We start from the raw sequence: 226,534 nt of genomic DNA, 5'->3' as shown, positions 1-226,534 counted from the left end.
CGCGGAGGCGTGGCGCCATTCATGGTTTTGGCTGAGCGACAGATAGCGGGTCGTGGTCGTCGTGGCCGTAAGTGGGTCAGCCCATTTGCCGAAAATCTCTACCACAGCCTGGTGTTACGCATTAGCGGTGGCATGCGACAAATCGAAGGTCTGAGCTTGGTTGTCGGGCTTGCGGTCATGCATGTCTTGCGCGATATGGGGATCGCGGCGGCGGGGTTGAAATGGCCTAATGATGTCTTGGTGGGTGAGAAAAAGATCGCCGGCATTTTGCTTGAGTTGGTTGGAGATCCTGCAGACGTTTGCCATGTTGTCCTGGGCGTAGGGATCAATGTGAATATGCAATCGACTGATGAGGTCGACCAGCAATGGACATCCATGTGCCTTGAAGCGGGCAGGGATTTTGATCGAAACGAGCTGGTGGCCCGATTGGGTGCGAAGCTGCAGCAATATCTGGAACTTCATCGCGTATCGGGGTTTGCTGCGATCCAGCCGGAATGGGAGCAGTACCATCTTTGGCAGGGGCGGGCTGTGTCTCTGATTGCCGGTGTTAATAAAATTGACGGCATTGTGCTAGGCATTGATCACCAGGGTGCGCTGCGTTTGAAGGTGGATGGTGTGGAAAAAAATTTTAGCGGTGGTGAGCTCAGTTTGAGGTTGCGTGATGATTCTTGAGCTCGACTGCGGCAACAGCTTTATCAAATGGCGCGTTCTGCGCCCTGACGGAGTAACACCGGTCGAAGGTGGTGTGGTCGGCTCCGACGACGATTTGCTCGCGAGCCTGAATGATGCGAAGAAGTTCCAGCTCAAGAAGTGTCGTCTTGTTAGCGTGAGGACCCAGGCGGAGACGGATTCATTGGTCGCTTCGCTGGTCGATGTGTTCGGAGTGTCGGTCGTTCGTGCTGTGCCCGCCCGGGAAATGGCGGGTGTGAGAAATGGCTACGAGGACTACGAGCGGCTAGGCCTCGATCGATGGTTGGCCCTGCTGGGTGGTTTTCATCTCGCTTCGGGGGCGTGCCTGGTACTGGATTTTGGTACTGCTGTCACAGCCGATTTCGTGGCCGCGGATGGTGGGCATCTGGGAGGGTTCATTTGTCCTGGCATGCCTCTGATGCGTAATCAATTGCGTACCCACACGCGGAAAATTCGTTATGACGATATAGCGGCCGAGCGAGCTCATGAGAGCCTCGCTCCAGGTCGTGCGACTGTCGAGGCGGTCGAGCGCGGTTGCATGCTGATGCTCAGGGGATTTGTCCTGACTCAGCTTGAATTGGCGGAGCAATATTGGGGAAAGGATTTCGTGGTGTTTCTTACTGGGGGGGATGCCAATCTGGTTTCCGGGGTCGTTCCAGATGCCAGGGTGGTACCTGACCTGGTTTTCGTTGGTCTGGCGATGGCCTGTCCTTTGTCTTGAGGTTTCTATGCGGTGGCTGTTTCTGTTGTTGCTGGTTTTGAATGTCTTCTACTACATCTGGCATCAGCAGGAGGCCCCGCTGCGTGCCAAGGATGTCACGCCGCTGAGTCTATATCGCGGGTCGCAACAGGATATTCATCTTTTGAGCGAAACGGCGGATGCCCTTGTCAGGCGCGATTCGGCTAAGCCTGCAGAGGTGCCAAAAACTTGTGTCTATCTGGGTGGTTTTACTCGTCCGGAGCAGGCCAGGCAACTTGAGCAGCGCCTGGCGGCTTTGGGTGTCGTAGGTCGCTCTGTAGTGTCGAGCGCGCAAAATCTACCTGAGGGAGGGGGGTTCTGGGTTCAGGTTTCCCAGGAAGGCGCGGGAAAGGTGAATGAAACGCTGCTCCAAAACCTTTCTAAAGAATTCAATGAGTTAAAACATAAAATAATGCCATGCGAAGGGGTTGCACCCGCAGGGTAGTTTGCATAGAATGGCGCCCGCTTCGCAGCGAAGACCTTTAAAGGTAAGCGATACGAAGCGACGTCAACGCAGCTAACCTCAGGTTTTTAATGAGAAAATGCTTGACAGAAGGCTGGCATGATATAGAATGCCGGCTCGCTTAGGAGGGGTTCCCGAGCGGCCAAAGGGATCAGACTGTAAATCTGACGTCTACGACTTCGAAGGTTCGAATCCTTCCCCCTCCACCATTTTTAGCGTGAGCTGCAAGCTCCGCGGGTATAGTTTAGTGGTAGAACCTCAGCCTTCCAAGCTGATGATGCGGGTTCGATTCCCGCTACCCGCTCCAAGTTTGCAGATTGTGCAAAGTGTTTTGCTCTTGTAGCTCAGTTGGTAGAGCACACCCTTGGTAAGGGTGAGGTCAGCGGTTCAAATCCGCTCAAGAGCTCCATATTACAAGGCAGATATGCAAATATCTGCCTTTGTTTTAATGGCTTGTGTGACTCGCTAAATTCTTCTCCTAGGGGTGATTTCGATGGCTAAGGAAAAGTTCGAACGTAATAAGCCGCACGTCAACGTTGGTACCATTGGTCACGTTGACCACGGTAAAACCACGCTGACCGCTGCTCTGACCCGTGTCTGCTCCGAAGTTTTCGGTTCGGCCAAGGTTGACTTCGACAAGATCGACAGCGCCCCGGAAGAGAAAGCTCGCGGTATCACCATCAACACCGCTCACGTTGAATACGATTCGGCCGTGCGTCACTACGCACACGTTGACTGCCCAGGTCACGCCGACTACGTAAAAAACATGATCACCGGTGCTGCCCAGATGGACGGTGCGATCCTGGTTTGCTCGGCCGCTGATGGTCCGATGCCACAAACCCGTGAGCACATCCTGCTGTCCCGTCAGGTAGGCGTTCCGTACATCGTTGTCTTCCTGAACAAGGCTGACATGGTTGACGACGCTGAGCTGCTGGAACTGGTTGAGATGGAAGTGCGCGACCTGCTGAGCACTTACGACTTCCCAGGTGATGACACTCCAATCATCATCGGTTCGGCTCTGATGGCTCTGAACGGCCAAGACGACAACGAAATGGGCACCACTGCCGTCAAGAAGCTGGTGGAAACTCTGGACAGCTACATCCCAGAGCCAGAGCGTGCTATCGACAAGCCGTTCCTGATGCCAATCGAAGACGTATTCTCGATCTCCGGTCGCGGTACTGTTGTGACTGGTCGTGTTGAGCGTGGCATCGTCCGTATCCAGGAAGAAGTTGAGATCGTCGGTCTGCGCGACACTCAGAAAACTACCTGCACCGGCGTTGAAATGTTCCGCAAGCTGCTCGACGAAGGTCGTGCTGGCGAGAACTGCGGCGTACTGCTGCGCGGCACCAAGCGTGACGACGTTGAGCGTGGCCAGGTTCTGGTCAAGCCAGGCACTGTCAAGCCGCACACCAAGTTCACCGCGGAAGTTTACGTTCTGAGCAAGGAAGAAGGCGGCCGTCATACTCCGTTCTTCAAAGGCTACCGTCCACAGTTCTACTTCCGTACAACTGATGTGACTGGTAACTGCGAGCTGCCAGAAGGCGTTGAAATGGTAATGCCAGGTGACAACATTCAGATGACTGTTACCCTGATCAAGACCATCGCGATGGAAGACGGCCTGCGTTTCGCTATCCGTGAAGGCGGTCGTACCGTCGGCGCCGGCGTCGTAGCCAAAGTCATCGAGTAAATAGTTGTAATGTCTTTTTCGGGCCGGCATAATGGTCGGCCTGATTTTGTTTTAGGTCAGTAGCTCAATTGGCAGAGCGACGGTCTCCAAAACCGTAGGTTGGGGGTTCGATTCCCTCCTGACCTGCCAGATTCACTCAGTGTGTCTGGCTTTCTTTTCACAGGATCTTCATAGATGACTCCTAAAGCTGAAGCTCAAGGCTCTCGCTTCGATCTGCTCAAGTGGCTAGTGGTAGTCGCTTTGGTAGTTATTGGCGTTGTTGGCAATCAGTATTATTCTGCTTCGCCGATCCTGTACCGTGTACTTGCATTGCTCGCCATTGCTGCTGTTGCTGCCTTTGTAGGTCTGCAGACGGCCAAGGGCAAGTCTTTCTTTGTACTCGCTAAGGAAGCTCGCACCGAGATTCGTAAAGTCGTATGGCCGACTCGCCAAGAAACCACGCAGACCACGTTGATCGTTGTGGCTGTTGTTCTGGTAATGGCGTTGCTGTTGTGGGGGCTCGATTCCCTGCTCGGCTGGCTTGTTTCCTTGATTGTTGGCTAAGGGTGTCCCGTGGCTAAGCGTTGGTACGTTGTGCATGCTTACTCGGGTTACGAGAAGCATGTCATGCGCTCGCTGGTAGAGCGCGTAAAGCTGGCTGGCATGGAAGATGGCTTTGGCGAGATTCTGGTCCCCACTGAAGAAGTGGTTGAGATGCGTAATGGCCAGAAGCGCAAAAGTGAACGCAAGTTCTTTCCGGGCTATGTGCTGGTACAGATGGATATGAACGAAGGGACTTGGCACTTGGTCAAGGATACCCCTCGGGTGATGGGCTTCATCGGCGGTACCGCCGACAAGCCTGCGCCGATCACGGATAAAGAGGCAGAAGCGATTCTGCGTCGCGTCGCTGATGGCAGCGACAAGCCGAAGCCGAAGACATTGTTTGAGCCAGGTGAGGTTGTACGTGTCACCGACGGTCCATTCGCTGATTTCAATGGCACGGTTGAAGAAGTTAACTACGAAAAGAGCCGGATCCAAGTGGCAGTGCTCATTTTCGGTCGCTCTACTCCGGTAGAGCTAGAGTTCAGTCAGGTCGAAAAGGTCTGATTGAGCAGGCATCCCAACCCCGCAGCCCAAGGCTGTGGGGTTTTGTCGTCACTGGGATAAACGCGCAAGTAACCGGGGAGCCTTTCGAGGCGTTCGAACCCGTAATTGGAGTGCCTCATGGCCAAGAAAATTACCGCTTACATCAAGCTGCAAGTGAAGGCCGCTCAGGCTAACCCAAGCCCACCTGTTGGTCCTGCACTGGGTCAACACGGCGTGAACATCATGGAGTTCTGCAAGGCTTTCAACGCCCGTACTCAGGGTCTTGAGCCAGGTCTGCCGACTCCAGTGATCATCACTGTCTACAGCGACCGTAGCTTCACCTTCGAAACAAAGAGCACCCCAGCTTCGGTTCTGCTGAAGAAGGCTGCAGGTTTGACCAGCGGTTCCGCTCGTCCAAACACCGTTAAGGTTGGCACCGTTACCCGTGCTCAGCTGGAAGAAATCGCGAAAACCAAAAACGCGGATCTGACTGCAGCTGATATGGATGCAGCCGTGCGTACTATCGCCGGTTCTGCTCGTAGCATGGGCCTTAACGTGGAGGGTGTGTAATGGCTAAGCTGACCAAGCGTCAAAAGGCTATCGCCGGCAAAATCGAAGCAGGCAAGGCCTACAACTTTGTAGACGCCGCCGCTCTGCTGGCTGAGCTGTCGACTGTCAAGTTCAGCGAGTCGTTCGACGTTGCTGTGAACCTGGGCGTTGACCCACGTAAATCCGACCAGGTCGTTCGTAGCGCTACCGTGCTGCCACACGGCACTGGCAAGACCGTTCGTGTAGCTGTCTTCACCCAGGGCCCAGCAGCTGAAGCTGCTCTGGCTGCAGGTGCTGATCGCGTCGGCATGGACGATCTGGCTGCCGAAATGAAAGGCGGCGACCTGAACTATGACGTAGTGATCGCATCTCCGGATGCCATGCGCGTTGTAGGCCAGTTGGGTCAGATCCTCGGTCCACGTGGTCTGATGCCTAACCCTAAAGTCGGCACCGTAACGCCAGACGTAGCCACCGCGGTTAAAAACGCCAAGGCTGGTCAGGTTCGTTATCGCACCGACAAAAACGGCATCATCCACACTTCCGTTGGCAAGATCGGCTTCGACGCCGTCAAGCTGAAGGAAAACGTTGAAGCCCTGATCGCTGATCTGAAGCGTATCAAGCCAGCTTCTTCGAAAGGTATCTACGTCAAGCGCGTTACCCTGAGCACCACTATGGGCCCAGGTCTGGTCATCGACCAGAGCTCGCTCGACGCGTAAGACTCAGGTTGGCGCGAGCGATCGCGCCAATCAAAAAATTGGGGTCCCTGCCTGGCGGGGGCTGTCCAAGACCGTAGGCGACGCAAGTCTTAAACCACAAGCCTACGCAGATGGTGCTCCCGGTTCCTTACCGAATCAGACACCAAAACGACATTCGGTTTCGACCGAATGAAACGGTAACAAGCAGGAGTTAAACCCGTGGCAATTAAACTCGAAGACAAGAAGGCCATCGTCGCTGAAGTCAACGAGGCTGCCAAAGCTGCTCTGTCCGCTGTCGTGGCTGATGCCCGTGGCGTAACAGTAGGCGCTATGACCGGACTCCGTAAAGAGGCTCGTGAAGCTGGCGTTTACGTACGTGTTGTACGTAACACCCTGCTCAAGCGCGCTGTTGCTGACACTGAATACAGTGTCCTCAACGACGTGTTCACCGGCCCGACCTTGATCGCGTTCTCCACCCAACATCCTGGCGCTGCTGCCCGTTTGTTCAAGGAATTCGCCAAAGGTCAGGACAAGTTCGAGATTAAGGCAGCTGCGTTCGAGGGCAAGTTCCTCGCAGCTAACCAGATCGACGTACTGGCAACTCTGCCGACCCGTGACGAAGCAATTTCCCAGCTGATGAGCGTGATTCAAGGCGCAACCAGCAAATTGGCTCGTACTCTGGCGGCACTGCGCGACCAGAAAGAAGCTGCCGCAGCCTAAGGCTCGACACTCCTTTTCGCGTTTTTTGTTTATTTCGATGGTCGCGTAGGCCGTCCCCCAATTCAGGAATTTAGAGTCATGTCTATCTCTCAAAACGATATCCTCGAAGCCGTTGGCAACATGTCCGTAATGGAAGTTGTTGAGCTGATCAAAGCTTTCGAAGAAAAATTCGGTGTTACCGCTGCTGCTGCTTCCGCTGGTCCAGCTGCTGCTGTTGCCGTTGCTGAAGAGCAAACCGAATTCAACGTCATGCTGACCGAAGCTGGCGAGAAGAAAGTAAACGTGATCAAGGCAGTACGTGAACTGACCGGTCTGGGCCTGAAAGAAGCCAAGGCTGTAGTTGACGGCGCTCCTGCCATGGTTCTGGAAGCTGTTGCCAAAGACGCAGCTGACAAAGCCAAGGCCGCTCTGGAAGAAGCAGGCGCTAAAGTCGAGCTGAAGTAAGCATCGACTTTGCGTCTCCAGCCCGAGCGTTAAGCGACAGGCTGATGGCTGGTGGCTCTTGCCACCGGCCTTTTTCCGTTATTGGCAGCCGACTGGGTCGGTGCCGATAGCGAGCTGTAACCACCCGATGTGGTGGCGCAAACCATGGGGTTTGCACGATTTTCTGGCTGCTCCCGTCGGGAGGGGCCAAACAAGCAGGTGACCAAGCTGGGGAACGCTGATGGCTTACTCATATACTGAGAAAAAACGTATCCGCAAGGACTTTAGCAAGTTGCCGGACGTCATGGATGTGCCGTACCTCCTGGCCATCCAGCTGGATTCGTATCGTGAATTCTTGCAAGCGGGAGCGACTAAAGATCAGTTCCGCGACGTGGGCCTGCATGCGGCCTTCAAATCCGTTTTCCCGATCATCAGCTACTCCGGCAATGCTGCGCTGGAGTACGTCGGTTATCGCCTGGGCGAACCGGCATTTGATGTCAAAGAATGCGTATTGCGCGGTGTAACTTACGCCGTACCTTTGCGGGTAAAAGTGCGCCTGATCATTTTCGACAAAGAATCGTCGAACAAAGCGATCAAGGACATCAAAGAGCAAGAAGTCTACATGGGTGAAATCCCCCTGATGACTGAAAACGGTACCTTCGTAATCAACGGTACCGAGCGTGTAATCGTTTCCCAGCTGCACCGTTCTCCGGGCGTGTTCTTCGACCACGACCGTGGCAAGACGCACAGCTCCGGCAAACTGCTTTACTCTGCGCGCATCATTCCTTACCGCGGTTCGTGGCTGGACTTCGAGTTCGACCCGAAAGACTGCGTATTCGTGCGTATCGACCGTCGTCGCAAGCTGCCTGCATCGGTATTGCTGCGCGCGCTCGGCTATACCACTGAAGAAGTGCTGGACGCGTTCTACACCACCAACGTCTTCCACGTGCAAGGTGAAAACCTCAGCCTGGAACTGGTGCCTCAGCGCCTGCGCGGTGAAATCGCTGTCCTCGATATCCAGGATGACAAAGGCAAGGTTATTGTCGAGCAGGGCCGTCGTATCACCGCTCGCCACATCAACCAGCTGGAAAAAGCCGGGATCAAAGAGCTGCAGGTACCGATCGACTACGTCCTGGGTCGCACCACGGCCAAGGTCATCGTGCATCCGGCCACCGGCGAAATCCTGGCAGAGTGCAATACCGAGCTGACCACCGAGATCCTGGCGAAAATCGCCAAGGCCCAGGTCGTTCGTATCGAAACCCTGTACACCAACGATATCGACTGCGGTCCTTTCATCTCCGACACGCTGAAGATCGACTCCACCGGCAACCAACTGGAAGCCCTGGTCGAGATCTATCGCATGATGCGTCCTGGCGAGCCGCCAACCAAGGATGCAGCCGAGACCCTGTTCAACAACCTGTTCTTCAGCCCTGAGCGCTATGACCTATCCGCGGTCGGCCGGATGAAGTTCAACCGTCGTATCGGTCGTACCGAGATCGAAGGTTCGGGCGTGCTGAACAAGGATGACATCGTTGCGGTCCTCAAGACCCTGGTCGACATCCGTAACGGCAAAGGCATCGTCGATGACATCGACCACCTGGGTAACCGTCGTGTTCGCTGCGTAGGCGAAATGGCCGAGAACCAGTTCCGTGTTGGCCTGGTGCGCGTAGAGCGCGCGGTCAAGGAACGTCTGTCGATGGCTGAAAGCGAAGGCCTGATGCCGCAAGACCTGATCAACGCCAAGCCAGTGGCTGCGGCGGTGAAGGAGTTCTTCGGTTCGAGCCAGCTGTCCCAGTTCATGGACCAGAACAACCCGCTGTCCGAGATCACCCACAAGCGTCGTGTCTCCGCACTCGGCCCGGGCGGTCTGACCCGTGAGCGTGCAGGCTTCGAAGTTCGTGACGTACACCCGACTCACTATGGTCGTGTCTGCCCGATCGAAACGCCGGAAGGTCCGAACATCGGTCTGATCAACTCCCTGGCGGCCTATGCGCGCACCAACCAGTACGGCTTCCTCGAGAGCCCGTATCGCGTGGTGAAAGACGCTCTGGTTACCGACGAGATCGTGTTCCTGTCCGCCATCGAAGAGGCCGATCACGTGATCGCCCAGGCTTCGGCAACGATGAACGACAAGAAGGTCCTGGTCGACGAGCTGGTAGCTGTTCGTCACCTGAACGAGTTCACCGTCAAGGCGCCGGAAGACGTCACCTTGATGGACGTATCGCCGAAGCAGGTAGTGTCGGTTGCAGCGTCGCTGATCCCGTTCCTCGAGCACGACGACGCCAACCGTGCGTTGATGGGTTCGAACATGCAGCGTCAAGCTGTACCTACCCTGCGTGCCGACAAGCCGCTGGTCGGTACCGGCATGGAGCGTAACGTTGCCCGTGACTCCGGCGTTTGCGTCGTGGCTCGTCGTGGTGGCGTGATCGATTCCGTCGACGCCAGCCGTATCGTGGTTCGTGTTGCCGATGACGAAGTTGAAACTGGCGAAGCCGGTGTCGACATCTACAACCTGACCAAATACACCCGCTCCAACCAGAACACCTGCATCAACCAGCGTCCGCTGGTAAGCAAGGGTGATCGGGTTCAGCGCAGCGACATCATGGCCGACGGTCCGTCCACCGATATGGGTGAACTGGCGTTGGGTCAGAACATGCGCATCGCGTTCATGGCGTGGAACGGCTTCAACTTCGAAGACTCCATCTGCCTGTCCGAGCGTGTGGTTCAGGAAGACCGCTTCACCACGATCCACATCCAGGAACTGACCTGTGTGGCCCGTGACACCAAGCTTGGCCCAGAGGAAATCACTGCGGACATCCCGAACGTGGGTGAAGCCGCACTGAACAAGCTGGACGAAGCCGGTATCGTTTATGTAGGTGCCGAAGTCGGCGCAGGCGACATCCTGGTGGGCAAGGTCACTCCGAAAGGCGAGACCCAGCTGACTCCGGAAGAAAAACTGCTGCGTGCCATCTTCGGTGAAAAAGCCAGCGACGTTAAAGACACCTCCCTGCGCGTGCCTACCGGCACCAAGGGTACCGTCATCGACGTACAGGTCTTCACTCGCGACGGCGTTGAGCGTGATGCTCGTGCACTGTCCATCGAGAAGACTCAGCTCGACGAGATCCGCAAGGACCTGAACGAAGAGTTCCGTATCGTCGAAGGCGCGACTTTCGAGCGTCTGCGTTCCGCCCTGGTCGGCCACAAAGCCGAAGGCGGCGCCGGCCTGAAGAAAGGTCAGGAAATCACCGACGAAGTCCTCGACGGTCTTGAGCATGGCCAGTGGTTCAAACTGCGCATGGCTGAAGATGCTCTGAACGAGCAGCTCGAGAAGGCCCAGGCCTATATCGTTGATCGCCGCCGTCTGCTGGACGACAAGTTCGAAGACAAGAAGCGCAAACTGCAGCAAGGCGATGACCTGGCTCCAGGCGTGCTGAAAATCGTCAAGGTTTACCTGGCAATCCGTCGTCGCATCCAGCCGGGCGACAAGATGGCCGGTCGTCACGGTAACAAGGGTGTGGTCTCCGTGATCATGCCGGTTGAAGACATGCCGCACGATGCCAATGGCACCCCGGTCGACGTGGTCCTCAACCCGTTGGGCGTACCTTCGCGTATGAACGTTGGTCAGATCCTTGAAACCCACCTGGGCCTCGCGGCCAAGGGCTTGGGCGAGAAGATCAACCGGATGATCGAAGAGCAGCGCAAGGTCGCTGACCTGCGTAAGTTCCTGCACGAGATCTACAACGAGATCGGCGGACGCAACGAAGAGCTGGACACCTTCTCCGACCAGGAAATCCTGGATCTGGCGAAGAACCTGCGCGGCGGCGTTCCAATGGCTACTCCGGTGTTCGACGGTGCCAAGGAAAGCGAAATCAAGGCCATGCTGAAACTGGCAGACCTGCCGGAAAGCGGCCAGATGCAGCTGTTCGACGGCCGTACCGGCAACAAGTTCGAGCGCCCGGTTACCGTTGGCTACATGTACATGCTGAAGCTGAACCACTTGGTAGACGACAAGATGCACGCTCGTTCTACCGGTTCTTACAGCCTGGTTACCCAGCAGCCGCTGGGTGGTAAGGCGCAGTTCGGTGGTCAGCGTTTCGGGGAGATGGAGGTCTGGGCACTGGAAGCGTACGGTGCTGCATACACTCTGCAAGAAATGCTCACAGTGAAGTCGGACGATGTGAACGGCCGGACCAAGATGTACAAAAACATCGTGGACGGCGATCACCGTATGGAGCCGGGCATGCCCGAGTCTTTCAACGTGTTGATCAAGGAAATTCGTTCCCTCGGCATCGATATCGATCTGGAAACCGAATAACACGTGACGCGAATCGAGAGCGGGGCTGTTTTGCCCGCTCTCTGCTCCGCCAGGAGGAAAGGCCTTGAAAGACCTACTGAATTTGCTGAAAAACCAGGGTCAAGTCGAAGAGTTCGACGCCATCCGTATTGGATTGGCCTCGCCTGAGATGATCCGTTCGTGGTCGTTCGGTGAAGTTAAAAAGCCGGAAACCATCAACTACCGTACGTTCAAACCCGAACGTGACGGCCTGTTCTGCGCCAAGATCTTTGGCCCGGTAAAGGATTACGAGTGCCTGTGCGGTAAGTACAAGCGCTTGAAGCACCGTGGTGTGATCTGCGAGAAGTGCGGCGTTGAAGTCGCGCTGGCAAAAGTTCGTCGTGAGCGCATGGCGCACATCGAACTGGCCTCGCCGGTTGCTCATATCTGGTTCCTGAAATCGCTGCCGTCCCGTATCGGCCTGCTGATGGACATGACCCTGCGTGATATCGAACGTGTTCTCTACTTCGAGAGCTACGTCGTTATCGATCCAGGCATGACCACCCTTGAAAAAGGTCAGTTGCTCAACGACGAGCAGTACTTCGAAGCGCTGGAAGAGTTCGGCGACGACTTCGATGCCCGCATGGGTGCCGAAGCTGTCCGCGAACTGCTGCACGCTATCGACCTGGAACACGAGATTGGCCGCCTGCGCGAAGAAATTCCGCAAACCAACTCCGAAACCAAGATCAAGAAGCTGTCCAAGCGTCTGAAGTTGATGGAAGCCTTCCAGGGTTCCGGCAACCTGCCAGAGTGGATGGTGCTGACCGTTCTGCCGGTACTGCCGCCAGACCTGCGTCCACTGGTTCCGCTCGATGGCGGTCGCTTCGCGACTTCCGACCTCAACGATCTGTATCGTCGAGTGATCAACCGTAACAACCGCTTGAAGCGCCTGCTCGATCTGTCCGCTCCGGACATCATCGTGCGCAACGAAAAGCGTATGTTGCAGGAAGCGGTCGACGCATTGCTCGACAACGGTCGTCGTGGCCGTGCTATCACCGGTTCCAACAAGCGTCCTCTGAAATCCCTGGCTGACATGATCAAGGGTAAGCAGGGTCGTTTCCGTCAGAACTTGCTCGGTAAGCGTGTTGACTACTCCGGTCGTTCGGTTATTACCGTAGGTCCGACCCTGCGTCTGCACCAGTGCGGCCTGCCTAAGAAAATGGCCCTGGAGCTGTTCAAGCCGTTCATTTTCGGCAAGCTGGAAATGCGTGGTCTGGCGACCACCATCAAGGCGGCCAAGAAGATGGTCGAGCGCGAGCTGCCAGAGGTCTGGGACGTTCTCGCCGAAGTGATTCGCGAACACCCAGTCTTGCTCAACCGTGCACCGACCCTTCACCGTCTGGGTATCCAGGCGTTTGAACCGGTACTGATCGAAGGTAAGGCTATCCAGCTGCACCCGCTGGTCTGTGCTGCGTACAACGCCGACTTCGACGGCGACCAAATGGCCGTGCACGTACCGCTGACGCTGGAAGCCCAGCTCGAAGCGCGTGCGTTGATGATGTCGACCAACAACATCCTGTCGCCAGCCAACGGTGAGCCAATCATCGTTCCGTCGCAGGACGTTGTATTGGGTCTGTACTACATGACTCGCGAAGCGATCAACGCCAAGGGCGAAGGTCGTGTATTCGCCGATCTGCAGGAAGTTGACCGTGTGTTCCGTGCCGGCGAAGCCGCACTGCATGCCAAGGTCAAGGTGCGGATCAACGAAACCGTGAACGACCGTGATGGCGGCAGCGTGACCAACACCCGTATCGTCGACACCACCGTCGGCCGTGCGCTGTTGTTCCAGGTTGTGCCAAAAGGCCTGTCCTTCGACGTCGTCAACCTGCCGATGAAGAAGAAGGCGATCTCCAAGCTGATCAACCAGTGCTACCGCGTGGTGGGTCTGAAAGAGACCGTGATCTTCGCTGACCAGTTGATGTACACCGGTTTTGCCTATTCGACCATTTCCGGCGTTTCCATCGGCGTTAACGACTTCGTTATCCCGGATGAAAAAGCCCGCATCATCGGTGCTGCCACCGAAGAAGTGAAAGAGATCGAAAGCCAGTACGCCTCCGGCCTGGTAACCCAGGGCGAGAAGTACAACAAGGTGATCGACCTCTGGTCCAAGGCGAACGACGAAGTATCCAAGGCGATGATGGCCAACCTCTCGAAAGAGAAAGTCATCGACCGTCATGGCAACGAAGTCGACCAGGAATCGTTCAACTCGATGTACATGATGGCCGACTCGGGCGCACGGGGTTCTGCTGCGCAGATCCGTCAGCTCGCCGGTATGCGTGGCCTGATGGCCAAGCCGGACGGCTCCATCATCGAGACCCCGATTACTGCGAACTTCCGTGAAGGCTTGAGCGTACTCCAGTACTTCATCTCCACTCACGGTGCTCGTAAGGGTCTTGCGGATACCGCGTTGAAAACCGCGAACTCCGGTTACCTGACTCGTCGTCTGGTGGACGTTGCCCAGGATCTGGTCGTGACCGAGATCGATTGCGGCACCGAACATGGCCTGGTCATGACGCCGCACATTGAAGGCGGTGACGTTGTAGAGCCGTTGGGTGAACGCGTATTGGGTCGTGTCATCGCCCGTGACGTATTCAAGCCAGGTACCGAGGACGTGATCGTTCCTGCTGGCACCCTGGTTGACGAGAAGTGGGTCGAGTTCATCGAACTCAACAGCATCGACGAAGTGATCGTGCGTTCGCCGATCAGCTGCGAAACCCGCTATGGCATCTGCGCCAAGTGCTACGGTCGCGACCTGGCACGTGGTCACCAGGTGAACATCGGTGAAGCGGTCGGCGTTATCGCTGCCCAGTCCATCGGTGAGCCGGGTACCCAGCTGACGATGCGTACGTTCCACATCGGTGGTGCGGCAAGCCGGACCTCCGCTGCCGACAGCGTCCAGGTGAAGAATGGCGGTACTGTCCGTCTGCACAACCTCAAGCACGTAGAGCGCGTGGACGGTCACCTGGTGGCTGTATCCCGTTCCGGTGAACTGGCCATCGCCGACGACTTCGGTCGCGAGCGCGAGCGTTACAAGCTGCCGTACGGTGCTGTGATTTCGGTCAAGGAAGGTGACAAGGTCGACGCTGGCGCCATCGTGGCCAAGTGGGATCCGCACACTCACCCGATCGTGACCGAGATGAAAGGTACCGTGACCTACGTGGGCATGGAAGAAGGCATCACGATCAAGCGTCAGACCGACGAATTGACCGGTATGACCAACATTGAAGTACTCGACGCGAAAGATCGTCCAGCTGCCGGCAAGGACATCCGTCCGGCCGTGAAGATGGTCGACGACAACGGCAAGGATCTGTTGCTGCCAGGCACTGACGTAATCGCTCAGTACTTCCTGCCAGCCAACGCCCTGGTCGGTGTTGCGGACGGCGCGCGGATCGCGATCGGTGATGTTATCGCCCGTATCCCGCAGGAAACTTCGAAAACCCGCGACATCACCGGTGGTCTGCCGCGTGTTGCCGACTTGTTCGAAGCACGTCGTCCGAAAGAAGCCTCGATTCTGGCTGAAGTCAGCGGCACCATCGCGTTCGGTAAAGAGACCAAGGGCAAGCGCCGCCTGGTCATTACACCGAACGACGGTAGCGATCCGTACGAAGAGCTGATTCCGAAGTGGCGTCACCTGAACGTCTTCGAAGGCGAACAGGTAAACCGCGGCGAAGTTATCTCGGACGGCCCGAGCGATCCACACGACATCCTGCGTCTGCTGGGTGTGAGTGCGCTGGCCAAGTACATCGTGAACGAGATCCAGGACGTTTACCGTCTGCAAGGCGTGAAGATCAACGACAAGCACATCGAGACCATCCTGCGTCAGATGCTGCGTAAGGTCGAGATCGCTGAATCTGGCGACTCGAGTTTCATCAAGGGCGACCAGATGGAACTGACTCACGTACTGGTGGAAAACGAGCGCCTGGCGACCGAAGACAAGTTTGTCTCCAAGTTCACTCGCGTGCTGCTGGGTATCACCAAGGCGTCGTTGTCCACCGAATCGTTTATCTCGGCGGCTTCCTTCCAGGAAACCACCCGTGTACTGACCGAAGCGGCGGTAACCGGCAAGCGCGATTACCTGCGCGGCCTGAAAGAAAACGTGGTCGTGGGTCGTCTGATCCCGGCCGGTACCGGTTTGGCCTATCACAGCGAGCGCAAGCGTCGCCGTGATGCCGACAAGCCGTTGCGCGTAAGCGCCAGTGAAGTGGAAGCTGCACTGACCGAAGCACTGAACTCGAGTGGTAACTGAGTTCTGCGGTAATTGAGTGCCTGGCCCTGGTCGCCCCGTTCGGCGGATCTCGACAAACAGTCGAGATCCGGCGGGCGGGGAGGTCGGGGCCTTGCCTTGACTGGGGACAAGATCCTCTTTAGACTCTTGATCCCCTAAATTTGGCGGGAATTCGTTCCTGCCATTTTGCTTTTCTTGTAAGACAATAGCGTCGCAAGACAACAGTGGAGCTAGTAGATGGCAACTATCAACCAGCTGGTACGTCAGCCGCGTAAGCGTATCGTCGAGAAATCCGACGTGCCTGCGCTGCAGAACTGCCCGCAACGTCGTGGCGTATGCACCCGTGTGTATACCACCACGCCGAAAAAACCTAACTCGGCACTGCGTAAAGTATGCCGCGTGCGTCTGACCAACGGTTTCGAGGTTTCCTCGTACATCGGCGGTGAAGGCCACAACCTGCAAGAACACAGCGTGGTCCTGATCCGCGGCGGTCGTGTAAAAGACTTGCCAGGTGTTCGTTACCACACCGTTCGCGGCTCTTTGGATACTTCCGGCGTTAAAGGTCGTAACCAAGGTCGTTCGAAGTACGGTACCAAGCGTCCGAAATAATCGGCCGTTTAGCAGTTTTTAATTTTATTGAGTCGATAAGAGTAAGGTCGGGCACGCATCCGCTGTCCCGGGCTAACCTGAAGACCGTTTGAGGGCTTATCAATGCCAAGACGTCGCGTAGCAGCCAAACGTGAGATTCTGGACGATCCGAAATACGGAAGCCAGATTCTCGCCAAGTTCATGAATCACGTAATGGAAAGCGGCAAGAAAGCCGTTGCCGAGCGTATCGTTTATGGCGCACTGGACAAAGTTAAGGAACGCAAGAACAGCGATCCCCTGGAAATCTTCGAGAAAGCTCTCGACGCCATCGCTCCGCTGGTCGAAGTGAAGTCGCGCCGTGTAGGCGGTGCTACTTACCAGGTTCCGGTCGAAGTTCGTCCGTCCCGTCGTAACGCCCTGGCAATGCGCTGGCTGGTAGACTTCGCCCGCAAGCGCGGCGAGAAGTCCATGGCTCTGCGTTTGGCTGGTGAACTGTTGGACGCTGCTGAAGGTAAAGGTGCTGCAGTTAAGAAGCGTGAAGACGTGCACCGTATGGCTGAAGCCAACAAGGCTTTCTCGCACTACCGCTTCTAATTTTAGCGTCACTCAATTTGCGAGGGCTTTATGGCTCGTACTACACCGATTAACCGCTACCGTAATATCGGTATCGTTGCTCACGTGGATGCTGGTAAAACCACCACCACCGAGCGCGTCCTTTTTTACACCGGCAAGAGTCACAAAATGGGCGAGGTGCATGACGGCGCCGCGACCACAGACTGGATGGTGCAGGAGCAGGAGCGTGGTATTACCATTACTTCTGCTGCTATCACCGCCTTCTGGAAAGGTTCCGAGAAGCAGTACCCGCACGAGCACCGCTTCAACGTTATCGATACCCCGGGCCACGTAGACTTCACCATCGAAGTTGAACGTTCCCTGCGTGTACTCGACGGCGCTGTTGTTGTGTTCTGTGGTACTTCGGGTGTTGAGCCTCAGTCGGAAACCGTATGGCGTCAAGCCAACAAATACGGCGTTCCACGTCTTGTTTACGTAAACAAGATGGACCGTGCTGGTGCGAACTTCCTGCGCGTGATCGCTCAGATCAAGCAGCGCCTGGGTCACACTCCGGTGCCGATTCAGCTGGCTATCGGTTCTGAAGACAACTTCCAGGGTCAGATCGATCTGATCAACATGCAAGCTGTCTACTGGAACGATTCCGACAAGGGCATGGTCCCTGTTCGCAAGGAAATTCCTGCCGAGCTGTTGGAAGAAGCCGAGCAATGGCGCAGCAACATGGTTGAGGCTGCGGCCGAAGCCAGCGAAGAGCTGATGAACAAGTACCTCGAAGGTGAAGAACTCACCAATGAGGAAATCAAGGCCGCTCTGCGTCAGCGTACTATCGCTGGTGAGATCGTTCTGGCTGTTTGCGGTTCTTCCTTCAAGAACAAGGGTGTTCCCCTGGTTCTCGACGCCGTTATCGACTTCCTGCCTGCTCCAACCGACATTCCCGCTATCAAGGGTTCCAACCCGGATAACGAGGAAGAGGAAATGGAGCGTCACGCAAGTGACGACGAGCCGTTCGCGGCTTTGGCGTTCAAGATCGCTACCGACCCATTCGTGGGTACCTTGACCTTTGTTCGAGTTTACTCGGGCGTGTTGGCCTCCGGCGACGGCGTGATCAACTCGGTAAAAGGCAAGAAAGAGCGTGTGGGTCGTATGGTGCAGATGCACGCAAACGCCCGTGAAGAAATCAAGGAAGTACGCGCTGGCGACATCGCGGCCTTGATCGGCATGAAGGACGTCACCACCGGTGAAACTTTGTGCAACGCTGACAAGCCAATCATCCTGGTTCGCATGGACTTCCCGGAGCCGGTTATTTCGGTTGCCGTTGAGCCTAAGACCAAGGACGACCAGGAAAAAATGGGTATCGCTCTGGGCAAGCTTGCTCAGGAAGACCCGTCTTTCCGCGTCAAGACTGATGAAGAGACTGGTCAAACGATCATCTCCGGCATGGGCGAGTTGCACCTGGACATCCTGGTTGACCGGATGCGCCGTGAGTTCAACGTCGAAGCCAACATCGGTAAGCCTCAGGTTTCCTATCGTGAGCGCATCACGAAGAGCTGTGAAATCGAAGGCAAGTTCGTTCGCCAATCCGGCGGTCGTGGCCAGTTCGGTCACTGCTGGATCCGTTTTGCACCGGCTGACGAAGGTCAGGAAGGTCTGCAATTCCTGAACGAAGTCGTAGGTGGTGTGGTTCCTAAGGAATACATCCCGGCGATCCAGAAGGGTATCGAAGAGCAGATGAAGAACGGCGTTGTCGCCGGCTATCCGCTGATCGGCCTGAAGGCGACTGTGTTCGATGGTTCTTACCATGACGTCGACTCCAACGAGATGGCGTTTAAGGTGGCTGCCTCCATGGCAACCAAGCAGCTGGCCCAGAAGGGTGGTGGTGAGTTGCTTGAGCCGATCATGGCGGTGGAAGTCGTTACGCCTGAAGACTACATGGGTGATGTCATGGGCGACCTTAACCGTCGTCGTGGCATGATTCTGGGTATGGAAGATACGGTTTCCGGCAAAGTGATTCGTGCCGAGGTCCCGTTGGGTGAAATGTTCGGTTACGCAACCGACGTTCGTTCCATGTCTCAGGGTCGCGCAAGCTACTCTATGGAATTCAAAAAATACAATACAGCTCCGTCGCATATCGTCGAGACTGTTACCAAAAAGCAAGGCTGATTCAGCCCCTTTAAGCTAGGAGTTAATTGTCGTGGCTAAAGAAAAATTTGAACGGAACAAACCGCACGTCAACGTTGGCACCATCGGTCACGTTGACCACGGTAAAACCACGCTGACCGCTGCTCTGACCCGTGTCTGCTCCGAAGTTTTCGGTTCGGCCAAGGTTGACTTCGACAAGATCGACAGCGCCCCGGAAGAGAAAGCTCGCGGTATCACCATCAACACCGCTCACGTTGAATACGATTCGGCCGTGCGTCACTACGCACACGTTGACTGCCCAGGTCACGCCGACTACGTAAAAAACATGATCACCGGTGCTGCCCAGATGGACGGCGCGATCCTGGTTTGCTCGGCCGCTGATGGTCCGATGCCACAAACCCGTGAGCACATCCTGCTGTCCCGTCAGGTAGGCGTTCCGTACATCGTTGTCTTCCTGAACAAGGCTGACATGGTTGACGACGCTGAGCTGCTGGAACTGGTTGAGATGGAAGTGCGCGACCTGCTGAGCACTTACGACTTCCCAGGTGATGACACTCCAATCATCATCGGTTCGGCTCTGATGGCTCTGAACGGCCAAGACGACAACGAAATGGGCACCACTGCCGTCAAGAAGCTGGTGGAAACTCTGGACAGCTACATCCCAGAGCCAGAGCGTGCTATCGACAAGCCGTTCCTGATGCCAATCGAAGACGTATTCTCGATCTCCGGTCGCGGTACTGTTGTGACTGGTCGTGTTGAGCGTGGCATCGTCCGTATCCAGGAAGAAGTTGAGATCGTCGGTCTGCGCGACACTCAGAAAACTACCTGCACCGGCGTTGAAATGTTCCGCAAGCTGCTCGACGAAGGTCGTGCTGGCGAGAACTGCGGCGTACTGCTGCGCGGCACCAAGCGTGACGACGTTGAGCGTGGCCAGGTTCTGGTCAAGCCAGGCACCGTCAAGCCGCACACCAAGTTCACCGCGGAAGTTTACGTTCTGAGCAAGGAAGAAGGCGGCCGTCATACTCCGTTCTTCAAAGGCTACCGTCCACAGTTCTACTTCCGTACAACTGACGTGACTGGTAACTGCGAGCTGCCAGAAGGCGTTGAAATGGTAATGCCAGGTGACAACATTCAGATGACTGTTACCCTGATCAAGACCATCGCGATGGAAGACGGCCTGCGTTTCGCTATCCGTGAAGGCGGTCGTACCGTCGGCGCCGGCGTCGTAGCCAAAGTTATCGAGTAAGTCTCTTTTAGAGTCAGCTTGATGAGTTGAAAAGCCCCCGCTTAGCGGGGGCTTTTTTATTGGGTTGACACCTACCAGGGGCGTCTATAGAATTGCGCCTCCTTTTAACGGGCGTATTGCGCCCGGTGGGAATAGCAGCCGGAGTCTGAAATCCAATGCAAAATCAGCAAATCCGTATCAGGTTGAAGGCTTTTGACCATCGCCTGATCGACCAATCCACCCAGGAAATCGTGGAAACCGCGAAACGTACTGGTGCTCAAGTGCGTGGTCCAATTCCACTGCCTACCCGTAAAGAGCGGTTCACCGTTCTGGTCTCCCCGCACGTCAACAAAGACGCGCGTGACCAGTACGAGATCCGTACTCATAAGCGCGTTCTGGACATCGTCCAGCCAACGGATAAAACCGTTGATGCTCTTATGAAGCTCGATCTTGCGGCCGGTGTGGAAGTGCAGATCAGCCTCGGCTAAGACTCGGTCTTAGTCGTGTAACGCTCTGAAATGGGCGGCCATAGCGGGTGAAAGCCCCGTACACTCATGAGGTTTACAACATGACTATTGGTGTAGTCGGTCGTAAATGCGGTATGACCCGTATTTTCACCGAAGAAGGTGTCTCCATTCCGGTCACGGTCATTGAGATCGAGCCGAATCGCGTCACCCAGTTCAAAACTGAAGAGACCGATGGCTATCGTGCAGTGCAAGTCACTGTCGGCGAGCGTCGTGCTTCGCGTGTAACAGCAGCTCAGGCTGGCCACTTCGCCAAGGCGAACGTTGCCGCTGGTCGTACCGTAATGGAATTCCGCCTTGAAGAAGGCGAGTACCAGGCCGGCGATCTGATCAACGCTGAAATCTTCGCCGCTGGCCAACTGGTTGATGTAACCGGTCAGTCCAAGGGTAAAGGCTTCCAGGGTACGATCAAGCGTTGGAACTTCCGCGGGCAAGATAACACCCACGGTAACTCCGTATCCCACCGCGTTCCAGGCTCTATCGGCCAGTGCCAGACTCCTGGTCGTGTATTCAAGGGCAAAAAAATGTCCGGTCATATGGGCGCTGAGCGCGTGACCGTGCAGTCCCTCGAAGTAGTGCGCGTGGACGCTGAACGCAATCTGTTGTTGGTCAAGGGCGCTGTTCCTGGCGCTACTGGCGGCAACTTGGTTGTACGTCCAGCAGCCAAGGCTCGCGGTTAAGGGGAAGCTGACATGCAATTAAATGTAAATGACGCTCAAGCGATCGAAGTTTCCGAACTGACATTTGGCGGCGAATTCAACGAGACGCTGGTTCACCAAGCAGTCGTGGCCTACATGGCCGGCGGCCGTCAAGGTAGCAAGCAGCAAAAGACCCGTTCCGACGTTTCCGGTGGCGGCAAGCGCCCATGGCGTCAGAAAGGTACTGGCCGTGCTCGTGCCGGTACTATCCGTAGCCCAATCTGGCGTGGCGGCGGTACCACTTTCGCAGCTCGTCCTCAGGATCACTCCCAGAAGCTGAACAAGAAGATGTATCGCGCAGCAATGCGTTCCATCCTTGCTGAGCTGGTGCGTACTGATCGTCTGGTCGTGGTTCAGGACTTCGCTGTTGAAGCACCGAAAACCAAAGATCTGCTGAACAAGCTGAACGGCATGGGCCTGACTGACGTCCTGATCGTGTCTGACGCTGTTGATCAGAACCTGTACCTGGCTGCTCGCAACCTGCCACACGTCGACGTTCGTGACGTGCAGGGTTCCGATCCGGTCAGTCTGATCGCATACGACAAGGTGTTGATCACCGTGTCGGCCGTGAAGAAATTCGAGGAGCTGCTGGGATGAACCAGGAACGCGTATTTAAAGTTCTGCTTGGCCCGCACGTTTCCGAGAAGGCTACGGTTCTGGCAGACAAGAAAGGCCAGTTCGTTTTCAAGGTTGCTACCGATGCAACCAAGCTGGAAATCAAGAAGGCCGTCGAAAGCCTGTTCAGCGTGAAAGTAGAGCGCGTGACTACCCTGAACGTTCTGGGTAAAAGCAAGCGCACTGCTCGCGGTCTGGGCAAGCGTAATGACTGGAAGAAGGCAGTTATCTCCCTTCAGCCAGGCCAAGATCTCGATTTCAGCAGCAGTGCTGAGTAAGGAAGGGGTGCATCATGGCAATCGTTAAATGCAAACCGACTTCCCCTGGCCGCCGTTTTGTGGTCAAGGTGGTCAACCAGGAGCTGCATAAAGGCGCTCCTCACGCACCGCTGCTCGAGAAAAAATCGAAGTCTGGTGGTCGTAACAACAATGGCCGTATTACCACTCGTCACATCGGTGGTGGTCATAAGCAGCATTATCGTCTGGTCGACTTCCGTCGCAACGACAAGGATGGCATCGCTGCCACCGTCGAGCGTATCGAATACGATCCAAACCGTACTGCTCACATCGCTCTGCTGCTGTACGCAGATGGCGAGCGTCGCTACATCATCGCCCCTAAAGGCGTGAGTGCTGGCGACCAGCTGATCGCAGGTGCCCTGGCACCGATCAAGCCGGGCAACGCTCTGCAACTGCGTAACATTCCAGTTGGTAGCACCGTACACGGCATCGAATTGAAGCCAGGTAAAGGCGCACAGATCGCTCGTTCCGCTGGTGCTTCGGCTCAGCTGATCGCTCGTGAAGGTGTCTACGTGACCCTGCGTCTGCGTTCTGGTGAGATGCGTAAAGTACTGGCTGAATGCCGTGCGACCCTGGGCGAAGTCTCGAACTCCGAGCACAGCCTGCGTTCGTTGGGTAAAGCTGGTGCCAAGCGCTGGCGTGGCGTTCGCCCAACCGTTCGTGGTGTTGCCATGAACCCGGTTGACCACCCACATGGTGGTGGTGAAGGTCGTACCTCTGGTGGTCGTCATCCGGTATCGCCATGGGGCTTCCCGACTAAGGGCGCGAAGACTCGTGGTAATAAGCGTACCGACAAAATGATCGTCCGTCGTCGCAAGTAAATAGAGGGATACGACAGTGCCACGTTCTCTGAAAAAAGGTCCTTTTATTGATCTTCACCTACTGAAGAAGATCGAAGTGGCGGCGGAAAAGAACGATCGCAAACCAGTTAAGACCTGGTCGCGTCGTTCGATGATCCTGCCACAAATGGTCGGTCTGACCATCGCAGTACACAACGGTCGCCAACACGTCCCAGTTCTCGTGAACGAAGACATGGTCGGCCACAAACTGGGCGAGTTCGCCGGTACCCGCACATACCGTGGGCACGTGGCTGACAAGAAAGCCAAGCGTTAAGGGGTAAGGAAATGGAAGTAGCCGCTAAGTTGTCGGGCGCTCGAATCTCCGCCCAGAAAGCCCGCTTGGTCGCCGACCAGATCCGCGGGAAGAAGGTGGGCGAAGCGCTCAACCTGTTGGCTTTCAGCAGTAAGAAAGCCGCCGAGATCATGAAGAAAGTGCTGGAGTCGGCCGTAGCCAACGCCGAGCATAACGAAGGCGCAGACGTTGATGACCTGAAGGTCAGCACCGTTTTCGTCAACGAAGGGCGTTCGCTGAAGCGCATCATGCCACGTGCCAAAGGCCGTGCTGATCGCATCGTCAAGCGGTCTTGCCATATCACTGTCAAGGTTGCTGACAAGTAACGGAGTCGAAGAGATGGGTCAGAAAGTACATCCCATTGGCATTCGCCTGGGAATCGTCAAGGAGCACACCTCCGTCTGGTACGCAGACGGTCGGACTTATGCGGACTACTTGTTCGCTGATCTGAAGGTGCGTGAGTATCTCCAAGACAAACTAAAAAGCGCGTCCGTAAGCCGTATCGATATCCATCGTCCGGCGCAGACTGCACGTATCACCATCCACACCGCTCGTCCAGGTATCGTTATCGGGAAGAAAGGTGAAGATGTTGAGAAACTGCGTCAGGACCTGACCAAGCAAATGGGTGTGCCTGTGCACATCAATATCGAAGAGATCCGCAAGCCGGAGCTCGACGGTATGCTGGTTGCGCAGAGCGTAGCTCAGCAGCTGGAGCGTCGCGTAATGTTCCGTCGCGCTATGAAGCGCGCTGTACAGAACGCCATGCGCATTGGTGCCAAAGGCATCAAAATCCAAGTGAGCGGTCGTCTCGGCGGTGCTGAAATCGCACGTACTGAATGGTATCGCGAAGGTCGTGTGCCACTGCACACCCTGCGTGCCGACATCGACTATGCCAACTACGAAGCTCACACCACCTACGGTGTGATCGGTGTAAAGGTTTGGATCTTCAAAGGCGAAGTAATTGGTGGTCGCCAAGAAGAACTGAAGCCACAAGCACCAGCGCCTCGTAAAAAAGCTGCTAAGTAAGGGGTACGCCAAATGTTGCAACCAAAGCGTACGAAGTTCCGCAAGCAAATGACCGGTCACAACCGTGGCCTGGCATTGCGCGGTAGCAAAGTCAGCTTCGGCGAGTTCGCGCTGAAGTCTGTTGCTCGTGGTCGTCTCACCGCTCGTCAGATCGAGTCAGCGCGTCGTGCTCTGACCCGTCACGTAAAACGTGGCGGCAAGATCTGGATCCGTGTATTCCCGGACAAGCCTATTTCCAAGAAGCCACTCGAAGTTCGGATGGGTAAAGGTAAGGGTAACGTCGAATACTGGGTTGCCCAGATTCAGCCAGGCAAAGTCCTGTATGAAATCGAGGGTGTAACTGAAGAGCTGGCGCGTGAGGCTTTTGCCCTGGCTGCTGCAAAGCTGCCGCTCGCCACCGCCTTTGTTAAACGGACGGTGATGTGATGAAAGCGAATGAACTTCGTGAAAAATCAGCACAGCAGCTGAACGAGCAACTGCTCGGCCTGCTGCGCGACCAGTTCAATCTGCGTATGCAGAAAGCAACTGGCCAGTTGGGGCAGTCTCATCTGCTCTCGCAAGTTAAGCGTGATATCGCTCGCGTGAAAACTGTGCTCAACCAGCAGGCAGGTAAGTAATCATGGCTGAAGCCGAAAAAACTGTCCGTACGCTGACTGGCCGTGTTGTCAGCGACAAGATGGACAAAACCATCACCGTTCTGATCGAGCGTCGCGTTAAGCACCCGATCTACGGTAAATACGTTAAGCGTTCGACTAAGCTGCACGCGCACGACGAAACCAATCAGTGCCACATCGGCGACAAAGTCACTATTCGTGAAACTCGTCCGATGGCCAAGACCAAGTCTTGGGCGCTGGTTGATGTTCTCGAACGCGCTGTGGAAGTCTAAGGGCTAGGGGTCGGAGAAATTATATGATTCAGACTCAATCCATGCTCGATGTGGCCGATAACAGCGGCGCTCGCCGTGTTATGTGCATCAAGGTGCTGGGTGGCTCCCATCGTCGTTACGCTGGTATCGGTGACATCATCAAGGTTACCGTCAAGGAAGCAATTCCTCGCGGTAAGGTGAAAAAAGGCCAAGTGATGACTGCTGTCGTAGTCCGCACTCGCCATGGCGTTCGTCGTGCTGACGGCTCCATCATCCGCTTTGATGGCAACGCTGCTGTTCTGTTGAACAACAAGCAAGAGCCGATCGGCACCCGTATCTTTGGGCCAGTGACCCGTGAACTTCGTACTGAGAAGTTCATGAAGATCGTCTCGCTCGCCCCAGAAGTGCTGTAAGGAGATCCGACATGCAAAAGATTCGTCGTGACGACGAGATCATCGTGATCGCCGGCAAAGACAAAGGTAAGCGCGGTAAGGTGCTGAAGGTTCTTGCTGACAACCGTCTGGTTGTTGGTGGTCTGAACCTGGTCAAGCGTCATACCAAGCCTAACCCGATGTCGGGCGTACAGGGCGGTATCGTCGAGAAAGAAGCGCCACTGCACGCTTCCAACGTCGCCATCTTCAACGGCGAAACCAACAAGGCTGACCGCGTTGGTTTCAAAGTAGAAGACGGTAAGAAAATTCGTGTCTTCAAGTCGACCCAAAAAGCGGTTGATGCTTGAACACTGCTAGGTAGAAGACCATGGCACGACTAAAAGAGATTTACCGGAAGGAAATCGCACCGAAACTTAAGGAAGAACTTAAGCTTTCGAACGTGATGGAAGTTCCGCGCGTTACCAAAATCACCCTGAACATGGGTCTGGGCGAAGCGATCGGCGACAAAAAAGTCATCGAGCACGCTGTTGCTGACCTGGAAAAGATCACCGGTCAGAAAGTCGTCGTGACTTACGCTCGGAAATCCATCGCTGGCTTTAAAGTCCGTGAAGGTTGGCCGATCGGCGTCAAAGTGACCCTGCGCCGTGAGCGTATGTACGAGTTCCTGGATCGTCTGCTGTCGATCTCCCTGCCTCGGGTTCGCGACTTCCGCGGCCTGAATGCCAAGTCCTTCGATGGTCGTGGCAACTACAGCATGGGCGTTAAAGAGCAGATCATTTTCCCGGAAATCGATTACGACAAGATCGACGCTCTCCGCGGTCTGGACATTACCCTGACCACCACTGCTCGGACGGATGATGAAGGTCGCGCACTGCTGCGCGCTTTCAAATTCCCGTTCCGCAACTGATTGGAGTAGGAAAATGGCCAAGAAGAGCATGAAAAACCGTGAGCTGAAGCGTCAGCTCACCGTTGCCAAGTACGCCACCAAGCGTGCAGCGCTGAAAGCTATCATCGTTGATCTGAACGCAAGTCCAGAAGCGCGTTGGGAAGCTACCGTAGCCCTGCAGAAGCAGCCACGTGACGCAAGCGCCTCGCGCATGCGTAACCGCTGCCGCCTGACTGGTCGTCCGCACGGCGTGTACCGCAAGTTCGGCCTCGGCCGTAACATGCTGCGTCAAGCTGCAATGCGTGGTGACGTTCCAGGTCTGGTTAAAGCCAGCTGGTAAGCACTGTCAAAGTCGCGGCGTTCGGGATCGCAAGATCCTGACCGTCGGTGACCTTGAACTTGAATCAAGCCCCTTTTGGGGCTTGATTCATTTGTGGGGTGTGTCTAGAATACCCGGCTCGCCTGAGCCCGTGTTTTTATTGCGCGGATGCACTCGGCGACACGTACTAGCCGAAAGGCTAATTTTTTGTGTATTAGGAGCGTCTAGCCCATGAGTATGCAGGACCCGTTAGCGGACATGCTAACTCGTATCCGTAATGCCCAGATGGCTGAAAAGTCCGTCGTAAGCATGCCATCTTCTACGTTGAAGGTAGCTGTTGCCAAAGTCCTGAAGGACGAAGGTTACATTGCGGGTTATCAGATCAGCAGCGAAATCAAGCCTCTGCTGTCCATCGAGCTGAAGTACTTCGAAGGCCGTCCGGTCATCGAGGAAGTGAAGCGCGTTAGCCGTCCAGGCCTGCGTCAGTACAAGTCCGTCGAGGATCTGCCAAAAGTTCGTGGCGGCCTGGGCGTGTCTATCGTCTCCACCAACAAGGGTGTGATGACGGATCGTGCTGCGCGCGCTGCCGGTGTCGGCGGCGAAGTTCTTTGCACTGTGTTCTAAGGGGGGATAAGCATGTCACGCGTCGCTAAGAACCCCGTTAAGCTGCCAGCCGGTGTCGAAGTCAAATTCGCAGGCCAACAGCTTTCGGTGAAGGGTGCCAAGGGCACTCTGCAACTGAACATCCATTCGTCCGTTGAGATCGTTGAAGAAGCTGGTGAGCTGCGTTTCGCTGCTCGCAATGGCGATCAACAGACTCGCGCAATGGCTGGTACCACTCGTGCGTTGGTAAACAACATGGTCCAAGGCGTAAGCCAAGGCTTCGAGCGCAAGCTCCAGCTGGTCGGTGTTGGTTACAAAGCGCAAGCAAAAGGCACAGTGCTGAACCTGGCTCTTGGCTTCTCGCACCCAGTGGATTATGAACTGCCGGAAGGCATCACCGCTGAGACTCCTAGCCAGACCGATATCCTGATCAAGGGCATCGACAAGCAGCTGGTAGGTCAAGTGGCCGCCGAGATCCGCGACTTCCGTCCACCAGAGCCGTACAAAGGCAAAGGTGTGCGCTACGCGGACGAAGTCGTCCGTCGTAAAGAAGCCAAGAAGAAGTAGGGCATAGCAAATGACCGACAAAAAAGTTACTCGACTGCGTCGCGCTCGCAAAGCACGCCTGAAAATGCACGAACTCGAAGTCGTGCGTCTCTGCGTGTTCCGCTCGTCGCAGCACATCTACGCCCAGGTCATTTCGGCCGACGGCAACAAAGTCCTGGCAAGTGCCTCGACTTTGGATAAAGAACTGCGTGATGGCGCCACTGGCAACATCGACGCGGCCACTAAGGTTGGCCAGCTGGTCGCTACGCGTGCTAAAGCCGCTGGCGTCTCGCAGGTGGCTTTCGACCGCTCTGGCTTCAAGTACCACGGCCGCGTCAAGGCGCTGGCTGATGCTGCTCGTGAAGCTGGGCTGGAGTTCTAAGTTATGTCAAATAACGACCAAAAGCGCGACGAAGGCTACATCGAGAAGCTGGTTCAAGTTAACCGCGTAGCCAAAACCGTTAAAGGCGGCCGTATCTTCACTTTCACTGCGTTGACCGTAGTGGGTGATGGTAAAGGCCGTGTTGGCTTCGGCCGTGGCAAGTCGCGTGAAGTGCCTGCTGCGATCCAGAAGGCAATGGAAGCTGCTCGCCGCAACATGATCCAGGTTGATCTGAACGGCACCACTCTGCAGTACGCAATGAAGTCCGCCCATGGCGCTTCGAAGGTGTACATGCAGCCTGCTTCTGAAGGTACCGGTATCATCGCTGGCGGCGCTATGCGTGCTGTCCTCGAAGTTGCTGGCGTTCAGAACGTTCTGGCCAAGTGCTACGGCTCGACTAACCCGGTAAACGTGGTTCACGCCACTTTCAAGGGTTTGAAAGCAATGCAGTCTCCTGAATCCATTGCCGCCAAGCGTGGCAAAAGCGTCAAGGAGATCTTCTGATCATGGCTACCGTAAAAGTAACGCTGATCAAAAGCATGACCGGCCGCATCCCTAACCACAAACTGTGCGTTAAGGGTCTGGGTCTGCGTCGCATCGGTCACACTGTAGAAGTCCAGGATACTCCCGAGAATCGCGGGATGATCAACAAGGCTTACTACATGCTGCGTGTCGAGGGTTAATCGATGAAACTCAATGATCTGAGTCCAGCGCCGGGTTCCCGTCGCGAAAAGCATCGTCCGGGCCGTGGTATCGGTAGTGGTTTGGGCAAGACCGGTGGCCGTGGCCACAAAGGTCAGACCTCCCGCTCCGGTGGCACCATTGCTCCAGGCTTTGAAGGCGGTCAACAGCCGCTGCATCGTCGCCTGCCGAAGTTCGGTTTCGTTTCCCTGAAAGCCATGGACCGCGCAGAAGTGCGTCTGTCCGAGCTGGCCAAAGTGGACGGCGACATCGTCACCGTGCAGTCCCTGAAGGATGCCAACGTGATCAACCAGAACGTACAGCGTGTGAAAATCATGCTGTCGGGCGAAGTTGCTCGTGCTGTCACCATCGGAAAGGGAATCGGCGCCACCAAAGGTGCGCGTGCGGCTATCGAAGCAGCTGGCGGCAAGTTCGAGGAATAAATGGCTAAGCAAGGTGCTCTCTCTGCGCTCGGCAAAGGCGGTATGTCTGAACTCTGGGCTCGTCTGCGTTTTCTGTTCCTGGCGATTATCGTCTACCGAATAGGCGCACACATCCCGGTTCCAGGTATCAACCCGGACCGACTCGCGGACCTGTTTCGACAGAATGAGGGGACCATTCTTAGCTTGTTCAACATGTTTTCCGGCGGCGCGCTGGAGCGGATGAGCATCTTTGCACTGGGGATCATGCCGTACATTTCGGCATCGATCATCATGCAACTGATGAGCGCTGTCAGCCCGCAGCTGGAGCAGTTGAAGAAGGAAGGTGAAGCTGGCCGTCGCAAGATCAGCCAGTACACCCGCTACGGCACTGTCGTCCTCGCTCTCGTTCAGGCCATTGGCATGTCCATTGGCCTGGCGGGGCAGGGCGTTTCGTTCACTGCTGACTTCAGCTTTCATTTCGTTGCGGTAACCACGTTTGTGGCGGGCGCGATGTTCATGATGTGGCTGGGTGAGCAGATTACTGAGCGTGGTGTTGGCAACGGTATCTCGATGTTGATCTTCGCAGGTATCGTCGCCGGTCTTCCGAGAGCGATCGGGCAGTCTTTCGAGTCTGCGCGTCAGGGTGATATCAACATTTTCGCCCTGGTTGCCATCGGTTTGTTGGCAGTAGCGATTATCGGTTTCGTGGTGTTCATTGAGCGTGGTCAGCGGCGAATCGCTGTTCACTACGCCAAGCGTCAGCAGGGCCGCAAGGTGTTTGCTGCGCAGACCAGCCACTTGCCGTTGAAGGTGAACATGGCCGGCGTTATTCCGGCTATTTTCGCGAGCAGCATTCTGCTGTTCCCGGCTTCGTTGGGTGCCTGGTTCGGCCAGTCTGAAGGTATGGGCTGGTTGCAGGACATCTCGCAGTCGATCGCTCCTGGTCAGCCGTTGAATATTCTGCTGTTTAGTGCAGGGATTATTTTCTTCTGCTTCTTCTATACGGCGTTGATGTTCAATCCGAAAGACGTAGCGGAAAACCTGAAGAAGTCCGGTGCCTTTATTCCGGGCATCCGTCCAGGTGAGCAGTCTGCGCGCTACATTGATGGCGTTCTGACTCGCTTGACCATGTTCGGTGCTCTTTACATGACGGCCGTCTGTCTGTTGCCCCAGTTCCTGGTGGTTGCGGCAAACGTACCGTTCTACCTTGGCGGGACCTCGTTGCTGATCGTGGTCGTGGTTGTGATGGACTTCATGTCCCAAGTACAATCGCACCTCGTTTCGCACCAGTACGAATCCCTGATGAAGAAAGCCAACCTGAAGGGCTACGGCAGCGGCATGTTGCGCTGAGTAGCGTCCATAAGGTTCGAGGAGTTGGTGATGAAAGTTCGTGCATCGGTGAAAAAGCTGTGCCGCAACTGCAAGATTATTCGCCGCGAAGGTGTTGTTCGGGTAATTTGCAGCGCGGAACCGCGTCACAAACAGCGCCAAGGCTGAGTGTGATTGTGCTTTAAGCCCGGCAGCTAGTGCGCTGCCGGGTTGATTATTTGTTATTACAGCGATATTATCTCGCGCCCTATTTCTTGGCTTCCGGGGCGTAGGTAGCTGTCAATTGGAGTCCCACTGAATGGCCCGTATTGCAGGCGTCAACATTCCAGATAACAAGCATACTGTTATCTCGCTGACCTACATCTATGGTGTTGGTCGCACTACTGCACAGAAAATTTGTGCAGTGACTGGGGTCAACCCAGCGGCAAAGATCAAAGATCTGAGCGACGAGCAGATTGAACAGCTGCGTGGCGAAGTGGCGAAGTTCACCACTGAAGGTGACCTGCGTCGCGAAATCAACATGAAAATCAAGCGCTTGATGGACCTCGGTTGCTATCGCGGTCTGCGTCATCGTCGTGGTCTGCCAGTACGCGGTCAGCGTACCAAGACCAACGCGCGTACCCGTAAAGGTCCGCGTAAGCCGATCCGCAAGTAATCGCCCCAGCGAATCGACAGGAATTTAATCATGGCAAAACCTGCTGCTCGTCCTCGTAAAAAAGTTAAAAAGACAGTGGTTGATGGCATCGCCCACATCCATGCTTCTTTTAACAACACCATCGTGACCATTACCGACCGTCAAGGTAACGCTCTTTCCTGGGCTACCTCCGGTGGTTCGGGTTTCCGCGGTTCCCGCAAGTCCACCCCGTTCGCTGCTCAAGTAGCTGCTGAGCGTGCTGGTCAAGCTGCGCTGGAATACGGCCTGAAAAACCTCGACGTCAACGTCAAGGGTCCAGGTCCAGGTCGTGAATCCGCAGTCCGCGCTTTGAACGGCTGTGGCTACAAGATCGCCAGCATCACCGACGTGACGCCAATCCCGCACAACGGGTGCCGTCCGCCGAAGAAGCGCCGCGTGTAATCCAGGAGATTGTAAAGAATGGCTCGTTACATTGGTCCAAAATGCAAACTCGCTCGTCGCGAAGGCACCGATCTTTTTCTGAAGAGCGGCGTGCGCGCGATCGAATCGAAGTGCAACATTGAAGCAGCACCTGGTATCCACGGCCAACGCCGCGGTCGCCAGTCCGATTACGGCACCCAACTGCGTGAAAAGCAGAAGGTCCGTCGTATCTACGGCGTTCTCGAGCGTCAATTCAGCGGCTACTACAAAGAAGCAGCTGGCAAGAAAGGCGCAACCGGCGAAAACCTGTTGCAACTGCTCGAATGCCGTCTGGACAACGTTGTATACCGTATGGGTTTCGGTTCTACTCGTGCCGAATCCCGTCAGCTGGTATCGCACAAGTCGATCAGCGTTAACGGTCAGACCGTAAACGTTCCGTCCTACCAGGTTCGTGCTGGTGACGTGGTTGCTGTTCGCGAGAAAGCAAAGAACCAACTTCGCATTGTCCAAGCTCTCGATCTGTGTGCCCAACGTGGCCGCGTAGAATGGGTAGAAGTAGACACTGAGAAGAAGTCGGGCGTTTTCAAGAACGTTCCTGCTCGCAGTGATCTGTCCGCCGACATCAACGAAAGCCTGATTGTCGAGCTCTACTCCAAGTAAGGGCTAGAAAATAGGTGCATCCATGCAGATTTCGGTAAATGAGTTCCTGACACCCCGCCATATTGATGTGCAGGTTGTCAGTCCAACCCGCGCCAAGATCACACTCGAGCCTCTCGAGCGTGGTTTCGGCCACACCCTGGGCAACGCGCTGCGCCGCATCCTGTTGTCCTCAATGCCCGGCTGTGCAGTAGTCGAGGCCGAGATTGACGGTGTGCTCCATGAGTACAGCGCCATCGAAGGTGTACAGGAAGACGTAATTGAAATCCTGTTGAACCTGAAAGGTCTGGCTATCAAGCTGCACGGTCGTGACGAAGTTACGCTGACCTTGTCGAAGAAGGGTTCGGGGGTGGTTACCGCTGCCGATATTCAGCTGGATCATGATGTCGAGATCGTTAACCCCGATCACGTAATCGCTAACCTGGCGTCTAACGGCGCCCTGAACATGAAGCTCACCGTAGCTCGTGGTCGTGGTTATGAACCGGCAGACTCGCGTCAGAGCGATGAAGACGAAAGCCGCAGCATCGGTCGCTTGCAGCTTGACTCTTCGTTCAGCCCAGTTCGCCGTATCGCATACGTGGTGGAAAACGCCCGTGTCGAACAGCGTACCAACCTGGACAAGCTGGTTATTGATCTGGAAACCAACGGTACCCTGGATCCTGAAGAGGCTATCCGCCGTGCTGCAACCATCCTGCAACAGCAGTTGGCTGCGTTCGTCGACCTCAAGGGTGACAGTGAGCCAGTGGTTGTCGAGCAGGAAGACGAGATCGATCCGATCCTGCTTCGCCCGGTTGACGATCTGGAACTGACTGTACGTTCGGCTAACTGCCTTAAGGCGGAAAACATCTACTACATCGGCGACCTGATTCAGCGTACCGAAGTAGAGCTGTTGAAGACTCCGAACCTTGGCAAGAAATCCTTGACTGAAATCAAGGACGTTCTGGCCTCCCGCGGTCTGTCCCTCGGCATGCGCCTCGACAACTGGCCGCCTGCAAGTCTTAAGAAGGACGACAAGGCGACTGCCTGATCGTCGTAATCACCGAACGTTGTGTTTGGTAAGGAATGAACCATGCGTCATCGTAAAAGTGGTCGTCACCTGAGCCGCACCAGCTCGCACCGCAAGGCCATGTTCCAAAACATGGCGGTGTCGCTGTTCGAGCACGAGCTGATCAAAACTACACTGCCGAAAGCCAAAGAACTGCGTCGCGTTGCTGAGCCGCTGATCACTCTGGCCAAGACAGATAGCCTGGCTAACCGCCGTCTGGCTTTCGACCGTACTCGTTCGAAAGCTATCGTTGGTAAGCTCTTCAACGACCTGGGCAAGCGTTACGCTACCCGTGAGGGTGGCTACCTGCGCATCCTCAAGTGCGGTTTCCGCGCTGGCGACAACGCGCCTATGGCGTACGTCGAGTTGGTTGATCGTGCTACCAGCGGTGAAGCTGTATCCGCTGAGTAAGTCGGTAACAAACAAAAAACCGGGCCTTGTGCCCGGTTTTTTGTTGCCTGCTGAAAAGTGCCAAGACCGTTTCGCCTGGTTGGGCTATCGACAAGTCTTCAGCATTAGATAATGACTATCGATGTCCATGATTTAATGAATTTGGATACTGTCACTAACATGATCAATACTCCTTTCCAGCCGATTAGCCGGCAGTTTGAAGACCGACCTAGGAAGATTGAGCATGAGCCAGATCAAAACGCTTACGACCGCCAGCGGCGCTCCTGTCGCCGATAACCAGAACTCTCGCTCCGCCGGCCCGCGGGGCCCGCTGCTGCTCGATGATTTTCACCTGATCGAAAAGCTTGCTCACTTCAACCGCGAGAACATTCCCGAGCGTCGCGTGCACGCCAAGGGGTCGGGGGCCTACGGCACCTTTACCGTCACCCAGGACATCACCCAGTACACCAGCGCCAAGTTGTTCGAGTCGATCGGCAAGCAGACACCCACCTTCCTGCGATTCTCCACTGTGGGTGGCGAGCGTGGTTCGGCCGACACTGAACGCGATCCGCGGGGTTTCGCCCTGAAGTTCTACACCGAGGAAGGCAACTGGGACATCGTCGGCAACAACACGCCGGTCTTCTTTATCCGTGATCCGTTGAAATTTCCGGATTTTATCCACACCCAGAAGCGTCTGCCGCAAAGCAACCTGAAAAGTGCCCAAGCGATGTGGGATTTCTGGTCGCATTCGCCTGAGGCGCTGCACCAGGTCACCATCCTGTTTTCCGATCGTGGCATTCCGGATGGCTACCGCCATATGCACGGCTTCGGCAGCCACACCTACAGCCTGATCAACGCACAGGGTGAGCGGCACTGGGTGAAGTGGCACTACAAGACCCTGCAAGGCATCAAGAACCTCGCGCCGGCAGAAGCGGCACGCCTGGCGGGGACCGACCCGGATTATGCCCAGCGCGACCTGTTCGAGGCTATTGAACGTGGTGACTTCCCGAAATGGCGTGTCTGCATCCAGATCATGAGTGAGGCCCAGGCCGCGGCCCATTACGAGAATCCGTTCGACGTGACCAAGACCTGGTCGCAAAAAGAGTTTCCGTTGATCGAAGTGGGTGTGCTCGAGCTCAACCGCAACCCGCTGAATTACTTCGCTGAAGTCGAGCAGGCGGCGTTTGGCCCGAGCAACATGGTGCCAGGGGTTGGTCTCTCGCCGGATCGCATGCTGCAGGGCCGTGTCTTCGCCTACGCCGATGCGCACCGCTACCGTGTGGGCACCAATCACCAGCAATTGCCGGTGAATGCGCCGCGTAGCCCGGTTAACACTTACCAGCGCGACGGCGCCATGGCGTTTGGCAGCAATGGCGGGGCGGCACCGAACTACGAGCCTAACAGCTACGTGGAGGCACCGAAGCAGGCACCGCGTTATGCGGAGCCGGCCTTGGCCCTCAGTGGCGCCGCGGATCGTTACGATCATCGCGAAGACACGGACTACTACAGCCATGCCGGTGCGTTGTTCCGTTTGATGAGCGACGAGCAGAAAGCGTTGCTGATCAACAATATCGCCGGTGCAATGGCCGCTGTATCGGCGGATGTCGTTGACCGTCAGCTCCAGCATTTCTTCAGGGCGGACGCCGCTTATGGAGAAGGTATCGCAAAGGCGTTGGGCGTACAGCTTAACTAAGTCTAAACGAGAAGCAGAACCGCCCTCATTTGGGCGGTTTTTGCGTTATTTAGCCCGGTTTTCTCGGATTTTCTTCGCTTTTATTGCGATGAGCGAGTGACCTCTCCGTCAGGTTGGTTCAAACTAGAGTCTTCAAAGCTTGTGGAGATGTAGGGCGATGCAAGGTCACCCAGATGTAATCGATTACCTCAACACGTTGCTGACAGGCGAACTGGCAGCCCGTGATCAATATTTCATCCACTCGCGGATGTACGAGGACTGGGGTTTCACCGAGCTCTACGAACGTATCAACCATGAGATGGAAGAAGAAGCCCAGCACGCCGATGCACTGATGCGCCGGATCCTGATGCTCGAAGGCACGCCGCGGATGCGTCCGGATGACTTGGACATCGGCACTACCGTGCCCGATATGCTCGCCGCCGACTTGCGCCTGGAATACAAAGTGCGCGCTGCCCTGTGCAAAGGCATCGAGCTGTGCGAGCAGCACAACGACTATGTGACCCGCGAGATCCTGCGTATCCAACTCAACGACACTGAAGAAGACCATACCTACTGGCTCGAGAAGCAGTTGGGTCTGATCAAGCTGATCGGGTTGGAGAACTACCTGCAATCGCAGTTCTAACCGCGATAATTGTGGGAGCGAGCTTGCTCGCGATAGCGGTTAAATCATCGCATAAATGCAAACTGATACTCCGCTATCGCGAGCAAGCTCGCTCCCACAGAAGAAAAGCAAAAGCCCCTGCCATCGATGAGATGACAGGGGCTTTTTCGTGCTCGGGTGAAATCAGTCCCGATCACGCTCCAGCAACGGCTTGAGGTAGTAACCGGTGTAGGACTGCTTCATTTCTGCCACTTGTTCAGGCGTGCCCACGGCAATGATCTGGCCGCCCTTGGAACCGCCTTCCGGCCCCAGGTCCACCAGCCAGTCAGCCGTCTTGATCACGTCCAGGTTGTGTTCGATCACCACCACGGTGTTGCCGTGGTCGCGAAGGCGATGCAGCACGTCGAGCAATTGCTGGATATCGGCGAAGTGCAGGCCGGTGGTTGGCTCGTCGAGGATGTACAGGGTCTTGCCGGTGTCGCGCTTGGACAGCTCGCGGGACAACTTGACCCGCTGGGCTTCGCCGCCGGACAACGTCGTCGCCGACTGCCCGAGCTTGATGTACGACAGGCCCACATCCATCAGTGTCTGGAGCTTGCGCGCCAGGGCCGGCACCGCATCGAAGAACACCCGAGCCTCTTCGATGGTCATCTCCAGGGTTTCGTGGATGTTCTTGCCCTTGTATTTGATCTCCAGGGTTTCGCGGTTGTAGCGCTTGCTCTTGCAGACGTCGCACGGCACATAGATGTCGGGCAGGAAGTGCATTTCCACCTTGATCAGGCCATCGCCCTGGCAGGCCTCGCAGCGCCCGCCCTTGACGTTGAACGAGAAGCGCCCTGGGCCATAACCCCGTGAGCGGGACTCCGGGACGCCGGCGAACAGTTCGCGGATCGGCGTGAACAACCCGGTGTAGGTCGCCGGGTTGGAGCGCGGCGTACGGCCAATCGGGCTCTGGTCGATGTCGACCACCTTGTCGAGGTGCTCCAGGCCCTTGATGCTGTCGTGTGCGGCCGCTTCCAGGGTGGTGGCGCCGTTCAGGGCTGTGGCGCTCAGAGGGAACAGGGTGTTGTTGATCAGCGTCGATTTGCCGGAGCCGGATACGCCGGTCACGCAGGTCAGCAAGCCGATCGGGATTTCCAGGTCGACGTTGCGCAAGTTGTTGCCACGGGCGCCCTTGAGGGTCAGGGACAACTTCTTGTTGCGTGGCGTGCGTTTGGCCGGAACCTTGATCTTCACCCGGCCCGACAGGTACTTACCAGTGAGCGAGTCAGGGTGCGCCATGACTTCTGCAGCGGTGCCCTGGGCAACGATATGCCCGCCATGCACGCCCGCGCCCGGGCCGATGTCCACCACGTAGTCCGCCAGGCGGATGGCGTCCTCGTCGTGCTCGACCACGATCACCGTGTTGCCGATGTCCCGCAGGTGTTTCAGGGTCCCGAGCAACCGGTCGTTATCCCGCTGGTGCAGGCCGATGGACGGCTCGTCGAGGATGTACATCACCCCCACCAGGCCGGCGCCGATCTGGCTGGCGAGGCGGATACGCTGGGCTTCGCCGCCGGACAAGGTGTCTGCGCTGCGATCGAGGGTCAGGTAGTCCAGGCCGACGTTCACCAGGAACTGCAGGCGTTCGCGGATTTCCTTGAGGATCTTGTCGGCGATTTCGCCACGACGACCAGTGAGCTTCAAGCCGCCGAAGTAATCGGTGGCGTCGCCAATCGGCAGGTTGGTCACCGCCGGCAAGGTCTTCTCACCGACCCACACATGCCGCGCCTCGCGACGCAGGCGAGTGCCGCGGCAGTCAGGGCAGGGCTGGGTGCTGAGGAACTTGGCCAGCTCTTCGCGCACGCTGGCCGATTCGGTCTCGCGGTAGCGTCGTTCCAGGTTCGGTACGATGCCTTCGAACGGGTGGGAGCGCTTGACGATGTCGCCACGGTCATTGAGGTATTTGAAGTCGACATTCTGCGAGCCGCTGCCGTGCAAGATGAATTTCTGCTGATCGGCGGGTAACTCGTTGAATGGCTTGTCCAGGCTGAACTTGTAGTGGGCTGCCAGCGACCCGAGCATCTGGAAGTAATAGACGTTGCGCCTGTCCCAGCCGCGAATCGCCCCTTCGGCCAGGGTCAGCTCGCCATTGACCAGCCGCTTGGTGTCGAAGAACTGCTTGACCCCCAGGCCGTCGCACGTCGGGCAGGCGCCAGCCGGGTTGTTGAAGGAGAACAGCTTGGGTTCCAGCTCACTGATGGCATGGCCGCAGATCGGGCAGGCGAAACGTGCGGAGAAAATGATCTCCTCGCCGGGTTCGTCGTCCATCGGTGCGACCAGGGCAATACCGTCGGCCAGTTTCAGGGCTGTCTCGAAGGACTCGGCCAACCGCTGTTGCAGATCAGCGCGGACCTTGAAGCGGTCGACCACCACATCGATCGAGTGCTTCTTCTGTTTATCCAGCTTCGGCAGTTCGTCCAGCTCGCACAGCTTGCCGTTGACCCGGGCCCGCACGAAGCCTTGGGCGCGCAGTTCTTCGAACACCATCAGGTGTTCGCCCTTGCGCTCGCGAATCACCGGGGCCAGCAGCATCAGCTTGCTGCCTTCTGGCTGGGCCAGCACCAGGTCGACCATCTGGCTGACGGTCTGGGCTTCCAGGGGAATGTCGTGGTCGGGGCAGCGGGGAATGCCGACCCGCGCATACAGCAAGCGCAGGTAGTCGTAGATCTCGGTGATGGTGCCGACCGTCGACCGGGGGTTATGGGAGGTCGACTTCTGTTCGATGGAAATGGCCGGCGACAGGCCTTCGATGGTGTCGACGTCGGGTTTTTCCATCATCGACAGGAACTGCCGGGCGTAGGCCGACAGCGATTCGACATAGCGTCGCTGGCCTTCGGCGTACAACGTGTCGAAGGCCAGGGATGATTTGCCGGATCCGGACAGGCCGGTGATGACGATCAGCTTGTCCCGTGGCAGGGTCAGGTCGATGTTCTTCAGGTTGTGGGTACGGGCCCCACGAATCAGGATCTTGTCCAAAGTGGCCTCGCTCGGCGGGCGTCGAAAACGTAGGAGTATACGGGCAAATACTGGATGGATGCACACTATTGGCGACGCGATTGCGGCCATACATGAAGACTGCGCGGCAAACGGTCGCCATATACCCTCTCAATCGATGGGACTGGTAGAATCGCCGCCGGTTCACATGAGGTTTTTCCATGCAAGATCCCCACAGCGAACGCATGAGTCGTGGCGAGACACGCGCAGCAAGCGGTCTGGCCCTGGTGTTCGCCTTCCGTATGCTGGGCATGTTCATGGTGTTGCCGGTGCTGGCGACCTATGGCATGGACCTGGCAGGCGCCACCCCGGCCCTCATCGGCCTGGCGATTGGCGCTTATGGCCTGACCCAGGCGATCTTCCAGATTCCGTTCGGGATCATTTCCGACCGCATCGGCCGGCGTCCGGTTATCTACCTGGGGCTGATCGTCTTCGCCCTCGGCAGCGTGCTGGCGGCCAATGCCGACTCGATCTGGGGCGTGATCGCCGGACGCATCCTGCAGGGGGCCGGGGCCATTTCCGCGGCCGTCATGGCGCTGCTGTCGGACTTGACCCGAGAACAGCATCGGACCAAGGCCATGGCCATGATCGGCATGACCATCGGTCTGTCATTCGCCGTGGCCATGGTGGTCGGTCCCTTGCTGACCCGGGCTTTTGGCTTGTCGGGCCTGTTCCTGGCGACCGGTGCCATGGCGCTGGTGGGGATCCTGATCGTGGCGTTCATGGTGCCGCGCGCCACCGGGCCGTTGCAGCACCGGGAATCCGGGGTGGCGCGCCAGGCATTGATCCCAACGCTCAAGCACCCGGACCTGTTGCGCCTGGACCTGGGTATTTTCGTGCTCCACGCCATGCTGATGTCCAGCTTCGTGGCCTTGCCGTTGGCCCTGGTCGAGAAGGCCGGCCTGCCCAAAGAACAGCACTGGTGGGTCTACCTGACCGCGTTGCTGATCTCGTTCTTCGCCATGATCCCGTTCATCATCTATGGCGAAAAACGACGCAAAATGAAACGAGTTTTACTCGGCGCCGTCCTGACGCTGATGCTCACTGAGCTATTCTTCTGGCAGTTCGGCGATAGCTTGCGGGCCCTGGTGATCGGCACGGTGGTGTTCTTTACCGCGTTCAATCTGCTGGAAGCCTCGCTGCCGTCGCTGATCAGCAAGGTTTCGCCGGCGGGCGGCAAGGGCACGGCGATGGGGGTCTACTCCACCAGCCAGTTCCTGGGTTCGGCGTTGGGCGGGATCCTCGGCGGCTGGCTGTTCCAGCATGGCGGTTTGTCGGTTGTGTTCCTGGGATGCGCCGCGCTGGCTGCACTTTGGCTGCTTTTTGCTGTTACCATGCGCGAACCTCCCTATGTGACGAGCCTGCGCTTGCCCTTATCGCCCGAGGCGATTCGTGAGGCTGGCCTGACCGAGCGTCTGAAGGCCGTCGTTGGAGTAACCGATGCAGTGGTGGTCGCCGACGAGGCGGCCGTTTATATCAAACTCGACACCGAATTATTGGATCGCGCGACGCTCGAGCGCCTGGTGAACAACCCGGCCCCGACCACGTGCGAAGCCTAGGAGAACGTTATGGCCCGTGGGGTTAACAAAGTCATATTGGTCGGTACTTGCGGCCAGGATCCCGAAGTTCGCTACCTGCCGAACGGCAACGCCGTGACCAACTTGAGTCTGGCGACCAGCGAACAGTGGACCGACAAGCAGACCGGCCAGAAGGTCGAGAAGACCGAATGGCACCGCGTGTCGATGTTCGGCAAGGTGGCCGAGATCGCCGGCGAATACCTGCGCAAGGGTTCGCAGGTGTACATCGAAGGCAAGCTGCAGACCCGCGAGTGGGAAAAAGACGGCATCAAGCGCTACACAACCGAAATCGTGGTCGACATGCAAGGCACCATGCAATTGCTGGGTGGCCGTCCACAGGGCGACCAGCAACAAGGTGGCAACAACTACCAGCAGTCGGCTCCGGCCCCGCGTCAGCAGGCGCCTCGTCCACAGTCGGCGCCACAGCCGCAACGTGAGCGTCCGGCCCCACAACAGGCCGCGCCGCAACCGGCTCCGGATTTCGACAGCTTCGATGACGATATCCCGTTCTGAATACAGCTCATAGGCTTCAGGCCGCTAGCTTCAAGCTAAAGACAAAACCGCGCTTCGGTTCCCGAGCGCGGTTTTTTTTCGCTTGAAGATTAGGACTGTGTCCGACCGGCAGTCAGAAATTGCTCAGCGCTGACGACGCTCGCATAAGCAAACCCCAGCGCCGCCATAAACGCCGCATGCACCTGGGCAGCCGGCACGACGACGCCGTTGAATTCCAGGTCGAGGGTGGCGCAGGCGTCGTGGATCACTGTGACGCCGTAGCCCAGATCCGCCGCCGCCCGCACCACGCCATCGACGCACATGTGGCTCATGCTGCCGACCACCACCAATTGTTCGATGCCCTGCTGGTCGAGGACCGCTTGAAGTTCGGTTTCGCGAAACGAATTGACGAAGTGCTTGAGGACCACCGGTTCATCGGCGCGGTTGAGCACCTTGGGGTGCAACTGTGCGCCTTCGGAGCCTGGGGTGAAGAAGGGCGCGTCGTCGGAGGTGAATTCGTGGCGGATGTGCACCACGCTGTCGCCGGCCTGGCGAAAGGCTTCGATCAACCGTGCGGCGTTATCGGCGGCGGCATGGGCACCGACCAACGGCCATTTACCCTGGGGGAAGTAGTCGTTCTGGATATCGACTACGATGAGCGCTTGCTTGGACATGAGGGCTTCCTTAGATCAAGTGGGGTAGGGCGCCAGTATTGGTCTTTACCGCCGGTTCGAGGATTGGCCGCAACGACAATAAGCGAGGGAAAACTGACAATGGCGCAGCAAAGGGCAGTCGCCGAGCTTGGGGTGCTCATCTACCCCGGCGCGCAAATGGCGGCAGTGCATGGCTTGACCGATCTGTTCGCCGTGGCCCAGCGGATCGCGGCCGAGCACGCCAGTGCACCATTGCCGCGGTTGCGGGTCAGTCACTGGCAGACCGACAGCGGTGAGACGCCGCGGCGGGTGTTCGACAGCGAAACCGGCACGGCGGGCCATTTGGTGGCGTTGCTGATTCCGCCGTCCCTCGCCGGCTTCGATGATGATCTGGCCTCGCCCACGCTGATGAATTGGCTGCGTGCGCAGCATGCGGGCGGCACCGTGTTGGGCGGTGTGTGTGTTGGTTCGATCCTGTTGGCCGAAAGCGGCCTGCTCGATGGGCGCAGCGCTACCACCCATTGGACCTCGGCCAAGGATTTCGCCGCCCGTTACCCGAAGATCAAGCTCAACGCCGACAAACCGATTGTCGACGATGGCGACCTGATCACCACCGCCGGGCTGATGGCCTGGTCGGAGCTGGGACTGCGCCTGGTGGACCGCCTGCTCGGGCCCAGCATCGCCACGCGCACCGCGCAATTTCTGGTGATCGAACACAGCGACAGCGCGAGCCAGTGCGGCAGTAACTTCGCGCCCATCCTCGGCCATGGCGATGCCGCGATTCTCAAGGTCCAGCATTGGTTGCAAAGCAACGGTGCGGTGGAGGTTTCACTCGGTGCGATGGCCGAACGGGCTGGGCTGGAAGAGCGCACCTTCCTGCGCCGGTTCCGTGCCGCCACCGGGCTCAGGCCCACCGAGTACTGCCAACACCTGCGGGTCGGCAAGGCCCGGGAAATGCTGGAGTTCACCAATGGCACCATCGACCACATTGCCTGGACCGTCGGCTACCAGGACCCCAGTGCCTTTCGCGCGACGTTCAGGAAAATCACCGGGTTGGCGCCGAGCGATTATCGGGCGAGATTTGGGGTAAGCCCGGTGGGTGTTTCAAGGCCGCAGTGAATGCTTTTTGTGGCGAGGGGTTTACCTTGGGGCATCGTGCAATTTGCGGGATGCCAAGCGAGTGTCGTGCAGAATGAAATAGGCCAGTTGCTATCAACGGCACACAAGGCGCCCGCTTGGCTGACCCATTCTTGCCGATGACATCATTGGCCTGATCTCTGCACCTATCCTTACCTAAAGCTATCGAGCGCAGGAAAAAGGGCACCGCATGACATCAGTCAATCGCAACAAACGGGTCGTGGCCTATTCGGTCAATCCACAAGCGCCCCGCCATGAGGTCGAGACCAACCGTGCACTGGCCCAATGGCTGGCGCAGATCCTGGGTTGGGAGTACGGCGACAGTCATGATCCCCAGGCCGGTCATGATCTTTATCTATTGCCCACGCAAACCCTGATCGGCACCGAAACTTTGATGCGTCTGGGGGTGAAGGGGCCGGAGGATGTGTGGGGTGGGTATGTCGAGCATGATTTTATCTGCACCAAGGCGATTACCCACGGTCTGTTGAATAAGGACGCGGTGGCGCCCAAAGGCTGGTCACCGCTGTTTGCCAAGCTCACCCGGGGCGCGGTGCTGGACGGCGTGACGGTCTTTTCGCTCAAGGATGCCCGCCCGGCCGCCGAACATTTGCTCTACACCGGGCCGATCCGCATCAAGCCGATTCATGCCTGTGCTGGGCGTGGTCAACGGTTGATCAAGAGCCTGGCGCAGTTCGATGAAGTCGCCGCCGGGCCCGACGCCCAGGCGCTGTTTCGCGATGGCGTGGTGCTGGAGCAGCACCTCAACGAGGTCAAGACCCAGAGCGTCGGCCAGAGCTTCATCAACGGCCAGGTCCTGAGCTATTGCGGCGTGCAACACCTGACCCACGACAGCGAAGGGCTGGAGGTGTACGGCGGGTCGGACCTGCTGGTGGTGCAGGGCGGCTATATCGAGTTGCTCAGGCTCGAACTGCCTGACGACGTGCGTGAGGCGGTGCGGCTGGCGCAAGTGTTCGATGACGCCGCCAACCAGGCCTACCCGAGCTTTTTTGCGTCGCGGCGCAATTACGACATTGCCCAGGGCCTGGATGCCGCCGGCCAGCCCCGTGGCGGCGTGTTGGAGCAGTCGTGGCGCATGGGCGGGGCCAGCAGCGCCGAACTGGCGGCGTTGCAGGTGTTCGTCGAAACGCCTGAGACCAGCGCGGTGCGGGTGTCTTCGGTGGAAACCTACCTCGACCAACCGCTGCCAGCCGGGGCCAGGGAGGTTTATCGCGGCGAGGCCCACAACAGCGACTTTCTTCTCAAATACGTAACGGTTCAATCTTATGACGGCTAGAAGTGAAACCATTCAAATCGAGATCGACGACGAACGGATGAACGGGACCTTCCTGAGCCCCAAATCGAAGGTCCCCGGTGTGTTGTTCGTACACGGCTGGGGCGGCAGTCAGGAGCGCGACCTGGAACGGGCCAAGGGCATTGCTGGCCTGGGTTGTGTCTGTCTGACGTTCGACTTGCGCGGGCACACCGGCGGGGCAGGAATTCCCTTGTCCCGGGTCACTCGGGAAGACAATTTGCGGGATTTGTTGGCGGCCTACGATCGCCTGTTGGCCCATCCGGCCCTCGACACTTCGGCGATCGCCGTGGTCGGCACCAGCTACGGGGGATACCTGGCGTCGATCCTGACGTCGCTACGCCCAGTGCGCTGGCTGGCCCTGCGGGTGCCGGCGCTGTACCGCGACGAACAATGGCACACGCCCAAGCGCGACTTGGACAAGAGCGACCTGCTGGACTACCGCAGCACCCTGGTACACGCCGACACCAACCGCGCCTTGCATGCCTGTTCACAGTTCACTGGTGATGTGTTGCTGGTGGAGTCGGAGACCGACGATCATGTGCCTCATGCCACGATCATGAGCTACCGCGCGGCGTGCCAGCAGACCCATTCGCTGACCCACCGCATCATCGACGGCGCCGACCATGCCTTGAGCGACCCCGTGTCACAACAGGCCTACACCTCGATCCTGGTGGACTGGATCACGGAAATGGTGGTGGGAGAACGGTTGAGCATCATTCAGGCGCGCTGATCGTGTGGTATGTGAGGGGGCCTCATCGCGAGCAAGCTCGCTCCCACATTGGATCTGCAATGAATGCCAAACCCATGTCCAATGCACATCCCCTGTGGGAGCGAGCTTGCTCGCGATGGGGCCAGGCGTGGCACCTCAGCGCTTGACCCCAGGTTTGATCCGCAACGCCTTGGCCTTCGCCTCGATCACCAAGTACATCACCACGGTAATCAGCAACGGCAGGATGAAGTAGATCGCCCGGTAAGCGATCAGCCCCGCCAGCAGGCTGCCCCGCGACACTTCATGTTGCAGCAGGGCAATGAACACCGCCTCCAGCACCCCAAGCCCCGCCGGAATGTGAGTGATGACCCCGGCAATGCTGCTGATCAGCAACACTCCGAGCACCATCGGGTAATCCAGTTTGCTGGGCAGCAAGGTGAAAATCACCGCCGCCATCAACGACCAGTTCAGCGCGCCCAACGCCAGTTGCAGCACCGCCATGCGCAGCGACGGCAGGTTGATTTCCATGCCGCGCACGGTCCAGGCCCGACGCTTGGAAAACCGGCAGGCCGCCAGGTATCCGGCACTCGCCAGCAACAACAGCACGCCCACGCCTTGCAACGCGTCGCTGCTGAGTTTCCAGCCCGGCGGCATGGTCACCAGGCCGCTGCTGAACACCACCCCGGCCAGGGTCATGTAGCCGAACCAGTTGGTGGCCAGGCTCAGGCCGAGGATTTTGGCGATGTTCCCGCTGCTGACGCCCAGCCGCGAATACAGGCGATAGCGCATGGCGATACCACCTACCCAGGCGCTGAGGTTGAGATTGAAGGCATAACTGATCACCCCCACCGGCAAAATCTGCCGCCAGCCGAGTTTCTGGCGGATGTAGGTGCGCCCGATCAGATCGAAGCAGGCATAGGTGATGAAGCTGGTGATGGTCAGCGCAGCGGCGATGATCAAGGTGCGCACCTTGAAATCGGCCAGGGTGGCGAACACCTCGGACCAATCGATGCGCCGTGCCAGGGCGGTGAAGAGCACGATCAACAGCAGGAAAAACGCCAGGGTCAGCGGTCTTTTCCAACGGCTCCAACGGGATTTGGGCTTGGCCTGTTCCGGCGCATGGGCATCTCTCGGCGCGGTGTGCGCTTCAGAGTGGTTCATGGGGTTCGCTCCGGACCGCCGTCGGCGGTGAAAAAGGTTTCAGACGCGGTTTATGGGCCGGCAGCCAGCCGGCCCAGGCCGGGAAGTGGCGCAAAAAGTGGAACACCATGAAGCCGATGGTCATGCGCCACAGCAGGCCCCGCGGCGCATGGTTTTCGGGCATGACCGTGCAGTGTTCGCGGCTCAGGTAGTCGAGGCGCTCGAACAGCTCGCGGTTGAACGTCCGGTCGCGGATCAGCACGTTGGCTTCCAGGTTCAGCGACAGGCTCAGCGGGTCGAGGTTGCTTGAACCCACCGTGCTCCAGTCTTCATCCACCAAGGCGACTTTGCCGTGCAGCGGCCGCTCGCAGTATTCGTAGATCACCACGCCGGCCTTGAGCAGGTAGCTGTAGAGCATCCGGGCCGCGAGCTTGGCGATCATCATGTCCGGTTGCCCTTGCAGGATCAGCCGCACCTCCACGCCGCGCCGGGCGGCGTTGCGGATCTCGCGCAGCAACCGGTAGCCGGGGAAGAAATATGCATTGGCGATCACCACCCGCCGCTGAGCGCTGCGCAGCACTTGCAGGTAGACCTCTTCGATGTCGGTCTGATGCTCGTGGTTATCCCGGTAGACCAGGCGCACCTGGCCGTCATGGTCGCTGAAGGCCAGTTCGTTGCGACGGCTGCGGCGGCGTTGCCACCAATACTTGGCCCGGGACGGACGGCCGCTTTGCAGCAGGGCGAAGTGATGGATGTCCACCACCGCCGGCCCCTTGATCTCCACGGAATAGTCCTGCTTGGCCTCGGGGCCGAAATCCCCCAGGTGGTCGGCGGAAAAGTTGATCCCGCCGATGAACGCAATCACCCCGTCCACCACCACGATCTTGCGGTGCAGGCGGCGGAACCAGTTGGTGCGGATCCCCAAGTGCCGGGGTGCCGGGTCGAACATCTGCAAGCGCACTCCGGCGTCGCTCAACGAGGCCAGGAAAGCGGTAGTCAACTCACCGCAGCCGAAGCCATCGAGGCTGACGGTGATGCGCACGCCACGCTGGGCGGCTTCCACCAGCAGGTCCCGCAATTCGTAGCCAACCTTGTCCTCGAACAGAATGAAGGTCTCAAGCAGGATTTCTGTTTCGGCCCGGCGAATGGCCTCGAAGACCCTGGGGAAATACTCCTCGCCATTTTCCAGCAGCGTGACGCGATTGTTGCCGTGCCAGCCGTATTCGATATCGGCCAGTGCCGGGTTGCGTTCGGTGGGCGTCGTGTCGACCTGTTCCACCGTCGCCTTGTCCATCGTCGCGCTCATAATTCGATCTCCACCGACAGCGGTGCATGGTCGGAAAGGTGCGACCAGGGTCGTACGTTCAACACCTTGGGATGACGGGCCTTGAGGTTGCGCACGTAGATGCGGTCCAGGCGCAGGATCGGCAGGCGCGCCGGAAAACTGCGGGCCGGCTTGCCCCACTGTTCGGCGAACACTTCCCGCAGGCCGCAGGGTTCGAGCAATTCACTGGCTTTGCCGCGCCAATCGTTGAAATCGCCGGCAACGATCACCGGTGCGTCGGGCGGCAGTTCGCTCAAGCGTTGGCAAAGCAGCTTGAGTTGCTCGACACGATGACCCTCGCGCAGCCCCAAGTGGACGCATATGGCATGCACATCCGGCCCATCGCCCGGCAGGCGCAGCACGCTGTGGAGCATGCCGCGGTTTTCATGGCCGCTGATGGACACGTCCAGGTTGTCGTGGCGGATGATCTGGAATTTCGACAACAACGCATTGCCATGGTCGCCTGCCGGGTACACCGCGTTGCGTCCATAGGCGAACTGTGGCCAGAGGGTGTCGGCGAGGAATTCGTATTGCGGCATGCTCGGCCAGTTGCTGTAGCGCTGGGGATGGTGTTCGTGTGTGCCGTGGACTTCCTGCAGGAACACCACGTCGGCGGACACACTGCGGACCGCTTCGCGCAGCTCCGGCAGGATGAAGCGTCGGTTCAGGGCGGTGAAGCCCTTGTGGGTGTTGACGGTCAGCACGGTGAAACGGCTGACTCTGTCGAGATCCTGAGCCCCTTGCTGGGTCGGCTCGCAGGTCGCTTCGCTGGTTTGCGGACGGTTCATGGCAACACCCCTTCGGCCGGTCGCTGGCCGGGCGCGGTGGCGAGGTCCTTGTCCAGATGGAAACGTTCCAGCAAATGGCGTGCGTCGTAGGGCGCGCGGACTTTGATGTCGTTGTCGAAATAGCAGAATACTTCCCGGCTCTTGCGTGCCCGGGGTTTCTTGTCCGGATCGATCAGGTGCGCGTCGCTCGGCTGCTTGCCGTGGCTCCAGGCCTCGATCCGGTCGCCCCAGCGCTTCAACGCCTCGTCGGTGTAGCCGCTGGCATACAGCTCCTCGGCGCCGTGCAGGCGCAGGTAGACGAAATCGCTGGTGACGTCTTCACGATAGGGCCATTTGCCGGCCGTGTCGGCGATCACCAGGGCCACGTCGTAGCGCTTGAGCAATGTGATGAAGTGCGGGTCGATAAAACTCTCATGACGGATTTCCACGGCATGGCGCAGTGGGCGCTTTTTGTCAGTCGTGGTGCTGGCGTGGCCATCCAGGCGCGGCTCATGCTCTCGGGCCAGGGCGGCGGCGTCTTCGGTGTCGTGGGGCAATTGCTTGAGGAAGTCTTCGAACAGCTCGGGGTCGAATTTGAAGCTGGGTGGAAACTGCCAGAGGATCGCCCCCAATTTCTCCTTGAGCTCCAGCACGCCGGAGGCGAAGAAGTTGGCCAAAGGCTTGTGGATGTCCCGCAGGCGCTTGATATGGGTGATGAAGCGCGGGGCCTTGACGCTGAACACGAAGCCGGGCGGCGTCTCGGCATACCACTGGGCATACCGTTCGGGGCGTTGCAGGGCGTAGAACGATCCATTGATTTCGATACTGTTGACCGCTCGCGAGGCAAATTGCAGTTCCCGTTTCTGGGTCAGCCCCTTGGGGTAGAAATCCCCCCGCCAAGGCGTGTAGCGCCAGCCGGAAATACCAATGTGGATCGCCGTCATGTATCCCTCCCGTGCCAATGACCTCGTACCGCCTGTGTCTTTTGATGACTGCCGGAGGGCGTAGAAAGTTTCGATGGGCTTACCGGCGGCGGAGCAGACGTTGAAATACTGTGGCGAGGGGATTTATCCCCGCTGGACTGCGAAGCAGTCCCAGAAACCGTCACCTCGGTGGGTCAGATTCACCTGATGTGCTTGTTGGGGGCTGCTGCGCAGCCCAGCGGGGATAAATCCCCTCGCCACAGGGAGAGTATTGGTCTTGCTAGCGAACTTGCCGGCCCAATATTGATCAGTTCCTTACCGATCCCGTGTGAAGGAGCCTCGCGTTTTGTCTCGATTGAGCACTGTATTGCTGCTGTTCTTGCTGGCGCTGACCGGCACCAGCGCCTACGGGACCGCCGCTGTCCCTGGCACCACCAAGGCCGATGAACCGCCCGCCGAACCTGCGCCGCTGGTGCAGGGCGGTTTATTGGGGGCCATCAGTTCGAGCATCGACGACGTCCAGGACAAACTCGATCTAAACCAAAGCCTGGTGGATGCCTGGCGCCTGCGCGCGGACCGGGCGGCGGACGAGGTGGACCGGCTGGTGGACCAGACGTCCCGTTCGTCTTGGCGCGTGGCGGGGGATTTCCTGTTGTTGTCCAGTGTCTGGATCGGCGCGTTTGCGCTGATCTGGTCCGCGGCGCGGTTGTTGTTGCGACATCTGGGCCACCGGCGCTGGCTGCGCACCCGCCGGCGCGTACGCGATCTGCTCGGTTATCTGTTGCCGTACACCGCTGGGGCATTGATCTGCCTGCCGTTGACCCTCTATGTCAGTCACTTTCTGCAAGTCTCGGTCGGTCGCGCCCTGGCGTTATGCTTCGCCTACGCCACCAGCAGCGGTATTTTCTCCACCTCGGTGTTGCTGTGCGTGATCGTGATGTTCAACGCCGGCCACAAACGCCGGGCGGTGGCGATGATCCGGCGTTTCAGCCCCCGACCGTTGTTCCTGATCGGCTTTCTCGCCGCCCTCAGCGATGCCCTGACCAGCCCGCAGATCGCCCGGCAACTGGGCGGCAACATCACCAGCAGCGTCGCGGTGTTCACCGGGTTGTCGGCGTCGATGATCTTTGGCTGGCTGGTGATCCGCATGCGCCGCCCGGTGGCGCACCTGATCCGCAACCGCCCTCTGGCCCAGCGCTTGAAACAACCGGCCTTGCAGGAGTCGCTGCGGATTTTCTCCGGGCTCTGGTATTGGCCGATCCTGTTGATGGTGCTGGTGTCGGCGGTGAGCCTGATCGGTGTCGGCGAGGACAACCAGAAAGCCCTGCGTTGCGCGCTGTTCACCACCATCTTGCTGATCGCCACGGTGTTTCTCAGCACGGTGCTCCAGCATGTCTTCAAGTCGCCCAAGGCCGAGGCCATCCAGCACAACAGCGCCTACAAGGGGCGGCTGTTGAGCCTGTTGCACGCTTTGTTGCGGATCGTCATGGCGGTGGCATTCATTGAAGTCCTCGGACGGATCTGGGGCATTTCCTTGTTCGAGTTCGCCTCGCGCAATGCCATAGGCCGGGCGATCAGCGATTCCTTGAGCCGCATCGGCCTGATTTTCCTGATGACCTGGCTCACGTGGGTGGTGCTCGACACCGCGATCCAGGAAGCCTTGAAGCCGCCGCTGAACAAGCGCGGGGCCCGCCAGCCCAGCACCCGGGTCAAGACCATCCTGCCGCTGTTGCGCAACGCGGCGAAAATCATTCTGGTGGTGATTTGCGCAATCACCACCATGGCCAACCTGGGGATCAATGTCGCACCGTTGCTGGCCGGTGCCGGGGTGGTGGGGCTGGCGATCGGTTTCGGTTCGCAGCAACTGGTGCAGGACGTGATCACCGGGCTGTTCATCATCATTGAAGACACGCTGTCCATCGGCGACTGGGTGGTGCTCAGCTCCGGCCACGCCGGCACTGTCGAAGGCCTGACCATCCGCACCCTGCGCCTGCGTGACGGCAAGGGTTTCGTGCACTCGGTGCCGTTCGGCCAGATCAAGGCAGTGACCAACCAGTCCCGGCAATTCGCCTTTGCGTTTTTCTCCGTGCAATTCACTTATGACACCGATGTCGACCAGGCCATCGAGCTGATTCGCGAAGCCGGGCGTTCGATCGCCGAAGACCCGTTCCTCAAGTTCAACCTGCAAGGGCCGCTGGATGTGTTCGGCGTGGACAAGATGGACCTAAACGGCGTGGTGCTCACGGCGCAGTTCCGCACCGTGTCGGGTGGGCAATATGCGGTGAGCCGAGCGTTCAACCAGCAGTTGAAGAAGCTTGTGGATAACCACCCGGCGGTGCACTTTGCGCAGACTTATCCACAGCAGGTGATGTTGCCCAAGCGGTTTGTGGAAGAGTCGAAAGAGGGGGAAGAGGTGCCTGATCCATCTCGGTAGTGAGTGAGGTTTGTGGTGGGGCTGCCGGCCCCATCGCGAGCAAGCTCGCTCCCACAGTAGGTTCGTGGTGAATGTACAACCCCTGTGGGAGCGAGCTTGCTCGCGATAGGACCGGCCCAGACACCCTCAACCTTTCTGAACAAGCTTGTGCCGGACCTCAGCCATCCCTTGAGCATCCAATTCGATCCAAAGATGCTGCTTGCCGGCAATCTGCGCCGCCACCGGCAAGCCGTCCCGATACACCAGCCGATTACTCGCCACCGCCGGCACTTTCGCCCCCGGCAGCAAGGTGCCGGCCAGGTTCAGCGGGTCGACCCCGCACACGGCCACCAAGCTGCCATCGGTGGGGCGGCGACGGGTTTCGCGCAGCAACGCAATCGCTTCGGGCAGGGCGAATTGTTCCCCCGCCAGGCCGCTGACAAACCGCCCGCCGCGAATCTCGCCCCGCGCCTCCAGGCGATGGAAAGTGCGCAATAGTTCGCGCCAACTCGGCAGCCACTCGGCCTCCCGCTCCAGCACGCGCCAGAACACCACGCCGTAACGGCGCAGCAGGGTCATGGCGATGTGTTCCAGGGTTTCGGGCGGTGTCGGCGCCGGGCGGTTGCCTTCCACAGGGGCGGGTTGGCTGCGGCGCAACAAGGCCCAGCGCCCGGCGTCGTCCATGCCACCGACAAATGCGCCGCGCCCGCGCCGGCTGCTGCGGGCCTGGCGTTTGCTGGCCGGGGTGATCAGTGCGCGCAAGCCGGCAAAGCTGTCGGCATTCACCAGCCCGGCACCCACCAGTTCCTGCAAGGCGATTTCCAGTTCGCTGCGCAGCAGATGGGCTTCATGGGCCAGCTCATCGAAAAACAGCGCGCCATGCTCGCTCAGGGCCTGATGGACTTTCTGCGTCTTGGGCGACAACTCATCAAGGGCTGTTTGTCCGGCCAGGCTGCTCCACAACGCCACCTGGCTGCGCGGCAGCAACACCACCGGCGTGCTGCGCAGGGCACTGGCGGACGGCTTCTGGCGTGCGCTCAGGCGCGTCCATACCCACTTGCCGCTGCGGCACAACTCATCGAGCCAACTCGGCGAATAGTCCTTGATCCGCCCGGGCAACAGGTCGCTGTCCCAGGCCGAGGCGGCGGCCGGGTAGCCTTCGAACTGGCCGAGGATCGACGGCAGCACGGCATTGCCCCGGCCCTGGGTGGACGACGACAGGTGCTGCCAGTCGAACAGGAAGCGCATGAAGTCCTGCAACATCACCGGCTCGATTTCCCGGCGCAGGCGCTTGACCGTGTAGCGATGGATCCGCGCCAGCAAATGTCGCTCGCACCATTCCTCCTGCCCAATGCCCGGCGTGAACCTTCCACGCAGCACGTAGCCTTGCTGCTCGAGCTGCGCCAGGGCCTGGGTGACCTGCGGGGTCGACAACCCCAGCGGGTAGGCGATGGCCTTCAACGGCAGCGGACCGAAGGCACTGAGCCGGGCGCGGAGCACTTCCACCAAGGCTTCGTCAACGTTCCAGGCTTCATCGAAATCGGCCAGTGGGGTCAGCGCCGGTTCCCAGCGAGCCTGTGGATAAAGGGCTTGCAAGCAGCTCAGGCGTTCCAGCGGCACCCACAGACCCCGCTCGGCGCTGATCTGTATGTGGCTGGCGCGCCCACTCGCGGCCAGTGCCCGCAGCCAATCCAGCCACGATGGGTGGGCATCGGCTTCGCTGTCGGCAATGCAGGCCAGGCTCATCAAGGCTTCGTGCATCTCATCGAGATTGGCCGGCTTCGGCCAGGCCTCATCCCGGACCGACTGGATGGCTTCGGCGTCCAGCGCGCCCAGGTCGTCGGTGGACTGTGGATCGCTCCAGCGCCGGTTGATCACCGCTTGGGTCCGCCGTTCTTCCAGCGGCGCGTCGTCGAGAAAGGTGTAGGGACGGGCGCTGAGGATTTCTGCCGCCAGCGGCGAGGGCGCCGGCAGGTCGCGGCTGATCAGGCGAATCTGGCCCGCTTCCATGCGCCGCAACAACGCTAGCCAGCCGTCGCTGTCCATGGCTTCGTGCAGGCAATCGTCGAGGGTCTGTTCCACCAGCGGGTGATCGGGGATCTCCCGCTCCCCGGCGAGGTTTTCCAGGCAGGCGATCTGGTCCGGAAACACGCTGGCGATCAGGTCTTCGCTTTTCATCCGCTGGATCTGCGGGGCGACTTTGCGCCCGCCGGTGTAGCGCGGCAGGGCCAGGGCCACGCCAGCGTTCCAGCGCCAGCGCACGCCGAACAGCGGTGCATCCAGCACCGCCTGGACCAGGATCTGTTCGGCGCTGTGGCTGTTCAGGTAGCGCCAGACTTCGTCCAATTCGAAGCTGTGGCTGGTGGACAGCGAGAGCACGATGGCGTCTTCACTGGCGGCGGCCTGCAATTCGAAGTTGAAGGTGCGGCAGAAGCGCTTGCGCAAGGCCAGGCCCCAGGCGCGGTTGATGCGGCTGCCGAAGGGCGTGTGGATGATCAGCTGCGTGCCGCCGGACTCGTCGAAAAACCGTTCCATCAGCAGTGTGTCCTGGGACGGCAGGGCGCCGAAGGCCAGGCGTGCCGGGGCCAGGTAATCGATCAATTGTTCGGCGCTGGCGAGGTTCAGGCGCAAGGTGCCGGTCAGCCAGTCGAGGGCCGGTTGCAGGTTGCCCGGCGTGGCGCCGAGCAGGTGATCGAGCTGGGCTTGCAAGCGCGCCACGGCCAAAGACAATTCGTCGCTGCGCCCCGGGGCTTCGCCGAGCCAGAACGGAATGGTCGGCGGTTGGCCCTGGGCGTCCTCGACCCGCACGCGGCCGGTCTCGACGCGGATGATGCGGTAGGACGTATTGCCCAGTTGGAACACATCGCCGGCAATGCTCTCCACCGCGAAGTCTTCGTTGACGCTGCCGATGTTCAAGCCCTGGGGTTCGAGCAGCACGCTGTAGTCGGCGTTGTCCGGAATGGTGCCGCCGCTGGTCACCGCCGTCAGTTTGCTGCCCCGGCGCCCGCGCAGGGTCCGGGTCACGGCGTCGCGGTGCAGGTAGGCGCTGCGCACGCCCTGGCGGCCATTGAGGCCTTCGGCGAGCATTTGCAACAGCGCCTGGTAATGCCCTTCGTCCAGCTCGGCGTAGGGCGAGGCGCGGCGGAAGGTTTCCAACAGCGCCTGTTCCGGCCATTCCTGGCAACTGACTTCGGCGACGATCTGCTGGGCCAGCACATCCAGCGGCGCCTTGGGGATGTGCAGGATGTCGAGTTCGCCGCGGCGCACGCAATCGAGCAGGGCGGCGCATTCGATCAAGTCGTCGCGGGTGGTGGCGAACAGGCGGCCCTTGGGCGTGCCGCCGACCTGGTGGCCAGAGCGTCCCACTCTTTGCAGGAACGCCGAGATCGAACGGGGCGAGGCAATCTGGCAGACCAGGTCGACATCGCCGATATCGATGCCCAGTTCCAGGGAGGCGGTGGCGATCAGTACCTGCAGTTCACCGCGCTTGAGGCGTTGTTCGGCGTCGAGGCGAAACTCCTTCGCCAGGCTGCCGTGGTGGGCGGCCACGGCGTCCTTGCCCAGGCGCTCGCTCAAATGACGACTGAGGCGTTCGGCCAGGCGCCGTGTGTTGACGAACACCAGGGTGGTGCGATGCGCCCGGGCCAGCTCGGCGAGGCGGTTGTAGACCAGCTCCCACACGTCATTGGCCATCACCGCCGACAGCGGCACTGGTGGCACCTCGATGTCCAGGTCCCGGGGACGGGCGTGGCCGATGTCGACGATTTCGCAGGCGCGTCCTTCACCGACGAGAAACCGTGACACCGCTTCGATGGGCTTTTGCGTAGCCGACAGGCCGATGCGCATCAGGGGTTCGGCGCACAGGGCTTGCAGGCGCTCCAGGCTCAAGGCCAGGTGGCTGCCGCGCTTGCTGGCGGCGATGGCGTGGATTTCATCGACGATCACCGTGCGGGTGCTGGCGAGCATCTGCCGGCCGGAATCGGAACCGAGCAGCACGTAGAGGGATTCGGGCGTGGTCACCAGAATGTGCGGCGCGGTCTTGCGCATCGCCGAGCGGTCTTTTTGCGGCGTGTCGCCGGTGCGTACGGCGGTGGTGATCGGCAAGGGTGGCAAGCCCATTCGTTGCAACTGCTCGGTGATGCCGGCCAGGGGATTCTGCAGGTTGATCTGGATATCGTTGCTCAGGGCCTTGAGCGGCGAGACGTAGACCACCAGGGTCTGGTCCGGCAGGCCGCCTTGTTCCAGGCCGCGGTGCACCAGGTCATCGAGCACCGCGAGGAACGCGGTCAAGGTCTTGCCCGAGCCAGTGGGCGCCGCGACCAGCACCGAGCGCCGCTGGCCGATCAACGGCCACGCCCGGGCCTGGGCGGCCGTGACCGCCGGGAAGGTTTGGCTGAACCAGGCGCGAACGGCGGGGTGAAAGCCTGCCATGGCGTGGTCGGCTGCAAGGGGCAGATTCATAAGGCAGTTTATGCGGGTGGAGCGGGGGAGATGCAAGTATCGGCTGAGATGTCCATCGCCTGTCAGGGCCTCATCGCGAGCAAGCTCGCTCCCACAGGAGATATCAGTGCCTATGCGATCCCTGTGGGAGCGAGCTTGCTCGCGATAGCAGCCTCAAGGTGCACACAAATGCCGGATCCACACTTTACGGATGACGGTTGCGCACTAAACCCGCAAAATGCAACGATTCCGGCAACGCCTGCGGGCGTTGTCGACCAAATTCTTGTGCCAATAGACTGGGCCTGCTGACTTTATGCGAATGCGCCTTATGTTACTGGGCGGCGGAAATGCCCTTGGGCAGGCGCTGATTCGCCTCGGTGCAGAAGAAGACATCGGTTTTCTTGCCCCCCGCCCGCCCGAAGACGGCTGGGATGCCGCGAGCCTGACGCAACTGCTCGACGACACCCGTCCGGACGCCTTGATCAACCTGGCGTACTACTTCGACTGGTTCCAGGCCGAGGCCGTCAGCGAGCAGCGCCTGGCCAGCCAGGAGCGCGCTGTCGAGCGTCTGGCCGGGCTGTGCCAGCATCACAACATCGTCTTGCTGCAACCGTCGAGCTATCGGGTGTTCGACGGTTCCCGTGCCACGGCCTACAGCGAGAAGGACGAGCCCGTGCCCCTGGGTGTGCGCGGCCAGGCGCTGTGGCGGATCGAGCAAAGCGTGCGCGCCACCTGCCCGCAACATGTGTTGCTACGTTTCGGCTGGCTGCTGGACGACAGCGCCGATGGCATCCTCGGCCGTTTCCTGGCCCGGGCCGAGCAGCCCGAAGAGCTGTTGCTGGCTGACGATCGCCGGGGTAATCCGACGCCCGTGGACGATGCCGCGCGGGTGATCATTTCCGTGCTCAAGCAACTCGATTGTGCGGCGCCGCTGTGGGGCACCTATCATTACGCCGGGCATGAGGCGACCACGCCACTGGCGCTGGGCCAGGCGATCCTCACCGAAGCCCGCGCCCTGCATCCGCTGGCCATCGAGTCGCCTACGCCCCAGGCCCATGCCGCACGGCCGGACGCCGCGGAAGAACCGCAGCACGCGGTGCTGGCCTGCAAGAAAATTCTGCACACTTTCGGGATCAAGCCCCGCGCCTGGCGCGCAGCACTCCCGGGCTTACTGGATAGGTTTTATCGCCATGGCTGAAGGCCCTGTTTTAATCACCGGCGGCGCGGGTTTCATTGGTTCGCACCTGACCGACGCCTTGCTCGCCAAGGGGCATGCGGTGCGCATCCTCGATGACCTGTCCACCGGCAAGCGCAGCAACCTGCCCCTGGACAACCCGGCGGTCGAACTGATCGAAGGCGACGTCGCCGATGCCGCCCTGATGGCCCGGGCCATGGCCGGTTGCAGCGCCGTGGCGCACCTGGCGGCGGTGGCCTCGGTGCAAGCCTCGGTGGACGACCCCGTGCGCACCCATCAGAGCAATTTCATCGGCACCCTGAATGTCTGCGAAGCCATGCGCCAGGCCGGTGTGAAGCGGGTGCTGTTCGCTTCCAGCGCAGCGGTCTACGGCAACAACGGCGAAGGCGAGTCCATCGACGAAGAAACCCCCAAGGCCCCGCTCACGCCCTATGCCTCGGACAAGCTGGCCAGCGAGTTCTACTTCGATTTCTATCGCCGCCAGCACAACCTGGAGCCGGTGGTGTTCCGTTTCTTCAACATCTACGGCCCGCGTCAGGATCCGTCCTCACCGTACTCCGGGGTCATCAGCATCTTCAGCGAACGGGCACAGAAAGGCCTGCCGATCACCGTATTCGGCGACGGCGAGCAGACCCGGGATTTTGTCTATGTCGAAGACTTGGTGGACTTACTGGTGCAGGCCATCGAGAAGCCCGAGGTGGACGTGGGCGCGGTGAACGTCGGCTGGAACCAGGCCACGACCCTCAAACAGATGCTCCAGGCCCTGGCCGCCGTGGTGGGCGACCTGCCACCGATCAGCTACGGCCCGGCGCGTTCCGGCGACATTCGCCATTCCCGGGCTGACAATCGTCGCTTGTTGGAGCGCTTCAGCTTTCCCCCGCAAACACCGATGAGCGTGGGGTTGGCGCGGTTGCTGGGGCGCTGAGTTTCCCACCGTCCAAAAAACTGTGGGAGCGAGCTTGCTCGCGATAGCGCTGGGTCAGCCAACATCATTGCTGGCTGATCCACCGTCATCGCGAGCAAGCTCGCTCCCACAGGGAAGTTCGTACCTTTAAGTTCGGCTTAGAACTTGTAGCCCAACCCCACCATGTAGATGAACGGGTCCACATCGACATCCACCTTGGCCCGGGTACCGCCGGCCACGGCGTTGTTGTCCACATAGGCGGTGGTGTCAATGTCGATGTAGCGGATCTGGCCGTTGATCATGATGTTGTCGGTCAGCATGTAGTCGGCACCGACTTGCCAGGCCATGCCCCAGCTATTTTTCGCTCGGAAGTTGCTGAAGCCATTGGCGCTGGCTTCGCTGCCCACGTGTTCGTCGTAGATCCAGGTGTAGTTGATACCGGCGCCGACATAGGGCTGGAACGCCGACTTGGCGTCAAGCGGGTAGTAGACCAGGCTCAGTGTGGGCGGCAGGTGCTTGAGGGTGCCGAGCTTGCCGTTGGCCGCGCCCAGGGCGGTGCCTTTGATTTTCACGTCGTGCTCGAACGGCGAGGCCGCCAGCAGTTCGATACCCCAATTGTTGGTCAGCATGTAGGCGAAGTTCAGGCCCAGTTGCGTATCGCTGCTCATGGTCGCCTTGCCACCCAGGTCGGCGCCGGCCAGCGGGCCGCGGTCGACCTTGACGCTGGAGCTGTCGGCCTCTGGGTTGACGGTGATAGCGCCGGCGCGAACGATGATGTCACCGGCCGTATGGGCCTGGGCGAGCGGGGCAGCGAGCGCGAGGGCAACGAGGGAAGCGCTGAGCAAGGACTTGTGCATGGGGGCTCCAGAGGACATTTCAAAATTGATGTCCCATGGTACGGAGCCGCCTGGGCCGGTCTTTTGACACAGCTCAATGAAATGATGATGAGTCAATTGCGAGGCCCCTTCGCGAGCAAGCCCGCTCCCACCGTTTGACCGTATTTCTACTGGCAAAACTCGGTCAATGTGGGAGCGGGCTTGCTCGCGAAGGCTATTTCACAGGCAACCCATGACCCGCGGATTCACTCCGGCAGTTCATACACATAAATCTTCTGCGCCTCCATCTGATACCCGGCATCGGCCAGTTCACTGGTGGACGGCTTGACCTGCATCGGCCCCTCGACCCAGTACGGCTGGTACAACTCGTCGAGCTTTACGCCGACCTCGCTTTTCACATGCACGATCTGGTTCGACGGCGGTGGCGGCACGTGGATGCAGGCGCCGAAATACGGCACCAGCAGAAAGTCCGTAGTGCGACCTTCCTCACTGACTTCCAGCGGCACGATGTAGCCCGGCAAGCGAATCTGCTGGCCATCGAGGGCCTTGACCACCGGCGCGTTGGGCAAATCCTGCTTGGCGGCTGGAGCGGACTCGGCGGCCAGGGCGTCGCTCATCTTCGACAGGTCGTGCAGCGGTGTCATGTTCGGCACTTCCGGCGGTGCGTCCGGTGGGATCATTTCCGACCAGGCCAGGTCCCTCGGCTCGGCCGCCCACAGCGGCAGGGCGACCATCATCAACAGCGCAAGCAGGGCGCGGGGCATTTTCACGGTCCTCATAAACGGATCGACAGGCCATCGGCCAACGATTGGCGATAGGCGCGCCAGGCCGGCACGCTGCCCATCAGCAGGGCGGCGACCAGGATGCCAGCCATGAGCGTCCATTCATATTCGCTCGGCCAGCCCAGGGGCAAGTACAAGCCATAGGCCGACTGCACGTAACCCTGGGCGGCGGCGATGCCGATGTACAGCAAGGCCAGCCCGGCGGTGACCCCGGCCAGTGCCAGGGCAAAGGCTTCGAACACCAGCAGCGTCGCGATGTGCCACGGCCGCGCCCCCACCGAACGCAGGATCGCCATTTCCCGGCGACGTTCGTTGAGGCTGGTGAGGATCGCCGTGAGCATGCCGATCAACCCGGTCAGGACCACGAACAGCGAAATCACGAACAAGGCCTTTTCCGCCGTGCCCATCAGGCTCCACAACTCCTGCAGTGCTACGCCGGGGAGGATGGCCAGCAGCGGTTCGCCACGGAACTCATTGATTTCGCGTTGCAAGGCGAAGGTCGAAATCTTGCTGTTGAGGCCGAGCATGAACGCGGTGATCGCTTGGGGCGTGAGGTCCATGTTGCGGGCTTGGTCGGCGCTGATGCGCCCATTGCCCTGGGCCGGCACGCCGTTCCTCCAGTCGATGTGGATCGCCTCCATGCCGCCGAGGCTGATGTGCAGCGTGCGGTCCACCGGGGTGCCGGTGCGCTTGAGAATCCCGACCACGGTGAAGGGCTTGTCGTCATGCTTGACCAGGCTGATCGCCGCCACGCCGTGGGCCAGCACCAGTTCGTCACCGAGCTTGTAGTGCAGCGCCTCGGCCACTTCGGCACCGAGCACCACTTCGAACGGATCGGTGGCGAAGGCCCGCCCATCGGCCAGCTCCAGGTGTTGCTGGCGGCCGTATTGGTAATGTTCGAAGTAGGCCTCGGTGGTGCCCATCACCCGGTAGCCGCGATGGGAGTCGCCCAGGGACATGGGGATCGCCCACTTCACTTTCGGGTTTTTGGCGAACTGTTCGAAGCTGTCCCAGCGGATGTTGTTGGTGGCGTTGCCGATGCGAAACACCGAATACAGCAGCAGGTTCACCGAGCCGGAGCGGGCACCGACGATCAGGTCGGTGCCGCTGATGGTGCTGGCGAAACTGGCTCGCGCTTCGGTGCGCACTCGCTCCACCGCCAGTAGCAGACAGACCGAGAGGGCGATGGCAAACGCGGTGAGGATCGCGGTGAAGCGGCGGTTCGCCAGACTGGCCATGGCTAGACGGAACAAATACATCTCAGACCTCGAGTGGCGTGGCGGCGCGATTGAGATCGGCCAGCGAGAGGTGGCGGTCGAACAGCGGCGCCAGGCTCTGGTCGTGGCTGACGAACAACAGGCTCGACCCGGCCTCGCGGCATTCGGCGAACAACAGCCGCAGGAAGTTTTCCCGGGCGTCGTAATCCAGGGCTGAAGTCGGTTCGTCGGCGATCACCAGTTCCGGTTGACCGATCAAGGCCCGGGCGGCGGCGACCCGTTGTTGCTGGCCGATGGACAACGAGTCGGCGCGACGCTCCAACAGGTTCGGATCGGTCAAGCCCAGGTGGGCCAGCAGCGTGGCGGCCGCTTGATCGACACTGCCATGGCGCTGGGTGGCCCGCTGCGCGCGCAGTTTCGAGAAGTGGCAGGGCAGTTCGACGTTCTCCCGTACCGAGAGAAACGGCAGCAGGTTGAACTGCTGGAAGATGTAGCCGGTATGGTCCACGCGAAAGCGGTCGCGGCGGCCGGCGGCCAGTTCGCTGAGTTCCTGGCCGAGCAGGCGGATGCTGCCGCGATCCGGCGTTTGCACCCCGCCCAGCAGCCCCAGCAGCGTGGTCTTGCCGCTGCCACTCGGGCCCTTGAGGAACAAGGTTTCACCCGCTTCCAGGCGAAACGCCGGGATATCCAGCAAGGGCGGATGCCCGGGCCAACTGAAGCCCAGGTCGGACAGTTCGATGAGTGCTTGGGTCATATGAAACCGATCAGATCATGATGAACCCCTGTGGGAGCGAGCTTGCTCGCGATAGCGCTGGGGCAGGCTGCATCTGTATTGGATGTGCCGGCCTCATCGCGAGCAAGCTCGCTCCCACATTGGAGTTGGCAGTGAATCAGAATTTCAGGGTGGGCGCCTTGGCCGTCACTTCCACGCCTTGTTGGCCACTCGGGCTGATCAGTTGTACCTGAATTTTCTGAGTGGCCGGGAAGGTTTTGAACAGTGTCGCCAGGTCCAGGTTCTTCAATGCACCAGCGGCGGCGCAGGTGAACTGGTAGTGGGCGTGGATCTCACTGTGCTCGTGGTGTTCGTCGCCATCGGCGTCTTCGTCATGGTCTTCGTGGTCCGGTTCATCGCCGAATAACGGGCTTTCCAGTTCCTGTTGGGCCACGGTGCACTTGGCGGCGGCCGGCAGGTTGAACAGCGCCAGCGGCTTGTCCAACTGCGCCCGTACCGCGGCGACCTTGGCCTTGTCGGCATCGCTGGTGGCGGCGTGTTCGAAGCCCACCAGGTTCATCGCCGGGCTTTCCAGCTCCAGCTCCAGGGTCTGGCCATCCAGTGCCGCGTTCAGTCGAGCAACGCCGTGTTCATGGGCGCCGAGGCTGCCATGTTCGTGATCATGGTCGTGGTCATGCTCCACCGCCGCATGAGCGACAGCCAATGGCAGCAGGGCGAATGGCAAGGCGAGAAGCAGACGACGCATGACGAGTCTCCGAAAAGGTTATGTAATCTTATAACGAAAGTGCGGAGAGTTTGACCGTCTGCTTGGCGTCGCGCAAGGGCCATGGGAGCATGCGTACATGAAATATTCAGGAGCACGGTAATGTTGCGGATACGCGGAACCGTCGGCGAATGGCCGGTGGACTTGACGATCGAAATGGATGAGGGCGACTGGGCGCAGCTCGGCGCGCAATTGCAAGTGGCCAAATCCGAAGGCGTGGCGGCACCGGCGGCCAAACCGACGAATCAGGACGATGCCCAATGGCAGATCGCCAAGGAACTGCTGCGCAAGGCCGGTCAACTGAGCGGCCCGGACCTGCTGGAACAGCTCGAAGGCCTGACCGGCAGCGCCTCGGCGGGCAAGCGCTTGTTGGTGCGCTTGCGCCACTGCGCTGAGGTCAAGGTGTTGAGCGGCGGCGATACGCCGCTCTATAGCTGGAGTGGGGCTTAATACAACGCCGCGAACAACTTGCGACGATAGGTCGTCACCAGCGGATGATCGTTGCCCAGCAGTTCGAATACCTGCAACAAGGTCTTGTGGGGCAGGCCTTCGCTGTAGCTGCGGTTACGCACGAACAGCTTGAGCAGCGCATCGAGGGCCGCTTCGTACTGTTGGCGCGCCAGTTGCTGGATCGCCAGTTGGTACACCGCTTCATCGTCTTGCGGGTCTTTCGCCAGGCGCGCCTTGAGGTCGGCGGCGTCCGGCAGGTGCTTGGCCAGGCCGAGGAACTGGATCTGCGCCTTGGCACCGGCGAGGGCGGCCTTGTGCTCATCGCTTTTCACTGCGTCGAGCACCGTCTGTGCTTCGTCCAGCTCGCCGCGCTCGGTCAGGCAGCGGGCGTACAGGATCAGGGCCTTGGCGTTGGTGTTGTCGTCACCCAGCAACACCGTGAGCAGGGCTTCGGCGTCGGCGAAACGACCGTCGTCGAACAGCGCCTGGGCCTGTTCGAACGGGTCGGCGGCGGCCGGCGGCGGCATCTGCACATGGGGTTCGAGCATCGCCCGCACCGCCGATTCCGGTTGGGCGCCGGCAAAGCCGTCAACGGGCTGACCGTCCTTGAACAACACCACCGTCGGCAGGCTGCGAATGCCGAAGCGGGCCACAATGTCCTGCTCGATGTCACAGTTGACCTTGGCCAGCAGCAATTCGCCTTGATAACTCTCGGCAATGGTTTGCAGCATTGGCATCAGCGCCTTGCACGGCGCACACCACTCGGCCCAGAAATCCACCAGCACCGGTTTGTGGAAAGAGTTCGCGATCACCGACTGATCGAAATCGGCCGTGGTGGCGTCGAAGATGTAGGGCGTTTCCTGAGTCATTGGGAATCTCGTAGAGCGCTTGAATGGGGCAACTATACGGCTTGGTGGGGGGTGGCTGAAAGCGGGGTGGTGGTAAGAGGTGTGTTGACTGGCAGGGCCCCATCGCGAGCAAGCTCGCTCCCACAAGGGAACTCAAGTGCTCATGCGCCCCCTGTGGGAGCGGGCTTGCTCGCGAAGCTTTTCAGGCGCGCCGCGCGTGGTACAAGCTCACATGGCGAAACTCTTCCGGCTCGGCCAGGTCCGGCAGGGTCATGGCCTGGAGCATTTCGATGCGCCGGTACAGCGGATGCTGGAAATCCCGCACCCGGGAGTCGGCCACCAACGCCTCGCGACCACGGCTGAGGAACTGGTCGAGCAGCGGCAGGTTGGCCCGGTCGTAGAGCACGTCGGCGACCAGGATCAGGTCGAAACGATCAGCCTCGGCGAAAAAGTCCGTCGAATAACCCAGCTCCACGCCATTGAGCGCGGCATTGGCCTGGCAGGCGGCAATTGCCAGCGGGTCGAGATCGCAAGCCACCACTTCCAGCGCCCCGGCCTTGACCGCCGCAATGCCCGCCACGCCGGAACCGGCACCAAAATCCAGCACCCGTTTGCCTTCGACCCACTGCGGCTGCTCGGCGAGGTAGCGGGCCATCGCCAAGCCGCTGGCCCAGCAGAAACTCCAATAGGGTGGCTCGTGGAGAATGCGCCGGGTTTCTTCCGGGCTGAAGGCGCGGTCCATGTTGTCGCCGTCGATCAGCCACAACTTCAAGTCAGCGCCGGGTAGCGGACAAGCCACCAGGCGTGCGTCGCCAAGCAATTCACTCAACGCCCGTTGCAGGTCCTGCGGTGCCCTCATGGCGCTTTGACGAATTGCAGGGTGCCCAATGCCTGGGTGGTCGGTTGGCTGATGCGTTGTTCCGGCAAGTGCAGGATCAGTTGACCGGACTGGCTGGCGCGGCCACGCAGTTCCACGCGGGCACCCACCGGGAAGGCTTCCGGGTTGAAGCGCAAGCGGAAGGGCAGGGCCTGGTTGGTGCCGATCAGGCTGGAACTGGCAAGCAGTTGTTGGGGACGGTCCTTGTCGTCGATCACCAGCAGCGCCAGTTCCACTTCGGCTCCGGCCGGCACGCCTTGCAGGGTGCCGCTCAACTCGCGCTGGTACGCCGGCAGCGGTCCCAACTCGGTGGCCTGCCGGGCCTTTTCCTGGGCTTGTTTCGGCGCGGGGGCCGGAGCGGGCGCGGCGGGCTTGGGGGCATCGCTGCTGCACGCCATCAGCAGGCTGAAAAAACTGAGCAAAGCGAGCGATCGTAGCGGCATGTGTGGCTCCAGCAAGGTGAATTCCATGGATCTGACGGTAAGCCCGTCTGTATACCGTAAACCCTATGGCTTGTCTTGCCAGTGGGATGCGCTACCATGGCCCTCCCTTTTTTTGTTGCCTGCCACCATGCACTGTCCCTTCTGCGGTGCCAACGACACCAAGGTCATCGACTCGCGACTGGTCGCCGAGGGCGAACAAGTCCGCCGCCGCCGCGAATGCCTGGCTTGCGGCGAGCGTTTCACGACGTTCGAGACCGCTGAACTGGTGTTGCCGCGCCTGATCAAAACCGACGGCAGCCGCCAGCCGTTCGACGAAGAAAAACTGCGCGCCGGCATGCAGCGCGCCCTGGAAAAACGTCCGGTGAGCGTCGAGCGCCTGGAAGCGGCGCTGGTGCACATCAAGCACAAGCTGCGGGCCACCGGCGAGCGCGAGGTCAAGTCCCTGGTGGTCGGAGAGTTGGTGATGGCCGAGCTGCAGAAGCTCGACGAAGTCGCCTACATCCGTTTCGCCTCGGTATACCGGCGCTTCCAGGACCTGAACGAGTTCCGTGAAGAAATCGACCGCCTGGCCCGCGAACCGGTGAAAGAATGACTATCCCGGCGCAGCAGGCCGTCCTCGACGCCCACTACATGGCCCGTGCCCTGGAGTTGGCGCGGCGCGGTCACTACACCACCCACCCCAACCCCCGGGTCGGTTGCGTGATCGTGCGTGACGGGCAGATTGTCGGCGAAGGTTGGCACATCCGCGCTGGCGAGCCCCATGCCGAAGTCCATGCCCTGCGGGCCGCCGGTGACAAGGCCCGGGGCGCCACGGCCTACGTGACCCTCGAGCCTTGCAGTCATCACGGGCGTACCCCGCCTTGTGCCGATGCGCTGGTCAACGCTGGCGTGGCGCGGGTGGTGGCAGCGATGCAGGATCCTAACCCGGCAGTCGCCGGGCGCGGCCTGCAACGCCTGGCCCAGGCCGGTATCGCTACCGAAAGCGGCGTGCTGGAAGGTGAGGCGCGCAAGCTCAATGAGGGTTTTCTCAAACGCATGGAACAGGGCCTGCCGTTCGTGCGGGTCAAGCTCGCCATGAGCCTGGATGGCCGCACTGCCATGGAAAGCGGCGAAAGCCAGTGGATCACCGGCCCGGCCGCACGTTCGGCGGTCCAACGCCTGCGCGCCCAGGCCAGTGTGGTGCTGACCGGCGCCGACACGGTGCTGGCGGACAATGCCCGGCTGACCGTGCGCGCCGATGAGCTGGGGCTGGATGTCGAGCAGACTGCGTTGGTCATGAGCCGTCCGCCGTTGCGGGTGCTGGTGGACGGGCGCCTGCGGGTGCCGCTGGATGCGGCGTTTTTCAAGGCCGGCCCGGCGCTGGTCGCTACCTGCATGGCGGTGGAAGAACAGTACGCCAACGGTCCTGAATGCATGATCGTGGCAGGCGATGACGGCCAGGTCGATCTGCGTCGGCTGCTGGTAGCGCTGGCAGCCCGGGATGTCAATGAAGTGCTGGTGGAGGCCGGTCCGCGCCTGGCAGGGGCTTTCGCCCGACTGGGGCTGGTGGACGAGTTCCAGATTTTCATCGCCGGCAAGTTCCTCGGTTCTTCGGCGCGGCCACTGCTGGACTGGCCGCTGGCGCAGATGAAGGACGCTCCCCAGCTGAAAATCACCGAAATCCGCGCCGTGGGCGATGACTGGCGAGTCATCGCCGTTCCCGTTCCACCGGCCAGCGTATAATTCCCGGCTTTCGCTCACGCGGCGGCCCGTTCTCGAGGAGGACTCCATGTTTACCGGCATCATCGAATCCATCGGCAGCATCCGTGCACTCACCCCCAAGGGCGGCGATGTGCGGGTCTACGTCGAAACCGGCAAGCTTGACCTGAGCGACGTCAAGCTGGGCGACAGCATCGCGGTAAACGGCGTTTGCCTGACCGCCGTCGAACTGCCAGGCAACGGCTTCCTGGCGGACGTCAGCCGCGAAACCCTCGACTGCACGGCCATGAACGACCTCAAGAGCGGCAGCCCGGTCAACCTGGAAAAAGCCCTGACCCCCACCACTCGCCTGGGCGGGCACCTGGTCAGCGGCCACGTGGACGGCGTCGGCGAAGTGGTTTCGCGCACGGATAACGCCCGGGCCGTGGAGTTTCGCATCCGCGCCCCGAAGGAACTGGCCAAGTACATCGCCCATAAAGGCTCGATCACCGTCGACGGCACCAGCCTGACGGTCAACGCGGTGGATGGCGCCGAATTCCTGCTGACGATCATTCCCCACACGTTGAGCGAAACCATCATGGCTTCGTACCGGCCAGGTCGGCGGGTCAACCTGGAAGTCGACTTGCTGGCCCGTTACCTGGAACGCCTGCTGTTGGGCGACAAGGCCGCAGAGCCGGCCGCGGGTAACATCACCGAAAGTTTTCTGGCCGCCAACGGCTACCTCAAATCCTGACCCAAGGGGGTGCCGCGTGGCGCTCAATAGCATCGAAGAACTGGTTGAAGACATCCGCCAAGGCAAGATGGTCATCCTCATGGATGACGAAGACCGCGAGAACGAAGGCGACCTGATCATGGCCGCCGAGTGCTGCAAGGCCGAACACATCAACTTCATGGCCAAGCACGCCCGTGGCCTGATCTGCATGCCGATGACCCGCGAGCGCTGCGAACTGCTGAAGCTGCCGCTGATGGCGCCACGCAACGGCTCGGGCTTCGGCACCAAGTTCACCGTGTCCATTGAGGCCGCCGAAGGCGTGACCACCGGGATCTCCGCCGCTGATCGCGCGCGCACCGTACAGGCTGCCGCCGCTCGGGACGCCAAGGCCGAAGACATCGTCAGCCCGGGCCATATCTTCCCGCTGATGGCCCAGGCCGGCGGCACCCTGGCCCGCGCCGGCCACACCGAAGCGGCGTGCGACCTGGCGCGCATGGCCGGTTTCGAGCCCAGCGGCGTGATCTGTGAAGTGATGAACGACGACGGCACCATGTCCCGCCGCGCTGAACTGGAAACCTTCGCCGCCGAACACAACATCAAGATCGGCACCATCGCCGACCTGATCCACTACCGGATGATCCACGAACGTACCGTTCAGCGGATTGCCGAGCAGCCGCTGGACAGCGAACTGGGCCAGTTCAACCTGGTGACCTACCGCGACTCGGTGGAAGGCGACGTGCACATGGCGCTGACCCTGGGCACCGTATGCGCCGAAGAACCGACCCTGGTGCGGGTGCACAACATGGACCCGCTGCGCGATTTGCTGATGGTCAAGCAACCCGGCCGCTGGAGCCTGCGGGCCGCCATGGCCGCGGTGGCCGAGGCCGGCAGCGGCGTGGTGTTGCTGCTCGGCCACCCGCTCGATGGCGACGTGCTGCTGGCGCACATTCGTGAAACCGGCGATCAGGCAGTGGTGAAAAAACCGACCACCTACAGCATCGTCGGTGCCGGTTCGCAGATCCTTCGTGACCTGGGCGTGCGTAAAATGCGCCTGATGAGCGCACCGATGAAATTTAATGCGATATCCGGTTTCGATCTGGAAGTTGTAGAATACGTGCCCTCCGAATAATGGCCCGGAGATTCCGGCATTGTTGTTCAGGCTTGTTAGATTATTGTGGCGAGGGGATTTATCCCCGCTGGACTGCGCAGCAGTCCCAAAACAGGGGCCGCTTCGCAGCCCAGCGGGGATAAATCCCCTCGCCACAAAGGTACGCAAGTGAGCGGCAATACGGGATCTGCGAGTGCTGTAATTCGTGGCTAATATCACTGAAGGAGCGCGTATAGAACGCGCTCTGGCTCTTTAAGAGATCTGACGAATGACCCTGAAGACCATCGAAGGTACCTTCATCGCCCCTAAAGGCCGCTACGCTCTGGTAGTGGGCCGTTTCAACAGTTTCGTGGTCGAGAGCCTGGTAGGCGGTGCGGTCGATGCCTTGGTTCGCCATGGCGTGAGCGAAAGCGACATCACCATCATCCGCGCCCCTGGCGCCTTCGAAATTCCGCTGGTTGCGCAGAAAGTCGCTCAAAAGGGCGAATATGCGGCGATCATCGCCCTGGGCGCGGTCATTCGTGGCGGTACTCCGCACTTCGAATACGTGGCTGGCGAGTGCACCAAGGGTCTGGCCCAGGTGTCCATGGAATTCGGCGTGCCGGTCGCTTTTGGCGTGCTGACCGTTGATTCCATCGAACAAGCCATCGAACGTTCCGGCACCAAGGCCGGTAACAAAGGTGCCGAAGCTGCCCTGTCCGCCCTGGAAATGGTCAGCCTGCTGGCGCAGTTGGAGGCCAAGTGATTAGCGACGAAAGCGATCGTTTCAACCCGCGCGATCCAAAGCCTGCGGACGCCGGCAAGCCATCGAAAAGCGTCAAGCGTCGCGAAGCCCGTCAGCTCGCGACCCAGGCGCTGTATCAATGGCACATGGCCAAGCAATCGCTGAACGAGATCGAAGCGCAGTTTCGGGTCGATAACGATTTCAGCGATGTCGACGGTGCTTATTTCCGCGAGATCCTGCATGGGGTTCCACAGTTCAAGACCGAAATCGACACCGCGCTCACGCCTTGCCTGGACCTGACCATCGAAGAGCTGGACCCGGTCGAGCTGGCGGTTCTGCGCCTGTCCACCTGGGAACTGCTCAAGCGCGTCGACGTACCGTACCGCGTGGTGATCAACGAAGGGATCGAACTGGCGAAAGTCTTCGGTTCCACCGATGGCCACAAGTTCGTCAACGGTGTGCTCGACAAGCTCGCCCCGCGCCTGCGTGAAGCTGAAGTAAAGGCGTTCAAGCGCTGATTGGCGCTTGTTATCCCAATGGGTGAGTTTGAGCTGATCCGTAACTACTTCGCCGCCGCGCCTTGCGCGCAGGGCGGCGAGGGCGTTGCGCTGGGGATCGGCGACGACTGCGCCTTGCTGGCCGTTCCTCCCGGGGAACAGCTGGCGGTCTCCACCGACACGCTCGTGGCCGGTGTGCATTTTCCAGACCCTTGCGACCCGTTCCTGCTCGGCCAGCGCTCGCTGGCCGTGGCGGTCAGCGACCTGGCTGCCATGGGCGCCAAGCCTTTGGCCTTTACCCTTGCCCTGACCTTGCCGACGGTGACCACCGATTGGCTGCAAGCCTATGCCCGCGGTTTGAACCAGATGGCCCAGGCCTGTGGCATGGCGCTGGTGGGAGGGGACACCACGCGTGGGCCGTTGAGCCTGACCATGACCGTGTTCGGCCACGTGCCGTCCGGCCAGGCCTTGACCCGCAGCGGCGCGCAGCCCGGCGACCTGCTGTGTGTCGGCGGCGAACTGGGCAATGCCGCTGGCGCCTTGCCGTTGGTGCTCGGCCAGCGTCGCGCCGAGCCTGGGATTGCCGAGCCGCTGCTGGCTCATTATTGGTCGCCCCGACCGCAGATCGACTTGGGCCTGGCGTTGCGGGGAAAGGGCCGCGCGGCGATGGATATTTCCGATGGCCTGCTGGCCGATTGCGGGCATATCGCCCTGGCGTCCGGGGTAGCCTTGCAGGTTGAACGGGACCGACTGCCGCTGTCCAACGCTCTGGTAGCGTTTCTTGGCGGGGCCGATGCCGCGCAGGCCGCCCTGAGCGGCGGTGACGATTACGTGCTGCTGTTCGCCCTGCCACCGAGCCAACTGATGGCGTTGCAGGCCGAAGGCTGGCCGATCCATGTGATCGGCTGCGTACTGGCCGGGCAAGGCGTCACGCTGGTGGACAGCGACGGGCACGACATCACCCCGCACGTACGGGGCTATCAACATTTTCGGGAGACACCGTGACAGATCATCCCAACCAGGTCCCGGCAGAGTTCGTTCCGCCTTCGGTCTGGCGCAATCCCTGGCATTTCCTGGCATTTGGCTTTGGTTCGGGCACTTTACCTAAAGCGCCGGGCACCTGGGGCTCGCTGGTTGCGCTACCCTTCATACCGTTGTGGCAGATGTTGCCGGACTGGGGCTACTGGTTGATGCTCGGCATCACCATGCTGTTTGGCTTCTGGCTGTGCGGCAAAGTGGCGGACGACCTGCGGGTGCACGATCATGAAGGCATCGTCTGGGACGAAATGGTCGGCATGTGGATCACCTTGTGGCTGGTGCCGGAAGGCTGGTATTGGCTGCTGACGGGATTTCTGGTGTTCCGTTTCTTCGATATCCTCAAGCCATGGCCGATCCGCTGGATCGACCGACATGTGCACGGAGGTGTCGGGATCATGCTCGACGATGTATTGGCCGGGGTTTTCGCCTGGCTGGCAATGCAAGGATTGGTGTGGTGTTTCACCTGAAGGAGCCAGGCATGGGCGTAAGCCGCGCACTACTGCTGTTGCTGTGTCTAGGAACCTGTGTGGGGGTGAGGGTGGCCGAGTCGGCGCCGCTGCCCGACAAGGTCCGAGCGGCCAGCGAGGAGTGGGCCGATTACACCCAGGCCGATGGCCAGGGCATGGGCTGGGACATCTTGCGCGCGGTGTTCGAGCCTGAAGGCGTCAAGTTGGAAATCCGCAGTGTGCCCTACACCCGTTCGATCGGGTTGGTGCAGCGCGGCGAGGTCGACGTGCAGGTTGGCGCCTATCGGGATGAATCCGAAGGCGTGCTTTACCCGAAGTGGCATTACGACGTCGATCACATCTATGCCTTGGGGTTGGCCTCCAAGCCGACGCCCACCCTGGCGACGATTGGCAATTATCGGCTGGTATGGATGCGCGGGTACGAATACAACAACTACCTGCCCAACATCCGGCGTTTCAATGAGATCCACCGGGCGGTGGGTATCTTGCCGATGCTGATCCATGAGCGAGCGGATTTTTACATCGATGCGTCGATGGAAATCGAAGAAGTGCTCGCCAAGGCCGATAACCCGAAGCAGTTCAAACTCTCGCCGCTGATCAATTTGCCCCTCTACCTGGGCTTTGCCAACAACGCCAACGGACGGGCATTGAGCGAACTGTTCGACCGGCGGATGGAAGTGCTGGTGAAAACCGGCCAGCTCAAGCCGATTTTCGAACATTGGAAGCAACCTTATCCTTTCGACGAGAATGGCAAGCCACCGAAGCCGTAATCAAACTTTTCGATGGTTATGGCCGACAATTCAGCCTAAGCGTCGGTCGGGACGTGCTGTTACAATGCCCGCCTCTGCGAAACTCCAGTACTAGATCAGGAGCACACCGGTGCCTGTCGTTTTTGTTGCCGCTTCCAAGCTGCCAACGCCCTTTGCGCAATTCACCATGCATGGTTTTCTCGATGAAGCCACCGGCCGCGAGCATGTCGTGCTCAGCCTGGGTGATTTCGCCGACGGTTCTCCGGTGCTGGGCCGCCTGCATTCCGAATGCCTGACCGGCGACGCCCTGTTCAGCCAGCGCTGCGATTGCGGTTCGCAACTCGAGGCCGCGCTGCAGGCCATCGCCCGCGAAGGTCGTGGCGTGTTGCTGTACCTGCGCCAGGAAGGCCGTGGCATTGGCCTGCTGAACAAGATCCGCGCCTATGAACTGCAAGATGGCGGCGCCGATACCGTTGAAGCCAACGAACGCCTGGGCTTTGCCGCCGACCTGCGTGACTACAGTATCTGCCTGCCGATGCTGGAGCATCTGGGCGTGAAGTCGCTGCGCTTGATGACCAACAACCCACGCAAGGTCAAGGCGTTGACCGACATGGGCATCGTGGTGGCCGAGCGTGTGCCACTGCACACCGGCCACAATCCCCACAACAAACTCTATTTGGCAACCAAGGCCAGCAAGCTCGACCACATGATGGGCAACGAGCACCAAGGCGAGGTCGACCGGGCGTGACGCGCGGTCAGGTTCGGCGGCGGCTGTCGGTCAGTTGGTGGAAATACCTGGCCCTGGCCTTGCTGCCACTGTTCGTGATCAACGCGGTGTTTGGCCAGGGCGAAGCGATTCTGCCGGTGCTGGCGATGCCGTTGTTCATTGCCGGCCTGGCGTCGATGTTTGTCAGCCTGCGATTTTTCGGGCCGTATAAACAGGCCCTGGTCGCCACCCAGAAAGCCCTCGACACGCCCGAAGAACCCCAGGCCTGGATCGACCTGGCGGCCCGTCGCCGCGCCGCCTTTCTGGTGGCCGGGCTACCGGCCTGGATCGGTGCCCTGGCGGTGTTCGTGGGCCTGGAAGCGGTGCCGTTGATGCTGCTGGCCTTGTCGACTGCCGTGTTGTTCTACCTGTACCGCATCCCGCGTCAACTCGGCTGATGAGCCGCTGGCTGGCGGTCCTGCTGCTGGCCGTCAGCGCCTCGACGTTGGCCGCCTCGCGGGTCGTCAGCCTGGCGCCGTCGCTGTCGGAAATCGTCGTTGAACTGGGCTCCGCCGACCTGTTGGTGGGCGTGCTGGATGGTGGGGAACGCCCGCCGGCGCTCAGGGACGTACCCTCGGTAGGCCGTTACGGGCAACTGGACATGGAGCGTTTGCTCAGCCTCAAGCCCGACCTGCTCCTGCTCTGGCCTGGCAGTGTCGGCCCGGCCCAGCGCGAGCAGCTCAAGGGCTTGGGCATTCCCATCCATGTCGCCGAGCCCCGCAGCCTCGACCAACTCATCACGCAAATCGAAGCCATCGCCCAGCAGCTCGGCCGCCCGGAGCGGGGCGTGCAACGGGCGGCGCAGTTGCGCGTGCGTCTCGAGGCGCTACGTCAGCGCTATCGACGGGACCCGCCGTTGCCGGTGTTCTATCAGGTCTGGGACCGGCCGCTGTACACCGTTGGTGGTGGGCAGATCATCAGCGATGCGCTGAGCGTGTGCGGTGCCCACAACGTTTTTGCCGACCTGAGCGTGCCGGCGCCGCAGGTGAGTGTGGAAGCGGTGCTGCAACGTAGCCCGCAAGTCATCCTGGCCACGGAACAGGCGCAGCTCGATGCCTGGAAAACCTGGCCGGTGGCGCAGGGGCGGTTGTTGTTGGTCAACGACAAAGGCCTGGAACGGCCCAGTGGGCAGATGATCGAGGCGACGGCGCGGCTATGTGAGTTGATTGCGCCAGACAGGTAGACTGCGGTGCCTGCAATCGCGAGCAAGCTCGCTCCCACAGTTACCCTGTTGTGAAATCCCTGTGGGAGCGAGCTTGCTCGCGATGAGGCCAGGCCAGGCACCACAGTTCCTGGATCAGAATTCCGGGGTCCAAGTCACCCCAAACAACCACGCCCGACCTTCCTCCCGATACCCATACTGCCCCCCATCATGGCTATACAGCGCCCGGCTGTAACCCTTGTCCAGCAGGTTATCCACCTTCATCTCCAGCTTCACCTCCCGGGTCAGCGCCCAACTGCCGCGCAACCCGAGCAGGGCATAGCCGCCCAGGGCGTTGCGGTTGTCTTCATCGTCGTAGCTGCCGCTCACCGCTTGCCAGCTGGCGCCCAGGCCGAGGCGGTCGAATTGCCGGTCCAGGTCCAGGCTCAAGGTCCGTCGGGCGCGGCGGGCCAGGGTGTGACCGCTGTCACGGTCGCGCGGGTCGATGACGGCCAGGGCCAGATTGCCCTGCCAGCCGAAGAGATCCTGCAGATAGGCCATTTCAAAGCCGTTGATGCGCGCCGAGGCGACGTTCTGCGGGCGTGAGTCGCGGCCAAAAATGATCGCGTCCTCCAGGTCGGTGCGGTACAGCGAGGTTTCCAGGCGGGCGCTGTCGCTCAGTTGGCTGCGCCATTGCAGCTCGTAGCTCTTGGCCGTCTCGGGCTTCAGGTCAGGGTTGCTGAAGTCCGGGTAGTACAGGTCGTTGAAAGTCGGTGCGCGGAAGCTCTCGCTGTAGGTCAGCAACAGGTCGTTGGCCGGATTGACTGGCAGGGTGAGGGTGCCGCTCCAACTGTTCTGGCCGCCAAACTGTTGGTTCTGGTCGCGACGCAGGCCCAGTTCCGTCGAAAACGTTTCGGCCTGGAAGCGGTGCTGGATGAACGCTGCGCGGTTCCAGCGGCTGTCTTCGTCGAACGGCGTGCTGCTGTTGACCCGGTCCTGATACCAGTCGCCGCCGACGATCAGGCTGTTGCGCTCGTCCAGCGTCACATCGTTCTGCCAGGTCACGGAGTCGCGGTAGGTGTTGAAGACCTCGCGGACATCGCTGAGCTTGTCGAAGGTCTTTTCGCGGTTCTCGCTGTGGCCCAGTTCCAGGCGGGATTTCCAGGCGTCGTTGATTCGCCCGTCCACGTAGGTGCTGATGCTGCTCACCGCAAACTCGCTGTAGGGTTGCTGGGGCAGGGACTCGAAAGTGCTCGGGTCGAAGCGGCCGAATGGGTTGTCGTATTCGCTTTTGCCGCGGTTATCCAGCAGGTTCAGGCCAACTTCCAGGTCATCGCTGGCCGCATGGCTCAGGCTCAGGCTGAAGGATTGGTTGCGGTTGGCATCGTCGTCGCGGTCGCTGGCGTAGGACTCGTGGGTCCGGTTGCTACCGTCACTGTCGTCGAGGCTGGCGCCGAGGTTGAAACGGGTTTGCTCGTCGCCGCCGGACAGGCCCAGGCTGCGTTCCCAGGTCTGGTGGCTGCCGACCCCTACATGCAGGCGCGGTTGCAGGCCCTGCGTGTTGCCGCGACGGGTGAAAATCTGGATCACCCCGCCCACCGCGTCGGCGCCGTAGATCACCGAGCGCGAACCGCGCAGCACTTCCACGCGCTCGATCTGGTTGATGTTCAGGCGTTGCAGGTTGCTGTCACCGGAGGTGGCGTTACCGATGCGCTGGCCGTCCACCAGCACCAGGCTCTGGGCCGATTTGGTCCCGCGGATGTAAATCCCCGGCAGGCTGCCGCGCCCACCCAGCGGCGCCACTTGCACCCCCGGCACGCGGCTGAGCAAGTCCGTGACACTGGCCGGTTGCAAGCGCTCGATGTCGTCGCGGGTGAACACGGTGTTGGCGGCACTGCTGTCGTTACGGGCCTCGACCTGGCGGTTGGCGCTGATCACGATGTCGGGCAGCTTCAAGGCCTGGTCGCGTTCGAAGGTGTTGGCCAGCAGGTCGGGGATTGGTAATAGGGTGAGGGTGACGGCGAGGCGGAGTTTCATGGGTGTTCCGGACATTTCTGGTCTGCACAACCCCCTTGTGGGAGCGAGCTTGCTCGCGATGGCGGAGGATCAGTCAGGTCATTCATTGCTGACACACCGCTATCGCGAGCAAGCTCGCTCCCACAGGGAGCTTGTGTTGGCTGAAGTTACAGGCCCAACAGCTGCAACCGCTGACGCACCGCGGCTTCGATCCCCGCCTCGTCCAGCCCGCATTCGGCGAGCATCTGCGCCGGCTTGGCGTGTTCGACGTAACTGTCCGGCAGGCCCAGGTGCAGCACCGACTTGAGGATGTTCTCCCGGGCCAGGAACTCGCTGACCGCCGCGCCGGCACCGCCCATGATGGCGTTTTCCTCGATGGTCACCAGCAGCTCATGGCTGCCGGCCATTTCGCGCACCAGGGCTTCGTCCAGGGGTTTGACGAAACGCATGTCCACCACGGTAGCATCCAAGGTATCGGCGACTTTCAAGGCTTCGGCCAGTTGCACGCCGAACACCAGCAGGGCAGTTTGCTTGCCCTGGCGACGGATCACGCCCTTGCCGATCTCGATGGGTTCGAGGTCGGTCGAGAGAGGCGCGTTCGGGCCGGTGCCACGAGGGTAGCGCACCGCCGCCGGGCCATTGAACAGGTGGCCGGTGGTGAGCATCTTGCGCAGTTCGTTTTCGTCGCTCGGGGTCATCACCAGCATGCCGGGGATGCAGCGCAGGAACGACAGGTCGAAGCTGCCAGCGTGGGTCGGGCCGTCCTCGCCTACCAGGCCGGCGCGGTCGATGGCGAACAGCACGTCGAGGTTCTGCACCGCCACGTCATGGATCAACTGGTCGTAGGCCCGTTGCAGGAAGGTCGAATAGATCGCCACCACCGGCTTGGCGCCTTCACAGGCCATGCCGGCGGCGAGGGTCACGGCGTGCTGCTCGGCAATCGCCACGTCGAAATAGCGCTGCGGGTAGCGTTCGCTGAACGCCACCAGATCCGAGCCTTCCTTCATCGCCGGGGTAATGCCCACCAGGCGTGGATCGGCGGCGGCCATGTCGCACAGCCATTGGCCGAAAACGCTGGAATACTTCGGTCCACTGGCCTTTTTCGGCGCGGCGGCCGGGGCGTCCAGGGGTTCGAGCTTGGTGATGGCGTGGTAGCCGATCGGGTCGACTTCCGCCGGGGCGAAGCCCTTGCCTTTCTTGGTGACCACGTGCAGGAACTGCGGCCCCTTGAGGTCACGCATGTTGCGCAGGGTGGCGATCAGGGTAGGCAGGTCGTGGCCGTCGATGGGGCCGATGTAGTTCCAGCCCAGCTCTTCGAACAGCGTGCCGGGCACCAGCATGCCCTTGGCGTATTCTTCGGTGCGGCGGGCGATTTCCCAGGCGCCGGGCAGGCGCGACAACACCTTCTTGCTGCCTTCGCGCATGCTGGCGTAGGTGCGGCTGGAGAGGATTTTCGCCAGGTAGTTGGACAACCCGCCGACATTGCGCGAGATCGACATGTCGTTGTCGTTGAGGATCACCAGCATGTTGGCGTTGACTTCCGGCGCATGGTTCAGCGCCTCGAAGGCCATGCCCGCGGTCAATGCGCCGTCGCCGATCACGGCAATGGCCTTGCGCTCACTGTTTTGCAGACGGGCGGCAATCGCCATGCCCAGGGCGGCGCTGATGGAGGTGCTGGAATGGCCGACGCCAAAGGTGTCGTATTCGCTCTCGGAACGGCGCGGGAAGGCGGCGATGCCGTCCTTCTGGCGCAGCGTGCCCATGCGCTCGCGACGATCGGTAAGGATCTTGTGCGGGTAGGCCTGGTGCCCCACGTCCCACACCAGCCGGTCGTCCGGGGTGTCGAACACGTAATGCAGCGCGATCGTCAGCTCGATGACGCCCAGGCCCGCCCCGAAGTGCCCACCGGTCTGGCCGACCGTGTAGAGCAGTTCCAGGCGCAACTCATCGGCCAGGGTTTCCAGCTCGGCTTCACCCAGGCGACGCAGGCCGTCCGGCGTGTTGGCGCGGTCCAGCAGGGGCGTGGTCGGGCGCTTGCGGGGAATCTCTTGAAACGTCGTGGGCATCAGGCGAATCGTTATAGGTATAGAAAGAGGCGGCAGTTTACCTTATGGATCGCAAGCTGCCCACGCGTAGGCCGGAACTTGGCCGATACGCACTTATGAATGGGTTGACCCTGTATCAGCTGCGTCGTTCGACGATATATCGCGCCAAGTCGCGCAACGGCTCGGCCGCCGCGTCAAAGGGTCGCAGCGCGGCCAAGGCCTGGTCGCGCAACTCCAGGGCATAGGCCTTGGCCGCGTCGAGGCCGAGCAAGGCCGGGTAGGTCGGCTTGTCCCGCGCGATATCGGCGCCCTGGCGTTTGCCGAGGGTCTGGGTATCGCTTTCCACGTCGAGGATGTCGTCCTGCACCTGGAACGCCAGGCCGATGGCCCGGGCGTAGACCTGCAAGGCCTGCAATTGCTCGGGAGTGGACCGACCGCTGGCCAGGGCGCCGAGGCGCACGCTCGCTTCGATCAAGGCGCCGGTCTTGTGCCGGTGCATGTATTCCAGGGCGCTCTGGTCCAGCTTCAGGCCCACTGAACCCAGGTCGATGGCCTGGCCGCCGACCATTCCGGCGGGGCCCGCCGCCAGCGCCAGGGCGCTGACCATGTCCAGGCGAATCTGCGCCGGGCAGTCGCTCAGGGCCGGGTCCAGCAGGGCGCTGAACGCCAGGCTCTGCAAGCCGTCGCCGGCCAGGATCGCGCAGGCTTCGTCGAATTGCTTGTGGGTGGTCGGCTGGCCGCGGCGCAGGTCATCATCGTCCATGGCTGGCAAGTCATCGTGCACCAGCGAATACGCGTGGATCAGTTCCACCGCGCAGGCCGCGCCGTTGGCCTGTTCGGCCTGGCCGCCCAAGGCTTCGCACGCGGCATAGGCCAACAGCGGCCGCACACGCTTGCCGCCGTTCATCACGCTGTAGCGCATGGCTTCGTACAGGCGCGCCAGTTCCGGGCTCGGGGCGCTGAACAGCGTATCCAGTGCAGCATTGACCCGGGCCTGGCTGCTGGCCTGATAGGCACCAATCATTCAGGTTGTTCCGCGTCGAAAGGCTCTTCGGTCAGCTCGCCGTCGCGCTCGAGCAACAATTGCACCTTCTGCTCGGCCTGGGCCAGCGCCGCCTGGCAGTCGCGAGTCAAGCCGATACCCTGCTCGAAGGCGGTCAGCGAGTCTTCCAGCGACAATTCGCCGTTCTCCAGCCGTTCGACCAGCGTTTGCAGGTCGGCCAGAGATTGTTCGAAATCCAGTGCAGCTTTTTTGCGGGCCATGGCGGCTATTCCGGTTGACTGTTAAACCGGCGCGACACTAGCAGACATGGGGGTTTGGGGCAAATCAGGGCAGGGGGATCGAAGCGGGACAGCGGGCTTGCACCGACCTGCTTTTGTGGCGAGGGAGCTTGCTCCCGCTGGGCTGCGAAGCAGCCCCCAACCTGCTGGGATCAAGTCGGATTGCGACTGCTGCGCAGTCGAGCGGGAGCAAGCTCCCTCGCCACGGGATTTCAGCCAACTGGATAACTGACCCGATACCGGGTACTGCGTCCACCGCCGGGCATTCGTTCCAGGCAGCCTTTCTCCAGCAGTTCGGCGAGATGGCGGGTCGCCGTCGCCTTGGAAACCTTCGCCACCGCTTGGTATTGGGCTGCGCTGATTCCGCCCTCGAAGCCTTTTTCACCGCCATCGAGCATTCGGTTGAGTACCTTGATCTGCTCAGGCGTAAGCGCGCTGTTGCGATGAGCTTGCCAGAATCTCGCTTTGCAAAACACGCTGTCGATCCGCTTCATCGCCTGCTGGAGGCTGCGCAACAGCGTCTGCAGAAACCAGGTCAGCCAGGCAGTGATATCCAGTGTGGCCTTCTGGCTGTTCTCCAGAATCCGGTAATAACCGGCGCGGTCGTCGAGGATGCTCACGGACATGGCGTAGAAACGGATTGCCTGGGCTTCGCCTTGGGCCAGTGCCAGGTCCGTCAGGGTGCGGGTCAGGCGGCCATTGCCATCGTCGAATGGATGCAGGGTGACGAACCAGAAATGAGCGATGCCAGCACGCAACAACGGATCGAGGTCGGCCTGATGACGACTGGTTTCGAACCAGTCGATGAACGTTTGCAATTGCTGTTCAAGACCCTGGCGAGGAGGCGCCTCGAAGTGAACGGTGGGGCGGACCAACCTGCCTGAGACTACTTGCATCGGTTCGTCACCGCGCAGCGTACCTACGCGGATCTGTCGGTGGGCAAAGTCGCTGGCTTGATCAGGAAACAACCACTCATGCCATTCCAGCAAGCGTTCGACAGTCAGGGGCTGGTTGAAATGCCGGGTCGCGTCCAGCAAGAGGTTCGCCAAACCTTCGCTGCGTTGGCTGACCGGCGTGTCGTCGCCTTGTTCCAGGCCGAGGCGGCGAGCCAGGGACGAGCGCACCGAGCCGACATTCAATTGCTCTCCTTCGATAGCCGACGAGGTCACGATGTTTTGCAGCAAGGCATCCAGTTCGCTCTGGGCGCTGAGCGAAGCCGTGACCGCGCCCGTCATGCCGAGCAACTGGCCTTGGGTCTGCACGCATTCGCGAAGCAGCGGTGCCAATGCTTCAGCTTGCCAGCGGAAGTCGGGCCAGTCGGGCTGTTGCCAGATCCAATGGGGTGCCATGCGCCTGTCCAAATATGAATGAGCCGAATAATAGTCTTATTCGGCTCATTTCGTGAGCCGAATAAGACTATTATTCGGCTCACCCACCTCCCAGTACGTGATTTCCCACACATAATCGCGTGTTCCCCGATTGTGGAAAATCCGCCGAATAGCTAATCTTCGCGCCATCTACGGCCCCTTGTGACGGGGCCTCCAGACGAAACCCGAATAATGACAAGCAGCGCCGAGGAAGGGCGCCGGGTTGCGTCGTGCATGGCAGGAGGCATACGTGCGTTTTCTTTCTTTATTGATCGTGTTGCTCGGTGCGCCGTTGGCGTGGGCCGAGCCTTCGGCCGAGCTGTCGGAGCCGGTCGGGGGCTGGCGCTACAGCGGCTTGCTCGATCGTACGGAAAACCCGCAGGTCGCCTATCCCACCCCGCCCATCGACCGGGGCGTGCAGCGCAACCGCACGATGATCGAGGGCCGGATCAAGGACATGGGCACGGCTCGCCAGCCCCATAGCCTGGCGGTCAACGGCAATCCACTGAATCTCTATACCGACGACGAGGGCCGTTTCGCCCGGCCGTATGCGTTCGGCGCCGGTTCCAACAGCGTCGAGGTGCGCAGCTCCGAAGGCCGCTCCCTCAAGCGCGTGCAATTCTATGAAGCCAACAACTTGCGCACCCCGGCACAGATCCGCGTGGTGCTGGGCTGGGACGACCCCCAGGCCGAACTCGATCTGCATATCGTCACACCCGACGGCCAACATGCGTTCTTCGGCCGGCCGGCGCTGAGCAACGGCGGGGGGCTCGACCCAGATGGCGTCGACGGCCCCGGCCCTGAAATGTTCACCATGACCGCGCCGATGCACGGCACCTACCTGGTCTATGTGAATTATTGGGGCAACTACGGCAGCGGCGGCTACAACTTTGATGAGGCCAGCAACCAGAACGAGGTGATCACCTCGCAGATCAACCTGGTGCTCAACGAAAACACCGTCGATGAAAAACGCGAGACCTTTGTCGTGCCCCTGCGCGCCATTGGCGATCTGTTGCTGGTCAAGACTTTCAACTACTAAGTATCCGCTCCACGGATGAACAGGCCCTTGTGAATATGAGCGACAACACTGCTTCCCCGACCACGCCGACCCCTGCCGCCAAACCTGTGCGCCGCTGGCCGGCGATACTGATCGGGCTGTGCCTGGTAGCGGGTGTGGCCGCCGGGTTGGGCTGGTTCATGACCAAGCCCAAGGCGCCGCCCATGGAGTTGGCGTTGGAAAAACTCGGCTTGAGCCGCCCCGACGGCTTGCTCGAGGCGCATTCCCTGAGCCAGTTGCCCAAGGACCTGTTGGCGGTGCCGTTCCTCAAGGCCACGCTCACCGAGGACTTTGTCTTCTATTACGAGGCCCATGCCGATCGCCTTGGGCTGATCGGCAGCCTGCGCCGGATCATCTACGAGCATGACCTCAAGCTGCAGGACAGCCTGATCGAAGAGCTTTTCGACCAGCCGGCCGATGTCGCGTTGTGGCGCGGCGCGGACGGTCGCCTCAAGGATTTCCTGTTGGTGATGGATCGCGGTGGCCTGGCGAAGGTGCTGGAGCCGTTGGCGAAAGTCGCACTGGATGACGCGCAACTGAGCAAGCTCAGCGACCTGAAGGTCGGCGGTGACGACGTTGCGCTCTACCAACTCAGCTACAACGCCAGCAAATCCCTGCTCTTCGCCTCCCATGGCGACAAGCTGGTGGTGCTGTCCAACCCGACCAAACTGTACGACCCGGCCAGCGGCTCCGCGGTTGAACCCGGCAGTGTTTCGACCACAGCCCTGGCCGCCTTGCTCAACGGCGACAAACTGTTCCCCGAAGCCTTCGGCCTGCCGCCCAAGGCGCCGGAGGTCAAGCAACGCATCTCGATCAACGCCAGCGTGCTCGCCATGGGCTACCAGCGGTTCATCCCGAATTTCGCTGGTTTGCGTTTCGACATGGACGACAAAGGCTGGCACAGCTTCCTGGCCATGGACGAGCTGGAAAACCAGCCGGACTTCGACTTCAAGCCAATCTGGCAAGCCATGCCCATGGGCGCCAGCGCCTGCGTGGCCTTGCCCCTGGCCGCCGAGCAACAGAAACCGTTGCTGGTCAAACTCGGCGCCGACGAGAAAGCCGCCCAGGCCATGGTCGACCATGTGGCCGGCGCCGCAGGCCTGTGCTGGTACGCCGATTCGCGCCTGTACACGCCGCTGTTGGTGGCGAGCCTGAATGAGGACGATGGCAAGCTCGATGCCGACCTGGGCAACCTGTTCGGTTCGATGGTCGGCGCCTACGAAAACAATGTCGCCGAACATGCCTTCCCGGTCGTCGAGAAACAACAAGACTCGACGCACCAGTGGCTGCGTCAGGTCAGCTCCAATTTCGGCCCTTACCTGGCCAAGGAAGCGGAGCAGCCCGAGGCGATTACCGGCAAGGCGTTCCTGCGGGTCAGCCTGGCACGCCACGGTTCGACCTTGCTGTTCTCCCTCGATGACAAACTCGTGGACAAGGCCCTCGGCACCCTCGACAAACGCTTCCCGCCCATGGCCGACGTCGTGCCCAAGGACCTGCTGATGCCGGTCTACTTCGGCCCGGATTCCATGGCGCAACTGATGCAGCGTGAAACCCTCGACAGCTTGCCCCAGGACATGGAACCGGTGTTCTACAACGCCGCGCAAACCTACCTGATCCCGAAACTGCGCACCCTCGGCGGCTACGGCAAATACGCGCTGACCTTGCCTGCCGGCAGCGAACCGGATGGTCACTGGCAGTGGCTGCCACTGGAATGGAAAGCGCTGTGACAGCACGGATCCGCAACCCCGCGTTGACCTTGCTGCTGGCGTTGCTGCTCGGCGGGCCGGCGCTTGCCGTCGAGGCGCCGGCACTGGATGTGCAGCAATCCCAGGTCTTTCGCGCCTGGTTCGTGCGCATTGCCCAGGAACAATTGACCAGAGGCCCGAGCCCGCGCTGGTATCAGCAGGACTGCGCCGGGCTGGTGCGCTTCGCCGCCAACGAAGCGCTCAAGGTCCACGATGAAAAATGGCTGCGCAGCAATGGCCTGTCCAATCGCTACCTGCCGCCGGAACTGCCGCTCAGCGATGCGCAACGGCGCCTCGCCCAGCAATGGCAGCAGGGCGGCGGCAAGGTCGGGCCCTACGTCAACGCCATCAAGCTGATTCAGTTCAACAGTCGCCTGGTGGGCCGCGATGTCGCCCAGGCCCGGCCCGGCGACCTGATGTTCTTCGACCAGGGCGACGACCAGCACCTGATGATCTGGATGGGCCGCTACATCGCCTATCACACCGGCACCACAACCCCTACCGACAACGGCATGCGCTCCGCAAGCCTGCAACAACTCATGAACTGGAAGGACACCCGATGGATACCCGACGCAGCCAACCCCAACTTCATCGGCGTCTATCGACTCAACTTTCTCTCCCAATGACCGGTGCCCGCATGCTGCGCTTGTGTTCAAAATTGCCCCTGCTGTTCGCCCTGTTGCTGGCACCTGTCGTGAATGCCGAAGACACGGTGGAGCCCAGCGGCTACACGCCGGTGGCCGGTGAAAGCTTCTTCCTGCTGGCCGACAGCAGCTTTGCCAGCGACGAACAGGCCATGGTTCGCCTCGAAGCGCCGGGCCGCGACTACCGTCGGTTCCGCATGGAGCCCTACGGCGGTGCCGACATCCGCGTCTATCGCATCGACAAGCCGCTGGATTTCCTCAAGCGCCAGAAGAACCTGCACCGCGTGGTCAGCGACGGCCAGTTCAAGGGCGAAGGCCTGTCGAACACCCTCGCGTACCTGTGGGACAACTGGTACCGCAAGTCCCGTCGGGTGATGCAGCGGGCGTTCTCCTACGAGTCCCGCCAGCAAGTCACCGAAGAAGTGCCGGAATTGAAGATTGGCGACGCCCTGGTCGCGCCGACGCCGTATGAAGCACCGGCACAATTCGCCTTGATCCCGGGCTTGCCGGTGGTCAGCCAGTTCCGTTATCCGCTGTGGCAGGCCAAGCCGATCCAGCCGCCAGCCGGGGTCAACCTGGCCGGTTCCTCCAGTGAGTTCGTCAGCGTCGCGCCGGGCAACGTCTACGTGCCGCTGGGTCAGTTGAAACCGGGCCTGTACCTAGTGGAAGCGCTGATTGGTAAGTACCGCGCGACCACCATGGTCTTCGTTTCCAACACCGTGGCCGTGAGCAAGATTGCCGGCGACGAGCTGCTGGTCTGGGCCGCACGCAAGCATGAAGGGCGTTCGGTGCCCAAGGTCAATGTGCTGTGGACCGACGGCCTGGGTGTGATGAGCAGCGGTGCCACCGATGAAGACGGCCTGCTGCGCCTCAAGCACGTCAGCCCGGAACGCTCGTTCGTCATCGGTGAAGACGAGGAGGGCGGGGTATTCGTCTCGGAAAACTTCTACTACGACAGCGAAATCTACGACACCAAGCTCTATGCTTTCACCGACCGGCCGCTGTACCGGCCGGGGGATTGGGTGTCGCTGAAAATCGTTGGCCGTGAGTTCAAGAATGCCCGTGATTCGGTACAGCCGACCGCCGCCGACGTGAATGTCAGCGTGCTGGACGCCACCGGCACCGCCCTGCAAACCCTGGCCCTGAAGCTGGACTCCAAGGCCGGCACCCAAGGCCGTTTCCAACTGCCGGAAAACGCCGTGGCCGGCGGTTATGAACTGCGCTTCAGCTACAAGGACCAGCTCTACAGCAGCGCCTTCCGTGTGGCCGAATACATCAAGCCGCACTTCGAGATCGCCCTGAACCTGGCCAAGCAGGATTACCGTACTGGCGAGCCGGTCAAGGGTAACCTCGTGTTGCTGTACCCGGACGGCAAGCCCGTGGTGAATGCCAAGGTGAGCCTGAGCCTGCGGGCCCAGCAACTGTCGATGGTGGATAACGAGCTGCAATACCTGGGGCAATTCCCGGTGGAACTGACCAGCAGCGAAGTGACCACCGACGCCAAGGGCAACGCGACCCTCGACCTGCCGGCCGCCGACAAGCCGAGCCGCTACACCCTCACCGTGTTCGCCAGCGATGGTGCGGCGTATCGGGTCAAGACCACCAAGGAAATCCTCATCGACCGTGGCGCGGCGAATTTCCGCCTGAGCGCTCCCCAGCGCTTCAGCGCCGTCGGCCAGAAAGTGGCGTTCAGCTACGCCAACGAAGGCGGCAACGAGCAAGCCAAGGCCGTGACGCCGGGCAGCTACGCCTGGGTGCGCCTGGAAGACCAGACCACCGGCGAAGGCAAGCTGGCAGCCAAGGACAAGGGCTTCAACCTGACCTTCGAGCGCCCGGGCACCTACAACCTGACGCTCAAGGACGACCATGGCCGGGTCATCGGCGCCGCCGCCCATGCGGTGACCGGTGAAGGCATCAAGGCCGTGCCGGGCACAGTCGAGATCGTCTTCGACAAACCTGAATACAAGACCGGTGACGAAGCGCTGGCGCTGATCACCTTCCCGGAACCGGTCAGCGATGCGTTGCTGTCGCTGGAGCGGGACAAGGTCGAGGCCACGGCGCTGCTGTCCAAGGGCGGCGACTGGCTGAAGATGGAAAAACTCAGCGACACCCAATACCGCGCGCGCATTGCGGTGAAGGACGCGTTCGCGCCGAACCTGACCTTCTCGGTGCTCTACACCAAGGGCGGCCAGTACAGCTTCCAGAACGCCGGCATCAAGGTGGTCACGCCGCAGATCGACGTTGCCGTCGTCACCGACAAGGCGACTTACCGCCCCGGCGACACGGTGACCGTGGACCTGAGCACCCAGTTCGCCGGCAAGGCGATCCCGGCGCACCTGACGGTCAGCGTGGTGGACGAAATGGTCTATGCCCTGCAACCGGAAGTCGCGCCGACCATCGACCAGTTCTTCTATCACCCGCGCCGTAACAACGTGCGCACCAGTGCCAGCCTGTCGTTCATCAGCTACGACGTGGCGCTGCCTGGCAGCCCCGGCGCGCCGGGCAAGGCCAACCGCAGCGAACGTGGGGTCAAGGTGCTGGAGCGGCCGCGGCGTGAAGACGTCGACACCGCCGCGTGGCAGCCCGAGCTGGTCACCGACGCCAGCGGCAAGGCCCGCTTCACTTTCAAGATGCCGGACTCCCTGACCCGCTGGCGCATCACGGCCAAGGCGATCGCGGACGACGGCCAGGTGGGGCAGAAGAAGCAGTTCATCGCCTCGGAAAAACCGCTGTACCTGAAGTGGAGCGGCCCGACCCGTTTCCGCACGGGCGACAAGCCGCAACTGGGCCTGTTCGCGTTCAGCCAATCGGAAAAACCGCTGAAGACCGAACTACTGATCCGTTACGCCGGCGCGGAACAGCGTGTGGCGGCGGAGCTGAAAAACGGCATCAACTACGTGGCGCTGCCGGCCATGGAACTGAGCAGTGGCGACTTGAGCGTGCAGTTGCAGTTGAACGGCGAAACCCAGGACGCCCTGGCCATGCACCTGAACGCCAGTGGCAACGGCTGGCAAGTCACCCAGAGCCAGCGCGTTGACGTGGCGGGCGCCGACACCCCGCTGACCCTGCCGGCCGACGCCAGCGATATTCGCCTGCGTCTGGATGACAGCCCGCAAGCGTTGTTCCGTTCAGCCCTGGACGACCTGCTGAGCTACCCGTACGGAGGCGTCGAGCAGACCGCCAGCCGTCTGTTGCCGTTGAGCATCGCCTATCCGACCCTGGCGTCGAATCCGCAGATCCGCGACCGTTTGCGGTTGATCATGCAAAACAGCCGCTTGCGCCTGGTGCAGATGGCCGGACCGTCGGCGAGCTTCACCTGGTGGGGCCAGGACGGTGAGCCGGACGCCTTCCTCACCGCCTATGCCTATTACGCCGACTGGCACGCCAGCCAGGCCCTGGACCTGAGCCTGCCGCCGGAACACTGGCAGCGGGTGCTGGAGGTCTATGCCAAGCAGGCCGGTGATACGCCGCTGCTGCAACGGGCGTTGATCCTGTCGTTCGCCAAGCAGATGCAACTGCCGGTGAACACCTTGCTCAGCGGCCTGATGGACGATCTGGCGAAGGCCAGTGAAGACAGCACCGAGAGCGTACTGGACAGCGGTGAAGACAGCCTGGTCATGTACGCGCCGGATTCGGCCCTTGGCTTGGCCAGCGCCCGTGTCCTGACCGCGTCCCTGGCGAAACAGGCGAAGGTGCCGTTGCCGGCGGCCTTCAGTCGTCAAGCGGATGCGGCGCAGCAGCAACTGGAACTCAGTTCTCAACCGTTCGTCGAGGCCCTGGTGTTGTCGTTGCAGAGCTTCGATCAGGCCCGCGCCACCGCGCTGCTGGAACGGGTGTTGCCGCAGCAGTCCACCCTGGAACGGGCCCTGGCCCTGACCTGGTTGCAGCGCAGCATCGAACAGGCAGCGCCGGCCGTGGCCTTGGCACCGGGCGAAGGCTGGGCAGCCAAGCAGGGCGCGACCGGTGAAACCTACTGGCAGTGGCAGGGCGCGCAGCTTCCAACGACACTGACCCTGACCGGTGCCCAGGAGCGCCCATTGCAAGCGGCACTGAGCTTCCAGAGCCAGCAACCGCCGATAGCGCCAATGGCGGTGTCCATCACCCGGCGTCTGTCGCGTCTGGTGCCGGGGGACGAGGCCTTCACCTTCAAGCTCGAAGCCGTGGGCAACAAACCGTTGTCCAGTGACAGCCTCTACCTGGATGAAGTGATCATCAACAGCAAGGCCTCGACGCCACTGCGCTACGGCATGCTCGAAGTGCCCTTGCCGCCGGGCGCCGATGTGGAGCGCACCACGTGGGGCATCCAGTTGATGGGCAAGGCCGACAGCGAACCGACGTCCCTGGAAAAAGCCCGCTTCGAGCCCGGCCAGATGGCGTATGCGGTACCGGTGGACGCCCTCAGTGGCGAGCTGCGCCTGCGGCACTTGGTGCGCTTCTCCCAGAAGGGCCAGTTCACCTTGCCGCCGGTGCGCTTCACCCAGGTCTACGCGCCCCAGAATCAGGCTCGTGAACAGAAACCGGCGCTTGGTCAGGTCACGGTCAACTGACATGCGCAGGCGGTGGGTTGGGTGGTTGTTGTGCTTGATCCCTGCGCTGGCAACGGCGCAGGACGAGCCGTTGCGCCTGGCCTTCGACGGTCAATTGCTGCGAGTGAGCCAGGCCCAGGTGTTGGATCGCCAGCCGTTGCCCGCTTCCTTGCAGGCGCCACTGGGCAGTCTGTGGAAACTGTTTGTCTACGCCTGGTTGGTGGACACCGACGCTCGCGAGCCGGTCTATGAGTGCCGCGGCGAGTCGAAGGAAGAGGTCTATTGCTGCAATGCCGGGCAGAGCATCAGTCGCGATCAGGCGCTGGTGAAGTCCTGTGGCTTGTATTTCGAGCCGCAGCGGCTCGGGCTGTCGGCTTCGAACTGGCGCGATTACTGGCAGGCCCGCCAGGCGCCGGCCTGGTTGTTGGACCTGCCGGCCTTGCAGCCCCAGACGCAGGTGCCGGTCGCGGAACTGCTCAAGGCCCTGGCCATGCTGCCGGCCCAGGAACAAGCCCGTCGGGTGCTGCTGGATGTGGTGCTCGGCGCAGCGGACGGGCGGTTGGTCGGCGAGTTGGGCAGTCGCCTGCGGGTCAAGACCTGGAGCTGGCTGGGTGACCAGGGGCCTTCCTCCCGACAAGGCGGTTTCGCCGGTTGGCTGGCCGACGGCACCCCGGTGTGGGCCGGGGGCCGTGGCACCAGCCAGCAAGTCCTGAAGGTCTACGGCGAAGGTTTGGCGGCGGCATTGCCGTCGCGCTGGCCGGCGGAAACCGGGCGTTGCGTGGAAGTCGGCCTGTTTGCCCGCTATCCCTGGCAGCGGGTGATGGCCGGTGACCGGCCTGCCGTGCCGGGTCAATTGCGCGGTGATTACCGCGTCGAATTCACCAACGGCAACCAATTGGACATCCACAGCGATGGCGAGCTGTTCCTGATGCCCGGCAAGCTGGTGGCGCGCCTGGACCGGGAGGAATACGTCGCCCGGGTCCTACAGCGCGAAGCCAAGGCCGAGCCCGCCGAAGCCGCCAAGGCACTGGCCGTCGCGATCCGCACCTATCTGCTGCAGAACGCCCAACGCAACGGTGATTGCTTGAGCATCGACGACAGCAGCCATCGCCAGCGCGTCGCGCCACGCCCAGCGGCGCCTGAAACCCGCGCCATTGCGGCCTGGACCAGCGACCTGGTCCTGGCCGGCACCGACGTCACCTACCACTCCGACCAGCCCGGCCCGGACAAACTGTCCTGGGCGCAAGCCGTAGAACAAGCCAACGCCGGCCAACGCTACGACGCCATCCTGCTGCACGCCTACCCGCGTGCCAGCCTCAGCCGCTGGGACAATCCGGTGGCGTCCTGCGAGGCGCTGCCTGCGGCCCAGGACTGGCTGCTCAAGCAGCGCCGGGGCTGGCGTGAGCGGCTGGAAGGTGAAGTGGGCTACAACGAAATCAGTTCTTTCGCCGTCTGCCGCGTCGCCTTTGGCCGGCCTTACGTCGACCGCGAGCGCCAGCGCATCTATGTGCGCGGCGTGCTGTCGCTGCAGGACCGCCTCGACCTGACCCATGAATATCTGCACCTGGCCTTCGAAGCTCACCCCAACGGCCAGGACGAAACCTATATCGAAGGGCTTGCCCGTCACCTCTTGCTGGAATAGACCATGACACTCCGTTATCCACAGGTCTTGCTGTTGCTCTGCGCCCTGACCGCGTTGCCACCGGCCATGGCCGCTGACGCCATCAAGCTCGACAGCCCCATTGGCGGCTGGCGCAGCGGGGCGCCGGGCGGTGAAGGCGAAAGCTTCAGCCAGACCGTCAACTACCCGGCCTCGTCGGTCAACACGCCTCCAGGCCAGGCCAACACCGCCCGCATTACCGGGCAGATCAAAAGCGCGCCCAAGGACAGCAACGCGCCGGGCCAGTTGATCGTCAACGGCGTCAGCCTGCCGCTGAAGCTGGATGAGGAAGGTCGCTTCGACCGGCCATTCTCGTTCCCCAACGGCAGCAACAGCGTGGAAGTGCGTAGCCCCGACGGCCAGCAACGCCACCGCACGCAATTTCTCAACACCAGTGGCGGCGCCACACCGGCCAAGCTGCGGGTGTTGCTGACTTGGGACAGTGACGGCACTGACTTGGACTTGCACCTGGTCACCCCCGACGGTGCGCACATCTGGTACGGCGACCGTGCCGTCGCCAACGGCGCCGCCCTCGACGTCGACGTCACCACCGGCTACGGCCCGGAAATCTTCGCCATGCCCGCGCCGATCAAAGGCCAGTACCTGGTGTATGTGAACTACTACGGCGGCGGTTATCGCAGTGAAGAGGACGGCGAAGAGGGTGAGGGCGGTGAAGAGCAGGCGCAACAAGCCCTGACCACCGCACAGGTCACCGTGATCACGGAAGAGGGCACGCCGAACGAGAAAATGGAAACCTTCGTCGTGCCGATGCGGGCGGTGGGCGAGCTGACGTTGGTCAAGAGCTTTAGCTATCCGTAAGCCGCCACCGACCAGTGGGTGAGTTTTACCTGTGGGAGCGAGCTTGCTCGCGATGGCGTCGGTAAATCTAGCCTCTCTGCAAACTGATAGACCGCTATCGCGAGCAAGCTCGCTCCCACAGGGTTTTCTGTCGTTTGTGACAAATAAAAATCTCACGCGTGAGCTATTGTGGGCTTTCGAAACTACCTGTAGTGTTTCTCACGCGTGAGTTTTTCACAGTGGGGTCAGTACCATGCCAACCAGCGCTCAATCAGATCCGCCTGACGGGTCTGTGACCGATTCAGCGAGCCGCACGGGAGAGCGCGCCAAACCCTCCGCGAAAAAACCGTCGAGCTTCTACATGAAGCAGATGCGTGCGGGCTTGAGTGCCGCCGGGTATGTGAAACACGAGACTTGGGTGCTTCCCGAAAACCGAAGCCTGCTCAAGCAAATGGAGAAACAGCTACGCCAACCGATTCTGGCTGGCTCATTCATGTCGGAGGATTACATGAGCGCAGGTAATAACTGGAACATCGATCGCCTCTACAGCGCCCTTCAGGCCCTGGACGAAGTGGTCGCGAACGACATCACCCTCTCCCTCGTCCAAGGCTCCGAGTCCAGCATCAAGCTGGAAATGAATGACTTCGGTGGCTTGCCGATCTACATCGCCGTGGTTGGCGACCAGATCATCGTCGATACCGTCCTGGTGGACGTCGAGTCGATCAGCGACGTGGCGGCCTTCAACGACGCCGTGCTGCGCAGCCGGGAAATGTTCCCGCTGTCGTCCATCGGCATCGAGACCATGCCCAACGGACAGGTCGTCTACAACATGTTCGGCGCGCTGAGCTCCGACTCCAGCCTGACCAACGTCGTCACCGAGGTGAAAACCCTCGTCGACAACGTCCAGCGCGCCAGCGAAGCGTTCGAACGCTTCTTCATCTAATTCGCCGAATAGGAACCATCCAATGACTCAGTCCATCTGGAGCAAGTTGTTCACCGCACTGCGTGGCGGTGCCAACGAAGTCGGTGAATCGATCGTCGACCAACAGGCCCTGCGCATCCTCGACCAGGAAATCCGTGATGCCGACAGCGCGCTGGCCAATGCCAAGCGTGAGCTGGTCACCATCATGGCCAAGCACAAGCTGGCGACCGATCGCGTCGGCGAATACAACGCCAAGATCAAGGACCTGGAAGCCAAGGCCCTGGCCGCGATCCAGGCCAACCGCGAAGACCTGGCGCTGGAAGTGGCTGAAGCCATTTCGACCCTGACCAACGAACTGGACGCCGAGCAAAAGCACGCGACCGAATTCGGCGGTTATGCGGACAACATGCGCAAGGACATCACCAAGGCCGAAAGCCGCATCAAGAGCCTGCGTCAGCAAGTGGACATGGCCAAGGCCCGCGAAAGCGTGCAGAAGGCCCAGGTCAGTGCCTCGATCGCCAGCGGCGGCGCCAATGGCAAGTTGGAAACCGCCGTCGGTACGCTCAACCGCCTGCAGGCCAAGCAACAGCAACGCGCTGCTGAACTGCAGGCCCAGGATGAACTGGCCGAAGCTTCGACCGGCTCCGACCTGGAACGCAAGCTGCGCGATGCCGGCATCACGCCGAACGAAGGCAGCGCCAATGCAATCCTGGAGCGCCTGAAGAAAAAATCGGCTGAGTGATCTGTTCGGGCTGAACAATCAAGGCACGTCGAGCACAAAACCTGTGGCGAGGGAGCTTGCTCCCGCTGGACTGCGCAGCAGTCCCATTCCTTGGGGCCGCTTCGCACCCCAGCGGGAGCAAGCTCCCTCGCCACAATAGTGTCCGGCGCTCCTGGATTTAATTGTGACGCAGGTACTTTTATCCAAGCGCCGCAACAGGTTTAATGCTGTCCGGCCACTACGCTCAAGCATTCACATGCCAGAGCGATGATCCCGCCAGGAACGAAGCCCCACGGAGTCAGGGACGAAATGTCGATTTTCCTTTTGTTGCGCACCTACGCTTCGTCCTTCTTCCATCGGTTCGGTTGGGCGGGCCTGGCCATTGCGTTGGGCGTGCACCTGTCCACGGCCTGGATCGGCCTGGTGCTGCTGGGCGAGCAACACCTCATCGCCGCCGCCACGTTTATCTACTTCTATCTCACCACCACGCTCACCGTCGGCTATGGCGACCTGTTGCCACAGACATCCGCCGGGCGAATTTTCGTGGCTATCTGGGTCATGCTCGGGGGCATCGCGCTGCTGACGGCAGCCATCGGCAAAACCACCAGCAGCGTCATCGATGTTTGGAGAAAAGGCATGAAGGGTAAAGGCGATTTCACCGGCAAGGTCGGCCACACGGTTCTCATCGGCTGGGAGGGCGCTTCCAGCGAACGGGTCATCGAACTGCTGCTGCAGGACGAAACCTCCAATGACAACCTGATCGTCATCTGCGATTGCGATCTTGAAGAAAACCCCATGCCCGGCAAGACGTCGTTCATCAAGGGCGACAGCCTGTCCTCCGTCGCACTGCTGCAGCGTGCTGGCGTGCCGGGTGCCGAACGCGTCCTGGTGCGCACCCATTCCGATGACCTGACCCTGGCCACCGTGCTGGCGGTCAATCAGTTGGGGCCTGCCGGGCATGTGGTCGCCCACTTCAATGACAGCGAAATCGCCGCCCTCGCCAGCGCCTATGCCCCAAGCCTGGAATGCACCTCCAGCATGGCCATCGAAATGCTGGTGCGGGCCTCCCAGGACCCGGGCTCGTCAGTGGTCATCAATGAGTTGCTCTGTGTGGGCGAAGGCGCCACCCAGTACCTGATGAAACTGCCCGAGGCGTTTGAAGCGACGTTCGGCGAGCTCTACACCCGAATGAAAGAGCAGCACAACGCTACGCTGATCGGCTACCGCGCCCAGGGCGCCCGACACCCGGCGATCAACCCGCCCGGCGCTACGCGCGTCGTGGGCGGAGAACTCTTCTACATCGCCTCCACGCGACTCAAGGAAATTTCCCATGGGGTGGTTTAAACAGTTGATGGGCCTTCAGGCCCCGAACACGACAGCCAGCCAGGGCGCCCCCGTCATCGGGCCGTTGGGCCTGGCCTCCGGCAAGCAGGTCATGTTCGATACCACGCTCAAGTTGTTGCTCGACGGCAACAGCACCGTGGTCATCCCCGGTTCCCAGCAGATCTGGAGCCTGGGCATCGTCGATCTCGGGCAGTCGAACTGGCTGTCGCGCTGCTACATGAACGACGAAGACTACTGGCTGCAAGTGCACACCAGCGGCGACATCGCCGGGCAGGTCGAGTCGGTGATCCTGTTCAACTACCTCAGCTACGTCACCATCAACAGCGAAGCGGAGTTACGCCGCCTGGCCGGCCCTGAAAGCCTGATCGGCCTGCCGACCTACACCCACGACGGCGTCGAGTACACCCGCGAATGGGGCACCGAGGCGGGCCAGACAGAATTGGTGACGTTGAGCGAGCGCGTGAGCAATCCAGATGAGTCCTACAGCGTCGAGCACCGTTCGATGCTGTACGCCCGCGACACCGGCCTGACGGACCGCCGGGAGTTCCTGTTGTTCTCCGTCGAAGAGGACGCCGAAGGCACCGTCAGCCTGAGCACTTCGCTGGGTATTTCGCTGTACACCACTGACCTGAACACTCTTTGAATAAGGAAGAAGTCCATGCTTGAAGCGCTCTCCATTTCCCTGAACAAGGCCGCCGTGTTCGGCTTCGCCCTGTACATCCTCGGCGCCGCCGTGCTGTTCGCGCTGTTTCAGTTCATCTACATCCATGTCACGCCGCACAAAGAGTTCGAACTGATCCGCTCGGGCAACGTGGCAGCGGCGATCGCCCTGAGCGGTGCCCTCATCGGTTTCGCCATTCCGGCCAGCAACGTGATTGCCTACTCGATCAGCATGCTCGATTTCGTCGTCTGGACGGTGATCGCCGCTGTCGTTCAGTTGCTGGCGTTCCTGGTGACCAGCCTGGTGCTCAAGGGCGCTTCGGCGCGCATCAAGCAGGGTGAAATCGCCGCCGGTATCTACATCGCCGCCGTGGCCATCAGCGTCGGCCTGTTGAACGCCGCGTGCATGACGCCTTCCACGAACTGATTGCGCCACGGAGAACCCGATGAAACGAAGCAAGTACGTCCAGCTTTCGCTGGCCGCGTCGGTCGCCATGGCGATATCCGGTTGCGGGCCGACGGAAAAAACCTACGAGTTGAAAAAGAAGTACAACTTCCAGTCCGTGCAGCAATGTGTCGATGAAAAGCTGCCGGTAGACATTTGTGCTGACGCCTACATGACCGCCATGACGGAGCATCGCCGCATTGCGCCGGTGTACGACAACCAGGCCGATTGCGATGCCGACTTCGTTCCCGATTGGTGCCAGCAGGACTCCGCCGGCAAGTTCATCCCCAAACTGGGTGGTTTCGAGCTGAGTGCCGAGGGCGAGGTCACGCAGTCCGAAGTGGACGCGGCCAAGGCCCAATTGCCGGCCTCGGAAGCGATGAGTACCGGTGGAGGTTTCAGCAACCTGCTGACCGGATTGCTGATCGGCAACATGCTGAGCAGCAACCGCAACAGCTATTTCTCCGAGCCGGTCTACCGCTACCGTGATGATCGTGGCAGCTTCGGCTCCTCCACGCTCAGCCAGCGGGTGTCGACAGGCTCGACGTTCACCAAGTCCAACCAGGCGCGATACGGCAGCTACACCGACTCCATCAAGTCCAGCAGCAAGCCGATGTCCGTTGCCTCATCCACCTCCCGTGGCGGCTTCGGCAGCAAGTCCAGCGCCCGCAGCGGTTGGGGCGGTTCGAGCAGCTCCGGCGGTTGAGGAACCAGCGCCATGAAGAAGATCCATTGCGCAGAGCGTCCTGACTGGAAGCAGACCGCCGAGCAGCTCGGCTTTCTGTTCCACACCATCGACGACGAACCCTATTGGGACGAAAGCGCGTACTACCAGTTCACCCTCAAGCAAATCGAGGACGATCTGGAAGACCCGACCACCGAGATCCATGACATGTGCATGGACCTGGTGGCCCGCGTGGTCCAGAGCGAAGAATTGCTGGAGCGCCTGAGCATTCCTGCGCCGTTCTTCGACCTGGTGCGCACTTCATGGCTTGAAGGCCACCCGCACCTGTATGGGCGCATGGATTTCTCCTACAACGGCTGCGGCCCGGCCAAGCTGTTGGAACTCAACTACGACACGCCGACCAGCCTCTACGAAGCGGCGGCGTTCCAGTGGGGGTGGCTGGAGCAATGCATCGAGCGCGGCACGCTGCCGGCCCATGCCGACCAGTTCAACAGCATCGACACCAAGCTGCACCAGGCCTTCGCTCAGTTGCAGCTCACCCAGCCGTTCTATTTCGCCTCGATGAAAGGCTCGGTGGAAGACAAGGGCACCACGGACTACTTGCGCCTGATCGCGGAAAAAGTCGGCATCGAGTCGCGGCACATCGATATCGAAGACATCGGCCTCAACAGTGACGGGCGTTTCGTCGACCTGCAAGAGCGCTGGATTCCACACCTGTTCAAGCTGCATGCCTGGGAGTTCATCTTCCACGAGCCTTTTGGTGCGGCGATTGCCCAGTGTGATACGCAGTTTTTCGAGCCGGCCTGGAAGTCGATCATCTCGAACAAAGGCATCCTGCCGCTGCTGTGGGAATTCAACAAAGGCCACCCGAACCTGCTCGCGGCCCACCTGGATACCGACACCAGCAAAGCCGTGCCCAAGGGCTGGGTGCGCAAGCCGTTCTTTTCCCGGGAAGGCGCCAACATCGAGTTGCAGACCGCTGATGGCTTGATTGTAAAAGAAGACGGCCCCTACACCGACGCGCCGTTCATCCTTCAGGAATTCGCGCCGCTGCCGAAGTTTGACGACAGCTACACCCTGATCGGCTCCTGGGTCATTGGCGACCAGGCGGCCGGCATTGGCGTGCGGGAAGACAACAGCTTGATCACCAAGGATTCCAGCCGGTTCCTGCCGCATCTGATCCTCGACTGACCGCCCTGCACACCAACCCCCTGTGGGAGCGAGCTTGCTCGCGATGGCGATGGATCAGCTGACATCGATGTTGACTGACCCGACGCCATCGCGAGCAAGCTCGCTCCCACAGGTTCAGGTGTTCAGCCAGGCATCTCATCGTCTGCCTTGAGTGAAGTCGTCCAGAGCTGTGTGCCAGTGGATCAGGCACCGCCCCCCTGTGGGAGCGAGCTTGCTCGCGATGACGGTGGATCAGCCGACATGGATGTTGACTGACCTGACGCTATCGCGAGCAAGCTCGCTCCCACAGGTTTAGGTGTTTGTCGCAGGCTTTTTCAGGTCCACCAGTACCGCACCAGGTGGAAGAAGATCGGCGCGGCGAAGCACACCGAGTCCAGGCGGTCGAGCATGCCGCCGTGGCCTTCGATCATGTGGCCCCAGTCCTTGACGCCGCGGTCGCGTTTGATCGCCGACATGACGATGCCGCCGGCAAAGCCCAGCAGGTTGATCAGCAAGGCGATGAGGAACGACTGCCACGGATTGAACGGCGTGATCCACCACAGCGCGCCACCGATCAGCGAGGCCAGGAAAATACCGCCGACAAAGCCTTCGACGGTTTTCGAGGGCGACAGGTTTGGCGCGATCTTGTGTTTGCCGAACAGCTTGCCGCACACGTACTGCAGCACATCCGACAGCTGCACCACGATCACCAGATAGGCGATCAGCAACAGGTTGCGCCCTTCGAAACCGGCGATGTCCAGGGTCAGCAGGGCAGGCACGAACGAGATGCAGAACACCGCGATCATCAAGCCCCACTGGACCTTGGAAGCACGCTCGAGGAAGTGTGTGCTATCGCCGCCCAGGGACGCCAGGATCGGCAGCAGCAGGAACACATACACCGGGATGAAGATCGAAAACAGCCCGTACCAGTCGTAGTAGATCAACAGGTATTGCAGCGGCAACGCCAGGTAGAACGCTGCCACCAGGGCCGGGTAGTCACTGCGCCGGGTTGGTGTCAGGGTCAGGAATTCCCGCAGGGCGTAGAACGACACTGCGTAGAACAACAGGATGACCGCCGCGTTGCCGAGCCAGAACGCCACGCCGATCACCAGCACCATGATCCACCAGGCGTTGATTCGCGCATTGAGGTTTTCAATGACCGAATTCGGCGCGCCGCGGGTTTTCAGCTTGAGAATGAAACCGATCAGCGAAGCCAGCACCAGGATGGCGCCAATCCCGCCAAACAACATCAGGGTATATCGATCCATGTCAGACGTGCTCCGGGGCCAGTGCCAGCAGCGCGGCGCGGCTGCGTTCAAGGAATTGCTCTTTGCTTTCGCCTTCTTCGATGCACAGCGGCGCGCCGAAACTGGTGGTGCACAACAGCGGCAGCGGCAGGACTCGGCCCTTGGGCATGACGCGGTTGAGGTTGGCGATCCATACCGGGATCACTTCGACCTCGGGATGAGCCTTCATCAAGTGATAGATCCCGCTCTTGAAGGGCAACAGGCCTTCCTCCGGATTGCGCGTACCCTCGGGGAAGATGATCAGCGAGTCGCCGTTTTCCAGCGCATCGAGCATCGGCTGCAATGGGCTGTAGGAAGGATCCTTGCGCTCGCGGTCCACCAGCACGCCGTTGAACACCCGGTTGATGATGTAGCGACGCACCGGGCTGGTTTGCCAATAGTCGGCCCCCGCCACCGGGCGGGTGAGCTTGCGCAGCGCCGGCGGCAGCGAGGCCCAGAGCAACACGAAGTCACCGTGGCTGCTGTGGTTGGCGAAGTAGATCCGTTGCACCGGCGTCGGCGCGCAGCCGAGCCACAGGCTGCGAGCGCCGGTGACCATGCGAGCGGCGGAGGTGATGAGGTTGGCGACCACGGGTTCGAACATGAAGATTCCTTGTCCTGAGAAGTTCGGGTAGTGACGCAATCGTTAACAGCTGACCATAACTGTGGCGAGAGAGCTTGCTCCCGCGGGGCTGCGCAGCAGCCCCCAAGAGGCTGAACACAATTCATCTGATACACCACAGTGCCTGGTTTTGGGGCTGCTTCGCAGCCCAGCGGGAGCAAGCTCCCTCGCCACAAAAACTATCTAGATACTTGAAGCTAGCCAGGGGCTGGCCAGGATGAAGCCCAGCACCAAGACGACTTGTACGGCCAATAATCGTGACTGCCGACGCAGCAACAACAATGCGCCATGCCGGCGTTCGGTCCAGAGGCGACCGGCACGTGTGGCCGGTTGCAGGCCCAGGGAGATGAGGGCTTGATCCAACGTGTAGGTGCGCTCGGCCAGGGATTGGCTGCTGTCAGCCATGCGCTGGAACAGGTCGGCGTCAAACGCCACGCGCAGTGCCCAGTATTTTTCCAGCACGCCGAGCACCAGTAGCGCCGTACTCAACAGCAGCAACCACGGATCGATGAGACCCACCAGCCACTGCCCCAACCCCAGCAGCGCCCCAAGCAGCGTCAGCCCGGTGGACAGCTGGTCCAGCGAGTGACCCCGGCGCAACAGGCTTGCCACGGTGTGGAGCTCCATATCACTGATCATGGACGTGCCCCTGTGCCATGGATAATTGCTCCAGCGCCCGACGATGCGCAGCATGCAAAACGATACGCGGTCGGGCGCGCTGGATTTGCACGATCGCCGCATCGACGTTCGCCGCCCGGCCGCTGTGCAGCAGCCAGGCCACCACCGCCGTGGCGCTGCGCGAATAACCCAAGGCGCAACAGACCAGCACCGGCCCGTGCTGGCGCAGGCTTTCGATAGCTTCTGCCGCGTTCAGGCATTGTTTGGCGGTCGGCGCCGTCAGGTCGAGCACCGGCAATGAGCGATAGGCGACGCCCGTGCTGTCCATGGACAGTTCCGCGCAGAGGTCGAGCACGCCGGTAAACGCACTGTCCTTCAATTCCATCGGCGTGGGGACTCGCCCCAGCCAGACGTTATCCGCCACCTGGTCCGGCTGCGGATGCTTGCGCGTCCAACAGCGAGAATTGATCCATGCCCCTACCAGATAAGGCGCCAGCAACCAGCGCGCTGCCGGACTCAAGCGACCATCGGCACGCTTCTGGAAACCGTCGGCACCGAACACCAGGTAATTCAGCGCCACCATGAGCATCGCGACCGCCGGCCAGATCAGCCAGAGCCACGCGCCGCCCAAGGCAAACGCCGGAATGAACAGCGCCGCGGCGCCCAGGCCATAACGCAAGGCCAAGCGCCGACGGGCAGGATCGGCCGCCAGACGCGCGGTCAGCAGCGGACTCGGCCGATCCAACGGCCACAACCAGACGCACAGCCAACCGGCCAACGCGCCCGTGGGCAGGTCAATGAAGTGATGTTGATACGTGGTCAGCACCGAGACGCCGATCAACGCGAACCAACCGTGCATCACCCAACGCCAGACCCCCTGCAAATGCCGCTGATAGCAGACCCAAAGGATGACCAGCAAGGCAATGTGCAGTGACGGCGCCTGGTTGAACGGCTTGTCGAAACCCGCCAGCACCTCGAACAACCAACCGAACACGCCATCCATCTCTGGCCGGGGGAAGGTGAAGCGCAACGGCCAGAGCAGGAAGCAACTGACCGCAATCACCTGAGCCGTGAGCAGGCGCAAGGCGTGGCGCTTGAGTTCGTCGCGGCTGGTGGGCAATAGCAAGGACAGGCCGTACAACAGATCGATCGACCAGTAAGGCACGATGGTCCAGGCCATGAACGGCATGTGGCTTTCCCAGGCGAACACCAGCGTGCCGACGTCGTCACGCTGGGAGGTAACCCAGGTGGCGAAGCCGTAGGTGGTGAAGAACAGCGGCGCCAGCAATAGCAGCCACAGCACCGCCGGTTTCAGCAGTGCGGGTTCGCGGGCCGGAGCGATGACGGCGCTCATTACTGCACTCGCTGCGCCAGGGAAACGCTGAAAATGCCCCATTCATCGACCCGCAGGGTGATCTTGCGGAAGCCCGCCGCCTCAACCAATTGATCCATTTCCGCTTGGGTACGTCGACGCATCACCCAGGCCTGACCGGCGCGGTGGCTGGTGAGGGCGCGGGCGATCAGTTCCAGCTGCGGGTGCCACGGCTGGCCGGTGTAGACCAGGAAACCACCAGGCTCCACGGCTTCGGCCAGGCCCGCGAGGGAGCCGCCGACCAGTTGGTTGTCGGCGAACAGCTCGTACAAGCCCGACACCACGGCGAGGGTCGGCTTGGGTTCCAGCGCCGCCAGGTCCTGGCGGTCGAAGGCATCGCCTTTGACGAACCGAGCGATATCGCCCAAGCCTTTTTCAACGATCAGCGCACTGCCATCGCGCACGTTGATGTCGCTGTAGTCGCGCAGCAGGATCGACTCGGGCAACGGGCTGACGCCTTGCAGGGCTTCGAGAATGTAGCGGCCATGGCCGGCGGCGATGTCGACGATGCGCACCTCGCGGTCCTGGGCGCGCAACTCGGCCATCGCCAGGCGCAGCAGCTCCTCGACGTTCAGCTTGCGCTGGCGAATGCCGCGCCAGCCGATGGAGTTCAGGTAGTTCTGGTCGATCATCTTGCCCAGCGCCGAGGTGCCGGTGGGGCGGTTGCGGTAGACGTAATCCAGGGTACTGCCGGAGTCGAACCCGGTGTCGAAGCCCAGCTTGACCCCGGCCGACAATTTGCTGCCAAAGCGCATGCTGGCGCGGGTCATGCGCCAGTACAGGTCGCGTAGCGAGTTGTGGGGCAGCGGTGTGGCCAGGGTTTCGGCTTCGGCACAGGTCGCGCCCAGGCGGTCGGCGTCCAGCAGGGAAGGGCGGTCCAGCGGTCGGGCGAAGTTTTGCAGGATGAAGCGGCGCGCACTGGCAACGGCGGGCGCACGGTTCTTCTCGCCGAGGGTGTCGTGGAAGAAGCCCGGCAGGATGTGCTTTTCCTTGTGCAGACTGCCCAGACGCTCGAAGAATTGCTCCTGGGGTTTGCGGTGTACCACGAAGTCCGAGCCGGAGATCAACAACTGCGTCGGCACCTGGATCGCCTGGGCATCGGCCACCACGCGGTCGGCGGCTTCGTACAGGCCCAGCAGCACGTTCACCGAAATGGCCTTGGTGATCAACGGATCGCTGTCGTAGGACGCCACCCGCTCCGGGTCATGGCTGAGGAACTTCGCCTTGACGTAGCTGTTGACGAAGAAATTGCCGCGGAACTTGCGCATCAGCGCCAGGCCCGGACGGGCGAACGGCACGTAGAGCTTGACCTTGAACGCCGGCGACGCCAGCACCAGCGAGCGAATGCGCGGCGCGTAGTCGTGGACCCAGGTGGACACGATCACCGCGCCGACGCTTTGTGCGACCACGGCGATGTTCGCTTCGTCGATCTGATGCGCCGATCCGATGTGATCGCAGAACGTCTGCACGTCCCGCGCACTGGTGGCGAAGCTCGGGCTGTCGCCCCGTTCGCCCGGCGACTGGCCATGGCCACGGGCGTCCCAGGCAAAGAAGTCGAACCCGGGCAGGTCCAGCTCATCCACCAGGTGCGCGATGCGCCCGGAGTGTTCATGACCACGATGAAACAACAACACAGCCTGGCGGGGTTCACCCGCTGCCGCGTCGACAGCCGGCCAGTGTTGGTAGAACAGTTCCACGCCATCGTGGGTGGTGAATGTCCGGTGTTGGGCTTCGCGCATTGCAAGTTCCTTTATGCTGAGGGAGCGTTTTCCTTCACCTGGTCCAGGCCATGACGCACCCGATTGACCAAGGTATAAACCAGCAGGGCGGCAACCACCGCCATCACACCATTTATCCAGAGCGCCCCGAGCCAACCCAGGGCAATACCGGTCGCCAACACGCCAAACACAAAGGCCCGGTCACTCTTGCCCATCGGCCCGTCATAGCGCCGCGAAGCCCCCACCATCGCCCCCAGCACACCGGCGTATTCGCTGAACAGCGCCAACAGCGTGACCAACAACACGAGCAGAAGACTGGTATCGGCAAACAAGGCAAAAGGCAGGATCAGGGCAACGTCGGCGATGATATCGCATAGCTCATTGAGGTAGGCGCCCAGATGCGATTGTTGACCAAACTCCCGCGCCAACATGCCATCCACCGCATTCAACGCCATGCGCAGGAACATCCAGACCGGAACCAGGACGAAAATCCACGGATGGCTGGCGAACCAGGCAATGACCGCCCCCACCAACACCGAGACGATACCCGCGAGCAGGGTGACCTGGTTGGCGGTGACACCGTTGTTGTAGAGGCGTTGAACCATGGGGCGCAGCAGGTTTTGAAAGGCAGGCTTGAGTTGGTAGATGGAGGGCATCGGGGGAAGATCTCGGCCGGTTGCGGGGCTGGGCTTATACAGATGCGAGATTACGATAGGTTGAGGGGTTGCTGGCGGGTATTTCTCGAGAATGCGCGCGGGTAGGCATCTATTCGCGCATTTATCTGCGCAAGACACCTCGCCACGACTCTCCTGTGGGAGCCGAGCTTGCTCGCGATGGCGGTCTATCAAACAAAAAACTCTTCAGTCGGCTGACCATCTGCATGCTCATGTCGTGGCATCTATAGCCATCGGCGGGGTTCGCACGCCAAGCGTTTGAATTTAGCGAATCGCCCTACATCCCTTGTCCCCTTCCACTGACTTAATTCCCCTGTCATCCCCGGCAGAGTCTCGCGTTCGTCCCCGCACCGCGAGATTCCTGCATGTTTGCCCCCGACAAGCTCCTGGCCCTGAACAACACCATCGGTTCTTTGGTGATGGCGGCCATGGACCCCGAGCAGCCGAATGTCGAGGCGGTTTTCCAGGACTTTCGAAACTGCCTGAACGACTACGACGCCTGGGCTGAAAGCTTTTGGGCCGGCTGGGCGCTGGACCTTGAACAGGTATTCAAGGTCGGCACCGAGGTGTCCCTGGCGGCGCCGAAGAATCTCGATCAACCCATCAGTGCCACGGTGATCGCGTGTCCGGCGAGTGGTCCGCTGACGCTGGTGCACATGTTCCAGGCGGCGCGTTTCGTGCCGATTGGCGACACACCGGTGATGCTGGAGCCGGTCATCGATGGCACGCCGGGGAAGGAAATTTTCGGCGAGCCGATCCATCACGTGATCGGCCCCAGCGGCATCCTGGAAGTGCCTGAGTGTTGGCGAGGCCAGCGTTATCGCATCACCTTTTTCCCCCATGTCACGGCCGATCACGTCAAGGCGCTGTATGCGTCTTACCAAGGGGTGATGGACGAACTTGAGGGCTGGCTGAAGGCCGAGTGGGACGAGTTTCAACCCCTGTGGGCGGAGTTTTCCGACGCCGGATTTCGCGAACGTTATGACCTGTTGCAGCAGGCCGATTGGCGCGGTTTTGAAAACGCCCTGCATCAGCTATGGGATGACGTTAAACAGGTTTTCGGGCTGCTGGCCGATCTGCAGGCCAACAGCGAAAAGCTCCTGGAATACCTGACCCAGGTTGAACTTGAGCAGTTACTGAAAACGTCATCCGAGGCCATCGCCAAAGGACTCATGGTGTTGAGTGACGAGCCGTTGCTCTTCGTTCACGTGGCCGCATTCACCAGTTGGCTGCGGATGTTGCCGCCTCAGTACATGGCCGAAGTCGTAGGTGAAATGCGCGCTTCGGTGCTGATCAATTTCCTGTTGATGCGCTTGACCGGCGCCCTGGGCATGGGCATGCGGATGAGCGGCAAGGTACTTGGCCAGCTCCGCTCGGAGCGGGCTCGCGAGTGGTTAACCGCATCAAGCCTCAGGCTGGCCCAACGCTCCACCGACCGGCTCGACCGGCATGCCGATGTGCTGAAGCCGTTGGTGGTCAGCGCCCAGCGCGCGCCCTTGAAGCCGACGCCTGTCGGACCTTTGCACATCACCCCTGAACACTCTGCGCCATTGTCTGTGAGCAATCCGGCCGCCGTGGCGCGGGAAAAGTCCCAGTCTTCTACCCGCCTGAGCAAACACGAACCCCACGACGACTCCCCGGCCCAATCGAAAAACCCCAACGGCGACAGCGCCGACACCGCGGCCCAGACCCAGACCAGCGGCTGCCCGGTGTCGATGGTCACCGGCGAAGAACTGCTGACCTTGGACGACGGCACCCTCGACGGGCGCTTGCCGTTCGTCTTCACCCGGCTGTACCGCACCAGCGCCGTCGCCCTGGACGTCGGCCTCGGACGCGGCTGGAGCCATGCCCTGGCCCATCGCCTGGAGCTCAAAGGCGAGCAGGTCACCTGGGTCGACCAGGAAAACCGCCGCACGATCTTTCCACTGCCCAACGCCCAGCGTCCGGCGATCCACAACAGCCTGGCCCGGGCGGCCATCTACCTGGGGGCCGCGCCGGACGAACTGATCATCGCCCAGCCCGGGGAAAACGCCCCGTTCCTGCACTTTCGCGACGGCCACCTGATCGCCCTCAGCGACCGCTACGACAACCGCCTGACCGTGCAGCGCAACATCCACGGCGACATCAGCCGCCTGGACAACGGCGCCGGGCGTTCCCTGCGCCTGCGTTACGAACAGCGCCACCTGGTCGCCGTCGATTACCAGAGCTTCCACCCGGCCCTCACCCTCGACGAAGCCTGGCGGACCGAACAGACGCTGGTGTCCTACCGCTACGACGGACGTTTCCGACTGATCGAAGCGACCAATGCCGCCGGTGAAAGCGAACGCTACGACTACGACGACCAGCACGTCATCCTCCAGCGGCAACTGGCCGGTGGGGCGAGCTTTTACTGGGAGTGGCAAGGCGTCGGGGCGGCGTCCCGCTGCGTGCGGCATTGGGCCTCCTTCGCGCAGATGGACAGCCGCTACACCTGGGGCGAGGACGGCAGCGTCACGGTCCGGCACCTGGATGGCAGCCAGGAGGTGTATGTCCACGACGACCGGGCGCGACTGGTGCGCAAGGTCGAGCCCGACGGCGGCGAGCACCTCAAGGCCTACGACGAACAGGGCCGCTTGATCGCCGAACAGGACCCGCTGGGGGCGGTCAGCGAATACCGCTACGACGACGTCGGACGGCTGGTGGCGCTGATTCCGCCGGACGAAGCGCCGACGTCCTACGAATACCGCAACGGTTTCCTGCACGCCCGCTCCCGCGGCAAGGCCGTGTGGACCTACCGCCGCAATGCCCGGGGCGATGTGATCGCGAGCATCGATCCCGACGGCCAGCGTACGGAATATGCCTACGACGCCCATGGGCAACTGCTGGCCAGGTATGACCCGGACGGTGGCGAACATCGTTTCACCTGGAGTCGCCTGGGCCAACTGACCGAAGAGGTCCTGCCCGACGGTGGTCGGCGGTGTTTTGCCTACGACGCCCTGGGGCGTTTGCTCAGCCGCCGGGACGAACACGGCGCCCTCACGCACTACCAATGGGATGCCGTCGGCCGCCTGCTGCAAGTCACCCTGCCCACCGGCGCCACCCGGGCCTGGAGCTACAACGCCTACGGCAAGGTCATCGCCGAGCGCGACGAGCAGGGCCGAACCACCCGCTACGAATACGCCGACGACCTGCACCTGGTCAGCCGCCGCCTGAACCCCGACGGCAGTGAGCTGAAGTACCGCTACGACTCGGCGCGGCTGTTGCTGACCGAGATCGAAAACGAATCCGGCGAACAATATCAGCTGGACTACACGCCCAACGGCTTGATCCGACAGCAAGTCGGCTTCGACGGCCAACGCACCGCCTACGCCTACGACCTCAACGGCCACTTGCTGGAAAAAACCGAGCACGGCGAAGACGGTTCGCAACGGGTCACCCGCTACCAGCGTGACGCCGCCGGGCGACTGCGAATCAAGACCTTGCCCGACGGCCAGGCCATCGAATACCGCTACGACGAACTGGGCCGGCTCGTCCACGTCGACGACGGCAGCGATCACCCGCTGGCCTTCGAATACGACGCCCAGGATCGGCTGGTCACGGAACACCAGGGCTGGGGCACCCTGCGTTATCGCTACGATGCCGGCGGGCGCCTCAACCACCTGCGCCTGCCGGACGACAGCCAGCTCGACTACCACCACGCCCCCGGTGGCGCGCTGACCGCCATCGACCTCAATGGCGCGCGCCTGACCGAACACCGCGTTGACGGCGGCCGCGAACGGCAACGTCAGCAGGGCCGGCTGCGCAGTGATTACACGTACGACGAACAGGGCCGCCTCAAGGCCCAGACTGTGTGGCAGAACCCCCAGCAGCAACTGTTCTGGCGCGACTATGCCTACAGCCCCCGAGGCAACCTCCAGACCCTTTCCGACCAGCGAAATCGCCGTAGCTACCAGTACGACCCGCTGGATCGCCTGACCCGCATCGACTTTTCCCACAGCGAACCGCCGGAACACTTCAGCCACGACCCGGCCGGCAACTTGCTGATGCAGGACCGCCCCGGCCCGACCACCCTCAAGGGCAACCGCCTGCTGAGGGAGGGCGACCGCCACTACGACTACGATGCCTTCGGCAACCTGATCCGCGAACGCCGCGGCCAGGCCCTGGTCAGCGCCTACCGCTACGACAGCCAACACCGCCTGATCGGCGTCACCGGCGCCGACGGCCGCGAAACGTCCTACCGCTACGACGCCTTCGGCCGACGTATCAGCAAGACCGTGGACGGCCTGGCCACGGAATTTTTCTGGCAGGGCGACCAGCTCGTCGCCGAAAACAGCCCGCGCCACCACCGCAGCTACGTCTACGAACCGGGCACCTTCCGCCCACTGGCCCTGCTCGACGGCGAAGGCCCCGACGCCCGCCCGTTCTACTACCACCTCGACCACCTGGGCACGCCCCAGGAACTGACCAACCCCGCCGGCCAGATCGTCTGGACGGCGCGCTACAACGGCTACGGCACACTCACCGAACTCACCCACGGCGGCGACGAACAGCTGGAACAACCGCTGCGCTTCCAAGGCCAATACTTCGACCCGGAAAGCGGCCTGCACTACAACCGGCACCGCTACTACAATCCCGAGACCGGCCGCTATTTGACGCCTGACCCGAGCAAGTTGGCGGGTGGGCTCAATGGGTATCGCTACACGGTGAACCCGACGGGGTGGGTGGATCCGCTGGGGTTGGTGGATTGTCCGGGGAAGGGTGGGTGTAGGCCGGCGGTTGGGGGGCAGGATCCGGCGGCGAAGGTAGCTGTTAGTCGAACAGAACCTAAGCTGCCTACTACTAAGAAAGAAGAGGATTTTCTGTACCGCGGTGATGAACGAGATCCAGAAGATGTTTTTGAAAATGGCTTTAAAAGCAAAGGTAAAAGCAAGGATCTATTTTTACACTCTTTGGATAGTGATTGGCCTCCTAGTTATTATATTAGTACCTCCTATTCACGAAATGTGGGGAAGAAGTTTGCCACCGGTGAGTACACGAGGATAGGGTACTTGTATACATTGCAAAAAATCCCAGGGCATGATCTACAAAAGGAACTGGGAGCTGCATATTTGTTCGGGGCTGAAAAAGAGATTGCAATTCCAGATCGTATAAGTAACGAGGATGTGCTTGGTGCAACCTTAATACTTGATAATGGAAAGGAGTTTGGTTACTCCATCCCTAACCCTAATAGGAGGATAAAAAAATGATTTCTAAGGTGGAGGTCTATATATCTAGGGGCGGAGAAAAAGAAAGCGCTTGCCTAGTGTGTGATTCTAAAAAAATCGCAATCACTTTCAGTGCGGCAAATGGTGTCGATAGAACATATGTAGGTAGAAATTTTTATGAGTGCTTTGCGAGTCTCCGGCGAGACAATCCAGATGTCACCTTTTTTTGTAAAGGTGCTAAGAAAAATGTTCATCCGTCCGGTATGGCGGCACAGATGTCGCTTGGGCTAAAAGCATATGAGCTGAGTATGGGGGGCACACCATCGCTCGATGATATTGTCTATATATTTGAATATGATGATAGTGACTTGGCTGGCGATCCAGATGAGCAAGGAGCTTTCTTTAAAGAATGGGTTGAGTCTCGTTTGATATAGCTGTGAACATGAGATGACAATTTTCTATCAACTCGGCTCATCACTGATCGGGTTTAGTCGCCCGTCGTTGCTGAGTCGCTCAAGCCTCCATCAGTCAGGTATCCCCATCCCTGGAGAATTCCAGGGGACAGACCACGATTAAGAGAGCTTGTCACCAGTCAATTCCTAATCGTGGTCTGTCCCCGGTATTCTCACCAATGACCTGTCCACGGCTATGAGTGCTGCACGACGCATCGAAGCCGGCGGCGTCATGATCAACGACTCCTCCGATTTCCGTTTCGATGCCATGCCGTTCGGGGGCTCCAAGTACGGCAGTCTGGGCAGGGAAGGGGTGCGGTTTGCGTATGAGGAAATGACCCAGCCGAAGGTGGTTTGTTTGAATACGTTGAGGTAACAGGTCAGGTCGTTGGCATCGGGCAGGTTTGGTCACCTGCCCGATGCTTTTCTGCACACCCCCACACAGCCACCGCATACCCTGTGGGAGCGAGCTTGCTCGCGATAGCGATACACCAGTCAGCATCAGAACCGCTGACTCCCCCGCCTTGTTGAGCTTTGCGCAGGACGCCAAAGCTCAGTTGACCAATCCCTCTATGCACTACTTCCGCCTGTTGCCAGTTACGCGAGCTTTCCACTGACTAGCGGCTCAGAGCACCGAGCGTGCCGGCAACGTCGTCGATCTTCCCGCGAACGAACTTCTGCAAACGCTCAAGGCTGAAACGTATCAGCATCAAGAAAAAACCAAATTATGCACAAATGCATTTTTTTGCTTGACCCGCATGCATAAGCCTCTATAAGGTGGCTTCACTGTATGCGCATCCAGTATTTCTCAAGCGTCATTTATTTGAATCCATTCATGGACGAGGTATTACCTTATGAAAACCACCACTGAAAAATTTGGTGTAACCCCCCATCAACCCAGCCTCTGGACCCGCGCTGATGCGCTGAAAGTCCGGGTGGACGATCCCACCACCACGCAGCCGCTGGTGAGCGCGGATTTCCCGGTACTGAACAACGACGTGTTCATCTGGGACACCATGCCCCTGCGCGACTTGGACGGTAACGTGACGTCCGTCGATGGCTGGTCGGTGATCTTCACCCTGACGGCCGATCGTCATCCAAACGACCCGGCGTACCTCGATGAGGACGGCAACTACGACATCCTCCGCGATTGGAACGATCGTCACGGTCGAGCAAAGATGTACTACTGGTTTTCTCGCACCGGCAAGAACTGGGAATTCGGTGGCCGCGTGATGGCCGAAGGCGTTTCGCCGACCGCTCGCGAATGGGCCGGCACCCCGATTCTGTTGAACGACCGAGGTGAAGTGGACCTGTATTACACCGCCGTCACCCCAGGCGCGACCATCGTCAAGGTGCGCGGTCGGGTAGTGACCACTGAACACGGTGTCAGCATGGTCGGCTTCGAGAAGGTCAAGCCGCTGTTCGAGGCCGACGGCAAGATGTACCAGACCGAAGCCCAAAACGCCTTCTGGGGTTTCCGCGACCCATGGCCTTTCCGCGACCCGAAAGATGGCAAGCTGTACATGCTGTTCGAGGGCAACGTGGCCGGTGAGCGTGGCTCGCACAAAGTGGGCGAGGCCGAAATCGGCGACGTGCCACCGGGTTATGAAGATGTCGGCAACTCGCGCTTCCAGACCGCCTGCGTTGGCATCGCCGTGGCCCGCGACGCGGACGGCGACGACTGGGAAATGTTGCCGCCCCTGCTGACGGCCGTGGGCGTCAACGACCAGACCGAGCGCCCGCACTTCGTGTTCCAGGATGGCAAGTACTACCTGTTCACGATCAGCCACACCTTCACCTATGCCGACGGCGTGACCGGGCCGGACGGCGTGTACGGTTTCGTCGCGGACTCGCTGTTCGGCCCCTACGTGCCGCTCAACGGTTCCGGCCTGGTGCTGGGCAACCCGTCCTCCCAGCCATTCCAGACCTACTCGCACTACGTGATGCCAAATGGCCTGGTGACCTCCTTCATCGACAGCGTACCGACCGACGAAACCGGCACGCAGATTCGTGTGGGTGGCACTGAGGCACCTACGGTGGGTTTGAAAATAAAAGGGCAGCAGACGTTTGTGGTGGCTGAGTACGACTATGGGTACATCCCGCCGATGCTTGACGTTACGCTTAAGTAACAGCAACACAGGGGTTTCAGGCAGCGGGTTTGAGGTCGATGACAAAACCGTTGTGGATATGATCGAGATATCCCGCCTGATTTATTGCGATGTTGCTCGCGAGCCCCTGGACAACGAGTAGTAACACCCTCTTCGCGACTGGCTGCAAGGATGCAGCCAGTCGCGAATGCATTTCCCTTCGACGTATGTACGCAAGCTCCTCTGTGGGAGCGAGCTTGCTCGCGATAGCGGTGCATCCGCAACATTCCGGCCAGCTGTTTATCGTGACTCCACGAGACTAGCCAAGACCGACATCGCCTTGCGCCATTGCCTACAACTACGCCAGAATCCGCCGGCTTGTGCGTCTTGGGTCTCCTAGGTAGTTTGAATCCGTCACTGCTCATCAGTGATCGGGTTTCGCAGCCCGGACTCTATAGGCGCACAACGTCACCTTCGAAAGCAGATCGCTCATGTCTGTGATTTCGTCAGAGGTGGCTGTGCGTGGGAGACCCTCGGGTCTGCCGGTCCCTAGAGTCCCGGTCTGCGAACCCGCGTACAGCTGCCACCCATCTTCGTTTCGCAGCGAAGGGAGGTAGCTCCGACAGACTCTAGGAGCTTTACCATGGTCAAAATTACACCGAACCCGCCAGCTACCGACGAAACCGTGTCTCGCGTTCAGTCTGCTCGTAACAAGAAGCTTGATGATGCTGCGAACCGGGCTTTGGATTTTTATCTGAAGCCTACGCCGAAGAAAGAAACGTCTGACAATCCCAACAGCATCTTTCGTATCGCGCCTGATGTTGATTCGGAATGTCTGCTTGCCAGTCTCAGTGAAAACCTCGCTGCGGCCAATGCCATGATCAATGATCTGGCGTTTGACCTTGAGGGATCGCGACGACGTGTTGCGATGGGGATTTTGCAGGTGATTGAGTTGAGCGAGCTGTTGGCTAATCGGGCTTTGGATATTGTTGAGGTGAGGTAGCAAGGGGTCGCGCTTACCCCTGGTATGAAAAAAGGTCTTGCATGGCAAGGCCTTTTTTGTCCCGTGAGCCGGAACGATGAACTCTCAGAGTTGTGCAGGGCCGTACCCTGTCGACCTTCGCCACGTCAAGTTCGGCTTGCTACCGTTACCCGATAAAGCGATTTCTCAGATTCCTTTTCGCTTGAATTTCACAAGCTCTTCAGCAGGCTTCGCCTGGAAGGGAGGTGGGCCTCCAGAGACGCGATGACGCGGCTCGTGAAGCGTTTTACGTATGCCATTACCTCGTGTATCGCCTTCTTGACCATATGGAAACCCTCCATTTTGAGATTTGATAGATGGGAGATGATTTCTGAAATTACAAAACCTGCAATGAAGCTCGTAGGACCTATAACCCCTAGAACAGCGCCCGCCATCATCAGTCTCAGGAGGCCACCTCTGAGAGACGCACCTGCTTGGGTGCGTTTCGGCGCGTCAATATTAACCAGCCCAGCAGACTTGGTCTATTACGGTGCCGTGATCCGCTGTTGGTAACGCAGGTCTGACGTCTTGACTCAGATCGTCAGTCGTTGCTGCACTCGGCAAGCCGGCTCTCAAAGTACTGTGCCGTCTCCCGATCAGTACAGTAGAGGTAGCACCCTTTCATCCCACGGGTCATCAGTGTTCGGTAGGTGTTTTTGATGATCAGATCCGTTTCTTTCTGCGCGAAATCAGGCCGCTCTTTCATCAGTTTCTTCCAACCGCGAATCGATTTGTCGTGTTTGTCACGCTTATGCGGCGATGTGAGTACTTGCCCGTCACGAACGATCAAATCTGGCCCGATGATCACGCCTATATAGTCGACTTCCAGTCCCTGGCAGGTGTGGATGCAACCAACCTGTTCAATGGAGTTTTCCGCAATGATCCACAAACTGCCGTCCTGATCCAGGTTCCATTGGCGCGCATAATCATCGCCGATCACGATATCTGACGCCTGGGGATCTTTTTTGCTGAGCCAAGGCCAGCAGTAACCCGCGACTACTCGAGCTTTGTTTCCGTGGTTTTTCTGCTCAATGGCAGCGTGCATTGCCTGCGGGGTGTCGAACACCTTGAACTCGTACTCGCTAGTATCGAGTAGCGGATTGGCGGTCGGTCGAATAGCCAATACATCATCCAGCCACGCAAGATAGCCATCAGAGCCGCTGCAGCGGAACTGGGAGGACAGTGTGTATTCCTCCACGGTTGCGCCTTTGGCTTTCGCAAAAGCGCGGATAGCCTGCTTGCTACCAATGTCGCTCAAGGTCACGCGCTGATCTTCGTCGATGAAGAAAATCGAGCATTTCGCAGAGTTGATCAGTTCCTTGATTTGGTTCTCACCTAGGTTCCCATAAAGGCCGCTTTTCTCGTTGAGCCTGTGAGCTTCGTCAACGATGAGTGCGTCGAACGTGTTGGGCTCGGTTTCGATAAACGCACCCGAGCCAGAAAAGAAATTAGAAAAATGACTACGTTTGATCGTACCGACCAGTTTGCTTTCGTAGACCTTGCGTGGAGCGGCGTTTTTCGAGACGTATTTGCTCAGCAACTTTAACCCGGTGAGTCTTACCAGCAAGTTAATTGCCAAAACGGTTTTTCCGGTCCCAGGGCCGCCCTCGATGATTAGCACCTTTGGCGCTGCTATGGACGCTTCACTCGCAGCAACCAGCGCGGACTCGAATATTTCCTTTTGGTCGTCAATCAATACGAACTCAGGCTTGCCTTTCATGAGCCCGCCAAGCGCCTCGGCTAACGCCTTGGATGGCCGAATTTTTCCGTTGGAGAGTTCGTAAAGAACCTCCTTATTATCGCCGTGAGTGATGTGTTTTTTCAGGAAGGTTCGTAGCTTGGTCAGTTCCTCGGGGCCTTTGAGGAACAATGGAGCTTTACTGGTATGGTCTTGGTAGTGAACGGAGTCGATGACGCCATCACTGACATAGTTATGCAGATAGGCACAGGGGCGAATTTCGATGCTTTTGTCATATACCGCTTCGTTGAAGCCTTCCAGCAGCGCTGCGTACGACCATACCTGGTAGGACGGGTGAATGGTTTCAACGAGACCGCCACCTAAGGCAGTTTTGACAATTGCGTCCTTGGTGGTTGCGCTCGCCTTGCTCCATTGCTTCAGCTCGATCAATACGGCTTTCTTGGCTTGGTTCTCATCACGACCTGTGAGCAAAAAGTCGATACGCTTCGAGGACTGAGGGATGTGCAGCTCAATAGCCAGGCCAGCGTTGCTAGGCAGGTCATCATCTCGAAGCACCTTGGCCATGTAGGTCAAGGATCCCTGCCACGACCTGATCTCTGATGGGCCCACTTTCTTACCGGTGGCCTCTTTGAAGTGCCGTAGGATCACTTCTTCAATGTCGTCGTTATCGTTGTCTTTCAGGAATTGCTGTTTGGTCGCCGCGTAAACGATCACAAGAGATCCTTAGAGCACTGAAGGTCAGAGTTGGTCGTACTTTTTGCTGGTGCTTTTGGCTTTGTCGACGGGGTATTTCTGGCCGTTCAGAGCAAGCTTGCTCGTTACCGCTTCGTTGAGATCGACGCCAAGCACGCTACTCAGGCGAACCAAGTACATGAGCACGTCGGCTAACTCGTCCTTCACGGATTGGGCGGTTGTCGGATGCTCAGCGGCAGCCAGTGAATCGGCTTCGTTCATCCATTGGAATACTTCGCACAGCTCGCCCACCTCGCCTGTCAGCGCTAGCAGAAGGTTTTTGGGGGAGTGGAATTGCTGCCAGTCCCGATCATCTGCAAAGCGCTGAAGGGACGCTGCAAGATTTCCCACGTCGATTAATTGTTTGGGTGTGCCATCTGCCTTGCTCACAGGCTTGCCTCTCGTTTGCCGCCAGAAACGTGACCAACAGCCACGTCAGAAATCTAGGGATGGATTGTAGGAGTTTTCTTTTGGCACAGTGGGCTTTTCACCGATTTGCCCTTGGCAGCCGAGCCAGTTCAGGCTGTGTTTTTGGCTGCTTGGTAGCGGTCCTTGACCTCGGCGACACTCAGCCACTTACGGCGTGAATGCACCACTCGATGGCAATTGGCACATAGCAATGCGAGGTCCGTGAGTTTGGTTTTATCGCCAGGTTGGAGCGTATGCAGTGGCTTAGTGTGGTGCACATCGATAACGCCTTCGACATCCGGGCCATATGTTTTGCTGAAGTTGAAGCTACAGGCTTCGCACTGGAGAACACCGTGCTTCTTGAGGGCTTCGTCCTTTTTTCGTTTTACGAGTTTTTTGTCCCTTTCCCGTACGCGGTGTACGCGGGTTAATACTTTTCCTTCTTCTGCTTCGAAGAAGCCCGGTTCTTCCTCCACACTTAGATCTATTGGCGTAGTAGAGGTGGTTCCCACGTTCGCCTTGATGGCTTCTACGACTTCGGCCAGACGCTCGGGGTTATTAGCAAACTCCAGCCAGACCAACTCCTCGTCCTTATTGCCTTTTGCAAGACCTATGCGACCCGTGTTGGTGTAGCTCGGATCCCAACGACGGAAATTGTTGAGCTTCATGTAAACGCCATTGGTGTTACGAAAACTCTGGTTCTTGCTCACGCCGGTGGCGTTGCCAATGAGATTGAGGCTCTGTGATAGGGCTCGGACTTCCGGATGGTTAACGCCAGGTAAGACATCGCGGTACAGCAGGTACAGGTTCAGGGCTAGGACGAGTTCGTCACGGCTCCAAGGCGGATTGGATTGATTGCTGGTAGGTGAAGAGGACATGGCGGGGGCTATCCGTAGGGTTCCCGTTTCGCTGTAGGACGCAGCGCAATATGTCGTCAGAATATTCTCTTCTGATGGCGTTTGGGAATCATACGGTGTTCGATGACCTTCGTTGTCGAGAACGGGGTGCTTACGAGCGACGTTGTTTGGTCATCAGGCGGGATTTTGGATGGGGGATGGATAAAGCTCAGACATTAAAAAGCCGGCTTATGGCCGGCTTCTCGTTGACTAACTCAGTTCGTTTTTGACAAACCTCACCAGCCTTCAAAACGTACATCCGGCTCTTGCGGCCGGCTGTGGGACTTGGTCAGAAAGTGATCTGCCTTGTCGGTGCGAGCCGGGGGCTCGCAAATGTGGGGCGGAGGATACTCGGGTTTTCGGCAGAATCCCAGTGGTAAGTGGTGTGGAATCATTGGGTTATCGCTGATCCAAGGGGAAAAGCGGGGGCTGCTTCGCAGCCCAGCGGGGATAAATCCCCTCGCCACAGATGTGCTCACCATTGAGGCTTCTAACCACTGAAGCCCAACCACTGGGCTTCGGTGGTTGTCTGCCCGTTCGGGAGGGTCAATCGCACACCGGCGGTCTCTGTTTGTTGAGGGTGGACCACCAGAACACCCAGCCGATCACCCGTATGTTCTGCGCCTCGATCTGTTCGGCGCTGAAGACTTCGTCCGGGTAGGCCGCGCTGTTGTGGCTGCGCAGGCGCAGTCGGTTGCCGGGGATGCGATGCAGGTATTTGATACGGAGCATGCCGTCGTGTTCGAGGGCGTAGATTTGGCCGTCGACGATTTGGGTCAGGCCGCGATCGATGGCGAGGGTGGAGCCGTCTTCGATGCGTTCGGCCATGCTGTCGCCGACCATGGTGAGGCAGATGGCGTCGCTGGGGTTTATTTCCAGGGTTTCGAGGTGGCTGCGGGGCAGGCGGATGGATTGGTCGGGGATTTCGACGATGTGGGTTTTGGTTTCGCCGGGGGCGATGGGGACTTCCTTATAGAAAGGCAGTTCGATGTCCGTGGGTTCCAGCACGCTGTAGACGCCATCGTTTTCGGCCGCCTCGTAGGTGGTGCCGGGGCCGAGGCCCAATGGGGTTTGCGGGCCTTCGCCGTGGGCGAGCCATTCCGGGCTGACGGTCAGCAGGCTGGCGATGGAGTGGATGCGCCCTGGCGGGATGCCACGGTTGAACCAGTTGTTCACGTGTTGGGATTTCACGCCGTATAACTTCGCGAAGTCGGCGGATCGGATATTCGCTTCTTTTAGAAGGGCTCGGAAGCGGTCGCCACTGGAAAGTATTTTCATAAACGGAAAGTTTAGGGGCGACTGTGTTTTCGGCAATAAACATGTCGTTCAAATATATAAGACGATCTTTCCGTTTTTGGGATTTGAAAGGCGCGGGCTAAACGTGGGTAAACGGTGTTAATACAAGTTCGTATTAGAAGCCATTAAGGCATAAAAAAACCCCGGGGCAAACCGGGGTTCTTTTCAAGTTTGTTTCAGCCTTTGTAGGCGGCAACCGACTTGGTGATCGCTTCGCGGGCGGCGTCTGCGCCGGCCCAGCCTTCGATCTTGACCCACTTGCCTTTTTCGAGGTCTTTGTAGTTCTCGAAGAAGTGTTCGATCTGCTGGATCAGCAGTGGTGGCAGGTCGGTGTATTCCTTCACGTCGACGTACAGTTGCGACAGTTTGTCGTGTGGCACTGCGATGACTTTGGCATCGCCGCCGCCGTCGTCGGTCATGTTCAGGATGCCGACTGGACGGGCGCGGATGACCGAGCCTGGGGCCACTGGGTATGGGGTCACGACCAGCACGTCGAGGGGGTCGCCGTCGTCGGCCAGGGTGTTAGGGATGTAACCGTAGTTGGCCGGGTAGAACATGGGGGTGGCCATGAAACGGTCAACGAACAGGCAGTCGCTGTCTTTGTCGATTTCGTATTTGATCGGGGCGTGGTTGGCCGGGATTTCGATCGCGACGTAGATGTCGTTCGGCAGGTCTTTGCCAGCCGGAATCTTGCTGTAGCTCATTGGGCGGTGCCCCCGTTAGTTGACCAAATGACTTGGTCGGATTGACCAAAAAGTGGCGGCGATTATAGGCATATTCGGCCGCTGTTGCCACGTTACCAGGGTCTTAGAGACCTTAGTATGACGCCTGATAGACCGGATCTTCGGCTTGAAGTTGCCGCAGCCGGGCCAAAGGATCCTGGCGGTAGAAGGCCTTGAGCTGTTCATAGACCCGTGGATAGGCCTGGTGCAGCAGGTCCGGGGCGCTGAAGAAGTATTCGCTGGTGACGGCGAAGAACTCCGCGGGGTTTTCGGCGGCGTAGGGGTCGATGAGGGTTTCTGCGTCGGGGTTCTGGTCCAGTTGGCGGTCGAGGTCGTCGAAGGCTTGTTGCATGGCGTCGGCCCAGTCGCTGACGCGCATGCCGGGGTGCAGTGGCGGCAGGCCGTTGGCGTCGCCGTTGAGCATGTCGAGTTTGTGCGCCAGTTCGTGGATCACCAGGTTGTAGCCGTCCCAGCCGCCGCTGGCCATCACGCCGTCCCAGGCCAGGATGATCGGGCCCTGGGGCCAGGCTTCGCCGCTGTGTTCGCCGTCCCACTCGTGCTCGATGCCGCTGGCGTCGCGGTAGCGCTGGGGGCTGAGGAAGTCGTCGGGGTAGAGGACGATTTCGTGGAAGCCCTGGTACCAGTTCAGTTCGCCCAGGTGCATCAGCGGCAGTTGGGCCTGGGCGGCGAGGAGCAGGCGTTGTTCCTGGTGCAGTTCGACGCCGGGCAGGGCGGTGAGGTGTTTGTCATGCAGGAACAGCACGCAGGCTTCCCGCAGCCACTGGTCCTCGGCGGCGTTGATGCCGTCGAGGAAGCTCAGCTGATGGCGCACTCGCTGCCAGGTTTCGTCGGGGACGGGGTGTTTGGCGAGGGTGCGTCGGCGACGCCAGTTGCTCAGGGACCACATGGCTGATCAGGCTTTCGAGGCGCGCTGGTTCATTTTGCTGCGCACCAAGCTGAAGATCATCGGCAACAGCGACAGCAGGATGATGCCCACCACCAGCAGCGACAGGTTTTGCTTGATGAACGGCACGTTGCCGAAGAAGTAGCCGAGGGTCACCAGGCCGCCGACCCAGAGGACGGTGCCGAGGACGCTGAAGCCGAAGAAGCGCAGGTAGTTCATTTTGCCCACGCCGGCGACGAAGGGGGCGAAGGTGCGGATGATCGGCAGGAAGCGCGCCAGGGTCACGGTTTTGCCGCCGTGTTTGTCGTAGAAGTCGTGGGTTTGCTGCAGGTAGTCGCGGCGGAAGATTTTCGAGTTGGGGTTGCTGAACAGTTTTTCGCCAGCGGTGCGGCCGATGAGGTAGTTGGTGCTGTCGCCGAGGATGGCCGCGAGCATCAACAGGCCGGCCAGCAGCACGGGGTCCATGGCGCCACCGGCGGCGACGGCGCCGGCGATGAACAGCAGGGAGTCGCCGGGCAGGAACGGCATGACCACCAGGCCGGTTTCACAGAAGATCACCAGGAACAGGATGGCGTAGACCCAGGTGCCGTAGTTGGTCACCAGCAGGTCGAGGTACACATCGAGGTGCAGGATGAGGTCGAGGGGATTGAAATCCATGCATAACACCTGTGGTGGTGGCCTGGCTCGGCAGGCTTTGGGTCGGGCTTGGAGGATGGCTACAGAGTGTGTAGCTTTTTCTTACAAGCCGGGAAGAGCGGCATTATACGGGGTGGAGGGCGGGGAGCGGGGTGAGTTTGTAGCTAGGGATTTCGACGGTGTTGTGGTTGGGGGCAGGGTGGGTGAAGGCTCTTGTGGTGATGGAGTGATGGAAGCAGTTGACTCGGTCGGGCTGATACACCGCGTACTCAGGTTTTGGGGCTGCTGCGCAGCCCAGCGGGGATAAATCCCCTCGCCACGGGGGTGGTGTGTCAGGGGGATGGGTGTGCGCTGGTTTTTGTGGTGAGGGGATTTATCCCCGTTGGGGCGCGGAGCGGCCCTAAATCAGCCGACTCGATCAAACTGATGCACCGAGTGCTCAGGTTTGGGACTGCTGCGCAGTCCAGCGGGGATAAATCCCCTCGCCACAAGGGCTTGGTGTTGTGTCAGGGATATTGGTGTGGTGAGGGTTCCCTCACCACAGAGGCATTACTGTTAGGTCAGATGCCTTCGCTGATCGGCAACACGTAGTTCTTGAATTCGGTATCTTCCTTGAAGCCGATCGATTCGTAGGTTTTCTGCGCGACTTCGTTGTTGCTGCTGGTGGAGACGCGCATGCGCACGGCGTTGGTTTCCTTGGCCATTTTTTTCGCGGTGCGGATCAGGTTGTCGGCCACCAGTTGGCGGCGGGCGTCTTCGGCGACGTAGATGTCGTTGAGGATCCATACGCGCTTGAGGGACAGCGACGAGTAGCTCGGGTAGAGCTGGCAGAAGCCCAGTAACCGGTTGTCATCGTCATCGGGCAAGGCCAGGTAGATCACCGATTCCTTGCGGCGCAGGCGTTTTTCGAGGAAGGCTCGGGACGAGTCCGGGTAGGGCAGTGAGCCGTAGAATTCCCGGTACTTGACGAACAATGGGGTCAGCAGGTCCAGGTGTTCCAGCGTGGCTTGGATAATCCGCATGGTAGGTCTCGTCTGCAAAGGTCGACAGATATTCTGACAACAACGTCGCGCTGCCGTGCTTTTGATGCTGCCTGAAAGCGGATCAAAAACGCAATCGGATAAACGGATCAGTTTCGGGGCGGCGCCAGTAGGAAATTACCTTTCATATCGGCTCCGTTTTCCGCCTCTAGAGTGTTCACCTGGGCTTCGTCCTTCAGATTGACTCCCGAAAGCTGTCGGCGGCAGGCCTCGCGCATCAGGTAGATCAAGCGATGGGCCGCCATGCCGTAGCTCAGGCCTTCGAGGCGGACGTTGGAGATGCAGTTGCGATAGGCGTCGGTCAGGCCGACCTTGGGGTTGTAGGTGAAATACAGCCCCAGGCTGTCGGGGGAGCTGAGGCCGGGGCGTTCGCCGATGAGGATCACCGACATTTTCGCGCCGAGCCGCTGCGCCACTTCATCGGCCACGGCGACGCGGCCCTGTTCCACCAGGATCACCGGCGACGTCGACCAGCCTTCAGCGCTGATCTGTTCTTCCAGCCGCGCCAGGAACGGCAAGGTATGGCGATGCACCGCCAGTGCCGACAGGCCGTCAGCCACGACGATGGCCAGGTCCACGCCGCCGGGATGGGCCGCTGCGTAGTCCTGCAGGACTTGCGCGGAGGCCTCGTCGAGCCGTCGGCCCAGGTCCGGGCGCTGTAGATAACTGTGTCGGTCGGCCGCGGCGCTGTGGAGCAGCAGGCTTTCGCGGCTGCGTTCAGTCAGTTGCGCGCGAATGCCCTCATGGTCGAACGCCAGGTGCACCGCATCGCGGGCCTGGGCGTGGGCGTATTGGAAGTCCAGTTGCGCCTGGGTCGGCAGGCTGGTGCCGGTGCGGCCCAGGGCGATGCGCGCCGGGGTGAGGTTGCGCAGGTTCAGCCAAGGGTTTTGCGGGTCGACAGGTTTTTTATCCATGGGCAGTTCACTCATCCCAGATGTGCGAGGGCGTGACGGAACGCCGGTGGCAGGTTGTCGCCAAACCGCACCCGGCCGTCGGCCTGGGTGAAGATGCCCATGTTCGCCAGCCAGGTTTCGAATTCCGGCGCCGGTTTCAGGCCCAGGGTCTGGCGGGCGTAGAGGGCGTCGTGGAACGAGGTGGTCTGGTAGTTGAGCATGATGTCGTCGGAGCCGGGGATGCCCATGATGAAGTTGATCCCGGCCACGCCCAGCAGGGTCAGCAGGGTGTCCATGTCGTCCTGGTCGGCTTCGGCGTGGTTGGTGTAACAGATGTCGCAACCCATCGGCACGCCCAACAGCTTGCCGCAGAAGTGGTCTTCGAGGCCGGCGCGGATGATCTGTTTGCCGTTGTACAGGTATTCCGGGCCGATGAAGCCTACAACCGTGTTCACCAGGAACGGGTTGAAATGCCGTGCCACGGCGTAGGCCCGGGTCTCGCAGGTCTGTTGATCGACGCCGTGGTGGGCGTTGGCCGACAGCGCGCTGCCCTGGCCGGTTTCGAAATACATCAGGTTGTTGCCCAGGGTGCCGCGATTCAGGCTGAGCCCGGCGTCGTAGCCTTCCTGCAAGATGTTCAGGTTGATGCCGAAACTGGCATTGGCCGCTTCGGTGCCGGCGATGGACTGGAACACCAGGTCCAGGGGCACGCCACGGTTCGCCGCTTCGATGGAGGTGGTGACGTGGGTCAGCACGCAGCCCTGGGTGGGGATGTCGTAGCGCTGGATGATGGCATCGAGCATTTCCAGCATGGCGCAGATCGAGGCGGTGCTGTCGGTGGCCGGGTTGATGCCGATCATGGCGTCGCCGTTGCCGAAGAGCAGGCCGTCGAGGATGCTCGCGGCGATCCCGGCGGGTTCGTCGGTGGGGTGGTTGGGTTGCAGGCGGGTGGACAGGCGCCCGCGCAGGCCGAGGGTGCCGCGGAATTTGGTGACCACGCGGATTTTCTGCGCCACCAATACCAGGTCTTGCACGCGCATGATTTTCGACACGGCGGCGACCATCTCAGGCGTCAGGCCTGGGGCCAGTGCCCGCAGGCTCTGTTCATCGGCGGCGTCGCTGAGCAGCCAGTCGCGAAAACCGCCAACCGTGAGGTGGCTGACGGTGGCGAAAGCTTGTTTGTCGTGGGTGTCGACGATCAACCGGGTGACTTCGTCGGACTCGTAAGGAATCAACGCTTCTTGCAGGAAATGGCTGAGGGGCAAGTCAGCCAAAGCCATTTGCGCGGCCACCCGCTCGCCGTCGTTGAGCGCGGCGATTTCGGCGAGGAAATCCCCGGAGCGCGCCGGGCTGGCCTTGGCCATCAGGTCTTTGAGGCTGTCGAAGCGGTAGGTCTGGGCGCCGACCGTGTGTGCAAAACTGGCCATACAGGTTCTCCGTGACGGCGCCACCTGGGTGGCGCCGTGGTTTTCGGCACGTTAGCGCTTAGTGCAGGGCTTCTTCAGCTTTCTGGATCGCCGCGAATTCTTCTTCGGGCGTGCCTGCGACCAAGTGATGCCGACTGTAGAACGCGAAGTAAGCAATTAACACTCCATAGATGATCGCGGCGCCGATGACCACCCGCGGATCCACCAAAAAGCCCGCCACCACGGCGATGCACGCCAGCACCAGGGCCACGCCCGAGGTGAAGATGCCGCCCGGTGTGCGGTATGGCCGGTCCATTTTGGGGCGACGGATGCGCAGGGTGATGTGCGCGGCCATCATCAGTACATAGGAGATGGTGGCGCCGAACACCGCCACCAGAATCAGCAGGTCGCCCTGGCCGGTCAAGGACAGGCCGAAACCGATGATGCCGGGAATGACCAGCGCCAAGACCGGCGCTTTGCTTTTATTGGTTTCCGAGAGTTTGCGCGGCAGGTAGCCGGCGCGTGACAAGGCAAAGATCTGTCGCGAGTAGGCGTAGATGATCGAGAAGAAACTGGCGATCAGGCCTGCCAGGCCGACGAGGTTGACGAAGCTGCCCATCCAGGTGGAGCCGCCATAGGCCTTGGCCAAGGCCTCCACCAGCGGGTTGCCCGACGCCATCAGCGCGTTGGAGCCTGCGCCGCCCGGGCCGATCACCAGGATCAGCAGGGCGAAGGCCACCAGCACCAGCATGGCGCCGATCAGGCCCCGTGGCAGGTCGCGCTTGGGGTTCTTGGTTTCTTCAGCGGCCAGCGGCACGCCTTCCACGGCGAGGAAAAACCAGATCGCATAAGGGATGGCCGCCCAGACGCCGACGTAGCCAAAGGGCAGGAACGGGCTGGCGCCCTTGGCCTCGGTGACAGGGATGTCCAGCAGGTTGGCGACGTTGAAGTGCGGCACCATCGCCACCAAGAACACCCCCAGCGCGAGGGCGGCGACAGCGGTGATGATGAACATCAGCTTGAGGGCTTCACCGACGCCGAAAATATGGATGGCAATAAAGATGATGTAGAACGCCAGGTAGATCATCCAGCCGCCGATGCCGAACAACGATTGGCAATACGCGCCGATGAACACCGCAATCGCTGCCGGGGCGATGGCGTATTCGATGAGGATCGCCGTGCCCGTGAGAAACCCGCCCCAAGGCCCGAATGCGCTACGGGCAAAGCCGTAGCCACCGCCAGCGGTGGGGATCATCGAGGACAGCTCGGCGAGGGAAAAGCACATGCACAGGTACATCGCGGCCATCAGCAGGGTGGCGAGGAACATGCCGCCCCAGCCGCCTTGGGCCAGGCCGAAGTTCCAGCCGGCGTAGTCCCCGGAGATGACATAGGCCACGCCCAGGCCCACCAGCAGGACCCAGCCCGCCGCGCCTTTTTTCAGTTCGCGTTGTTGGAAATATTCGGTGCCGACCTTTTCGAAGTCGACCGAGGACGTTGCCGGTTGCGGGTTTGCATGATCGCTTGGCATAAGGGTTTACCTGTTTTTATTGTTTTTTGGCCCTGTTGGAGCGGGGCTGCTCTTGAAACCGGTGTGTTGCATACAACATGGATGCAAGCTGGACCGCCGCTATCGCGAGCAAGCTCGCTCCCACAGTGGATCTATGCCAACCCAGAAAAAGAGTTATCCACAGACCCCTGTGGGAGCGAGCTTGCTCGCGATGGCTATCTAAAGGGCAAAGCAGGAGGCCCTGCCTCGCCCCAATGGCTTAGAAGAACCCCAACGGATTGATGTCGTAGCTCACCAGCAGGTTCTTGGTCTGCTGATAATGGTCGAGCATCATCTTGTGGGTTTCACGCCCCACGCCGGACTTCTTGTAGCCACCGAACGCGGCGTGCGCCGGATACAGGTGGTAGCAGTTGGTCCAGACGCGACCGGCTTTGATCGCCCGGCCCATGCGGTAGGCGCGGTTGATGTCGCGGGTCCACAGGCCGGCACCGAGGCCGAACTCGGTGTCGTTGGCGATCGCCAGGGCTTCGGCTTCGTCCTTGAAGGTGGTGATGCTCACCACTGGGCCGAAGATTTCTTCCTGGAACACACGCATCTTGTTGGTGCCCTTGAGCAGGGTCGGCTGGATGTAATACCCGGTCGCCAGGTTGCCCTCGAGTTTTTCCACTTTGCCGCCGGTCAGCAGCTCGGCGCCTTCGCCCTTGGCGATTTCCAGGTACGAAAGAATCTTGTCGAATTGCTGCTCGGACGCCTGGGCGCCGACCATGGTGTCGGTGTCCAGCGGGTCGCCACGCTTGATCTGCAGGACTTTCTTCATCACCACTTGCATGAATTCGTCGTAGATCGATTCCTGGACCAGGGCGCGGGATGGGCAGGTGCAGACTTCGCCCTGGTTGAAGAACGCCAGCACCAGACCTTCAGCGGCTTTCTCGATGAAGCTCGGTTCGGCCTGCATGATGTCTTCGAAGAAGATGTTCGGCGACTTGCCGCCCAGTTCCACGGTGGACGGGATGATGTTTTCGGCGGCGCATTTCATGATGTGCGAGCCCACCGGGGTGGAACCGGTGAAGGCGATCTTGGCGATGCGCTTGCTGGTGGCGAGGGCTTCGCCGGCTTCCTTGCCGAAGCCTTGCACCACGTTCAGCACACCGGGTGGCAGCAGGTCGCCGATCAACTCCATGAGCACGCAGATGCCCAGCGGAGTTTGCTCGGCCGGCTTGAGCACCACGCAGTTACCGGCGGCCAGGGCCGGAGCGAGTTTCCAGGCGGCCATCAGCAGCGGAAAGTTCCAGGGGATGATCTGCCCGACCACGCCCAGGGGCTCATGGATGTGGTAGGCCACGGTGTTGCCGTCGATCTCGGCGGCCGCGCCTTCCTGGGCCCGCAGGCAACCGGCGAAGTAGCGGAAGTGGTCGGCGGCCAGGGGAATGTCGGCGTTGAGGGTTTCGCGCACGGCCTTGCCGTTGTCCCAAGACTCGGTGATCGCCAGCACTTCAAGGTTGGCTTCGATGCGGTCGGCGATTTTCAGCAGGACCAGCGAACGGGCCTGGGCCGACGTGGCGCCCCAGGCATCGGCGGCGGCGTGGGCGGCGTCCAGGGCTTTCTCGATGTCTTCGGCCGTGGAGCGCGGGAATTCGGCAATGGGCTGGCCATTGACCGGGGAAGTATTGGTGAAGTACTGACCTTTGACAGGCGCGACGAACTCGCCGCCGATGTAGTTACCGTATTTGCTCTTGAACGAAACGATAGCGCCTTCAGTACCGGGGTGAGCGTAACGCATGATGAGTTCTCCTTGGCTTTTGTGCTTATACGGGAGGCCGCGCAAAATTGAGCGCTGGTAATAAAGCCTAGAGCAAAGGTTGGGCCATTGCCTTGCAGGGCCCGTAAATCAAGACTTTAGGAGGAGTTGGTCGGACAAACGGAGGGGGGGTGTGACGCTTGCGATACAGCGGGTGTGACAGTTTGTGCCAGATGCGAGACAGTCTGTGACTGGCAGGTCGCGCCAGCATTGCAAAGGCGGTTGGGCTGGAGGATGCTGGGGTATTCGCCAGTTGGCCTGCCGAACACCATTGTGGCGAGGGGATTTATCTGTGGTGAGGGGATTTATCCCCGCAGGGCTGCGCAGCAGCCCCCCCACCAGTCAACTCGATCAACCTGACACTCCGCAGACTCAGGTTTTGGGGCTGCTTCGCAGCCCAGCGGGGATAAATCCCCTCGCCACAGGTGAAGTGTCAAACACAGGGTTAGGGTTCGACCGTTACTCCAACAAGGCCGCAACCTTCGGGGAGAATAATAAGAAATGCACAGCAACCATTTGAGTCGCCATGCCCAGCAAGTCCTGACGGTCACCCAGGGCAAGGCCCATCTGCAGGGCCCTGGCAGCGATCCGTCGATTGCTCGTTCCTGGCTGCGCTGCCTCGAGGACTATCACCTCGACCCGGCCCAGAACCTGGCGCCGACGGTGCTCGAGCATGGCCGGGTGCTGGAGAGCCGCGAGCGCTTGCAACAGGTGCTGCACATCGCCGGCAATGAAATGACCAGCCTGCACCAGCAACTGTCCGGCGCCGGCCACGCGGTGTTGCTGACCGACGCCCGGGGCGTGATCCTCAACTGCGTCACCGCCCCCAGCGAACGGAAGATTTTCGAACGGGCCGGCCTCTGGCTCGGCGCCGACTGGAGCGAAGCCTGCGAAGGCACCAACGGCATCGGCACCTGCCTGGTAGAACGCCAGGCCCTGACCATCCACCAGGAAGAACACTTTCGTGGTCGCCACACCGGCCTGACCTGTTCGGCCAGCCCGGTGTTCGATCCCCAAGGCGAATTGCTAGCGGTGCTCGACGTCTCCTCGGCCCGGCCGGACGTGTCGCGCCAGAGCCAGTTCCACACCATGGCCCTGGTCAATCTCTCGGCGAAGATGATCGAGAGCTGCTATTTCCTCCGTTGCTTCGACAATCAATGGCTGCTGCGCTTTCATTTGCAGGCCGAATCCGTGGGGCTGTTCAGCGAGGGCTTGCTGGCGTTCGACGGCGAAGGACGGATCTGCGCGGTCAACCAGAGTGCGCTCAATCTCTTGGGGCATATTCGCGGCAGCTTGCTGGGGCAGCGGGTGGAAGACTTTTTCGACTGTTCACTGGACGAGTTGCTCGGCCGGGCCAGCGCCCAGGCCAGTGCCAGTTGGCCGCTGCGCACCCGTGATGGCCGGCATTTGTTCGCGGTGTTGCGTGGCCAGCCGCGCAGTGTGCCGGTGCCGGTCGCGCCGGCGCTGCTCAAGGCCGTCGAGCCCGCGCGGCTGCCGGGTATCTGCCTGGGGGACGCGGCGTTGCAGGAGCATTTTCGCAAGGCGCTGCGGGTGTTCGAACGCGATGTGCCGTTGCTGATCCATGGCGAAACCGGCTCCGGCAAGGAGGCGTTCGCCAAGGCCGTGCACCACGCCAGCCAGCGCGCCGGCAAGCACTTCGTCGCCCTCAACTGCGCGGCCATCCCCGAAAGCCTGATCGAGAGCGAGCTGTTCGGTTATCGCGGCGGCAGCTTCACCGGCGCGCGCAAGGAAGGCATGCGCGGCAAGCTGCAACAGGCCGACGGCGGCACGTTGTTCCTCGATGAAATCGGCGACATGCCCCTGGCCTTGCAGACCCGTTTGCTGCGGGTGTTGGAAGATCGCCAAGTGGTGCCCATCGGCGGCGAGCCCGAGGCGGTGAACGTGCGCATCATCAGCGCCACCCACCGGCAGTTGCTCGACCGGGTGCGGGATGGCAGCTTCCGCGAGGATTTGTACTACCGCCTCAATGGCTTGGAAATCCCCCTCCCGGCGTTGCGCGAACGCAGTGACAAGTCGCAGTTGCTGGATTTTCTGTTGGCTGAGGAGAGCGGGGGCGAGACGGTGCTCATCGACGAGCCGGCGCGTCAGGCGTTGCTGGGATTCGACTGGCCGGGCAACGTGCGGCAACTGCGCAATGTGCTGCGGACCCTGGCCGCGCTGTGTGACGGTGGGCGGATTGGGCTGGAGGACTTGCCGGCGATGATCCGCCAGCGCCCGGTGGCTGTGGTTGAAGCAGTGGCAGAACGGCCACTGGAAGATGCCGAGCGCCTGGCGTTGCTCGATGCACTGGAGCGCCAGCGTTGGCACATGACCCACACGGCGGAACAACTGAGGATCAGCCGCAATACCCTTTACCGAAAGTTGCGTAAACACGCTATCGCCCGCTGAGCCACTGATAATTGATCTGCTGACTGCTGACTGCTGACTGCTGACTGCTGACTGCTGACTGCTGACTGCTGACTGCTGACTGCTGTTGTGGCGAGGGAGCAAGCTCCCTCGCCACAAAAGCCGGGTTGTACATTCAACTGTGGGAGCGAGCTTGCTCGCGATGGCGGTGTGTCATTCAACACCTGTGTTGGCGGTAAGACCGCTATCGCGAGCAAGCTCGCTCCCACAGGGATTTGCGGTGTCCTGATGGCTGCCGTTCGAAACACAAGGTGCGATTTCCCCCTCCCTACGCTAACCTGCGGCCATGTTTACGAGGTCGACTATGCACATCCATATTCTCGGTATTTGCGGCACTTTCATGGGTTCGATGGCGGTCCTGGCCAAGGAGCTGGGCCATCACGTGACCGGTTCCGACGCCAACGTCTATCCGCCGATGAGCACCCAGCTGGAAGCCCAGGGCATCGAACTGACCCAAGGCTACGACCCGGCGCAACTGGAGCCGGCGCCGGACCTGGTAGTCATCGGCAACGCCATGTCCCGGGGCAACCCGGCGGTGGAGTACGTGCTCAACAAAGGCCTGCCGTACGTGTCCGGGCCGCAGTGGCTGGCCGATCACGTGTTGCAGGGCCGTTGGGTCCTGGCCGTGGCCGGCACCCACGGCAAGACCACCACCAGCAGCATGCTCGCCTGGGTCCTGGAACACGCCGGCATGAGCCCGGGTTTCCTGATCGGTGGCGTGCCGCAGAATTTCTCGGTGTCGGCGCGCCTGGGTGGCACGCCGTTCTTCGTGATCGAGGCGGACGAATATGACAGCGCGTTTTTCGATAAACGCTCGAAATTCGTCCACTACCGTCCACGCACGGCGATCCTCAACAACCTTGAGTTCGATCACGCCGACATCTTCCCCGATCTCTCGGCTATCGAGCGGCAGTTCCACCATTTGGTGCGCATCATCCCGAGCGAAGGCCTGGTGATCCATCCGACCACCGAACCGGCCTTGCAACGCGTCATTGAAATGGGCTGCTGGACCCCGGTGCAAACCACCGGTGCGGGCGGCCAATGGCAGGTGAAGTTGCTCAAGGATGACGGGTCGCAATTTGAAGTCATGTTCGAAGGCCAGTCCCAAGGCGTGGTCGAGTGGGACATGACCGGCCAGCACAACGTCGCCAACGCCCTGGCAACGTTGGCGGCGGCCCGGCATGTCGGCGTGGTGCCGTCCATGGGCATCGCCGCGTTGAGCGCGTTCAAGAGCGTGAAGCGGCGGATGGAGAAAGTCGCCGAGGTCAACGGCATCACCATTTATGACGACTTCGCCCACCACCCAACGGCCATCGCCACCACCCTCGACGGTTTGCGCAAGCGCATCGGCGATGCGCCGCTGATCGCGATCATCGAGCCGCGCTCCAACTCCATGAAGCTCGGCGCGCACCGCGATGGCCTGCCGGAAAGCGTGGTCGATGCCGATCAGGTGATCTGGTATGCACCGGCCAACCTCGGCTGGGACCTCGGCGCTACCGCCGCGCTGTGCACGGTGCCGTCGATTGTCAGCGATTCCCTGGAAGGCATCATCGAGCGCGTGAAGAGCCAGGCCCAGCCCGGTACCCACGTGGTGATCATGAGCAACGGCGGCTTCGGCGGCCTGCACGGCAAACTGGCCGAGGCGCTGCGATGAACAACAGTCCGGAACGCATCACCCTGGCGATGACCGGTGCTTCCGGCGCCCAGTACGGTTTGCGCCTGCTCGATTGCCTGGTGCGCGAAGACCGCGAGGTGCACTTCCTGATCTCCAAGGCGGCGCAATTGGTGATGGCCACCGAGACCGACGTGACCCTGCCGGCCAAGACCCAGATGATGCAGGCCTTCCTCACCGAATACACCGGGGCGGCGGCCGGGCAGATTCGCGTGTATGGCAAGGAAGACTGGATGTCACCGGTGGCCTCGGGCTCCGGCGCGCCGGCGGCCATGGTGGTGGTGCCGTGTTCCACCGGGACGCTGTCGGCGATTGCCACCGGGGCCTGCAACAACCTGATCGAACGGGCGGCGGACGTCACGCTCAAGGAGCGCCGCCCGTTGATCCTGGTGCCGCGGGAAGCGCCGTATTCGAGCATTCACCTGGAGCACATGCTCAAGCTGTCGAACATGGGCGTGACCATCCTGCCGGCCTCGCCGGGTTTCTATCACCAGCCGCAGACCATCGACGACCTGATCGATTTCGTCGTCGCGCGGATTCTCAACCTGTTGAACATCCCCCAGGACATGCTGCCGCGCTGGGGCGAGCATCATTTGAGCAGCGATGAATAAGCTGCTGATCGTGCTGCTGGTGCTGCACCTGACCGGCTGCGCCACCGCCCGCACCCTCGACGCCGCCAAGCCCGGTGCGCCGGTGGTGTACGCGGGCACGCGCCTGGATCTTTACGCGCTCAACGGCGGCTGCTGCGCCAAGGACCGCTTTGGGGCCGAGGCACCGAGCTACCCTGGCGTCGATCTGCCGGGCAGTGCGCTGCTGGATACCTTGTTGCTGCCGTTGTCGTTGTTCACGGCGATAGGGGTGGGGTTTCAGGCGACTGGCGGGTTGTAACAAACACCGGAATGGGGGCTTGGCTTTGGGGCGGTGGTGCGCTCATCGCGAGCAAGCTCGCTCCCACATTCGACCTCTTCCTGGCGGAATTCGGTCAACTGTGGGAGCGAGCTTGCTCGCGATGAGGCCCGGTCAGGCGCTGCAGAATCATTTGCCGAGCTTACGCAACTCATCCGACTCCACCACTCGGACCCCGTCCTGCTCTTCCAGCGCCAGGCGCCACATGGCTCGGGCCAGTTGGCAGGCTTCGATGCCGTGGTACTTGCCTGGGATCAGCTTCGACAACGGCCCGGCCAGTTGCTCGGCCAGGCGCGGTTCGACGCGGTCGCCCAGCAGCAGGGAAGGGCGGCAGAGGGTCAATTGCGGCCAGTCTTGGGCCTTGAGGGCCGCCTCCATCTCACCCTTGACCCGGTTGTAGAAGATCGATGACTTGGCATCGGCCCCCAGGGCACTGATCACCACCAGGTGCCGCGCGCCCAGTTCCCGGGCGCGTTTGGCAAACGCCACTACCAGGTCCAGGTCCACCGCGCGAAAAGCTGCTTCGGAGCCGGCTTTCTTGAGGGTGGTGCCGAGGCAGCAAAAGGCGATGTCGACCTGGCCGCTGAGTTGAGGCAACACCTGGGCCGGCTCCCCCACCGGGTTTTCCAGGCGCGTGTGTTCGGCCAGCGGCCGGCGGGTGGGGGCCAGGACCCGGGTGATGGTCGGCTCGTTGAGCAACCGGTCCAGTAGATGTTCCCCGGTCAGGCCGGTAGCTCCGGCGAGCAAAACATGCTGAGGCGTCAAGTACATAGTGTTTCCCCCTTGATACGGTTCAGCTTAGTTGCTCTTTGTGGCTCCGTCGTTCAATGCAGTACTTTGCAATGCTTTCCGGGCCTGCTGTTTGCGTAGCAGTTGCCAGTGGGAAAGGACCGTCCTGGGCGCCCATATCTGCGGTTCGGAGGCTTCGAAATTGTCCGCCTGTTCCCGTTCGGCCACGGTGGCCTTGGCCCGCTTGAAAGCCTGCTCCAGGTCGTCGGTCTGGTTCAAGGCCTGGGCGAACAGCGCATCGCCGAAGTAGGTGAAGTTGGCTTCCTCGGAGCAGCCGAAGGACACCCGGTCGGCCCGGGAAGCGGTCATGATCAAGGTGCGTTCATCCTTGAGCGCCGGGATGAATCCGCCGGAATAGCAGGCCGAGATCACCACGATCTTGTCGCGGTTCTTCAGCGGCGCCAGGACCACGGCCAGTTCATCGGCGGGCAGGTCGGCCAGTTCCATGCGCGGCTGGTCGAGCACCAGTTCATGCTCGCTGGTGCCGTGGCTGGTCAGGTAGATGAAAATCAGGTCTTCCGGGCCGCTGCGCTCGGCCAGGGTGGCGGCGGCGCGGCGCAGGCTTTCGCGGCTGGCCATGGGCCGGTCGCCGAGGTGATCGCGGTGGTTCACCAGACGGATCTGCCCGAACGCGCCGAAACGGCTGGCGAGCATGTTGGCGACATAATCGGATTCGCGCAGGAACACGCTTTGCTTGCCGTCGCCGCCCAGGGTCAGGCTGTACAGCTCCACCGCCGGGGTCGAGGCCGGGATATTGGCCAGGGCCTCCTCCAGCAGGCGGCCCTGGGCCAGCAGGCCAAGTTCGAGCACATCCGGCAACAGCCTGCCGTCCGCGTCGCGCACCCGTTGGCCGTTGGCCCAGGTGCCGCTTTGCACGGTGCCATCGGTCAGCACCAAGGTGCCGCGTCCGTGGTAGCTGTCGTTTTCGAACTGGCCGATGTAGAAACTGCCGTCGGGCAGGTTCAGGCGGCCCTGGCCGGTAAAGCGCCAATCATTGAATTGACCGAGGTAGTGGCTGCCGTCGGCGCCGATCAGTTCGCCCTTGCCGGTCAGCGCACCGTCCTTGAATCGGCCGATCCAGACATCGCCGTCGGCATTTTCGTAGCGACCGCGACCGTTGAGCTGGTTGTTCCTGAAACCGCCGATGTAGACATCGCCATCAGCGCTGTTGAAGGTGCCCTTGCCCTGCAGTTGCCCATCGACAAAATGGCCGGTGAACTGGTTGCCGCTGGCGTCGAAGCGCTGGCCTTCACCGTTGGGCTTGCCGTTGACGAAGGGGCCTTGGTACTGGCTGCCGTCGTCGAGTTCCAGGCGCCCGAGGCCGGAATAGCGGTCGGCCTTGAACTCGCCCCGGTAGGTCATGCCGTTTTCCTTGAGCGTCCCTTCACCGTCCCGTCGCCCCAGCTTGAAGCCGCCGGTGTAGCTGCTGGTGGGGGTGGTCAGGCTGCCCTGGCCGTGGAACAGGCCCTGGTGGAACTGGCCGCGATAGACCTCGCCATTGCTGCCGTGCCATTCCCCGGTGCCGTGCCACTGGCCCTTGTCGAACTGCCCGGCATACCAGCTGCCGTTGGGGTAGTCGATGCGCCCCTGGCCTTGCAGCAGCCCGTCCACCAGGTCGCCGCGATAGCGGCCGCCGTCGGGCAGGCGCGCGTCGGGAGGCAGCGGCGATTCGCCGCCGCCACAGGCGGTGAGCAACAGGGTCAGGGTCAGCGGGACGAATAAGCGCATAACGGGATCCAGGTCATCAGGTCACGAGTATGCCGCAGCTTGGTCCCCTGGACATAGGGAAGCGATGCGAAACTGCACGGGCGGTTTCGCGACCGCGCAGGTTTACACGAAGCAGAGTGACAGCGGCTCGGCGATGTAGGCCGGTTTTTCCGAACCTTCGATTTCCAGCGTGGCGGTGGCCTTGAGCAGCCATTGGCCGGGTTTTTTCTCGGTGGCGTCCACCAGGTCGACCTTGAGCCGGACCTTGGAATCGACCTTCACCGGTTGGATGAAACGCACGCTGTCCAGGCCGTAGTTGACGACCATCTTCACGCCTTCGGGCAGGATCAGGATGTCTTCCATCAGCTTGGGCATCAGCGACAGCGACAGGAAACCGTGGGCGATGGTGCCGCCAAACGGGGTCTGCGCGGCCTTGACCGGATCGACGTGGATGAACTGAAAGTCGCCAGTGGCTTCGGCGAACAGGTTGATGCGCGCCTGATCGATGGTGAGCCATTCGGAACGTCCAAGTTCCTTGCCGACATAATCTTTGAGCGCTGCAACGGGGACGTAGGGCATTGAGACTCTCCTTGGGTTCATCGGTTTTACTTTTTCTGAGCGGGGATTGGCGTCCCCGAAAAACCACTGTAGATCAACATGGCGTGCAAGTAAGGTCACTGAACATGCTTTTTACGAATGCCGACCCATAGCGCAGGCGTGCTTATAATGCCGGCGCATTCTTTGCAATTCCGTTCATTTAACGTGTGCGTTTGATTCCGTGGCGAGGGAGCTTGCTCCCGCTTGAGTGCGAAGCGCTCATGAAATGGGGCCGCTGCGCAGCCCAGCGGGAGCAAGCTCCCTCGCCACACAATCACGCCGCTCGCTTGAGTGAACCGAATTGGCGCGTTCATTGGGGCTGTTGCAGGGGGAGAGAGCGGATGTTGCTACGGGGCCTGACCTGGCTGGTGTTTTTTCAATTGCTGGGCACTGCGATCAATCATTTGTTCTTGCCGGTGCTGCCTGGGCCGATCATTGGCCTGCTGTTGCTGCTGGGCTATCTGGTGATGCGCGGTGAAGTCAGCGAACCGTTGAACCTGGCCGCCAGTAGTCTGCTGCGTTACCTGCCCTTGCTGCTGGTGCCGCCGGCGGTGGGGGTGATGGTCTATGCCGGGGCGATCGCCGCCGATTTCTGGGCCATCGTTGGCGCGTTGACCTTGTCCCTGGTGCTGTCCGTGGCGCTGACGGGCGTGCTGATGCAGCGCCTGGCCCGCCGTCACGTCGCCGCTGCGGAGGACAGCCAATGATGCTCGACTGGCAGGGCGCCTGGACCTCGGTGATCCATCATCCGCTGTTCGGTATCGGCATTACCCTGGGTGCCTATCAGTTGGTGTTGGCGGCGTTCGAAAAGACCCGCTGGGTGTTCCTGCAACCGGTGCTGATGTCGATGGTGCTGTTGATCGGCGTGTTGGTCGGCTGCGGCATCGGCTATGCCGAGTATCGCAAGAGCACCGAGATCCTCAGCATTCTGCTGGGCCCGGCCACGGTCGCCCTGGCGGTGCCGCTGTATTTGAACCTGCGACGGATCCGGCAATTGTTCTGGCCGATTTTTACTACGCTGGTGATAGCCGGGGTGTTTGCCACGGGCTCCGCGGTGGTGTTGGGCTGGGCCTTTGGTGCCGAGCACATGATCCTGATGACCATGGCACCCAAGTCCGTGACTTCGCCGATCGCCATGCTGGTGGCCGAACAGATCGGCGGCGTGGCGGCCATGGCGGCGGTGTTCGTGTTGATCACCGGTGTACTCGGGGCGATCCTCGGTCCGAGTATTCTGACCCGGTTGGGTGTCCATAGCCCCGAGGCCCGGGGCATGGCCCTGGGGCTGGCGGCCCACGCGGTGGGCACGTCGGTGGCGCTGCAGGAAAGCGAGGAGTCGGGTGCCTTTGCGGCGCTGGCGATGAGTCTGATGGGCGTGGCCACGGCGGTGCTATTGCCGTTGGTGGTGTCGATGACCGTTTAAGGATCTGGTTATGAGCTTGCCGCTTTTCCCGTTGAACACTGTGCTGTTCCCCGGTTGCATCCTCGACTTGCAGATTTTCGAGGCGCGCTACCTCGACATGATTGGGCGCTGCATGAAAAAGGGCGAAGGCTTCGGGGTGGTGTGCATCCTCGATGGCGAGGAAGTCGGCCTTGCGCCTGAAGGCTACGCGCGGGTTGGTTGTGAAGCGCGCATCACTGATTTTTCCCAGCAGGACAATGGTCTGCTGGGCATTCGCGTGGAGGGTGGGCGGCGCTTTATCGTCCATGGCACCAGCGTCCAGGCGGATCAACTGATGGTCGCTGAAGTCGAGTGGCTGGAGGAGGAACCGGAGCAACCGCTGCAAGAAGAAGACGCCGACCTGGTGGCGCTGCTCAAGGCCTTGGCCGAGCACCCGATGGTCGAGGCCTTGAACATGGGCACCGAAGCGACCGGCCAGCAATCGCTGGCCAATCAACTGGCCTACCTGCTGCCGTTCAATGAGCTGGACAAGATCGACCTGCTGCAACTCGATGACCCGCAACAGCGTCTGGATGCGATCCAGGCGTTGCTCGATGAGCTGCAGGGCGAGCTCTTCGCCTGAAGCGCCGTCCCCTATACACCACCAATCCCTGTGGGAGCGAGCTTGCTCGCGATAGCGGTGGGTCAGCTTGCATAAAGGGTGAATGGGCCACCGTCATCGCGAGCAAGCTCGCTCCCACAGGGGGCACCGGTGTCTTCAGATCCTGTTCTCGACAGGTCCGGCCTCAATAGGCATACCGCAACATCGCATGGGGCAAGTGCCGCAGCGCGAAGAAGCTGAACACCGCCACCAGCGCCGGCAGAATCAGCCACCAGACTTTCGGCGGCATGGCCGGAAGCGGGGTCTGGCGCTGGCTCAACCACAGGGCGGCCGCACAGATGCTGGCGGCCAGCATGGCGCCGGCGACGATGTCGCTCGGCCAGTGCGCGCCCAGGTAGACCCGCGACAGGGCGATGGCCAGCGCCGGCAAGCAGCCCAGCAGCAACCAGGTCAGGCGCAGGCGTGGCGGTTGACCGCGGCCGGCCAGGACGGCCAGGGTCAGGAACAGCGCGAATGCCCCGGAGGCGTGGCCGCTGGGCATGCTGTAGCTGGTCAGCGGGTCGGTGAGGATCTCCGGGCGCACCCGGGCAAAGAAGTGTTTGCTGCCGGTATTGGCCAAGGAGGTGACCAGCATCGTGCCCCCGGCAAAGATTGCCTGGCGCCATTGCCGTGCCAACAGCAGCAACCCGGTCAGCAGGCTGCAGACAATCAACATGTAGCGGAATTCGCCGATCAGCGTGAAGGTCACGGCGATTTCATCCAGCGTCGGGCTGCGATGCTCCTGGACCAGGGCCATCAAGCCCTGGTCGAACGCCGTCAGGTAACGAAAGCCGATGAACAGGCCGATCAGGATCACCAGGCCGATGCCAGCGATCAGCGCCGTGGCATGGCGATGGCGACGCAGGGTGCTGTTGACGCTCAGCCCGATCATCACCGCGATGCTGCCGATGACCACGCCGGCCTGTGGCCAGAACCCTTCGGGCAATGGCAGGCGGAATGCCGCCCCGGTGGCCCAGCCCGGCAACAGATAGGCCACGGTCCAGCCCGCCGCGGCCAGCACGCTGACGGCTGCGAAGCGCGGAAACGGCATGTCGCACATCCCGGCCACCATCGGCAACATGGGCCGTAGCGGGCCAATAAAACGCCCCACCAACAGGCTGGCGATGCCGTAGCGCTGGAAGTAGCTTTCCGCGGCGCTCATCCACTCAGGATGATGGCGCAGCCCGGGCAGGCGCCGGATGTTCTGGTGGAAATGCCGGCCGAGGAAATACGACACCAAGTCCCCCAGCAAGCCGCCGAGCAGGCCCAGCAGCAACGTCTCGCCCAGGGACAACGCGCCGCTGCCGGCCAGCACCGCGATGGCAAACAACAGCACCGTTCCCGGCACGATCAGGCCGGCGATGGCCAGGCACTCCACGCAAGCGACGATGAACACCGCCACCGCCAGCCATTGCGGGTTGACGGTCAGCCAGCCAGTGACGCTATCGAGCCATGGGCCCATAAGGACAACTCCATTGAATAGTTATCGGCATGCATTGTTACTGCACTTGGCCCTTTGTGGGAGCGAGCTTGCTCGCGAATGCGGCGTGTCAGTCAACATTAATACTGAAAGTACCGCCCCCTTCGCGGGCAAGCCCGCTCCCACAGGGGGCTGCTGTGAACGAAAATCCCCGACCACTGAAGATCAAACTGTGGGAGCGAGCTTGCTCGCGATAGCGGTGTGTCAGTCAGCGCCATTCTGCTGATCCGACGCCATCGCGAGCAAGCTCGCTCCCACAGGGTTGTGCGGTGTGTTCATGAAAGCAAAAAATAATCACGCCCTTCGACCTGCCCCCGTCGCAACGGGTTGCGGGTACACCACGGGGCGTAGGCGGCATCGACGAAGCGATAGAGCAAGTGTTCATCCCGTCCCAATGGAATACCCAGGCGGGTGGTCTGGATCACATTGACCGTCGGCACGCCCACGTCTTCCACCAGCAAGCGCTCGGGGTCGAAGCGTTTGGCGTCCCAGTCCGGCACTTTCAGCCCCAACGCTTTGCACAGCAGGGTCTGGCCGGCACAGAGTTTCTGCGGTGTGCGCGGCCGGCCTTGGGCGTCGGGGTTGTTCAATAGCATCTGCGCCAGGCTCGTCGGCCCGGAAACGGCATCGACCCACGGGTAGGCCGATTTGATCAGCACCGCGTTGCCGGGACCCTGGGCGCTGAAGTTCAGCGAATCGCCGCCCCGGGCGTAGTACATGTAGATGTGCCCGCCATCCAGAAACAAAGCCTTACGTTTTTCCGTGTAGCCCAGCGAGGCGTGGCTGCCTTTTTCGGCAAAGTAATACGCCTCGGTCTCGATGATTCGCGCGCTGAGCCACAGGTCGCCGACCTTGTGACGAATGACTTTGCCCAGCAGGTCTTTGGCAAGGACCTGGGCGTCGCGGTCGAAAAAGGCGTGGGGCAGGGCATTGGGCGATGGCAAATCGGTCATGGCGATAGACGAAGTGAGGCCAAAGGAAGCGCGATGATAGCAATGGAAAGCTTAATCACCGCTGAACACTCGCTTCAACCGGCTGTTTACGCCTGTTTTACTTCTCCGCCGGTCACCACTGCGAGTCCATGCTGTTAGTCGAGGGTTACGACAGCTATAATCTGCCGCTTTCCCCATCGCCAAGACCACACAGACCATGACTGAGTCCGTTCTTGACTACATGACCCGCCTGGGTCGCGCCGCTCGCGAAGCGTCGCGCATCATCGGCCGGGCCAGCACCGCGCAGAAAAACCGCGCGCTGCAGGCCGCCGCCAATGCGCTGGACGCTGCGCGCGCCGAGCTGTCCGCCGCCAACGAGCTGGACCTGGCCGCTGGCCGGGCCAATGGCCTCGAACCGGCCATGCTCGAGCGCCTGGCGCTGACCCCGGCCCGCATCGACGGCATGATCGTCGGTCTGCGCCAGGTCGCGGCCCTGCCGGACCCGGTCGGGGCGATCCGCGACATGAGCTACCGCCCGTCGGGCATCCAGGTCGGCAAGATGCGCGTGCCCCTGGGCGTGGTCGGGATCATCTACGAGTCGCGGCCGAACGTGACCATCGACGCTGCGAGCCTGTGCCTGAAGTCGGGTAACGCGACCATTCTGCGCGGCGGCTCCGAGGCCATCCATTCCAACCGTGCCATTGCCGCCTGCATCCAGCGCGGCCTGGCCGAGGCCGATCTGCCGGCGGCCGTGGTGCAAGTGGTGGAAACCACCGACCGCGCCGCAGTCGGCGCCCTGATCACGATGCCCGAGTTCGTCGATGTCATCGTGCCACGTGGCGGCAAGGGCCTGATCGAACGGGTCAGTCGTGACGCCCGCGTGCCGGTGATCAAGCACCTGGACGGCATCTGCCATGTCTACGTCAGTGCCCACGCCGAATTGCCCAAGGCCCAACGCATCGCCTTCAACGCCAAGACCTACCGCTACGGTATCTGCGGCGCGATGGAGACCCTGCTGGTGGACCAGGCCGTTGCCCAGGACTTCCTGCCGTCGATGGCCGCCCAGTTCCGCGAAAAAGGCGTCGAACTGCGCGGTTGCGAGCGTACCCGGGCGATCATCGAGGCCGTTGCGGCCACGCAAGAAGACTGGGACACCGAGTACCTGGCGCCGATCTTGTCGATCCGCGTGGTCGACGGGCTGGACCAGGCCATCGAGCACATCAACCGCCACGGCTCGCACCACACCGATTCCATCGTCAGTGAGCACCAGGGCGAAACCCGGCGTTTCGTGGCCGAAGTGGATTCGGCGTCGGTGATGATCAACACCCCGACCTGCTTCGCCGACGGCTTTGAATACGGATTGGGTGCCGAGATCGGCATTTCTACTGATAAGCTGCACGCCCGCGGCCCGGTGGGCCTCGAAGGCCTGACCTGCGAGAAGTACATTGTGGTCGGTGACGGCCAGTTGCGCGGACAGGAGCCGGTCTGACTTGGGCGACCTCGACCCGTCAGCCGCTGTGACGACGACAACTCCGCCCCGGCGCATCGGTATCCTGGGCGGCACGTTCGACCCGGTGCACATCGGCCATTTGCGCGGTGCGCTGGAAGTCGCAGACGCCCTGGGCCTCGATGAGCTACGCCTGACGCCCAGCGCCAGGCCGCCTCACCGGGACACGCCGCAGGTGTCGGCGCAGGACCGTCTGGCGATGGTCGAGTGCGCGGTGGCCGGTGTGGCACCGCTGGTGGTGGACGCCCGCGAATTGCAGCGGGACAAACCGTCCTACACCATCGATACCCTGGAGCTGATACGCGCCGAACTGGCCGTTGATGCCCAGGTTTTTCTGCTTCTGGGCTGGGACGCTTTTTGCGGCCTGCCCACTTGGCATCGCTGGGAAGAGTTGCTCCAGCATTGCCACATCCTGGTGTTGCAACGCCCGGATGCCGACAGCGAGCCGCCGGATGCCTTGCGCAACCTGCTGGCGGCCCGCTCGGTGAGCGACCCGCTGGCCCTGAAAGGGCCGAGCGGACAGATTGCATTCGTCTGGCAGACGCCGCTCGCGGTATCCGCCACCCAGATCCGTCAACTGCTGGCCAGCGGTAAGTCGGTACGTTTCCTGGTGCCCGACGCGGTCCTGGCCTACATCGATGCGCACGGGCTTTACCGTGCGTCGAACTGAAAAAGGCGCGCTTCAAGGCACGTGAATGCGTGTAGCGAAGCGCCCGAACATACGAGCAAAACGAGTTTTATATGACTGACAAAGACGTAAACAAAGTAAAGCGCAAGGGCACGTTCAAGAGCGCCCCGCTGCCTGTAGAGGCACATACCGGCGTGGCGCTGGTCGGCGAAGAGCTGGTCAAGGTGGCCGTGGCGGCCCTGGAAGACGTCAAGGCCCAGGACATCCAGGTGATCGACGTGCGTGAAAAGCAGAGCATCACGGACTACATGATCATCGCCACCGGTACCTCCAACCGCCAGATCGGCGCGATGCTGGACAAGGTCCGCGAAGCGGTCAAGGCCCAGGGCGTCAAGCCGCTGGGTGAAGAAGGCAAGGGCGACAGCGACTGGGTGCTGTTGGACATGGACGATGTCATCGTGCACATGATGACCGCCTCGGCGCGTCAGTTCTATGACCTGGAGCGCCTGTGGGCCGGCGCCGAGCAGAGCCGTTCGGCCAGCGCCGCGCACCACAGCCCGGAAAACCCCCATGAGCACTTCACCAAGCTCAACAAAGACCAGCAATAAGGGACCGCTGTGCGACTGCGCCTGATCGCTGTCGGTTCTCGCATGCCCAAGTGGGTGGAAGAAGGCTGGCATGAATATGCCAAGCGTCTTCCCTCCGAGCTGGCCCTGGAACTGGTGGAAATTCCGCTCAACACCCGTGGCAAGAACGCCGACGTGGCGCGTTTCATCCGCCAGGAAGGCGAAGCCATGCTGGCCAAGGTCGGGCCGAACGAGCGCATCGTCACCCTCGAAGTCCATGGCAAGCCCTGGAGCACCGAGCAGTTGGCGGTGGAGCTCGATCGCTGGCGGCTGGACGCGCGCACGGTCAACTTCATGGTCGGCGGCCCGGAAGGGTTGGCGCCGGAAGTCTGTGCCCGGGCCGATCAGCGCTGGTCGTTGTCGCCTTTGACGTTGCCGCACCCGCTGGTGCGGATCCTGATCGGCGAACAGTTGTATCGTGCCTGGACAGTCCTGTCCGGGCACCCTTACCACAAGTAATCCTGCCCCATGCCCCAGCCGATCCGCATCAAGGACCACGAAAAAGACGCCCGTCTGGTACGGGGCCGCGTCGTGTTCGGTGCTATTACGGTGGTGACGCTGATCGGCGTGCTGATTGCGCGCTTGTATTTCCTGCAAGTGATCCAGTACGAGTACCACTCCACCCTGTCGGAAAACAACCGGGTGCACGTGCAACCGATTCCGCCGACCCGCGGGCTGATCTTCGACCGCAACGGCGTGGTGGTGGCGGATAACCGGCCCAGCTTCAGCCTGAGCATGACCCGCGAGCGCTCCGGTGACTGGCAGCAGGTGCTCGACGTAATCGTCGAAGTGCTGCAGCTGACGCCCGAGGACCGGGCGATCTTCGAGAAGCGCATGCGCCAGGGCCGACGGCCGTTCGAGCCGGTGCCGATCCTGTTCGAGCTGACCGAAGAGCAGATCGCCCTGATCGCCGTGAACCAGTTCCGTCTGCCCGGCGTCGAGGTGGTGGCGCAATTGGTGCGGCATTATCCCCAGGGGCCGCATTTCGCCCACTCGGTCGGCTACATGGGACGGATCAACGAGAAAGAGCTCAAGACCCTCGATCCGGTCAATTACAGCGGCACCCACCATATCGGCAAGACGGGTATCGAGCGCTTCTACGAGCCCGAACTGCATGGCCAAGTGGGGTACGAGGAGGTCGAGACCAACGCTCGCGGTCGCGTATTGCGGGTGCTCAAACGCACCGATCCGATCCCCGGCAAGGACATCGTCCTGAGCCTGGACATCAAGCTGCAAGAGGCCGCCGAAGCGGCGCTGGGCGGACGGCGCGGCGCGGTGGTGGCACTGGACCCGAACACCGGCGAAGTGCTGGCGATGGTCAGCCAGCCGAGTTTCGACCCGAACCTGTTCGTCACCGGCATCAGCTTCAAGGCCTACGCCGAGCTGCGCGATTCCATCGACCGGCCGCTGTTCAACCGTGTGCTGCGCGGTCTCTACCCGCCGGGCTCGACCATCAAGCCCGCCGTGGCGATTGCCGGGCTCGACTCCGGCGTGGTGACCGCTTCGAGCCGGGTCTACGACCCGGGTTATTACCAGTTGCCGAACTATGACCACAAGTACCGCAACTGGAACCGCACCGGCGACGGATATGTGGACCTGGAAACGGCGATCATGCGTTCCAACGACACCTACTTCTATGACCTGGCCCATAAGCTGGGGATCGATCGGTTGGCGTCCTACATGAACAAGTTCGGTCTCGGTCAGAAAGTCTCCCTGGACATGTTCGAGGAATCCCCCGGCCTGATGCCATCCCGGGAATGGAAGCGGGCGACTCGGCGCCAGGCCTGGTTCCCCGGCGAAACCCTGATCCTGGGGATTGGCCAGGGCTACATGCAGGCCACGCCACTGCAGTTGGCCCAGGCCACGGCGCTGGTGGCGAGCAAAGGCAAGTGGTATCGCCCGCACCTGGCCAAGACCATCGAAGGCCAGAAGCCGGTGGACCCGAACCCGATGCCGGACATCATCCTGCGCAACCCGTCGGACTGGCAGAAGGTCAACAACGGCATGCAGCAGGTGATGCATGGCGCCCGCGGTACCGCCCGCAAGGCGTCCATCGGTGCGCAATACCGGATTGCCGGCAAGAGTGGTACGGCCCAGGTCGTCGCCATCAAGCAGGGCGAGAAGTACGACCGCTCCAAGGTTCAGGAACGCCACCGCGACCACGCCTTGTTCGTCGGTTTCGCGCCGGCCGACAACCCGAAGATCGTCGTGGCGGTCATGGTCGAGAACGGCGAGTCGGGTTCCGGCGTCGCCGCGCCGGTGGTACGCCAGATCATGGACGCCTGGCTGCTGGATGAGCACGGCCAGCTCAAGCCTGAATACGCGAGCCCCATCACTGCGGAGGCTACGGCCCGTGAAGAATAATTTCGACCGGATCCTCTCCAGCGAAGACGTGATGCGCCGTCGCGCCACCTTGTTGCAGCGCATGCACATCGATGGCCCGTTGCTGATCCTGCTGCTGACCCTGGCCGCCGGCAGCCTGTTCGTGCTGTATTCGGCCAGCGGCAAGAGCTGGGACCTGCTGGCCAAGCAGGCCACCTCGTTCGGCATCGGCCTGGTGTCGATGATCGTGATCGCCCAGCTCGAACCGCGGTTCATGGCGCGCTGGGTGCCACTGGCCTATGTGGTGGGGGTCTGCTTGTTGGTGGTGGTGGACATCATGGGCCACAACGCCATGGGGGCCACCCGCTGGATCAACATACCCGGGGTGATCCGCTTCCAGCCTTCGGAATTTCTCAAGATCATCATGCCGGCGACCATCGCCTGGTACCTGGCCAAGCGTTCCCTGCCGCCGCAGCTCAAGCATGTGTGCATCAGCCTGTTGCTGATCGGCATCCCGTTCATCCTGATCGTCCGTCAGCCGGACCTCGGCACCTCGCTGCTGATCCTGGCCGGCGGCGCCTTCGTGCTGTTCATGGGCGGGCTGCGCTGGCGCTGGATCCTCAGCGTGATCGCCGCCGCCGTGCCGGTGTCGGTGGCCATGTGGTACTTCGTGATGCACGACTACCAGAAGCAGCGGGTGCTGACGTTCCTCGACCCCGAGAGCGACCCGTTGGGCACTGGCTGGAACATCATCCAGTCCAAGGCCGCCATCGGCTCCGGCGGGGTGTTCGGCAAGGGCTGGCTGATGGGCACCCAGTCCCACCTGGACTTTTTGCCGGAAAGCCACACCGACTTCATCATCGCCGTACTGGGCGAGGAGTTCGGCCTGGTGGGTATCTGCGTGCTGCTGCTGATCTATCTGCTGCTGATCGGCCGGGGGCTGGTGATTACCGCCCAGGCCCAGACATTGTTCGGCAAGTTGCTCGCGGGCAGCCTGACCATGACGTTTTTTGTTTATGTTTTCGTCAACATCGGTATGGTCAGTGGCCTGTTGCCGGTCGTGGGGGTGCCGTTGCCTTTCATTAGCTACGGAGGAACTTCGCTGGTGACCCTACTGTCAGCGTTTGGGGTTTTGATGTCGATTCATACGCATCGCAAATGGATCGCGCAGGTTTGAATAAGGTGAAGAGTTCAATGCAAGCAATGCGTGGCTGGTCGACGCGATATGCGCCGTGGATCGGCCTGGTCGGCTTCCTCGGCAGTGCGTCGCAGGCCTTGGCCGGTGAATACGAAGGCTCGCCACAGGTGGCCGAATTCGTCGGTGAGATGACCCGCGACTACGGTTTTGCCGGTGAGCAGCTGATGGGGGTGTTTCGCGAGGCCGAACGCAAGCAGTCGATCCTCGATGCGATCTCCCGGCCCGCCGAGCGGGTCAAGCAGTGGAGCGAGTATCGGCCGATGTTCATCACCGAGGCGCGTATCGCCCGGGGCGTGGACTTCTGGCGCCAGCACGAGGCGGCCCTGGCCCGTGCCGAGCAGGAGTACGGCGTGCCGGCCCAGTTCATCGTGTCGATCATTGGCGTCGAGACCTTCTTTGGCCGCAACACCGGGAATTTCCGGGTGATCGACGCGTTGTCGACCCTGGGCTTCGATTACCCGCCGCGTGCCGAGTTCTTCCGCAAGGAGCTGCGCGAGTTCCTGCTGCTGGCCCGTGAAGAGCAGGTCGATCCGTTGACCCTCAAGGGCTCCTACGCCGGGGCCATGGGCCTGCCGCAATTCATGCCCAGCAGTTTCCGCGCCTACGCGGTGGACTTCGACGGCGACGGCCACATCAATATCTGGACCAACCCGACCGATGCCATCGGCAGTGTCGCCAGCTATTTCAAGCGCCATGGCTGGGAAACCGGCCAACCGGTGGTCAGCCGCGCCGACGTGCGCGGCGAGCAAGTGGACGAGGGCCTGACCGAGGGCATCGAGCCGACGAAAACCGTCGGGGAGTTGCGGGCGTTGGGCTGGTCGAGTCATGATGCGCTGCGTGACGACATGCCGGTCACCGCGATGCGGCTGGAAGGCGAACAAGGCCCCGAATATTGGATGGGCCTGAAGAATTTCTACGCGATTACGCGTTATAACCGCAGCGTGATGTACGCCATGGCCGTATATCAACTGTCTGAAGAGCTGGTCAAAGCACGGGGCGTCAAATAATGCGGGCATTGCCTACCTATCAACCCCTGAAGCTCGTGGCGTTGGCCGCGCTGTCGCTGTTGGTCGTCAGTTGTTCGACCAGCCGCGCGCCGGCCCAGAAAAACACCACCGCCGTACGCGCGACGCCGGGCCTGGACATCAACCGGGCCCACAAGGACGGCGCGCCGTGGTGGGACGTGGATGTCTCGCGCATCCCTGACGCCACGCCGACCCTGCACACCGGTCCCTACAAGGCCAACCCGTATACGGTGCTGGGCAAGACCTATTTCCCGCTGTCCGACTCCAAGCGCTACGTGGCCTCGGGCACGGCGTCCTGGTACGGGACCAAGTTCCATGGCCAGAACACCGCCAATGGCGAGGTCTATGACCTGTATGGCATGAGCGCGGCCCACAAGACCTTGCCGCTGCCCAGCTATGTGCGGGTGACCAACCTGGACAACAACAAGAGCGTGATCCTGCGGGTCAATGACCGTGGGCCGTTCTATTCCGACCGCATCATCGACCTGTCGTATGCGGCGGCGAAAAAACTCGGTTACGCTGAAATCGGCACTGCCCGGGTCAAGGTCGAAGGCATCGACCCGCAGGAATGGTGGGCCCAACGTGGCCGTCCGGCGCCTTTGATGCTCAACGAGCCGAAAGTGGCGCAAAATGCCGCGCCAACCGTGACGGCGTCCACCGGCACGGTCGAGCAGTGGACACCACCGCCGCAGCAACATGCTGCGGCCGTGCTGCCCGTGCAGATCGATGCAAAAAAAAACGCTTCTGCAACAGCGTCTGGCCAGTTTCTGCAAGTGGGCGCGTTCGCCAACCCGGACGCTGCCGAGCTGCTGAGGTCGAAGCTCAGCTCGATGGTGAGCGCCCCGGTGTTCATCAGCTCGATCGTGCGCAACCAGCAGACACTGCATCGGGTGCGCCTGGGGCCGATCGGTTCTCCGGGTGAAGTCCAGCAGGTGCAGAACAGCGTGCGCCTGGCCAATCTCGGTTCGCCGAGCCTGGTCACCGCTGAGTGATTGAATGAGGCCCGCTTGCGGTTGGAGCGGGTCAGGTTGTTGGCTCCATGAATAATAAAAGCCCGGCAAGGGCAGTGAGTGAGCAACTTAAATACGCGGCAGCTCGTTAGAAAGCTGCCTGTTTCAGTTTTGCCTTCGGGCAGTCCCATTAGCGATTTCGAGAGACGGATGAACATCACCACCTTTGCCAAACGCCTTTGCCTGCTAGTCCCGCTGCTTCTCTCACCGGCCGCGTTCGCGGTCGAGATGATGCCGGCCCCCCCTCAATTGGCCGCCAAATCCTTTGTGCTCATGGATGCCAGCAGCGGCGAGGTGCTGGTAGAGAACAATGGTGACCAGCGCCTGCCACCGGCCAGCCTGACCAAGCTGATGACCGCCTACATCGCCACGCTGGAAATCCGTCGCGGCCAGATCGGTGAAAACGATCCGGTGACCGTCAGCGAAAACGCCTGGCGCACCGGCGGTTCGCGGATGTTCATCAAGGTCGGTTCGCAAGTGACCGTCAGCGACCTGCTGCACGGCATCATCATCCAGTCCGGCAACGACGCCAGCGTCGCCCTGGCCGAGCACATCGCCGGCAGCGAAGATGCGTTCGCCGACATGATGAACAAAACCGTGGCCGACCTGGGCATGACCAACAGCCACTTCATGAACCCCACCGGCCTGCCGAACCCTGAGCACTATTCGTCGGCTCACGACATGGCGCTGCTGGCCCGGGCAATCATCCACGAAGACCCGGCCCACTACGCCATCTACTCCCAGAAGGAGTTTTTCTGGAACGGCATCAAGCAGCCTAACCGCAACCTGTTGCTGTGGCGCGACAAGACCGTCGATGGCCTGAAGACCGGTCACACCGAAGAGGCCGGCTACTGCATGGTGTCTTCGGCGGTGCGTGACGGCATGCGCCTGATCGCCGTTGTCTTTGGCACCAACAGCGAGGTGGCCCGTGCCGCCGAGACCCAGAAACTGTTGACCTACGGCTTCCGCTTCTTCGAAACCCAGACCTTCTACCAGAAGGGCACCGAACTGGCCCAGGCCCAGGTCTGGAAAGGTTCGAGCAACCAGGTCAAGGCCGGCCTGGCCCAGGACCTGACCATGACCCTGCCCAAAGGCCAGCTCAAGAAGCTCGCTGCCAGCATGACCATGAACCCGCAACTGACCGCTCCCATCGCCAAGGGCGACGTGATCGGTAAAGTCGAAGTCAAACTGGACGACAAAGTGGTGCACAGCGCTGACCTGATCGCTCTGGACGCGGTCGAGGAAGGTGGTATCTTCCGCCGCATCTGGGATAGCATCCGTCTATTCTTCTACGGCTTGTTCAACTGATCGAAGTGTTGACCTGCATGGCCTCGTTCCCATTCGGAGCGGGGCCATGTGCGTTACCACGGCTTACGAGGCCGTTACGCCATGACAGACTCTGAAGTAAAGGCGCCAAAAATCGAATTTCCCTGCGCGGATTACCCCATCAAGGTAATCGGCGACACCGGCGTGGGGTTCAAGGACAAGATCATCGCGATCCTTGAAAAACATGCCACCGTTGACCACAAGACCCTGGCCGAGCGCCAGAGTACCAACGGCAAGTACACGACGATCCAGTTGCACATCATTGCCACCGGTCAGGAACAGCTCTACGACATCAACAGCGAGCTGCGAGCGACCGGTTTCGTGCACATGGTGTTGTGATGCCGGGCACGCTGGGCTTTCGCGAGCTGGGCACGATGGCCTACGAGCCGGTCTGGCATGCCATGCAACGCTTCACCAACGAACGCGGTACCACCGCCGACGATGAAGTCTGGCTGGTGGAACACCCGCCGGTGTTCACCCAGGGCCAGGCCGGCAAGGCCGAGCACCTGTTGCTGCCGGGGGATATCCCGGTGGTGAAGGTCGACCGGGGCGGGCAGGTGACCTACCATGGCCCTGGCCAGCTGGTCGCCTACCTGTTGCTGGATGTGCGCAAGCTGGGGTTTGGCGTGCGCGAGCTGGTCACCCGCATGGAAACGTGCCTGATCGAGCTGCTGGCCAGCTACGGTGTGACGGCGGCGGCCAAGCCGGATGCGCCGGGTGTCTACGTCGATGGGGCGAAAATCGCCTCCCTCGGCTTGCGGATCCGCCATGGCTGTTCGTTTCATGGCCTGGCGCTGAACGTGGACATGGACCTGGCGCCATTCCGACGGATTAATCCCTGTGGCTACGCGGGACTGGCGATGACCCAGTTGAGCGAACACGCAGGATCGATTGAATTTGCCGAGGTAAGTGCCCGGCTGCGCGCGCAGCTCGTCAAACACCTCGACTATGCTGAGCAGACGACCCTCACGGGCGGAATCGACTGATATGACTACTGATGCAGTGCAAACCATGATCCCGACGCTGGACGTCACCGAACGTCCGGCCCCGCGTGCCAAGGTAGAGGCCGGCGTCAAGCTGCGCGGCGCCGAGAAGGTTGCACGCATCCCGGTCAAGATCATCCCCACCACCGAACTGCCGAAGAAACCCGACTGGATCCGCGTGCGCATCCCGGTTTCCCCGGAAGTCGACCGCATCAAGGCCCTGCTGCGCAAACACAAGTTGCACAGCGTTTGCGAGGAAGCTTCCTGCCCGAACCTGGGCGAGTGCTTCTCCGGCGGCACCGCCACGTTCATGATCATGGGCGACATCTGCACCCGTCGTTGCCCGTTCTGTGACGTCGGCCACGGCCGTCCGAAGCCCTTGGACACCAACGAGCCGGAAAGCCTGGCCATCGCCATCGCCGACCTGAAGCTCAAGTACGTTGTCATCACCTCGGTGGACCGTGACGACCTGCGTGACGGCGGTGCCCAGCACTTTGCCGACTGCATCCGCGAGATCCGCAAGCTGTCGCCGAACGTACAGTTGGAAACCCTGGTGCCCGATTACCGTGGCCGCATGGACATCGCCCTGGAAATCACCGCCGCCGAGCCGCCGGATGTGTTCAACCACAACCTGGAAACCGTGCCGCGCCTGTACAAGGCTGCGCGTCCGGGGTCGGATTACCAGTGGTCGCTGACCTTGCTGCAGCGCTTCAAGCAGATGATGCCGCATATTCCGACCAAGTCTGGCTTGATGCTGGGCCTGGGTGAGACGGATGAGGAAGTTATCGAGGTCATGAAGCGCATGCGTGAGCATGACATCGATATGCTGACCTTGGGGCAGTACTTGCAGCCTTCGCGTAGCCACTTGCCGGTGCAGCGTTTTGTGCATCCGGATACCTTTGCCTGGTTTGCTGAGGAAGGGTACAAGATGGGGTTCAAGAACGTGGCTTCGGGGCCGTTGGTGCGGTCTTCGTATCATGCGGATGAGCAGGCTAAGTTGGTCAAGGCTGAGCTGCTGGGCTCCTGATTTAGCGGTTTTTTGGTGGTGGGTTGGTGTGTATATCCGTTTCTTCGGTAACGGCTACTTATGGTTCCGCTCTTACAGCGGGTCACTTTTGGAAAAGCGCCAAAAGTAACCAAAAACGCTTTGCCCCACCACTCGGCACCTCGCTTAGGCTCGGTGTGCCCTCACTCCGGCATTGCTCCGTGGGCCGCCGCGAAGGGCCATCCATGGCCCAGCGCGGCTACCTCGGCATCCATGCCGCGGTGCCCACTGCGCAATGCCTGCGTTCGGCCATCGTGGTTAATGGGGCGCCCCAGATCAAAAGCCACGCGAGGCGGCCTTATAGCCGGCCTGGCTTAGAGTGAACGCGTTCCTCCTGTGGGAGCGGGCTTGCTCGCGAAAGCGATGGGGCAGCTTGCGGTGATGTTGGATGTGCCGACGCCTTCGCGAGCAAGCCCGCTCCCACAGGTTTTTGTGTCGTATACAGATGCTGTGAACACCCATACCCCCGTGTGGGAGCGAGCTTGCTCGCGATAGCGGAGGATCAGTTTGTGATGATGTTGGCTGTGCCGACGTCATCGCGAGCAAGCTCGCTCCCACAGGTTTTTGTGTTGTGTGCAGATGCTGTGATCACTCCCCCCAATGTGGGAGCGAGCTTGCTCGCGATGGCGGTGGTTCAGTTACATAGATGCTGGATGTGTCGCGCTCTTGCTTTGCTTTGCTTTGCTTTGCTTTGCTTTGCTTTGCTTTGCTTTGCTTTGCTTTGCTTTGCTTTGCTTTGCTTTTGATCTTGATCTTGATCTAGGCGCCCCGTTAAACCACGCTGGCCGAACGCAGGCATTGCGTAGTGGGCATCCCGGCATGGATGCCGGGATAGCCGCGCTGGGCCATGGATGGCCCTTCGCGGCGGCCCACGGAGCAATGCCTTCGTTCGGGCATGCCGAGCCTAGGCGAGGCACCGAGTGGTGGGGCAAGAGCGTTTTGCTTACTTTTGCGCTTTTCAAAAGTGAGCCGCCGTAAGGGCGGAACCATAGGTGGCCGTTACACAAAAAACGGATATACACACAAGCCGACAAAGCGGGAAACGCATGGACCTAACCCCACATCACCCTGTCCCAGCTCTCCCATCCGAAGGCCTGATCGCCGTGATCGCCCCCGCCGGCCCGGCCCCCCTGGACACGGGAAAAGCCATCCAATGGATGCGCGCCCGAGGTCATGAGCTGCGGATCTTCCCAGGCGTCTACGAAAAGAACGGCTACCTGGCCGGCAGCGACGAAATACGCCTCAACGACCTGCACACCGCCTTCGCCGACCCAGAAGTAACCGCGATCATCTGCCTACGGGGCGGCTACGGCACACCACGCCTGCTGGACCGCATCGACTTCGAACTCCTAAGACGCAACCCCAAGCCATTCGTAGGCTACAGCGACATCACCGCCCTGCACCTGGCCATCAGCCGCTATGCCGGGTTCGTCACCTTCCACGGCCCGCTGCTCAACGCCGATCTGCTAGGCGACAAGGAACCCCCAACCGTCACCTCGTTGTTCAGCCTGCTGCGTGGACAGTTGAAGGCCGGCAGCGAGCTGAACCACCCCGCCGCCTACCCATTGACCACCGTCGAGCCTGGCATCGCCCACGGACGCCTGCTGGGCGGCAACCTGTCGATCATTGCCGCGACTATGGGCACGCCTTATCAGATCGACGCCGAAGGGGTGATCCTGTTCATCGAAGACGTCAACGAGCCGCTGTATCGCATCGACCGACTGCTGACTCAGCTTCGCTTGGCCGGCACGTTGCACAAACTACGCGGTGTGTTGGTGGGGGATGTAGCCGGGGTGGATGCCGAGGCGTTGAACGGGCTGCTCAAGCAGACCTTCGCGCCGTTGCGCATTCCGGTGCTGTCCGGCTGGCGCAGCGGGCATTGCGATCCGAACCTGACCTTGCCCATGGGGGCGTTGGTGACCTTGGATGCGGGGGAGAAGAGATTGGTGTTGGAGCAAGATGTGGTGCTCAGCCGCTAGTCATGTAGCGCTTGCGAATCAGCCATCGCGAGCAAGCTCGCTCCCACAGGTGTTCCCGGTCAACCTGTGGGAGCGAGCTTGCTCGCGATAGCGGTAGCCGCCATACGGCAATTCAGCGGTTACGCAACGCCTCCAGCAACTGCTGCGTCGGATACCCATCCGCCGGCCAGCCGAACGACTGCTGGGCGCTGCGGATGGCCTTGCGGGTGTTGGCGCCGATGATGCCGTCGGGGTTGCCCGCGTCGTAGTTGTGCTTGCCCAGCAAGGTTTGCAATTCGATGCGTTCGCTGCGGCTCAGGGGCAGGTCTTCCTTGGGCCACTGGCCGTAGACCAGCCCGCCGTCGGTAAAGCGCTTTGACAACAGCCCGACCGCCAAGGCGTATGACGACGAGTTGTTGTACTTGAGAATGGCGCGGAAGTTATCGAAGATCAGGAACGCCGGGCCACGATGGCCGGCCGGCAGGAGCAGGGACGCCGATAGCTGTCTGTCATCCGGGGCGATCGGCAAGCCGCCATATTCTGAAACCCCCAGCCGAATCCATTCGGAGACGGGCTTGCGAATCGTGCCATCGGCCAGCGTGTAGTCGAAGCCCTCGGCGAGATTGACCTCGAACCCCCACGGCTGGCCACGTTGCCAGCCGGAGCTTTGCAGGTAATGCGCAGTCGAGGCCAGGGCATCGGTGGAGCTGCCCCAGATGTCGCGGCGGCCGTCGCCATCGAAATCCACCGCGTGGGTGTTATACGTGGTGGGAATGAACTGGGTCTGGCCCATGGCGCCGGCCCAGGAGCCGAGCATTTTTTCCGGTGTGATATCGCCCTGTTGCAGGATTTGTAGCGCGGCGATCAATTGCGCATGGGCGAAGCCCGGGCGTCGTCCTTCGTAGGCCAGGGTCGCCAGGGAGTTGATCACCGACTTGCTGCCCTGGAACTGGCCAAAGTTGCTCTCCATGCCCCACACCGCCACCAGCGCTTCGCGATCGACGCCATAACGCTGTTCGATGCTTTGCAGGACCTGGGCGTTCTGCTGGATCAGACTCTTGCCTTTGTTGACCCGCAGTGGCGACAGCGCGCCATCGAGGTATTCCCACACGGGGCGGGTGAATTCCGGCTGGCTGCGGTCGGCCTTGATCACGCTCATGTCCGGGCTGACACCGATAAACGCACGGTCGAACAAATCGGCGCGAATCCCGGCGGCCAGGGCTTCCTTGCGAAACCCGGCCTGCCATTCAGCGAAGGTCTGGGTGGGCGCAATGGCCAGGTCGTCTCCGGTGGGTACCACGGGCGGCACGATGGCCGGAGCGGTCACGGCGGGAGCGGTCTGGAGCGGTTGGGCGTCGGCGGCGGTAGGTTTTTCGGCGCAGGCGACAAGCAGGACAACGCTTGCGGCAACAATCATTTGGCGCAGTGGCCAACGATGGGAAAGACAGAAGGGCATGCACGGGTCCAGAAATACAAATCAGGTGCTGACCTTAACATGCGAAAGGGGCGTAGGGCTTGTCCGAGTGTTTCAAGCGGCCAGAAAGCAAGAAGCCTCCCAGTTGTCAGACTGGAAGGCTTCGCGGCGGTAGCTGCCTTTGCCCTTGGCGGGTCGTTCCTGGCGGCTGCGGAACAGGGGTTGGGCGACGATGGACTTGGCCTTGTTGGGGCCATGCCTGGATGGCTTTTTGCTCATGATGGGATCTCTCGTGGGGTGGTTTTGCGGGGCAAATCATGGGACAGAGTTGGGGGGCTGTCCAGTCCCTTCATGCAAGAGAAATTGTCGCCTGAAATAACGCTTTCGTGGCGAGGGAGCTTGCTCCCGCTGGGCTGCGAAGCAGACCCAAAAAACAGGGCCGCTTCGCGCCCCAGCGGGAGCAAGCTCCCTCGCCACAAAAAGCCCTCTGGCTTGAAGAGTGTGTTTACTCGGCAGGCAACGTCAGCCGCTGACCGGCCATCAACAACGACAACCGACTGAGGCTCATCCACGGCGAGCCGGCGGCCTGGCCCTTGATCTGCGCGTCGATGCGTTGGGCCTCGAGCAGCAATTGCGCCCAGCGCGGAGCGGAATAGCGTTGCAGGGCCTTGCTCATCAGGGGTTTGCGCTTGTCCCAGACGGGCGGGCGGGCCTGGCTGAAGGCCTTGTCCAGCGGTACGCCCTGGCTGTATTGCAGGGACAGGTTGGCCAGCAGGCGCAACTCCCTGGCCAGGGCCCAGAGGATCACCGGCGGCTCGACGCCTTCGCCACGCAGGCCTTCGAGCATACGCAGGGCATGGGCGGCCTCACCGTTGAGGATCGCATCGGTCAGGCCGAAGACATCGAAGCGTGCACTGTCGGCCACGGCAGCCTGCACCGTTTCTACGGTGATCTGCCCGCCTTCGGCCATCAGCTTGAGCTTTTCGATTTCCTGGGCGGCGGCCAGCAGGTTGCCTTCGACCCGGGCGGCTATCAGTTCCACCGCGTCCTGGCTGGCCGAGAGGCCGGCCTGGGACAGCCGTTGGCGGATCCAGCTGGGCAACTGGCTGACGTCCACCGGCCAGATCTGCACGAACTGGGTCTGCTGGCCTTCGACCAAGGCCTTGCCCCATTTGGTCTTCTGCGCGCTGCCGTCGAGTTTCGGCAGGCTGATGAGCAGCACCGTGTCCTCGGCCGGGCGTGAGCAATATTCGATCAGCGCAGCGGCGCCCTTGTCCCCGGGTTTGCCGGAGGGCAAGCGCAGTTCCAGCAGGCGTTTTTCGGCGAACAACGACATGCTCGCCCCGGCCTGCAGCAGCGTGCCCCAGTCGAAACTGGCGTCGGCCGCGAAGACCTGGCGCTCGTCGAAACCTTGCTGGCGTGCGGCAGTGCGGATGGCGTCGGCGGCCTCCTGGCACAGCAGCGGGTCATCGCCACTGATGATGTAGACCGGCGCGAGGGCGCCTTGCAGGTGTTTGCCGAGTTGGGCGGGAGCGAGCTTCATAAGAGAAAGCGAGCGGGGCGCCGGAGCGCCCCGCAAGGCTTATTCAGCCGGGATTTGCATCGGCGACTGTTGCGGGGTTTCCGCTTCAGCCTTGCGCGCCGCTTCCAGGGCTTCGGCCTCGGCTTTGGCCTTGGCGTCGGCGGTCTGTTGCAGCTGGTCCAGTTGGGCCGGGCTCAGCTGTTGCAGGCGCAGCATCATGCGTTGCACGAGGTCACGACGCATTTCGTCGCGCACTTCGCTCGACTCCTGGTCGGAACCGGTGATGTTGTTGCCATCATGCAGGTAGACCTTCTGCACTTGCAGTTTGTCGTCCAACAACACCAGATCGTTCTGGCCACGGATCTCATAGCTCAGCACGTTGTTCAGTTCGTACTCGGCCGACCGACCGGCACCGGCATAGCTCAGGCTGCGCTGGCTTTGCTGTTCCCGGGTCAGTACCAGCTTGTACGGCGCCCCGCCATAGACTTTCACACCGCTGTTTTCCAGGGTGTCGCGCAGCAACTTGACGGTGTCGCCATAGGCGTCACGTGCGCTGAGGTCCAGTTCCTTGATCGCCAGCTCGGTGGTGCCGGTGCCGCGCAGTTGGAAGCCGCAGGCGCTCAACAGGACCGCCAGGCCCACTACCAGCAGATTACGTTTGATCATCTTGTTGCTCCCCTTGAACCCTATGGGGGTCGACCAGGCGACCCCGCAGGTTGTATTCGGCGCCAGGCTTGAGCCTCGCGCCCGATCCAATTAGCTTGCGACGATGTTGACCAGCTTGCCGGGCACGACGATCACTTTGCGAATCGTCAGGCCATCGACAAAGCGCAGCACGTTCTCATTGGCCCGCGCAGCGGCTTCGACTTCTTCACGTGTGGCGGCGGCCGGCATTTCGATCTGGCCGCGCAGTTTGCCGTTGACCTGGATGACCAGGGTCAGGCTGTCCTGCACCAGCGCGGTTTCGTCCACCACCGGCCAGCGAGCGTCAATCACCGGGTCGGCGTGACCCAGTTGATTCCACAGCTCGTGGCTGATGTGCGGGGTGATCGGCGCCAGCAGCAGTGTCACGGCTTCCAGGCCTTCGTGAATCAGCGCGCGATCCTGCTCTGTGCCTTGCGCGGCTTTTTCCAGCACGTTCATCAGCGTCATCACCTGGGCGATGGCAGTGTTGAATTTGTGGTTCTGGCCGACGTCATGGCTGGCCTGCTTGATGGCCAGGTGAATCGAGCGACGAACGGCTTTCTGCTCGTCGTTCAGACCGGCGACGTCCAGTTTGCCCGGCAGGCCCTGGGTGACGTGGGCTTGGGCCAGGCGCCAGACGCGCTTGAGGAAGCGGTGCGAGCCCTCGACACCCGAGTCGGACCATTCCGCGCTCATGTCAGGTGGCGAGGCGAACATCATGAACAGGCGGCAGGTGTCCGCGCCGAACTGGTCGATCATCGACTGTGGGTCGACGCCGTTGTTCTTCGACTTGGCCATTTTCTCGGTGCCGCCGATTTCCACCGGCAGGCCGTCGGCGATCAGCTTGGCGCTGATGACCTTGGCCTTGCTGTCGCGTTCGAGCTCGACGTCGCTCGGGTTGAACCAGGTGTAGGCACCGTTGGCTTCGCGACGATAGTAAGTCTCGGCGATCACCATGCCTTGGGTCAGCAGGTTCTTGAACGGCTCGTTGGAGCTCACCAGGCCTTCGTCACGCATCAGCTTGTGGAAGAAGCGTGCGTAGAGCAGGTGGAGAATGGCGTGTTCGATGCCGCCGATGTACTGGTCCACCGGCAACCAGTGGTCGGCCGCGGATTTTTCCACCAGGCCGCCTTCATAGTGCGGCGAAGCGTAGCGCGCGTAATACCAGGAGGACTCGACGAAGGTGTCCATGGTGTCGGTTTCACGCTTGGCCGGTGCGCCGCATTTCGGGCAACTGCACTCGTAGAACTCGGGCATGCGTGCCAGGGGCGAGCCGGCGCCGTCGGGCACGACGTCTTCCGGCAGGACCACCGGCAACTGGTCTTCCGGCACCGGTACGTCACCGCAGGTGTCGCAATGCACGATCGGGATCGGGCAGCCCCAGTAGCGCTGGCGGCTGATGCCCCAGTCCCGCAGGCGGAACTGGGTGCGCGAGGCGCCGAGGTTCTTCTTGATCAGGGCGACTTCGATGGCATCGAATGCACCCGCGAAGTCCAGGCCGTTGAACTCGCCGGAGTTGATCAGTTCGCCGTGTTCGCCATAGGCGTCCTGCCAAGGTGCGGGAGTCTGGTCGCCGGCGCTGGTGCGCACCACCGGTTTGACCGGCAGGTTGTACTTGTGGGCGAATTCGAAATCACGCTCGTCGTGGGCCGGCACGGCCATCACCGCGCCGTCGCCGTAGTGCATCAACACGTAGTTGGCGACCCACACCGGCAGCTTCTCGCCAGTGAGCGGGTGCTCGACGAACAACGACGTTGCCAGGCCTTTCTTCTCTTGAGTGGCGACATCGGCTTCGGCGACGCTGCCGCCCTTGCATTCGGCGATGAATGCCTGCAGCTCGGGGTTGTTCTGTGCCGCCAGGGTGGCCAGCGGATGCTCGGCGGCCACGGCCACATAGGTGGCGCCCATCAGCGTGTCCGGACGGGTGGTGAAGACTTTCAGGGTGCCGGCTTCGCCAATGGAGGCGACGTCATACGGGAACTGCACTTCCATGCCCCGGGACTTGCCGATCCAGTTGCGCTGCATGGTCTTGACCTGCTCGGGCCAACCGGTCAGCTCGTCGAGACTCTCCAGGAGTTCATCCGCGTAGGCGGTGATCTTGAAGTAGTACATCGGGATCTCGCGCTTTTCGATTAGCGCGCCGGAGCGCCAGCCGCGGCCGTCGATCACTTGTTCGTTGGCCAGTACGGTCTGGTCCACCGGGTCCCAGTTCACGGTGCCGTTCTTGCGGTAGATCACGCCTTTTTCGAACAGGCGCGTGAACAGCCATTGTTCCCAGCGGTAGTAGTCCGGCTTGCAGGTGGTCACTTCGCGGGACCAGTCCACCGCCAGGCCCAGGCTGCGCAGCTGGGTCTTCATGTAGGCGATGTTTTCGTAGGTCCACTTGGCGGGGGCCACGTTGTTCTTCATCGCGGCGTTTTCCGCCGGCATGCCGAAGGCGTCCCAACCCATGGGTTGCAGGACGTTCTTGCCTTGCATGCGCTGGTAGCGGGAAATCACGTCGCCGATGGTGTAGTTGCGCACGTGCCCCATGTGTAGCTTGCCGCTGGGGTAAGGGAACATCGACAGGCAGTAGTAAGTCTCCTTGCCTGGCTGTTCACTGACTTCAAAGGACTTTTGCTCGTCCCAGAACGACTGGGCGGCGGCTTCGATTTCACGGGGCTGGTAGTGTTCGTGCATGGCTACTTTTGTACTGAATGGGGTGGCCCAATCCTCTTCGTGGCCATACTGGACGCAGACGACGCCGAATGCGGCGTTTTCGATGCCCAGCCAAGCTGGAAGTGGAGTTACAGGAAGCGCCGTAGCATACATGACCGCGCTCTGCCGAGGGAAACCCTGATTGCGTGCTGGCCATCGACGACCGCTGGCGGGGACCCGTGTTCAGGGCCGTTGGTCGCGGCGCCCTGCCGGTTTGCCCAACGAAGCTAAGCTTCTCAATGGGGAGTGAGTCTTATCTTCAATGAGGTGAGGGATGGTTGAATCACAACGAAAAGTCGCTACACCTGAGTTGTATGAAAAACTGATCGATCGTCTTGGGGTGGCCCTGGACGCTGCAAGAACCGCCGGTCGCTTGCGTGATGAGCGTCCGGTAGAGCTGGAGCTGCGTGGCTTGAGCCCCGCAGAGTTCGAACTGGTCGAGGCTTACCTCGAACAGGCCGGACATCAACCCCCCGCCAGTGGGGCCCAGGTAATCAAGCGTCTCGATGCGCCCCGTTCGGCCAAGGTTGTATGGCTCAAGGACCGGACGCCTGACAAGGATGCTGTAAAGGTCCGGTCACTGCAGTTCAAGTAACGCCGGATTCACGCATGTCGCTTTTTTTGATTCAGGGTTTTTTCGAATCTGTTGTCGCTTTGCGTCAACCCACCTAGGCTTCGGGCATCTATGGAGATGCCCGATGCCGTTTCGCTATTTCATCAAACAACTGTTATTGCCGCCCGGCATTCTTTTGCTGTTGTTGGCGCTTGCCTGGTGGTGGCGCCATTCGCGGCCGCGCCTGGCTCGCCTGTGTTTCGCCGTGGGCCTGGGCGGCTTCTGGCTGATGAGCCTGCCGGTGGTGGTGCAGTGGGGCGCCAAGGCATTGGAGCGTGAACCGCCGCTGCTGCGCAGTGAATGGGCGACCCTGGCCCAGCGTGCCGACGCCATCGTGGTGCTGGGTTCCGGTCGCGAGCGCGGTGACCTGGCCTGGGGTTCCGACCAACCCACCGGCGTCGGCCTCGAACGCCAGCGTTATGCGGCGCGACTGGCCAAGGCTTCGGGCTTGCCCGTGCTGACGACCGGCGGCTTGCACTATGGCACTCCGCCCAGTGAAGCGAAGTTGATGGCCGATTCGATGCGGGACGACTTCGGCGTCACCGTGCGCTGGCAGGAAGAGCGCAGCCGCACGACCTGGGAAAACGCCCAGATGAGCGCCGAGATTTTGCTGCCGGCAGGCATCAAGCGGGTCGTGGTGGTGACCCAGGCATGGCACATGCCGCGGGCGGTCTGGAGTTTCGAGCGGTCAGGATTTGAAGTGGTGCCGGCGCCTGTCGGCTTCCTGGGCCCGGACAACGCCCGGCCACTGGGTGGCTGGATGCCGGAGTTCAAGTCGATCTGGCAGTCCGGGCAGTTGATGAATGAGGCGGTGGGGTTGTTGGGGTATTTGGTGTTTTATCGCTGAGCATACGAAATGTGTGGGCTGAACATAGTTGTGGCGAGGGAGCTTGCTCCCGCTGGGCTGCGCAGCGGCCCCAAAATTTCTGGGAGCGCTTCGCACTCCAGCGGGAGCAAGCTCCCTCGCCACAAGTGCTTCCTAAAGGCTTTAGACCGTCTTGGCCATCCGGCTCGCCACCAATGCCCAGCCCAGCAGCAATACGCACAAAATGATCAGCGGCCATGAGCGCCATTGCAGGTACGGCGTCAGGTTGTGCATCGGCACCACTTCGCCATACAGGATGCCACGCTCGAATTGCGGGATCTGTGCGGTGATCTGGCCGAAGGGGTTGATCAGGCCGGTCACGCCGTTGTTGGTGGCGCGGATCATCCAGCGGCCGGCTTCCAGGGCGCGCATCTGGGCCATTTGCAGGTGTTGCAGCGGGCCGATCGAGGTGCCGAACCAGGTATCGTTGCTGATGGTCAGCAGCAGGTCGCTGCGCGCCGAGAGGCTGGCGGCGAATTCCGGGTAGACCACTTCATAGCAGATGAACGGAGCGATCTGGTAACCCTTGGCTTGCAGCAACGGCTGGTCGGCTGGGCCCCGGGCGAAGTCCGACATGGGCAGGTCGAAGAAGGCGATCAGGCCGCGCAGGATGTCCTGTAGCGGTACGTATTCGCCAAACGGCACGAGTTTTTGCTTCAGGTAGGTACCGTCACCTTCGCCGGTCACGGTGATGCCGTTGTAGTAACGCTTCTCGTGATGCACCAATTGCCGAATCGGCACGCCGGTAATCAACGCCGACTGCCGCTCGGCGGCGAAGTTGCCCATCATGTCCAGGTAGCCCTGGGCGGACTCCTTGAGCACCGGCACCGCGGTTTCCGGCCAGATCAGCAGGTCGACGCGCTTGGAGGCGAAGCTCATGTCGCGGTACAGCGCCAACTGCGCATTGAGCTGCTCGGGGTCCCACTTCATGCTTTGTTCGATGTTGCCCTGGATCGCCGCGACGCTCAGCGGGTCGCCCGAGGGGCTGGTCCAGGCATGCCCCTTGAGGGCCATGCCGGCTACCCACGGGCCGATCAACAGCAGCACCCCCGCGGCAATAAAACCTTTGCGTGCGCCGCGAATCAGCCGCGGCGCGTTGTACAGCAGCGCCGCGGTCAGGGCCAGGGTGAAGGAGATCAGCCACATCCCGCCCAGCGGCGCGAGGCCGGCCAGGGGACCGTCGAGCTGGCTGTAACCGGAGTACAGCCACGGGAACCCGGTGAGGAACCAGCCGCGGAAGGCTTCCTGGCCCAACCACAGCGCGGCGAACGCCAGGGCATCGGCCAAGGGCGCCTCGTTGCGGCGCAGCCAGCGCGCCCACAGCCAGGCGGGCAGGGCGAAGAACCAGGCGATGGCGGCGATGAACAGCAGCATCAACAGCCCGGCGAGCAGCACCGAGGCGCCGCCGAAGTTATGAATGCTGACGTAGATCCAACTGGTGCCGGCGCCAAACAGGCCAAAACCGAAACACCAGCCACGGCCCAGGGCCTGGCGTGGCGAAAGCTCGCGCAGTCCGGCATAGAACAAGCCGACCGCCAGCAATGCCAGCGGCCAGAGGTCGAACGGCGCCAGGGCCAGGGTGGTGATCGCACCGGCCGCCACGGCCAGCAGGTTACCGGGCCAGCCGGGGCGGGTTATCCAGCGCATGTATATCCTTAGCGGGTCTCGCAGGGGTTATCGGCCAATGGGTGACAGGCGCAGCAGGTGAATCCGGCGGCTGTCGGCATTGAGGATGCGGAAGCGCCAGGAGCCGATTTCCGTGGTTTCGTTGCGCTTGGGCAGGTGCCCGAAAGCACTCATCACCAGGCCGCCGACGGTGTCGAACTCATCGTCGGAGAATTGGCTGTCGAAGAATTCGTTGAAGTTCTCGATCGGCGTCAGGGCCTTGATCAGGAAGTCACCGCTGGGCAGCGGCTTGATGTAGCTGTCTTCCTCGACATCGTGCTCGTCCTCGATGTCGCCGACGATCTGCTCGAGCACGTCTTCGATGGTGACCAGGCCGGCCACGCCGCCGTATTCGTCGATGACGATGGCCATGTGGTTGTGGTTGGCGCGGAATTCCCGCAGCAGCACGTTCAGGCGCTTGGACTCGGGCACGAAGGTGGCCGGACGCAGCAGGTCCTTGATGTTGAAGCTGTCGCCGTTCTCCTGAAGGATCAGCGGCAGCAGGTCCTTGGCCAGCAGCACGCCCATGACGTCGTCATGGCTCTCGCCAACGACCGGGTAGCGCGAGTGGGCGGAGTCGACCACGGCGGGCAGGAATTCACGCGGGGTCTGGGTCGCCTTGATGCTGACCATTTGCGAGCGCGGGACCATGATGTCCCGCACTTGCAGGTCAGCGACCTGGATGGCGCCTTCGACGATGGCCAGCGCTTCGCTGTCCAGCAGTTTGTTCTGGTGTGCATCGCGCAGCAGCTCCAGCAGCTCCTGGCGGTTTTTCGGCTCATGGGCAAAAGCCTGGGTGAGCTTGCCCAGCCATGACTTCTGCCCGTTGCTCGATCGATCTTCGCTCATAGCGATTACTCTGAATCCTTTGTCGTTACAGTTGATGTATCAGTGTTCGTCGCCGGCGTAGGGGTCGGGATGACCCAGCTCTGCAAGCAACGTCCGTTCCAGTGCTTCCATTTCTTCGGCTTCGTCATCTTCTATATGGTCGTAACCCAGTAGATGCAAGCAGCCGTGAATCACCAGATGGGCCCAGTGGGCTTCAGGGGTTTTATCTTGTTCCGCCGCTTCACGCTCCACCACCGGGACGCAGATCACCAGGTCGCCCAGCAGCGGGATGTCGAGCAACTCGTCGGGAACGTCGGCGGGGAACGACAGCACGTTGGTGGCGTAGTCCTTCTGCCGCCAGGTGTGGTTCAGCTCGCGGCCTTCGGGCTCGTCCACCAGGCGGATCGTCAGCTCCGAGTCGGCGCTGCGCTGGCGCAGGGCCAGTTCGCACCATTGGCGGAACTGGGCCTCGCTGGGGGCGGCGTGTTCGCTGGCCACTTGCAGGTCGAGTTCAAGCATTGTGGCGATTGCCTTTGCCTTCGGGCGCGTCATCGGCCTCGCGATTCTCGAAGCGCTCGTAGGCTTCGACAATGCGTTGTACCAACGGATGGCGCACGACGTCCTTGGGCATGAAGTGCGTGAAGCTGATGCCTGGCACGTCCTTGAGGACCTGGATCACATGGTTCAGCCCGGATTTGGTGCCTTTAGGCAGGTCGACCTGGGTGATGTCCCCGGTGATGACGGCGGTGGAGCCGAAGCCGATCCGGGTCAGGAACATTTTCATTTGCTCGACCGTGGTGTTCTGGCTTTCGTCGAGGATGATGAAGCTGTTGTTCAGGGTGCGACCGCGCATGTAGGCCAGCGGCGCGACCTCGATGACCTGGCGCTCGATCAGCTTGGCGACGTATTCGAAGCCGAGCATTTCATACAGCGCGTCATAGAGCGGGCGCAGGTACGGGTCGATCTTCTGGGCCAGGTCGCCGGGCAGGAAACCGAGCTTTTCACCCGCTTCGACCGCCGGTCGCACCAGCAGGATGCGCCGCACCTGTTCGCGCTCTAGCGCATCGACGGCGCAGGCCACGGCCAGGTAGGTCTTGCCGGTACCGGCCGGGCCGATGCCGAAGTTGATGTCGTTGCCCAGGATTTCCTTCACGTAGCGCTGCTGATTCAAGCCGCGAGGGCGAATCATGCCTTTTTTCGTGCGCAGGGCCACGGCAGGTTCCGACGGGGCGTGGTTGTCGAGTTCTTCGACAGCCGACTCCTGCAGGAACAGGTGGACCGTATCCGGCGACAGCTCGCTCCCCTTGGTTTCCCGGTAGAGACGGCGCAGCAGGTTTTCCGCAGAGGTGGTGTGCTTGGGTTCGCCGATCAGCTCGAACTGGTTTCCGCGGTTGCGGATCTCGATGGCCAGGCGCTGTTCGATCAAGCGCAGGTGCTCGTCGAATTGCCCGCACAGATTGGCGAAGCGGCGAGCCTCAAAGGGCTCGAGAATAAAGCGATGTGGTTCGATGGGTGCGTTCAAGGTCGTTTTTAGCCGCCCAGGGGCAATTAAGGTGAAATCAAGGATAACGCCAGTAGGCTGGGTGCGAAAGCTCTTAAACAGGCGAATCCGATCACAAGGCTTGGCACGATTCACTGTGGGAGCGAGCTTGCTCGCGATGAGGGGCTCACATTCAACATGAGTATTGACTGTCATGCCGCTATCGCGAGCAAGCTCGCTCCCACAGGAAGTACGGGGTTACTGGATCAGCGAACCGCGCAGGGAGTGCGGTTGCGCGGCGTCGATGTGCACATCGGCGAACTGGCCGATCAGGGCCGGGGTGTCGCAACGGAAATTGACGATGCGGTTGTTTTCGGTACGCCCTTGCAGCTCGCCGGGGTCTTTTTTCGAATAATCGGTCACCAGAATCCGCTGGACGGAACCGACCATTTGTCGGCTGATCTCGAAACCTTGCTGGTTGAGGCGATGCTGCAAGGCGTTGAGCCGTTCTTTTTTCAGTTCTTCCGGGGTGTCGTCCGCCAGGTCGGCCGCCGGGGTTCCAGGGCGCTGGCTGTAGACGAAGGAATAGGAGAAGTCGAAGCCCACATCTTCGATCAACTTCATGGTCTGCTGGAAGTCTTTCTCGGTTTCGCCGGGGAAACCGACGATAAAGTCCGAACTGATGCAGATGCCCGGCACTGCCGCGCGCAACTTGCGCAGCTTGGATTTGTACTCCAGCGCCGTGTGGTTGCGCTTCATGGCCGCGAGGATCCGGTCGGAACCCGATTGCACCGGCAAATGCAGGTGCTTGACCAGCTCGGGAACCTCGGCGTGGGCCTGGATCAGGCTGTCGGAGAACTCCAGCGGATGGGACGTGGTGTAGCGGATGCGGTCGATACCGTCCACCGCCGCCACCACGCGGATCAGCTCGGCGAGGTCCGCCAGGCGCCCGTCATGGGTCAGTCCGCGATAGCCGTTGACGTTCTGCCCCAGCAGGGTCACTTCGCGCACGCCGTTTTCCGCCAGATGGATGATCTCGGCGATCACGTCGTCGAACGGTCGGCTGACTTCCTCACCGCGGGTATAGGGCACCACGCAGAACGTGCAGTACTTGCTGCAGCCTTCCATCACCGACACATAGGCGCTTGGGCCGTCGATGCGCGGTTCGGGCAGGTGGTCGAATTTTTCGATTTCCGGAAACGAGACATCCACTTGCGGCAGCTTGGTCGCGCGCGCGGCGTCGATCATCTCCGGCAGACGGTGCAAGGTCTGCGGGCCGAAGACCACGTCCACGTACGGGGCACGATCACGAATGGCCGCGCCTTCCTGGCTGGCCACGCAACCGCCCACGGCGATGACCATTTCCGGGTTGGCCAGCTTCAGCTCGCGCCAGCGGCCCAGTTGGGAATACACCCGGTCCTGGGCGCGCTCGCGGATCGAGCAGGTATTGAGCAGGATCACGTCCGCGTCTTCGGCGCGGGCGGTGACTTCCAGGGCCTGGTGTTCACCCAGCAGATCGACCATGCGCGAGCTGTCGTACTCGTTCATCTGGCAACCGTGGGTTTCGATGTAAAGCTTCTTGGCCATGGACGGAGTCATCACGTGATTCAAAGAACCGCGCATTATAGGGAACAAGTCCCGCGGTTCCTACCGCTGTGCGAGCAGTGGCTATGCTATAGTTCGCGCCCTCATTTTTACCCGCCGATGTGTTTCGCCAGCCATGACCAAACGTGAAGCTCCAATCTACAAGGTGATTTTCCTCAACCAGGGCCAGGTGTTCGAAATGTACGCCAAGCAGATCTATCAAAGCGATCTGTGGGGCTTCCTGGAAGTGGAAGAGTTCGTCTTTGGCGAGCGCACGCAAGTGGTCGTCGATCCGAGCGAAGAAAAGCTCAAGGCGCAGTTCGAAGGCGTGGTGCGCAGTTTCGTGCCGATGCATTCGATCGTGCGCATCGACGAAGTCGAACGTCTGGGCACGCCGAAAATCAGCGAAGCCCGCGGCGCGGTTGGCAATGTGATGCCGTTTCCGATGCCGATGCCTGAGAAGTAAGACTCAAGACCTAGGTGCTCCCAATCGCGAGCAAGCTCGCTCCCACACTGGATTGTCGATGCTCGCAAACTTGTGCGCACAGAGAACCCATGTGGGAGCGAGCTTGCTCGCGATGAGGCCATCAAGGCCGAAGCAATAGTCAGGGCAGCGGCGAAAAAGGCGTACGCCCATCGGCGTTCTGCAATTCCATCAGGTATTTGCGAAAGATCTGGCCCAGCACCTGGGTCGCCACTTCCAGCTCGTCGCGGGGCATCTGCTCGGCGACTTCGTCGGCGGTGTCCAGGGCATCTTCGGCGCCGTTGACCGCAGCCATCTTCAAGACGATGTAGGCCTGGACGTTGTTGGCCGGCACGCCTTCGCCATGGAAGAACATGCCGCCGAGCTTGAATTGCGCCTGGGCATGGCCTTGCAGCGAGGCTTTTTCGAAGTAGTTGAGGGCCTGCTTGAGGTCGCGGGGTGCAGCCTTGCCTTCGTAGTAGAACTCGCCCAACTCGTATTGCGCTTGTGCATCACCTGCGTCCGCCGCTTTTTGACAGGCGTCGAGTGCCGGTGCGAGATCTTGTGGCTGGGTATTGAGCGTGCAACGGCCCAGCGCCGGGATCAACAACGAGTTGCCGCCTGCCTGTGCATTCGCCAGCAGCGGCTGAAGGAGCAACAGGCAGCCCAAGGCAAGGGTGCGGCCGGTGCGGTTCATGGGAATCGACTTACCTCTGAGGGGCGCGCGGACCCTCCGGGGGATCCAATAAGCGCGCATTATGAAATAAGCAGGGCCATCCTTACAAAGTCTTTACTCGTTTTTCTGCTGCACGGGAATGCTAATAGCAGCTTCAGGCATAAATACGTAGGAAAAGGGCGGGAGGTTGTCAGCAATCACTGACGCCAGCTTCAGCCAGCGTCAGTTATCCACAGGCTTACTTCAGTGCCGCGAAGGCCCGTTCGGCAGCATCGAGGGTGATCTTCAGCTCGGTCTCGCCATGGGCGATGGAGGTGAAGCCGGCTTCGAATGCACTCGGGGCCAGGTACACGCCGCCGTCGAGCATCAGGTGGAAGAAGCGCTTGAACCGGTCGGCATCGCTGGCCATGACGTCTTCGAAGGTGACGATGTCATCGGCGCCACTGAAGTACAGGCCAAACATGCCGCCGGCCTGGGTGGTCACGAAGGGGATACCCGCCGCATCGGCGCGGATCTGCAGGCCGTCGAGCAGGCGAGTGGTGTAGTCGGTCAGTTCGGCGTGGAAGCCCGGGCGGCTGATCAGGCGCAGGGTGGTCAGGCCGGCGGCCATGGCCAGCGGGTTGCCCGACAGCGTGCCGGCCTGGTAAACCGGGCCCAGCGGCGCGATGCATTCCATGATGGCGCGCTTGCCGCCGAAACAGCCGACCGGCATGCCGCCGCCGATGATCTTGCCGAAGGTGCTCAGGTCCGGCGTGACGCCGTAATGGGCCTGGGCGCCGCCGAGGGCCACGCGGAAGCCGGTCATCACTTCATCGAAAATCAACACCACGCCATGCTGGTCGCACAGGCTGCGCAGGCCTTCGAGGAAACCCGGCGCCGGCGGCACGCAGTTCATGTTGCCGGCCACCGGCTCGACAATGATGCATGCCACTTCCTGGCCGACTTCGGCGAGCATCTTCTCGACTTCTTCAAGGTCGTTGAACGGCAGGGTCAGGGTGTGTTTGGCGAACGCTGCCGGCACGCCGGCCGAGCTCGGCACGCCCTGGGTCAGTGCGCCGGAGCCGGCCTTGACCAGCAGGCTGTCGGAGTGACCGTGGTAGCAGCCTTCGAACTTGATGATGCTGTCGCGACCGGTGTAGCCCCGCGCCAGGCGGATCGCACTCATGGTCGCCTCGGTACCGGAACTGACCATGCGCACCATTTCCATCGACGGCACGATCGAGCAGACCAGGTCGGCCATCTCGGTTTCCATCGCGGTCGGGGCGCCGTAGGACAGGCCGTGGACCAATTGCTTGCGCACCGCATCCAGCACGTCCGGATGGCTGTGGCCGAGGATCATCGGGCCCCAGGAGCCGACGTAGTCCACATAACGCTTGTCGTCTTCGTCGGTGACGTACGCGCCTTCGGCGTGCTTGAAGAACAGCGGGGTGCCGCCGACGCTCTTGAACGCACGAACAGGCGAGTTCACGCCGCCGGGGATGTGTTTCTGGGCGTTGGCAAACAGGGTTTCGGAACGGGACATGGTTGGGCTCTCGAAAACGAAAAATGGACTATTTGATCTGCAGCAGCGCGTTGAAGGCGCGGGCGCGGCGCGTCACTTCAGCGCTGCTGTCGGCGCCGAACAGGCCGTGGACCACCGCTAGCAGGTCGACCCCGTGGGCCACCAGCGGGGCGGCGTTCTCCAGGGTGATGCCGCCGATGGCGCACACCGGAATATGCAGTTTGATGCGCGCCTGTTCGAGCAGTTCAAGGTTTGCGCTGGGGGCGCCGGGCTTGGTGTTGGAGTTGAAAAAGCGCCCGAACGCGACATAACTGGCGCCTTCGCTGGCGGCCTGTTCGGCCAGGGCCAGGCTGGCGTGGCAGGTGGAGCCGACGATCGCCTTGTGCCCGAGCAGCGCCCGCACCGGCGCCAGCGGGCCATCGGTCTGGCCCAGGTGCACACCGACGCCCAGGCGCGCGGCCAGTTCGGCATCGTCATTGATGATCAACTGGGTCTTGTAGCGCTCGCACAGGTTGCGCAGGGCTTCGGCCTCTCGCAGGCGGCGGGCTTCGTCGCTGCTTTTGTCGCGGTATTGCAACAGGGTCACGCCACCTTCCAGCGCTGCTTCTACATAAGCGAGGAACTTGCCGGCCAGCAATTGGCTATCGGTGATGGCGTACAGGCCACGTAATTTCATTCCACAGGCCTCCGGTGCTACGAACAGAAATCCAGCGGCAGGCGACGCGGCACGAACTGGCCTTTGCCCAGTTGTTCGGCATCGCGCAAGGTGCGCCAGGTGTAATCCAGTGCTGTCTTGACGGCGCTGGCGAGTTGTTCGCCCTGGGCCAGCCGGCCGGCCAGGGCGCTGGCCAGGGTGCAGCCGGAACCATGGTAGCTGCCGGGCAAGCGCTGGCAGGTAAAGGTTTCACGGCCGCCATCGCGGCTGTACAAGCGATTATGGACTTCATGTTCGTCGCCGTGACCGCCGGTGATCAACAGGTGTTTGACGAAGGGCAACAGTTTTTCCGCACACTCGTCGGCGCTGCCCTCGGGCAGTTCGGCGAGGATGCGGGCTTCAGGCAGGTTGGGGGTGGCGATGATTGCCAGGGGCAGCAGGCGTTCGCGCATGGCGTAGCCGACCTCATCCTTGCCCAGGCGTCCGCCACCGCCGGCGCGCAGCACCGGGTCGCAGACCATAGGCAGATGGGGGTGGGCCTGGAGCAGTTCGACCACCGTGTCGACCATTTCCAGCGAGCCGAGCATCCCCAGCTTGACCGCCGCGACCGGCGAATCGTTGAGCACGGCATTGGCTTGCGCCAGCACCCACTCGCGATCGAGCACGCGGAAATCGCTGACGTTGACGGTGTCTTGCACGGTCAATGCGGTAACGGCCGGGGCGGCATGACAGCCCTGGGCGAGCAGGGCTTCGATATCTGCCTGCAAACCGGCGCCACCACTGGGATCGTGGCCGGAGAGGCAGAGGACAACGGGGCGAGAGCTGTAGATATTCATGGTGCGCGAGCTTACCACCAAACCCATTATCGGGCGCACGATCCTTGTAGGCGCTGTGTAGGAGCTGTCGAGCGGAGCGAGGCTGCGATCTTTCCATTGCCAATTGAATCGAGGAGTGAAAGATCAAGATCAAAAGATCGCAGGCTGCCCCAGCTCCTACACCCCCGCGGGAGCGAACTCCCTCGCCACATTTGTCCAGTCCGGATCCAACCTGACCAAAGCAACAGCTCTATCTCAATGCTTTGCTCTGAAACGCCCGTTCTAGAGCCTTCAGTAGGAAAGATTTCAATGGTGCAAATTGGCCATCAGCGGCTATGCTAGAGATGGATCCAACACATAACAGGTAATGCCGGTTTTACGTCTACTCAGGGAATGGGGGGCTTCCTGACTCAACCGGACAGGCCACGCTGGGGCTTCAATGCGCTATTTGCTGATGTTACTGCTGTGCTTGCCCCCTCTGGCAAGTGCCCTGGAATTCGATGAATTCACCCAAAGCCTGCCCTTGGGCCATGCCTTGCAAGTGTTCGAGGACGCGGGCGGCACGGCCACCCTGGATGAGGTCCTGGCCCAGTCCGCAGCGGGTGCTTTCAAGCCCCACGACAAAGCCACGCTGAACGCCGGTTACTCACGATCGGCCTTCTGGTTGAAAATCGACCTGCACTATCGCCCCGACAATCCGGACGCCCAGCGCACCTGGCTGCTGGAGCTGGCATACCCGCCGCTGGACCACCTCGACTTGTACCTGCCCGACGCGGCGGGGGCCTATCGCCTGGTTCGTCAGACCGGTGATGCGTTGCCGTTCGCCAGCCGCGAGATCCGCCAGAACAACTACCTGTTCAGCCTGGCGTTCAAACCCGAGCAACAACAGACCGTCTATTTGCGCCTGCAAAGCCAGGGTTCGATCCAGGCGCCGTTGACGCTGTGGTCGAGCACCGCGTACCTCGAGCAACAGCCGGTGCGCCTGTACGTGCTGGGCATCATCTATGGCGTGCTACTGGGGATGCTGGTGTACAACCTGTTCATCTACCTGAGCGTGCGCGATACCAGCTACCTCTATTACATCTTCTACATCGCCTCGTTCGGCCTGTACCAGTTGTCGGTCAATGGTGCCGCCGTGGAGTACTTCTGGCCGGACAACCCCTGGTGGGCCAACGCCGCGACGCCGTTCTTCATCGGCTGCGCGGGCCTGTTTGGCAGCCAGTTCGCCCGCAGCTTCCTGCAGACCGCCCAGCATGGCCGCTGGATGGACCGCATGCTGCTGGCACTGATCGGCTACAGTGCCGTGGTCATCGGCCTGTCGCTGATGACCAGCTACGCCCTGGCCCTGCGCCTGGCAACGGCGTTGGCGCTGGTGTTCACGGTGGCGATCTTTGCCGCGGGGTTGTTCGCCTGGTGGCGTGGCTTGCGGGTGGCGCGCTATTTCATCATTGCCTGGTCGGCGTTTCTGCTGGGGGGCATCATCAATACCTTGATGGTGCTGGGCTACCTGCCGAACGTCTTCCTGACCATGTACGCCAGCCAGATCGGCTCGGCCATCGAAGTCGCGCTGTTGTCCCTGGCCTTGGCCGACCGCATCAATGCCATGCGCGAACAGCAGGCCCAGACCTTGTTGGACGCCGGGCAGAAACTCGAAGTGCTCAACCAGCAACTGGCCCACGGCAACAAACTCAAGGACGAATTCCTCGCCACCTTGACCCACGAACTGCGCACGCCGATGAATGGCGTGATCGGTTCCCTGGAGTTGATGGAAACCGTCGAGATGGACGAGGAACTGACCCAGTATCAACAGACCGCCGCCGGATCGGCGCGGGACATGATGCGCATGGTCAATGGCATCCTCACCCTCACCGAGTTGCAGGCCGGCAAACTCAAGGTCTATCCGGCGCCGTTCAGCCTGCGTGGGGTGATCGATGCGCTGCAGGTGCAGTTCGGCGCCAATGCCGCGGCCAAGGGCCTGGATTTCAAGGTCGACGTGTCCCCGGGCCTGGCGGACCGGTTGATCGGCGACAGTGGCAAACTGGCCCAATGCCTGGAATGCTTGCTGGACAACGCGATCAAATTCACCCGGGTGGGCGGCCTGGCGCTGCGCGTCAGCGGGCGGCCGACAGAGCTCGATCGGCTGGTATTGTCCTTTGCCGTCATCGACACCGGGATCGGCTTTACCGATCTGGGGGAAGCGACCTTGTACCAGCGCTTCTTCCAGCTCGACGGCTCGATGACCCGCGAATATGGCGGTCTCGGCGTGGGCCTGGCTATCTGTCGGCAACTGGTGGAGCTGCTGGGCGGGCGCCTGACCCACACTTCCGAGCCCGGTCGCGGCAGTCGGTTCCAGGTGGACGTGGAGTTTGATGTGGCCTTGCCAGCGGCGGTCCCGACGCCGTTTTCCTTCGGTGGCCGCCAGGGCTCGCGCCAGCCCCAGGATTGCACGGTGCTGCTGGCGGATGACAACAACATCGATCAGTTGGTCATGCGTGGCATGTTGCTCAAGTTGGGTTATCGGGTGCGCACCGCCGACAGTGGCCGCGCGGCGCTGGATCTGCTGCACGGCGAGCGCTTTGACGCGGTGCTGCTCGATTGCCAGTCGCCGCCGCTGGACGGTGTGTCGGTCTGCTGCCAGATCCGTTCGTTGTCTGGCTGCGAAGAGTTGCCGGTACTGGTGGTCAGCCCGAACCTGGGGCAGGAGCACTGCCCCTCGGGCGCGCTGATCGACTACCTGAGCAAACCGGTTAAATTCGACGCATTGCAGGCAATGCTCCAGCGCCGGGTGCTTTGTCCGAGGCAGGGTGAAAGCGCCGATATTTAGGCGTATATGACACTTTGTTCGGCCTGGAGGCGGTGCTTAACTGACTCCCTGGCCGATCGAGGAGCCCTGTCATGAACCTGCACCAGTTCGCTGAAACCCACGACGTCACCAATCAGCCGCCGTCCTTGGATGGCGCCAACCTGTACCGTATCGACCTGCCGTTGCAGCAGTGGTCGCAGCGCTTTGGGGCTGGCTGGGCGCAGGCGCGGATTGATGCGTATGGGGCGCTGGCCGGCGGGCCGTTGATGGAAGCGGGCTTCCTGGCCAACCAGAACAAACCGGTTTTTTCCAGCCATGACCGCTACGGTCATCGCATCGACCTGGTGGAGTTCCATCCTGCTTATCATCAGTTGATGCGCACCGCCGTCGAGCATGGCCTGCCGAGTTTGCCTTGGTCCCATCCACAGCCCGGCGCCCATGTCGCCCGTGCGTCGATGACCTATCTGCACAGCCAGGCCGAAGCCGGTACGGGTTGCCCGTTGACCATGACCTTCGCCAGCGTGCCGGCGCTGCGCCTGCAACCGGATCTGGCCGAGCGCTGGTTGCCGAAGGTGCTCGCCACCGAGTACGACCCGCGCAACGTCGGCATGGCCCACAAGGCCGGGGTGACCCTGGGCATGGCGATGACCGAAAAACAGGGCGGCACCGATGTGCGGGCCAACACCACCAAGGCCTATCCGGTGGGTGCCAGCGGTCCGGGCCAGGCCTATGAGCTGATGGGGCACAAATGGTTCTGTTCGGCACCGATGTGCGACGCTTTCCTCACCTTGGCCCAGACCGACAAGGGCCTGAGCTGTTTCCTGCTGCCGCGCCATCGTCCCGACGACACGCGCAATCAGTTCTACATCCAGCGCTTGAAGAACAAGCTGGGTAACTGTTCCAACGCCTCCAGCGAAGTCGAATTCCGTGGCGCACTGGCCTGGATGGTCGGCGAAGAAGGGCGCGGCGTGCCGACGATCATCGAGATGGTGGCCATGACCCGCTTCGATTGCATGGTCGGCTCCAGCGCCCTGATGCGCCAGGCATTGACCCAGGCCAGTCATCACTGCGCGCACCGCAAGGTCGGTGGCAAGCTGTTGAGCGAACAGCCGCTGATGCAGAACGTCCTGGCTGACCTGGCGTTGGAAAGCGAGGCCGCCCTGGCCTTGAGCCTGCGCATGGGCCGGGCGTTGGACCATTTGAATGACGAGCATGAGGCCAAGTTCGCCCGGCTGGTGACGGCGGTGGGCAAGTACTGGATCTGCAAGCGTGCCCCCGCGATGATCAACGAAGCCGCCGAATGCATGGGCGGTGCCGGCTACGTCGAAGACAGCATCCTGCCGCGCCTGTACCGTGAAGCACCGGTCAACTCGACGTGGGAAGGCTCCGGCAACGTGCAATGCCTGGATGTGTTGCGCGCCCTGTCCAAGGAGCCAGGTGTGCTGGAGGTCTTGTTCAGCGAACTGGGCGACGGCCATGGCGACAAGCGCCTGGCCGGGCACATCCACCAATTGCGCACAGCCTTCAAGGACACCGATGACATCCAGTACCGCGCCCGGCAATTGACCGAAGACATCGCCGTGGGCCTGCAAGCCAAGCTGCTGCTGGAAGCGGGGAACAGTGAAGTCAGCGATGCTTTTATCGCCAGTCGCCTGGGTTCGACCGGCCGGGTGTACGGTGCCCTGCCTCGGGGCTTGAATGTCGAGGCCATCGTGGCGCGCTCCACCCCGCACGGTTTTTAGAAACAACACATACCCCTGTGGGAGCGAGCTTGCTCGCGATGGCGTCGGTACATCCAACCTCTATGGTGACTGACATACCGCTATCGCGAGCAAGCTCGCTCCCACAGGGGGCTGCGGTGAAATGAAAGTTCTGGGGCCACTGAAGATCAATTGTGGGTGAATGATCGAGCGCGCCAATACGCCACTGTTCCCGTCGGGCGGCGATGCAGGCAAGATGAAGGCCTGCAAGTCAGAACACAGGAAGCTGATCGTGACCGAAGCGTTTATTGTCGTTCAAACCGCTGAACAAGCCGTGGATCGTCTAGCGGCCCTGCACGAGCGTGCGACCACCGCGCTGAACCAGGCGCTCATGCGTTATCTCAAGGACCGCATCGAGCCGGATGCCGAACAGCGTGCATTGTTTCGCTATCCCGCTCTGCGCCTGACCTATCACTGCCACGGCGAAGTCCCGCAAACCACTCGGGCCTATGCCAAGGTCCAGTTGCCCGGCACCTACAGCGTCACCGTCACCCATCCCGCCGCGTTTCGTAAATACCTGCTGGAACAGCTGGTCCCGCTGATGCACGACTTTACCGTCACCGTGGAAGTGGGCGTCAGCGAGCAGAACATCCCGTACCCGTACGTGGTGGAGCAGGGCGACGAACTGGCCGGTTCCGGCGTGACCGCCGCCGTGCTGGCGCGGGTATTCCCCAGCACTGACCTGTCGGCCGCCACCGATGGCATCGCCGACGGCCTCTATGACTGGGAAAACACCGACCCGCTGCCCCTGGCGCTGTTCGATGCCGCGCGGGTGGATTTCTCCCTGCGTCGGCTGGTGCATTACACCGGCAGCGATTGGCGCCATGTGCAGCCGTGGATCCTGCTCACCAACTATCACCGCTATGTCGACCAGTTCATCGTCCATGGCCTGGAGCAGCTGCGCAGCGACCCGCGCTTTGTGCGCATGGTTCTGCCGGGCAACGTGATCATCGACAAGAACATGGACCATGGCGAAGCGTCGGCCATCGCTGCCGGTGTGGTCTGGCACCGTTACCAGATGCCGGCTTATCACCTGCAGACCAACGACGGCCATGGCGTGACCCTGGTGAACATCGGCGTTGGCCCGTCCAACGCCAAGAACATCACCGACCACCTGGCCGTGCTGCGCCCGCATTGCTGGCTGATGATCGGCCACTGCGGTGGGCTGCGGCAGTCCCAGACCATCGGTGACTACGTGCTGGCCCACGCCTACATGCGTCGCGATGGCATTCTCGACCGGGTGGTGCCGCCGAACATTCCGATTCCAGCCCTGGCCGAAGTGCAGATGGCGCTTCAGCAGGCGGCGGCGAACATCACCGGCGAGAAGGGCGATGAGCTGAAAAAGCGCCTGCGCACCGGCACCGTGCTGACTTACGACGATCGCAACTGGGAACTGCGCTGGGCCCAGGAACGTCCGCTGATCAACCTGTCTCGCGCCGTGGCGGTGGATATGGAGAGCGGCACCATCGCTGCCCAGGGTTATCGCCTGCGAGTGCCCTATGGCACGTTGCTGTGCGTTTCGGACAAGCCACTGCATAGCGAAATCAAGCTGCCGGGTTCGGCCAACGCGTTCTATGAGCGAGCGGTCAACCAGCATCTGAAGATCGGCATCGAGGCGCTGGACCTGTTGCGCACCGAACTCAACTCGTTGCATTCGCGCAAACTGCGCAGCTTCGACGAGCCGCCGTTCCGCTGATCGGATGGTGGTCATTTAACGGTCGGGCCACTAGCATGGTCGGCCCCGACCGTTAGATGTTGTATTCGCCATGCCCCGTCCCCCACGCCCCGCTTCCCGTCGCCCTGGCGCGAAGCCTCCCGCCGCTGCGCTGCGCCGTGTGGCCAAGGCTCCGCCGGCCGAGCCAAAGCTGATCCTGTTCAACAAACCCTTCGACGTGCTGACGCAGTTCAGCGACGGTGAAGGGCGGGCGACGCTCAAGGATTTTATCCACGTACCGGGCATCTACCCGGCCGGGCGGCTGGATCGCGACAGTGAAGGTTTGCTGTTGCTGACTAACGATGGGCAATTGCAGGCGCGTATTGCCGACCCCAAGCACAAGCTGGCCAAGACCTATTGGGTGCAAGTAGAAGGTGAGCCGAGTGCCGAACAGTTGCAGCGTTTGCGCGATGGGGTGGAGTTGAACGACGGCATGACGTTGCCAGCCGAGGCACGCCGATTGGACGAGCCGCAATTATGGCCGCGCAACCCGCCGGTGCGTTTTCGTAAAAGCGTGCCCACGAGCTGGCTGGAGCTGGTGATCCGCGAAGGGCGCAACCGTCAGGTGCGACGCATGACCGCCGCGGTGGGCCTGCCGACACTGCGCCTGGTGCGGGTCAGGATCGGCGACTGGACGATCGAAGGGCTCGATCAGGGCCAGTGGAAAGAAGTCCCGGCGCGCTTATAACGCGCCCGATTCGATCAGGCCGATCACTACGCTCTTGATGATGAACGCGGCCACGCCGAGGCCCAGCACGAAAAACAGGATGAACGAGCCAAAACGCCCGGCCTTGGACTTCTTTGCCAGGTCCCAGACGATGAAGCCCATGAAAATGATCAGGATGCTGACCAGGCCGGTCATCATCCACTCTTCGAAAACAGCAGGATCCATCAGGGCACTCCGGCGTGGGCGAGGTTGTAAGGGCGGGGCGAGTATACGGCATGGGGGGCGGGCGAGGGATTGACCTGCGGCGGTGTGTCGCAGCTATTCATCGCCTGGGCTGATGCCATCGCGAGCAAGCTCGCTCCCATATTGGATGTATGGCGAGCGCAATATCTGTGAGCGTCCGGTCCCCTGTGGGAGCGAGCTTGCTCGCGATGGCGTTCTTAGCTGCGCAGGTGAGTCAACGGCAACTCGGTGCTGTTGAGCACCTGGTTCAGCACAAAGCTGGAGCGCACGCTGGTGACGCCATCGATCCGGGTCAGGTGCCCCAACAGCAGTTTCTGGTAATGGTCCATGTCCGGCACTACGACCTTGAGCTGGTAGTCCGCGTCCATACCGGTCACCAGGCTGCATTCCAGCACTTGCGGCAGGTTGCGGATGGCGGCTTCGAAATTCTCGAAGCGCTCGGGTGTGTGGCGGTCCATGCCGATCAGCACATAAGCCGTGAGGCTCAGGCCCAGTAGCTTGCGGTCGAGCAGGGCGACCTGGCGGGTGATGTAGCCGTCATCCTCCAACTGCTTGACCCGCCGCGAGCAGGGGGAGGGCGACAGGCCGATGCGTTCGGCCAGTTCCTGGTTGGAGATGCGCGCATCGCGCTGCAATTCCGCCAGAATGCTCAGGTCGTAACGGTCGAGTTTGCTCATCGGTCGGGCCTTTATCTTGATAATTGCGGTGGATTATCTATCCGGGGTTAAAAATTGCGCAAGTGATGTTTATTTCCGCAATCTTCGCAATCATCTGTCGGCACCCCAGGCTTATGCTTATCACCAAGATCACTGCTCGGACAAACAGTCCAGTGCGGCCCGCCCAATCAGGCCGGCTGCGGTCGCAGTACCCACCGGTACTGGCAGACCCCCGAGCTGCACACCGTCCAGAAGACGGCGTGAGGTGAGCCGACGTCATAAGCGTCGAGCACGGACGAAATTCTCAAGGGGAGGCCGACGGGCCTCCCTTTTTTAATGCCTGCGAAATAAACCCCGTGGCTGATAATCTGTCGCAGAACCGGCCTGGGCTTTCCCAGTCTTATCATCAGGCCCTGAACCGTTGTGAGGAATTTCATGAAGTCGCGCATCTGGCGTTTGGCAGGTGTTGGTCTGTTGTGGGCGAGTGTCAGTGCGCAGGGAATGGCCGACGATCAGCAAAACCATGGCGGCCCGGACGGCGGTCGCGGGCAGGACGGGCGCGGCGGCAACGGCCAGGGTTACTCGGGCCAGCCACGGCCGCAGAGCAGCGAAATCATTCGGGGCGACAACAGTCGTCAGTTCGAGGTCAGGCCGCAGAACCCGGGCGGACAACATTACGAGCGTCCACCGCAGGACCCTAACGCTCACGGTCGTCCGCCGCAGCCGCCGCCCGGCAACAACTTGCCCATCCAGGGCCGGCCCGACAGCGTGACCCAGACCCGGGAACCGCAACCGGGGTATTACCGCGATATCCCTCGGCGCAACGATGGCTATCCGAACGCAGGTCCGCGACCAGACCATGACGGTCGTCCCGGTCAGCATTGGCCCGGTCGGCCGGATGGGCATGGCAACGGTTGGGGTCCGGGGCCGCAATATCGCCCAGGGTACGTGATCGACCGCTTCCCGGATCGCAACTACCGCGTGCCTTATCGCGGCCAGGACTATTTCTATTCGGGCGGCTACTGGTACCGCCCGCAAGGACCGCGTTACGTCGTGGTCGCGCCACCGCGGGGCATCCGCACCCGTTACCTGCCCGATTACGCCCGGGAAGTGTGGATCGGCAGTTCGCTGTTCTTCCTCGCTGCCGGCGCCTATTACATCTACGAAGCCAACACCCAGGATTATGTCGTGGTCGATGCGCCGGTCGCCAACCCGCAGCCGCAACCCCAGGGCAACAGTTTCGATGTGGTGGCCTATCCGGCCAACGGCCAGTCGCCCGAGCAGGTCAATCAGGATGGCTACGACTGCTATCGCTGGGCGGTGCAGCAGAGCGGGTTCGATCCGCGCAACTACACCTACCCACCGGCACCGGAAGTTGTGCAGACCTATCGCCAGGCCCAGGGCAGTTGCTTGAGCAGCCGTGGGTATCAGGTGACGTACTGAATATCCAGCGCAAATCCCTGTGGCGAGGGAGCTTGCTCCCGCTGGCCTGCGCAGCAGGCCCAGGATCTTGCGGTCGCTGCGCAACCGAGCGGGAGCAAGCTCCCTCGCCACATTCTGTGTTCGGCATCAAGCGCTGGCGCGCTTCACCACGTCCGACGGATCGGCATGCACCAGCACTTCGGCCTTCGGATAAGCGCGGTGGATGGCATCGGCGGCCTGGTCACTGATGCCGTGGGCCACTGACAGGGTCAGATCCCCCGGCAACTCCAGGTGCAGTTGCACGAACCAGTGGTTGCCGGAGACCCGCGTACGCAGGTCATGGGCACCGAGCACGCCGGGCACGGCGCAGGCCAGTTCCAACATGCGCTGGCTGACGTCGGGCGGCAGTTCTTCATCCATCAGCACCGCGAAGCTTTCCCGGGCGATCTGGATGGCGCTCCACAGGATATACGCGGCGATCCCCAGACCGAACCAGGCGTCGAGTTGATACCAACCGAACCCGGCCAGTACCAGCGCGACCAGGATGCTGCCGTTGAGCAACAGGTCGGAGCGATAGTGCAGCGAGTCGGCGCGCACGGCGTTGGAGCCGGTGGCGCGGATGACCCGATGCTGCAACGCCAGCAGCGCCAGGGTCAGTCCCAGGGAAAACACAATCACACCGACGCTGAGCCAGGGCGCCTCCACTGGCACCGGGTTCTTCAGGCGTTCGAAGGCCTGCAAGGCTATCAATACCGCACTGCCACCGATGAACAGTGCCTGGGCCATGCCGGCCAGGGATTCTGCCTTGCCATGGCCGTAGCGATGGTCATCGTCGGCGGGGCGCAGGGCGTAATGCACCGCCAGCAGATTGAGCAGCGAAGTGACGCCGTCCAGCGCCGAGTCAGTCAGGCCGGCGAGCATGCTCACCGAACCGCTGAGCCACCAGGCCAGGGCCTTGGCGATCACCAGGGTGAGTGCCACGGCCACCGACGCCCGAGTGGCCAGGCGCAGCAGGCGAGCGTGTTCGGTGCTGGTGGTCATGGCGCGGTCGTTCCTTCGGTGGCGCCGGTCATGCGGCCGGTTTGAGGCCAAGGGTGGCCAGTTGCTGCGCGCTGCCTTTGTGTTGGATCAGTCGAGGATCGTCCAGCGGGAAGCTGCGGCCCAGTTCGTGTTCCAGGATTGCCTGCAGTTTTTGGTTATTGACCGTGCCGTCGGGGTTGATGGCTGGCTTGAGTTTCTCTGGCTCGATCTGGACGCTGCGGCCCGGTTCGAAATAGATGGCACCGGTGGCAAAGTCCACGGCGAACGCGATCAGGCCGGGAATGATGTAGAACAGCAGGCCGACGGCATCGAGGGCGGCGATGGCCGGGTCGATCTTGCCGTCGATCTGGCCGCGACGGTCCGGGTAGAAGATCGAGCCACAGGCGCTGATTTGAGTCAGCAGGGTGGCGACCAGCACGCCACCGATCACGCGAAAGGGAATACGCATAGCAATCTCCTGAACAGGTAGTAGAGGCGTTGCTGGTTGGAGTCCAGACCACGCTAAACAGTTCGCCGTTATACTCGGCCCTCTGTTTTGGAGCCAGCATGATTTCTTTGCCGATTGATGAAGTTTTACCCGCCCTGCGCCAAGCCTTGGCATCGCGCCACGAAGCCGTGCTCGAAGCACCGCCCGGTGCCGGTAAAACCACCCGTGTCCCCCTGGCCTTGCTGAACGAGCCCTGGCTGGCCGGACAGACCATCCTGATGCTCGAACCCCGGCGCCTGGCGGCACGGGCGGCGGCCGAGCGGCTGGCCAGCGAACTGGGGGAGAAGGTCGGTGAAACCGTCGGCTACCGGATTCGTCTCGACAGCAAGGTCGGGCCCAAGACCCGCATTGAAGTGGTCACCGAAGGCATCCTCACCCGCCGTTTGCAGGACGATCCGGCGCTGGAAGGAGTGGGACTGCTGATTTTCGACGAATTCCACGAACGCAGCCTCGATGCCGACCTGGCCCTGGCCTTGAGCCTCAACGGCCGGGAGTTGTTTCGCGAAGAGCAGCCGCTCAAGATCCTGTTGATGTCCGCGACCCTGGAAGGCGAACGCCTGGCCGGGCTGTTGGACAACGCGCCGATCCTGCGCAGCGAAGGCCGTATGTTCCCGGTGACGGTACGCTGGGGCCGGCCATTGCAGCCTGGCGAGTTCATCGAGCCACGGCTGGTGCAGACCGTGCTCGAAGCGCTGCACGATGAAACCGGCAGCGTCCTGGTGTTCTTGCCCGGGCAGGCAGAGATCCGCCGGGTCCATCAGCAACTGGCCGAGGCCTTGGGCGAGGGCGGCAACGTGTTGCTCTGCCCGTTGCACGGCGAACTGGACCTCGCAGCTCAACGTGCCGCCATCGACCCCGCGCCACCCGGTCAGCGCAAGGTGGTGCTGGCCACCAACATTGCCGAAACCAGCCTGACCATCAATGGCGTGCGCGTGGTGATCGACGCCGGACTGGCCCGGGTGCCGCGTTTCGACCCGGGCAGCGGCATGACCCGGCTCGACACCCAGCGCATTTCCCGGGCCAGCGCCACCCAGCGGGCCGGTCGCGCCGGGCGCCTGGAGCCGGGGGTGTGCTACCGGTTGTGGTCCGAAGACCAGCATGAACAATTGGCCGCTTACGCTAGCGCGGAGATTCTGTCGGCGGACTTGGCCGGATTGGCCCTGCAACTGGGGCGCTGGGGTGTGACGCCGCAGCAATTGGTCTGGCTCGACGTTCCGCCCGCCGCTGCGTATGCCCAGGCCCAGGACCTGCTGCAACGCCTGGGCGCGCTGGAGGGCGAGCAACTGACCCGCCACGGTCAGGCCATGGCCGAACTGCCAGCCCACCCGCGTATCGCGCATCTGCTGTTGCGCGGCCAGGCGCTGGGGCTGGCAGACATGGCCTGCAACGTCGCTGCGCTGCTGGGCGAACGGGACATTCTGCGCGGTGCCGGCGCCGACCTGCACAGTCGCCTGGCCTTGCTGTCCGGCGAAGAACGGGCGGCGCGCGGCGCTCAGGGCGGGGTGCAGCGGGCGCGGCAACTGGCCCGGCAATATCGCGGCTATCTGCGGGGCAAGGCCGAAGAGGCCGTGGCCGATCCCGATCACCCGCGCTGGCTCGGCGCGTTGCTGGCGTTGGCCTACCCCGACCGCGTCGCCCAACAGCGCCGGCCCGGCGGCGCGGAATATCGCCTGGCCAATGGCCGTGCGGCGCTGTTTGCCGAGGCTGACAGCCTGATGAAACAAGCGTGGCTGGTGATCGCCGACCTGAGCAGCCGCCAGGGCCAGCGGGAAGAGCGGATCTACCTGGCGACGGATTTCGACCCGGAGCTGTTCGACTCGGTATTGGCCGAGCAGGTGCACACGGTGGATCAATTGGATTGGGATGAGCGCGAAGGCGTGCTGCGGGCCGAGCGCCAGCGCAAGGTCGGCGAACTGGTGCTCAGCCGCGAACCGTTGACCGGCCTGGACGAGTCAGCCCGTAGCCAAGCCCTGGTGAACCTGGTGCGGCGCAAGGGCCTGGAATTACTGCCCTGGACTCCGGAGCTACGGCAATGGCAGGCGCGGGTGGCCTTGTTGCGTCGACTTGAATTGGAGGCCAAGGGCGAGAGTGAATGGCCAGACGTCAGCGACGCAGCCCTGCTGAACACCCTCGAACACTGGTTGATGCCGTATCTGGGCCGAGTCTCGCGCCTCAGTCATTTCGCCAACCTGGACCTGTCGAGCATCGTTCACAACCTGTTGCCCTGGCCATTGCCGCAACGCCTGGACGAACAGGCCCCCCACCATTTGAGTGTGCCTTCGGGCTCCTCGATCCGCCTGGACTACAGCGAGCATCCACCGATCCTGGCGGTGCGCCTGCAGGAACTCTTCGGCCTGGCCGATACCCCGCGCATCGCCGGCGGACGCCAGGTCGTCAAGCTGCACCTGTTGTCACCGGCACGCCGGCCGGTACAGGTGACCCAGGACCTGGCGAACTTCTGGCGCAGCACCTATGCCGAGGTGAAGAAGGACTTGAAGGGGCGCTATCCCAAGCATTACTGGCCGGATGATCCGCTGGTGGCGGAGGCGACGGCGCGGGTCAAGCCGCGCAAGTGAGTTGATTGCGACACAGATCCATTGTGGGAGCGAGCTTGCTCGCGATGGCGTCGGCACATCCTGATATCTGTGCTGGTTGAAAGATCGCTATCGCGAGCAAGCTCGCTCCCACATTTGTCCGGTGGTGGCTTCAAATCAAGGCGCAGCCGGCAACAAAAAGCGCGCAATTACCGGTAAATGGTCGGAGATGCGCAAGGTGTCATCCTGGCGTACCTGGGCTTCGACCCGTTTGATGCGCGGGCTGTAGAACAGGTAGTCGACGGTGCGGTCCGGGCCGTTGAGGCCGGGGTCGTTCGGGTAATGGGTCAGCCAATGTTCGCGGTCGATGCCGCTGGCTTCGTTGTTGGTGGGAATCATCGGGTATTTGTCCCACAGCAGGTGCAGCGGGCTGTCGGCGGAGTAGGGCGTGCGTTGCTCGGACGGCAGGCGTCGGTACTGGCCCAGGGGCAGCAGGTTGAAGTCGCCGCCGATCAGCCAGGGCGTGCCTGCGGATTCGAACTTATCCAGTGCCTTGGTCACGGCGGTGATTTGTCTGGGCAGGGTTTCGTCCGGTTCAGTGGCCCGTTCCAGGTGCGTGTTGAGCACCGCCAGCTGGCTGCCGTCGCTCAGTGACAGATAGCTCACCAACAAGGCATTTTTCGGCTGGAACTGACGGCTGATGACGTTGGTGTCGGCCACCGGCAGTTGCACCCGTTCGGCATGGTCGATGCGGTAGCGACTCAGGGTCGCCAGTTGCCGGCCGACGCTGCCGAAGATGTGCGGGTCGGGGATGAAGTCGGCTTTCCAGTCGAAGGCGCTGGTGCCGCACGGGTAGAGGTCGGCCACGCGTTCCTGCAACAACTTGAGCTGGTCCTGGTAATCGCTGGCCTTGGCGCCTTTGTCCAGTTCCTGGAGCAACACGATGTCCGGTTGCTCGTCGCGGATCACCCGGGCCACTTCGTCGAGGCTGAAGGCCATGTCTTCCAGGGTCGGGCTTTCATCGTCGCCTTGGGCCAGGTCGTGCCAGAACACGTAGCGCTTGCCCGCGAGGAACTGGACGTTCCAGGTCATCACCTTCAAGGCTTGGCCGGGTGCCAGCGCTGCTGCATTGGCGGTGCAACTGACCGGCACGGTTTCCCGGGGCTGTGGCCGCCAGGTCAGGCCGTAGATCGACAGGGCGGCCAGGCTGAGGATCAACAGCAGGCCCAGCAAGGTGTAGCGCAGTAGACGGATCATGGCTCGGCTTATGGGCGAAACGCAAAAGTGCTCCCGAGCATAACCGAGAGCGGTTCTCAAGCCCAAGCCCAGGGCTGTCGCCGTATGGGATCAGCGGCGCTCGGGCTTGGCTTCGATCAGCATGAACAGGCGGAACAGCACCACGGTGGTGAACAGTTGCAGGAAGCTGTGGACGCTGTCGATCAGCAAACTCACCGCCGGGTTCTGGGGTGACGGATACACCGAGACGCTGGCGCCCTTGAGCAGCCACAGCGGGCCCATCACCGCGAGAATGCACAGCAGGATCCGCCAGAAGTTGCCGCGGGACAGGTTGAGGCTTTCCTTCATCGCCGCCAGGGGGGCCAGGCCCCTGAGGACCAACAGGTATTCGCCGAAGGCCAGGGTCACCATCAGCCACAGGCCCGGCAGGAAGTACAACGACAGCCCCACCAGGATCAACAAGGTGTTGAGGGCCGTCAGCAAGGCAAAGCGCGGCCACAGGGTGAGGGCCGTTGCCAGCAGGTCCCGCGTGCGTGGTGCTTCACCGCGGCTGCGGGCGTCGAGAAACAGGATCAGCGCGGCGGTGTACAAGGGGTACACCAGCAGTCCGACGATCACACTGTAGCCGGGAAAGCCGTCGGGGCCGAGGGCGCTGTCCACGCCTTGCTGCAGCAGGGCCTCGAGTATCACCAGTGGCAGGCACAACTGGGCGATCCGGCCCAAATGGCGCTTGAAGAAATACAAAGAGTCGCGCAGCACGTCAAACGGATTCATGAGTCGGTATCGCAGTTGAAAAAGCGGTCCGACACTTTAACCGATCAGGCGCCCGCACAAGCAAACGTAAACATCAGGTAAAGACCATTGAAAGCTTTCCGGCGAGCCCCATTACTGATGGGCACCGGTCTTCGGGATCGGAATGGTTTCTACCCGGCAATCGAATGAGGTCGCCATGAACAGCGAAGAACAAACCCTGATCGATGGACTGTTTTCACGGCTGCAACAGGCCGAAAAGGATTCAGCCCCGCGCGACGCCCAGGCCGAGGCGCGGATCAAGGAACACCTGGCGAGCCAGCCAGCGGCGGGCTATTTCATGGCCCAGGCGATCCTGGTGCAGGAGGCTGCGATCAAGCGCCTCGATGAGCAGAACAGGCAACTGGCCCAGCAGGTCGAGCAATTGCAGGCTGATCTGCAACAAGCGCGCAAGCAAGCGCCGGCACCCAGCGGTGGCGGCGGTTTCCTCTCGAGTATCTTCGGCGGCAGCCCGCGGGATTCACGCCCGGCGAGCGCGCCGGGCTCCAGCGGTGGTGGTTGGCGCGAACCGGCGCAACCGTCCTTCAATGCCCCGCCCCAACAGGGCTTCGGCGCGCCGCCCGGCAATTATGGCGCACCGCAGCAACAAGCCCCGGTAGCGGGCAGCTTCCTCGGCGGCGCCCTGAAAACCGCGGCGGGCGTGGCGGGCGGCGTGATGCTGGCCCAAGGCATCAGCAGCCTGTTCCACAGCAATCAGCAACCGCAGGAGATCGTCGAGGTCATCAAGGAAGAACCGGCGCAACCGGTCAACGACACCGCAGGCAACGGCTGGGGCGATGACCCGCGCGTAGCCGATAACGACGCCTACGGCAACGACCAGGGCGGGTTCAGCGACGCGGACTACAGTGACGATTCATCTTCCTTCGGCGACGACGACTCCTTCGTCTGACCTGCCATTCGTCCGGGGCGCCTTGGCGCCTCGGGCCGATTATTCGCGGAACAATCCTTCGGGCTGGCATACTGGGCGACTTTTCGGCCCTGGTGGGCTGCGTACGTGTGCATCCAAGAGGAAACGCGGTGAAAAAAATTGCAGTGTTCGCCGATGTCCAGAACCTCTACTACACCGTGCGCCAGGCTTACGGTTGCCATTTCAACTACGCCGCGCTGTGGGCCGATGTCAGCAAACAGGGGCAGATCGTCGAGGCCTATGCCTATGCGATCGATCGCGGTGACAGCAAGCAGCAACAATTCCAGCAGATCCTGCGCAACCTGGGTTTCGTCGTGAAGCTCAAGCCCTACATCCAGCGCAGCGACGGCTCGGCCAAGGGCGACTGGGACGTGGGCATTACGCTGGACATCATGGACGCCGCCGACCACGTCGATGAAGTGGTGCTGGCCTCCGGCGATGGCGATTTCGACATGTTGCTCGAACGCATCATCCAGAAGCACGGTGTGCAAGCCGTGGCCTATGGCGTGCCAGGGTTGACCGCCAACTCGCTGATCCGCGCCGCCAGTCGCTATGTGCCCATTGAGGGCGCGTTGTTGCTCAAGAATTGATTTTCACGGAGTTCAAAAGGTTTGGAACGCATCGCAGTCATCGACTTTGAAACCACCGGGATCACCCCGAGCAGCAGTTGCCGGGCCACCGAGATCGCGGTGGTGATGCTCGAGCAAGGCCGGATCGTCGACCGCTACCAGAGCCTGATGAATGCCGGTGTGCGCGTCCCTGCGTTTATCGAGCAACTGACCGGCATCAGCAACGCCATGCTGCGCAGCGCACCCTCGGCGGAAAAGGTCATGAACGAGGTCAACGAGTTCGTCGGCATCACGCCACTGTTGGCCCACAACGCCGCGTTCGACCAGAAGTTCTGGGATTTCGAGCTGGGACGTATCAAACGCACCCGCTTGCAGAATTTTGCCTGCTCACTGTTGCTGGCCCGGCGCCTGATGCCGGCGGCGCCGAACCACAAGCTCGGCACGCTCAACGTGTTCGCCGGCTTGCCCCACACCGGTCAGGCTCACCGGGCCATGGCCGATGCCGAAATGGCCGCCAACCTCACCGCGCACCTGGCTTCGCAACTGCGGCAAAAGCATGGGTTGCGGGAGTTGTCCCATGATTTGCTGTGCAGTTTGCAGAAAGTGCCGGCGGCGAAGATCAACGAGCATCTCAAGCGCCATCGCGGTTTCTAAACACACCGCCGGACAACTGTGGGAGCGAGCTTGCTCGCGATAGCGTCGGATCAGTCAGCCGCCCTGTGACTGACACGCCACCATCGCGAGCAAGCTCGCTCCCACAGTTGATCAGTGTCATCTCCCATTGCCTTCCAACTGCCCCAACGGCACGCGCTTTTCAATGGCGCTGGACAGCACGATGGACGTCTTGCTGAAACCGAACTTGGCAATGCGGTTGATCAGCTCTTCCAGCTCAGGCATCGAGCCAACCGCCGCTTGCATGATCACGCACGGATCCCCGGTGACCCGGTGGCATTCGGTCAGTTGTGGGATCTTGCACAGTTCGTCGTAGGTTTTCTGGTTGCCGTGCTGGTTCATTCGCAGTTCGATGACGCACTGCACCGGCAGGCCGATCTTCGCCATGTCGACTTTGGCTTGATAACCGGTGATGACACCGCTGGCTTCCAGCTTGCTGACCCGTTCGGCCACGGCGGGGGCCGACAGGTTCACTTTGCGGGCCAGTTCGGCGTAGGACGCACGACCGTTGTCCAACAGGGCACTGAGCAACATGCGGTCGTATTTATCCACGGTTTGGCTTCCTGTCGGCGCGACTTTCGAAAGCGCGATTTATAGCGCTGATCACCGTGTTTTGAAAAGTGTATGGCCTGGATAAACAGGTTTTGTAGCTTAATTTCCGTCTGTCGCCTTTCTAGAATAGCGTCTCTCATTGTCCTGACTTCGAGCTGAACATGCCTGGCCCACGCCGTTTTCCCCTGCCATTGATCGCTGCCTTCTTTGCCTTGTACGTCATCTGGGGTTCGACCTACCTGGTGATTCGTATCGGCGTGGAGCATTGGCCGCCACTGTTGTTGGCCGGGATTCGTTTTGTGTTGGCCGGTTCGCTGATGTACGGCTTCCTGCGCTGGCGCGGGGCGCCGGCGCCGACCTGGGCGCAATGGAAGGCCGGGGCCATCATTGGCGTGCTGTTGCTCAGTTTCGGTAACGGTGCGGTCAGTGTGGCCGAGCACACCGGCGTGGCGTCCGGGGTCGCGGCGTTGGCGGTGGCGACGGTGCCTTTGTTTACCTTGCTGTGCGGATATTTCTGGGGCGCGCGTAATACCCGTCTGGAATGGGCGGGGATTGTGCTGGGGTTGATCGGCATCGCCATGCTCAACCTCGGTTCCAATCTGCAATCCAGCCCGTTGGGGGCGACGTTGCTGGTGTTCGCGGCGGCCTCCTGGGCCTTCGGCTCGGTGTTGAGCAAACACCTGCCGTTGCCGGCCGGGGCGATGGCCAGCGCCGTGGAGATGCTGGTGGGCGGTGTGGTGCTGTTGATCGGCAGCGTGGCCAGCGGTGAACACCTGGACAGCATGCCGCCGCTGGAAGGCTGGTTCGCGCTGGCGTACCTGACCTTCTTCGGTTCGATCATTGCCTTCAACGCCTACATGTACCTGCTCAAGCATGTGCGTCCGGCGGCGGCCACCAGCTATGCCTACGTCAACCCGGCCGTGGCGGTGCTGCTGGGCATCGTATTCGCCGGTGAAACCATCGGCATCGAGGAGGCCTTGGCGATGTTGGTGATCATCAGTGCGGTGGTGTTGATCGGCTTGCCGCAGTGGCGCAAACCCAAGCCTGCGCCGGCCGTCTCCTGATTTAGGGTAAACTGCCGCGCATTGCACACCTTGCGCTGATTTTTCCTACGGTATTTCCATGACTTTCGCCACCCTTGGCCTGATCGAACCCTTGCTGCGCGCTCTCGAGACGCTCGGCTACCAGACCCCGACTCCGGTTCAGGCCCAAGCCATGCCGGCAGTGCTCGCCGGTCGCGACCTGATGGCCGCGGCCCAGACCGGTACCGGCAAGACCGCCGGCTTTGCGGTGCCGCTGTTGCAGCTGCTGACCACCGAAGGGCCGAAGGTCGCGGCCAACTCGGTGCGGGCGTTGATCCTGGTGCCGACCCGCGAGCTGGCGGAGCAGGTCCATGAGAGCGTGCGTCAGTACGCGCAAAACCTGCCGCTGAGCACCTACGCGGTGTACGGCGGTGTCAGCATCAACCCGCAGATGATGAAGCTGCGCAAAGGTGTCGACCTGCTGGTCGCCACGCCGGGTCGCTTGCTCGATCTGTTCCGCCAGAATGCGCTGAAGTTCAATCAACTGCAGACGTTGGTGCTGGACGAAGCCGACCGCATGCTCGACCTGGGCTTCTCCGAGGAGCTGGCGAATATCTACAAGGCCCTGCCGAAGAAGCGCCAGACCCTGCTGTTCTCGGCGACCTTTTCCGATGCGATCCGTTTGCTGGCCGGGCAGATGCTCAATGATCCGCTAAGCATTGAAGTGAGCCCGCGCAACGTGGCTGCCAACACCGTCAAGCAATGGGTGGTGACGGTGGACAAGAAGCGCAAGCCGGAATTGTTCGTGCACCTGATGCGCAAGCACAAGTGGAAGCAGGTGCTGGTATTCGCCAAAACCCGCAACGGCGTCGATGCACTGGTGGAAAAACTCCAGGGCCTGGGGGTCAACGCCGACGGTATCCACGGTGACAAGCCCCAGGCCACCCGCCAACGTGCGCTGGACCGCTTCAAGGCCAGCGAAGTGCAGATCCTGGTAGCCACCGACGTTGCCGCCCGTGGCTTGGACATCGAGGATTTGCCGTTGGTGGTGAACTTCGACCTGCCAATCGTGGCCGAGGACTACATCCACCGTATCGGCCGTACCGGCCGGGCGGGCGCTACAGGACAGGCGATTTCCCTGGTCTGCGCCGATGAAGTGAATCTGCTGTCAGCCATCGAGATGTTGACCCGTCAGACGTTGCCTCGCCAGATGGAACAAGACTTCGAGCCTGAGCACCGCGTGCCGGACACCGATGCCAGCGGCCAAGTGATCAAGAAACCGAAAAAGCCGAAGAAACCGAAAGCCTCCGGTGGCGGCGGCAAGCGCAACCTGGGCAAGTGGGTGGACAGCGGCGATGCGGCGCCGGTGGAGCCTTCGGTCAAGCCGGTGCGCAAAGTGCCGGTGTTCAATACCGGGCCGCGTAAGCGCAAGCCTTGATGACCTGCCAGGTCTGATAAATCGCTATCGCGAGCAAGCTCGCTCCCACAGTTTATCGGGTTCTGTCAGAAGGATTACGGTAAATGTGGGAGCGAGCTTGCTCGCGATAGGTGCGCCTCGGTCTTCAATCCTGGCGCTGTAGCCACTCCACCATTCCCAAGCCCGCTGTCCGGCCACTGGCAAAGCACGCCGTGAGCAGGTAGCCGCCGGTCGGCGCTTCCCAGTCGAGCATTTCCCCGGCGCAGAAAACCCCGGGCACTTGCTTGAGCATCAGGCGTTCATCCAGGGCTTGGAACGTCACGCCACCGGCGCTGCTGATGGCTTCGTCCAAGGGGCGGGGTTTCACCAGGGTGACCGGCAGGGCCTTGATGGCCTGGGCCAGCCGCGACGGGTCAGTGAAACACTCGGCCGGCGTAAGCTCGCGCAACAGCGCCGCCTTGACGCCGTCGATCCCCAACTGGCTGTGCAAGTGCTTGGCCATCGAGCGTGAGCCCCGTGGTTTGTTCAGGGCCTGGAGGATTTTATCCACAGGCCGGCCCGGCAATAGATCCAGATGAATGGTCGCGCTGCCGCATTGGTTGATCGCTTCGCGAATCGTTGCCGACAGCGCGTAGACCAGGCTGCCTTCGAGGCCAGTGGCGGTGAGTACGCATTCGCCGAGGCGCGGTACGTCGTCGTTCAGGGCCATGGCGATGTTCTTGAGCGGGGCCCCGGCGAATTTGCTGATCATCAGGTCGCTCCAGGCCTCTACCTCGAACCCACAGTTGCTGGGTTGCAGTGGCGCCAGGGCTACGCCGCGCTGTTCCAGCGGTAGCATCCAGGCGCCGTCGGAGCCCAGGCGCGACCAACTGCCGCCGCCCAACGCCAGCAAGGTGGCCTTGGGGTACAGGGTTTTGTCGCCTTCCGGGGAGGCGATGCGCAAGCTCCCATCCGGGTTCCAGCCGAGCCAGCGATGACGCGTGTGGATCACCACGCCAGCATCGCGCAGGCGCTTGAGCCAGGCGCGTAACAGCGGTGCGGCCTTCATGTCGGTAGGAAATACCCGCCCGGAGCTGCCGACAAAGGTGTCGATGCCCAGCCCGTGGATCCATGTGCATAACTCATCCGCCCCGAATGCCCGCAACAGCGGCGCGAGATTTGGCGCGCGTTCGGCGTAGCGGGACAGAAAAGCCGGAAAGGCTTCGGAGTGGGTGATGTTCATGCCGCCCACGCCGGCCAGCAGGAATTTCCTGCCCACCGATGGCATGCTGTCGTACAGGTCAACTCGCAGGCCGGCCTGGCTCAACACCTCGGCCGCCATCAGACCGGCGGGGCCGCCGCCGATGATGGCGATGTTTGAGGGGGACGGCTGGGCGGTCGAGGTCATGATTTTAACTGTGGGGGCTGGGTAGGCGGGGCATTCTACCAGCACAGATCCGTGTGGGAGCGAGCTTGCTCGCGATAGCGGTGTGTCAGCGGCATTGATGTAGCTGACCCTTCGCTATCGCGAGCAAGCTCGCTCCCACAATTGGGTCGGTAGGCGTTGTTGAGAACTCTGATCAAAAAACAGCCAAGCCCCCGCAAGCTATAGGCTACATAGCCTGTAGGCCGTTTCGCTCAGGTTATCCACAGGCCGCTCCACAGGCATTGTGGGTAAAGCCCAGGTTTCAGTGACAACCTGATGACGTCCAGACCCTTTGTGCGCTGTGGTGCAGGATCCCGTGGCGGCGAGCCAGGGCCTGGCGGTCCTTGCTGTAGCCACCGCCGATCACGCCGACCACCGGGATGTCGCGGCCCAGGCAATGGCGCATGACGCTCTCGTCCCGGGCGGCGAGGCCTTCGTCGGTCAGTTTCAGGTAACCGAGGGCGTCGTCCTTGTGTACATCGACGCCGGCGTCATACAGCACCAGATCCGGTTGGTAGAGCGGCAGCAGGTAGTTGAGGGCGTCGTCCACCACCTTCAGGTAGGCGGCGTCCTCCATGCCCATCGGTAGGGGAATGTCCCAGTCGCTGTGCGCCTTGCGTGCGGGAAAATTCTTTTCGCAGTGCAAGGAAACTGTCACGGCGTCCGGGGTGTCATGGAGTATTCGGGCGGTGCCGTCGCCCTGATGCACATCGCAATCGAAAATCAGCACCCGTGAGACCCGACCGCTGGCCAGGAAATAGCGGCTGATCACCGCCAGGTCATTGAAAATGCAGAACCCGGCCGGGTGGTCGTAATGGGCGTGATGAGTGCCGCCGGCCAAGTGACAGGCCAGTCCGTGTTCAAGGGCTTGTTCGGCGGCCAGCAGCGAACCGCCCACGGCGCGCACCGTTCGGCGGGCCAGGGCCTCGCTCCAGGGCAGGCCAAGTCGCCGTTGGTCTTCGCGGGACAACTCGCCGCCCATGTAGCGTTCGATATAGGCACGGTCGTGGGCCAGGGCGAGGATGTCCGGCGGACACAGCGACGGGCGCAACAGGTCGGCGTCGCGGGTCAGGCCACTGTCCACCAAGTGATCGCGCAACAAGCGAAACTTGTCCATGGGGAAGCGATGGTCCGGCGGGAATTCGGGGCTGTAGTCTTCGTGATAGATCAGCGGCAGCGGCATGGTGTTTTCAGCGGTGATTGAGTGACGGATCCTACCAGCGATGTAGACTCAGGGGCATGGAAGAGGAATGAAAATGGAGCCGATACTGGAACTGGAAAGCGCACGGTTGCTCTTGCGGCAGTGGCGCGATGATGACTTGCCGGAATTTGCCGCCATGTGCGCCGACCCGCAGGTGATGCGTTATTTCCCGGAGCGCCTGAGCCGCCTGGAAAGCGCCGCCCTGATCGGCCGCGTGCGGGGGCATTTCGCCGAGCATGGCTTTGGTTTGTGGGCGCTGGAACGCAAGGACACCGGGGACTTCATCGGCTTTACCGGGCTCGGTGTGGTCGGGTTCGACGCGCCGTTCACGCCGGCCATCGAAATCGGCTGGCGCCTGGCCCGAGAGCACTGGGGCCTGGGGTATGCCAGCGAAGCGGCGTGGACCGCCCTGCGTTGTGCCTTCGACCAGTTGACGCTGGACGAAGTGGTGGCGTTCACCGCCGTCGATAACCTGCCCTCGCAAAAGGTCATGCAGGCCATTGGCATGCAGCACGACCCCGCGGACGACTTCGAGCACCCGACACTCGCCGTCGGTCATCCATTGCGTCACCATGTGCTTTATCGCATCAATCGTGAGCAGTGGTTGCAGACCCTGCACGGTTAGCCGACACGGACGTTTACAATGCCCGCCCAAATGGCCCGGGCCAACAATCGATCCACCGCCGCAGCGTAGACTGCGCGGTCATTGCGCTGTGTGAGGAAAGTCTGAATGAGCCACGTGTTGGAAGATCTGGTCGACCTGCTGACCCTGGAACCGATCGAAGAGAACCTGTTTCGCGGTCGCAGCCAGGATCTGGGGTTTCGCCAGTTGTTCGGCGGCCAGGTGCTGGGCCAGTCGTTGTCGGCGGCCAGCCAGACTGTGGAAGAGGCGCGCCATGTGCATTCGATGCATGGTTATTTCCTGCGTCCGGGGGATGCCGCGCTGCCGGTGGTCTACCAGGTGGACCGGGTGCGTGACGGTGGCAGCTTCAGCACCCGTCGGGTGACGGCGATCCAGAAGGGCAACCCGATTTTCACCTGCAGTGCGTCGTTCCAGTACGACGAACAGGGCTTTGAGCACCAGAGCACCATGCCGCAGGTTGTCGGGCCGGAAAACCTGCCGTCCGAGCTGGAACTGACACAGCAGCGCGCGCACCTGCTGCCTGAGCACATGCGCGAAAAACTGCTGTGCCCCAAGCCGATCGAGGTGCGCCCGGTCACCGAAAAAGACCCTTACAACCCGCAACCGGCCGACCCGGTGAAATACGTGTGGTTCCGTGCCGATGGCGCCCTGGCGGACTCGCCGGCCTTGCACAAATACCTGCTGGCCTACGCCTCGGACTTCGGCCTGCTGACCACTTCGCTGCTGCCCCATGGCAAATCGGTGTGGCACAAGGATATGCAGGTCGCCAGCCTCGATCACGCCTTGTGGTTCCATGCCGACCTGCGCGCCGATGACTGGTTGCTCTACGCCATGGACAGCCCATGGGCCGGTAATTCCCGTGGATTCTCCCGGGGCAGCGTGTTCAACCGCGCCGGGCAACTGGTGGCCTCGGTCACCCAGGAAGGCCTGATTCGTCATCGCAAGGACTGGGCATGAGCCTGTCCGAGGTTCGTCACTGGGTGTTCGACATGGATGGCACGCTGACCATCGCCGTGCATGACTTCGCGGCAATCCGCGTGGCCCTGGCGATTCCGGCCGAAGACGACATCCTCACTCATCTGGCCGGCTTGCCCGCTGAGGAAGCGGCGGCCAAACATGCCTGGTTGCTGGAGCACGAGCGGGACCTGGCGCTGGGCTCCAAGCCTGCACCTGGCGCGGTTGAGTTGGTGCGAGAGCTGGCTGGGCGCGGCTATCGCCTGGGGATCCTGACCCGCAACGCCCGCGAACTGGCCCACGTGACGCTGGAGGCCATTGGCCTGGCGGACTGTTTTGCCGTGGAGGATGTGCTGGGCCGCGACGAGGCACCACCCAAGCCACATCCTGGCGGCCTGTTGAAACTGGCCGAGGCCTGGAACGTGGCGCCGGACACGCTGGTGATGGTGGGGGACTACCGCTTCGACCTGGACTGTGGCCGGGCGGCAGGGGCGCGGACGGTGTTGGTGAACTTGCCGGACAACCCATGGCCGGAGCTGACGGATTGGCATGCGCGCGATTGTGTTGAGTTGCGGCGGATGCTTTTGGCTTGAGATGAATATTGGCTGGCTAGCCGCTATCGCGAGCAAGCCCGCTCCCACAGTGGATATGCGGCAATGCAGAAAACTTTGTGGGAGCGAGCTTGCTCGCGATGAAGCCCGTCCAGCCGATACAAGACTCACTGCCCGAACAACACCTTCAACCCCTCAGGCGAAGTCAGCATCCCATTGCCGTTATGCCCGACCCCCGGTACTTCGATCAGCCGCTGGCTCAGCCCCACGGGATGACGCCGGGTCAGGTAGTCGAAAAAGAAATGCCCGCGCAATAGCCGGTAGGGCCCTTGGGTCTGCGCTTCACAGCCCTTGTCCAGCGCCGGATGCTCCGGGTCGACGTCCTGCTGCCCGAGCAGATAAACGATGTCGCGTTTGACGTAGTTCTCCTCCAGGCGGGCGGGCGTCTGTCCGGCGGCATAGGCGGGCAGGTCCTGCAGGCCGTATTTCCAGCGATTGAAACCAGGGCAACTGGCGGGGTCGAACGCCATGGGCCGTTGCCCATCGAAGTAGGCATAGGACGACGGGTTGGCGATGACAAAACGCGGTTTGATCCGGTATTGGTCGTGGGCGAGCAGGGCATAGCGCTGCACCACCTGGGCGCCGCCGGAATGGCCGGCGATGACGATCTCCTTCACTTCGGGAAACTGCTGCCGGTCACTGACCCGCGCGACGATGTCGTCGAGGACCTGGAAGGAACTGACTGGATTGGGCCCTGTGGATAAGCCACCGGCCATCCAGTCGTTGCCCTGCCAGCGCAGTAGCTCATTGGGCAATGTGTGGCGAGCCACGTCCTGCTCGTTGAGGAATTGCGGAGCGATAATCAGGGTCGTGCCCTGCTGCCCAGCCTGTTCGGCGGCCTTTTCGGCGCTGTGCAGGTAGGTCTCGGCATTGCGCAGCCGACCATGAAGGATGATCAGCACGCGCTGGACGGACGCCGGGGGCGGGCTGACGGCGACGGCCATGGCGCCGCCCTTGAGTTGCAGGCGCCCTTGGGCGACCACGTTGACCCCGTGTTCATCTGCCTGGGCAACGGCGCAGCACAGCACCAGCCCGATCAACGCGCGCCACTTCATCTACAGGTTTTTCGCTGCGAAGGTGTCGCACTGGCTGACCTGGCCTTGAGCGAAGCCGGTCTTGAACCAGCGCACTCGTTGCGCCGAGGTGCCGTGGGTGAAGGAGTCCGGCACTACGCGGCCCTGGCCTTGTTGCTGCAAGCGGTCATCGCCGATGGCGTTGGCGGCGGTCAAGGCCTCCTCGATGTCCCCCGGCTCCAGCCAGTTCAGGCGTTTTTGTGCATGGTTGGCCCAGACGCCGGCCAGGCAATCGGCCTGCAATTCCTGGCGCACCAACAAGCCGCCGTCGCCTTCCATCTGCCGACCTTGCTGGCGGGCTTCCTGGATCTTTGCCGATACGCCAAGCAGCGTCTGCACGTGATGGCCGATTTCGTGGGCAATGACGTAGGCCTGGGCGAAATCGCCTGCGGCGGCGAAGCGTTGGGACATTTCCTTGAAGAAGCTCATGTCCAGGTAGACCTGTCGGTCCGCCGGGCAATAGAACGGACCGGTCGCCGAGGAGGCCAGGCCGCAGGCCGAGTTGACTCGGCCGCTGAACAACACCAGTTTGGGTTGCTGGTACTGGCGTCCTGCCTGTTGGAAAACCTGGCCCCAGGTGTCTTCGGTATCGCCGAGGATCGAACGCACGAACTCGGCCTGTTCATCGTTGGCCGGTGGCGCTTGGCGGGTTTGTGAAGTGGCAGGCGCGGACTGGTCCATCTGCCCGGCCAGTTGCCCGAGGATCTGCATCGGGTCCTGGCCAGTGATCCAGCCAATGCCGACGATCAGGAGAATGGCGGTCAGGCTCAATCCCTTGCCGCCACCGAAACGCATTCCGCCACCGCCCCCACCTTCACCACGGGCGTCCACCACGTTGTCACTGCGGCGACCTTTTTTCCATAACATGTGGGAAGTCCTCTGAATGACCCTGCTAGAAATAACTGCTGTGGCGGTGAGTCTAGCTTTTAGGCGCCCAAGGTGCGCGCCGCGCTTGAGCTGTCAGGCAACGGACACGGGTTTTGGTTCAGCGGTGAGCCAATCCTGCCGGGCTCTGGAATTTTCATTACACTTCGGATTCAGAACTTATCGGTATGCTCGCTGGCCCAACAACTGCAACGTGCGTCACGGCCCCTACATCAAGCAACGCAGGTTTTCCTCATGACCGTCAGCACACCGCTCTCAGGCGTCAATCAGGCTTTCAAGGGCATTGTGCTTATTCTGGTCGCAACGTTTCTGTTCTCCAGTCATGACGCGTTGTCCAAATATCTGTCGGGTTTTTATCCGATCATCATGGTGGTCTGGGCACGTTACGTGGTGCACACCTTGTTGATGGCGGGTATCTTCCTGCCGCGTTCGGGGCTGCGGGTCCTACGTACCAAGCGCCCGTTGTGGCAGTTGGCCCGGGCGTTGTGCCTGCTGGGCACCAGTCTGTTTTTCACCACTGCGTTGATGTTCATCCCACTGGCGGAGGCGACGGCGGTCAACTTCCTCGCGCCCGTGCTGGTGACCGCGTTGTCGGTGCCGTTGCTGGGCGAACACGTGACGCGGGGTCAATGGATTGCGGTGATCTTCGGTTTTATCGGGGTGCTGATCATCGTCCATCCCGGTGGCGATCTGTTCACCCCGGCGGTGTTGTTGCCCTTCTGTTCTGCGTTGTTTTTCTGTTTCTACCAACTGCTCACGCGCAAGCTCAGCGAGATCGACAGCCCGACCACCAGCAACTTCTTCGCCGGCCTGTGCAACACGTTGGTGATGAGCGCGCTGGTGCCGTTTTTCTGGCAAGTGCCGAGCCTGATGCACGGGGTGATGATGTTGGCGCTGGGGGCCTGCGGGATGACGGCGCACCTGATGCTGACCCAGGCCTTTCGCTTTGCCGCCCCGGCGCTGCTCGCGCCGTTCGGGTATTGCCAGATCGTGTTTGCCGGCCTGCTGGGTTGGTTGTTTTTCAGCCATACGCCGACGCTGAGCACGGTGGTGGGCATCGCCCTGATCTGCTTGAGTGGGTTGGCGGCGGCGTGGCAGCAGCGGCGGGTTTAGCACGGAATTGTGGAGGGATCGATTGTGGGAGCAAGGCTTGCCCGCGATGAGGGCGATGCGGTCCTTGATGAACCGAGGCGCCTGTATCGCGGGCAAGCCTTGCTCCCACAGTAGAGAGTCATTTCCACAGCAGTGGCTTTGCTCCCACCGTTGGATGAATGATCCGGGCTGACTGGAGTCAGTTTTCCAGGGTCGGCACCTTGCGCGGCGCCATGAAGTACAGCCAGGTCAGGGCGATGAAGTACATCGCCGGAATCAGGGTGAACAGCACGGTGTAGTTGTTGTTGGTGATCGTGAGGATGTGGCCCACCAACTGGGTCATGAACATTCCGCCAATGGCCGCGCACATGCCGCCGAAGCCGAACACCGTACTCATCATGTGCTTGGGCGTGTAGTCCATCACCAGGCTCCAGATGTTGGCGGTCCAGGCCTGGTGCGCGCCGATGGCCAGGGAAATGGCGAACACCGCCATCCACAAGTTGCTTGCGCCGGCGGCCATGATCACACCGATGATGCAGCAGGCGAACAGCAGCATGGACACCAGGCGCGCCTTGATCGGATTGAGGCCGCGACCGATCAGAAACGAAGACAGGATCCCGCCGCCTACGCTGCCGAAGTCGGCGGTGAGGTAGATGATGATCAGCGGAATGCCCATCTGGGTCACGTTGATGCCCAGGTTGTATTGCTGGTTCAGGAACGGCGGCAACCAATAGAGATAGAACCAGAACACCGGCGCGGTGATCGAGTAGGCCAGGGCGAACGCCCAGGTGCCGCGCATGCGCAGGATGCGTGAGAACGGTACGCGGACCTGGTCCGGTTCGTCCTGGGCCTGGATGTAGTCCAGTTCCGACTGTTTGACGGTGGGGTGGTCTTCGGGGTTGAAGTATTTCAGCCCCCAGAACAGCAGCCAGATCCCGCCCAGCGCGGCCATGCACAGGAACGCAGCCTGCCAGCCCCACACGTGCAAGACCAGTGGCAGCAGCATCGGGGTGAACATCGCGCCGACGTTGGTCCCGGCGTTGAAAATGCCCGTGGCCACGGCCCGTTCGCCGGCCGGGAACCACAGCCGCGTGGTTTTCACGCAGGCCGGGTAGTTGGCGGCTTCGGTCAGGCCGAGGATGAAGCGGCAGACCATGAAGCCCACCGCCGAGGTCGCCAGGCCATGGGCGCCGGTCGCCAGGCTCCAGAGCAGCACAGCGCAGAAGAACACGCGCTTGACGCCGATCCGGTCGATCAATCGCCCCTGCAACACGAAGCCGACGGCATAACCGACCTGGAACCAGAAGTTGATGTTGGCGTAATCCATCGCCGTCCAGCTCATTTCCTTGGCCAGGATCGGCTGCATCACGCCCAAGGCGGCGCGGTCGATGTAGTTCAGGGTGGTGGCGAAAAACACCAGGGCGAGCATGCCCCAACGGGTCTTGCCCACGGCCATGGCGCCGCGGATCTTGTCTCCGACGCTGCCGGTGGAGGCACTCAGGCCAGGGGCCAGGCGGGAACTTTGGGAAGGAATCATAGCGTGTACCCGTTTTTGAAATTCTTATGGTTGGTCTGGGTCTTTCCATTGGTTCCGGCGGCTGGGGCCGGCGTCAATGTGGGAGCGATGGTGCGCAGTGAGCAAAAAATCGTCAATTCGACAATCGGCATTTTGTTCGATAATCGCCCAAAAAACTAACCGGATGGTACATATTAAATTGCTGAAAGAAACCGGCAGCTCAATAATCGGCTGACTCTTTCAAAAGCGGCGCACCTTTTGTAGCCGATGCCTGTCCCGGGAGCCGAAGTCATGCAGCGTTCCATTGCCACCGTATCCTTGAGCGGTACCTTGCCGGAAAAACTCGAAGCCATTGCCGCCGCCGGTTTCGACGGGGTGGAAATCTTCGAGAACGACCTTCTCTATTACGACGGCAGCCCGCGGGAAATCAGGCAGATGTGCGCCGACCTGGGCATCGCCATCACCTTGTTCCAACCGTTTCGTGACTTCGAAGGTTGCCGTCGTGATCGCCTGGCGCGCAATCTGGAGCGGGCCGAGCGCAAGTTCGACTTGATGCAGGAACTGGGCACCGACCTGGTGCTGGTGTGCAGCAACGCCTCGGCCGACAGCGTCGGCGATGAACAGATCCTGATCGATGACCTGCGCCTGCTGGCCGAGCGGGCCGGTGCGCGGGGCTTGCGTATCGGTTACGAAGCGCTGGCCTGGGGTCGCCACGTCAATACCTATCAACAGGTCTGGAACATTGTGCGCCAGGCCGATCACCCCAACCTTGGCGTGTTGCTCGACAGCTTCCATACCTTGTCCCTCAAGGGCGATCCGAGTGCGATCGCCGAAATCCCGGGCGACAAGATTTTTTTCGTGCAAATGGCTGACGCGCCGATCCTGGCGATGGATGTCCTGGAGTGGAGCCCGACACTTCCGTTGTTTCCCGGGGCAGGGCGAATTCGACTTGCCGGGGTTCCTGGCGCCGATCATCAAGAGTGGTTATACCGGGCCGCTGTCGCTGGAGATCTTCAACGACGGCTTCCGCGCCGCGCCGCCACGGGCCAATGCCGCCGACGGCCTGCGCTCGCTGCTGTACCTGGAAGAAAAGACCCGCCAGCGACTGGCCGAAGAAGCGAGCGCCGTTGGCAATGCCGACATCCTGTTCGCCACCCCGCCGGCCAGCGAATATGACGGCGTCGAATTCCTCGAGTTCGCCGTGGACGATAGCCTCGGTGCCAAGCTTTCCCATTGGCTGGAGCGACTGGGGTTCGTCAAGGCCGGCCAGCACCGTTCGAAGAATGTCAGCCTGCTGCGCCAGGGTGATATCAACCTGATCCTCAACAGCGAACCGTACTCCTTCGCCCACAGTTTTTTCGAAGCCCACGGGCCTTCGTTGTGCGCCACCGCCGTGCGCGTGAAAAACAGTGCCAGCGCCTTGGCGCGGGCCGTTGCCTACAAGGGCCAGCCCTATCGCGGGCTGGTGGGCCCCAATGAGCTGGAGCTGGCGGCGGTGCGCGCACCGGACGGCAGCCTGATCTACCTGGTGGACCAGGAAACCGACGTCTACGGCACCGATTTCAACCTGCAGCCGGGGGCTGTCATCGGGGCCGGGCTCAAGCGCATCGACCACATGGCAATGGCGCTGCCGGCCGACAGCCTCGACAGTTGGGTGCTGTTCTACAAGAGCCTGCTGGATTTCGAGGCCGACGACGAAGTCGTCTTGCCCGACCCCTATGGCCTGGTGAAAAGCCGTGCGCTGCGCAGCCGCTGCAGTTCGATCCGCTTGCCGCTGAACATTTCCGAGAACCGCAACACCGCGATCTCACACGCGCTGTCGAGTTATCGCGGCTCCGGCGTGCATCACATCGCCTTCGATTGCGACGACATCTTCGCCCAGGTCAGTCGTGCCAAAGAGGCGGGCGTGCCGTTGCTGGACATCCCACTCAATTACTACGACGACCTGGCGGCGCGTTTCGATTTCGACGACGAATTCCTTAGCGAACTGGCCTATTTCAACGTGCTGTACGACCGCGACGCCCAGGGTGGTGAGCTGTTCCACGTTTACACCGAGCCGTTCGAAGGGCGGTTTTTCTTTGAGATCATCCAGCGCAAGAACGGTTATGCCGGTTATGGGGCTGCCAACGTCGCGGTGCGCCTGGCGGCCATGGCCAAGTCCCGTAGCGGTGGCTTGCGGCACGCCAAGTTGTAGGGAAATCGTAAACGCCGCGGTAAAGGGCAACGCCGTGGCTTCCTTCACTGCACGGTGCGGCCCATAATCGCCCACCTGTGCAGTGATGGCCGTGAGCCCCGCAATGACTATGAATCCAGAGCTTTCCGCAGCCCTCGACGAACCTGTCGTCGCGCCGCGCAAGAGTCGCAAGAACAACCCGGAGAAAACCCGGGAGAACATTCTTCAGGAAGCCATCGTCGAGTTCGTCCAGCAGGGCCTGTCCGGCGCCCGGGTCGATGCCATCGCCGAACGCATCCACACTTCCAAGCGCATGATCTACTACTACTTCGGCAGCAAGGAGCAGTTGTACGTCGAGGTGCTGGAAAAACTCTACGGGGATATCCGCACCACCGAGAGCCGCTTGCACCTGGCGGAACTGGCCCCGGTCGACGCGATTCGGCGCCTGGTGGAGTTCACCTTCGACCACCACGACCGCAACGTGGATTTCGTGCGCATCGTCTGCATCGAGAACATCCACAACGCCGAGTACGTGAAGCAGTCAGGCACGATCAAGGCGATGACCAACACCATCCTCGATTCCCTGGGTGTGATCCTGCGTCGCGGCGCCGAAGAGGGCGTGTTCCGTCCCGATCTGCAACCGCTGGATGTGCACTTGCTGATCAGCTCGTTCTGCTTCTACCGGGTGTCCAACCGCCAGACGTTCGGTGAGATCTTTCAGATCGACCTGTCGGATGAAACGGTCAAGCAGCGGCATCGGCAGATGGTTTGTGAGTCGGTGTTGCGCTACCTGCAGCCCTGACACCGGTCTTTTGTGGGAGCGGGATTGTGTGGGAGCGAGCTTGCTCGCGATAGCGGTCGATCAGCTAACACCGATTGCGACTGACACACCGTCATCGCGAGCAAGCTCGCTCCCACAAGTCATTCCCACAAGGGATTTATCACCAGGCTTTAGTGGTTCATGCTCTGGAAATGCTCCAGCATCCGCTGCGCATCCGGCGCCACGCCGCTGAACAGTTCGAACGCCTTCACCGCCTGGAACACCGCCATATTGCCGCCATCCAGGGTGCGGCAGCCGATGGCGCGGGCGTTGCGCAGCAGTTCGGTTTCCAGCGGGAAGTAGACGATTTCCGCGACCCACAGGGCGCCCCGCAACAGCTCGACCGGCACCGGCATGCCTGGCAGTTTCGCCATGCCCATGGGCGTGGTGTTCACCAGGCCGTCCGCCTCGGCCATGGCGGTGGGCAGGTCATGCCCGGCGCGAGCGCGGCCTGCGCCGAAGTGTTGGTTCAAGTTGTTGGCCAGCGCCTCGGCACGGCTGACCTCGACGTCAAAAATGCTCAGGGTTTCCACGCCCTCCAGCAGCAGCGCATGGGCCACCGCCGCGCCGGCGCCACCAGCGCCCATCTGGACCACGCGTTGGCGCGCCACATCCCCCAGGCCGCGACGAAAACCTTCGGCGAACCCCAGGCAGTCGGTGTTGTGGCCGATGCGCTTGCCGTCCTTGAGCACCACGGTATTGACCGCGCCGATGCCGCGGGCCTCGGGCGACAACTCATCCAGCAGCGGGATGATCGCCTGTTTGCAGGGGAAGGTGATGTTCAGGCCGGTGAAGTCCATGCGTTCGGCGGCCACCAGCAAGTCAGCCAGGGCGCCGCTGTCGAGTTTCAGCGTGTCGAGGTCGATCAGCCGATAGAGGTAACGCATGCCTTGGGCATCGCCTTCCTGCTCATGCAGCGCGGGCGTGCGTGACGCCTGGATGCCCGCACCGATCAGGCCGGCCAGCACAGTGATATTCGACATGCTCATCAACCCTTCAACCGCTGACTGAAATGTTCCAGGGCCAGGCGATAACCATGGCTGCCAAACCCGCACATCACGCCAATGGCGACGGATGAGACGAAGGAGTGATGGCGGAATGTTTCGCGAGCGTGGACGTTGGACAGGTGAACTTCGATCACCGGTACCTCGCTGGCCACCAGGGCGTCGCGGATCGCCACTGAGGTGTGGGTCCAGGCCGCCGGGTTGATGACGATACCGGCGCACCGGCCCCGGGCGCCGTGAATCCAGTCCAGCAACTCGCTTTCCTGATTGGTCTGGCGAAACTCCACCGCCAAGCCGAATTCTTCAGCGGCGCGGCCACACAGTGCCGAGATGTCGGCCAGGGTTTCATGGCCATAGGTTGCCGGCTCGCGGGTGCCGAGCAGGTTCAGGTTCGGGCCATTGAGCACCAGAACGATCGGAGGCATCGCAATTTCTCCACATTTTTATTGTTGGTGTCGGCGGGGTTTCAGCCGGTGGAGATAAATTGTACTAGATGGTTAATTTGGTCAAATAAAGCCGACGCCCATGGCTATTAAGTGTTCGATGATCGAACAAGCTTCTCAGGGCTCGGGAATTTGGAGGCAGCAATTATGGAGAGGGAGCAAGTTCCCTCTCCCCGGTGACTTACCGTCGAGTCAACAACACCCCGGATTCCATGTGGTGGGTCCAGGGAAATTGATCGAACAACGCGCAGCGCGTGATGCGGTGGGTGTCGTTCAGTTGCGCGATGTTCGCGGCGAGGGTGTCTGGGTTGCAGGAGATGTACAGGATGTTGTCGAAGCGCCGGGTCAGCTCGCAGGTATCCGGGTCCATGCCGGCGCGAGGCGGGTCGACGAAGACGCTGCCGAATTCGTAGCTTTTCAGGTCAACGCCCTGCAGGCGGCGGAACGGGCGGACTTCGTTCAGGGCTTCGGTCAGCTCTTCGGCTGACAGACGCACCAGCGTGACGTTATCCACAGCGTTTTCGCTGAGATTGCTCAGCGCGGCGTTCACCGAGGTCTTGCTGATTTCGGTGGCCAGGACTTTGCGCACACGGGTGGCCAAGGGCAAGGTGAAGTTGCCGTTGCCGCAGTACAACTCCAGCAGATCGTCGTTGCGCTCCCCCAATGCCTCGTAGGCCCAGTTGAGCATCTTCTGGTTCACCGTGCCGTTGGGCTGGGTGAAGGCGCCTTCGGGCTGGCGATAGCTGAAGGTGCGGCCGCCCACTTCGAGTTTCTCCACCACATAATCATGGCCGATCACTTCCCGCTTGCCCTTGGAGCGGCCAATGATGCTCACGCCCAGGTCGGTTGCCAGCTTCGAGGCGGCAGCGTGCCAGTGCTCGTCCAGCGGGCGGTGATAACACAGGGTGATCATCGCGTCCCCCGCCAGGGTGGTCAGGAACTCCACCTGGAACAACTTATGGCTCAGCGGCGCGCTGGCTTGCCAGGCGGCCTTGAGTTGCGGCATCAACTGGTTGATGCGCAGGCTGGCGATGGGAAATTCCTCGATGAGGATCGGCGTGCGCTTGTCGTCCTGGGAGAACATCGCGTAATGCCGTTCACCGGCCTCGCGCCACAGGCGGAACTCGGCCCGCAGGCGAAAGTTTTTCAGGGGCGAATCAAACACCGCGGGTTCCGGTGCCTCGAATGGGGCCAGCAGGTCACGCAAGCGGGTGACCTTGTCCTGCAACTGAGCGGCGTAGGCCTGGGAATCAAAAGTCATGCGTTGAACCAACCCAACTTGATCACGAACAGGATCGACAGAATGACCAGCGCCGGGTTCAGCTCACGGCCACGGCCAGACACCAGTTTGATGGCGGTCCAGGCAATGAAACCGAAGGCGATGCCGTTGGCGATGGAATAGGTGAATGGCATCGCCAAGGCAGTGATCACCACCGGGGCGGCGACGGTGATGTCATCCCAGTCGATTTCCGCCAGGCCCGAGGTCATCAGCACGGCGACGAACAACAAGGCCGGCGCGGTGGCGAAGGCCGGGACGCTGGCGGCCAGTGGCGAGAAGAACAGCGCCAGCAGGAACAGGATCGCCACCACGATGGCGGTCAGGCCGGTGCGTCCGCCGGCGCTGACGCCCGCTGCCGATTCGATGTAACTGGTGGTGGTGGAGGTGCCCAGCAGCGAACCAGCCATGGCGGCGGTGCTGTCGGCGATCAGTGCACGGCCCATCTTTGGCATATGGCCGTCTTTGCCCATCAGCCCGGCGCGCTTGGCGACGCCGATCAGGGTGCCGGAGTTGTCGAACAGGTCGACGAACAGGAAGGCGAAGATCACGCTCACCAGGCCGATGTCCAGGGCGCCCTTGATGTCCAGTTGCAGGAAGGTCGGGGCCAGGGAGGGCGGCATGGACATCACGCCGCCGAACGGCGTGAAGCCCATCAGGATCGAAACAAGGGTGACCGCCAGGATGCCGATCAGCACTGCGCCGCGCACTTTCAGCGCTTCGAGGGCGACGATCAGGACGAAACCGAGGGTGGCGAGGATCGGCGCCGGTTGCTTCAAATCGCCGAGGCCGACCATGGTCGCCGGGTTTTTCACCACGATGCCGGCGTTGTTCAGGGCAATCAGCGCCAGAAACAGGCCGATACCGGCGGCGATGGCCGAACGCAGGGGTAGCGGGATGCTGTTGATGATCCACTCGCGGATGCGAAAGATCGACAGCAGGAAGAACAGCACAGCGGAAATGAACACCGCGCCCAGCGCCACTTGCCAGGTATGACCCATGTGCAGGACCACGGTGTAGGTGAAGAAGGCATTCAGGCCCATGCCCGGTGCCAGGGCGATCGGGTAGTTGGCGATCAGGCCCATGACCGTGGAGCCAATGGCCGCGGCCAGGCAGGTGGCGACGAACACCGCGCCTTTGTCCATGCCGGTTTCGCCAAGGATGCTCGGGTTGACGAACAGGATGTAGGCCATGGCCAGGAAGGTCGTGACGCCCGCCAGGATCTCGGTCCGCACGTTGGTGTTGTGTGCCTTGAGTTGAAACAGCCTTTCCAGCATGTCTGCTCCCCGTGGCGCGCCCGGCGCCGTGAATGTATCGACCTCAACAGCAAAGCACAGGTCGCCAGCGGCGCCCGGGAATTTTCTGCGGGTCGGAAAAAGCCGCGCATCATACCAGCAGCGTAGCGTTGTGGCTGCGATCGTCGTCGATGTTTTGCCAACGCGCCAAGTGGGCCATACTGCGCGCGGTTCCGGGAGGTCTCTATGCTTCATATGAATAAAAAGCTGCTAGCGGCCGTGGGCTGCGCGCTGGGCCTGTGGTTGCCCGGCCAGGCCGTCCATGCCGCGTCGGCAGCGCCCTTGAGTGAGGTCAAGGTGCTCAAGGTCGAATCGCCGGCCTGCGGCTTCGAGGACATCGTCCCGGGGCAGGCGCAGACGCGTTGCGATCATGGCCCGACGATCAAGGTCTATGTGCTGGAGGTCGGCTATGGCCGTCAACCCCACGTCACCCTGGACGGTTTCGAGGTCGATGGCATCCGCTCGCCGGTGTGCGCGTACAGCAATGGCAATCTCAATGACTGCTCCGTGCGGACCAAGGTCGTCGGCTATTTGTATATCTTCGACCTGAAGGGCAAGCAAGAGGGCACCTTCAGCTTCAGCAACCAGTCGATCAACGCACCGGGCAACCGGATGTCGACCCAGCTGTACATCAAGTAATCGCTGTCTCCTGTAGGCGCTGTGTAGGAGCTGTCGAGCGCAGCGAGGCTGCGATCTTTCCCCCGACGCTTGAATCTCAAGCGCATATCAAAAGATCGCAGCCTTCGGCAGCTCCTACACTACAAGCATCACCCAGCGGAGAGCGCCCATGATTCCTGGAACCAAGATCCCCCGAGCCCTGATAGCCGTCGCCGAGGGTGTCGACGACTTGCAGACGGTCACCTTGATCGACGTGCTGCGTCGAGCGCAGATCGAAACCGTGGTGGCGAGCATCGAAGGGCGGCGCATGCTCACCTGTGCCCGCGGCACGCGCCTGACGGCCGATGGCATGCTGGTGGACGTGCTCGCGCAGGATTTCGACCTGGTCGTCCTGCCAGGCGGCATCATCGGCGCCCAGCACCTGGCGGCTCATCAGCCGCTGCAACAACGGCTCAAGGACCAGGCCGCCGTCGGACGTTTCTTCGCCGCCATCGCCGAAGCCCCGGCCCTGGCGCTACAGGCGTCCGGCGTCCTGCGTCAGCGCCGCATGACCTGCCTGCCCGCAGTAAGCCAGCAGTTGTCCGGTTGCAGCTTCGTCGATCAGCCTGTGGTGGTGGACGGCAACTGCATCACCGCCCAAGGCTCGGCCGCCGCCCTGGCGTTTGCCTTGACGCTGGTGGAGCAACTCTGTGGCAAGGGCGTGAGGAGCGTGGTGGCGGCAGAGTTGCTGGCCTGACACTCTTGATCCACATCGGCCTGTGGCGAGGGAGCTTGCTCCCGCTCGGCTGCGAAGCAGACGCTGGCATTCTTTCATCGCGCATTTGCCTTGAACGCTCACCCCTACCCTGAAGTCGTACCCCTTATGACGGCGGTTTTCCAAAACGCCGCGAGTACGACTAACCGTGAGGTGTTCCATGAGCGCGACCCTGTCCGAAGCGACGCAGGCGTCCTTCGTCCGTCATCCGATCCGTCTGACCCTCAATGGCCAGGTGCGAGAGTTGCAAGTGCTGGCCTGGACCACGTTACTGGACCTGCTACGTGAGCAACTGGACCTGGTGGGCAGCAAGAAAGGCTGCGACCACGGCCAATGCGGTGCCTGCACGGTGCTGCGCGACGGCAAGCGGATCAACGCCTGTCTTACGCTGGCCGTCATGTGTGACGGCGCCGAACTGATCACTGTCGAAGGCCTGGCCAGCGACGACCAGTTGCACCCTATGCAGCAGGCTTTCATCAAGCACGACGCGTTCCAGTGCGGTTATTGCACGCCAGGGCAGATCTGTTCGGCGGTGGGCTTGGCCAATGAGGGGCGGGCACAGACCCGTGGGCAGATCAGCGAGTTGATGAGCGGCAACCTGTGCCGCTGCGGCGCCTACGCCAACATTCGCGATGCCATCGAAGAAGCTCTGCCACTTTGCCAGCAGGGAGGTGATCAATGAATCCCTTCCAATACAGCAAGCCCGACACCGTGCAGGCCGCCGTCGATTTGTCGAGCCCGGTTTCCCGCTTCATCGCCGGCGGCACCAACCTGCTGGACCTGATGAAGGAAAACATCACCCGTCCCGAGCACCTGATCGACATCACGGGTTTGCCCCTGGCGGACCTCAGTGAAACCCCTTCCGGCGGGGTGATGATCGGGGCCTTGGTGAGCAATGCCGATCTGGCCTGGCACCCGTGGATCGAGCGCCGTTATCCACTGCTGTCCCAAGCGATCCTGGCCGGTGCCTCACCACAGCTACGCAACATGGCCAGCACCGGCGGCAACCTGCTGCAACGCACCCGCTGCTATTACTTCTATGATGCGAGCGTGCCGTGCAACAAACGCCGGCCCGGTAGTGGTTGCCCGGCCCGGAACGGTTTGAACCGGATCCACGCGATTTTCGGTGCCAGCGATCAATGCGTGGCCACCCATCCCTCCGACATGTGCGTGGCTCTGGCCGCCCTGGAAGCGGTGGTCCATGTCCTGGGACGGGGTGGGGCGCGGACCATCGAGTTCGCCGACTTCCATCGCCTGCCCGGCGATGCGCCGGAGCGGGATAACCAACTGGCCGACGATGAGCTGATCACCGCTATCGAATTGCCTGCCGCCGGTTTTGCCGACCATAGCCACTACCTGAAGATCCGTGATCGCGCCTCCTACGCCTTTGCGCTGGTTTCAGTGGCTGCGGCGCTGGAGCTGGACGGGCCGGTGATCCGCCAGGCGCGCCTGGCCCTGGGAGGGGTGGCGCACAAACCCTGGCGCGACCGCGCCGTGGAGAGCTGGTTGACCGGGCAGACCGTCAGCCGCGAAACCTTCACCGCTGCTGCCGACGCGCTGCTGCAAAACGCCGAGCCGCTGGAGCACAACGGCTTCAAAGTCAGACTGGCGCGCCGGGCGATTGTCCGTGCCTTGAGTGACGCCGCATTGGGTTGCGCACCCCAGGGAGGACACGCCTGATGAACGCTTCGAGCAAATCCATAGGGCAACCCCTCGACCGGGTCGACGGCTTGCTCAAGGTGACGGGCCAGGCCCGTTACGCTGCTGAGTACCCCGAGGACGGCTTGCTGCACGGCAGCGTCGTCTCCGGTACGGTCGCCCGTGGCCGCGTAGTGCGCATCGATGCGTCCCGAGCCCTGGCACTGCCCGGCGTGGTCGCGGTCATCGACCATACCAACCGGCCGAGGATTGCCAGCTACGACGAGCCCTACCAGGATGCCGATGCGGCGGACGGCTCGCCCTTCCGGCCGTTGTACAACGACCAGGTACTCTACAGCGGCCAGCCGCTGGCCCTGGTGGTGGCGGAAAACCTTGAGCTGGCCCGGTATGCCGGTTCGCTGGTTGAAATCGAATACGACGCCGAGGAGCATCAGACTGATCTGATCACCTTGCAAAACGACGCCCATCCGGCACCGGCTGAACTGCCCAAGCCCCGTGGGAATGTTCAGGGCGAGTACGCCAGCTCCGCGCTCAGCGTGGATGTGTCCTACAGCACGCCGGTCGAACACCACAACCCGATGGAGCCACACGCCTCCACCGTGTTGTATCAACCTGATGGCACCCTGCACATCCACGACAAGACCCAAGGCACGCAGAACTGCCAAGCCTATGTGCAAAAGGTCTTCGGCCTGGAGAAAGAACAGGTGCGGGTGTTTGCCGCGTTTGTCGGCGGTGCCTTCGGTTCCGGGCTGCGCCCGCAGTATCAATTGCCGTTGGCCGTGATGGCGGCACTGGCTCTCAAGCGCTCGGTACGGGTCAGTCTGACGCGCCAGCAGATGTTTACCTTTGGCTATCGGCCGCGAACCCTCCAACGGGTGCAACTGGGGGCGGCGGCCAACGGTCGCTTGCTGGCTGTGGCGCACACCGCTATCGGCCAGACCTCGCGCTTCGAAGACTTCACCGAACACGTGGTGGAGTGGAGCGGCATGCTTTATCACTGCGACAACGTGGCGTTGACCTACAAGTTGGTGCCGCTGGACGTCTACACGCCCTTGGACATGCGCGCGCCCGGTGCCGCCCTAGGGCTGATTGGCCTGGAGTGCGCCATGGATGAACTGGCCTGTGCCCTGGCGATCGATCCGATCCAACTGCGGTTGACCAACTACGCCGAACGCAACGAGAACGAAGGCAAGCCGTATTCCAGCAAGGAACTGCGTGAGTGTTATGCCCAAGGTGCCCGTCGTTTCGGCTGGGACAAACGCAACCCGGAACCACGCAGCATGCGTGAAGGCCGGCAACTGGTCGGCTGGGGCATGGCCGGTGGCGTGTGGGAAGCCATGCAGCAGAAGGCCAGTGCCAAAGCTTCTCTGGATACGCATGGCAAGCTGACCGTCAGCAGTGCCACCACGGACATCGGCACCGGGACCTACACGGTCATGACCCAGATCGCCGCCGAGGCATCAGGCGTTTCCCTTGAGGACGTCACGTTTGTCCTGGGGGATTCGTCGCTGCCCACTGCGCCGCTGCAGGGCGGTTCGTTCACCGTCTCGTCGGTGGGCAGCGCCGTGCAGCAGGCCTGTGAAGCACTGAAGGAAAAACTCCTGGCCGTGGCCCGCCAGGCCTGTCCGGCCTTCGGTGGCGCGACCCTTGAGCAAGTGACGTTTGTCGATGGCCAACTGCGGCTGGGTGAAGCGAGCGTGGCATTAGCGGAACTGGCGCAAAAAAGTGGCGAGACGCCGCTGCAGGCCCAGGTCACCGCCGAGCCGGATGCAAAACGCCAGGCCTACGCCACGGCCACTCACTCGGCGGTGTTTGTCGAAGTGTGGGTGGATGAGGACTTGGGAACGGTGAGGGTCAATCGAGTGGTCAGCGCCATCGCCGCCGGCCGGGTCGTCAACCCGAAAACCGCCCGCAGCCAGATTCTCGGCGGCGTGGTGTGGGGCGTCGGCATGGCCCTGCACGAAGAAACCCTGACCGATCACGCCCTGGGGCGTCACATGAACCACAACCTGGCGGAGTATCACGTGCCGGTCAGCGCCGACATTGGTGACATCGAGGTGATTTTCGTCGAGGAACAGGACGCGATCGTCAATGCGCTCGGGTCCAAGGGCGTCGGCGAAATCGGCGTCGTCGGGGTGGCCGCGGCGGTGGCCAATGCGATTTACCACGCCACCGGCAAGCGGGTGCGGGACTTCCCCATCACCCTCGACAAGTTGCTCTAGTGGCCTGCACGAGTTACCCCACAGGCCACTAGGCTTTCGCTTCGTCCGCCGGTTCGTGCATCCGATCGCGGTTGGCCAAGGTCGGGAACAGCTTGATCCAGGTCCCGGTCACCAACAGCGTGCCGACACCGCCCATGACCACCGCCGGCACTGTGCCGAACCAGTGGGCGGTGAGGCCGGATTCGAACTCGCCCAGCTGGTTCGAAGCGCCGATGAACAGCCCGTTCACCGCGCTGACCCGGCCGCGCATTTCATCCGGGGTTTCCAGTTGCACGAACGAGGCACGGATCACCATGCTGATCATGTCTGCCGCGCCCAGCACCACCAGCACCGCCAGGGAAAACCAGAACGAGGTGGAGAGGCCGAAGGCAATGGTGGCGACGCCGAACACGCCCACCGCGGTGAACATCACCCGGCCGACCTTGCGCTCCACGGCAAACCGCGCCAGCCACAACGACATCAGCAAGGCCCCGACCGCCGGTGCCGAACGCAACAGGCCCAAGCCCCAGGGGCCGGTGAGCAGGATGTCCTTGGCGAACACCGGCAGCAGCGCCGTCGCGCCGCCGAGTAACACCGCGAACAGGTCCAGGGAGATCGCCCCGAGAATGTCCGGGCGGCTGCGAATGAAGCGAATCCCGGCCAGCAAAGAATCCAAAGTCGCCTTGCCTTTGTTCAGCGGCGTCTGCCGGGCTGGCAGGTTGAGCATCAGGCAGCAGGCGATGATGTAGAGCAGCACCGTCGGCCCATAGACCCAGACGCTGCCGAAGGCGTAGAGCAAGCCGCCGAGTGCCGGAGCGACGATGGTGGCCGATTGCTGGGCCGATTGCGCGGCGGCCACGGCGCGGGGAAACAGGCCCGCCGGCACGATGCTCGGCAGCAACGCCTGAGTGGTCGGCATTTCGAAGGAGCGAGCGGCGCCCAGCAGGAAGGCGAGAATGAAGATCATCTCCCGCGTGACGTTGTCGGTAGCGCTGCCAATTGCCAGCGCCAGGGCAATCATGGCCTGCAACGACTGGCAAATGGCTGCGACCTTGCGCCGGTCATAGCGGTCCGCCACGTGCCCGGTGTGGAGCATGAACAGCACGCGCGGGGCAAACTCCACCAACCCCACCAAGCCCAGGTCCAGAACGTTGCCGGTCAGTTGATAGAGGTTCCAGCCGATGGCCACGGTGAGCATCTGGAAGCCGCTGGCGGTGAATATCCGGGCCAGCCAGAAGGCGATGAAGGGACGATGGTGACGGAGCAGCAGCGGCGCTTGGCTGGGCATCTAGGGCGGGTCCGGTGAGGAAGGCCACGAGATTATCGCCGAGCTGTAACTGGAAATTACGTCTGCTGGAAAAAATAGTTAGCCAAACATCTACTTCAATCCTTGGAACCCTGTAGCCCAGAGGCATGGCGGACAACTGTGGCGAGGGAGCTTGCTCCCGCTGGGCCGCGAAGCGGCCCCAAGAAAGGCGACTGCTGCGCAGTCGAGCGGGAGCAAGCTCCCTCGCCACGGGTTACTGTGTGCTTTCAAAACAACGGAGTCGATGCTGCCCCCCCCGCACTGAGACAACCTGTCACGCGACAAAAGACCACGCCGTCCATCGGCAATATTGCGACTACTCTTTGAGCATTGCTTGATCCAGATCAATACCCCTCGGGGCGTTGGGCTGGCGGCCGTCCGGCCAGAGTCCTGCGGTGTGACGGTTATAAAAAGAACGATTTGAAACGCATCGCACTCCATATCCCTGGGGGGTGGTGCCAGCCCCGCCCGCAGCCGGTTTTACCTGACAGAGGAAGACTTATGTTCGGTTTGGAGGCGCTCGATCTCGCCCGAATCCAGTTCGCGTTCACGATCTCGTTCCACATCCTGTTCCCGGCCATCACCATCGGCCTGGCGAGTTACCTGGCGGTGCTCGAGGGGCTGTGGCTCAAGACCCGCGATGACACCTACCGCGACCTGTACCACTTCTGGTCGAAAATCTTTGCCGTCAACTTCGGCATGGGGGTGGTCTCCGGGTTGGTCATGGCCTATCAATTCGGGACCAACTGGAGCCGCTTTTCGGACTTCGCCGGTGCGGTGACCGGCCCCTTGCTGACCTACGAGGTGCTCACGGCGTTCTTCCTTGAAGCGGGTTTCCTGGGCGTGATGTTGTTTGGCTGGAACCGCGTCGGCCGTGGCCTGCATTTCTTTTCCACGGTCATGGTGGCGATCGGCACCCTGATCTCGACCTTCTGGATCTTGTCCTCCAACAGTTGGATGCAGACCCCCCAGGGCTACGAAATCATCGACGGCCGGGTGATCCCGGTGGACTGGCTGGCGGTGGTGTTCAACCCCTCGTTTCCTTATCGATTGCTGCACATGTCCACCGCGGCGTTCGTCGCCACGGCGTTCTTCGTCGGCTCGTCGGCGGCCTGGCATTTGCTGCGTGGCCGCGATAACCCGGCCATCCGCCGGATGCTGTCGATGGCGATGTGGATGGCCTTGCTGGTGGCGCCGATACAAGCGGTCATCGGCGACTTCCATGGCCTGAACACCCTCAAGCACCAACCGGCGAAAATCGCCGCCATCGAGGGCCACTGGGAAAACGTCGGCAATGAACCGACCCCGCTGATCCTGTTCGGCTGGCCCGACATGCAAGCGGAAAAAACCAAGTACGCCGTGGAAATTCCTTACCTGGGCAGTCTGATCCTGACCCACAGCCTGGACAAGCAGGTGCCGGCCCTCAAGGAGTTCCCGCCTGAGGACCGACCGAACTCGACCATTGTGTTCTGGTCGTTCCGGGTCATGGTCGGCCTGGGGCTGCTGATGATTTTCACTGGGCTGTGCAGCCTGTGGCTGCGCCGCAAGGATCGGATCTATCAATCCCGACCGTTCCTCTACATGGTGCTGTGGATGGGGCCGTCCGGGCTGGTTGCGATCCTGGCCGGCTGGTTCACCACGGAGATTGGCCGCCAGCCCTGGGTGGTCTATGGCTTGATGCGCACGGCCGATGCTTCGTCCGGCCATAGTTTCGCGCAGATGAGCATCACCCTGGTGCTGTTCGTCGTGGTGTATTTCGCGCTGTTCGGTGCAGGTTTGAGCTACATGATGCGCCTGGTGCGCAAGGGGCCGGAGGCCCACGAAGCCGAGCCGAGCGATGGTGGCCCGGGCCAGAAACGTACGCCGGCCCGACCATTGTCGGCAGCCGACGACGGCGACGACGATGTGGACCACAACGACCGCTCGAACAAGGGGAATTGAGTCATGGGTATTGATCTTCCGCTGATCTGGGCCGTGGTCATCATCTTCGGCATCATGATGTACGTGATCATGGACGGCTTCGACCTGGGGATTGGCATCCTCTTCCCCTTCGTCAAGGGCGAGCGCGACCGTGATGTCATGATGAACACCGTGGCACCGGTCTGGGACGGTAACGAAACCTGGCTGGTGCTGGGCGGTGCCGGGCTGTTCGGGGCGTTTCCGCTGGCCTACTCGGTGGTGCTTTCGGCGCTGTACCTGCCGTTGATCCTGATGCTCATCGGCCTGATCTTCCGCGGCGTTGCCTTCGAGTTCCGCTTCAAGGCCAAGGCTGAGAAGCGCCACCTCTGGGACAAGGCGTTCATTGGCGGTTCGCTGACGGCCACCTTCTTCCAGGGCGTAGCGCTGGGGGCGTTCATTGATGGCTTTGAAGTGGTCAATCGCCAGTTCGCCGGCGGTTCCTTGGACTGGTTCACGCCATTCACGGTGTTCTGTGGCCTGGCGTTGATCGCGGCCTACGCGTTGCTCGGCTGCACCTGGCTGATCATGAAGACCGAAGGCAAGTTGCAAGAGCAGATGCATGACCTGGCCCGGCCGCTGGCGTTCGTGGTGCTGGCCGTGATCGGTATCGTCAGCATCTGGACGCCGCTGGCCCACGCGGACATCGCGGCCCGCTGGTTCACCTTGCCGAACCTGTTCTGGTTCCTGCCGGTGCCGATCCTGGTGCTGGTGACCATGTACGGTTTGTTCCGCGCGGTGGCCCGCAACGCCAACTACACGCCCTTCATCCTGACCCTGGTGCTGATCTTCCTCGGCTACAGCGGCTTGGGCATCAGCCTGTGGCCGAACATCGTGCCGCCGTCCATCTCGATCTGGGACGCCTCGTCACCGCCCCAGAGCCAAGGCTTCATGCTGGTGGGCACGCTGTTCATCATTCCGTTGATCCTGGTGTACACCTTCTGGAGCTACTACGTGTTCCGCGGCAAGGTGACCCATGACGACGGCTACCATTGAGGACGTCGAGCGTGGCCAAACCTGACTTGAAAGACATTGAGGCCGCAGAACGCAAGCCTCTCTGGCAGCGGCTCGGCTGGCTGGCGTTGATCTGGGCTGGCAGTGTGCTGGCGTTGTTCATCGTCGCCAGCCTGATGCGGATGTTCATGAATGCCGCGGGGCTGACCACCCACTGACTTCCCTGGGCGAGCAAGCTTTGTTCGCCCAGGGAAGGGGCTATTTGCGGGCTTTGAGAATCACGAATTTCGGCGTGGCGGCCACTTGCTCGACACCTCGGAACAACCGCGCCAGTTTGCTGTGGTAACCCAGGTGCCGGTTGCCGACGATGTGCAGCGCGCCGCCCACCACCAACGCTTCGCGAGCCTGCTGAAACATCCGCCAGGCGAGGAAGTCGCCCACCACTTGCTGCTGGTGAAAGGGCGGGTTGCACAACACCACATCCAGCGACTGCGCTTCTTGCCCGGCCAGGCCATCGCCGGCCCGGATCGTCGCTTCGCGTTCGCCGAGGGCCGCACGCCAGTTCTCGGCGGCCGATTGCACGGCCATATACGACTCGTCCACCAGGGTGTAGCGGGCCTCGGGGTTTTGCAGGGCACTGGCGATGGCCAGCACGCCGTTGCCGCAGCCCAGGTCCGCGACCCGGGCCGTGCCGAGGTTTTTCGGCAGGTGTGGCAGGAACGCACGCGTGCCGATGTCCAGGCCTTCGCGGCAGAACACATTGGCGTGGTTGAGCAGTTCGATCTTCGGCTCTTCCAGCCAGTAGCGCGTGGGGTAGGGCGACACGACCGGCGTAATGTTGGATGAAGAGGCGCTGGGCGGTGTGGCGATCAACAACCGCGCTTTTTTTACCGCCAGGGAGGCCTGCACCGGGCCGATGTAGCGCTCCAGCAAATCGCCGGCGGCCCGGGGCAGGTGCTTGATCATGGCCCCGGCAATCACCTGGGCGCCCGGCGCCAGTTGGCCTTGCAGGCGAATCAGTTGTTCCTCCAGCAGGGCCAGGGTTTTCGGTACTTTGATCAGAACGCGATCGAACGGGCCGGTCAACGGTTCGCTGGCGGGCAACGTTGGCACGGCATCGAAGGGCCGGCCATTGCGCACCAGGTTTTTCTCCAGTGCCTGCAATGCCAGGAAAGAGTCACCGCTGCTGGTCACCAGGGCGTTGCCGGCCAGGCTGGCAGCCAGGGCGCCGAAGCCGTCATTGAGCACCAGGACCCGAGTCTGCGCGGTCGGTTGTTGTTCGGCCAGATACGCGAGCAGGTATTCATCGGCCGCATCGAAGGCTTGCAGCGGCTCGTTCTGCTGTTCGGGTTGGCGGATCAGGTCGAGTTGGGCGAAAGGGCTGTCAAACAGGGGCATGGCTGGGGACTCTGGAAATCAACGAATGTCCCGCTGCCTGGAGGTAGGTGTCTGTGCGGGACCGCCTGAATGAACTGCGTCGCGTGTAAAAAGCGGCATCATTCAAGAGGAACCGTAAATGGTACGTTTTTTTGTTGCACATTACTCGCCGGTTTTCAGCTCGGCAGTGCTGCACCACGGGTCAGATCACATGGATATGGGCAGCCTTAGCCACCGCTGAAATTTTATTGCTGACGTTCAGTTTTCGCATGCAACTGCACACATGGAAATTCACGGTTCGTTCGGAAAGACAGAGAATCCTGCCCACTTCCGAAGCCGTCTTGCCTTCGGCCGACCACCTCAGTACTTCGATTTCTCTCGGCGACAAGTGATAGTTCTGCTTGACTGCGACGGTGTCGGACAGTTTTTTGCTGGCGAGCGCATGCAGCTTTTGACTGGCGAAGATGGCGTAGCCGAGATTGCCATAGTGTTCCTCGATATCAATGGGGCAATGGGTTCGTGCGAGGCTGAACAGGCTGCACTGTGTTCCTTGGTCGTCATGAACGGCCTGGGTCCAGCCGTACTTGAGTCCCTGTTGATTAAGTGCTCGCCATAACTTGGGGGTTTGAGCGAAAACAGTCTCATCCCACAAGATTGGGAGTTGTGATTGATTGCAATGTGCTACTAATGGGTCGCTCGACGCATAACCGTTTTGTTCATAAAGCCGGTCCCATCCATAAGGGTAGTTATTCAGGTTCACCTTGTTGGTGTGTTTGTCGGGGCTTCCGAGATAGGCTGCAAATGCGCAATATTCAAATCCCTGATTGTTAAAGAAATTCAGTACCAGACGATAGGCCGTCTGCAGGTCTTTTTCGCAGGATAACTTCCTCAGTAACAAGTCCTTCCACCTGTCCATCGCTCTCTCCTGGGTTGATTCGTCCATGCGGATCCAATCCATGATGCGAAATTTTAGTGTAGGACTAATCCTAATTTTCAGTAGAGTTTTTTTAGCTTGCTTACATTTTGAAACATCAAGGGTTGAATTTTTATTTGGTTGGTTTTACATGGCGGTAACTTTGTATAAGTTTGGTGAAGGATTCAGAGTTGGAGGCGACGACTGTAACTAAAGTGCCATTACTTGTTGTCGGTGGTGAAGACCCTCGCTTTGCGGGACACTGCACGTCTTGTCCCTTAGGAGTGGCTCATGACCGACAGTGCAGAGAAGTTCACCCGCCAGACCTTGCTCGATGTCCAGCCAGTGACGTCTCATTTGTTTACGTTACGCACCACCCGGGATCGCGGCTTTCGCTTCCGGGCGGGTCAGTTCGCCCGACTGGGTGTGGCCAAGGCGGACGGCACCACCGTCTGGCGGGCATACTCCATGGTGTCGTCGCCCTTCGACGAGTTTCTCGAGTTCTTTTCCATCGTGGTTCCCGACGGCGAGTTCACCAGCGAACTCAGCCGCCTGCAACCGGGTGACGAACTGTTGGTGGAGCGCCAGGCCTTTGGCTACCTGACGCTGGACCGCTTCGTCGATGGCCGGGATTTGTGGTTGCTGTCCACGGGAACGGGCGTGGCGCCGTTTCTTTCGATCCTCCAGGATTTCGAGGCCTGGGAAAAATTCGAGCGGATCATCCTGGTGTACAGCGTGCGCGAGGCGCGGGAATTGGCGTATCAGGACCTGATCCAGGAACTGCCCCAGCGCGACTACCTGGCCGAGTACGCTCACAAGTTTCGTTTCATTGCGACCGTCACCCGTGAGCAGCATCCGGGGGCGCTCAGTGGGCGCATTACTACGCTGATCGACAACGGCGAGTTGGAGCGCGCGGCCGGTGTCGTGCTGACGCCGGAGCATTCGCGGGTGATGCTGTGCGGCAACCCGCAAATGATCGACGACACACGCAAGTTGCTCAAGGCCAGGGGCTTGCAACTGAGCCTGACCCGTCGTCCGGGCCAGGTGGCGGTGGAAAACTACTGGTAGACTCAGGGCCGCTCGTTCTGAGCCTTGAGCAGGTCGCGAATCTCACTCAGCAGCAGCTCTTCCTTGGTCGGAACCGGGGGCGCGCTGGGGGCTACGGCTTCTTCACGCTTGAGGCGGTTGATGGCCTTGACGCCCATGAAAATGGCAAACGCCACGATGATGAAGTCTATGGTGCTCTGGATGAATTTACCGTAGGCCAGCACCACGGCAGGCGCATCACCCTGGGCGGCCTTGAGGGTGATGGCCAGGTCACTGAAATCCACGCCACCAATCAGCAGGCCGATCGGTGGCATGACCACGTCGCCGACGAATGAAGAAACGATTTTGCCGAAAGCGGCGCCGATGATGATCCCGACGGCCATGTCGACGACATTGCCTTTGACCGCGAAGGCCTTGAACTCGCTTAGCACGCCCATGAGTTATTCCTTGTAACAGATGAAAGATGAGTGGCAGTGTAAATCAGCCCAACGCGTCCTGCTCGAAACGCCTGCTTACAAAGCTTCAGTTATCGACCGGGGCCCGGATGAAAAGTTTACAAAGTGCCATCAATCGCGCGTGATACGCGGTTTCGTCCCGTGGGGCCTATAACGTTTTTTCTATCGGTACGGTACGGCATTTCTATTTAGGTTTTTCTTTTCCCGGCACTAGCCTCTGGAGGGCGCACATGGATGCGCCCTATAACATCAGAGGAACATGCCTATGAACACTTCCCTCGGCCACGGGGCTTATTCCCATCGCCGCGCTCTTTTTGTGCTGACCGCGAGCCTTCTATCCTTGTCTGTCAACGCGGCCACCCTGACCCGGGACAACGGTGCGGCGGTCGGCGATAACCAGAATTCGCAGACGGCAGGTCCCAACGGTCCGACCCTGCTGCAAGACGTGCAGTTGATCCAGAAGCTCCAGCGCTTCGATCGTGAACGCATCCCCGAGCGCGTGGTGCATGCCCGTGGTACCGGTGCCCACGGCACATTCACGGTGTCTGACGATCTCAGTGACCTGACCAAGGCCAAGGTCTTCGCCGCAGGCCAGGTCACCCCGGTGTTCGTGCGTTTTTCTGCCGTGGTGCACGGTAATCATTCGCCGGAAACCCTGCGCGACCCCCGTGGCTTCGCCACGAAGTTCTACACCGCCGACGGTAACTGGGACTTGGTGGGCAATAACTTCCCGACTTTCTTCATTCGGGATGCCATCAAGTTTCCGGACATGGTCCACGCGTTCAAACCCGACCCGCGGACCAACCTGGACGATGATTCACGGCGTTTCGATTTCTTCTCCCATGTCCCAGAGTCGACCCGTACCCTGACCGAGTTGTATTCCAACTCCGGCACACCGGCCAGTTACCGTGAAATGGACGGCAACGGTGTACATGCCTACAAGCTGATTAACGCCAAGGGTGACGTTCATTACGTGAAGTTTCATTGGAAAAGTTTGCAGGGCTTGAAAAATCTCGATCCGAAAGAAGTTGTGAAAGTTCAGGGTCAGGATTACAGCCATATGACCAATGATCTGGTGAGTCATATTAATAAGGGCGACTTCCCGAAGTGGGACTTGTACGTCCAGGTGCTCAATCCACAAGACCTTGCCAAGTTCGACTTCGACCCATTGGACGCGACCAAGATCTGGCCGGGCGTGCCTGAGCGCAAGGTCGGGCAAATGGTCTTGAACCGCAATCCGGCGAATGTCTTCCAGGAAACCGAGCAGGTGGCGATGGCGCCAGCGAATCTGGTGCCAGGCATCGAGCCTTCCGAGGACCGTCTGCTCCAGGGGCGGGTGTTTTCCTATGCCGATACGCAGATGTACCGCCTAGGCGCCAATGCCCTGCAATTGCCGATCAATGCCCCCAAGGTGGCGGTGAACAACGGTAACCAGGACGGTGCGATGAACCCAGGCAGCACCAGCACCGGCGTGAATTATCAGCCGAGCCGCCTGACGCCTCGCGAAGAACCGCAGGCGGCTCGCTACAGCCAGGCCGCGCTGAGTGGCAGCACCCAGCAGGCGAAAATCCAGCGCGAGCAGAACTTCAAGCAGGCCGGTGATTTGTATCGTTCGTTCAGCAAGAAAGAACGTGATGACCTGATCGAAAGTTTTGGTGGCTCTTTGGCGACCACTGATGACGAGAGCAAGCACATCATCCTGTCGTTCCTCTACAAGGCCGATCCTGAATACGGCACAGGCGTGGCCCGTGTCGCCAAAGGTGACTTGGCTCGGGTCAAGGCTCTGGCGGAAAAACTGACTGACTGATCCACCTGTGGGAGCGAGCTTGCTCGCGATTCAGGCGACTCGGTCTGGCTGTGCACCGCAGCGTCTGCATCGCGAGCAAGCTCGCTCCCACAGTCTTGAGTCATGGGGAGACGTCATGATGGGTAAATTCTTTTTGTCGATGCTTGCGACCTGGTCACTGAGCGTACTGGCCGATCAGCCAATGCCCACCGAACCGGCTGCGGTCCAGGAACAGCTGCAAAACTATTATTTTGACGCCGCTCGCCGGGGCGATGTGCCGATGCTCGATACGTTTATCGAGGCCGGTTATTCGCTGGATACCCGAGATGAGAAGGGCTACACCGCGCTGATTCTGGCGGCTTATCACGGCCACGGTCCGGCGGTGGAGCGGTTGCTGGCCGCGGGGGCCGATGCCTGTGCCCAGGACAAGCGCGGCAATACGGCGCTGATGGGCGCCATTTTCAAGGGCGAAGTGCAGATTGCCCGTCGCTTGCTGTCCACCGATTGCAGCCCGGACCAACGCAACGGTGCCGGACAGACCGCCGCGATGTATGCCGGGCTGTTCAAGCGTGGCGAGTTGCTCGATGCCCTGAAGGCCAAGGGCGCCGACCTGGAGGCTCGGGACCCATTGGGCAATACCGCGGCGGATCTGGCGAAGGGTGAAATCAGAATGCCGGCCGCTCAGTGAACCTTGGCTGGGCTATCATCGCGGTTTTACCCCGGAGTTCAGATGGCCAAGGCAAAGCGCATGTACGGCTGCACCGAGTGCGGTTCGACCTTTCCCAAATGGGCCGGCCAATGCAGCGAATGCGGGGCCTGGAACACCCTGACCGAAACCATGGTGGAAAGCGGCGGCGCGGCGGCCCCCACCGGGCGCACGGGCTGGGCTGGCCAGCAGGCGCAGATCAAGACCCTGGCCGAAGTCAGCGTTGAAGAAATCCCGAGATTTTCCACCGCGTCCGGTGAACTGGACCGGGTGCTGGGCGGCGGTCTGGTGGACGGTTCGGTGGTGCTGATCGGTGGGGACCCGGGCATCGGCAAATCCACCATCCTGCTGCAAACCTTGTGCAACCTCGCCACCCGCATGCCGGCGCTGTACGTCACCGGCGAAGAGTCCCAGCAGCAGGTCGCCATGCGCGCCCGGCGCCTGGGCTTGCCCCAGGACCAGTTGCGGGTCATGACCGAGACCTGCATCGAAACCATCATCGCCACGGCGCGCGTGGAAAAGCCCAAGGTGATGGTGATCGACTCCATCCAGACCATTTTCACCGAACAGCTGCAATCGGCCCCGGGCGGCGTGTCCCAGGTGCGTGAAAGCGCGGCGTTGTTGGTGCGCTACGCCAAGCAGAGCGGCACGGCGATTTTCCTGGTGGGCCACGTCACCAAGGAAGGTGCGTTGGCGGGACCGCGGGTGTTGGAGCACATGGTCGATACCGTGTTGTATTTCGAAGGCGAATCCGATGGCCGCCTGCGTTTGCTCCGGGCGGTGAAGAACCGCTTTGGTGCCGTTAACGAATTGGGTGTGTTCGGCATGACCGACAGGGGCCTGAAAGAAGTCTCGAACCCTTCGGCGATCTTTCTGACGCGTGCCCAGGAAGAAGTCCCGGGCAGTGTGGTCATGGCGACGTGGGAAGGAACCCGCCCGATGTTGGTGGAAGTGCAGGCGCTGGTGGATGACAGCCACTTGGCGAACCCACGGCGGGTCACCCTGGGTCTGGATCAGAATCGACTGGCCATGCTACTGGCGGTGTTGCATCGACACGGCGGGATTCCGACTCACGACCAGGACGTGTTCCTCAACGTCGTGGGCGGGGTCAAGGTACTGGAGACCGCGTCCGACCTGGCGTTGATGGCGGCGGTGATGTCCAGCCTGCGCAACCGGCCGCTGCCCCATGATCTGCTGGTGTTCGGCGAAGTAGGGCTGTCGGGGGAAGTCCGGCCGGTGCCCAGTGGCCAGGAGCGGCTCAAGGAAGCGGCCAAACATGGCTTCAAGCGCGCCATCGTGCCCAAGGGCAATGCACCGAAGGAAGCGCCGCCGGGGTTGCAGATCATTGCGGTGACACGCCTGGAGCAGGCCTTGGATGCGTTGTTCGAGTAACCCGCTGATTCAAACCTGGATCAACGCCGCGAACTCCCGCTCCAGCTCGTCATGATCGGCCAGGTTCAGCTCCACCAGTCGGCGCAAGTGTGCGATGGAGTCCAGGTCGATGTGCTCGCAGACAAAGCCCAGGTGGCCGTGATCGTCGTGGGTGAGCCTGACTTCCATCTTCACCTCGACCTCATTGCTCAGGTGGATGTCGGCCATGAAGGTTTCTTCGGCGTTGCCCAGCCAGGGCTGGGGTTTTTCGATCAGCAGGCCCTTGAGGGACAGGTCCAGCAGTTTCACCGGCCAGGTGAATGGGCCCTGGGTCAGCTCGGTCTTGGCATGGAACTCTATTCGTACGAAGCGGCGGCGTTCGCTCATTACGCTTTCCCTCTGAAGATGTAATGACTATAGACCCTACTGGCCGGTCATCGTCACCGTTCGGCCGGTGACAGACGAATGTCAGGTATGGCCTTTACCTGGGTTAGCGCTAAACTCTGATGGCACTCTTTCTTGTCCACCCTGGCTGGAATATAAAAATGAAAAACAATAATAGCCTGCTGCGCCATCTGCCCTGGCTACTGCTGGCCGTTGTAGGAGCATGCGCCCTGGGCGTCGTGGCCTTGCGCCGCGGCGAACCTATCAACGCCCTCTGGATCGTCGTCGCCGCCGTGGCCATTTACCTGGTCGCTTACCGCTACTACAGCCTCTTCATCGCCAACAACGTGATGCAACTCGATGCGCGCCGGGCCACTCCCGCCGTGCTCAACAACGATGGCCTGGACTACGTCCCGACCAACAAACACATTCTCTTCGGCCACCACTTCGCGGCCATTGCCGGCGCAGGGCCGCTGGTCGGGCCGGTGCTGGCGGCGCAGATGGGCTACCTGCCCGGCACGCTCTGGCTGATCGCCGGCGTGGTGCTGGCCGGTGCGGTGCAGGACTTCATGGTCCTGTTCCTGTCCACCCGTCGCAACGGTCGCTCCCTGGGCGACATGGTGCGCGAGGAAATGGGCCGCATCCCCGGCACCATCGCGCTGTTCGGCTGCTTCCTGATCATGATCATCATCCTCGCGGTGCTGGCGCTGATCGTGGTCAAGGCCCTGGCCGAGAGCCCGTGGGGCATCTTCACGGTAATGGCAACCATCCCGATCGCGATGTTCATGGGCATTTACATGCGCTACATCCGCCCGGGCCGCATCGGTGAAATCTCGATCATCGGCGTGCTGTTGCTGCTGGGTTCGATCTGGCTGGGCGGGCAAATCGCGGCCGACCCGGTCTGGGCCAAGGCCTTCACCTTCACCGGGATCCAGATCACCTGGATGCTGATCGGCTACGGTTTCGTCGCGGCGGTACTGCCGGTGTGGCTGATCCTGGCACCGCGGGACTACCTGTCGACCTTCCTCAAGATCGGCACCATCGTCGCCCTGGCCATCGGCATCCTGGTCACCATGCCCGAGCTGAAAATGCCGGCGCTGACCCAGTTCACCGACGGCACCGGGCCGGTGTGGAAGGGCGGGCTGTTCCCGTTCCTGTTCATCACCATCGCCTGCGGCGCGGTCTCGGGTTTCCATGCGCTGATCTCCTCGGGCACCACGCCCAAGCTTTTGGATAACGAAACCAACGCCCGCTACATCGGCTACGGCGGCATGCTGATGGAGTCCTTCGTGGCGATCATGGCCATGGTCGCCGCTTCGGTGATCGAGCCGGGCGTGTACTTCGCCATGAACAGCCCGGCGGCGATCGTCGGCGGTGACGTGGTGGCCGTGGCCCAGACTGTCAGCAGTTGGGGCTTTGCCATCACGCCCGAGGCGCTGCAGGCGGTGGCCAAGGACATCGGCGAGACCACCATCCTGGCCCGTGCCGGCGGTGCGCCGACCCTGGCGGTGGGGATCGCGCAGATCCTGCACTCGGTGCTGCCGGGTGAAAACACCATGGCGTTCTGGTACCACTTCGCGATCCTGTTCGAAGCGTTGTTCATCCTCACCGCCGTGGACGCTGGCACCCGTGCCGGGCGGTTCATGCTCCAGGACTTGCTGGGCTCGTTCGTGCCTTCGCTCAAGCGCACCGAATCCTGGCCGGCCAACCTGATCGCCACCGCTGGCTGCGTGGCGCTGTGGGGCTACCTGCTGTACCAGGGCGTGATCGATCCGCTGGGCGGCATCAACACCTTGTGGCCACTGTTCGGCATTTCCAACCAGATGCTGGCCGGTATCGCCCTGATGCTCGCCACCGTGGTGCTGATCAAGATGAAGCGCCAGCGCTACGTCTGGGTCACGCTGCTGCCGGCTTCCTGGCTGTTGATCTGCACCACCACCGCGGGCCTGATCAAGCTGTTCGACGCCAACCCGGCGATCGGCTTCCTGGCCCTGGCGCGCAAATACAACGATGCCCTGGCCGCCGGCCAGATCCTGGCCCCGGCCAAGAGCATCGAGCAGATGCAGCACGTGGTGTTCAACGCCTACACCAACGCAACGCTGACGGTGTTGTTCCTGTTCGTGGTCTTCAGCATCCTGTTCTATGCGCTCAAGGTCGGCATCGCTGCCTGGGGCACCAAGGAACGCACGGACAAAGAAGCCCCATTCCAGGCCCTGCCGGACGCTTGATAGAGGATTGCAACGATGTTCAATGACTTGAGTCGCCTGGGTAAATACCTCGGTCAGGCCGCCCGCCTGATGGTCGGCATGCCC

General features: G+C 61.3%; 216 protein-coding genes, 4 tRNA genes, 1 other RNA gene and 2 pseudogenes (2 of these 223 running past the window's edge). 144 read left to right on the top strand and 79 right to left on the bottom strand.

Features of this window, described 5'->3' with window-relative positions; all coding sequences use genetic code 11:
* From birA to bfr, 50 genes are all read left to right on the top strand, one after another.
* On the top strand, positions 1-672 hold the 3' portion of the coding sequence (gene birA, locus AB7M32_RS01645) for a bifunctional biotin--[acetyl-CoA-carboxylase] ligase/biotin operon repressor BirA (protein WP_454248900.1). Its footprint begins 285 nt before the window's first position; 672 of the gene's 957 nt are visible here — the last part of the coding sequence; its start codon lies beyond the left edge, outside the window; the stop codon is at positions 670-672.
* Positions 662-1,411 carry a pantothenate kinase gene (locus AB7M32_RS01640; RefSeq protein ID WP_454248899.1) on the top strand — a complete coding sequence of 250 codons (750 nt, stop codon included), beginning with the start codon at positions 662-664 and terminating at the stop codon, positions 1,409-1,411. Before birA ends, AB7M32_RS01640 begins: the two co-directional genes overlap by 11 nt.
* A gap of 7 nt (positions 1,412-1,418) precedes the next feature.
* Positions 1,419-1,874: a hypothetical protein gene (locus tag AB7M32_RS01635; RefSeq protein ID WP_454248898.1), complete on the top strand. Its 456-nt coding sequence runs from the start codon at positions 1,419-1,421 to the stop codon at positions 1,872-1,874.
* Positions 1,875-2,016: 142 nt separating this feature from the next.
* Positions 2,017-2,101: transfer RNA gene (locus tag AB7M32_RS01630), tRNA-Tyr, on the top strand.
* 24 nt (positions 2,102-2,125) lie between these two features.
* A tRNA-Gly gene (locus AB7M32_RS01625) sits at positions 2,126-2,199 on the top strand.
* Positions 2,200-2,225: 26 nt separating this feature from the next.
* A tRNA-Thr gene (locus tag AB7M32_RS01620) sits at positions 2,226-2,301 on the top strand.
* A gap of 84 nt (positions 2,302-2,385) precedes the next feature.
* Entirely contained in the window at positions 2,386-3,579 is a 1,194-nt protein-coding gene (gene tuf, locus AB7M32_RS01615) for an elongation factor Tu (RefSeq protein WP_003186103.1), read from the top strand.
* A gap of 53 nt (positions 3,580-3,632) precedes the next feature.
* Positions 3,633-3,708, top strand: a tRNA-Trp gene (locus AB7M32_RS01610).
* A gap of 45 nt (positions 3,709-3,753) precedes the next feature.
* Positions 3,754-4,122: a preprotein translocase subunit SecE gene (secE, locus tag AB7M32_RS01605; protein ID WP_003206102.1), complete on the top strand. Its 369-nt coding sequence runs from the start codon at positions 3,754-3,756 to the stop codon at positions 4,120-4,122.
* Positions 4,123-4,131: 9 nt separating this feature from the next.
* Positions 4,132-4,665, top strand: coding sequence for a transcription termination/antitermination protein NusG (nusG, locus tag AB7M32_RS01600; RefSeq protein ID WP_003186097.1), 534 nt, complete (start codon positions 4,132-4,134; stop codon positions 4,663-4,665).
* Between the two features lie 117 nt (positions 4,666-4,782).
* Complete coding sequence (rplK, locus tag AB7M32_RS01595) at positions 4,783-5,214, top strand: 50S ribosomal protein L11 (protein ID WP_003176435.1); 432 nt, start codon at positions 4,783-4,785, stop codon at positions 5,212-5,214.
* Positions 5,214-5,909, top strand: a complete 696-nt coding sequence (gene rplA / locus AB7M32_RS01590; protein WP_003186095.1) for a 50S ribosomal protein L1 — start codon at positions 5,214-5,216, stop codon at positions 5,907-5,909. The genes rplK and rplA overlap by 1 nt, the downstream gene beginning before the upstream one ends.
* A gap of 198 nt (positions 5,910-6,107) precedes the next feature.
* Positions 6,108-6,608 carry a 50S ribosomal protein L10 gene (gene rplJ / locus AB7M32_RS01585; protein WP_003206099.1) on the top strand — a complete coding sequence of 167 codons (501 nt, stop codon included), beginning with the start codon at positions 6,108-6,110 and terminating at the stop codon, positions 6,606-6,608.
* 78 nt (positions 6,609-6,686) lie between these two features.
* The gene (gene rplL, locus AB7M32_RS01580; protein WP_072412391.1) at positions 6,687-7,052 is read left to right on the top strand and encodes a 50S ribosomal protein L7/L12; all 366 of its coding nucleotides are present in this window, start codon (positions 6,687-6,689) and stop codon (positions 7,050-7,052) included.
* A 220-nt stretch (positions 7,053-7,272) separates the two neighbouring features.
* The gene (rpoB, locus tag AB7M32_RS01575; RefSeq protein WP_060740392.1) at positions 7,273-11,346 is read left to right on the top strand and encodes a DNA-directed RNA polymerase subunit beta; all 4,074 of its coding nucleotides are present in this window, start codon (positions 7,273-7,275) and stop codon (positions 11,344-11,346) included.
* Between the two features lie 64 nt (positions 11,347-11,410).
* Positions 11,411-15,610 carry a DNA-directed RNA polymerase subunit beta' gene (gene rpoC / locus AB7M32_RS01570; protein WP_047230482.1) on the top strand — a complete coding sequence of 1,400 codons (4,200 nt, stop codon included), beginning with the start codon at positions 11,411-11,413 and terminating at the stop codon, positions 15,608-15,610.
* Positions 15,611-15,826: 216 nt separating this feature from the next.
* The gene (rpsL, locus tag AB7M32_RS01565; protein ID WP_003186084.1) at positions 15,827-16,198 is read left to right on the top strand and encodes a 30S ribosomal protein S12; all 372 of its coding nucleotides are present in this window, start codon (positions 15,827-15,829) and stop codon (positions 16,196-16,198) included.
* Between the two features lie 102 nt (positions 16,199-16,300).
* Positions 16,301-16,771 (top strand): 30S ribosomal protein S7, encoded by a 471-nt coding sequence (rpsG, locus tag AB7M32_RS01560; RefSeq protein WP_003186074.1) that lies wholly within the window; start codon positions 16,301-16,303, stop codon positions 16,769-16,771.
* A gap of 30 nt (positions 16,772-16,801) precedes the next feature.
* The gene (gene fusA / locus AB7M32_RS01555; RefSeq protein ID WP_072412392.1) at positions 16,802-18,907 is read left to right on the top strand and encodes an elongation factor G; all 2,106 of its coding nucleotides are present in this window, start codon (positions 16,802-16,804) and stop codon (positions 18,905-18,907) included.
* A gap of 31 nt (positions 18,908-18,938) precedes the next feature.
* Positions 18,939-20,132 (top strand): elongation factor Tu, encoded by a 1,194-nt coding sequence (gene tuf, locus AB7M32_RS01550; protein ID WP_003186103.1) that lies wholly within the window; start codon positions 18,939-18,941, stop codon positions 20,130-20,132.
* A 155-nt stretch (positions 20,133-20,287) separates the two neighbouring features.
* On the top strand, positions 20,288-20,599 hold the full coding sequence (gene rpsJ, locus AB7M32_RS01545) for a 30S ribosomal protein S10 (RefSeq protein ID WP_003186070.1): 312 nt from the start codon (positions 20,288-20,290) through the stop codon (positions 20,597-20,599).
* A gap of 80 nt (positions 20,600-20,679) precedes the next feature.
* On the top strand, positions 20,680-21,315 hold the full coding sequence (gene rplC, locus AB7M32_RS01540; RefSeq protein ID WP_003186059.1) for a 50S ribosomal protein L3: 636 nt from the start codon (positions 20,680-20,682) through the stop codon (positions 21,313-21,315).
* Positions 21,316-21,327: 12 nt separating this feature from the next.
* Entirely contained in the window at positions 21,328-21,930 is a 603-nt protein-coding gene (gene rplD / locus AB7M32_RS01535) for a 50S ribosomal protein L4 (RefSeq protein ID WP_003186057.1), read from the top strand.
* Complete coding sequence (gene rplW / locus AB7M32_RS01530; protein WP_002555488.1) at positions 21,927-22,226, top strand: 50S ribosomal protein L23; 300 nt, start codon at positions 21,927-21,929, stop codon at positions 22,224-22,226. The genes rplD and rplW overlap by 4 nt, the downstream gene beginning before the upstream one ends.
* A gap of 14 nt (positions 22,227-22,240) precedes the next feature.
* Complete coding sequence (gene rplB / locus AB7M32_RS01525; protein ID WP_003186055.1) at positions 22,241-23,065, top strand: 50S ribosomal protein L2; 825 nt, start codon at positions 22,241-22,243, stop codon at positions 23,063-23,065.
* Between the two features lie 16 nt (positions 23,066-23,081).
* The gene (gene rpsS, locus AB7M32_RS01520) at positions 23,082-23,357 is read left to right on the top strand and encodes a 30S ribosomal protein S19 (protein WP_002555486.1); all 276 of its coding nucleotides are present in this window, start codon (positions 23,082-23,084) and stop codon (positions 23,355-23,357) included.
* A gap of 11 nt (positions 23,358-23,368) precedes the next feature.
* Complete coding sequence (gene rplV, locus AB7M32_RS01515) at positions 23,369-23,701, top strand: 50S ribosomal protein L22 (protein ID WP_003103908.1); 333 nt, start codon at positions 23,369-23,371, stop codon at positions 23,699-23,701.
* A 13-nt stretch (positions 23,702-23,714) separates the two neighbouring features.
* Entirely contained in the window at positions 23,715-24,401 is a 687-nt protein-coding gene (rpsC, locus tag AB7M32_RS01510; RefSeq protein ID WP_003176422.1) for a 30S ribosomal protein S3, read from the top strand.
* A gap of 12 nt (positions 24,402-24,413) precedes the next feature.
* Positions 24,414-24,827, top strand: a complete 414-nt coding sequence (gene rplP / locus AB7M32_RS01505; protein WP_025215754.1) for a 50S ribosomal protein L16 — start codon at positions 24,414-24,416, stop codon at positions 24,825-24,827.
* Positions 24,827-25,018, top strand: coding sequence for a 50S ribosomal protein L29 (gene rpmC / locus AB7M32_RS01500; protein ID WP_002555481.1), 192 nt, complete (start codon positions 24,827-24,829; stop codon positions 25,016-25,018). Before rplP ends, rpmC begins: the two co-directional genes overlap by 1 nt.
* A 2-nt stretch (positions 25,019-25,020) precedes the next feature.
* Complete coding sequence (rpsQ, locus tag AB7M32_RS01495) at positions 25,021-25,287, top strand: 30S ribosomal protein S17 (protein ID WP_003194644.1); 267 nt, start codon at positions 25,021-25,023, stop codon at positions 25,285-25,287.
* Between the two features lie 23 nt (positions 25,288-25,310).
* Complete coding sequence (gene rplN / locus AB7M32_RS01490) at positions 25,311-25,679, top strand: 50S ribosomal protein L14 (RefSeq protein ID WP_002555479.1); 369 nt, start codon at positions 25,311-25,313, stop codon at positions 25,677-25,679.
* Positions 25,680-25,690: 11 nt separating this feature from the next.
* Positions 25,691-26,005 carry a 50S ribosomal protein L24 gene (gene rplX / locus AB7M32_RS01485; RefSeq protein ID WP_003186046.1) on the top strand — a complete coding sequence of 105 codons (315 nt, stop codon included), beginning with the start codon at positions 25,691-25,693 and terminating at the stop codon, positions 26,003-26,005.
* A 20-nt stretch (positions 26,006-26,025) separates the two neighbouring features.
* Entirely contained in the window at positions 26,026-26,565 is a 540-nt protein-coding gene (gene rplE / locus AB7M32_RS01480) for a 50S ribosomal protein L5 (RefSeq protein ID WP_003186044.1), read from the top strand.
* Positions 26,566-26,578: 13 nt separating this feature from the next.
* The gene (rpsN, locus tag AB7M32_RS01475; RefSeq protein WP_003186042.1) at positions 26,579-26,884 is read left to right on the top strand and encodes a 30S ribosomal protein S14; all 306 of its coding nucleotides are present in this window, start codon (positions 26,579-26,581) and stop codon (positions 26,882-26,884) included.
* Positions 26,885-27,094: 210 nt separating this feature from the next.
* Positions 27,095-27,487: a 30S ribosomal protein S8 gene (gene rpsH / locus AB7M32_RS01470; RefSeq protein WP_017848802.1), complete on the top strand. Its 393-nt coding sequence runs from the start codon at positions 27,095-27,097 to the stop codon at positions 27,485-27,487.
* A 12-nt stretch (positions 27,488-27,499) separates the two neighbouring features.
* Positions 27,500-28,033 (top strand): 50S ribosomal protein L6, encoded by a 534-nt coding sequence (gene rplF / locus AB7M32_RS01465; RefSeq protein ID WP_003186039.1) that lies wholly within the window; start codon positions 27,500-27,502, stop codon positions 28,031-28,033.
* A gap of 10 nt (positions 28,034-28,043) precedes the next feature.
* The gene (rplR, locus tag AB7M32_RS01460) at positions 28,044-28,394 is read left to right on the top strand and encodes a 50S ribosomal protein L18 (RefSeq protein WP_003186037.1); all 351 of its coding nucleotides are present in this window, start codon (positions 28,044-28,046) and stop codon (positions 28,392-28,394) included.
* A gap of 3 nt (positions 28,395-28,397) precedes the next feature.
* Positions 28,398-28,898: a 30S ribosomal protein S5 gene (gene rpsE, locus AB7M32_RS01455; RefSeq protein ID WP_003186035.1), complete on the top strand. Its 501-nt coding sequence runs from the start codon at positions 28,398-28,400 to the stop codon at positions 28,896-28,898.
* A gap of 2 nt (positions 28,899-28,900) precedes the next feature.
* Positions 28,901-29,077: a 50S ribosomal protein L30 gene (rpmD, locus tag AB7M32_RS01450; protein WP_003176408.1), complete on the top strand. Its 177-nt coding sequence runs from the start codon at positions 28,901-28,903 to the stop codon at positions 29,075-29,077.
* 3 nt (positions 29,078-29,080) lie between these two features.
* On the top strand, positions 29,081-29,518 hold the full coding sequence (rplO, locus tag AB7M32_RS01445; protein ID WP_003186032.1) for a 50S ribosomal protein L15: 438 nt from the start codon (positions 29,081-29,083) through the stop codon (positions 29,516-29,518).
* A complete protein-coding gene (gene secY, locus AB7M32_RS01440; protein ID WP_003186029.1) occupies positions 29,519-30,847 on the top strand; it encodes a preprotein translocase subunit SecY in 1,329 nt (442 codons plus the stop codon). It begins immediately after the preceding gene.
* A gap of 30 nt (positions 30,848-30,877) precedes the next feature.
* Positions 30,878-30,994: a 50S ribosomal protein L36 gene (gene rpmJ / locus AB7M32_RS01435; protein WP_002555468.1), complete on the top strand. Its 117-nt coding sequence runs from the start codon at positions 30,878-30,880 to the stop codon at positions 30,992-30,994.
* Between the two features lie 130 nt (positions 30,995-31,124).
* The gene (gene rpsM / locus AB7M32_RS01430) at positions 31,125-31,481 is read left to right on the top strand and encodes a 30S ribosomal protein S13 (protein WP_003186020.1); all 357 of its coding nucleotides are present in this window, start codon (positions 31,125-31,127) and stop codon (positions 31,479-31,481) included.
* A gap of 30 nt (positions 31,482-31,511) precedes the next feature.
* Positions 31,512-31,901, top strand: a complete 390-nt coding sequence (gene rpsK, locus AB7M32_RS01425) for a 30S ribosomal protein S11 (RefSeq protein ID WP_002555466.1) — start codon at positions 31,512-31,514, stop codon at positions 31,899-31,901.
* Positions 31,902-31,919: 18 nt separating this feature from the next.
* Complete coding sequence (gene rpsD, locus AB7M32_RS01420; protein ID WP_003176404.1) at positions 31,920-32,540, top strand: 30S ribosomal protein S4; 621 nt, start codon at positions 31,920-31,922, stop codon at positions 32,538-32,540.
* A gap of 22 nt (positions 32,541-32,562) precedes the next feature.
* A complete protein-coding gene (locus tag AB7M32_RS01415) occupies positions 32,563-33,564 on the top strand; it encodes a DNA-directed RNA polymerase subunit alpha (protein ID WP_003186012.1) in 1,002 nt (333 codons plus the stop codon).
* Between the two features lie 42 nt (positions 33,565-33,606).
* Positions 33,607-33,993 (top strand): 50S ribosomal protein L17, encoded by a 387-nt coding sequence (gene rplQ, locus AB7M32_RS01410; protein WP_003186009.1) that lies wholly within the window; start codon positions 33,607-33,609, stop codon positions 33,991-33,993.
* Positions 33,994-34,216: 223 nt separating this feature from the next.
* Positions 34,217-35,665: a catalase gene (locus tag AB7M32_RS01405; RefSeq protein ID WP_454248897.1), complete on the top strand. Its 1,449-nt coding sequence runs from the start codon at positions 34,217-34,219 to the stop codon at positions 35,663-35,665.
* A 157-nt stretch (positions 35,666-35,822) separates the two neighbouring features.
* Positions 35,823-36,287 carry a bacterioferritin gene (bfr, locus tag AB7M32_RS01400; RefSeq protein ID WP_025215751.1) on the top strand — a complete coding sequence of 155 codons (465 nt, stop codon included), beginning with the start codon at positions 35,823-35,825 and terminating at the stop codon, positions 36,285-36,287.
* 162 nt (positions 36,288-36,449) lie between these two features.
* Here the strand turns inward: bfr and uvrA are convergent, their stop codons facing one another.
* A complete protein-coding gene (gene uvrA, locus AB7M32_RS01395) occupies positions 36,450-39,284 on the bottom strand; it encodes an excinuclease ABC subunit UvrA (protein ID WP_025215750.1) in 2,835 nt (944 codons plus the stop codon).
* Between the two features lie 179 nt (positions 39,285-39,463).
* Here uvrA and AB7M32_RS01390 point away from each other — a divergent pair, with 179 nt between their 5' ends.
* Positions 39,464-40,861, top strand: coding sequence for an MFS transporter (locus tag AB7M32_RS01390; protein WP_454248896.1), 1,398 nt, complete (start codon positions 39,464-39,466; stop codon positions 40,859-40,861).
* 9 nt (positions 40,862-40,870) lie between these two features.
* Complete coding sequence (locus tag AB7M32_RS01385; RefSeq protein ID WP_003206078.1) at positions 40,871-41,392, top strand: single-stranded DNA-binding protein; 522 nt, start codon at positions 40,871-40,873, stop codon at positions 41,390-41,392.
* Positions 41,393-41,481: 89 nt separating this feature from the next.
* On the opposite strand, the gene AB7M32_RS01380 is transcribed toward AB7M32_RS01385, so the two are convergent.
* Positions 41,482-42,045 carry a cysteine hydrolase family protein gene (locus AB7M32_RS01380; protein ID WP_454248895.1) on the bottom strand — a complete coding sequence of 188 codons (564 nt, stop codon included), beginning with the start codon at positions 42,043-42,045 and terminating at the stop codon, positions 41,482-41,484.
* A gap of 99 nt (positions 42,046-42,144) precedes the next feature.
* Here AB7M32_RS01380 and AB7M32_RS01375 point away from each other — a divergent pair, with 99 nt between their 5' ends.
* The 3 genes from AB7M32_RS01375 to AB7M32_RS01365 all read left to right on the top strand — a co-directional run bounded on the left by AB7M32_RS01375 (position 42,145) and on the right by AB7M32_RS01365 (position 45,203).
* Positions 42,145-43,143, top strand: a complete 999-nt coding sequence (locus AB7M32_RS01375; protein WP_454248894.1) for a GlxA family transcriptional regulator — start codon at positions 42,145-42,147, stop codon at positions 43,141-43,143.
* Positions 43,144-43,351: 208 nt separating this feature from the next.
* On the top strand, positions 43,352-44,455 hold the full coding sequence (locus tag AB7M32_RS01370) for a DUF3182 family protein (RefSeq protein ID WP_454248893.1): 1,104 nt from the start codon (positions 43,352-43,354) through the stop codon (positions 44,453-44,455).
* Positions 44,445-45,203 (top strand): alpha/beta hydrolase family protein, encoded by a 759-nt coding sequence (locus AB7M32_RS01365; RefSeq protein ID WP_072410480.1) that lies wholly within the window; start codon positions 44,445-44,447, stop codon positions 45,201-45,203. The genes AB7M32_RS01370 and AB7M32_RS01365 overlap by 11 nt, the downstream gene beginning before the upstream one ends.
* A 135-nt stretch (positions 45,204-45,338) precedes the next feature.
* On the opposite strand, the gene AB7M32_RS01360 is transcribed toward AB7M32_RS01365, so the two are convergent.
* From AB7M32_RS01360 to AB7M32_RS01345, 4 genes are read right to left on the bottom strand one after another with little or no spacing between them, the layout of a single operon-like run.
* Positions 45,339-46,343 carry a lysylphosphatidylglycerol synthase domain-containing protein gene (locus AB7M32_RS01360; protein ID WP_454248892.1) on the bottom strand — a complete coding sequence of 335 codons (1,005 nt, stop codon included), beginning with the start codon at positions 46,341-46,343 and terminating at the stop codon, positions 45,339-45,341.
* Positions 46,330-47,628, bottom strand: a complete 1,299-nt coding sequence (gene clsB / locus AB7M32_RS01355; protein WP_454248891.1) for a cardiolipin synthase ClsB — start codon at positions 47,626-47,628, stop codon at positions 46,330-46,332. Before clsB ends, AB7M32_RS01360 begins: the two co-directional genes overlap by 14 nt.
* Positions 47,625-48,434, bottom strand: a complete 810-nt coding sequence (locus tag AB7M32_RS01350; RefSeq protein ID WP_454248890.1) for an endonuclease/exonuclease/phosphatase family protein — start codon at positions 48,432-48,434, stop codon at positions 47,625-47,627. The genes clsB and AB7M32_RS01350 overlap by 4 nt, the downstream gene beginning before the upstream one ends.
* Positions 48,431-49,357 (bottom strand): DUF72 domain-containing protein, encoded by a 927-nt coding sequence (locus AB7M32_RS01345; RefSeq protein WP_454248889.1) that lies wholly within the window; start codon positions 49,355-49,357, stop codon positions 48,431-48,433. Before AB7M32_RS01345 ends, AB7M32_RS01350 begins: the two co-directional genes overlap by 4 nt.
* 325 nt (positions 49,358-49,682) lie before the next feature.
* On the opposite strand from AB7M32_RS01345, the gene AB7M32_RS01340 reads away from it, so the two are divergent.
* The gene (locus AB7M32_RS01340) at positions 49,683-51,770 is read left to right on the top strand and encodes a mechanosensitive ion channel family protein (RefSeq protein WP_454248888.1); all 2,088 of its coding nucleotides are present in this window, start codon (positions 49,683-49,685) and stop codon (positions 51,768-51,770) included.
* Between the two features lie 126 nt (positions 51,771-51,896).
* On the opposite strand, the gene AB7M32_RS01335 is transcribed toward AB7M32_RS01340, so the two are convergent.
* A complete protein-coding gene (locus AB7M32_RS01335; RefSeq protein WP_454248887.1) occupies positions 51,897-56,210 on the bottom strand; it encodes an Lhr family helicase in 4,314 nt (1,437 codons plus the stop codon).
* A gap of 292 nt (positions 56,211-56,502) precedes the next feature.
* Here AB7M32_RS01335 and AB7M32_RS01330 point away from each other — a divergent pair, with 292 nt between their 5' ends.
* Both AB7M32_RS01330 and AB7M32_RS01325 read left to right on the top strand, forming a co-directional pair.
* Entirely contained in the window at positions 56,503-57,387 is an 885-nt protein-coding gene (locus AB7M32_RS01330) for a sugar nucleotide-binding protein (RefSeq protein ID WP_122566165.1), read from the top strand.
* The gene (locus AB7M32_RS01325) at positions 57,380-58,309 is read left to right on the top strand and encodes an NAD-dependent epimerase/dehydratase family protein (RefSeq protein WP_454248886.1); all 930 of its coding nucleotides are present in this window, start codon (positions 57,380-57,382) and stop codon (positions 58,307-58,309) included. The genes AB7M32_RS01330 and AB7M32_RS01325 overlap by 8 nt, the downstream gene beginning before the upstream one ends.
* Before the next feature lie 137 nt (positions 58,310-58,446).
* On the opposite strand, the gene AB7M32_RS01320 is transcribed toward AB7M32_RS01325, so the two are convergent.
* The 5 genes from AB7M32_RS01320 to AB7M32_RS01300 form a co-directional block, all read right to left on the bottom strand.
* Entirely contained in the window at positions 58,447-59,145 is a 699-nt protein-coding gene (locus AB7M32_RS01320) for an OmpW/AlkL family protein (protein ID WP_060740410.1), read from the bottom strand.
* 224 nt (positions 59,146-59,369) lie between these two features.
* Positions 59,370-59,888, bottom strand: a complete 519-nt coding sequence (locus AB7M32_RS01315; protein WP_025215734.1) for a DUF3299 domain-containing protein — start codon at positions 59,886-59,888, stop codon at positions 59,370-59,372.
* Positions 59,889-59,899: 11 nt separating this feature from the next.
* On the bottom strand, positions 59,900-61,165 hold the full coding sequence (locus AB7M32_RS01310) for an ABC transporter permease (RefSeq protein ID WP_454248885.1): 1,266 nt from the start codon (positions 61,163-61,165) through the stop codon (positions 59,900-59,902).
* Position 61,166: 1 nt separating this feature from the next.
* Positions 61,167-61,877: an ABC transporter ATP-binding protein gene (locus tag AB7M32_RS01305; protein ID WP_060740412.1), complete on the bottom strand. Its 711-nt coding sequence runs from the start codon at positions 61,875-61,877 to the stop codon at positions 61,167-61,169.
* Between the two features lie 136 nt (positions 61,878-62,013).
* On the bottom strand, positions 62,014-62,601 hold the full coding sequence (locus tag AB7M32_RS01300) for a DUF2796 domain-containing protein (protein ID WP_072410453.1): 588 nt from the start codon (positions 62,599-62,601) through the stop codon (positions 62,014-62,016).
* Positions 62,602-62,721: 120 nt separating this feature from the next.
* On the opposite strand from AB7M32_RS01300, the gene AB7M32_RS01295 reads away from it, so the two are divergent.
* Positions 62,722-63,069, top strand: a complete 348-nt coding sequence (locus AB7M32_RS01295; protein ID WP_454248884.1) for a hypothetical protein — start codon at positions 62,722-62,724, stop codon at positions 63,067-63,069.
* Here the strand turns inward: AB7M32_RS01295 and trxA are convergent.
* The 3 genes from trxA to AB7M32_RS01280 all read right to left on the bottom strand — a co-directional run bounded on the left by trxA (position 63,066) and on the right by AB7M32_RS01280 (position 65,237).
* Positions 63,066-63,938, bottom strand: coding sequence for a thioredoxin (gene trxA, locus AB7M32_RS01290; RefSeq protein ID WP_454248883.1), 873 nt, complete (start codon positions 63,936-63,938; stop codon positions 63,066-63,068). The genes AB7M32_RS01295 and trxA overlap by 4 nt on opposite strands.
* Before the next feature lie 181 nt (positions 63,939-64,119).
* Entirely contained in the window at positions 64,120-64,776 is a 657-nt protein-coding gene (locus AB7M32_RS01285) for a class I SAM-dependent methyltransferase (RefSeq protein WP_454248882.1), read from the bottom strand.
* Positions 64,773-65,237: a YbaY family lipoprotein gene (locus AB7M32_RS01280; RefSeq protein WP_072346358.1), complete on the bottom strand. Its 465-nt coding sequence runs from the start codon at positions 65,235-65,237 to the stop codon at positions 64,773-64,775. The genes AB7M32_RS01285 and AB7M32_RS01280 overlap by 4 nt, the downstream gene beginning before the upstream one ends.
* A 127-nt stretch (positions 65,238-65,364) precedes the next feature.
* On the opposite strand from AB7M32_RS01280, the gene nrdR reads away from it, so the two are divergent.
* The 12 genes from nrdR to AB7M32_RS01220 all read left to right on the top strand — a co-directional run bounded on the left by nrdR (position 65,365) and on the right by AB7M32_RS01220 (position 74,179).
* Entirely contained in the window at positions 65,365-65,829 is a 465-nt protein-coding gene (gene nrdR / locus AB7M32_RS01275) for a transcriptional regulator NrdR (RefSeq protein WP_013694316.1), read from the top strand.
* On the top strand, positions 65,826-66,959 hold the full coding sequence (gene ribD / locus AB7M32_RS01270) for a bifunctional diaminohydroxyphosphoribosylaminopyrimidine deaminase/5-amino-6-(5-phosphoribosylamino)uracil reductase RibD (protein ID WP_454248881.1): 1,134 nt from the start codon (positions 65,826-65,828) through the stop codon (positions 66,957-66,959). Before nrdR ends, ribD begins: the two co-directional genes overlap by 4 nt.
* A gap of 46 nt (positions 66,960-67,005) precedes the next feature.
* Positions 67,006-67,668 (top strand): riboflavin synthase, encoded by a 663-nt coding sequence (locus AB7M32_RS01265; protein WP_053125813.1) that lies wholly within the window; start codon positions 67,006-67,008, stop codon positions 67,666-67,668.
* Between the two features lie 16 nt (positions 67,669-67,684).
* The gene (gene ribBA, locus AB7M32_RS01260; protein ID WP_024617563.1) at positions 67,685-68,776 is read left to right on the top strand and encodes a bifunctional 3,4-dihydroxy-2-butanone-4-phosphate synthase/GTP cyclohydrolase II; all 1,092 of its coding nucleotides are present in this window, start codon (positions 67,685-67,687) and stop codon (positions 68,774-68,776) included.
* Positions 68,777-69,023: 247 nt separating this feature from the next.
* Complete coding sequence (ribH, locus tag AB7M32_RS01255; protein ID WP_003206025.1) at positions 69,024-69,500, top strand: 6,7-dimethyl-8-ribityllumazine synthase; 477 nt, start codon at positions 69,024-69,026, stop codon at positions 69,498-69,500.
* Entirely contained in the window at positions 69,497-69,997 is a 501-nt protein-coding gene (gene nusB / locus AB7M32_RS01250) for a transcription antitermination factor NusB (RefSeq protein ID WP_003185935.1), read from the top strand. The genes ribH and nusB overlap by 4 nt, the downstream gene beginning before the upstream one ends.
* A gap of 18 nt (positions 69,998-70,015) precedes the next feature.
* Complete coding sequence (gene thiL / locus AB7M32_RS01245; protein WP_454248880.1) at positions 70,016-70,981, top strand: thiamine-phosphate kinase; 966 nt, start codon at positions 70,016-70,018, stop codon at positions 70,979-70,981.
* Positions 70,978-71,481, top strand: a complete 504-nt coding sequence (locus tag AB7M32_RS01240; RefSeq protein WP_053125805.1) for a phosphatidylglycerophosphatase A family protein — start codon at positions 70,978-70,980, stop codon at positions 71,479-71,481. Before thiL ends, AB7M32_RS01240 begins: the two co-directional genes overlap by 4 nt.
* A gap of 11 nt (positions 71,482-71,492) precedes the next feature.
* Entirely contained in the window at positions 71,493-72,251 is a 759-nt protein-coding gene (locus AB7M32_RS01235; RefSeq protein ID WP_454248879.1) for a substrate-binding periplasmic protein, read from the top strand.
* A gap of 109 nt (positions 72,252-72,360) precedes the next feature.
* On the top strand, positions 72,361-72,978 hold the full coding sequence (ribA, locus tag AB7M32_RS01230) for a GTP cyclohydrolase II (RefSeq protein WP_014340439.1): 618 nt from the start codon (positions 72,361-72,363) through the stop codon (positions 72,976-72,978).
* Positions 72,975-73,394, top strand: coding sequence for a hypothetical protein (locus AB7M32_RS01225; RefSeq protein WP_060740421.1), 420 nt, complete (start codon positions 72,975-72,977; stop codon positions 73,392-73,394). The genes ribA and AB7M32_RS01225 overlap by 4 nt, the downstream gene beginning before the upstream one ends.
* A complete protein-coding gene (locus AB7M32_RS01220; protein ID WP_454248878.1) occupies positions 73,394-74,179 on the top strand; it encodes a cobalamin-binding protein in 786 nt (261 codons plus the stop codon). Before AB7M32_RS01225 ends, AB7M32_RS01220 begins: the two co-directional genes overlap by 1 nt.
* Positions 74,180-74,293: 114 nt before the next feature.
* Here the strand turns inward: AB7M32_RS01220 and AB7M32_RS01215 are convergent, their stop codons facing one another.
* The 5 genes from AB7M32_RS01215 to AB7M32_RS01195 all read right to left on the bottom strand — a co-directional run bounded on the left by AB7M32_RS01215 (position 74,294) and on the right by AB7M32_RS01195 (position 80,828).
* The gene (locus AB7M32_RS01215; RefSeq protein ID WP_454248877.1) at positions 74,294-76,174 is read right to left on the bottom strand and encodes a TonB-dependent receptor domain-containing protein; all 1,881 of its coding nucleotides are present in this window, start codon (positions 76,172-76,174) and stop codon (positions 74,294-74,296) included.
* A 146-nt stretch (positions 76,175-76,320) separates the two neighbouring features.
* Complete coding sequence (gene dxs, locus AB7M32_RS01210; protein WP_454248876.1) at positions 76,321-78,219, bottom strand: 1-deoxy-D-xylulose-5-phosphate synthase; 1,899 nt, start codon at positions 78,217-78,219, stop codon at positions 76,321-76,323.
* Positions 78,220-78,334: 115 nt separating this feature from the next.
* Positions 78,335-79,222, bottom strand: a complete 888-nt coding sequence (ispA, locus tag AB7M32_RS01205) for a (2E,6E)-farnesyl diphosphate synthase (protein WP_072410429.1) — start codon at positions 79,220-79,222, stop codon at positions 78,335-78,337.
* Positions 79,219-79,461, bottom strand: coding sequence for an exodeoxyribonuclease VII small subunit (locus tag AB7M32_RS01200; protein ID WP_003185917.1), 243 nt, complete (start codon positions 79,459-79,461; stop codon positions 79,219-79,221). The genes ispA and AB7M32_RS01200 overlap by 4 nt, the downstream gene beginning before the upstream one ends.
* 230 nt (positions 79,462-79,691) lie before the next feature.
* Positions 79,692-80,828 carry a Fic family protein gene (locus AB7M32_RS01195; RefSeq protein WP_454248875.1) on the bottom strand — a complete coding sequence of 379 codons (1,137 nt, stop codon included), beginning with the start codon at positions 80,826-80,828 and terminating at the stop codon, positions 79,692-79,694.
* Between the two features lie 268 nt (positions 80,829-81,096).
* Between AB7M32_RS01195 and AB7M32_RS01190 the strand changes: the two genes are divergently transcribed.
* From AB7M32_RS01190 to AB7M32_RS01130, 13 genes are all read left to right on the top strand, one after another.
* Positions 81,097-81,885, top strand: a complete 789-nt coding sequence (locus AB7M32_RS01190) for a YfaP family protein (protein WP_454248874.1) — start codon at positions 81,097-81,099, stop codon at positions 81,883-81,885.
* 35 nt (positions 81,886-81,920) lie between these two features.
* The gene (locus AB7M32_RS01185; RefSeq protein WP_454248873.1) at positions 81,921-83,630 is read left to right on the top strand and encodes a DUF2138 domain-containing protein; all 1,710 of its coding nucleotides are present in this window, start codon (positions 81,921-81,923) and stop codon (positions 83,628-83,630) included.
* Positions 83,615-84,274, top strand: a complete 660-nt coding sequence (locus AB7M32_RS01180) for a DUF1175 domain-containing protein (RefSeq protein WP_454248872.1) — start codon at positions 83,615-83,617, stop codon at positions 84,272-84,274. Before AB7M32_RS01185 ends, AB7M32_RS01180 begins: the two co-directional genes overlap by 16 nt.
* The gene (locus AB7M32_RS01175) at positions 84,271-88,839 is read left to right on the top strand and encodes an alpha-2-macroglobulin family protein (protein WP_454252085.1); all 4,569 of its coding nucleotides are present in this window, start codon (positions 84,271-84,273) and stop codon (positions 88,837-88,839) included. Before AB7M32_RS01180 ends, AB7M32_RS01175 begins: the two co-directional genes overlap by 4 nt.
* A 1-nt stretch (position 88,840) precedes the next feature.
* Complete coding sequence (locus AB7M32_RS01170) at positions 88,841-90,460, top strand: DUF2300 domain-containing protein (protein WP_454248871.1); 1,620 nt, start codon at positions 88,841-88,843, stop codon at positions 90,458-90,460.
* 3 nt (positions 90,461-90,463) lie between these two features.
* Entirely contained in the window at positions 90,464-91,297 is an 834-nt protein-coding gene (locus tag AB7M32_RS01165) for a YfaP family protein (protein ID WP_454248870.1), read from the top strand.
* A 340-nt stretch (positions 91,298-91,637) separates the two neighbouring features.
* Complete coding sequence (locus AB7M32_RS01160; protein WP_003205989.1) at positions 91,638-92,219, top strand: YjfI family protein; 582 nt, start codon at positions 91,638-91,640, stop codon at positions 92,217-92,219.
* A 22-nt stretch (positions 92,220-92,241) separates the two neighbouring features.
* A complete protein-coding gene (locus AB7M32_RS01155) occupies positions 92,242-92,940 on the top strand; it encodes a PspA/IM30 family protein (RefSeq protein ID WP_003185899.1) in 699 nt (232 codons plus the stop codon).
* Positions 92,941-93,228: 288 nt separating this feature from the next.
* A complete protein-coding gene (locus AB7M32_RS01150) occupies positions 93,229-94,263 on the top strand; it encodes an ion channel (protein WP_158457512.1) in 1,035 nt (344 codons plus the stop codon).
* Positions 94,250-94,906 (top strand): DUF2491 family protein, encoded by a 657-nt coding sequence (locus AB7M32_RS01145; protein WP_454248869.1) that lies wholly within the window; start codon positions 94,250-94,252, stop codon positions 94,904-94,906. Before AB7M32_RS01150 ends, AB7M32_RS01145 begins: the two co-directional genes overlap by 14 nt.
* 15 nt (positions 94,907-94,921) lie before the next feature.
* Positions 94,922-95,350 (top strand): DUF350 domain-containing protein, encoded by a 429-nt coding sequence (locus AB7M32_RS01140; protein ID WP_060740436.1) that lies wholly within the window; start codon positions 94,922-94,924, stop codon positions 95,348-95,350.
* Positions 95,351-95,369: 19 nt separating this feature from the next.
* Entirely contained in the window at positions 95,370-96,074 is a 705-nt protein-coding gene (locus AB7M32_RS01135) for a DUF1190 domain-containing protein (protein WP_123343977.1), read from the top strand.
* Between the two features lie 12 nt (positions 96,075-96,086).
* Entirely contained in the window at positions 96,087-97,244 is a 1,158-nt protein-coding gene (locus AB7M32_RS01130; RefSeq protein WP_454248868.1) for a glutathionylspermidine synthase family protein, read from the top strand.
* A 314-nt stretch (positions 97,245-97,558) separates the two neighbouring features.
* Here AB7M32_RS01130 and AB7M32_RS01125 read toward each other — a convergent pair whose 3' ends face one another.
* From AB7M32_RS01125 to AB7M32_RS01100, 6 genes are all read right to left on the bottom strand, one after another.
* Positions 97,559-98,491: a phosphatidate cytidylyltransferase gene (locus AB7M32_RS01125; RefSeq protein WP_454248867.1), complete on the bottom strand. Its 933-nt coding sequence runs from the start codon at positions 98,489-98,491 to the stop codon at positions 97,559-97,561.
* A gap of 1 nt (position 98,492) precedes the next feature.
* Positions 98,493-99,113, bottom strand: coding sequence for a lysophospholipid acyltransferase family protein (locus AB7M32_RS01120; protein WP_158457517.1), 621 nt, complete (start codon positions 99,111-99,113; stop codon positions 98,493-98,495).
* 201 nt (positions 99,114-99,314) lie between these two features.
* Positions 99,315-99,770: a hypothetical protein gene (locus tag AB7M32_RS01115; protein WP_454248866.1), complete on the bottom strand. Its 456-nt coding sequence runs from the start codon at positions 99,768-99,770 to the stop codon at positions 99,315-99,317.
* Positions 99,760-101,103 carry a phosphatase PAP2/dual specificity phosphatase family protein gene (locus AB7M32_RS01110; protein WP_454248865.1) on the bottom strand — a complete coding sequence of 448 codons (1,344 nt, stop codon included), beginning with the start codon at positions 101,101-101,103 and terminating at the stop codon, positions 99,760-99,762. Before AB7M32_RS01110 ends, AB7M32_RS01115 begins: the two co-directional genes overlap by 11 nt.
* Positions 101,103-102,860, bottom strand: coding sequence for a bifunctional alpha/beta hydrolase/class I SAM-dependent methyltransferase (locus AB7M32_RS01105; protein ID WP_092172855.1), 1,758 nt, complete (start codon positions 102,858-102,860; stop codon positions 101,103-101,105). The genes AB7M32_RS01110 and AB7M32_RS01105 overlap by 1 nt, the downstream gene beginning before the upstream one ends.
* Positions 102,861-102,871: 11 nt before the next feature.
* Positions 102,872-103,495, bottom strand: coding sequence for a CDP-alcohol phosphatidyltransferase family protein (locus tag AB7M32_RS01100; protein WP_092204510.1), 624 nt, complete (start codon positions 103,493-103,495; stop codon positions 102,872-102,874).
* Between the two features lie 383 nt (positions 103,496-103,878).
* On the opposite strand from AB7M32_RS01100, the gene AB7M32_RS01095 reads away from it, so the two are divergent.
* The 5 genes and pseudogenes from AB7M32_RS01095 (at position 103,879) to AB7M32_RS01075 (ending at position 112,238) form a co-directional block, all read left to right on the top strand.
* Entirely contained in the window at positions 103,879-108,738 is a 4,860-nt protein-coding gene (locus AB7M32_RS01095) for an RHS repeat-associated core domain-containing protein (RefSeq protein ID WP_454248864.1), read from the top strand.
* The gene (locus AB7M32_RS01090; RefSeq protein WP_454248863.1) at positions 108,735-109,130 is read left to right on the top strand and encodes a hypothetical protein; all 396 of its coding nucleotides are present in this window, start codon (positions 108,735-108,737) and stop codon (positions 109,128-109,130) included. The genes AB7M32_RS01095 and AB7M32_RS01090 overlap by 4 nt, the downstream gene beginning before the upstream one ends.
* A gap of 184 nt (positions 109,131-109,314) precedes the next feature.
* Positions 109,315-109,524, top strand: a pseudogene (locus AB7M32_RS01085) (aldehyde dehydrogenase family protein); the annotation flags it as partial.
* A gap of 478 nt (positions 109,525-110,002) precedes the next feature.
* Positions 110,003-111,277: a glycoside hydrolase family 68 protein gene (locus tag AB7M32_RS01080; RefSeq protein ID WP_454248862.1), complete on the top strand. Its 1,275-nt coding sequence runs from the start codon at positions 110,003-110,005 to the stop codon at positions 111,275-111,277.
* Positions 111,278-111,878: 601 nt separating this feature from the next.
* Complete coding sequence (locus tag AB7M32_RS01075; protein ID WP_454248861.1) at positions 111,879-112,238, top strand: DUF6124 family protein; 360 nt, start codon at positions 111,879-111,881, stop codon at positions 112,236-112,238.
* 400 nt (positions 112,239-112,638) lie between these two features.
* Here AB7M32_RS01075 and AB7M32_RS01070 read toward each other — a convergent pair.
* The 13 genes from AB7M32_RS01070 to exaC all read right to left on the bottom strand — a co-directional run bounded on the left by AB7M32_RS01070 (position 112,639) and on the right by exaC (position 126,175).
* An RNA gene (locus AB7M32_RS01070) (hammerhead ribozyme type II) lies at positions 112,639-112,707 on the bottom strand.
* 90 nt (positions 112,708-112,797) lie between these two features.
* Entirely contained in the window at positions 112,798-114,669 is a 1,872-nt protein-coding gene (locus AB7M32_RS01065; protein WP_454248860.1) for a DNA/RNA helicase domain-containing protein, read from the bottom strand.
* 24 nt (positions 114,670-114,693) lie between these two features.
* Positions 114,694-115,077 carry a nucleotide pyrophosphohydrolase gene (locus AB7M32_RS01060; protein ID WP_454248859.1) on the bottom strand — a complete coding sequence of 128 codons (384 nt, stop codon included), beginning with the start codon at positions 115,075-115,077 and terminating at the stop codon, positions 114,694-114,696.
* Between the two features lie 128 nt (positions 115,078-115,205).
* A complete protein-coding gene (locus AB7M32_RS01055; RefSeq protein WP_454248858.1) occupies positions 115,206-115,973 on the bottom strand; it encodes an HNH endonuclease in 768 nt (255 codons plus the stop codon).
* A 564-nt stretch (positions 115,974-116,537) separates the two neighbouring features.
* Positions 116,538-117,269 (bottom strand): LexA family transcriptional regulator, encoded by a 732-nt coding sequence (locus AB7M32_RS01050; RefSeq protein ID WP_207280675.1) that lies wholly within the window; start codon positions 117,267-117,269, stop codon positions 116,538-116,540.
* Positions 117,270-117,463: 194 nt separating this feature from the next.
* The gene (gene ppa, locus AB7M32_RS01045; protein WP_053151827.1) at positions 117,464-117,991 is read right to left on the bottom strand and encodes an inorganic diphosphatase; all 528 of its coding nucleotides are present in this window, start codon (positions 117,989-117,991) and stop codon (positions 117,464-117,466) included.
* 112 nt (positions 117,992-118,103) lie between these two features.
* Positions 118,104-118,916: a M90 family metallopeptidase gene (locus AB7M32_RS01040; protein ID WP_454248857.1), complete on the bottom strand. Its 813-nt coding sequence runs from the start codon at positions 118,914-118,916 to the stop codon at positions 118,104-118,106.
* A gap of 6 nt (positions 118,917-118,922) precedes the next feature.
* The gene (locus tag AB7M32_RS01035) at positions 118,923-119,570 is read right to left on the bottom strand and encodes a DedA family protein (protein WP_454248856.1); all 648 of its coding nucleotides are present in this window, start codon (positions 119,568-119,570) and stop codon (positions 118,923-118,925) included.
* A gap of 539 nt (positions 119,571-120,109) precedes the next feature.
* A complete protein-coding gene (locus tag AB7M32_RS01030) occupies positions 120,110-120,571 on the bottom strand; it encodes a GNAT family N-acetyltransferase (protein ID WP_060740460.1) in 462 nt (153 codons plus the stop codon).
* Between the two features lie 107 nt (positions 120,572-120,678).
* Positions 120,679-121,503 carry an ethanolamine ammonia-lyase subunit EutC gene (eutC, locus tag AB7M32_RS01025; RefSeq protein WP_454248855.1) on the bottom strand — a complete coding sequence of 275 codons (825 nt, stop codon included), beginning with the start codon at positions 121,501-121,503 and terminating at the stop codon, positions 120,679-120,681.
* Positions 121,504-121,514: 11 nt separating this feature from the next.
* Positions 121,515-122,909: an ethanolamine ammonia-lyase subunit EutB gene (locus AB7M32_RS01020; protein ID WP_454248854.1), complete on the bottom strand. Its 1,395-nt coding sequence runs from the start codon at positions 122,907-122,909 to the stop codon at positions 121,515-121,517.
* 58 nt (positions 122,910-122,967) lie between these two features.
* Entirely contained in the window at positions 122,968-124,416 is a 1,449-nt protein-coding gene (gene eat, locus AB7M32_RS01015; protein ID WP_454248853.1) for an ethanolamine permease, read from the bottom strand.
* A 238-nt stretch (positions 124,417-124,654) separates the two neighbouring features.
* The gene (gene exaC, locus AB7M32_RS01010) at positions 124,655-126,175 is read right to left on the bottom strand and encodes an acetaldehyde dehydrogenase ExaC (RefSeq protein WP_072411964.1); all 1,521 of its coding nucleotides are present in this window, start codon (positions 126,173-126,175) and stop codon (positions 124,655-124,657) included.
* A gap of 519 nt (positions 126,176-126,694) precedes the next feature.
* Here exaC and AB7M32_RS01005 point away from each other — a divergent pair.
* The 4 genes from AB7M32_RS01005 to AB7M32_RS00990 all read left to right on the top strand — a co-directional run bounded on the left by AB7M32_RS01005 (position 126,695) and on the right by AB7M32_RS00990 (position 131,180).
* Positions 126,695-128,602, top strand: coding sequence for a sigma-54-dependent Fis family transcriptional regulator (locus tag AB7M32_RS01005; protein ID WP_454248852.1), 1,908 nt, complete (start codon positions 126,695-126,697; stop codon positions 128,600-128,602).
* A gap of 322 nt (positions 128,603-128,924) precedes the next feature.
* Positions 128,925-130,274 carry a UDP-N-acetylmuramate:L-alanyl-gamma-D-glutamyl-meso-diaminopimelate ligase gene (mpl, locus tag AB7M32_RS01000; protein ID WP_454248851.1) on the top strand — a complete coding sequence of 450 codons (1,350 nt, stop codon included), beginning with the start codon at positions 128,925-128,927 and terminating at the stop codon, positions 130,272-130,274.
* Complete coding sequence (ubiX, locus tag AB7M32_RS00995) at positions 130,271-130,903, top strand: flavin prenyltransferase UbiX (protein ID WP_072411946.1); 633 nt, start codon at positions 130,271-130,273, stop codon at positions 130,901-130,903. Before mpl ends, ubiX begins: the two co-directional genes overlap by 4 nt.
* On the top strand, positions 130,896-131,180 hold the full coding sequence (locus AB7M32_RS00990) for a YceK/YidQ family lipoprotein (RefSeq protein WP_454248850.1): 285 nt from the start codon (positions 130,896-130,898) through the stop codon (positions 131,178-131,180). The genes ubiX and AB7M32_RS00990 overlap by 8 nt, the downstream gene beginning before the upstream one ends.
* A gap of 147 nt (positions 131,181-131,327) precedes the next feature.
* Here the strand turns inward: AB7M32_RS00990 and AB7M32_RS00985 are convergent, their stop codons facing one another.
* The 3 genes from AB7M32_RS00985 to AB7M32_RS00975 form a co-directional block, all read right to left on the bottom strand.
* Entirely contained in the window at positions 131,328-131,969 is a 642-nt protein-coding gene (locus AB7M32_RS00985) for an oxidoreductase (RefSeq protein WP_454248849.1), read from the bottom strand.
* Between the two features lie 27 nt (positions 131,970-131,996).
* Positions 131,997-133,715, bottom strand: a complete 1,719-nt coding sequence (locus AB7M32_RS00980; RefSeq protein ID WP_072411940.1) for a C13 family peptidase — start codon at positions 133,713-133,715, stop codon at positions 131,997-131,999.
* Between the two features lie 102 nt (positions 133,716-133,817).
* Positions 133,818-134,273, bottom strand: coding sequence for a MaoC family dehydratase (locus AB7M32_RS00975; RefSeq protein WP_454248848.1), 456 nt, complete (start codon positions 134,271-134,273; stop codon positions 133,818-133,820).
* 359 nt (positions 134,274-134,632) lie between these two features.
* On the opposite strand from AB7M32_RS00975, the gene AB7M32_RS00970 reads away from it, so the two are divergent.
* The 3 genes from AB7M32_RS00970 to AB7M32_RS00960 are packed head-to-tail and all read left to right on the top strand — an operon-like array spanning position 134,633 to position 136,312.
* On the top strand, positions 134,633-134,998 hold the full coding sequence (locus tag AB7M32_RS00970) for a CidA/LrgA family protein (protein ID WP_072411938.1): 366 nt from the start codon (positions 134,633-134,635) through the stop codon (positions 134,996-134,998).
* Positions 134,995-135,711: an LrgB family protein gene (locus AB7M32_RS00965; protein WP_060740473.1), complete on the top strand. Its 717-nt coding sequence runs from the start codon at positions 134,995-134,997 to the stop codon at positions 135,709-135,711. Before AB7M32_RS00970 ends, AB7M32_RS00965 begins: the two co-directional genes overlap by 4 nt.
* A 10-nt stretch (positions 135,712-135,721) precedes the next feature.
* A complete protein-coding gene (locus AB7M32_RS00960) occupies positions 135,722-136,312 on the top strand; it encodes an LON peptidase substrate-binding domain-containing protein (RefSeq protein WP_072411934.1) in 591 nt (196 codons plus the stop codon).
* Positions 136,313-136,475: 163 nt separating this feature from the next.
* On the opposite strand, the gene AB7M32_RS00955 is transcribed toward AB7M32_RS00960, so the two are convergent.
* Positions 136,476-137,792: a bifunctional DedA family/phosphatase PAP2 family protein gene (locus AB7M32_RS00955; RefSeq protein ID WP_454248847.1), complete on the bottom strand. Its 1,317-nt coding sequence runs from the start codon at positions 137,790-137,792 to the stop codon at positions 136,476-136,478.
* Positions 137,793-138,085: 293 nt separating this feature from the next.
* The gene (locus tag AB7M32_RS00950) at positions 138,086-138,763 is read right to left on the bottom strand and encodes a DNA-3-methyladenine glycosylase (RefSeq protein ID WP_454248846.1); all 678 of its coding nucleotides are present in this window, start codon (positions 138,761-138,763) and stop codon (positions 138,086-138,088) included.
* 196 nt (positions 138,764-138,959) lie between these two features.
* Between AB7M32_RS00950 and AB7M32_RS00945 the strand changes: the two genes are divergently transcribed.
* From AB7M32_RS00945 to AB7M32_RS00885, 13 genes are all read left to right on the top strand, one after another.
* Positions 138,960-140,231 carry a glutamate-5-semialdehyde dehydrogenase gene (locus AB7M32_RS00945; RefSeq protein WP_060740477.1) on the top strand — a complete coding sequence of 424 codons (1,272 nt, stop codon included), beginning with the start codon at positions 138,960-138,962 and terminating at the stop codon, positions 140,229-140,231.
* 1 nt (position 140,232) lies between these two features.
* Entirely contained in the window at positions 140,233-140,919 is a 687-nt protein-coding gene (gene nadD, locus AB7M32_RS00940) for a nicotinate-nucleotide adenylyltransferase (RefSeq protein WP_454248845.1), read from the top strand.
* 71 nt (positions 140,920-140,990) lie between these two features.
* On the top strand, positions 140,991-141,485 hold the full coding sequence (gene rsfS / locus AB7M32_RS00935; RefSeq protein WP_058543147.1) for a ribosome silencing factor: 495 nt from the start codon (positions 140,991-140,993) through the stop codon (positions 141,483-141,485).
* 9 nt (positions 141,486-141,494) lie between these two features.
* Entirely contained in the window at positions 141,495-141,962 is a 468-nt protein-coding gene (gene rlmH / locus AB7M32_RS00930; RefSeq protein WP_047229490.1) for a 23S rRNA (pseudouridine(1915)-N(3))-methyltransferase RlmH, read from the top strand.
* Positions 141,963-141,971: 9 nt separating this feature from the next.
* Positions 141,972-143,867, top strand: a complete 1,896-nt coding sequence (mrdA, locus tag AB7M32_RS00925) for a penicillin-binding protein 2 (protein ID WP_072411926.1) — start codon at positions 141,972-141,974, stop codon at positions 143,865-143,867.
* 31 nt (positions 143,868-143,898) lie between these two features.
* Positions 143,899-145,002 carry a rod shape-determining protein RodA gene (gene rodA, locus AB7M32_RS00920; RefSeq protein ID WP_163006686.1) on the top strand — a complete coding sequence of 368 codons (1,104 nt, stop codon included), beginning with the start codon at positions 143,899-143,901 and terminating at the stop codon, positions 145,000-145,002.
* Positions 145,003-145,019: 17 nt separating this feature from the next.
* Complete coding sequence (gene mltB, locus AB7M32_RS00915) at positions 145,020-146,030, top strand: lytic murein transglycosylase B (protein ID WP_454248844.1); 1,011 nt, start codon at positions 145,020-145,022, stop codon at positions 146,028-146,030.
* Entirely contained in the window at positions 146,030-147,040 is a 1,011-nt protein-coding gene (locus AB7M32_RS00910) for a septal ring lytic transglycosylase RlpA family protein (RefSeq protein WP_072411922.1), read from the top strand. Before mltB ends, AB7M32_RS00910 begins: the two co-directional genes overlap by 1 nt.
* Positions 147,041-147,208: 168 nt before the next feature.
* Positions 147,209-148,366, top strand: coding sequence for a D-alanyl-D-alanine carboxypeptidase family protein (locus tag AB7M32_RS00905; protein WP_072411920.1), 1,158 nt, complete (start codon positions 147,209-147,211; stop codon positions 148,364-148,366).
* Positions 148,367-148,447: 81 nt separating this feature from the next.
* On the top strand, positions 148,448-148,723 hold the full coding sequence (locus AB7M32_RS00900; RefSeq protein WP_053125656.1) for a DUF493 domain-containing protein: 276 nt from the start codon (positions 148,448-148,450) through the stop codon (positions 148,721-148,723).
* Positions 148,723-149,370 carry a lipoyl(octanoyl) transferase LipB gene (lipB, locus tag AB7M32_RS00895; protein ID WP_003205887.1) on the top strand — a complete coding sequence of 216 codons (648 nt, stop codon included), beginning with the start codon at positions 148,723-148,725 and terminating at the stop codon, positions 149,368-149,370. Before AB7M32_RS00900 ends, lipB begins: the two co-directional genes overlap by 1 nt.
* Position 149,371: 1 nt before the next feature.
* Positions 149,372-150,394, top strand: a complete 1,023-nt coding sequence (lipA, locus tag AB7M32_RS00890; protein ID WP_014340371.1) for a lipoyl synthase — start codon at positions 149,372-149,374, stop codon at positions 150,392-150,394.
* Positions 150,395-151,458: 1,064 nt separating this feature from the next.
* Positions 151,459-152,391, top strand: coding sequence for a S66 peptidase family protein (locus AB7M32_RS00885; RefSeq protein WP_454248843.1), 933 nt, complete (start codon positions 151,459-151,461; stop codon positions 152,389-152,391).
* Positions 152,392-152,503: 112 nt separating this feature from the next.
* Here the strand turns inward: AB7M32_RS00885 and AB7M32_RS00880 are convergent, their stop codons facing one another.
* The 5 genes from AB7M32_RS00880 to leuS form a co-directional block, all read right to left on the bottom strand.
* The gene (locus AB7M32_RS00880) at positions 152,504-153,826 is read right to left on the bottom strand and encodes a lytic murein transglycosylase (RefSeq protein ID WP_454248842.1); all 1,323 of its coding nucleotides are present in this window, start codon (positions 153,824-153,826) and stop codon (positions 152,504-152,506) included.
* 72 nt (positions 153,827-153,898) lie between these two features.
* On the bottom strand, positions 153,899-154,063 hold the full coding sequence (arfA, locus tag AB7M32_RS00875) for an alternative ribosome rescue factor ArfA (RefSeq protein WP_030140368.1): 165 nt from the start codon (positions 154,061-154,063) through the stop codon (positions 153,899-153,901).
* 226 nt (positions 154,064-154,289) lie between these two features.
* The gene (gene holA, locus AB7M32_RS00870; RefSeq protein ID WP_454248841.1) at positions 154,290-155,327 is read right to left on the bottom strand and encodes a DNA polymerase III subunit delta; all 1,038 of its coding nucleotides are present in this window, start codon (positions 155,325-155,327) and stop codon (positions 154,290-154,292) included.
* Between the two features lie 39 nt (positions 155,328-155,366).
* Positions 155,367-155,972: an LPS-assembly lipoprotein LptE gene (locus AB7M32_RS00865; protein ID WP_454248840.1), complete on the bottom strand. Its 606-nt coding sequence runs from the start codon at positions 155,970-155,972 to the stop codon at positions 155,367-155,369.
* Positions 155,973-156,062: 90 nt separating this feature from the next.
* A complete protein-coding gene (gene leuS / locus AB7M32_RS00860) occupies positions 156,063-158,669 on the bottom strand; it encodes a leucine--tRNA ligase (RefSeq protein ID WP_072411494.1) in 2,607 nt (868 codons plus the stop codon).
* A 292-nt stretch (positions 158,670-158,961) separates the two neighbouring features.
* On the opposite strand from leuS, the gene AB7M32_RS00855 reads away from it, so the two are divergent.
* The gene (locus AB7M32_RS00855) at positions 158,962-159,282 is read left to right on the top strand and encodes a hypothetical protein (RefSeq protein ID WP_092205537.1); all 321 of its coding nucleotides are present in this window, start codon (positions 158,962-158,964) and stop codon (positions 159,280-159,282) included.
* A 103-nt stretch (positions 159,283-159,385) separates the two neighbouring features.
* Positions 159,386-160,147, top strand: a complete 762-nt coding sequence (locus tag AB7M32_RS00850; RefSeq protein ID WP_454248839.1) for a YdcF family protein — start codon at positions 159,386-159,388, stop codon at positions 160,145-160,147.
* Positions 160,148-160,288: 141 nt separating this feature from the next.
* On the opposite strand, the gene lnt is transcribed toward AB7M32_RS00850, so the two are convergent.
* The 5 genes from lnt to miaB all read right to left on the bottom strand — a co-directional run bounded on the left by lnt (position 160,289) and on the right by miaB (position 165,725).
* The gene (gene lnt / locus AB7M32_RS00845; protein WP_060740490.1) at positions 160,289-161,812 is read right to left on the bottom strand and encodes an apolipoprotein N-acyltransferase; all 1,524 of its coding nucleotides are present in this window, start codon (positions 161,810-161,812) and stop codon (positions 160,289-160,291) included.
* Positions 161,813-161,839: 27 nt separating this feature from the next.
* Positions 161,840-162,679 (bottom strand): HlyC/CorC family transporter, encoded by an 840-nt coding sequence (locus AB7M32_RS00840; RefSeq protein ID WP_003205870.1) that lies wholly within the window; start codon positions 162,677-162,679, stop codon positions 161,840-161,842.
* Between the two features lie 39 nt (positions 162,680-162,718).
* A complete protein-coding gene (gene ybeY / locus AB7M32_RS00835; protein WP_072411486.1) occupies positions 162,719-163,177 on the bottom strand; it encodes an rRNA maturation RNase YbeY in 459 nt (152 codons plus the stop codon).
* Positions 163,170-164,180 carry a PhoH family protein gene (locus AB7M32_RS00830; RefSeq protein ID WP_025215632.1) on the bottom strand — a complete coding sequence of 337 codons (1,011 nt, stop codon included), beginning with the start codon at positions 164,178-164,180 and terminating at the stop codon, positions 163,170-163,172. The genes ybeY and AB7M32_RS00830 overlap by 8 nt, the downstream gene beginning before the upstream one ends.
* A 216-nt stretch (positions 164,181-164,396) precedes the next feature.
* The gene (gene miaB / locus AB7M32_RS00825; protein ID WP_060740492.1) at positions 164,397-165,725 is read right to left on the bottom strand and encodes a tRNA (N6-isopentenyl adenosine(37)-C2)-methylthiotransferase MiaB; all 1,329 of its coding nucleotides are present in this window, start codon (positions 165,723-165,725) and stop codon (positions 164,397-164,399) included.
* A gap of 133 nt (positions 165,726-165,858) precedes the next feature.
* Here miaB and AB7M32_RS00820 point away from each other — a divergent pair, with 133 nt between their 5' ends.
* Positions 165,859-166,188 carry a DUF1820 family protein gene (locus AB7M32_RS00820; protein WP_003185742.1) on the top strand — a complete coding sequence of 110 codons (330 nt, stop codon included), beginning with the start codon at positions 165,859-165,861 and terminating at the stop codon, positions 166,186-166,188.
* A 139-nt stretch (positions 166,189-166,327) separates the two neighbouring features.
* On the opposite strand, the gene AB7M32_RS00815 is transcribed toward AB7M32_RS00820, so the two are convergent.
* The 4 genes from AB7M32_RS00815 to AB7M32_RS00800 all read right to left on the bottom strand — a co-directional run bounded on the left by AB7M32_RS00815 (position 166,328) and on the right by AB7M32_RS00800 (position 169,853).
* Positions 166,328-166,882 (bottom strand): tetratricopeptide repeat protein, encoded by a 555-nt coding sequence (locus AB7M32_RS00815; RefSeq protein ID WP_072411482.1) that lies wholly within the window; start codon positions 166,880-166,882, stop codon positions 166,328-166,330.
* A gap of 217 nt (positions 166,883-167,099) precedes the next feature.
* Positions 167,100-168,383 carry a glutamate-1-semialdehyde 2,1-aminomutase gene (gene hemL, locus AB7M32_RS00810; RefSeq protein ID WP_454248838.1) on the bottom strand — a complete coding sequence of 428 codons (1,284 nt, stop codon included), beginning with the start codon at positions 168,381-168,383 and terminating at the stop codon, positions 167,100-167,102.
* A 28-nt stretch (positions 168,384-168,411) separates the two neighbouring features.
* On the bottom strand, positions 168,412-169,038 hold the full coding sequence (gene thiE, locus AB7M32_RS00805; protein WP_072411480.1) for a thiamine phosphate synthase: 627 nt from the start codon (positions 169,036-169,038) through the stop codon (positions 168,412-168,414).
* Between the two features lie 17 nt (positions 169,039-169,055).
* A complete protein-coding gene (locus AB7M32_RS00800) occupies positions 169,056-169,853 on the bottom strand; it encodes a hydroxymethylpyrimidine/phosphomethylpyrimidine kinase (protein WP_072411478.1) in 798 nt (265 codons plus the stop codon).
* 418 nt (positions 169,854-170,271) lie between these two features.
* On the opposite strand from AB7M32_RS00800, the gene AB7M32_RS00795 reads away from it, so the two are divergent.
* From AB7M32_RS00795 to AB7M32_RS00780, 4 genes are all read left to right on the top strand, one after another.
* A complete protein-coding gene (locus AB7M32_RS00795) occupies positions 170,272-172,656 on the top strand; it encodes a 7TM diverse intracellular signaling domain-containing protein (RefSeq protein WP_454248837.1) in 2,385 nt (794 codons plus the stop codon).
* A gap of 71 nt (positions 172,657-172,727) precedes the next feature.
* Complete coding sequence (locus tag AB7M32_RS00790; RefSeq protein ID WP_454248836.1) at positions 172,728-174,377, top strand: acyl-CoA dehydrogenase family protein; 1,650 nt, start codon at positions 172,728-172,730, stop codon at positions 174,375-174,377.
* 214 nt (positions 174,378-174,591) lie between these two features.
* Positions 174,592-176,091 carry an AMP nucleosidase gene (gene amn / locus AB7M32_RS00785; RefSeq protein ID WP_162491255.1) on the top strand — a complete coding sequence of 500 codons (1,500 nt, stop codon included), beginning with the start codon at positions 174,592-174,594 and terminating at the stop codon, positions 176,089-176,091.
* Positions 176,092-176,230: 139 nt separating this feature from the next.
* A complete protein-coding gene (locus AB7M32_RS00780; protein WP_454252084.1) occupies positions 176,231-176,797 on the top strand; it encodes a pseudouridine synthase in 567 nt (188 codons plus the stop codon).
* On the opposite strand, the gene AB7M32_RS00775 is transcribed toward AB7M32_RS00780, so the two are convergent.
* Positions 176,792-177,001, bottom strand: a complete 210-nt coding sequence (locus tag AB7M32_RS00775) for a DUF2788 domain-containing protein (protein ID WP_003228500.1) — start codon at positions 176,999-177,001, stop codon at positions 176,792-176,794. The genes AB7M32_RS00780 and AB7M32_RS00775 overlap by 6 nt on opposite strands.
* A gap of 215 nt (positions 177,002-177,216) precedes the next feature.
* Positions 177,217-177,696 (bottom strand): Lrp/AsnC family transcriptional regulator, encoded by a 480-nt coding sequence (locus tag AB7M32_RS00770; RefSeq protein WP_003185723.1) that lies wholly within the window; start codon positions 177,694-177,696, stop codon positions 177,217-177,219.
* Positions 177,697-178,110: 414 nt separating this feature from the next.
* On the opposite strand from AB7M32_RS00770, the gene AB7M32_RS00765 reads away from it, so the two are divergent.
* Positions 178,111-179,118 (top strand): DUF6515 family protein, encoded by a 1,008-nt coding sequence (locus AB7M32_RS00765; RefSeq protein WP_454248835.1) that lies wholly within the window; start codon positions 178,111-178,113, stop codon positions 179,116-179,118.
* A gap of 126 nt (positions 179,119-179,244) precedes the next feature.
* Here the strand turns inward: AB7M32_RS00765 and AB7M32_RS00760 are convergent, their stop codons facing one another.
* Positions 179,245-180,138, bottom strand: a complete 894-nt coding sequence (locus tag AB7M32_RS00760; RefSeq protein WP_454248834.1) for a cation diffusion facilitator family transporter — start codon at positions 180,136-180,138, stop codon at positions 179,245-179,247.
* A gap of 28 nt (positions 180,139-180,166) precedes the next feature.
* Positions 180,167-180,586, bottom strand: coding sequence for a polyribonucleotide nucleotidyltransferase (locus AB7M32_RS00755; RefSeq protein ID WP_072411459.1), 420 nt, complete (start codon positions 180,584-180,586; stop codon positions 180,167-180,169).
* A gap of 98 nt (positions 180,587-180,684) precedes the next feature.
* Between AB7M32_RS00755 and hrpB the strand changes: the two genes are divergently transcribed.
* Positions 180,685-183,201 carry an ATP-dependent helicase HrpB gene (gene hrpB, locus AB7M32_RS00750; RefSeq protein ID WP_454248833.1) on the top strand — a complete coding sequence of 839 codons (2,517 nt, stop codon included), beginning with the start codon at positions 180,685-180,687 and terminating at the stop codon, positions 183,199-183,201.
* A gap of 135 nt (positions 183,202-183,336) precedes the next feature.
* On the opposite strand, the gene AB7M32_RS00745 is transcribed toward hrpB, so the two are convergent.
* A complete protein-coding gene (locus AB7M32_RS00745) occupies positions 183,337-184,416 on the bottom strand; it encodes an endonuclease/exonuclease/phosphatase family protein (RefSeq protein WP_454248832.1) in 1,080 nt (359 codons plus the stop codon).
* A gap of 90 nt (positions 184,417-184,506) precedes the next feature.
* Positions 184,507-185,169 carry a YciC family protein gene (locus AB7M32_RS00740; RefSeq protein ID WP_072411456.1) on the bottom strand — a complete coding sequence of 221 codons (663 nt, stop codon included), beginning with the start codon at positions 185,167-185,169 and terminating at the stop codon, positions 184,507-184,509.
* Positions 185,170-185,344: 175 nt separating this feature from the next.
* Between AB7M32_RS00740 and AB7M32_RS00735 the strand changes: the two genes are divergently transcribed.
* The 3 genes from AB7M32_RS00735 (at position 185,345) to AB7M32_RS00725 (ending at position 187,335) form a co-directional block, all read left to right on the top strand.
* Positions 185,345-186,094 carry a DUF2076 domain-containing protein gene (locus tag AB7M32_RS00735; protein ID WP_454248831.1) on the top strand — a complete coding sequence of 250 codons (750 nt, stop codon included), beginning with the start codon at positions 185,345-185,347 and terminating at the stop codon, positions 186,092-186,094.
* A gap of 128 nt (positions 186,095-186,222) precedes the next feature.
* Entirely contained in the window at positions 186,223-186,702 is a 480-nt protein-coding gene (locus AB7M32_RS00730) for a LabA-like NYN domain-containing protein (RefSeq protein WP_053182045.1), read from the top strand.
* Positions 186,703-186,723: 21 nt separating this feature from the next.
* Complete coding sequence (locus tag AB7M32_RS00725) at positions 186,724-187,335, top strand: 3'-5' exonuclease (RefSeq protein WP_454248830.1); 612 nt, start codon at positions 186,724-186,726, stop codon at positions 187,333-187,335.
* A gap of 117 nt (positions 187,336-187,452) precedes the next feature.
* On the opposite strand, the gene AB7M32_RS00720 is transcribed toward AB7M32_RS00725, so the two are convergent.
* Entirely contained in the window at positions 187,453-187,905 is a 453-nt protein-coding gene (locus tag AB7M32_RS00720) for an Lrp/AsnC family transcriptional regulator (RefSeq protein ID WP_454248829.1), read from the bottom strand.
* A 161-nt stretch (positions 187,906-188,066) separates the two neighbouring features.
* Here AB7M32_RS00720 and yedA point away from each other — a divergent pair, with 161 nt between their 5' ends.
* Both yedA and AB7M32_RS00710 read left to right on the top strand, forming a co-directional pair.
* Entirely contained in the window at positions 188,067-188,969 is a 903-nt protein-coding gene (yedA, locus tag AB7M32_RS00715) for a drug/metabolite exporter YedA (RefSeq protein ID WP_060740508.1), read from the top strand.
* Between the two features lie 58 nt (positions 188,970-189,027).
* Positions 189,028-190,365: a DEAD/DEAH box helicase gene (locus AB7M32_RS00710; protein WP_072411442.1), complete on the top strand. Its 1,338-nt coding sequence runs from the start codon at positions 189,028-189,030 to the stop codon at positions 190,363-190,365.
* A 124-nt stretch (positions 190,366-190,489) separates the two neighbouring features.
* Here the strand turns inward: AB7M32_RS00710 and AB7M32_RS00705 are convergent, their stop codons facing one another.
* Together AB7M32_RS00705 and AB7M32_RS00700 are read right to left on the bottom strand one after the other, a co-directional pair.
* A complete protein-coding gene (locus AB7M32_RS00705) occupies positions 190,490-191,731 on the bottom strand; it encodes a TIGR03862 family flavoprotein (protein ID WP_454248828.1) in 1,242 nt (413 codons plus the stop codon).
* Positions 191,732-192,011: 280 nt separating this feature from the next.
* A complete protein-coding gene (locus AB7M32_RS00700; RefSeq protein WP_454248827.1) occupies positions 192,012-192,932 on the bottom strand; it encodes a histone deacetylase family protein in 921 nt (306 codons plus the stop codon).
* A gap of 73 nt (positions 192,933-193,005) precedes the next feature.
* On the opposite strand from AB7M32_RS00700, the gene AB7M32_RS00695 reads away from it, so the two are divergent.
* The 3 genes from AB7M32_RS00695 (at position 193,006) to AB7M32_RS00685 (ending at position 195,140) form a co-directional block, all read left to right on the top strand.
* Positions 193,006-193,575 (top strand): GNAT family N-acetyltransferase, encoded by a 570-nt coding sequence (locus AB7M32_RS00695; protein WP_072411436.1) that lies wholly within the window; start codon positions 193,006-193,008, stop codon positions 193,573-193,575.
* 105 nt (positions 193,576-193,680) lie between these two features.
* Complete coding sequence (tesB, locus tag AB7M32_RS00690) at positions 193,681-194,550, top strand: acyl-CoA thioesterase II (protein WP_072411434.1); 870 nt, start codon at positions 193,681-193,683, stop codon at positions 194,548-194,550.
* Positions 194,547-195,140, top strand: coding sequence for an HAD family hydrolase (locus AB7M32_RS00685; protein ID WP_092332942.1), 594 nt, complete (start codon positions 194,547-194,549; stop codon positions 195,138-195,140). The genes tesB and AB7M32_RS00685 overlap by 4 nt, the downstream gene beginning before the upstream one ends.
* A 125-nt stretch (positions 195,141-195,265) precedes the next feature.
* On the opposite strand, the gene AB7M32_RS00680 is transcribed toward AB7M32_RS00685, so the two are convergent.
* Both AB7M32_RS00680 and ypfJ read right to left on the bottom strand, forming a co-directional pair.
* Positions 195,266-196,213: an alpha/beta hydrolase gene (locus AB7M32_RS00680; protein WP_454248826.1), complete on the bottom strand. Its 948-nt coding sequence runs from the start codon at positions 196,211-196,213 to the stop codon at positions 195,266-195,268.
* Positions 196,214-197,098 (bottom strand): KPN_02809 family neutral zinc metallopeptidase, encoded by an 885-nt coding sequence (gene ypfJ, locus AB7M32_RS00675; RefSeq protein ID WP_072411429.1) that lies wholly within the window; start codon positions 197,096-197,098, stop codon positions 196,214-196,216. It lies immediately after the preceding gene.
* A gap of 252 nt (positions 197,099-197,350) precedes the next feature.
* On the opposite strand from ypfJ, the gene AB7M32_RS00670 reads away from it, so the two are divergent.
* Entirely contained in the window at positions 197,351-198,229 is an 879-nt protein-coding gene (locus AB7M32_RS00670) for a DMT family transporter (RefSeq protein WP_454248825.1), read from the top strand.
* Positions 198,230-198,407: 178 nt separating this feature from the next.
* Here the strand turns inward: AB7M32_RS00670 and AB7M32_RS00665 are convergent, their stop codons facing one another.
* Positions 198,408-199,745 carry an MFS transporter gene (locus AB7M32_RS00665; protein WP_454248824.1) on the bottom strand — a complete coding sequence of 446 codons (1,338 nt, stop codon included), beginning with the start codon at positions 199,743-199,745 and terminating at the stop codon, positions 198,408-198,410.
* A gap of 3 nt (positions 199,746-199,748) precedes the next feature.
* On the opposite strand from AB7M32_RS00665, the gene AB7M32_RS00660 reads away from it, so the two are divergent.
* The 3 genes and pseudogenes from AB7M32_RS00660 (at position 199,749) to AB7M32_RS00650 (ending at position 202,699) form a co-directional block, all read left to right on the top strand.
* Positions 199,749-199,904, top strand: coding sequence for a hypothetical protein (locus AB7M32_RS00660; RefSeq protein ID WP_454248823.1), 156 nt, complete (start codon positions 199,749-199,751; stop codon positions 199,902-199,904).
* 111 nt (positions 199,905-200,015) lie between these two features.
* Positions 200,016-201,918: pseudogene (gene quiC, locus AB7M32_RS00655) on the top strand (3-dehydroshikimate dehydratase QuiC).
* 103 nt (positions 201,919-202,021) lie between these two features.
* Positions 202,022-202,699, top strand: coding sequence for a TetR/AcrR family transcriptional regulator (locus AB7M32_RS00650; RefSeq protein ID WP_454248822.1), 678 nt, complete (start codon positions 202,022-202,024; stop codon positions 202,697-202,699).
* Between the two features lie 149 nt (positions 202,700-202,848).
* Here AB7M32_RS00650 and AB7M32_RS00645 read toward each other — a convergent pair whose 3' ends face one another.
* From AB7M32_RS00645 to AB7M32_RS00630, 4 genes are all read right to left on the bottom strand, one after another.
* On the bottom strand, positions 202,849-203,700 hold the full coding sequence (locus tag AB7M32_RS00645) for a shikimate dehydrogenase (protein ID WP_454248821.1): 852 nt from the start codon (positions 203,698-203,700) through the stop codon (positions 202,849-202,851).
* A 5-nt stretch (positions 203,701-203,705) separates the two neighbouring features.
* Entirely contained in the window at positions 203,706-204,146 is a 441-nt protein-coding gene (aroQ, locus tag AB7M32_RS00640) for a type II 3-dehydroquinate dehydratase (protein WP_047702651.1), read from the bottom strand.
* A gap of 199 nt (positions 204,147-204,345) precedes the next feature.
* A complete protein-coding gene (trmA, locus tag AB7M32_RS00635; protein ID WP_072411414.1) occupies positions 204,346-205,425 on the bottom strand; it encodes a tRNA (uridine(54)-C5)-methyltransferase TrmA in 1,080 nt (359 codons plus the stop codon).
* Complete coding sequence (locus AB7M32_RS00630) at positions 205,422-206,717, bottom strand: NCS2 family permease (RefSeq protein WP_072411412.1); 1,296 nt, start codon at positions 206,715-206,717, stop codon at positions 205,422-205,424. The genes trmA and AB7M32_RS00630 overlap by 4 nt, the downstream gene beginning before the upstream one ends.
* A gap of 204 nt (positions 206,718-206,921) precedes the next feature.
* On the opposite strand from AB7M32_RS00630, the gene AB7M32_RS00625 reads away from it, so the two are divergent.
* The 5 genes from AB7M32_RS00625 to AB7M32_RS00605 all read left to right on the top strand — a co-directional run bounded on the left by AB7M32_RS00625 (position 206,922) and on the right by AB7M32_RS00605 (position 211,988).
* Positions 206,922-207,374 carry a DUF4879 domain-containing protein gene (locus tag AB7M32_RS00625; RefSeq protein ID WP_454248820.1) on the top strand — a complete coding sequence of 151 codons (453 nt, stop codon included), beginning with the start codon at positions 206,922-206,924 and terminating at the stop codon, positions 207,372-207,374.
* A gap of 148 nt (positions 207,375-207,522) precedes the next feature.
* Positions 207,523-208,089, top strand: coding sequence for a DJ-1 family glyoxalase III (locus tag AB7M32_RS00620; RefSeq protein ID WP_072411408.1), 567 nt, complete (start codon positions 207,523-207,525; stop codon positions 208,087-208,089).
* Between the two features lie 178 nt (positions 208,090-208,267).
* On the top strand, positions 208,268-208,789 hold the full coding sequence (locus AB7M32_RS00615; protein WP_454248819.1) for a (2Fe-2S)-binding protein: 522 nt from the start codon (positions 208,268-208,270) through the stop codon (positions 208,787-208,789).
* Positions 208,786-209,787, top strand: coding sequence for an FAD binding domain-containing protein (locus AB7M32_RS00610; RefSeq protein ID WP_072411406.1), 1,002 nt, complete (start codon positions 208,786-208,788; stop codon positions 209,785-209,787). The genes AB7M32_RS00615 and AB7M32_RS00610 overlap by 4 nt, the downstream gene beginning before the upstream one ends.
* Positions 209,787-211,988, top strand: a complete 2,202-nt coding sequence (locus tag AB7M32_RS00605) for a xanthine dehydrogenase family protein molybdopterin-binding subunit (RefSeq protein ID WP_454248818.1) — start codon at positions 209,787-209,789, stop codon at positions 211,986-211,988. The genes AB7M32_RS00610 and AB7M32_RS00605 overlap by 1 nt, the downstream gene beginning before the upstream one ends.
* A gap of 28 nt (positions 211,989-212,016) precedes the next feature.
* Here the strand turns inward: AB7M32_RS00605 and AB7M32_RS00600 are convergent, their stop codons facing one another.
* Entirely contained in the window at positions 212,017-213,255 is a 1,239-nt protein-coding gene (locus AB7M32_RS00600; protein ID WP_072411401.1) for an MFS transporter, read from the bottom strand.
* Between the two features lie 519 nt (positions 213,256-213,774).
* Here AB7M32_RS00600 and AB7M32_RS00595 point away from each other — a divergent pair.
* The 3 genes from AB7M32_RS00595 to AB7M32_RS00585 are packed head-to-tail and all read left to right on the top strand — an operon-like array spanning position 213,775 to position 216,401.
* A complete protein-coding gene (locus AB7M32_RS00595) occupies positions 213,775-215,214 on the top strand; it encodes a cytochrome ubiquinol oxidase subunit I (protein ID WP_072411397.1) in 1,440 nt (479 codons plus the stop codon).
* 3 nt (positions 215,215-215,217) lie between these two features.
* Positions 215,218-216,225 carry a cytochrome d ubiquinol oxidase subunit II gene (gene cydB, locus AB7M32_RS00590; protein WP_053125566.1) on the top strand — a complete coding sequence of 336 codons (1,008 nt, stop codon included), beginning with the start codon at positions 215,218-215,220 and terminating at the stop codon, positions 216,223-216,225.
* An 11-nt stretch (positions 216,226-216,236) separates the two neighbouring features.
* Complete coding sequence (locus tag AB7M32_RS00585; RefSeq protein ID WP_003205785.1) at positions 216,237-216,401, top strand: DUF2474 domain-containing protein; 165 nt, start codon at positions 216,237-216,239, stop codon at positions 216,399-216,401.
* Between the two features lie 40 nt (positions 216,402-216,441).
* On the opposite strand, the gene AB7M32_RS00580 is transcribed toward AB7M32_RS00585, so the two are convergent.
* Together AB7M32_RS00580 and AB7M32_RS00575 are read right to left on the bottom strand one after the other, a co-directional pair.
* Positions 216,442-217,581, bottom strand: a complete 1,140-nt coding sequence (locus AB7M32_RS00580) for a methyltransferase (protein ID WP_454248817.1) — start codon at positions 217,579-217,581, stop codon at positions 216,442-216,444.
* A gap of 181 nt (positions 217,582-217,762) precedes the next feature.
* The gene (locus AB7M32_RS00575; protein WP_454248816.1) at positions 217,763-218,503 is read right to left on the bottom strand and encodes an autoinducer binding domain-containing protein; all 741 of its coding nucleotides are present in this window, start codon (positions 218,501-218,503) and stop codon (positions 217,763-217,765) included.
* 261 nt (positions 218,504-218,764) lie between these two features.
* On the opposite strand from AB7M32_RS00575, the gene AB7M32_RS00570 reads away from it, so the two are divergent.
* Positions 218,765-219,541, top strand: coding sequence for a ferredoxin--NADP reductase (locus AB7M32_RS00570; RefSeq protein ID WP_454248815.1), 777 nt, complete (start codon positions 218,765-218,767; stop codon positions 219,539-219,541).
* 2 nt (positions 219,542-219,543) lie between these two features.
* Here AB7M32_RS00570 and mscL read toward each other — a convergent pair whose 3' ends face one another.
* Entirely contained in the window at positions 219,544-219,957 is a 414-nt protein-coding gene (gene mscL / locus AB7M32_RS00565) for a large-conductance mechanosensitive channel protein MscL (protein WP_003205779.1), read from the bottom strand.
* Between the two features lie 283 nt (positions 219,958-220,240).
* Between mscL and katB the strand changes: the two genes are divergently transcribed.
* From katB to radA, 3 genes are all read left to right on the top strand, one after another.
* Complete coding sequence (gene katB, locus AB7M32_RS00560; protein ID WP_092205467.1) at positions 220,241-221,782, top strand: catalase KatB; 1,542 nt, start codon at positions 220,241-220,243, stop codon at positions 221,780-221,782.
* Between the two features lie 118 nt (positions 221,783-221,900).
* Positions 221,901-222,449, top strand: coding sequence for an ankyrin repeat domain-containing protein (locus tag AB7M32_RS00555; RefSeq protein ID WP_454248814.1), 549 nt, complete (start codon positions 221,901-221,903; stop codon positions 222,447-222,449).
* 42 nt (positions 222,450-222,491) lie between these two features.
* Complete coding sequence (gene radA, locus AB7M32_RS00550) at positions 222,492-223,859, top strand: DNA repair protein RadA (RefSeq protein ID WP_060740535.1); 1,368 nt, start codon at positions 222,492-222,494, stop codon at positions 223,857-223,859.
* Between the two features lie 9 nt (positions 223,860-223,868).
* Here the strand turns inward: radA and AB7M32_RS00545 are convergent, their stop codons facing one another.
* Positions 223,869-224,225, bottom strand: coding sequence for a PilZ domain-containing protein (locus tag AB7M32_RS00545; RefSeq protein ID WP_454248813.1), 357 nt, complete (start codon positions 224,223-224,225; stop codon positions 223,869-223,871).
* 158 nt (positions 224,226-224,383) lie between these two features.
* Here AB7M32_RS00545 and AB7M32_RS00540 point away from each other — a divergent pair, with 158 nt between their 5' ends.
* Positions 224,384-226,450 (top strand): carbon starvation CstA family protein, encoded by a 2,067-nt coding sequence (locus AB7M32_RS00540; RefSeq protein ID WP_454248812.1) that lies wholly within the window; start codon positions 224,384-224,386, stop codon positions 226,448-226,450.
* A gap of 15 nt (positions 226,451-226,465) precedes the next feature.
* Positions 226,466-226,534 carry the 5' end (the start) of a YbdD/YjiX family protein gene (locus tag AB7M32_RS00535; RefSeq protein WP_003182142.1) on the top strand. It continues 129 nt past the right edge of the window, so the window shows 69 of its 198 coding nt (coding positions 1-69); its start codon is at positions 226,466-226,468; its stop codon lies beyond the right edge, outside the window.

This window comes from Pseudomonas sp. R151218B TE3479, assembly GCF_053629195.1.
Note: the sequence above shows the minus strand (reverse complement) of the source record. Positions and strands in the feature narration are given on the sequence as shown.

Coding starts and splice junctions, on each gene's coding strand:
- AB7M32_RS00880 (WP_454248842.1), bottom strand. CDS start 153,826: ATGCCCTTCTGTCTTTCCCATCGTTGGCCACTGCGCCAAATGATTGTT.
- clsB (WP_454248891.1), bottom strand. CDS start 47,628: ATGAGCGCGACGATGGACAAGGCGACGGTGGAACAGGTCGACACGACG.
- AB7M32_RS01315 (WP_025215734.1), bottom strand. CDS start 59,888: ATGCCCCGCGCCCTGCTTGCGCTGTTGATGATGGTCGCCCTGCCGCTG.
- AB7M32_RS01110 (WP_454248865.1), bottom strand. CDS start 101,103: ATGAGCGCCGTCATCGCTCCGGCCCGCGAACCCGCACTGCTGAAACCG.
- AB7M32_RS01185 (WP_454248873.1), top strand. CDS start 81,921: ATGAGCGACAACACTGCTTCCCCGACCACGCCGACCCCTGCCGCCAAA.
- AB7M32_RS00990 (WP_454248850.1), top strand. CDS start 130,896: ATGAATAAGCTGCTGATCGTGCTGCTGGTGCTGCACCTGACCGGCTGC.
- rplQ (WP_003186009.1), top strand. CDS start 33,607: ATGCGTCATCGTAAAAGTGGTCGTCACCTGAGCCGCACCAGCTCGCAC.
- AB7M32_RS00975 (WP_454248848.1), bottom strand. CDS start 134,273: ATGCCCTACGTCCCCGTTGCAGCGCTCAAAGATTATGTCGGCAAGGAA.
- mrdA (WP_072411926.1), top strand. CDS start 141,972: ATGCCCCAGCCGATCCGCATCAAGGACCACGAAAAAGACGCCCGTCTG.
- rplR (WP_003186037.1), top strand. CDS start 28,044: ATGACCGACAAAAAAGTTACTCGACTGCGTCGCGCTCGCAAAGCACGC.
- AB7M32_RS00950 (WP_454248846.1), bottom strand. CDS start 138,763: ATGACCGATTTGCCATCGCCCAATGCCCTGCCCCACGCCTTTTTCGAC.
- AB7M32_RS00970 (WP_072411938.1), top strand. CDS start 134,633: ATGTTGCTACGGGGCCTGACCTGGCTGGTGTTTTTTCAATTGCTGGGC.
- AB7M32_RS00775 (WP_003228500.1), bottom strand. CDS start 177,001: ATGGATCCTGCTGTTTTCGAAGAGTGGATGATGACCGGCCTGGTCAGC.
- amn (WP_162491255.1), top strand. CDS start 174,592: ATGAAGGCCTGCAAGTCAGAACACAGGAAGCTGATCGTGACCGAAGCG.
- AB7M32_RS01200 (WP_003185917.1), bottom strand. CDS start 79,461: ATGGCCCGCAAAAAAGCTGCACTGGATTTCGAACAATCTCTGGCCGAC.
- AB7M32_RS00865 (WP_454248840.1), bottom strand. CDS start 155,972: ATGATCAAACGTAATCTGCTGGTAGTGGGCCTGGCGGTCCTGTTGAGC.
- AB7M32_RS00855 (WP_092205537.1), top strand. CDS start 158,962: ATGGTTGAATCACAACGAAAAGTCGCTACACCTGAGTTGTATGAAAAA.
- AB7M32_RS00625 (WP_454248820.1), top strand. CDS start 206,922: ATGCTTCATATGAATAAAAAGCTGCTAGCGGCCGTGGGCTGCGCGCTG.
- ribD (WP_454248881.1), top strand. CDS start 65,826: ATGACTATCCCGGCGCAGCAGGCCGTCCTCGACGCCCACTACATGGCC.
- rplL (WP_072412391.1), top strand. CDS start 6,687: ATGTCTATCTCTCAAAACGATATCCTCGAAGCCGTTGGCAACATGTCC.
- AB7M32_RS01030 (WP_060740460.1), bottom strand. CDS start 120,571: ATGCGGATTATCCAAGCCACGCTGGAACACCTGGACCTGCTGACCCCA.
- rplE (WP_003186044.1), top strand. CDS start 26,026: ATGGCACGACTAAAAGAGATTTACCGGAAGGAAATCGCACCGAAACTT.
- AB7M32_RS01300 (WP_072410453.1), bottom strand. CDS start 62,601: ATGCGTCGTCTGCTTCTCGCCTTGCCATTCGCCCTGCTGCCATTGGCT.
- AB7M32_RS00570 (WP_454248815.1), top strand. CDS start 218,765: ATGACCGACAGTGCAGAGAAGTTCACCCGCCAGACCTTGCTCGATGTC.
- eutC (WP_454248855.1), bottom strand. CDS start 121,503: ATGGATAAAAAACCTGTCGACCCGCAAAACCCTTGGCTGAACCTGCGC.
- AB7M32_RS01165 (WP_454248870.1), top strand. CDS start 90,464: ATGACACTCCGTTATCCACAGGTCTTGCTGTTGCTCTGCGCCCTGACC.
- holA (WP_454248841.1), bottom strand. CDS start 155,327: ATGAAGCTCGCTCCCGCCCAACTCGGCAAACACCTGCAAGGCGCCCTC.
- lipA (WP_014340371.1), top strand. CDS start 149,372: ATGACTACTGATGCAGTGCAAACCATGATCCCGACGCTGGACGTCACC.
- rplF (WP_003186039.1), top strand. CDS start 27,500: ATGTCACGCGTCGCTAAGAACCCCGTTAAGCTGCCAGCCGGTGTCGAA.
- katB (WP_092205467.1), top strand. CDS start 220,241: ATGAACACTTCCCTCGGCCACGGGGCTTATTCCCATCGCCGCGCTCTT.
- AB7M32_RS01195 (WP_454248875.1), bottom strand. CDS start 80,828: ATGGCACCCCATTGGATCTGGCAACAGCCCGACTGGCCCGACTTCCGC.
- AB7M32_RS00765 (WP_454248835.1), top strand. CDS start 178,111: ATGAAGTCGCGCATCTGGCGTTTGGCAGGTGTTGGTCTGTTGTGGGCG.
- AB7M32_RS00670 (WP_454248825.1), top strand. CDS start 197,351: ATGACCGTCAGCACACCGCTCTCAGGCGTCAATCAGGCTTTCAAGGGC.
- fusA (WP_072412392.1), top strand. CDS start 16,802: ATGGCTCGTACTACACCGATTAACCGCTACCGTAATATCGGTATCGTT.
- AB7M32_RS01090 (WP_454248863.1), top strand. CDS start 108,735: ATGATTTCTAAGGTGGAGGTCTATATATCTAGGGGCGGAGAAAAAGAA.
- AB7M32_RS00680 (WP_454248826.1), bottom strand. CDS start 196,213: ATGAAGTGGCGCGCGTTGATCGGGCTGGTGCTGTGCTGCGCCGTTGCC.
- rplV (WP_003103908.1), top strand. CDS start 23,369: ATGGAAGTAGCCGCTAAGTTGTCGGGCGCTCGAATCTCCGCCCAGAAA.
- AB7M32_RS01390 (WP_454248896.1), top strand. CDS start 39,464: ATGCAAGATCCCCACAGCGAACGCATGAGTCGTGGCGAGACACGCGCA.
- AB7M32_RS00910 (WP_072411922.1), top strand. CDS start 146,030: ATGCGGGCATTGCCTACCTATCAACCCCTGAAGCTCGTGGCGTTGGCC.
- rpsC (WP_003176422.1), top strand. CDS start 23,715: ATGGGTCAGAAAGTACATCCCATTGGCATTCGCCTGGGAATCGTCAAG.
- AB7M32_RS01330 (WP_122566165.1), top strand. CDS start 56,503: ATGCGAATGCGCCTTATGTTACTGGGCGGCGGAAATGCCCTTGGGCAG.
- rplD (WP_003186057.1), top strand. CDS start 21,328: ATGCAATTAAATGTAAATGACGCTCAAGCGATCGAAGTTTCCGAACTG.
- AB7M32_RS00615 (WP_454248819.1), top strand. CDS start 208,268: ATGAGCGCGACCCTGTCCGAAGCGACGCAGGCGTCCTTCGTCCGTCAT.
- ispA (WP_072410429.1), bottom strand. CDS start 79,222: ATGATTGGTGCCTATCAGGCCAGCAGCCAGGCCCGGGTCAATGCTGCA.
- AB7M32_RS01235 (WP_454248879.1), top strand. CDS start 71,493: ATGGGCGTAAGCCGCGCACTACTGCTGTTGCTGTGTCTAGGAACCTGT.
- AB7M32_RS01370 (WP_454248893.1), top strand. CDS start 43,352: ATGACATCAGTCAATCGCAACAAACGGGTCGTGGCCTATTCGGTCAAT.
- rplO (WP_003186032.1), top strand. CDS start 29,081: ATGAAACTCAATGATCTGAGTCCAGCGCCGGGTTCCCGTCGCGAAAAG.
- AB7M32_RS00965 (WP_060740473.1), top strand. CDS start 134,995: ATGATGCTCGACTGGCAGGGCGCCTGGACCTCGGTGATCCATCATCCG.
- AB7M32_RS00710 (WP_072411442.1), top strand. CDS start 189,028: ATGACTTTCGCCACCCTTGGCCTGATCGAACCCTTGCTGCGCGCTCTC.
- AB7M32_RS00685 (WP_092332942.1), top strand. CDS start 194,547: ATGAGCCTGTCCGAGGTTCGTCACTGGGTGTTCGACATGGATGGCACG.
- thiE (WP_072411480.1), bottom strand. CDS start 169,038: ATGAAATTACGTGGCCTGTACGCCATCACCGATAGCCAATTGCTGGCC.
- AB7M32_RS00610 (WP_072411406.1), top strand. CDS start 208,786: ATGAATCCCTTCCAATACAGCAAGCCCGACACCGTGCAGGCCGCCGTC.
- AB7M32_RS01265 (WP_053125813.1), top strand. CDS start 67,006: ATGTTTACCGGCATCATCGAATCCATCGGCAGCATCCGTGCACTCACC.
- AB7M32_RS00945 (WP_060740477.1), top strand. CDS start 138,960: ATGACTGAGTCCGTTCTTGACTACATGACCCGCCTGGGTCGCGCCGCT.
- rplP (WP_025215754.1), top strand. CDS start 24,414: ATGTTGCAACCAAAGCGTACGAAGTTCCGCAAGCAAATGACCGGTCAC.
- AB7M32_RS01320 (WP_060740410.1), bottom strand. CDS start 59,145: ATGCACAAGTCCTTGCTCAGCGCTTCCCTCGTTGCCCTCGCGCTCGCT.
- ubiX (WP_072411946.1), top strand. CDS start 130,271: ATGAACAACAGTCCGGAACGCATCACCCTGGCGATGACCGGTGCTTCC.
- rpsM (WP_003186020.1), top strand. CDS start 31,125: ATGGCCCGTATTGCAGGCGTCAACATTCCAGATAACAAGCATACTGTT.
- tuf (WP_003186103.1), top strand. CDS start 2,386: ATGGCTAAGGAAAAGTTCGAACGTAATAAGCCGCACGTCAACGTTGGT.
- rpsQ (WP_003194644.1), top strand. CDS start 25,021: ATGGCTGAAGCCGAAAAAACTGTCCGTACGCTGACTGGCCGTGTTGTC.
- lnt (WP_060740490.1), bottom strand. CDS start 161,812: ATGCGCTGGATAACCCGCCCCGGCTGGCCCGGTAACCTGCTGGCCGTG.
- AB7M32_RS00665 (WP_454248824.1), bottom strand. CDS start 199,745: ATGATTCCTTCCCAAAGTTCCCGCCTGGCCCCTGGCCTGAGTGCCTCC.
- AB7M32_RS01305 (WP_060740412.1), bottom strand. CDS start 61,877: ATGACCCAAGCACTCATCGAACTGTCCGACCTGGGCTTCAGTTGGCCC.
- leuS (WP_072411494.1), bottom strand. CDS start 158,669: ATGCACGAACACTACCAGCCCCGTGAAATCGAAGCCGCCGCCCAGTCG.
- AB7M32_RS01365 (WP_072410480.1), top strand. CDS start 44,445: ATGACGGCTAGAAGTGAAACCATTCAAATCGAGATCGACGACGAACGG.
- AB7M32_RS00800 (WP_072411478.1), bottom strand. CDS start 169,853: ATGAATATCTACAGCTCTCGCCCCGTTGTCCTCTGCCTCTCCGGCCAC.
- AB7M32_RS01385 (WP_003206078.1), top strand. CDS start 40,871: ATGGCCCGTGGGGTTAACAAAGTCATATTGGTCGGTACTTGCGGCCAG.
- AB7M32_RS00985 (WP_454248849.1), bottom strand. CDS start 131,969: ATGTACTTGACGCCTCAGCATGTTTTGCTCGCCGGAGCTACCGGCCTG.
- AB7M32_RS00850 (WP_454248839.1), top strand. CDS start 159,386: ATGCCGTTTCGCTATTTCATCAAACAACTGTTATTGCCGCCCGGCATT.
- AB7M32_RS00735 (WP_454248831.1), top strand. CDS start 185,345: ATGAACAGCGAAGAACAAACCCTGATCGATGGACTGTTTTCACGGCTG.
- rplC (WP_003186059.1), top strand. CDS start 20,680: ATGACTATTGGTGTAGTCGGTCGTAAATGCGGTATGACCCGTATTTTC.
- rplN (WP_002555479.1), top strand. CDS start 25,311: ATGATTCAGACTCAATCCATGCTCGATGTGGCCGATAACAGCGGCGCT.
- AB7M32_RS01360 (WP_454248892.1), bottom strand. CDS start 46,343: ATGAACCACTCTGAAGCGCACACCGCGCCGAGAGATGCCCATGCGCCG.
- AB7M32_RS01285 (WP_454248882.1), bottom strand. CDS start 64,776: ATGAGGGCACCGCAGGACCTGCAACGGGCGTTGAGTGAATTGCTTGGC.
- AB7M32_RS00885 (WP_454248843.1), top strand. CDS start 151,459: ATGGACCTAACCCCACATCACCCTGTCCCAGCTCTCCCATCCGAAGGC.
- rpsJ (WP_003186070.1), top strand. CDS start 20,288: ATGCAAAATCAGCAAATCCGTATCAGGTTGAAGGCTTTTGACCATCGC.
- ybeY (WP_072411486.1), bottom strand. CDS start 163,177: ATGCTTGAACTCGACCTGCAAGTGGCCAGCGAACACGCCGCCCCCAGC.
- AB7M32_RS00815 (WP_072411482.1), bottom strand. CDS start 166,882: ATGAACCGCACCGGCCGCACCCTTGCCTTGGGCTGCCTGTTGCTCCTT.
- secE (WP_003206102.1), top strand. CDS start 3,754: ATGACTCCTAAAGCTGAAGCTCAAGGCTCTCGCTTCGATCTGCTCAAG.
- AB7M32_RS01115 (WP_454248866.1), bottom strand. CDS start 99,770: ATGATCAGTGATATGGAGCTCCACACCGTGGCAAGCCTGTTGCGCCGG.
- AB7M32_RS00705 (WP_454248828.1), bottom strand. CDS start 191,731: ATGACCTCGACCGCCCAGCCGTCCCCCTCAAACATCGCCATCATCGGC.
- AB7M32_RS00630 (WP_072411412.1), bottom strand. CDS start 206,717: ATGCTGGAAAGGCTGTTTCAACTCAAGGCACACAACACCAACGTGCGG.
- radA (WP_060740535.1), top strand. CDS start 222,492: ATGGCCAAGGCAAAGCGCATGTACGGCTGCACCGAGTGCGGTTCGACC.
- bfr (WP_025215751.1), top strand. CDS start 35,823: ATGCAAGGTCACCCAGATGTAATCGATTACCTCAACACGTTGCTGACA.
- AB7M32_RS00650 (WP_454248822.1), top strand. CDS start 202,022: ATGACTATGAATCCAGAGCTTTCCGCAGCCCTCGACGAACCTGTCGTC.
- AB7M32_RS00955 (WP_454248847.1), bottom strand. CDS start 137,792: ATGGGCCCATGGCTCGATAGCGTCACTGGCTGGCTGACCGTCAACCCG.
- AB7M32_RS01040 (WP_454248857.1), bottom strand. CDS start 118,916: ATGTGGTCCCTGAGCAACTGGCGTCGCCGACGCACCCTCGCCAAACAC.
- AB7M32_RS01215 (WP_454248877.1), bottom strand. CDS start 76,174: ATGAAACTCCGCCTCGCCGTCACCCTCACCCTATTACCAATCCCCGAC.
- miaB (WP_060740492.1), bottom strand. CDS start 165,725: ATGGCCAAGAAGCTTTACATCGAAACCCACGGTTGCCAGATGAACGAG.
- AB7M32_RS01295 (WP_454248884.1), top strand. CDS start 62,722: ATGTTGCGGATACGCGGAACCGTCGGCGAATGGCCGGTGGACTTGACG.
- AB7M32_RS01005 (WP_454248852.1), top strand. CDS start 126,695: ATGCACAGCAACCATTTGAGTCGCCATGCCCAGCAAGTCCTGACGGTC.
- AB7M32_RS00540 (WP_454248812.1), top strand. CDS start 224,384: ATGAAAAACAATAATAGCCTGCTGCGCCATCTGCCCTGGCTACTGCTG.
- rsfS (WP_058543147.1), top strand. CDS start 140,991: ATGACTGACAAAGACGTAAACAAAGTAAAGCGCAAGGGCACGTTCAAG.
- rpmC (WP_002555481.1), top strand. CDS start 24,827: ATGAAAGCGAATGAACTTCGTGAAAAATCAGCACAGCAGCTGAACGAG.
- AB7M32_RS01380 (WP_454248895.1), bottom strand. CDS start 42,045: ATGTCCAAGCAAGCGCTCATCGTAGTCGATATCCAGAACGACTACTTC.
- rplB (WP_003186055.1), top strand. CDS start 22,241: ATGGCAATCGTTAAATGCAAACCGACTTCCCCTGGCCGCCGTTTTGTG.
- AB7M32_RS01350 (WP_454248890.1), bottom strand. CDS start 48,434: ATGAACCGTCCGCAAACCAGCGAAGCGACCTGCGAGCCGACCCAGCAA.
- hemL (WP_454248838.1), bottom strand. CDS start 168,383: ATGTCCCGTTCCGAAACCCTGTTTGCCAACGCCCAGAAACACATCCCC.
- rpmD (WP_003176408.1), top strand. CDS start 28,901: ATGGCTACCGTAAAAGTAACGCTGATCAAAAGCATGACCGGCCGCATC.
- AB7M32_RS01155 (WP_003185899.1), top strand. CDS start 92,242: ATGACTCAGTCCATCTGGAGCAAGTTGTTCACCGCACTGCGTGGCGGT.
- AB7M32_RS00620 (WP_072411408.1), top strand. CDS start 207,523: ATGATTCCTGGAACCAAGATCCCCCGAGCCCTGATAGCCGTCGCCGAG.
- rpsN (WP_003186042.1), top strand. CDS start 26,579: ATGGCCAAGAAGAGCATGAAAAACCGTGAGCTGAAGCGTCAGCTCACC.
- AB7M32_RS00960 (WP_072411934.1), top strand. CDS start 135,722: ATGAGCTTGCCGCTTTTCCCGTTGAACACTGTGCTGTTCCCCGGTTGC.
- AB7M32_RS00820 (WP_003185742.1), top strand. CDS start 165,859: ATGACCAAACGTGAAGCTCCAATCTACAAGGTGATTTTCCTCAACCAG.
- AB7M32_RS01035 (WP_454248856.1), bottom strand. CDS start 119,570: ATGGATTTCAATCCCCTCGACCTCATCCTGCACCTCGATGTGTACCTC.
- mscL (WP_003205779.1), bottom strand. CDS start 219,957: ATGGGCGTGCTAAGCGAGTTCAAGGCCTTCGCGGTCAAAGGCAATGTC.
- AB7M32_RS01130 (WP_454248868.1), top strand. CDS start 96,087: ATGAAGAAGATCCATTGCGCAGAGCGTCCTGACTGGAAGCAGACCGCC.
- aroQ (WP_047702651.1), bottom strand. CDS start 204,146: ATGCCTCCGATCGTTCTGGTGCTCAATGGCCCGAACCTGAACCTGCTC.
- ypfJ (WP_072411429.1), bottom strand. CDS start 197,098: ATGTTATGGAAAAAAGGTCGCCGCAGTGACAACGTGGTGGACGCCCGT.
- AB7M32_RS01335 (WP_454248887.1), bottom strand. CDS start 56,210: ATGAATCTGCCCCTTGCAGCCGACCACGCCATGGCAGGCTTTCACCCC.
- AB7M32_RS01310 (WP_454248885.1), bottom strand. CDS start 61,165: ATGTATTTGTTCCGTCTAGCCATGGCCAGTCTGGCGAACCGCCGCTTC.
- AB7M32_RS00770 (WP_003185723.1), bottom strand. CDS start 177,696: ATGAGCAAACTCGACCGTTACGACCTGAGCATTCTGGCGGAATTGCAG.
- AB7M32_RS01405 (WP_454248897.1), top strand. CDS start 34,217: ATGAGCCAGATCAAAACGCTTACGACCGCCAGCGGCGCTCCTGTCGCC.
- dxs (WP_454248876.1), bottom strand. CDS start 78,219: ATGCCCACGACGTTTCAAGAGATTCCCCGCAAGCGCCCGACCACGCCC.
- AB7M32_RS00795 (WP_454248837.1), top strand. CDS start 170,272: ATGCGCTATTTGCTGATGTTACTGCTGTGCTTGCCCCCTCTGGCAAGT.
- trmA (WP_072411414.1), bottom strand. CDS start 205,425: ATGACTTTTGATTCCCAGGCCTACGCCGCTCAGTTGCAGGACAAGGTC.
- AB7M32_RS01140 (WP_060740436.1), top strand. CDS start 94,922: ATGCTTGAAGCGCTCTCCATTTCCCTGAACAAGGCCGCCGTGTTCGGC.
- AB7M32_RS00755 (WP_072411459.1), bottom strand. CDS start 180,586: ATGCGTATTCCCTTTCGCGTGATCGGTGGCGTGCTGGTCGCCACCCTG.
- AB7M32_RS01020 (WP_454248854.1), bottom strand. CDS start 122,909: ATGGCCAGTTTTGCACACACGGTCGGCGCCCAGACCTACCGCTTCGAC.
- lipB (WP_003205887.1), top strand. CDS start 148,723: ATGCCGGGCACGCTGGGCTTTCGCGAGCTGGGCACGATGGCCTACGAG.
- AB7M32_RS01180 (WP_454248872.1), top strand. CDS start 83,615: ATGGAAAGCGCTGTGACAGCACGGATCCGCAACCCCGCGTTGACCTTG.
- AB7M32_RS00605 (WP_454248818.1), top strand. CDS start 209,787: ATGAACGCTTCGAGCAAATCCATAGGGCAACCCCTCGACCGGGTCGAC.
- AB7M32_RS00645 (WP_454248821.1), bottom strand. CDS start 203,700: ATGTCGAATATCACTGTGCTGGCCGGCCTGATCGGTGCGGGCATCCAG.
- AB7M32_RS01640 (WP_454248899.1), top strand. CDS start 662: ATGATTCTTGAGCTCGACTGCGGCAACAGCTTTATCAAATGGCGCGTT.
- rpsL (WP_003186084.1), top strand. CDS start 15,827: ATGGCAACTATCAACCAGCTGGTACGTCAGCCGCGTAAGCGTATCGTC.
- AB7M32_RS00595 (WP_072411397.1), top strand. CDS start 213,775: ATGTTCGGTTTGGAGGCGCTCGATCTCGCCCGAATCCAGTTCGCGTTC.
- AB7M32_RS00555 (WP_454248814.1), top strand. CDS start 221,901: ATGGGTAAATTCTTTTTGTCGATGCTTGCGACCTGGTCACTGAGCGTA.
- rpsG (WP_003186074.1), top strand. CDS start 16,301: ATGCCAAGACGTCGCGTAGCAGCCAAACGTGAGATTCTGGACGATCCG.
- AB7M32_RS01220 (WP_454248878.1), top strand. CDS start 73,394: ATGAGCCGCTGGCTGGCGGTCCTGCTGCTGGCCGTCAGCGCCTCGACG.
- rplW (WP_002555488.1), top strand. CDS start 21,927: ATGAACCAGGAACGCGTATTTAAAGTTCTGCTTGGCCCGCACGTTTCC.
- ppa (WP_053151827.1), bottom strand. CDS start 117,991: ATGAGCTACAGCAAGATTCCGGCTGGCAAAGACCTGCCGAACGACATC.
- AB7M32_RS01080 (WP_454248862.1), top strand. CDS start 110,003: ATGAAAACCACCACTGAAAAATTTGGTGTAACCCCCCATCAACCCAGC.
- secY (WP_003186029.1), top strand. CDS start 29,519: ATGGCTAAGCAAGGTGCTCTCTCTGCGCTCGGCAAAGGCGGTATGTCT.
- nrdR (WP_013694316.1), top strand. CDS start 65,365: ATGCACTGTCCCTTCTGCGGTGCCAACGACACCAAGGTCATCGACTCG.
- AB7M32_RS01120 (WP_158457517.1), bottom strand. CDS start 99,113: ATGTTCGAACCCGTGGTCGCCAACCTCATCACCTCCGCCGCTCGCATG.
- tesB (WP_072411434.1), top strand. CDS start 193,681: ATGAGCCACGTGTTGGAAGATCTGGTCGACCTGCTGACCCTGGAACCG.
- AB7M32_RS01170 (WP_454248871.1), top strand. CDS start 88,841: ATGCGCAGGCGGTGGGTTGGGTGGTTGTTGTGCTTGATCCCTGCGCTG.
- rpsE (WP_003186035.1), top strand. CDS start 28,398: ATGTCAAATAACGACCAAAAGCGCGACGAAGGCTACATCGAGAAGCTG.
- AB7M32_RS00980 (WP_072411940.1), bottom strand. CDS start 133,715: ATGCGCTTATTCGTCCCGCTGACCCTGACCCTGTTGCTCACCGCCTGT.
- AB7M32_RS00575 (WP_454248816.1), bottom strand. CDS start 218,503: ATGGACGAATCAACCCAGGAGAGAGCGATGGACAGGTGGAAGGACTTG.
- AB7M32_RS01150 (WP_158457512.1), top strand. CDS start 93,229: ATGTCGATTTTCCTTTTGTTGCGCACCTACGCTTCGTCCTTCTTCCAT.
- AB7M32_RS00900 (WP_053125656.1), top strand. CDS start 148,448: ATGACAGACTCTGAAGTAAAGGCGCCAAAAATCGAATTTCCCTGCGCG.
- rpoB (WP_060740392.1), top strand. CDS start 7,273: ATGGCTTACTCATATACTGAGAAAAAACGTATCCGCAAGGACTTTAGC.
- AB7M32_RS01635 (WP_454248898.1), top strand. CDS start 1,419: ATGCGGTGGCTGTTTCTGTTGTTGCTGGTTTTGAATGTCTTCTACTAC.
- rpmJ (WP_002555468.1), top strand. CDS start 30,878: ATGAAAGTTCGTGCATCGGTGAAAAAGCTGTGCCGCAACTGCAAGATT.
- AB7M32_RS01050 (WP_207280675.1), bottom strand. CDS start 117,269: ATGAAAATACTTTCCAGTGGCGACCGCTTCCGAGCCCTTCTAAAAGAA.
- AB7M32_RS00695 (WP_072411436.1), top strand. CDS start 193,006: ATGGAGCCGATACTGGAACTGGAAAGCGCACGGTTGCTCTTGCGGCAG.
- AB7M32_RS01105 (WP_092172855.1), bottom strand. CDS start 102,860: ATGCGCGAAGCCCAACACCGGACATTCACCACCCACGATGGCGTGGAA.
- rpsD (WP_003176404.1), top strand. CDS start 31,920: ATGGCTCGTTACATTGGTCCAAAATGCAAACTCGCTCGTCGCGAAGGC.
- AB7M32_RS01135 (WP_123343977.1), top strand. CDS start 95,370: ATGAAACGAAGCAAGTACGTCCAGCTTTCGCTGGCCGCGTCGGTCGCC.
- AB7M32_RS00905 (WP_072411920.1), top strand. CDS start 147,209: ATGAACATCACCACCTTTGCCAAACGCCTTTGCCTGCTAGTCCCGCTG.
- AB7M32_RS00740 (WP_072411456.1), bottom strand. CDS start 185,169: ATGAATCCGTTTGACGTGCTGCGCGACTCTTTGTATTTCTTCAAGCGC.
- rodA (WP_163006686.1), top strand. CDS start 143,899: ATGCGCCGTCGCGCCACCTTGTTGCAGCGCATGCACATCGATGGCCCG.
- hrpB (WP_454248833.1), top strand. CDS start 180,685: ATGATTTCTTTGCCGATTGATGAAGTTTTACCCGCCCTGCGCCAAGCC.
- rplA (WP_003186095.1), top strand. CDS start 5,214: ATGGCTAAGCTGACCAAGCGTCAAAAGGCTATCGCCGGCAAAATCGAA.
- AB7M32_RS01175 (WP_454252085.1), top strand. CDS start 84,271: ATGACCGGTGCCCGCATGCTGCGCTTGTGTTCAAAATTGCCCCTGCTG.
- cydB (WP_053125566.1), top strand. CDS start 215,218: ATGGGTATTGATCTTCCGCTGATCTGGGCCGTGGTCATCATCTTCGGC.
- rplK (WP_003176435.1), top strand. CDS start 4,783: ATGGCCAAGAAAATTACCGCTTACATCAAGCTGCAAGTGAAGGCCGCT.
- AB7M32_RS00840 (WP_003205870.1), bottom strand. CDS start 162,679: ATGAGCGAAGATCGATCGAGCAACGGGCAGAAGTCATGGCTGGGCAAG.
- AB7M32_RS01100 (WP_092204510.1), bottom strand. CDS start 103,495: ATGCCCTCCATCTACCAACTCAAGCCTGCCTTTCAAAACCTGCTGCGC.
- rplX (WP_003186046.1), top strand. CDS start 25,691: ATGCAAAAGATTCGTCGTGACGACGAGATCATCGTGATCGCCGGCAAA.
- arfA (WP_030140368.1), bottom strand. CDS start 154,063: ATGAGCAAAAAGCCATCCAGGCATGGCCCCAACAAGGCCAAGTCCATC.
- AB7M32_RS01375 (WP_454248894.1), top strand. CDS start 42,145: ATGGCGCAGCAAAGGGCAGTCGCCGAGCTTGGGGTGCTCATCTACCCC.
- AB7M32_RS00790 (WP_454248836.1), top strand. CDS start 172,728: ATGAACCTGCACCAGTTCGCTGAAACCCACGACGTCACCAATCAGCCG.
- AB7M32_RS01345 (WP_454248889.1), bottom strand. CDS start 49,357: ATGACGGCGATCCACATTGGTATTTCCGGCTGGCGCTACACGCCTTGG.
- mpl (WP_454248851.1), top strand. CDS start 128,925: ATGCACATCCATATTCTCGGTATTTGCGGCACTTTCATGGGTTCGATG.
- ribH (WP_003206025.1), top strand. CDS start 69,024: ATGACCCTGAAGACCATCGAAGGTACCTTCATCGCCCCTAAAGGCCGC.
- AB7M32_RS00580 (WP_454248817.1), bottom strand. CDS start 217,581: ATGCCCCTGTTTGACAGCCCTTTCGCCCAACTCGACCTGATCCGCCAA.
- AB7M32_RS00600 (WP_072411401.1), bottom strand. CDS start 213,255: ATGCCCAGCCAAGCGCCGCTGCTGCTCCGTCACCATCGTCCCTTCATC.
- AB7M32_RS00745 (WP_454248832.1), bottom strand. CDS start 184,416: ATGATCCGTCTACTGCGCTACACCTTGCTGGGCCTGCTGTTGATCCTC.
- AB7M32_RS00760 (WP_454248834.1), bottom strand. CDS start 180,138: ATGACCACCAGCACCGAACACGCTCGCCTGCTGCGCCTGGCCACTCGG.
- AB7M32_RS01415 (WP_003186012.1), top strand. CDS start 32,563: ATGCAGATTTCGGTAAATGAGTTCCTGACACCCCGCCATATTGATGTG.
- mltB (WP_454248844.1), top strand. CDS start 145,020: ATGCAAGCAATGCGTGGCTGGTCGACGCGATATGCGCCGTGGATCGGC.
- yedA (WP_060740508.1), top strand. CDS start 188,067: ATGCCTGGCCCACGCCGTTTTCCCCTGCCATTGATCGCTGCCTTCTTT.
- rpsK (WP_002555466.1), top strand. CDS start 31,512: ATGGCAAAACCTGCTGCTCGTCCTCGTAAAAAAGTTAAAAAGACAGTG.
- eat (WP_454248853.1), bottom strand. CDS start 124,416: ATGCCAAGCGATCATGCAAACCCGCAACCGGCAACGTCCTCGGTCGAC.
- AB7M32_RS01280 (WP_072346358.1), bottom strand. CDS start 65,237: ATGCCGCTACGATCGCTCGCTTTGCTCAGTTTTTTCAGCCTGCTGATG.
- AB7M32_RS01145 (WP_454248869.1), top strand. CDS start 94,250: ATGGGGTGGTTTAAACAGTTGATGGGCCTTCAGGCCCCGAACACGACA.
- AB7M32_RS00700 (WP_454248827.1), bottom strand. CDS start 192,932: ATGCCGCTGCCGCTGATCTATCACGAAGACTACAGCCCCGAATTCCCG.
- rpsH (WP_017848802.1), top strand. CDS start 27,095: ATGAGTATGCAGGACCCGTTAGCGGACATGCTAACTCGTATCCGTAAT.
- trxA (WP_454248883.1), bottom strand. CDS start 63,938: ATGACTCAGGAAACGCCCTACATCTTCGACGCCACCACGGCCGATTTC.
- AB7M32_RS01160 (WP_003205989.1), top strand. CDS start 91,638: ATGAAGCAGATGCGTGCGGGCTTGAGTGCCGCCGGGTATGTGAAACAC.
- AB7M32_RS01125 (WP_454248867.1), bottom strand. CDS start 98,491: ATGGATCGATATACCCTGATGTTGTTTGGCGGGATTGGCGCCATCCTG.
- AB7M32_RS01075 (WP_454248861.1), top strand. CDS start 111,879: ATGGTCAAAATTACACCGAACCCGCCAGCTACCGACGAAACCGTGTCT.
- thiL (WP_454248880.1), top strand. CDS start 70,016: ATGGGTGAGTTTGAGCTGATCCGTAACTACTTCGCCGCCGCGCCTTGC.
- exaC (WP_072411964.1), bottom strand. CDS start 126,175: ATGCGTTACGCTCACCCCGGTACTGAAGGCGCTATCGTTTCGTTCAAG.
- AB7M32_RS01055 (WP_454248858.1), bottom strand. CDS start 115,973: ATGTCCTCTTCACCTACCAGCAATCAATCCAATCCGCCTTGGAGCCGT.
- AB7M32_RS01325 (WP_454248886.1), top strand. CDS start 57,380: ATGGCTGAAGGCCCTGTTTTAATCACCGGCGGCGCGGGTTTCATTGGT.
- AB7M32_RS01095 (WP_454248864.1), top strand. CDS start 103,879: ATGTTTGCCCCCGACAAGCTCCTGGCCCTGAACAACACCATCGGTTCT.
- AB7M32_RS00545 (WP_454248813.1), bottom strand. CDS start 224,225: ATGAGCGAACGCCGCCGCTTCGTACGAATAGAGTTCCATGCCAAGACC.